At 70.4% G+C, this 230,686-nt stretch carries 206 protein-coding genes, 6 tRNA genes and 2 pseudogenes (2 of these 214 running past the window's edge); 143 read left to right on the forward strand and 71 right to left on the reverse strand.

Features of this window, described 5'->3' with window-relative positions; translation table 11 throughout:
- Positions 1 to 182: the 5' portion of a hypothetical protein gene (locus tag OG520_RS27100; protein ID WP_406014942.1), read on the reverse strand. It extends 826 nt beyond the left edge of the window; 182 of the gene's 1,008 nt are visible here — the first part of the coding sequence; its start codon is at positions 180 to 182; its stop codon lies off the left edge, out of view.
- A 140-nt stretch (positions 183 to 322) separates the two neighbouring features.
- Here OG520_RS27100 and OG520_RS27105 point away from each other — a divergent pair, with 140 nt between their 5' ends.
- From OG520_RS27105 to OG520_RS27200, 20 genes are all read left to right on the forward strand, one after another.
- Positions 323 to 2,971, forward strand: a complete 2,649-nt coding sequence (locus OG520_RS27105; RefSeq protein WP_406014943.1) for a valine--tRNA ligase — start codon at positions 323 to 325, stop codon at positions 2,969 to 2,971.
- A gap of 252 nt (positions 2,972 to 3,223) precedes the next feature.
- Positions 3,224 to 3,748: an AAA family ATPase gene (locus tag OG520_RS27110; RefSeq protein ID WP_406014944.1), complete on the forward strand. Its 525-nt coding sequence runs from the start codon at positions 3,224 to 3,226 to the stop codon at positions 3,746 to 3,748.
- A gap of 723 nt (positions 3,749 to 4,471) precedes the next feature.
- Positions 4,472 to 5,995: a bifunctional folylpolyglutamate synthase/dihydrofolate synthase gene (locus tag OG520_RS27115; protein WP_406014945.1), complete on the forward strand. Its 1,524-nt coding sequence runs from the start codon at positions 4,472 to 4,474 to the stop codon at positions 5,993 to 5,995.
- 3 nt (positions 5,996 to 5,998) lie between these two features.
- Positions 5,999 to 6,346, forward strand: coding sequence for a DUF4233 domain-containing protein (locus tag OG520_RS27120; protein ID WP_266419278.1), 348 nt, complete (start codon positions 5,999 to 6,001; stop codon positions 6,344 to 6,346).
- Between the two features lie 96 nt (positions 6,347 to 6,442).
- The gene (ndk, locus tag OG520_RS27125; protein WP_266419280.1) at positions 6,443 to 6,856 is read left to right on the forward strand and encodes a nucleoside-diphosphate kinase; all 414 of its coding nucleotides are present in this window, start codon (positions 6,443 to 6,445) and stop codon (positions 6,854 to 6,856) included.
- Between the two features lie 288 nt (positions 6,857 to 7,144).
- On the forward strand, positions 7,145 to 8,164 hold the full coding sequence (locus OG520_RS27130; protein WP_277326176.1) for a rod shape-determining protein: 1,020 nt from the start codon (positions 7,145 to 7,147) through the stop codon (positions 8,162 to 8,164).
- Between the two features lie 99 nt (positions 8,165 to 8,263).
- Entirely contained in the window at positions 8,264 to 9,310 is a 1,047-nt protein-coding gene (mreC, locus tag OG520_RS27135) for a rod shape-determining protein MreC (protein WP_399326661.1), read from the forward strand.
- 11 nt (positions 9,311 to 9,321) lie between these two features.
- Entirely contained in the window at positions 9,322 to 9,984 is a 663-nt protein-coding gene (gene mreD / locus OG520_RS27140; protein ID WP_406014946.1) for a rod shape-determining protein MreD, read from the forward strand.
- Positions 9,985 to 10,045: 61 nt separating this feature from the next.
- Complete coding sequence (gene mrdA, locus OG520_RS27145) at positions 10,046 to 12,211, forward strand: penicillin-binding protein 2 (RefSeq protein WP_399326658.1); 2,166 nt, start codon at positions 10,046 to 10,048, stop codon at positions 12,209 to 12,211.
- A complete protein-coding gene (gene rodA, locus OG520_RS27150; protein ID WP_399326657.1) occupies positions 12,211 to 13,401 on the forward strand; it encodes a rod shape-determining protein RodA in 1,191 nt (396 codons plus the stop codon). Before mrdA ends, rodA begins: the two co-directional genes overlap by 1 nt.
- A 51-nt stretch (positions 13,402 to 13,452) precedes the next feature.
- Positions 13,453 to 14,973: a CHAD domain-containing protein gene (locus tag OG520_RS27155; RefSeq protein ID WP_406014947.1), complete on the forward strand. Its 1,521-nt coding sequence runs from the start codon at positions 13,453 to 13,455 to the stop codon at positions 14,971 to 14,973.
- A 50-nt stretch (positions 14,974 to 15,023) separates the two neighbouring features.
- Positions 15,024 to 16,949 (forward strand): TIGR03960 family B12-binding radical SAM protein, encoded by a 1,926-nt coding sequence (locus tag OG520_RS27160; protein WP_406014948.1) that lies wholly within the window; start codon positions 15,024 to 15,026, stop codon positions 16,947 to 16,949.
- A gap of 461 nt (positions 16,950 to 17,410) precedes the next feature.
- Positions 17,411 to 17,935, forward strand: coding sequence for a DUF6879 family protein (locus OG520_RS27165; protein ID WP_406014949.1), 525 nt, complete (start codon positions 17,411 to 17,413; stop codon positions 17,933 to 17,935).
- A gap of 18 nt (positions 17,936 to 17,953) precedes the next feature.
- Entirely contained in the window at positions 17,954 to 18,802 is an 849-nt protein-coding gene (locus OG520_RS27170; RefSeq protein WP_406014950.1) for a helix-turn-helix domain-containing protein, read from the forward strand.
- A gap of 88 nt (positions 18,803 to 18,890) precedes the next feature.
- Complete coding sequence (locus tag OG520_RS27175; protein WP_406014951.1) at positions 18,891 to 19,094, forward strand: hypothetical protein; 204 nt, start codon at positions 18,891 to 18,893, stop codon at positions 19,092 to 19,094.
- A 301-nt stretch (positions 19,095 to 19,395) separates the two neighbouring features.
- Positions 19,396 to 20,373, forward strand: coding sequence for a transposase family protein (locus tag OG520_RS27180; RefSeq protein ID WP_399338503.1), 978 nt, complete (start codon positions 19,396 to 19,398; stop codon positions 20,371 to 20,373).
- 247 nt (positions 20,374 to 20,620) lie between these two features.
- On the forward strand, positions 20,621 to 20,758 hold the full coding sequence (locus OG520_RS27185) for a hypothetical protein (RefSeq protein ID WP_406014952.1): 138 nt from the start codon (positions 20,621 to 20,623) through the stop codon (positions 20,756 to 20,758).
- 14 nt (positions 20,759 to 20,772) lie between these two features.
- Entirely contained in the window at positions 20,773 to 21,960 is a 1,188-nt protein-coding gene (locus OG520_RS27190; RefSeq protein WP_406014953.1) for a JmjC domain-containing protein, read from the forward strand.
- Between the two features lie 38 nt (positions 21,961 to 21,998).
- Positions 21,999 to 22,862: an aldo/keto reductase gene (locus tag OG520_RS27195; RefSeq protein WP_406016575.1), complete on the forward strand. Its 864-nt coding sequence runs from the start codon at positions 21,999 to 22,001 to the stop codon at positions 22,860 to 22,862.
- A 4-nt stretch (positions 22,863 to 22,866) separates the two neighbouring features.
- Positions 22,867 to 23,697, forward strand: a complete 831-nt coding sequence (locus OG520_RS27200) for a hypothetical protein (protein WP_406014954.1) — start codon at positions 22,867 to 22,869, stop codon at positions 23,695 to 23,697.
- Positions 23,698 to 23,779: 82 nt separating this feature from the next.
- On the opposite strand, the gene OG520_RS27205 is transcribed toward OG520_RS27200, so the two are convergent.
- From OG520_RS27205 to OG520_RS27215, 3 genes are all read right to left on the reverse strand, one after another.
- Positions 23,780 to 24,616, reverse strand: coding sequence for a recombinase family protein (locus OG520_RS27205; RefSeq protein ID WP_406014955.1), 837 nt, complete (start codon positions 24,614 to 24,616; stop codon positions 23,780 to 23,782).
- A gap of 943 nt (positions 24,617 to 25,559) precedes the next feature.
- On the reverse strand, positions 25,560 to 25,847 hold the full coding sequence (locus tag OG520_RS27210; protein WP_406014956.1) for a hypothetical protein: 288 nt from the start codon (positions 25,845 to 25,847) through the stop codon (positions 25,560 to 25,562).
- Positions 25,848 to 26,271: 424 nt separating this feature from the next.
- On the reverse strand, positions 26,272 to 27,846 hold the full coding sequence (locus tag OG520_RS27215; RefSeq protein WP_406016576.1) for a recombinase family protein: 1,575 nt from the start codon (positions 27,844 to 27,846) through the stop codon (positions 26,272 to 26,274).
- Between the two features lie 202 nt (positions 27,847 to 28,048).
- Here OG520_RS27215 and OG520_RS27220 point away from each other — a divergent pair, with 202 nt between their 5' ends.
- The 13 genes from OG520_RS27220 to OG520_RS27280 all read left to right on the forward strand — a co-directional run bounded on the left by OG520_RS27220 (position 28,049) and on the right by OG520_RS27280 (position 46,358).
- Complete coding sequence (locus tag OG520_RS27220) at positions 28,049 to 29,239, forward strand: hypothetical protein (protein ID WP_406014957.1); 1,191 nt, start codon at positions 28,049 to 28,051, stop codon at positions 29,237 to 29,239.
- A 122-nt stretch (positions 29,240 to 29,361) separates the two neighbouring features.
- Positions 29,362 to 30,144 (forward strand): TIGR03936 family radical SAM-associated protein, encoded by a 783-nt coding sequence (locus OG520_RS27225; RefSeq protein WP_399326650.1) that lies wholly within the window; start codon positions 29,362 to 29,364, stop codon positions 30,142 to 30,144.
- Positions 30,145 to 30,375: 231 nt separating this feature from the next.
- Complete coding sequence (locus tag OG520_RS27230) at positions 30,376 to 34,407, forward strand: ribonuclease E/G (protein WP_406014958.1); 4,032 nt, start codon at positions 30,376 to 30,378, stop codon at positions 34,405 to 34,407.
- A gap of 398 nt (positions 34,408 to 34,805) precedes the next feature.
- Positions 34,806 to 35,126 carry a 50S ribosomal protein L21 gene (gene rplU / locus OG520_RS27235; RefSeq protein WP_030921216.1) on the forward strand — a complete coding sequence of 107 codons (321 nt, stop codon included), beginning with the start codon at positions 34,806 to 34,808 and terminating at the stop codon, positions 35,124 to 35,126.
- Positions 35,127 to 35,140: 14 nt separating this feature from the next.
- Positions 35,141 to 35,398, forward strand: a complete 258-nt coding sequence (gene rpmA, locus OG520_RS27240; RefSeq protein ID WP_018103204.1) for a 50S ribosomal protein L27 — start codon at positions 35,141 to 35,143, stop codon at positions 35,396 to 35,398.
- A 178-nt stretch (positions 35,399 to 35,576) separates the two neighbouring features.
- Positions 35,577 to 37,013: a GTPase ObgE gene (obgE, locus tag OG520_RS27245; protein ID WP_266419301.1), complete on the forward strand. Its 1,437-nt coding sequence runs from the start codon at positions 35,577 to 35,579 to the stop codon at positions 37,011 to 37,013.
- Positions 37,014 to 37,289: 276 nt separating this feature from the next.
- Positions 37,290 to 38,789: an SDR family NAD(P)-dependent oxidoreductase gene (locus tag OG520_RS27250; RefSeq protein WP_399326644.1), complete on the forward strand. Its 1,500-nt coding sequence runs from the start codon at positions 37,290 to 37,292 to the stop codon at positions 38,787 to 38,789.
- A 132-nt stretch (positions 38,790 to 38,921) separates the two neighbouring features.
- A complete protein-coding gene (locus OG520_RS27255) occupies positions 38,922 to 40,967 on the forward strand; it encodes a hypothetical protein (protein WP_406014959.1) in 2,046 nt (681 codons plus the stop codon).
- Between the two features lie 141 nt (positions 40,968 to 41,108).
- On the forward strand, positions 41,109 to 42,335 hold the full coding sequence (locus OG520_RS27260; protein WP_406014960.1) for a glycosyltransferase family 2 protein: 1,227 nt from the start codon (positions 41,109 to 41,111) through the stop codon (positions 42,333 to 42,335).
- Between the two features lie 137 nt (positions 42,336 to 42,472).
- Positions 42,473 to 43,543 (forward strand): glucose-1-phosphate thymidylyltransferase, encoded by a 1,071-nt coding sequence (locus tag OG520_RS27265; RefSeq protein WP_072483610.1) that lies wholly within the window; start codon positions 42,473 to 42,475, stop codon positions 43,541 to 43,543.
- Positions 43,540 to 44,526 (forward strand): dTDP-glucose 4,6-dehydratase, encoded by a 987-nt coding sequence (rfbB, locus tag OG520_RS27270; RefSeq protein WP_406014961.1) that lies wholly within the window; start codon positions 43,540 to 43,542, stop codon positions 44,524 to 44,526. Before OG520_RS27265 ends, rfbB begins: the two co-directional genes overlap by 4 nt.
- On the forward strand, positions 44,523 to 45,407 hold the full coding sequence (gene rfbD / locus OG520_RS27275; protein WP_399326639.1) for a dTDP-4-dehydrorhamnose reductase: 885 nt from the start codon (positions 44,523 to 44,525) through the stop codon (positions 45,405 to 45,407). The genes rfbB and rfbD overlap by 4 nt, the downstream gene beginning before the upstream one ends.
- A gap of 156 nt (positions 45,408 to 45,563) precedes the next feature.
- Positions 45,564 to 46,358 (forward strand): class I SAM-dependent methyltransferase, encoded by a 795-nt coding sequence (locus OG520_RS27280; RefSeq protein ID WP_406014962.1) that lies wholly within the window; start codon positions 45,564 to 45,566, stop codon positions 46,356 to 46,358.
- Between the two features lie 67 nt (positions 46,359 to 46,425).
- On the opposite strand, the gene rfbC is transcribed toward OG520_RS27280, so the two are convergent.
- Positions 46,426 to 47,025 carry a dTDP-4-dehydrorhamnose 3,5-epimerase gene (rfbC, locus tag OG520_RS27285; RefSeq protein ID WP_385324528.1) on the reverse strand — a complete coding sequence of 200 codons (600 nt, stop codon included), beginning with the start codon at positions 47,023 to 47,025 and terminating at the stop codon, positions 46,426 to 46,428.
- Positions 47,026 to 47,112: 87 nt separating this feature from the next.
- On the reverse strand, positions 47,113 to 49,152 hold the full coding sequence (locus OG520_RS27290) for a glycosyltransferase family 2 protein (protein WP_406014963.1): 2,040 nt from the start codon (positions 49,150 to 49,152) through the stop codon (positions 47,113 to 47,115).
- A gap of 442 nt (positions 49,153 to 49,594) precedes the next feature.
- Here OG520_RS27290 and proB point away from each other — a divergent pair, with 442 nt between their 5' ends.
- From proB to OG520_RS27315, 5 genes are all read left to right on the forward strand, one after another.
- A complete protein-coding gene (gene proB / locus OG520_RS27295; protein ID WP_406016577.1) occupies positions 49,595 to 50,680 on the forward strand; it encodes a glutamate 5-kinase in 1,086 nt (361 codons plus the stop codon).
- Between the two features lie 143 nt (positions 50,681 to 50,823).
- Complete coding sequence (locus OG520_RS27300) at positions 50,824 to 51,324, forward strand: hypothetical protein (RefSeq protein WP_399326633.1); 501 nt, start codon at positions 50,824 to 50,826, stop codon at positions 51,322 to 51,324.
- 146 nt (positions 51,325 to 51,470) lie between these two features.
- On the forward strand, positions 51,471 to 52,754 hold the full coding sequence (locus tag OG520_RS27305) for a glutamate-5-semialdehyde dehydrogenase (RefSeq protein WP_406014964.1): 1,284 nt from the start codon (positions 51,471 to 51,473) through the stop codon (positions 52,752 to 52,754).
- A 73-nt stretch (positions 52,755 to 52,827) separates the two neighbouring features.
- On the forward strand, positions 52,828 to 53,415 hold the full coding sequence (locus OG520_RS27310) for a hypothetical protein (protein WP_406014965.1): 588 nt from the start codon (positions 52,828 to 52,830) through the stop codon (positions 53,413 to 53,415).
- A gap of 382 nt (positions 53,416 to 53,797) precedes the next feature.
- Positions 53,798 to 54,940, forward strand: coding sequence for a hypothetical protein (locus OG520_RS27315; protein WP_406014966.1), 1,143 nt, complete (start codon positions 53,798 to 53,800; stop codon positions 54,938 to 54,940).
- Here the strand turns inward: OG520_RS27315 and OG520_RS27320 are convergent.
- A complete protein-coding gene (locus tag OG520_RS27320; RefSeq protein WP_266419337.1) occupies positions 54,852 to 55,997 on the reverse strand; it encodes a M48 family metallopeptidase in 1,146 nt (381 codons plus the stop codon). The genes OG520_RS27315 and OG520_RS27320 overlap by 89 nt on opposite strands.
- A 111-nt stretch (positions 55,998 to 56,108) precedes the next feature.
- On the opposite strand from OG520_RS27320, the gene OG520_RS27325 reads away from it, so the two are divergent.
- The 7 genes from OG520_RS27325 to OG520_RS27355 all read left to right on the forward strand — a co-directional run bounded on the left by OG520_RS27325 (position 56,109) and on the right by OG520_RS27355 (position 60,361).
- Positions 56,109 to 56,261 (forward strand): hypothetical protein, encoded by a 153-nt coding sequence (locus OG520_RS27325; RefSeq protein WP_177328010.1) that lies wholly within the window; start codon positions 56,109 to 56,111, stop codon positions 56,259 to 56,261.
- Positions 56,262 to 56,345: 84 nt separating this feature from the next.
- Positions 56,346 to 56,510, forward strand: a complete 165-nt coding sequence (locus tag OG520_RS27330) for a hypothetical protein (protein ID WP_177328009.1) — start codon at positions 56,346 to 56,348, stop codon at positions 56,508 to 56,510.
- A 38-nt stretch (positions 56,511 to 56,548) separates the two neighbouring features.
- Positions 56,549 to 57,166, forward strand: coding sequence for a nicotinate-nucleotide adenylyltransferase (gene nadD / locus OG520_RS27335; RefSeq protein ID WP_124717753.1), 618 nt, complete (start codon positions 56,549 to 56,551; stop codon positions 57,164 to 57,166).
- Positions 57,167 to 57,185: 19 nt separating this feature from the next.
- On the forward strand, positions 57,186 to 58,976 hold the full coding sequence (locus OG520_RS27340; RefSeq protein ID WP_406014967.1) for an LCP family protein: 1,791 nt from the start codon (positions 57,186 to 57,188) through the stop codon (positions 58,974 to 58,976).
- Between the two features lie 114 nt (positions 58,977 to 59,090).
- Positions 59,091 to 59,522, forward strand: coding sequence for a ribosome silencing factor (rsfS, locus tag OG520_RS27345; RefSeq protein WP_093542624.1), 432 nt, complete (start codon positions 59,091 to 59,093; stop codon positions 59,520 to 59,522).
- Positions 59,519 to 60,172 carry a histidine phosphatase family protein gene (locus OG520_RS27350; protein WP_399326842.1) on the forward strand — a complete coding sequence of 218 codons (654 nt, stop codon included), beginning with the start codon at positions 59,519 to 59,521 and terminating at the stop codon, positions 60,170 to 60,172. Before rsfS ends, OG520_RS27350 begins: the two co-directional genes overlap by 4 nt.
- 116 nt (positions 60,173 to 60,288) lie before the next feature.
- Positions 60,289 to 60,361 (forward strand) — tRNA-Ala (locus tag OG520_RS27355).
- A 42-nt stretch (positions 60,362 to 60,403) separates the two neighbouring features.
- On the opposite strand, the gene OG520_RS27360 is transcribed toward OG520_RS27355, so the two are convergent.
- A complete protein-coding gene (locus OG520_RS27360) occupies positions 60,404 to 61,279 on the reverse strand; it encodes a helix-turn-helix transcriptional regulator (protein ID WP_406014968.1) in 876 nt (291 codons plus the stop codon).
- A gap of 102 nt (positions 61,280 to 61,381) precedes the next feature.
- Here OG520_RS27360 and OG520_RS27365 point away from each other — a divergent pair, with 102 nt between their 5' ends.
- The 9 genes from OG520_RS27365 (at position 61,382) to OG520_RS27405 (ending at position 73,787) form a co-directional block, all read left to right on the forward strand.
- On the forward strand, positions 61,382 to 62,833 hold the full coding sequence (locus tag OG520_RS27365; RefSeq protein WP_399326617.1) for an MFS transporter: 1,452 nt from the start codon (positions 61,382 to 61,384) through the stop codon (positions 62,831 to 62,833).
- A gap of 292 nt (positions 62,834 to 63,125) precedes the next feature.
- Positions 63,126 to 63,359: a hypothetical protein gene (locus OG520_RS27370; RefSeq protein ID WP_093897076.1), complete on the forward strand. Its 234-nt coding sequence runs from the start codon at positions 63,126 to 63,128 to the stop codon at positions 63,357 to 63,359.
- 141 nt (positions 63,360 to 63,500) lie between these two features.
- A tRNA-Ala gene (locus OG520_RS27375) sits at positions 63,501 to 63,573 on the forward strand.
- 381 nt (positions 63,574 to 63,954) lie between these two features.
- The gene (leuS, locus tag OG520_RS27380; RefSeq protein ID WP_406014969.1) at positions 63,955 to 66,828 is read left to right on the forward strand and encodes a leucine--tRNA ligase; all 2,874 of its coding nucleotides are present in this window, start codon (positions 63,955 to 63,957) and stop codon (positions 66,826 to 66,828) included.
- Between the two features lie 162 nt (positions 66,829 to 66,990).
- On the forward strand, positions 66,991 to 67,710 hold the full coding sequence (locus OG520_RS27385) for a hypothetical protein (protein WP_406014970.1): 720 nt from the start codon (positions 66,991 to 66,993) through the stop codon (positions 67,708 to 67,710).
- A 108-nt stretch (positions 67,711 to 67,818) separates the two neighbouring features.
- On the forward strand, positions 67,819 to 68,664 hold the full coding sequence (locus OG520_RS27390; protein WP_406014971.1) for a DegV family protein: 846 nt from the start codon (positions 67,819 to 67,821) through the stop codon (positions 68,662 to 68,664).
- A 140-nt stretch (positions 68,665 to 68,804) separates the two neighbouring features.
- Positions 68,805 to 69,992, forward strand: a complete 1,188-nt coding sequence (locus OG520_RS27395) for a helix-hairpin-helix domain-containing protein (protein WP_406014972.1) — start codon at positions 68,805 to 68,807, stop codon at positions 69,990 to 69,992.
- Entirely contained in the window at positions 69,989 to 72,607 is a 2,619-nt protein-coding gene (locus OG520_RS27400; RefSeq protein ID WP_406014973.1) for a ComEC/Rec2 family competence protein, read from the forward strand. The genes OG520_RS27395 and OG520_RS27400 overlap by 4 nt, the downstream gene beginning before the upstream one ends.
- Positions 72,608 to 72,902: 295 nt before the next feature.
- Positions 72,903 to 73,787: a YceI family protein gene (locus OG520_RS27405; protein WP_385324569.1), complete on the forward strand. Its 885-nt coding sequence runs from the start codon at positions 72,903 to 72,905 to the stop codon at positions 73,785 to 73,787.
- A gap of 171 nt (positions 73,788 to 73,958) precedes the next feature.
- Here OG520_RS27405 and OG520_RS27410 read toward each other — a convergent pair whose 3' ends face one another.
- The gene (locus tag OG520_RS27410) at positions 73,959 to 74,204 is read right to left on the reverse strand and encodes a hypothetical protein (protein WP_385324572.1); all 246 of its coding nucleotides are present in this window, start codon (positions 74,202 to 74,204) and stop codon (positions 73,959 to 73,961) included.
- 144 nt (positions 74,205 to 74,348) lie between these two features.
- Between OG520_RS27410 and holA the strand changes: the two genes are divergently transcribed.
- Positions 74,349 to 75,335 (forward strand): DNA polymerase III subunit delta, encoded by a 987-nt coding sequence (gene holA / locus OG520_RS27415; RefSeq protein WP_266419375.1) that lies wholly within the window; start codon positions 74,349 to 74,351, stop codon positions 75,333 to 75,335.
- A gap of 337 nt (positions 75,336 to 75,672) precedes the next feature.
- On the opposite strand, the gene rpsT is transcribed toward holA, so the two are convergent.
- Positions 75,673 to 75,939 (reverse strand): 30S ribosomal protein S20, encoded by a 267-nt coding sequence (gene rpsT / locus OG520_RS27420; protein ID WP_124717766.1) that lies wholly within the window; start codon positions 75,937 to 75,939, stop codon positions 75,673 to 75,675.
- Positions 75,940 to 76,154: 215 nt separating this feature from the next.
- Between rpsT and lepA the strand changes: the two genes are divergently transcribed.
- The 4 genes from lepA (at position 76,155) to hemW (ending at position 83,731) form a co-directional block, all read left to right on the forward strand.
- Positions 76,155 to 78,029 carry a translation elongation factor 4 gene (gene lepA, locus OG520_RS27425; RefSeq protein ID WP_399326603.1) on the forward strand — a complete coding sequence of 625 codons (1,875 nt, stop codon included), beginning with the start codon at positions 76,155 to 76,157 and terminating at the stop codon, positions 78,027 to 78,029.
- 360 nt (positions 78,030 to 78,389) lie between these two features.
- Complete coding sequence (locus OG520_RS27430; RefSeq protein ID WP_399326601.1) at positions 78,390 to 80,279, forward strand: AMP-dependent synthetase/ligase; 1,890 nt, start codon at positions 78,390 to 78,392, stop codon at positions 80,277 to 80,279.
- 210 nt (positions 80,280 to 80,489) lie between these two features.
- Positions 80,490 to 82,415 carry a SpoIIE family protein phosphatase gene (locus OG520_RS27435; protein WP_406016578.1) on the forward strand — a complete coding sequence of 642 codons (1,926 nt, stop codon included), beginning with the start codon at positions 80,490 to 80,492 and terminating at the stop codon, positions 82,413 to 82,415.
- A gap of 74 nt (positions 82,416 to 82,489) precedes the next feature.
- On the forward strand, positions 82,490 to 83,731 hold the full coding sequence (gene hemW, locus OG520_RS27440; RefSeq protein WP_399326599.1) for a radical SAM family heme chaperone HemW: 1,242 nt from the start codon (positions 82,490 to 82,492) through the stop codon (positions 83,729 to 83,731).
- Between the two features lie 37 nt (positions 83,732 to 83,768).
- Here hemW and OG520_RS27445 read toward each other — a convergent pair whose 3' ends face one another.
- Positions 83,769 to 84,590, reverse strand: a complete 822-nt coding sequence (locus OG520_RS27445) for a DUF3097 domain-containing protein (RefSeq protein WP_399326597.1) — start codon at positions 84,588 to 84,590, stop codon at positions 83,769 to 83,771.
- An 87-nt stretch (positions 84,591 to 84,677) separates the two neighbouring features.
- Positions 84,678 to 85,400 (reverse strand): MBL fold metallo-hydrolase, encoded by a 723-nt coding sequence (locus OG520_RS27450; RefSeq protein WP_406014974.1) that lies wholly within the window; start codon positions 85,398 to 85,400, stop codon positions 84,678 to 84,680.
- Positions 85,401 to 85,598: 198 nt separating this feature from the next.
- Here OG520_RS27450 and hrcA point away from each other — a divergent pair, with 198 nt between their 5' ends.
- The 9 genes from hrcA to OG520_RS27495 all read left to right on the forward strand — a co-directional run bounded on the left by hrcA (position 85,599) and on the right by OG520_RS27495 (position 96,211).
- Positions 85,599 to 86,615: a heat-inducible transcriptional repressor HrcA gene (gene hrcA / locus OG520_RS27455; RefSeq protein ID WP_266419393.1), complete on the forward strand. Its 1,017-nt coding sequence runs from the start codon at positions 85,599 to 85,601 to the stop codon at positions 86,613 to 86,615.
- Complete coding sequence (gene dnaJ, locus OG520_RS27460; protein ID WP_266419396.1) at positions 86,616 to 87,752, forward strand: molecular chaperone DnaJ; 1,137 nt, start codon at positions 86,616 to 86,618, stop codon at positions 87,750 to 87,752.
- Between the two features lie 124 nt (positions 87,753 to 87,876).
- Positions 87,877 to 88,953 carry a nitronate monooxygenase gene (locus OG520_RS27465; protein ID WP_266419398.1) on the forward strand — a complete coding sequence of 359 codons (1,077 nt, stop codon included), beginning with the start codon at positions 87,877 to 87,879 and terminating at the stop codon, positions 88,951 to 88,953.
- Positions 88,950 to 89,696, forward strand: coding sequence for a 16S rRNA (uracil(1498)-N(3))-methyltransferase (locus OG520_RS27470; protein ID WP_399326591.1), 747 nt, complete (start codon positions 88,950 to 88,952; stop codon positions 89,694 to 89,696). Before OG520_RS27465 ends, OG520_RS27470 begins: the two co-directional genes overlap by 4 nt.
- A 164-nt stretch (positions 89,697 to 89,860) precedes the next feature.
- On the forward strand, positions 89,861 to 90,343 hold the full coding sequence (locus OG520_RS27475) for a hypothetical protein (protein ID WP_406014975.1): 483 nt from the start codon (positions 89,861 to 89,863) through the stop codon (positions 90,341 to 90,343).
- An 80-nt stretch (positions 90,344 to 90,423) separates the two neighbouring features.
- Positions 90,424 to 93,660 (forward strand): S41 family peptidase, encoded by a 3,237-nt coding sequence (locus OG520_RS27480; RefSeq protein WP_406014976.1) that lies wholly within the window; start codon positions 90,424 to 90,426, stop codon positions 93,658 to 93,660.
- Positions 93,661 to 93,883: 223 nt separating this feature from the next.
- Positions 93,884 to 94,243, forward strand: a complete 360-nt coding sequence (locus OG520_RS27485) for a histidine triad nucleotide-binding protein (RefSeq protein ID WP_266419408.1) — start codon at positions 93,884 to 93,886, stop codon at positions 94,241 to 94,243.
- Between the two features lie 18 nt (positions 94,244 to 94,261).
- The gene (locus tag OG520_RS27490; RefSeq protein WP_406014977.1) at positions 94,262 to 95,170 is read left to right on the forward strand and encodes a ribonuclease Z; all 909 of its coding nucleotides are present in this window, start codon (positions 94,262 to 94,264) and stop codon (positions 95,168 to 95,170) included.
- A 48-nt stretch (positions 95,171 to 95,218) separates the two neighbouring features.
- Positions 95,219 to 96,211 carry an adenosine deaminase gene (locus OG520_RS27495; protein WP_399326585.1) on the forward strand — a complete coding sequence of 331 codons (993 nt, stop codon included), beginning with the start codon at positions 95,219 to 95,221 and terminating at the stop codon, positions 96,209 to 96,211.
- On the opposite strand, the gene OG520_RS27500 is transcribed toward OG520_RS27495, so the two are convergent.
- On the reverse strand, positions 96,175 to 97,530 hold the full coding sequence (locus OG520_RS27500; RefSeq protein WP_406014978.1) for an MFS transporter: 1,356 nt from the start codon (positions 97,528 to 97,530) through the stop codon (positions 96,175 to 96,177). The genes OG520_RS27495 and OG520_RS27500 overlap by 37 nt on opposite strands.
- A 338-nt stretch (positions 97,531 to 97,868) precedes the next feature.
- On the opposite strand from OG520_RS27500, the gene OG520_RS27505 reads away from it, so the two are divergent.
- From OG520_RS27505 to era, 9 genes are all read left to right on the forward strand, one after another.
- A complete protein-coding gene (locus tag OG520_RS27505; RefSeq protein ID WP_399326581.1) occupies positions 97,869 to 98,993 on the forward strand; it encodes a carbohydrate kinase family protein in 1,125 nt (374 codons plus the stop codon).
- 142 nt (positions 98,994 to 99,135) lie between these two features.
- The gene (locus tag OG520_RS27510; protein ID WP_266419419.1) at positions 99,136 to 100,167 is read left to right on the forward strand and encodes a PhoH family protein; all 1,032 of its coding nucleotides are present in this window, start codon (positions 99,136 to 99,138) and stop codon (positions 100,165 to 100,167) included.
- 9 nt (positions 100,168 to 100,176) lie between these two features.
- Entirely contained in the window at positions 100,177 to 100,674 is a 498-nt protein-coding gene (gene ybeY, locus OG520_RS27515) for an rRNA maturation RNase YbeY (RefSeq protein WP_072483570.1), read from the forward strand.
- Positions 100,671 to 101,963, forward strand: coding sequence for a hemolysin family protein (locus OG520_RS27520; RefSeq protein WP_406014979.1), 1,293 nt, complete (start codon positions 100,671 to 100,673; stop codon positions 101,961 to 101,963). The genes ybeY and OG520_RS27520 overlap by 4 nt, the downstream gene beginning before the upstream one ends.
- The gene (locus OG520_RS27525; protein ID WP_385324620.1) at positions 101,960 to 102,313 is read left to right on the forward strand and encodes an MmcQ/YjbR family DNA-binding protein; all 354 of its coding nucleotides are present in this window, start codon (positions 101,960 to 101,962) and stop codon (positions 102,311 to 102,313) included. Before OG520_RS27520 ends, OG520_RS27525 begins: the two co-directional genes overlap by 4 nt.
- A gap of 41 nt (positions 102,314 to 102,354) precedes the next feature.
- On the forward strand, positions 102,355 to 102,708 hold the full coding sequence (locus OG520_RS27530) for a cytidine deaminase (RefSeq protein WP_072483567.1): 354 nt from the start codon (positions 102,355 to 102,357) through the stop codon (positions 102,706 to 102,708).
- A gap of 241 nt (positions 102,709 to 102,949) precedes the next feature.
- Positions 102,950 to 104,305 carry a beta-xylosidase gene (locus tag OG520_RS27535; protein ID WP_406014980.1) on the forward strand — a complete coding sequence of 452 codons (1,356 nt, stop codon included), beginning with the start codon at positions 102,950 to 102,952 and terminating at the stop codon, positions 104,303 to 104,305.
- An 83-nt stretch (positions 104,306 to 104,388) separates the two neighbouring features.
- The gene (locus OG520_RS27540) at positions 104,389 to 105,333 is read left to right on the forward strand and encodes a WxL protein peptidoglycan domain-containing protein (RefSeq protein ID WP_406016579.1); all 945 of its coding nucleotides are present in this window, start codon (positions 104,389 to 104,391) and stop codon (positions 105,331 to 105,333) included.
- A gap of 62 nt (positions 105,334 to 105,395) precedes the next feature.
- Positions 105,396 to 106,370, forward strand: a complete 975-nt coding sequence (gene era / locus OG520_RS27545) for a GTPase Era (RefSeq protein ID WP_266419433.1) — start codon at positions 105,396 to 105,398, stop codon at positions 106,368 to 106,370.
- 77 nt (positions 106,371 to 106,447) lie between these two features.
- On the opposite strand, the gene OG520_RS27550 is transcribed toward era, so the two are convergent.
- On the reverse strand, positions 106,448 to 106,714 hold the full coding sequence (locus OG520_RS27550; protein WP_266419435.1) for a protealysin inhibitor emfourin: 267 nt from the start codon (positions 106,712 to 106,714) through the stop codon (positions 106,448 to 106,450).
- A 31-nt stretch (positions 106,715 to 106,745) separates the two neighbouring features.
- Positions 106,746 to 107,822, reverse strand: a complete 1,077-nt coding sequence (locus OG520_RS27555) for a M4 family metallopeptidase (protein ID WP_399326571.1) — start codon at positions 107,820 to 107,822, stop codon at positions 106,746 to 106,748.
- Positions 107,823 to 108,116: 294 nt separating this feature from the next.
- Here OG520_RS27555 and leuA point away from each other — a divergent pair, with 294 nt between their 5' ends.
- From leuA to OG520_RS27575, 4 genes are all read left to right on the forward strand, one after another.
- On the forward strand, positions 108,117 to 109,904 hold the full coding sequence (gene leuA, locus OG520_RS27560) for a 2-isopropylmalate synthase (protein WP_266419441.1): 1,788 nt from the start codon (positions 108,117 to 108,119) through the stop codon (positions 109,902 to 109,904).
- Between the two features lie 240 nt (positions 109,905 to 110,144).
- Complete coding sequence (locus tag OG520_RS27565; protein ID WP_389972078.1) at positions 110,145 to 110,822, forward strand: TerB family tellurite resistance protein; 678 nt, start codon at positions 110,145 to 110,147, stop codon at positions 110,820 to 110,822.
- A 44-nt stretch (positions 110,823 to 110,866) separates the two neighbouring features.
- On the forward strand, positions 110,867 to 111,613 hold the full coding sequence (recO, locus tag OG520_RS27570; RefSeq protein ID WP_406014981.1) for a DNA repair protein RecO: 747 nt from the start codon (positions 110,867 to 110,869) through the stop codon (positions 111,611 to 111,613).
- A 35-nt stretch (positions 111,614 to 111,648) separates the two neighbouring features.
- On the forward strand, positions 111,649 to 112,470 hold the full coding sequence (locus OG520_RS27575; RefSeq protein WP_385324636.1) for an isoprenyl transferase: 822 nt from the start codon (positions 111,649 to 111,651) through the stop codon (positions 112,468 to 112,470).
- A 33-nt stretch (positions 112,471 to 112,503) separates the two neighbouring features.
- On the opposite strand, the gene OG520_RS27580 is transcribed toward OG520_RS27575, so the two are convergent.
- The 4 genes from OG520_RS27580 to OG520_RS27595 all read right to left on the reverse strand — a co-directional run bounded on the left by OG520_RS27580 (position 112,504) and on the right by OG520_RS27595 (position 115,674).
- A complete protein-coding gene (locus tag OG520_RS27580) occupies positions 112,504 to 112,938 on the reverse strand; it encodes a Fur family transcriptional regulator (RefSeq protein WP_399326567.1) in 435 nt (144 codons plus the stop codon).
- Positions 112,939 to 113,003: 65 nt separating this feature from the next.
- The gene (locus OG520_RS27585; protein ID WP_399326565.1) at positions 113,004 to 113,897 is read right to left on the reverse strand and encodes a metal ABC transporter permease; all 894 of its coding nucleotides are present in this window, start codon (positions 113,895 to 113,897) and stop codon (positions 113,004 to 113,006) included.
- Between the two features lie 2 nt (positions 113,898 to 113,899).
- Positions 113,900 to 114,682, reverse strand: coding sequence for a metal ABC transporter ATP-binding protein (locus OG520_RS27590; RefSeq protein ID WP_406014982.1), 783 nt, complete (start codon positions 114,680 to 114,682; stop codon positions 113,900 to 113,902).
- 38 nt (positions 114,683 to 114,720) lie between these two features.
- Entirely contained in the window at positions 114,721 to 115,674 is a 954-nt protein-coding gene (locus OG520_RS27595; RefSeq protein WP_406014983.1) for a metal ABC transporter substrate-binding protein, read from the reverse strand.
- Between the two features lie 209 nt (positions 115,675 to 115,883).
- Here OG520_RS27595 and OG520_RS27600 point away from each other — a divergent pair, with 209 nt between their 5' ends.
- From OG520_RS27600 to OG520_RS27610, 3 genes are all read left to right on the forward strand, one after another.
- On the forward strand, positions 115,884 to 117,266 hold the full coding sequence (locus tag OG520_RS27600; RefSeq protein ID WP_399326559.1) for a glycine--tRNA ligase: 1,383 nt from the start codon (positions 115,884 to 115,886) through the stop codon (positions 117,264 to 117,266).
- A gap of 91 nt (positions 117,267 to 117,357) precedes the next feature.
- Positions 117,358 to 117,561, forward strand: coding sequence for a hypothetical protein (locus tag OG520_RS27605; RefSeq protein WP_399326557.1), 204 nt, complete (start codon positions 117,358 to 117,360; stop codon positions 117,559 to 117,561).
- A gap of 196 nt (positions 117,562 to 117,757) precedes the next feature.
- A complete protein-coding gene (locus OG520_RS27610; protein ID WP_399326555.1) occupies positions 117,758 to 117,997 on the forward strand; it encodes a DUF6243 family protein in 240 nt (79 codons plus the stop codon).
- Positions 117,998 to 118,085: 88 nt separating this feature from the next.
- Here OG520_RS27610 and OG520_RS27615 read toward each other — a convergent pair whose 3' ends face one another.
- Positions 118,086 to 119,555, reverse strand: a complete 1,470-nt coding sequence (locus OG520_RS27615; RefSeq protein WP_406014984.1) for an MFS transporter — start codon at positions 119,553 to 119,555, stop codon at positions 118,086 to 118,088.
- Between the two features lie 101 nt (positions 119,556 to 119,656).
- Between OG520_RS27615 and OG520_RS27620 the strand changes: the two genes are divergently transcribed.
- Positions 119,657 to 120,574, forward strand: a complete 918-nt coding sequence (locus OG520_RS27620; protein WP_399326551.1) for a helix-turn-helix domain-containing protein — start codon at positions 119,657 to 119,659, stop codon at positions 120,572 to 120,574.
- Here the strand turns inward: OG520_RS27620 and OG520_RS27625 are convergent.
- On the reverse strand, positions 120,547 to 122,031 hold the full coding sequence (locus tag OG520_RS27625) for an MFS transporter (RefSeq protein WP_406014985.1): 1,485 nt from the start codon (positions 122,029 to 122,031) through the stop codon (positions 120,547 to 120,549). The two genes, OG520_RS27620 and OG520_RS27625, sit on opposite strands and share 28 nt — an antisense overlap.
- 70 nt (positions 122,032 to 122,101) lie before the next feature.
- Here OG520_RS27625 and dusB point away from each other — a divergent pair, with 70 nt between their 5' ends.
- The 4 genes from dusB to OG520_RS27645 all read left to right on the forward strand — a co-directional run bounded on the left by dusB (position 122,102) and on the right by OG520_RS27645 (position 128,728).
- Positions 122,102 to 123,250 (forward strand): tRNA dihydrouridine synthase DusB, encoded by a 1,149-nt coding sequence (dusB, locus tag OG520_RS27630; protein WP_266419473.1) that lies wholly within the window; start codon positions 122,102 to 122,104, stop codon positions 123,248 to 123,250.
- Between the two features lie 661 nt (positions 123,251 to 123,911).
- Positions 123,912 to 126,659: a pyruvate, phosphate dikinase gene (ppdK, locus tag OG520_RS27635; protein ID WP_406014986.1), complete on the forward strand. Its 2,748-nt coding sequence runs from the start codon at positions 123,912 to 123,914 to the stop codon at positions 126,657 to 126,659.
- A 509-nt stretch (positions 126,660 to 127,168) separates the two neighbouring features.
- On the forward strand, positions 127,169 to 128,143 hold the full coding sequence (locus tag OG520_RS27640) for a transcriptional regulator (RefSeq protein WP_399326544.1): 975 nt from the start codon (positions 127,169 to 127,171) through the stop codon (positions 128,141 to 128,143).
- 180 nt (positions 128,144 to 128,323) lie between these two features.
- Positions 128,324 to 128,728, forward strand: coding sequence for a VOC family protein (locus OG520_RS27645; protein WP_399326542.1), 405 nt, complete (start codon positions 128,324 to 128,326; stop codon positions 128,726 to 128,728).
- Positions 128,729 to 128,907: 179 nt separating this feature from the next.
- Here OG520_RS27645 and OG520_RS27650 read toward each other — a convergent pair whose 3' ends face one another.
- Entirely contained in the window at positions 128,908 to 129,837 is a 930-nt protein-coding gene (locus tag OG520_RS27650) for an oxidoreductase (protein WP_406014987.1), read from the reverse strand.
- An 85-nt stretch (positions 129,838 to 129,922) separates the two neighbouring features.
- Between OG520_RS27650 and OG520_RS27655 the strand changes: the two genes are divergently transcribed.
- Positions 129,923 to 130,711: a sulfite exporter TauE/SafE family protein gene (locus tag OG520_RS27655; RefSeq protein WP_399326538.1), complete on the forward strand. Its 789-nt coding sequence runs from the start codon at positions 129,923 to 129,925 to the stop codon at positions 130,709 to 130,711.
- Positions 130,712 to 130,735: 24 nt separating this feature from the next.
- Here OG520_RS27655 and OG520_RS27660 read toward each other — a convergent pair whose 3' ends face one another.
- The gene (locus OG520_RS27660) at positions 130,736 to 131,359 is read right to left on the reverse strand and encodes a class F sortase (protein WP_399326536.1); all 624 of its coding nucleotides are present in this window, start codon (positions 131,357 to 131,359) and stop codon (positions 130,736 to 130,738) included.
- A 99-nt stretch (positions 131,360 to 131,458) separates the two neighbouring features.
- Complete coding sequence (locus tag OG520_RS27665) at positions 131,459 to 132,178, reverse strand: hypothetical protein (protein ID WP_406014988.1); 720 nt, start codon at positions 132,176 to 132,178, stop codon at positions 131,459 to 131,461.
- Between the two features lie 599 nt (positions 132,179 to 132,777).
- Here OG520_RS27665 and OG520_RS27670 point away from each other — a divergent pair.
- From OG520_RS27670 to OG520_RS27685, 4 genes are all read left to right on the forward strand, one after another.
- Positions 132,778 to 133,761 (forward strand): ABC transporter permease, encoded by a 984-nt coding sequence (locus tag OG520_RS27670; protein WP_406014989.1) that lies wholly within the window; start codon positions 132,778 to 132,780, stop codon positions 133,759 to 133,761.
- Position 133,762: 1 nt separating this feature from the next.
- Complete coding sequence (locus tag OG520_RS27675; RefSeq protein WP_406014990.1) at positions 133,763 to 134,719, forward strand: ABC transporter permease; 957 nt, start codon at positions 133,763 to 133,765, stop codon at positions 134,717 to 134,719.
- A complete protein-coding gene (locus tag OG520_RS27680; protein WP_399326530.1) occupies positions 134,716 to 136,797 on the forward strand; it encodes a dipeptide ABC transporter ATP-binding protein in 2,082 nt (693 codons plus the stop codon). Before OG520_RS27675 ends, OG520_RS27680 begins: the two co-directional genes overlap by 4 nt.
- 92 nt (positions 136,798 to 136,889) lie before the next feature.
- On the forward strand, positions 136,890 to 138,572 hold the full coding sequence (locus OG520_RS27685; protein WP_406014991.1) for an ABC transporter family substrate-binding protein: 1,683 nt from the start codon (positions 136,890 to 136,892) through the stop codon (positions 138,570 to 138,572).
- Between the two features lie 60 nt (positions 138,573 to 138,632).
- On the opposite strand, the gene OG520_RS27690 is transcribed toward OG520_RS27685, so the two are convergent.
- Positions 138,633 to 139,433, reverse strand: a complete 801-nt coding sequence (locus OG520_RS27690; RefSeq protein ID WP_406014992.1) for an aminotransferase class IV family protein — start codon at positions 139,431 to 139,433, stop codon at positions 138,633 to 138,635.
- An 87-nt stretch (positions 139,434 to 139,520) separates the two neighbouring features.
- Here OG520_RS27690 and OG520_RS27695 point away from each other — a divergent pair, with 87 nt between their 5' ends.
- Together OG520_RS27695 and cutA are read left to right on the forward strand one after the other, a co-directional pair.
- Positions 139,521 to 140,132 carry an NADPH-dependent FMN reductase gene (locus tag OG520_RS27695; RefSeq protein ID WP_399326524.1) on the forward strand — a complete coding sequence of 204 codons (612 nt, stop codon included), beginning with the start codon at positions 139,521 to 139,523 and terminating at the stop codon, positions 140,130 to 140,132.
- Between the two features lie 83 nt (positions 140,133 to 140,215).
- Positions 140,216 to 140,554, forward strand: a complete 339-nt coding sequence (gene cutA, locus OG520_RS27700) for a divalent-cation tolerance protein CutA (protein WP_266419510.1) — start codon at positions 140,216 to 140,218, stop codon at positions 140,552 to 140,554.
- A 19-nt stretch (positions 140,555 to 140,573) separates the two neighbouring features.
- Here cutA and OG520_RS27705 read toward each other — a convergent pair whose 3' ends face one another.
- Complete coding sequence (locus OG520_RS27705) at positions 140,574 to 141,284, reverse strand: vancomycin high temperature exclusion protein (RefSeq protein ID WP_399326522.1); 711 nt, start codon at positions 141,282 to 141,284, stop codon at positions 140,574 to 140,576.
- A gap of 214 nt (positions 141,285 to 141,498) precedes the next feature.
- On the opposite strand from OG520_RS27705, the gene OG520_RS27710 reads away from it, so the two are divergent.
- The 6 genes and pseudogenes from OG520_RS27710 to OG520_RS27735 all read left to right on the forward strand — a co-directional run bounded on the left by OG520_RS27710 (position 141,499) and on the right by OG520_RS27735 (position 148,245).
- Positions 141,499 to 141,711 carry a hypothetical protein gene (locus tag OG520_RS27710; protein WP_406014993.1) on the forward strand — a complete coding sequence of 71 codons (213 nt, stop codon included), beginning with the start codon at positions 141,499 to 141,501 and terminating at the stop codon, positions 141,709 to 141,711.
- 78 nt (positions 141,712 to 141,789) lie between these two features.
- Positions 141,790 to 141,933, forward strand: a pseudogene (locus OG520_RS27715) (sirohydrochlorin chelatase); the annotation flags it as partial.
- Positions 141,934 to 142,026: 93 nt separating this feature from the next.
- Positions 142,027 to 143,337, forward strand: coding sequence for a deoxyguanosinetriphosphate triphosphohydrolase (locus tag OG520_RS27720; RefSeq protein WP_406016580.1), 1,311 nt, complete (start codon positions 142,027 to 142,029; stop codon positions 143,335 to 143,337).
- A gap of 248 nt (positions 143,338 to 143,585) precedes the next feature.
- Positions 143,586 to 144,845: an NAD(P)/FAD-dependent oxidoreductase gene (locus OG520_RS27725; protein WP_406014994.1), complete on the forward strand. Its 1,260-nt coding sequence runs from the start codon at positions 143,586 to 143,588 to the stop codon at positions 144,843 to 144,845.
- Positions 144,846 to 144,983: 138 nt separating this feature from the next.
- Entirely contained in the window at positions 144,984 to 146,891 is a 1,908-nt protein-coding gene (gene dnaG, locus OG520_RS27730; RefSeq protein WP_406014995.1) for a DNA primase, read from the forward strand.
- A 175-nt stretch (positions 146,892 to 147,066) separates the two neighbouring features.
- Positions 147,067 to 148,245 carry an RNA polymerase sigma factor gene (locus tag OG520_RS27735; RefSeq protein ID WP_399326833.1) on the forward strand — a complete coding sequence of 393 codons (1,179 nt, stop codon included), beginning with the start codon at positions 147,067 to 147,069 and terminating at the stop codon, positions 148,243 to 148,245.
- 63 nt (positions 148,246 to 148,308) lie between these two features.
- On the opposite strand, the gene OG520_RS27740 is transcribed toward OG520_RS27735, so the two are convergent.
- From OG520_RS27740 to OG520_RS27755, 4 genes are all read right to left on the reverse strand, one after another.
- Positions 148,309 to 150,240: an ABC transporter ATP-binding protein gene (locus tag OG520_RS27740; protein WP_266419527.1), complete on the reverse strand. Its 1,932-nt coding sequence runs from the start codon at positions 150,238 to 150,240 to the stop codon at positions 148,309 to 148,311.
- Complete coding sequence (locus tag OG520_RS27745) at positions 150,240 to 151,973, reverse strand: ABC transporter ATP-binding protein (protein WP_399326510.1); 1,734 nt, start codon at positions 151,971 to 151,973, stop codon at positions 150,240 to 150,242. Before OG520_RS27745 ends, OG520_RS27740 begins: the two co-directional genes overlap by 1 nt.
- 169 nt (positions 151,974 to 152,142) lie before the next feature.
- The gene (locus OG520_RS27750) at positions 152,143 to 153,588 is read right to left on the reverse strand and encodes an FGGY family carbohydrate kinase (protein WP_406014996.1); all 1,446 of its coding nucleotides are present in this window, start codon (positions 153,586 to 153,588) and stop codon (positions 152,143 to 152,145) included.
- 148 nt (positions 153,589 to 153,736) lie between these two features.
- Positions 153,737 to 154,036 (reverse strand): YtxH domain-containing protein, encoded by a 300-nt coding sequence (locus OG520_RS27755; protein WP_406014997.1) that lies wholly within the window; start codon positions 154,034 to 154,036, stop codon positions 153,737 to 153,739.
- 194 nt (positions 154,037 to 154,230) lie between these two features.
- Here OG520_RS27755 and OG520_RS27760 point away from each other — a divergent pair.
- From OG520_RS27760 to OG520_RS27785, 6 genes are all read left to right on the forward strand, one after another.
- A tRNA-Asn gene (locus tag OG520_RS27760) sits at positions 154,231 to 154,303 on the forward strand.
- A gap of 5 nt (positions 154,304 to 154,308) precedes the next feature.
- Positions 154,309 to 154,381, forward strand: a tRNA-Asn gene (locus OG520_RS27765).
- Positions 154,382 to 154,614: 233 nt separating this feature from the next.
- Positions 154,615 to 154,688 (forward strand) — tRNA-Ile (locus OG520_RS27770).
- A gap of 455 nt (positions 154,689 to 155,143) precedes the next feature.
- A complete protein-coding gene (locus tag OG520_RS27775) occupies positions 155,144 to 155,344 on the forward strand; it encodes a hypothetical protein (RefSeq protein WP_406014998.1) in 201 nt (66 codons plus the stop codon).
- A 128-nt stretch (positions 155,345 to 155,472) separates the two neighbouring features.
- A complete protein-coding gene (locus OG520_RS27780) occupies positions 155,473 to 157,356 on the forward strand; it encodes an ABC transporter ATP-binding protein (protein ID WP_406014999.1) in 1,884 nt (627 codons plus the stop codon).
- 57 nt (positions 157,357 to 157,413) lie between these two features.
- Positions 157,414 to 158,679, forward strand: coding sequence for an MFS transporter (locus OG520_RS27785; RefSeq protein ID WP_406015000.1), 1,266 nt, complete (start codon positions 157,414 to 157,416; stop codon positions 158,677 to 158,679).
- A gap of 16 nt (positions 158,680 to 158,695) precedes the next feature.
- Here OG520_RS27785 and OG520_RS27790 read toward each other — a convergent pair whose 3' ends face one another.
- The 3 genes and pseudogenes from OG520_RS27790 to OG520_RS27800 form a co-directional block, all read right to left on the reverse strand.
- A complete protein-coding gene (locus OG520_RS27790; RefSeq protein ID WP_406015001.1) occupies positions 158,696 to 160,078 on the reverse strand; it encodes a carboxyl transferase domain-containing protein in 1,383 nt (460 codons plus the stop codon).
- Positions 160,071 to 161,462: an acyl-CoA synthetase gene (locus OG520_RS27795; protein ID WP_406016581.1), complete on the reverse strand. Its 1,392-nt coding sequence runs from the start codon at positions 161,460 to 161,462 to the stop codon at positions 160,071 to 160,073. Before OG520_RS27795 ends, OG520_RS27790 begins: the two co-directional genes overlap by 8 nt.
- 105 nt (positions 161,463 to 161,567) lie before the next feature.
- A pseudogene (locus tag OG520_RS27800) lies at positions 161,568 to 162,777 on the reverse strand (nitrate/nitrite transporter).
- Positions 162,778 to 162,924: 147 nt separating this feature from the next.
- On the opposite strand from OG520_RS27800, the gene OG520_RS27805 reads away from it, so the two are divergent.
- Positions 162,925 to 163,356, forward strand: a complete 432-nt coding sequence (locus OG520_RS27805; RefSeq protein WP_389971145.1) for an Lrp/AsnC family transcriptional regulator — start codon at positions 162,925 to 162,927, stop codon at positions 163,354 to 163,356.
- Here OG520_RS27805 and OG520_RS27810 read toward each other — a convergent pair.
- From OG520_RS27810 to OG520_RS27825, 4 genes are all read right to left on the reverse strand, one after another.
- A complete protein-coding gene (locus OG520_RS27810) occupies positions 163,334 to 164,854 on the reverse strand; it encodes a GAF domain-containing protein (RefSeq protein WP_406016582.1) in 1,521 nt (506 codons plus the stop codon). The two genes, OG520_RS27805 and OG520_RS27810, sit on opposite strands and share 23 nt — an antisense overlap.
- 110 nt (positions 164,855 to 164,964) lie before the next feature.
- Positions 164,965 to 166,002: a rod shape-determining protein gene (locus OG520_RS27815; RefSeq protein ID WP_406015002.1), complete on the reverse strand. Its 1,038-nt coding sequence runs from the start codon at positions 166,000 to 166,002 to the stop codon at positions 164,965 to 164,967.
- 148 nt (positions 166,003 to 166,150) lie between these two features.
- Entirely contained in the window at positions 166,151 to 166,717 is a 567-nt protein-coding gene (locus OG520_RS27820; protein WP_385334540.1) for a hypothetical protein, read from the reverse strand.
- Between the two features lie 33 nt (positions 166,718 to 166,750).
- A complete protein-coding gene (locus OG520_RS27825) occupies positions 166,751 to 167,194 on the reverse strand; it encodes a MarR family winged helix-turn-helix transcriptional regulator (protein ID WP_399326470.1) in 444 nt (147 codons plus the stop codon).
- A gap of 151 nt (positions 167,195 to 167,345) precedes the next feature.
- On the opposite strand from OG520_RS27825, the gene OG520_RS27830 reads away from it, so the two are divergent.
- The 3 genes from OG520_RS27830 (at position 167,346) to OG520_RS27840 (ending at position 169,780) form a co-directional block, all read left to right on the forward strand.
- Positions 167,346 to 168,365 (forward strand): NADP-dependent oxidoreductase, encoded by a 1,020-nt coding sequence (locus OG520_RS27830; protein WP_399326468.1) that lies wholly within the window; start codon positions 167,346 to 167,348, stop codon positions 168,363 to 168,365.
- Positions 168,366 to 168,454: 89 nt separating this feature from the next.
- Complete coding sequence (locus OG520_RS27835) at positions 168,455 to 168,883, forward strand: organic hydroperoxide resistance protein (RefSeq protein WP_266419559.1); 429 nt, start codon at positions 168,455 to 168,457, stop codon at positions 168,881 to 168,883.
- A gap of 114 nt (positions 168,884 to 168,997) precedes the next feature.
- Positions 168,998 to 169,780 carry an EI24 domain-containing protein gene (locus OG520_RS27840; protein WP_406015003.1) on the forward strand — a complete coding sequence of 261 codons (783 nt, stop codon included), beginning with the start codon at positions 168,998 to 169,000 and terminating at the stop codon, positions 169,778 to 169,780.
- Between the two features lie 45 nt (positions 169,781 to 169,825).
- Here OG520_RS27840 and OG520_RS27845 read toward each other — a convergent pair whose 3' ends face one another.
- Together OG520_RS27845 and OG520_RS27850 are read right to left on the reverse strand one after the other, a co-directional pair.
- A complete protein-coding gene (locus OG520_RS27845) occupies positions 169,826 to 171,781 on the reverse strand; it encodes a flavin monoamine oxidase family protein (RefSeq protein ID WP_406015004.1) in 1,956 nt (651 codons plus the stop codon).
- Between the two features lie 119 nt (positions 171,782 to 171,900).
- The gene (locus OG520_RS27850; RefSeq protein WP_406015005.1) at positions 171,901 to 172,497 is read right to left on the reverse strand and encodes a TetR/AcrR family transcriptional regulator; all 597 of its coding nucleotides are present in this window, start codon (positions 172,495 to 172,497) and stop codon (positions 171,901 to 171,903) included.
- A gap of 152 nt (positions 172,498 to 172,649) precedes the next feature.
- On the opposite strand from OG520_RS27850, the gene OG520_RS27855 reads away from it, so the two are divergent.
- Positions 172,650 to 175,121: a glycoside hydrolase family 3 protein gene (locus tag OG520_RS27855; protein WP_406015006.1), complete on the forward strand. Its 2,472-nt coding sequence runs from the start codon at positions 172,650 to 172,652 to the stop codon at positions 175,119 to 175,121.
- Positions 175,122 to 175,169: 48 nt separating this feature from the next.
- On the opposite strand, the gene OG520_RS27860 is transcribed toward OG520_RS27855, so the two are convergent.
- Both OG520_RS27860 and OG520_RS27865 read right to left on the reverse strand, forming a co-directional pair.
- On the reverse strand, positions 175,170 to 176,168 hold the full coding sequence (locus OG520_RS27860; RefSeq protein ID WP_406015007.1) for an aldose epimerase family protein: 999 nt from the start codon (positions 176,166 to 176,168) through the stop codon (positions 175,170 to 175,172).
- Positions 176,169 to 176,179: 11 nt separating this feature from the next.
- Positions 176,180 to 177,088: an SGNH/GDSL hydrolase family protein gene (locus OG520_RS27865; RefSeq protein ID WP_406015008.1), complete on the reverse strand. Its 909-nt coding sequence runs from the start codon at positions 177,086 to 177,088 to the stop codon at positions 176,180 to 176,182.
- A gap of 351 nt (positions 177,089 to 177,439) precedes the next feature.
- Here OG520_RS27865 and OG520_RS27870 point away from each other — a divergent pair, with 351 nt between their 5' ends.
- Positions 177,440 to 177,934: a DUF3145 domain-containing protein gene (locus OG520_RS27870; RefSeq protein ID WP_356477923.1), complete on the forward strand. Its 495-nt coding sequence runs from the start codon at positions 177,440 to 177,442 to the stop codon at positions 177,932 to 177,934.
- 177 nt (positions 177,935 to 178,111) lie between these two features.
- Here OG520_RS27870 and fabF read toward each other — a convergent pair whose 3' ends face one another.
- From fabF to OG520_RS27895, 5 genes are all read right to left on the reverse strand, one after another.
- A complete protein-coding gene (gene fabF / locus OG520_RS27875) occupies positions 178,112 to 179,374 on the reverse strand; it encodes a beta-ketoacyl-ACP synthase II (protein WP_399326454.1) in 1,263 nt (420 codons plus the stop codon).
- 77 nt (positions 179,375 to 179,451) lie between these two features.
- The gene (locus OG520_RS27880; RefSeq protein ID WP_014045780.1) at positions 179,452 to 179,700 is read right to left on the reverse strand and encodes an acyl carrier protein; all 249 of its coding nucleotides are present in this window, start codon (positions 179,698 to 179,700) and stop codon (positions 179,452 to 179,454) included.
- 64 nt (positions 179,701 to 179,764) lie between these two features.
- On the reverse strand, positions 179,765 to 180,766 hold the full coding sequence (locus OG520_RS27885; protein ID WP_399326451.1) for a ketoacyl-ACP synthase III: 1,002 nt from the start codon (positions 180,764 to 180,766) through the stop codon (positions 179,765 to 179,767).
- Between the two features lie 13 nt (positions 180,767 to 180,779).
- Complete coding sequence (locus tag OG520_RS27890; protein ID WP_266425871.1) at positions 180,780 to 181,694, reverse strand: ACP S-malonyltransferase; 915 nt, start codon at positions 181,692 to 181,694, stop codon at positions 180,780 to 180,782.
- Between the two features lie 89 nt (positions 181,695 to 181,783).
- Complete coding sequence (locus tag OG520_RS27895; RefSeq protein ID WP_266419586.1) at positions 181,784 to 182,983, reverse strand: CdaR family transcriptional regulator; 1,200 nt, start codon at positions 182,981 to 182,983, stop codon at positions 181,784 to 181,786.
- A gap of 116 nt (positions 182,984 to 183,099) precedes the next feature.
- On the opposite strand from OG520_RS27895, the gene OG520_RS27900 reads away from it, so the two are divergent.
- Entirely contained in the window at positions 183,100 to 183,756 is a 657-nt protein-coding gene (locus tag OG520_RS27900; protein WP_406015009.1) for a pirin family protein, read from the forward strand.
- Positions 183,757 to 183,808: 52 nt separating this feature from the next.
- Here OG520_RS27900 and OG520_RS27905 read toward each other — a convergent pair whose 3' ends face one another.
- A complete protein-coding gene (locus OG520_RS27905) occupies positions 183,809 to 184,399 on the reverse strand; it encodes a GNAT family N-acetyltransferase (protein WP_406015010.1) in 591 nt (196 codons plus the stop codon).
- A 189-nt stretch (positions 184,400 to 184,588) separates the two neighbouring features.
- Between OG520_RS27905 and OG520_RS27910 the strand changes: the two genes are divergently transcribed.
- On the forward strand, positions 184,589 to 185,854 hold the full coding sequence (locus OG520_RS27910; protein ID WP_406015011.1) for a DUF4157 domain-containing protein: 1,266 nt from the start codon (positions 184,589 to 184,591) through the stop codon (positions 185,852 to 185,854).
- Positions 185,855 to 185,922: 68 nt separating this feature from the next.
- On the opposite strand, the gene OG520_RS27915 is transcribed toward OG520_RS27910, so the two are convergent.
- The gene (locus tag OG520_RS27915; RefSeq protein WP_406015012.1) at positions 185,923 to 186,189 is read right to left on the reverse strand and encodes a DUF397 domain-containing protein; all 267 of its coding nucleotides are present in this window, start codon (positions 186,187 to 186,189) and stop codon (positions 185,923 to 185,925) included.
- Positions 186,149 to 186,997, reverse strand: coding sequence for a helix-turn-helix transcriptional regulator (locus OG520_RS27920; protein WP_406015013.1), 849 nt, complete (start codon positions 186,995 to 186,997; stop codon positions 186,149 to 186,151). The genes OG520_RS27915 and OG520_RS27920 overlap by 41 nt, the downstream gene beginning before the upstream one ends.
- Before the next feature lie 85 nt (positions 186,998 to 187,082).
- Here OG520_RS27920 and OG520_RS27925 point away from each other — a divergent pair, with 85 nt between their 5' ends.
- Complete coding sequence (locus OG520_RS27925; RefSeq protein ID WP_406015014.1) at positions 187,083 to 187,517, forward strand: ATP-binding protein; 435 nt, start codon at positions 187,083 to 187,085, stop codon at positions 187,515 to 187,517.
- Between the two features lie 6 nt (positions 187,518 to 187,523).
- On the opposite strand, the gene OG520_RS27930 is transcribed toward OG520_RS27925, so the two are convergent.
- A complete protein-coding gene (locus OG520_RS27930; RefSeq protein ID WP_406015015.1) occupies positions 187,524 to 188,345 on the reverse strand; it encodes a serine hydrolase domain-containing protein in 822 nt (273 codons plus the stop codon).
- A 70-nt stretch (positions 188,346 to 188,415) separates the two neighbouring features.
- Here OG520_RS27930 and OG520_RS27935 point away from each other — a divergent pair, with 70 nt between their 5' ends.
- Positions 188,416 to 188,877 carry a MerR family transcriptional regulator gene (locus OG520_RS27935; RefSeq protein ID WP_406015016.1) on the forward strand — a complete coding sequence of 154 codons (462 nt, stop codon included), beginning with the start codon at positions 188,416 to 188,418 and terminating at the stop codon, positions 188,875 to 188,877.
- Positions 188,877 to 189,893, forward strand: coding sequence for an aldo/keto reductase (locus tag OG520_RS27940; protein ID WP_406015017.1), 1,017 nt, complete (start codon positions 188,877 to 188,879; stop codon positions 189,891 to 189,893). The genes OG520_RS27935 and OG520_RS27940 overlap by 1 nt, the downstream gene beginning before the upstream one ends.
- A 39-nt stretch (positions 189,894 to 189,932) precedes the next feature.
- Here OG520_RS27940 and OG520_RS27945 read toward each other — a convergent pair whose 3' ends face one another.
- Positions 189,933 to 190,979 carry an alpha/beta hydrolase gene (locus tag OG520_RS27945; protein WP_406015018.1) on the reverse strand — a complete coding sequence of 349 codons (1,047 nt, stop codon included), beginning with the start codon at positions 190,977 to 190,979 and terminating at the stop codon, positions 189,933 to 189,935.
- Between the two features lie 267 nt (positions 190,980 to 191,246).
- On the opposite strand from OG520_RS27945, the gene OG520_RS27950 reads away from it, so the two are divergent.
- Positions 191,247 to 191,570: a hypothetical protein gene (locus OG520_RS27950; RefSeq protein ID WP_266419618.1), complete on the forward strand. Its 324-nt coding sequence runs from the start codon at positions 191,247 to 191,249 to the stop codon at positions 191,568 to 191,570.
- Positions 191,571 to 191,622: 52 nt separating this feature from the next.
- On the opposite strand, the gene OG520_RS27955 is transcribed toward OG520_RS27950, so the two are convergent.
- From OG520_RS27955 to OG520_RS27975, 5 genes are all read right to left on the reverse strand, one after another.
- The gene (locus OG520_RS27955) at positions 191,623 to 192,306 is read right to left on the reverse strand and encodes a response regulator transcription factor (RefSeq protein ID WP_266419621.1); all 684 of its coding nucleotides are present in this window, start codon (positions 192,304 to 192,306) and stop codon (positions 191,623 to 191,625) included.
- Positions 192,303 to 193,643: a sensor histidine kinase gene (locus tag OG520_RS27960; protein WP_406015019.1), complete on the reverse strand. Its 1,341-nt coding sequence runs from the start codon at positions 193,641 to 193,643 to the stop codon at positions 192,303 to 192,305. Before OG520_RS27960 ends, OG520_RS27955 begins: the two co-directional genes overlap by 4 nt.
- A 118-nt stretch (positions 193,644 to 193,761) precedes the next feature.
- Positions 193,762 to 194,730, reverse strand: coding sequence for a DUF4429 domain-containing protein (locus OG520_RS27965; RefSeq protein WP_406015020.1), 969 nt, complete (start codon positions 194,728 to 194,730; stop codon positions 193,762 to 193,764).
- A gap of 85 nt (positions 194,731 to 194,815) precedes the next feature.
- Complete coding sequence (locus OG520_RS27970; protein WP_406015021.1) at positions 194,816 to 196,027, reverse strand: alpha/beta hydrolase; 1,212 nt, start codon at positions 196,025 to 196,027, stop codon at positions 194,816 to 194,818.
- A gap of 284 nt (positions 196,028 to 196,311) precedes the next feature.
- Complete coding sequence (locus OG520_RS27975; RefSeq protein ID WP_406015022.1) at positions 196,312 to 196,977, reverse strand: TetR family transcriptional regulator; 666 nt, start codon at positions 196,975 to 196,977, stop codon at positions 196,312 to 196,314.
- 117 nt (positions 196,978 to 197,094) lie between these two features.
- Between OG520_RS27975 and OG520_RS27980 the strand changes: the two genes are divergently transcribed.
- Positions 197,095 to 198,705 carry an MFS transporter gene (locus OG520_RS27980; RefSeq protein WP_406015023.1) on the forward strand — a complete coding sequence of 537 codons (1,611 nt, stop codon included), beginning with the start codon at positions 197,095 to 197,097 and terminating at the stop codon, positions 198,703 to 198,705.
- Positions 198,706 to 198,894: 189 nt separating this feature from the next.
- On the forward strand, positions 198,895 to 199,275 hold the full coding sequence (locus OG520_RS27985; protein ID WP_399326421.1) for a peptidase inhibitor family I36 protein: 381 nt from the start codon (positions 198,895 to 198,897) through the stop codon (positions 199,273 to 199,275).
- Between the two features lie 84 nt (positions 199,276 to 199,359).
- On the opposite strand, the gene aceE is transcribed toward OG520_RS27985, so the two are convergent.
- Complete coding sequence (gene aceE / locus OG520_RS27990) at positions 199,360 to 202,101, reverse strand: pyruvate dehydrogenase (acetyl-transferring), homodimeric type (protein ID WP_399326419.1); 2,742 nt, start codon at positions 202,099 to 202,101, stop codon at positions 199,360 to 199,362.
- Between the two features lie 471 nt (positions 202,102 to 202,572).
- Between aceE and OG520_RS27995 the strand changes: the two genes are divergently transcribed.
- From OG520_RS27995 to OG520_RS28020, 6 genes are all read left to right on the forward strand, one after another.
- Positions 202,573 to 203,010: a DUF3052 domain-containing protein gene (locus tag OG520_RS27995; RefSeq protein ID WP_114244351.1), complete on the forward strand. Its 438-nt coding sequence runs from the start codon at positions 202,573 to 202,575 to the stop codon at positions 203,008 to 203,010.
- A gap of 257 nt (positions 203,011 to 203,267) precedes the next feature.
- Positions 203,268 to 203,726, forward strand: a complete 459-nt coding sequence (locus OG520_RS28000; protein ID WP_406015024.1) for a peroxiredoxin — start codon at positions 203,268 to 203,270, stop codon at positions 203,724 to 203,726.
- A 146-nt stretch (positions 203,727 to 203,872) separates the two neighbouring features.
- The gene (locus OG520_RS28005; RefSeq protein ID WP_037696943.1) at positions 203,873 to 204,448 is read left to right on the forward strand and encodes a TerD family protein; all 576 of its coding nucleotides are present in this window, start codon (positions 203,873 to 203,875) and stop codon (positions 204,446 to 204,448) included.
- 190 nt (positions 204,449 to 204,638) lie between these two features.
- Complete coding sequence (locus tag OG520_RS28010) at positions 204,639 to 205,214, forward strand: TerD family protein (protein WP_093542977.1); 576 nt, start codon at positions 204,639 to 204,641, stop codon at positions 205,212 to 205,214.
- A gap of 70 nt (positions 205,215 to 205,284) precedes the next feature.
- On the forward strand, positions 205,285 to 206,427 hold the full coding sequence (locus OG520_RS28015; RefSeq protein WP_406015025.1) for a DUF475 domain-containing protein: 1,143 nt from the start codon (positions 205,285 to 205,287) through the stop codon (positions 206,425 to 206,427).
- Positions 206,428 to 206,598: 171 nt separating this feature from the next.
- Positions 206,599 to 207,333 (forward strand): Tellurium resistance, encoded by a 735-nt coding sequence (locus OG520_RS28020; RefSeq protein WP_266419652.1) that lies wholly within the window; start codon positions 206,599 to 206,601, stop codon positions 207,331 to 207,333.
- Positions 207,334 to 207,425: 92 nt separating this feature from the next.
- Here the strand turns inward: OG520_RS28020 and OG520_RS28025 are convergent, their stop codons facing one another.
- Positions 207,426 to 208,295, reverse strand: a complete 870-nt coding sequence (locus OG520_RS28025; RefSeq protein ID WP_406015026.1) for a TerD family protein — start codon at positions 208,293 to 208,295, stop codon at positions 207,426 to 207,428.
- Positions 208,296 to 208,515: 220 nt separating this feature from the next.
- Here OG520_RS28025 and OG520_RS28030 point away from each other — a divergent pair, with 220 nt between their 5' ends.
- The 4 genes from OG520_RS28030 (at position 208,516) to OG520_RS28045 (ending at position 213,947) form a co-directional block, all read left to right on the forward strand.
- Entirely contained in the window at positions 208,516 to 209,679 is a 1,164-nt protein-coding gene (locus tag OG520_RS28030) for an HpcH/HpaI aldolase/citrate lyase family protein (RefSeq protein WP_406015027.1), read from the forward strand.
- A gap of 98 nt (positions 209,680 to 209,777) precedes the next feature.
- Positions 209,778 to 212,339, forward strand: a complete 2,562-nt coding sequence (locus tag OG520_RS28035) for a phosphoribosyltransferase (RefSeq protein WP_406015028.1) — start codon at positions 209,778 to 209,780, stop codon at positions 212,337 to 212,339.
- 86 nt (positions 212,340 to 212,425) lie between these two features.
- Positions 212,426 to 213,241, forward strand: coding sequence for an HAD family hydrolase (locus OG520_RS28040; protein WP_406016583.1), 816 nt, complete (start codon positions 212,426 to 212,428; stop codon positions 213,239 to 213,241).
- 46 nt (positions 213,242 to 213,287) lie between these two features.
- The gene (locus tag OG520_RS28045; protein WP_406015029.1) at positions 213,288 to 213,947 is read left to right on the forward strand and encodes an O-methyltransferase; all 660 of its coding nucleotides are present in this window, start codon (positions 213,288 to 213,290) and stop codon (positions 213,945 to 213,947) included.
- 41 nt (positions 213,948 to 213,988) lie between these two features.
- On the opposite strand, the gene OG520_RS28050 is transcribed toward OG520_RS28045, so the two are convergent.
- Together OG520_RS28050 and OG520_RS28055 are read right to left on the reverse strand one after the other, a co-directional pair.
- Positions 213,989 to 214,216 carry a zinc ribbon domain-containing protein gene (locus tag OG520_RS28050; protein WP_399326405.1) on the reverse strand — a complete coding sequence of 76 codons (228 nt, stop codon included), beginning with the start codon at positions 214,214 to 214,216 and terminating at the stop codon, positions 213,989 to 213,991.
- A 125-nt stretch (positions 214,217 to 214,341) separates the two neighbouring features.
- On the reverse strand, positions 214,342 to 214,932 hold the full coding sequence (locus tag OG520_RS28055; protein ID WP_406015030.1) for a DUF4383 domain-containing protein: 591 nt from the start codon (positions 214,930 to 214,932) through the stop codon (positions 214,342 to 214,344).
- Here OG520_RS28055 and OG520_RS28060 point away from each other — a divergent pair.
- Entirely contained in the window at positions 214,925 to 215,077 is a 153-nt protein-coding gene (locus OG520_RS28060) for a hypothetical protein (protein WP_406015031.1), read from the forward strand. The two genes, OG520_RS28055 and OG520_RS28060, sit on opposite strands and share 8 nt — an antisense overlap.
- Before the next feature lie 43 nt (positions 215,078 to 215,120).
- Here OG520_RS28060 and OG520_RS28065 read toward each other — a convergent pair whose 3' ends face one another.
- Positions 215,121 to 216,488 (reverse strand): hypothetical protein, encoded by a 1,368-nt coding sequence (locus tag OG520_RS28065; protein WP_385334464.1) that lies wholly within the window; start codon positions 216,486 to 216,488, stop codon positions 215,121 to 215,123.
- A 71-nt stretch (positions 216,489 to 216,559) separates the two neighbouring features.
- Positions 216,560 to 217,276 carry a DUF4097 family beta strand repeat-containing protein gene (locus tag OG520_RS28070; protein WP_399326825.1) on the reverse strand — a complete coding sequence of 239 codons (717 nt, stop codon included), beginning with the start codon at positions 217,274 to 217,276 and terminating at the stop codon, positions 216,560 to 216,562.
- Between the two features lie 300 nt (positions 217,277 to 217,576).
- On the opposite strand from OG520_RS28070, the gene OG520_RS28075 reads away from it, so the two are divergent.
- Positions 217,577 to 217,651 (forward strand) — tRNA-Val (locus OG520_RS28075).
- A gap of 151 nt (positions 217,652 to 217,802) precedes the next feature.
- Here OG520_RS28075 and OG520_RS28080 read toward each other — a convergent pair.
- Positions 217,803 to 218,099 (reverse strand): GYD domain-containing protein, encoded by a 297-nt coding sequence (locus tag OG520_RS28080; RefSeq protein WP_406015032.1) that lies wholly within the window; start codon positions 218,097 to 218,099, stop codon positions 217,803 to 217,805.
- Positions 218,100 to 218,611: 512 nt separating this feature from the next.
- Here OG520_RS28080 and OG520_RS28085 point away from each other — a divergent pair.
- Positions 218,612 to 219,067 (forward strand): hypothetical protein, encoded by a 456-nt coding sequence (locus OG520_RS28085; protein WP_406016584.1) that lies wholly within the window; start codon positions 218,612 to 218,614, stop codon positions 219,065 to 219,067.
- Here the strand turns inward: OG520_RS28085 and OG520_RS28090 are convergent.
- The gene (locus tag OG520_RS28090) at positions 219,062 to 219,937 is read right to left on the reverse strand and encodes an IS5 family transposase (RefSeq protein ID WP_406015033.1); all 876 of its coding nucleotides are present in this window, start codon (positions 219,935 to 219,937) and stop codon (positions 219,062 to 219,064) included. The genes OG520_RS28085 and OG520_RS28090 overlap by 6 nt on opposite strands.
- Positions 219,938 to 220,537: 600 nt before the next feature.
- Here OG520_RS28090 and OG520_RS28095 point away from each other — a divergent pair.
- Together OG520_RS28095 and OG520_RS28100 are read left to right on the forward strand one after the other, a co-directional pair.
- Positions 220,538 to 220,867: a transposase gene (locus OG520_RS28095; RefSeq protein WP_406015034.1), complete on the forward strand. Its 330-nt coding sequence runs from the start codon at positions 220,538 to 220,540 to the stop codon at positions 220,865 to 220,867.
- Complete coding sequence (locus OG520_RS28100) at positions 220,864 to 221,775, forward strand: IS3 family transposase (RefSeq protein ID WP_406015035.1); 912 nt, start codon at positions 220,864 to 220,866, stop codon at positions 221,773 to 221,775. Before OG520_RS28095 ends, OG520_RS28100 begins: the two co-directional genes overlap by 4 nt.
- Before the next feature lie 134 nt (positions 221,776 to 221,909).
- On the opposite strand, the gene OG520_RS28105 is transcribed toward OG520_RS28100, so the two are convergent.
- Positions 221,910 to 222,488, reverse strand: a complete 579-nt coding sequence (locus OG520_RS28105; protein ID WP_399326397.1) for a fasciclin domain-containing protein — start codon at positions 222,486 to 222,488, stop codon at positions 221,910 to 221,912.
- Between the two features lie 463 nt (positions 222,489 to 222,951).
- Here OG520_RS28105 and OG520_RS28110 point away from each other — a divergent pair, with 463 nt between their 5' ends.
- The gene (locus OG520_RS28110; protein ID WP_406015036.1) at positions 222,952 to 223,500 is read left to right on the forward strand and encodes a DUF1062 domain-containing protein; all 549 of its coding nucleotides are present in this window, start codon (positions 222,952 to 222,954) and stop codon (positions 223,498 to 223,500) included.
- A gap of 197 nt (positions 223,501 to 223,697) precedes the next feature.
- Positions 223,698 to 223,982, forward strand: coding sequence for a hypothetical protein (locus OG520_RS28115; RefSeq protein WP_406015037.1), 285 nt, complete (start codon positions 223,698 to 223,700; stop codon positions 223,980 to 223,982).
- Between the two features lie 90 nt (positions 223,983 to 224,072).
- Here OG520_RS28115 and OG520_RS28120 read toward each other — a convergent pair whose 3' ends face one another.
- Genes OG520_RS28120 through OG520_RS28130 form a run of 3 tightly spaced genes read right to left on the reverse strand, consistent with a single transcriptional unit; the run spans position 224,073 to position 224,772 of the window.
- On the reverse strand, positions 224,073 to 224,147 hold the full coding sequence (locus OG520_RS28120; RefSeq protein ID WP_015034725.1) for a 50S ribosomal protein bL37: 75 nt from the start codon (positions 224,145 to 224,147) through the stop codon (positions 224,073 to 224,075).
- A 41-nt stretch (positions 224,148 to 224,188) separates the two neighbouring features.
- Positions 224,189 to 224,527 (reverse strand): hypothetical protein, encoded by a 339-nt coding sequence (locus OG520_RS28125; protein WP_406015038.1) that lies wholly within the window; start codon positions 224,525 to 224,527, stop codon positions 224,189 to 224,191.
- The gene (locus tag OG520_RS28130; protein WP_406015039.1) at positions 224,512 to 224,772 is read right to left on the reverse strand and encodes a hypothetical protein; all 261 of its coding nucleotides are present in this window, start codon (positions 224,770 to 224,772) and stop codon (positions 224,512 to 224,514) included. The genes OG520_RS28125 and OG520_RS28130 overlap by 16 nt, the downstream gene beginning before the upstream one ends.
- Positions 224,773 to 225,075: 303 nt before the next feature.
- On the opposite strand from OG520_RS28130, the gene OG520_RS28135 reads away from it, so the two are divergent.
- The 4 genes from OG520_RS28135 (at position 225,076) to OG520_RS28150 (ending at position 227,803) form a co-directional block, all read left to right on the forward strand.
- Entirely contained in the window at positions 225,076 to 225,537 is a 462-nt protein-coding gene (locus OG520_RS28135) for a hypothetical protein (protein WP_406015040.1), read from the forward strand.
- Positions 225,538 to 225,678: 141 nt separating this feature from the next.
- Positions 225,679 to 226,113 (forward strand): hypothetical protein, encoded by a 435-nt coding sequence (locus tag OG520_RS28140; RefSeq protein ID WP_399326385.1) that lies wholly within the window; start codon positions 225,679 to 225,681, stop codon positions 226,111 to 226,113.
- 32 nt (positions 226,114 to 226,145) lie between these two features.
- Positions 226,146 to 227,504 carry a DUF1254 domain-containing protein gene (locus tag OG520_RS28145; protein ID WP_406015041.1) on the forward strand — a complete coding sequence of 453 codons (1,359 nt, stop codon included), beginning with the start codon at positions 226,146 to 226,148 and terminating at the stop codon, positions 227,502 to 227,504.
- 74 nt (positions 227,505 to 227,578) lie between these two features.
- Positions 227,579 to 227,803 (forward strand): DUF2277 domain-containing protein, encoded by a 225-nt coding sequence (locus OG520_RS28150; protein WP_399326381.1) that lies wholly within the window; start codon positions 227,579 to 227,581, stop codon positions 227,801 to 227,803.
- Here OG520_RS28150 and OG520_RS28155 read toward each other — a convergent pair.
- The 3 genes from OG520_RS28155 to OG520_RS28165 all read right to left on the reverse strand — a co-directional run.
- Positions 227,790 to 228,461: a DedA family protein gene (locus tag OG520_RS28155; RefSeq protein WP_406015042.1), complete on the reverse strand. Its 672-nt coding sequence runs from the start codon at positions 228,459 to 228,461 to the stop codon at positions 227,790 to 227,792. The two genes, OG520_RS28150 and OG520_RS28155, sit on opposite strands and share 14 nt — an antisense overlap.
- Before the next feature lie 270 nt (positions 228,462 to 228,731).
- Positions 228,732 to 229,187 (reverse strand): DoxX family protein, encoded by a 456-nt coding sequence (locus OG520_RS28160; RefSeq protein ID WP_266419695.1) that lies wholly within the window; start codon positions 229,185 to 229,187, stop codon positions 228,732 to 228,734.
- A gap of 1,073 nt (positions 229,188 to 230,260) precedes the next feature.
- Positions 230,261 to 230,686, reverse strand: partial view of an HNH endonuclease family protein gene (locus OG520_RS28165; protein WP_399326376.1) — the 3' portion only. 219 nt of this gene lie beyond the right edge of the window; only the last 426 of its 645 coding nucleotides appear in the window; its start codon lies off the right edge, out of view — the gene reads right to left on this strand; it ends in the stop codon at positions 230,261 to 230,263.

Below are 230,686 nucleotides of genomic sequence, written 5' to 3' on the forward strand. Positions count from 1 at the left end.
ACACCCTGGGGAGCCTGCTGGGGGTAGCCGTAACCGGGCTGGCCCTGCGGGGGCTGCTGGCCGTACGGACCCGGCTGCTGTCCGTACGGGCCGGGCTGACCCTGCGGCGGCTGGCCGCCGTACGGACCCGGCTGGCCCTGGGGCGGCTGGCCGCCGTACGGGCCCGGCTGGTTGTAGCTCATTTGCGGTGTCCCCTGTTCGTCATGCTTATGCGTTCCGAACATCCTGGCGGAAGGGTCGCCCGTATGGAGCACCGGGCGTCACTCCGTTACTCAACAAACCGGTTTCAACGCATGACTGTGACAGCCCTAAACTGTCCCCCGTGACCGAGAAGACTCAGCAGACGCCAGCCAGCAACCCCGAACTGCCGACCCAGTACGCACCGGCCGAGGTAGAGGGGAAGCTGTATGAGCGCTGGGTAGAGCGGGGTTACTTCGAAGCCGACGAGCACAGCGAGAAGCCGCCGTACTCCATCGTCATCCCGCCGCCGAACGTCACGGGCAGCCTGCACCTCGGGCATGCCTTCGAGCACACGCTGATCGACGCCCTGGTCCGCCGCAAGCGCATGCAGGGCTTCGAGGCGCTCTACCAGCCCGGCATGGACCACGCCGGCATCGCCACCCAGAACGTCGTCGAGCGCGAGCTCGGCAAGGAGGGCAAGTCCCGCCACGACCTGGGCCGCGAGGCCTTCGTCGAGCGTGTCTGGAAGTGGAAGAACGAGTCCGGCGGCCAGATCTCCGGTCAGATGCGCCGGCTCGGCGAGGGCGTCGCCTGGTCCCGTGAGCGCTTCACCATGGACGAGGGCCTGTCCACCGCCGTCCAGACCGTCTTCAAGAAGATGTACGACGACGGGCTGATCTACCGCGCCGAGCGCATCATCAACTGGTGCCCGCGCTGTCTGACCGCGATCTCGGACATCGAGGTCGAGTACCAGGACGACGACGGCGAGCTCGTCTCCATGACGTACGGGGAGGGCGACGACACCATCGTCGTCGCCACGACCCGCGCCGAGACGATGCTCGGTGACACCGCGGTCGCCGTCCACCCCGACGACGAGCGCTACAAGCACCTGATCGGCAGGCAGATCAAGCTGCCGCTGACCGACCGCACGATCCCCGTCGTCGCCGACCACCACGTCGACCCGGAGTTCGGCACCGGCGCCGTGAAGGTCACGCCCGCCCACGACCCGAACGACTTCGAGATCGGCAAGCGCCACGACCTGCCGTTCCTCACGGTCATGGACGAGCGCGCGGTCATCACCGTCCCCGGCCCGTTCGAGGGACTCGACCGCCTGGAGGCCCGGTCCGCCATCGTCGGCGCGCTGCGCGCCGAGGGCCGGATCGTCGCCGAGAAGCGTCCGTACCTCCACTCCGTCGGCCACTGCTCGCGCTGCAAGACCACCATCGAGCCGCGCCTGTCCCTCCAGTGGTGGGTCAAGGTCGCCCCGCTCGCCAAGGCGGCCGGTGACGCCGTCCGCGACGGCAGCGTCAAGATCCACCCGCAGGAGATGGAGAAGCGGTACTTCGACTGGGTCGACAACCTCCACGACTGGACGATCTCGCGCCAGCTCTGGTGGGGCCACCGCATCCCCGTCTGGTACGGCCCGAACGGCGAGGTCGCCTGCGTCGGACCGGACGACGAGGTCCCCACGGGCGAGGGCTGGACGCAGGACAGCGATGTCCTGGACACCTGGTTCTCCTCCGGTCTGTGGCCGTTCTCCACGCTCGGCTGGCCGGAGCGGACCGACAGCCTCGCGAAGTTCTATCCGAACTCCGTCCTGGTCACCGGCTACGACATCCTCTTCTTCTGGGTCGCCCGGATGATGATGTTCGGCCTGTACGTCAACGACGGCGTCCCGCCCTTCAGGACCATCGTCCTGCACGGCATGGTCCGCGACGAGTTCGGCAAGAAGATGTCGAAGTCGTTCGGCAATGTCGTCAACCCGCTGGACTGGATGGACAAGTACGGGTCCGACGCGCTGCGCTTCACCTTGGCGCGCGGTGCCAACCCGGGCACCGATGTCCCGATCGGCGAGGAGTGGGTCCAGGGTTCCGCCAAGTTCGCCAACAAGATCTGGAACGCCACCCGCTTCGCCCTGATGAACGGCGCCACGATCGAGGGCGAACTGCCGTCCGCCGACGAGATGTCGGTGACCGACCGCTGGATCCTGTCCCGCCTCAACAAGACCGTCGCCGAAGTCGACGCGTACTACGACGACTTCCAGTTCTCCAAGCTCAGCGAGGCGCTCCGGCACTTCGCCTGGGACGAGGTCTTCGACTGGTACGTCGAGCTGTCCAAGACCACGTTCTTCGCGGGCGGCCGACCGGCCGAGGTCTCGGGCCGGGTCCTCGGCGAGGTCCTCGACGTGATGCTGCGACTGCTGCACCCGGTCGTCCCGTTCGTCACGGAGACGCTCTGGACGGCCCTCACCGGCCGGGAGTCCGTCGTCATCGCCGACTGGCCGAAGGCTGCGTCCGTTCCTGGGGCTGACGCCCCGGGCGGATTCCGCGACGACGCGGCCGAGCAGGAGATCGAGCTCGTCCAGCAGGTCGTCACCGAGGTCCGCCGGTTCCGCTCCGACCAGGGCCTGCAGCCCGGCCAGAAGGTTCCCGCCGAGCTCACCCTGACCGGCACGCCGCTCGCCCCGCACGAGGCGGCCATCCGCCAGCTGCTGCGGCTCCAGCCCGCCGAGGAGGGCTTCCACGCCACCGCGTCGCTGCCCGTCGCGGGCGCCACGGTCGCCCTCGACCTCTCCGGCACCATCGACGTCGAGGCCGAGCGCAAGCGCCTGACGAAGGACCTGGGCGCCGCCGAGAAGGAGAAGGCCCAGGCGGTCGGCAAGCTCTCCAACGAGGCGTTCCTCGGCAAGGCCCCGGACAACGTGGTCGACAAGATCCGCGGCCGGCTCGCCAAGGCCGAGGCCGACATCGAGCGGATCTCCGGTCAGCTGGCGAACCTGCCGAAGAGCTGATGACCTGAGCACGGAGCCCCCGTTCCCCTGACCGACCAGGGGGACGGGGGCTTCGCCCTTTTCCGCGTACGGTTCAGGACTCCAGCGCCACCGGGCCCGCGGTCACCGGCTCCGCGTTGCGCCGCGTCTTCGCCCAGCCGTTGCGGCCGCGCAGCATGCGCACGAAGGCCCGCGCCGAGACGACGAACAGGTGGTCCGGGCTCGGCAGAGAAAGCAGTTGTTCCCTTCCCGATTTCCCTGAACGATCTGGGTGTGACGACGTTGTTCCTGACAGTCGGCCTGCCAGGGGCCGGGAAGACCACAAGAGCTCGGCAGCTGGCCACGGAGCACAGCGCGCTGCGGCTGACCCCGGATGAATGGATGATTCCACTGTTCGGAGAGCCGGAGGCGGACGGGAAGCGCGATGTGCTGGAAGGACGGCTGCTCTGGCTTGCGCTGGAGGCCCTGAAGCTGGGATCCGACGTGGTCCTGGATTTCGGATGCTGGTCTCGTGACGAGAGGTCCGCGATCCGCTGGTTGGCGGAGTTGGTGGGCGCGTCCTGCCGCCTTGTGTACATGCCAGTTGACCACGAAACCCAACGTGCTCGGATCGCTCGTCGCCAGTCGGCCACCCCGGATCAGACCTTTCCGATGAGCGAGGCGGACCTCCTGCACTGGAGGACGCTGTTCGAGGAGCCCGACGCCGCGGAACTCGACAGGCATGAGGTTGGCGGACCGCCTCACGGGTGGTCGGATTGGCTGGAGTGGGCCGCCGATCGGTGGCCGTCGCTCGTGTGACTGTCCAGCCCATCGATGCGCCGGCGTCTGGCCACGTACTGGTGAAGAGACGTCGTTCCGACCGTGCGCTATTCGGTCGCCCGGAGGGCCGCGAGGTAGTCGGCCCATCTGCACGGCGCGCGAGGTGCCGCCGATGCTGCTGAGCACCTCGGGACGGGGCAGCCCCAGTTCCTGGAGGAACCGGCCCGACATGGCGTCGTCCCAGTGCTGGCCGGTGTGGATCAGCCGGGTGGCGTCGCCGAGCCGGTGGATGACGGGCGCCAGCTTCACCAGTTCGGGACGGGTGCCCAGAATCACGGCGACGGAGCGGGCAGGCAGTGCGCTGTACATGGAGTTCTGTTTTCCTTCTCGCCGTTCCCGGCCTCGGGGGAGCCCCGGACTGGGCGACGGCGGTGGCAGCACCGGTGTGTGCGGGTTGCAGCCGGGTTGCGGCGCGACGGGGAGCGCCGGTGGGGACCTGTGTCCGGGACCTTGTGCCCCGAAGGACGCCGGGCGGTGGGCCGGTGCGGACGACCAGCGTCTCGTACCGCGGGTCGGCGGGCAGCCGGGCGAACGCCGGGTGCTGGCCGTCGGGTGCGGCGACCAGGATCAGAGGACGGGGGCGCACACTTCCCACCATGCGCCCGCTCGGCACGACATGCCGACAGGGGTCCCGGCGCGGGTGATCCGTGTCCGCCGCCGGGTGCCGCGCGCGATGTCCGTGCCCATCCGTAGACTGGCCCCGTGAGTGAGCCCCGCCCTTCCGACCGGCACGACAACTCCGATTCCGACGACACCTTCGCGGAGATCGTCGACGAAGAGACCCAGCGCGACCCCGACCTGGCGGTGATCGAGGCCGGGAGCCGCACGCTGCGCACCCGCTCCGGACCGCCGCAGGGCGACGAGGTCCCGGCCCGCCCCGCCGACCCCGAGGTGGACAAGGCGCTGCGCGCCGTGGAGCAGGAGCTCGCCGGACGCTGGGGCGAGACCAAGCTGGAGCCTTCCGTCGCGCGCATCGCCGCGCTGATGGACGTGCTCGGCGAGCCGCAGCGCGCGTACCCCTCGATCCACATCACCGGGACCAACGGCAAGACGAGCACGGCCCGCATGATCGAGGCGCTGCTCGGCGCCTTCGATCTGCGTACCGGCCGCTACACCTCGCCGCACGTCCAGTCGATCACCGAGCGGATCAGCCTGGACGGCTCCCCGATCGCCCCCGAGCGGTTCATCGAGGCGTACCAGGACATCAAGCCATACGTGGAGATGGTCGACGCCCAGCAGCCGTACCGGCTCTCCTTCTTCGAGGTGCTGACGGGCATGGCCTACGCGGCCTTCGCCGACGCGCCGGTCGACGTCGCGGTCGTCGAGGTCGGCATGGGCGGCAGCTGGGACGCGACGAACGTCATCGACGGCTCGGTCGCCGTCGTCACCCCCATCTCGCTGGACCACACCGACCGGCTCGGCAACACACCCGCCGAGATCGCCGGCGAGAAGGCCGGGATCATCAAGCAGGGCGCCACGGTCATCCTGGCCCAGCAGCCGGTGGACGCCGCGCAGGTCATGCTGAAGAAGGCCGTCGAGGTCGACGCCACGGTCGCCCGCGAGGGCATGGAGTTCGGCGTCGTCTCGCGCGAGATCGCCGTCGGCGGCCAGCTGCTGACGCTGCGCGGCCTCGGTGGCGAGTATGAGGAGATCTTCCTCCCGCTGTACGGCGCCCACCAGGCGCACAACGCCGCGGTGGCGCTCTCCGCGGTGGAGGCGTTCTTCGGGATCGGCGCCGAGCAGCCCGGCTCGCTCGACGTCGACACGGTCCGCCGGGCCTTCGCCTCGGTGATCTCCCCGGGCCGCCTCGAAGTGGTCCGCAGCAGCCCCACCGTCGTCCTGGACGCGGCACACAACCCGGCGGGAGCCCGCGCCACCGCCGACGGGCTCTCCGAGGCCTTCGGCTTCTCCCGGCTGATCGGTGTCGTCGGCACCAGCGGAGACAAGGACGTCAAGGGACTCCTCGACGCCTTCGAGCCGATCCTCGCCGAGGTCGTCATCACGCAGAACTCCAGCGGCCGCGCGATGGACGTCGACGAGCTGGCCGCCATCGCGGTCGAGGTCTTCGGCGAGGACCGCGTCCAGGTGGAGCCGCGCCTGGACGACGCCCTGGAGGCGGCGATCACCCTCGCCGAGGAGGAGGACGAGTACGCGGGCGCCGGTGTCCTGGTGACCGGTTCCGTGATCACGGTCGGCGAGGCCCGGCTGCTTCTGGGAAGGGGCTGACCCATGCGTACGCTCTGTGCATCCACGCTGATCGGCGAGTTCTTCGTGATCGGCTTCGCCGGACTCGTCGCGATGAAGTCCGACGACCTGACCGGTGCCACGGTCTGGACGGTCTGCGGCATCGGCATGCTGCTCTCCGTGCTGCTCTGCGGGATGATCACCCGCCCCGGCGGGATACAGCTCGGCTGGGCGCTGCAGATCGCCCTGGTGCTGAGCGGTTTCGTCGTCCCGATGATGTTCATCCTCGGCGTGGTCTTCGCCGGCCTGTGGTGGGCCTCGGTGCACTACGGCCGCAAGATCGACGAGGCGAAGGCCCGCTGGGCGGCGGCCGAGGCCCCGGCCGGTGGCTGACCCGGTACCCGGTGGCCAAACCCGGCCGCCGGCCCGGCTCCGTACCCCTGTAGCCTCGGTTCACCGCACCCGCATGCCTGCAAGGAGCCGCACACCATGACCCAGCGCACCCTCGTTCTCCTCAAGCCCGACGCTGTCCGGCGCGGACTGGTCGGCGAGATCGTCGGGCGGATCGAGCGCAAGGCCGGCTGGCGGATCACCGCACTGGAGCTGCGCACCCTCGACCGCGCCACGCTGGAGCAGCACTACGCCGAGCACGTCGGCCGCCCGTTCTACGAGCCGCTCGTCGAGTTCATGCAGTCCGGTCCGATCGTGGCGCTGGTCGCCGAGGGCGAGCGGGTCATCGAGGGCATCCGTACGCTGGCCGGACCCACCGACCCGATCGCCGCCGCGCCCGGTTCCATCCGCGGCGACTTCGGCACCATCACCCGGGAGAACCTCATCCACGCCTCGGACTCCGAGGAGTCCGCGGAGCGGGAACTGAAGCTCTTCTTCCCCGGACTCGCCTGATCGCCGATCAGCCGAACAGCGCTCAGACCTGGGGCGACCGAATTAATTCGGTCGCCCTTCGGTATAGGGTCCGGGATCGCGGGAACGCATCCCTCCGACGTAACGTCACCATGAGTGGAACGGCCACCCGTTCCGCCCACAATGGCGAAGGACCCTCGCGCGGTGTCCGCCATTACGGCACTACGATGGAATCTTCCACGCCCGCCGCGCTCACCTCGCCGACCAGAACAAGCCACATCGCTTTCTTGGAAGGCCCGACGCATCCTCATGGGGAACAAGGGGAACTCAATGTCGTTCATCGGCCGTGACATGGCTATCGACCTCGGGACTGCCAACACGCTGGTGTACGTCAGGGGGCGCGGCATCGTTCTGAACGAGCCGTCCGTCGTGGCCATCAACACCAACACCGGCGGCATCCTGGCGGTCGGCTCCGAGGCCAAGAAGATGATCGGGCGTACACCGGGCAACATCGTTGCCGTACGGCCCCTGAAGGACGGCGTGATCGCCGACTTCGAGATCACCGAGCGGATGCTCCGCTACTTCATCCTGAAGATCCACAAGCGCCGCTACCTGGCCCGCCCGCGGGTCGTCGTCTGCGTGCCCTCCGGCATCACCGGGGTCGAGCGACGCGCCGTCATCGAGGCGTCGACGCAGGCCGGCGCGCGCCAGGTGCACATCATCGAGGAGCCCATGGCGGCGGCCATCGGCTCCGGGCTGCCGGTCCACGAGGCCACCGGCAACATGGTCGTCGACATCGGTGGCGGCACCACCGAGGTCGCGGTCATCTCGCTCGGCGGAATCGTCACTGCCCAGTCGATCCGGACCGCCGGCGACGAACTGGACAACGCGATCATCCAGCACATCAAGAAGGAGTACTCGCTCCTCCTCGGCGAGCGCACCGCCGAACAGATCAAGATCACGATCGGTTCGGCGTACGACATGGACAAGGACGAGCACACCGAGATCCGCGGCCGCGACCTGGTCTCCGGACTGCCCAAGACCGTGGTCGTCTCGGCCGCCGAGGTCCGCAAGGCCATCGAGGAACCGGTCAACGCGATCGTCGACGCCGTGAAGACCACGCTCGACAAGTGCCCGCCGGAGCTCTCCGGCGACGTCATGGACCGAGGCATCGTCCTCACCGGCGGCGGCGCGCTGCTGCGCGGACTCGACGAGCGGCTGCGCCGCGAGACCGGCATGCCGATCCACATCGCGGAGGACCCGCTGGACTCGGTGGCCCTCGGATCCGGCAAGTGCGTCGAGGAGTTCGAGGCGCTCCAGCAGGTACTGGACGCCCAGCCGCGCAGGTGAACAACCCATCGGTCTGCTGTACGGACGCTGCCGCTCCGTACGGCCGATCGTTGATATACAGGCACGAACATTCCGACGAGGAAGGCACGGCCGCCGCACGTGAGGGACACACGAGAGAGCCGGCTGCTCCTGGTGCTGCTGATCGCCATCGCGTTCGCATTGATCACGGTGGACATCCGCGGTGGTGAGGAGTCGCCGGTGGACGGCGCCCGGCGGGCCGCCGCAGCGGCCTTCGGGCCGGTGGAGAACGGCGTCGCGGCAGCCGTCGACCCGGTGGGCAACGCCATAGGGGCGGTTCGCGACTCCGGGACACGGCACAACCGGATCGCCGAGCTGGAACAGCAGAACGCCGCGCTCAAGACGAAGCTCGGCAGCGACGACCGCAACCGCAACAGGGTCCGTGAGCTCGACCGGATGCTGAAGAAGTCGGCCGCCGGACAGTACGGCATCAAGGGTGCCGAGGTCATCGCCATAGGAGCGGCCCAGGGCTTCTCCTGGACGGTCACCATCGACGCGGGCTCCAACGACGGAATCAAGCGCGACATGACCGTCATCAACGGCGACGGCCTGGTCGGCCGCGTCACCACCGTCGGCCCGGACGCCTCCACGGTGCTCCTCGCCAACGACCCCGACTTCACCGTCGGCACCCGGATGGAGAAGACCGACGAGCTCGGCTTCGCCACCGGCCAGGGCTCCCGGCCGCTGTCCGTCCAGTTCCTCAACGGCAAGGCCAAGGTGAAGAAGGGCGACCGGCTCGTCACCTTCGGCTCCAGCAAGGACAAGCCCTTCGTGCCCGGCGTCCCGGTCGGCGAGGTCGTCCGGGTCGACCCGTCCGGCGGCGGTCTGACCCGTACGGTCTACGTCCGCCCGTACGTCGGCTTCACCAAGCTCGACATCGTCGGCGTCGTGGTCCAGGCCCCGCGCGAGGACCCCCGTGACATGGTCCTGCCGAAGCAGCCGGCCAAGCCCGCCAAGCCGAAGCCCACGCCCACCGTCACCGTCACGATCTCGCCCAACGGCGACATCGTCGACACCGAAGGAAACGTCGTCGGGAACATCCACGAGAGCCCGGACCCCAGCAACAGCCCGGACGGCACCGCGAACGCCACACCGGACGCCGGCACCGCGGTCAACGAGCAGAGGTAGAGCTGATTCCCATGCGTTTGAACCGGATTCTGCTCTCCGTCGTCCTGGTCGTCGTCGCCCTCGTCGTCCAGGTCTCCGTGCTCGCCCGCCTCCAGCTCCCCGGCGCGGTGCCCGACCTGCTGCTCCTGGTCGTCCTCGGCCTCGCCTTCGTGTACGGGCATGTCAGCGGCGCCCTCATCGGTTTCGGCGCGGGACTCCTCGCCGACCTGGCACCGCCCGCCGACCACGCCGCCGGACGCTACGCGCTGGTCCTCTGTGTCATCGGCTACCTCGCGGGGCTGGTGAAGCCCGAGAGCGGGCAGCTGAAGTCGGCGATGGTCCCGATGCTCGGGGTCGTCGCCGCGGCGATCGGCTCGACCCTGCTGTACGCGCTGGTCGGCGCGCTCGTCGGGGACACGGCGGCCCGTCACGTCGGCCTCGGCAGCCTGCTGTTCACCGCGGCCGTCTACGACCTGCTCCTCGCGCCCTTCGTCGTACCGCTGATCATGGCCGTCGCCAGACGCACGGTGAACGATCCGCTCGCCGACACCTCCGGCGGCGGGGACGTGGCCGCGGGCTGGCTCGCCTCCGGCACCGGACTGCGGATCGGCGGCCAGCGCGGCGGACTGCGCGTCAAGGCCGCCCGCAACCGCGCGGCCCGCGCCGGACGCATCAAGGGGGTCAAGCGACTGTGAGGCCGCACCGCAGCCAGACCACCTCGCGTACCTCCGGCCCGACCACCACCGGGGGCGCCCCGTGACCAACATCCCCGAGACCGGCCGGACCCCACGGGTCCAGATCCGTCTCATCGTCATCCAGGTCCTCGTCTTCTCCCTGCTGCTCACCCTCGGCGGGCGCCTCTGGTACCTCCAGATCCGCAACGGCCAGGAGTACAGCGACGAGGCGAAGAACAACCACGTCCAGCAGGTCGTCCAGCCCGCCGTCCGCGGCTCCATCCTCGACGCGCGCGGCGTGGCCCTCGCCGACAACGAGACCCGGCTGGTCGTCTCCGCCAGCCGCACCGAGCTGATGAAGATGAAGGACGACGGCAAGAGCGTCCTGACCCGGCTCGCCGGCGTCCTCGGCATGAAGCCCAAGGAGGTCCTCGACAAGGTCCGGCTCTGCGACTCCAAGACGCCGCAGCCCTGCTGGAACGGCTCGCCGTACCAGCCGATCCCGGTCACCGACGAGGCCACCACCCAGCAGGCCCTCACGATCCGTGAACGCGCCGAGGACTTCCCCGGCATCACCGCCGAGCCCACCGCCGTACGCCGGTACGGGGCGCCCGGCAAGGCCAACACCGCGCAGGTCCTCGGCTACCTCTCGCCGGTCACCGACGAGGAGATCACCAAGGCCCAGGACACCGACTCGCCGTACCTCCGCTCCGACCAGGTCGGCCGCTCCGGCCTGGAGCGCACCTACGACAAGGAGCTGCGCGGCAAGGCCGGCGTCACCCGCTACGAGGTCGACAACCTCGGCCGGGTCATCGGCCAGGCGAAGAACGACAAGGCGGAGCCCGGCTCCAGCGTGGTCACCTCCATCGACGCCCGGGTCCAGGCCGTCGCCGAGTACGAGCTCAACGAGGCCATGAAGACGGCCCGTCAGTCGTTCGACAAGAACACCGGGGAGAACTACAAGGCCGACTCCGGCGCCGTCGTCGTCATGGAGGCCAAGACCGGCCGCGTCGTCTCGATGGCCTCCCTGCCGAACTACGACCCCAACTCCTGGGTCGGCGGCATCTCCGGCAAGGACTACGCCAAGCTCACCGGAAAGAATTCCAACTTCCCGCTGCTGAACCGGGCCATCCAGGGCCAGGCCGCCCCCGGCTCGATCTTCAAGGTCATCTCCTCGACCGCCGCGGTCAACGCCGGCTACCCCTTCAACGGCAACTACCCCTGCCCCAGCTCGTACAACGTCGGCGGGCAGACCTTCAAGAACTTCGAGTCCCAGGGCTACGGCTCCATCACCATCGGCCGGGCCCTCGAAGTCTCCTGCGACACCGTGTACTACGGCATCGCGCACAAGGAGTGGCTGAAGGACGGCGGGATGAAGCCCAAGAAGAACGCCAAGGACTGGTTCTACAGGACCGCCCACCAGTTCGGCCTCGGCAAGGAGACCGGCATCGACCTCCCCAACGAGGTCAGCGGCCGCGTCCCCGACCGCAAGTGGAAGCAGGACTTCTACAAGGCGAACAAGGACGCCTGGTGCAAGCAGGGCAAGAAGAACGGCTCGTACGTCGAGAAGATCGCGTACGAGAACTGCCTCGAAGGCGACAAGATGCGCGCCGGTGACTCCGTCAACTACTCGATCGGCCAGGGCGACACGCTCGTCACGCCGATACAGATGGCCACCATCTACGCAGCCATCTCCAACGGCGGCACGCTCTACGACCCCACCGTCGGCAAGGCGATCGTCAGCGGCGACGGCAAGACCGTCGAGGAGATCAAGCCCAAGTCGCACGGCAAGCTGCCCTTCACGCGCAAGACCCGCAACGAGATCGACAGCGCCCTCGCGGGAGTCGCGACCCGTGGTTCGGCCGCCTGGCGATTCGGCGGCTGGCCGCAGGACAAGATCCCGATGCACGCCAAGACGGGTACGGCCGAGGTCTACGGCAAGCAGACGACCTCCTGGTTCGCCACGTACACCAAGGACTACTCGATCGTCATGACGATCTCCCAGGGCGGTACGGGCTCCGGTGCGTCCGGGCCCGCCGTGCGCAACATCTACGACGCCCTCTACGGTCTCGACGACTCCGGCAAGCAGGACCTGAAGAAGGCGCTGCTGCCCACCCCGCAGAAGTCCCTGCCGAAGATCCAGCAGGACGGCTCGATCGACGCCCCGCAGATCAAGCCCTACGACCCGGACTCGCAGAAGACCCCGGAGGAACAGACCCTCGCCGCGACGCTGGGGAGGCGCGACTGATGGCCGGCTTCTCCGTCCAGCGGTACGCCCCGGAGCGCTCCGCCTGGGGCAAACTCACCGCCCGCGACTCCCTCGTACGCAAACTCGACTGGCCGCTGCTCGGGTCCGCGCTCGCGCTCTCCTTCATCGGCTCGCTGCTGGTCTACTCGGCGACCCGGGGACGTGACTCGCTCACCCATGGCGACCCGTACTACTTCCTCTTCCGGCACGCCCTCAACACCGGCATCGGCCTCGCCCTGATGGTCGGCACGATCTGGCTCGGCCACCGCACCCTGCGCGGCGCCGTCCCGATCCTCTACGGCCTCTCGGTGCTCCTGGTGATGGCGGTGCTCACCCCGCTCGGCGCCACCGTCAACGGCGCCCACGCCTGGATCATCATCGGCGGCGGCTTCTCGCTCCAGCCGTCCGAGTTCACCAAGATCACCATCATCCTGATCATGGCGATGCTGCTGGCCGAGCGCGTCGACGCGGGCGACCAGCTCCATCCCGACCACCGGACCGTCGCCAAGGCCCTCGGTCTGGCGGCCGTCCCGATGGCCGTCGTCATGGGAATGCCGGACCTCGGCTCCGTGATGGTCATGGTCGTCATCGTGCTCGGCGTGCTCCTCGCCTCCGGCGCGTCGAACCGCTGGATCGCCGGTCTGCTCGGCGCGGGCGTGGCCGGCGCCATCGCGATCTGGCAGCTCGGCCTGCTCGACGAGTACCAGATCGCCCGCTTCGCCGCCTTCGCCAACCCCGCGCTCGACCCGGCGGGCGTCGGCTACAACACCAACCAGGCCCGCATCGCGATCGGCTCCGGCGGCCTCTCCGGGACGGGCCTCTTCCACGGCACCCAGACCACCGGCCAGTTCGTCCCCGAGCAGCAGACCGACTTCGTCTTCACCGTCGCGGGCGAGGAGCTCGGCTTCCTCGGCGCCGGGCTGATCCTCGTCCTGCTCGGCGTCGTCCTGTGGCGCGCCTGCCGGATCGCCCGCGAGACGACCGAGCTGTACGGCACGATCGTCGCCGCCGGAATCATCGCCTGGTTCGCCTTCCAGGCCTTCGAGAACATCGGGATGACGCTCGGCATCATGCCGGTCGCCGGGCTCCCGCTGCCGTTCGTGTCGTACGGAGGGTCCTCGATGTTCGCCGTCTGGGTGGCCGTCGGCCTGCTCCAGTCGATCAGGCTGCAGCGGCCGATAAGCGCCTGAGCCGGTGCGGGAGCACTGCCCATTCGCGTACAACACGTCTAGATTCGGTTCATGGCGGACTCGAAGCGTGAGATCGAGCGGAAGTACGAAGCCACCGCGGAAACCCGGCTCCCGGACCTGAGCCGGGTGGCCGGGGTCTCGGCCGTCGCCCACCGGGGCGTCAGCGAACTGGACGCCGTCTACTACGACACCGAGGACCTCCGGCTCGCGGCGGACTCCCTCACCCTGCGCCGCCGCACCGGCGGCGGCGACGCCGGCTGGCACCTCAAGTTCCCGGTCGCCTCCGGCATCCGGGACGAGCTGCGGGAACCGCTCTCCGACACCCTGCCGCGCTCCTTCGCGGGGCTGCTGCGCTCCCGGGTCCGCGAGCGCGCACTCGTTCCCGTCGTCCGGCTGGTCTCCGCCCGCGACGTCCACCACCTCCTCGACTCCGACGGCGCCCTGCTCGCCGAGGTCAGCGTCGACCGGGTGCGGGCCGAGCGGCTGACGGGCGGCGACGGCACGGCCGCCTGGACCGAGATCGAGGCCGAACTCGCCGACGACGGCGACCCCGCCTTCCTCGACGCCGTGGAGCGCCGGCTGCGCAAGGCCGGGATCCGCCCGTCCGCGTCCCCGTCCAAGCTGGCCAGGGCGCTCGCCGAGACCGCGCCGAAGCGGAAGAAGGATCCCGACGGCAGGGCCCGGCGGCCCACCGCGGGCGACCACGTCCTCGCGTACATCCGTCACCAGAGCGAGGCGATCACCGCCCTCGACCCCGCCGTACGCCGCGACCTCCCCGACTCCGTGCACCAGATGCGGGTCGCCACCCGCAGGCTGCGCAGCGCACTGCGGACGTACCGGAAGATCCTCGACCGCGGCGTCACCGACCCGGTCGGCGACGAGCTGAAGTGGCTGGCCGCCGAGCTGGGTATCGACCGCGACCAGGAGGTGCTCGACGCCCGGCTGCGCGCCCGCCTCGACGGCCTGCCCCGCACCCTGGTCCTCGGTCCGGTCCGCGGGCGGCTCCGGATCTGGTCGGTGGCCCGGCGGAACGGCTCCCGCCGCCGCACCGTCGCCGTGCTCGACGGGAAGCGGTACCTGGCACTCCTGGAGAGCCTCGACACCCTGCTCGCCGCCCCGCCCCTGCTGCCCGCCGCGTCCCGTGCGCCGGGGCGGGCGCTGCCCCGCGCCGTGCTGAAGGAGTACGGGCGCCTCGCGGCCCGCGTCGGCCATGCCCTGGAGCTCCCGCCCGGCCACGACCGGGACCTGGCCATGCACGAGGCCCGCAAGGCCGCCAAACGCGCCCGGTACGCGGCGGAGGCGGCCCGCCCCGCGCTCGGCAGGCCCGCCAAGCGCTTCGCCAAACGGATGAAGGCCGTACAGAGCCTCCTCGGCGACCACCAGGACAGCGTGGTGGCCCGCGAGGCCCTGCGCACCCTGGCCGTCCAGGCACACGCGGCGGGGGAGTCGGCCTTCACCTGGGGACTGCTCCACGGACGGGAGGAGGCGACGGCCGCGGCCCGGGAGCGGGAGCTTCCGGCCGTGTGGGAGCGGGCGTCGCGGGCGGAGCTGCGGGCGGCGCTGGAAGGCTGAGCATCGGGTTAGGCTTGATGGTCACCCTTGCCGACTCTCGAAAGTTCGCGATGTCTGTCGATTCGGTCTTCCCACAGCTCGAAGCTCTGCTCCCGCATGTGCAGAAGCCCATCCAGTACGTCGGCGGTGAACTGAACTCCACCGTCAAACCGTGGGACGAATGCGACGTCCGCTGGGCACTGATGTACCCGGACGCGTACGAGGTCGGGCTCCCCAACCAGGGCGTCATGATCCTCTACGAGGTACTCAACGAGCGCCAGGGCGTCCTCGCCGAGCGCACCTACAGCGTGTGGCCGGACCTCGAGGAGCTGATGCGCGAGCACAAGGTCCCGCAGTTCACCGTGGACAGCCACCGCCCGGTCAAGGCGTTCGACGTCTTCGGGCTGAGCTTCTCCACCGAGCTCGGCTACACCAACATGCTCACCGCCCTGGATCTCGCGGGCATTCCGCTGGAGGCCCGGGACCGCACCGTCGACGACCCGATCGTGCTGGCCGGCGGCCACGCCGCGTTCAACCCCGAGCCGATCGCCGAGTTCATCGACTGCGCGGTCATCGGCGACGGCGAGCAGGCCGTCCTGGAGATCACCGAGATCGTCCGCGCCTGGAAGGCCGAGGGCCGCCCCGGTGGCCGCGAGGAGGTGCTTTTCCGCCTCGCCAGGACCGGCAACGTCTACGTCCCGGGCTTCTACGACGTCGAGTACCTCCCGGACGGGCGCATCGGCCGCGTCGTGCCCAACAAGTCGGGCGTGCCGTGGCGGGTGTCCAAGCACACCGTGATGGACCTCGACGAGTGGCCGTACCCGAAGCAGCCCCTCGTGCCGCTCGCCGAGACCGTCCACGAGCGGATGTCCGTCGAGATCTTCCGCGGCTGCACCCGCGGCTGCCGTTTCTGCCAGGCCGGCATGATCACGCGCCCCGTGCGGGAGCGAAGCATCACCGGCATCGGCGAGATGGTCGAGAAGGGCCTCAAGGCGACCGGCTTCGAGGAGGTCGGCCTGCTCTCGCTCTCCTCCGCGGACCACACCGAGATCGGTGAGATCGCCAAGGGCCTCGCCGACCGGTACACCGAGGACAAGATCGGCCTCTCGCTGCCGTCCACCCGCGTCGACGCGTTCAACGTGGACCTGGCCAACGAGCTGACCCGCAACGGTCGCCGCTCGGGTCTCACCTTCGCCCCCGAGGGCGGCTCCGAGCGCATGCGCAAGGTCATCAACAAGATGGTCTCGGAAGAGGACCTCATCCGTACCGTCGCCACCGCGTACGGCAACGGCTGGCGCCAGGTGAAGCTGTACTTCATGTGCGGCCTGCCCACCGAGACCGACGAGGACGTCCTCCAGATCGGCGACATGGCGGTCAACGTGATCGCCAAGGGCCGCGAGGTCTCCGGGCAGAACGACATCCGCTGCACCGTCTCCATCGGCGGCTTCGTGCCCAAGCCGCACACCCCGTTCCAGTGGGCCCCGCAGCTGAGCGCCGAGGAGACCGACGCCCGGCTGACCAAGCTCCGCGACAAGATCCGCGGCGACAAGAAGTACGGCCGCTCCATCGGCTTCCGCTACCACGACGGCAAGCCCGGCATCGTCGAGGGCCTGCTCTCGCGCGGCGACCGGCGCGTCGGCTCCGTCATCCGCGCGGTCTACGAGTCCGGCGGCCGCTTCGACGGCTGGCGCGAGCACTTCAGCTACGACCGCTGGATGACCGCCGCCGAGAAGACGCTGCCCGAGTACGGCGTGGACGTCGACTGGTACACGACCCGCGAGCGGACCTACGAGGAGGTCCTGCCCTGGGACCACCTGGACTCCGGCCTCGACAAGGACTGGCTCTGGGAGGACTGGCAGGACTCGCTCGATGAGACCGAGGTCGAGGACTGCCGCTGGACCCCGTGCTTCGACTGCGGCGTCTGCCCTCAGTTCGACACATGGCCACAAGTAGGACCGACGGGCAAGAAGCTGCTCCCGCTTGAGGTCAAGAAGTAGCTGTGACCAGCAGCGATGCCGTCCAGAGGATGGCTGAGACGCTTGCCGGAGTGACCGAGCGCGGCGAGATCCTTCGAGGACTTGGAGCGAAGGGGCGTGAGCAGGCTTCTCGTCCTGCGCGGCGTACGCCGCTCCCCGCCCCTCGGCAAGGCGACGGGCGCATCGTCTCGGCCGTGGAGTGGGTGCACAGTCCGGCAGGGTGAGGGTCGTGCAACCAGGCGCAACGCGCTCGACAGGGAGGGACCTCATGGCCTTACGGTTCGTTGGTAAAGATCCTGAGTCCGGAGATCACGGATCACCTGCTGTGTGGGTGGACCAGGAGTCGAAGGATCTTGTGATCCAGGGGTGGACAGCAGACGAGCAGACCACGGGTGAAAGCTCGCAGGATGTTCTGATCCCTGGGCATGAGTCGGTGATCAGGGTTCCGAAGCGGATGGTCCCGCTTCTCAGGGAGGCGCTTCGTGTCGCAGAGTCTGACTGACTTCTCTGACCTCATCAGGTCAGTGCGGGAGTCAGCCGTGCATCTTGAGATGCGCGACGGGTACGGCGTGGACAACGAGATCGAAGGCTTCTCCGCATGGAAGCAGGGGCACCGGCTGAACCCGGATGGCCGAGCTTCATGGTGGCGTCCCTGGCTTGACCTCGTGCAAGAGGTGACGGCAAAGGGAGTGCTGATCCGACGGGCCCGCATCGTGTCCGAGCCGGTCAGCGACTACATCGCCTTCGAGCACTCAGGCACCTTCACGAACGTGGCGGCCGGCGAGCAGATTCGTTGGCTGCCCCGTCGCAGTGCCTCGGACCTTGCCTTGCCGGGCAACGACTTCTGGCTGTTCGACGGCAAGCTGGTCCAGTTCAACATCTTCGACGGGATCGGCCGGTGGGTTCACACCGACCAGACGGAAGATCCTGATGTAGCCAAGCTGTGCGCGTCGGCGTTCGAAGCGGTGTGGGAGCGAGCCATCCCGCACGAGAAGTACGCCGTCTGAATCCTGACCGGTCAGCTCATGCCCTCGTCCCCGCTCTCCAGCGCGCAAGCCGCGCGCAACGCTGTTGCCACCCGCCTGCAAGGGTTGATGAAAGACGCGGGGCTGTCAGGGCATGAGTTGGCCGTTCGGTGCGGCTGGCACCGGGCGAAGTCCTCCCGCATCGCACGGGGCATCACGCCGCCCTCGGACGCGGACATCCGCGCATGGTGCTCCGCGTGTGGAGCAGACGACCAAGCGGCCGACATAGTCGCCGCGTCGCGGAACGCCGAGTCCATGTACGCGGAGTGGAAGCAGATCCACAAGGACGGTATGCGGCGGGTTCATGAGCAGACTGTCCCGCTCTACCAGCGGACCCGCTCCTTTCGCGTGTACGCGTCGAACGTGATGCCGGGCATGCTCCAGACCGCCGGTTACGCGACAGGGCTTCTCAGGGCTATCACGTCCTTTCAGGGAACACCGGACGACGTAGCCGATGCGGTGGCTGCCAGGCTCGATCGGTCGCGGGTGATCCGTGAGGGTGAGCATCGGTTCGCCCTTCTCCTCGAAGAGACGGTTCTCCACTACCGGGTCTGCGATGACGCAGCCATGCGGGAACAGCTTGAGCATCTGCTCACTGTGATGCGACGGCCGAACGTGGCGCTCGGCATCATCCCGAAGCAGGCACGCCGCACGGTGTGGCCGCTCGAAGCGTTCTATGCCTTCGACGATCGGCAAGTGGCGGTCGAGACGCTGACGGCCGAGATCAACCTGACCACCCCTGGGGAGATCCGTACGTACCTGCGGGCCTTCGCTGAGCTGTCGCAGGTGGCTGTGCGCGGTGAGTCGGCGCGGGGTCTCATCACTGATGCGCTCTCCGCGCTCGGGTAATCCTGTGCAACGCCGTGCAACAACGTGGAGTCTTGCGCCCCTCGGTCTCTAGCGTCGTCCGTACACCGAGCTACGCGGAGGCGGCGACATGGCAACGGCGAACGAGACGGCCCCGGTCAGGGACGTGGTGGAGTACGTGACGTATGCCCCCTCGGGGCACAAGTGCTCCGCGTGCATGCGCCCTGTGAAGCCGATGGAGGCTGTCCGCCGGACCGTTGTCGACCGGTCGTCCGGGCCGCCCCTCACCACGTATCGCCACGCCAACGACTGCCCCAAGTCCGTGGCTGCCTGATGGAGATGCAGACGTGGAGGGACTCGCGGGCCACAGCAGCTGAGGCAGCCGAGTCCATACGTGCGGCTCTCACCGCTCTGGGAGTTCCCGAAAGCGCGTGGAGCAGCGTGCGGCCCGTGGTCACCCATAGCGGGGGCGCGTACGTCCACCTCGGCATGATCCGCGCTGACGCGGTCGAGCGGATCGCGGAGGCGCTACGCGTGCCGACAGGGCAGTGATGCCGGGCTTACGGCCTGGGGATGAATAGCCCCGGTGTTGGTGGGGCCGTGACGTGAGAAGGGCCGCACGGGTTGGGTGAGTTGTGACGCTTACCTGGGCCCGTGCGGCCTGCTCCCATCCTGCCCTGTCCGGGGTCTCTCGCGCACATCTCGGCGAGTTGCTCGAAGAGTTGTCGCCGCGTTGGTGGGCCCGGCGTGAGTCGGCGCTCGACCGGCAGCGGGGCTACAAACGGCGCCGGGCGGAGGGGGCCGGGCGCAAGCCGAAGCTGGAGTTCGTCGACCGGCTGCTGGTCACCCTCGTCCACCTGCGGCTCGGCCTGCCTCACGCCGCTCTGGCCGAGCTGTACCGGGTGGACCGCTCCACGGTCTCCGCCGCGATCCGCCAGGTCAGGCCCCTGCTCGCTGCCCGCGGCTTCGCCGTGCCCGACCGCCCCGGCGTCAGGCTGCGGACCTTGGAAGATGCGTTCGCCTACGCCGATTTCGAAGGCGTGGACCTGCGGATCGACGGCACCGAGGTGCAGGTCCGACGCCCACGCGCCGGACGGCCGGGGCGCAAGGCCTTCGTGTCCGGCAAGAAGAAGCAGAACACGATCAAGACCACCACCTTCAGCGACCAGCAGGGCCGCACGCTGTTCTCCGGTGTCGTCCGCCCGGGCCGGATGCACGACCAGACCGCCCTGCGCACCGAGGGCATCGCGGACCAGCTCCGCCGGCACCCGGGGGTGAAGGCCGAGGTCGACTCGGGATACCAGGGCCTGGCCAAGGAGTTCCCCAGCCAGGTCAGCGCCCCTCCGAAGAAGCCGGCCGAGGACGCCTGCGACGGGGACAAGCGGGCCTGGCGCGAGATGCGCCGCCGCCAGTCCTCGGCGCGGATCTGCGTGGAGCACACCAACGCCGAGTACAAGCAGTGGCGCCCCCTCCAGCGGTACACCGGCCGACGCGAGACCTACGCCGAGACCCACCTCGCGATCGCCTCGCTGGTCTCCGACCGCTCCGCACGACGCCCGACCCGCCGCCGGACGAACACCGAACTCGTCCTCGCCCGCAACACCGTCTGCTGATCACCCACCAGCCGAACCACCAGGCCAACACGCCCCGACCCCAATTTCACCCAAGGTCGTTAGCGAGATGGACGCTGCGCCGCGTCGGCCGGTACGCGGGTCCGCTCTACCTGGCCATGGTTCTCGGTGGCTCCGCCCTGGTTGTGGCCGGAGTCCTCGCCACGCGGTAGCTGCCGTGGAGGCTGCTGCCTTCCCAGACTCCCCGCCGGATTCCCGGCGGGTGTTCCCGAGTAGAGAGGTAAGTCCGATGGTGGAAGAGAACACCGGATCGGTGGCCCCCGAGAGGGGTGGCCTGCTCGTCGCGAAGCGCAAGATCGTGGCCGCGCGGACGCGGACCGAGCAGGAGTCCGACAACACCAGTGGCCGTTCCGACGGCAACGACTAGCGGGGTAGCCCACGATGCTCGATGAAGTCTCGTGGGCGGGGCGTCTGGGTGGGGACACGTTCCTCACCCGGACGTACCACCGCTCCTACGCGCACATCCTTAGCACCGCCGGTACGGCGGACCTGTTCTCCTGGGACGACCTGAATCGGATCATCGCCACACAACGACTGGAGCCGCCCCGGCTGCGCCTGTCCCTCGACGGCGAGATGGTCCCCCTTCACCGTTACGCGATCCCGACCACGAACCGCCGCGCGGTCTCCTGGTCCCGCATCCAGCCGGCGGAGTTCCACGCCCAGCTCAGGGACGGGGCGTCGCTGGTTCTGGACTCGGTAGAGAAGATTCATCCGGCGGTGGGTGCGGCTGCCGAGGGTCTCGAAAGGTTCCTCGGCACGTCCGTACAGGCCAACGCGTACGCGTCCTGGACCGACCGGGAGGGCTTCGGCCTGCACTGGGACGATCACGACGTGGTGGTGGTGCAGGTTCACGGCTCGAAGCGGTGGCGCTTGTACGGGTCCACCCGAGAGGCTCCGACCTTCCGGGACGTGGAGTCTCCCGAGACACCCGAGGGTGACCCGGTAGCCGACATCGTTCTGTCTCCGGGGGATGTGCTCTACCTGCCGCGCGGCTGGTGGCACGCGGTCACCGCAGACCAAGGGACGGAGTCGTTACACCTGACCTTCGGCATGGTTCCGCACACCGGTGCGGACCTCATGATCTGGGTCGTCGATCAGCTCCGGTCGTCCCTCGCACTGCGCAAGGACGTCCCGCGGTTTTTGCCCCTGGCGGAACAGTCGGACTTCATCGCGGCCTTGCGCGGTGAGGTGCTCAACATGATGGCGGACCCTCGGTTGGTGGAGCGGTGGGCGGAGTCCAGCGACACGACAGACCTGGGTCACGCGATCCCTTCCCTGCCCTACGTGGAAGGGCTGCCCGCACAGCGGGGGATCACGGTCAAGGTGACCACCGCCCGGGGCCGCCTGACGGCGAACGGCGTACATGGCACGGTCACGCTCTCGGCGGCCGGTACCGCCTGGGACTTTGCCGAGTCGGCCGAACCTGCCCTGAGCGCGCTGCTGACGGGTGCGCCCGTCACGCTCGGGGACATGGCCGACTGTGCGGGGCTGGAGGTCAAGGACGTGGCCGAGCTTGTCTCGGCCCTCATAGAGGGGCACGTCGTCGCGGTCGTGGGGACAGCGCTGTGACGGCCGTGCTGTCCCTGGGGACGTACCGCGTGCGTGCCGTGGGCCAGGCGGCACGCACCGCCCTGGCTGCGGGTAGCCCATGGGTGGACACGGCACCCAACTACGCCCACGGCTACGCACACGAGGCGCTGCGCTCGGTACTGCGGACGTACCCGACCGTGCGGGTAGCCACGAAGACGGGGTTCTTCACGGACAAGCAAGGCCACGTCGCTCAGGCTGAGAAGTGCCTCAGCCGGGAAGAGGCGTCCAGCGGGCACAGCCTTGCTCCGCCCTTCGTTCGATGGCAGACGGAGCGTTCGTTGGCGGTGCTCGGCCGCGCGGACATCGTGTTCGTGCACAACCCTGAGCACCACGGGCACGGCCTCGACCGTGCCGCTCTTCACGGGCGGGTCCGGGAAGCGTTCGCCGTGCTGGAGGAGTACGCTCAGGCTGGCCGGATCGGCGGCTACGGGGTAGCTACGTGGTCGGGTCTGACCTCCGAAGCGTTCGCGGTTTCCGAGTTGCTCGGCCTGGCCCGAGAGGCAGCGGGCTCGGTAGAGCACCACCTCACGGGCTTGCAGATGCCGGTCAGCCTGATCATGGACGACCTGATCAGACAGGCGCTCAACGGGGTTGGACCGCTGATGGACGCGAAAGACGCGGGGCTCATCACGTTCGGGTCTGCTCCCTTGCACGGCGGCGAACTGCTCAGTGCCATGACACCGGAACTGGTGGACTTCATCCGCCCCGGCCTGTCGCCCGCAGCCGCTGCCGTGCTGGCTGCCGGATCGTGCCCCGGCCTCGATGTGGTCCTGACTTCCGCGAGCACCCGCGAGCACTGGGACGATGCGGCGAAAGCTCTGGCTGCCCCTCTGACGGCCGGAGAACTCAGGAAGGTGACCGATGAACTCTCCTCCGAGTGAGGACGTGCAGACCCTGATGGAAGCCGCCCACGACCGGGCGGCGAAGGCTCTGGCCCTCACGTGCACGGGGCCGCTGGCATGGGGATTCCAGGGTGTCACCCTCGGCCGGAGGGCAGGAGACCGGTGGCTACGGGTGAGCCGCACTGCCGAGCGGAACGCGGGCAGGAAACGGGGAGAGGGCATCGTCGGCGCGTCTCTGCTGGTGCCTGACGCTGTGCCGCGTCCACGCTTGTACGTGGTGCACGACTGGACTGACGGCGAGTGGGCGTTCGAGGCGGAAGCCTTCGACTACGTGACCCAACCCGTCGTATCCCCGGACCGGGCAGACCTAGACCATGACCCCGGCTTGCCTGACGCGTGGTGGGACGACCTGTGCCAGGCACTCGGCCTGCTGAGCGAAGCGGACGGAGTGCGGGTCACCGTTCGGGACGAGTGGATGGAACGCGCCTTCCCTCAGTTCCTCGGCATCCCTGCCCCGGGCAAGGTGGAGCGGGTGGCCGGTCATGGTGATCTACACTGGGGCAACCTCACGACCATGCCTCTGAACCTGCTGGACTGGGAACGGTGGGGGCTGGTGCCCCTCGGCTTCGACGCGGGTCTACTCCACGCGAACAGCCTGCTGGTGCCCGGCGTCGCGCACCGCATCCGGCAGGAGTTCGCTTCGATTCTGGACAGTCCAGCCGGCCGAATCGGAGAACTCGCAGCCGTGGCCGAGATGTTGCAAGCCGTCGCCCGTGGCTGGTACCCGGAGCTTGCTCCCTGCCTACGCGCCCACGCGGAGATCCTTACGGGCGTTCGCCCGCCGGTACCGGCTCACTCTGAGGTCACTGTCTGACGGCCTGCTGCGCCCCACGGAAGCCGGAGAGGAAGCCTGTGCCCCCGTGCGAACGCCGACAAGCACGGGGCACAGGCGCCTCTCAGGCGCTGTCGCCTATGTGCCGGTACAACGTAGCCCGGGAGATTCCCAGTCCCTTAGCGATGGCTGTGACGCTCTCTCCCTTGGCCAGCCGGGCACGGGCTACGGCTAGCTTGTCGTCGTCCACCACGGTCGGGCGTCCTCCGTGGTTGCCCTTGCGGGCCGCAGCGTCCAAGCCTTCCAACGTCTTCTCCCGGATGCCTTCCCTCTCGACCTCTGCACTGACGGCGAGGACGGCGAACACGATGGCACCCGCGCCGTTCGGGTCGTACACACCCTGGAGGGGACCGGAGAGGAGTTCCAGTTGGATGCCGTCCGCCTGAAGGGTGGACGACAGGGACATCAGCTCTGCCGTGCTGCGGGCGAGACGCTTCATCTCGACCACGGTCAGGATGACCGGCTGGTTCGGTGCTGCCTGCTTGAACTCCCGTGCCAGCGTGAGCGCGTTCTCAAGCTCCGGCCGCTCCTTCACACGGGTACTGATCTTCTCCGAGAACACACGGGTGCACTGCGCCCCGGCAAGAGCGTCCAACTGTGACTGGAGTTCCTGCCCCACGGTCGAGCAACGGGCGTAGCCAAGCCGGATCGCTGCGCCCGCTATGGCGTCGGGTGGCTGTGCCACGGGTGCACCTGCCGTCCAGGGCTTACCCGGGTTGCGGTCGGCCGGAGTCTTCACGGTCAGTTCGGCTTTGAGCGCGGGCACCAGGGCGAAGCGGCCCGTGTGGTAGTTCGCTGCGACCTTGCCCGCTCCGGTACGGCAGGGGCTTCCTGCGGGTGCCTGGCACTTCGGGCACTCGTGGCGCTCGACCTGTTCGGCCGGGGTGATCGTCTTCGTCATGACTGGACCGGCTCATAAACGTGTCTCGAAAGCCAGTCGTGAGACGCATCTTTTGAGACGGGTTGTGAGACGGTGAGACGGGAGCGAAACGGGCACTGCCCGGGGACTGGCCGACTGTCTCACTAACGATGGTTTATGAGACGGCCCGTCTTTGGCCCTGGTGGGCGCTGTCGCGCCCTTGGCCAGCCTGCCTGTGCTGGCCAGCGTGAGCCGCTGTGCGCCTGCCTCCCGGCCTGCTGGCCAGCGCTCGACCGCAGGGCAGGCGGGCAGTCGCCCTGTCGGGCGCTCTGGTCATCGCACAGTCGTACGTCTGTCGACGGCGGGCGGAGGCGGAGGGTAAGGCAGGCAGCGGCGAAGGGGTGGGGGTATGACCCCCGAAGGGGGCAAGCTCGCATCGCCGAGTCTTAGCAGCTCAGATCCTGCCACGGTTTCAGGGTCTTTCAGGGCTGCGCTTGGGTCCCGCCGGCTGCGGGATAGTGCCAGCTCACAGGCTTGTGCCTGCCGTCTGGGCGACGGCGGAAGAGTGCAAGGAATAGGGGCTGCCTGGCCTTGCCCCGGCGGCTGCGACAGGTGGCCGCGTAGCGGCCAAAGGAGTAGGCCGCTACTGCTTGCGGGCAAGCTCTCTGGGGGCGCGGCAGCGCCCCACTGGGCTTGCTTCCCGGGCTTCCTCCTTCGGCCCTTACGGGCCGCTCTGTCGTAGTGGCTGGACTGTGGCGGCGTAGCCGCCGCCTGCCGCTTATCCCTTCGCCGTTGCCCTGCCTTGTGGGCGCTGCCGCGCCCTGCTTCCGTTCGCCGTAGAGCCAAGGGGCTACGCCCTGTCGGCCCCGGAGGGGGCCGCACTGCACTGGAGCCAAATAGATAAGAGAGGACGTGAACGTTCGTGCAGGTCAGGTGCTGTATGAGCACACGCCAGACGTGCTCTGACTACACGCGTGGTGTGCGGTCACCTGTCCTGGTGGACGCGGCAGGGTACCGGCGCACCCTTGGCCTTCTGGAACAGGTGAGCCGGGAGCACCAGGCAGGCCGCGCCGGAACGGGGCGAGATGAGGTGGAGATCTTTGGCGCGCACTACCGCGTTGCGGGTGCTCTGGTCGGACAGTCGCTTGCCGTCCTGGCCGAGTAGCGCGGCCAGTCGGCCAGGTTCGAACGCGGCGTGTCCGTGGCGGTCGGCCCATCCGATAGCGGCGAAGTGGACGCGGTAGGCGAGCGGGTGCCCATGGTTCTGCGCCATGCGCCGGTACTCGTGCTGAGAGACTCCGCCCCACGGGCGGTCATGACCGAAGCTGATAGTCACTGGTCGCGGCCCCCGTCGTTGGGGCCGCAGGTGTGGGCGTGTCCATCGATGAGGGGCGACGCGCACGCTTCGCAGGTCCAGACGATTTCGCTCGTGATGTTCAAGGGTTCGCGACTCCTGTCGGTGGAGCGCAGCACGTAGCCACGGCTCGGCGGTTGGAAGTCGCGCAGTTCCGTCCTGCGCTTCGGGAGTCCCTCGACGTCCCTGCGAGCCCCTCGGGATCGCGGCCTCTCGCGGAGTGGCCAGCTCTACCACCGCTGAACGGTGGGAGCTACGGTCCCCGCTCCGTCAAAGAGCGGGGAGGTATTCCTACGTGGCGGGTCGCTCGGCTGTCAAGCCGAGCCCCTCCCTGTCCTTGCTGTCAGAGCTCCGCTGCAAAGTCGTCGCTCTTGATGACGAGCCGTTCGCGTACGTCACGGGGAATCTTGAGACGCAGATGCACGGAGGGTGCACGCACGCCCTTGACCTTGGTGCGCGTCACCTCGCATGTAATGCCGACGCGGCGGAGGTCCTCGGCCATGACCTCCATGCCTCCGGACTCCCATGCTTCACGGAACGTCTTGCCGTTGTGGATCAGGGTCCATCTGTCCTGCGTGGTCTCGGGATCGATCGCGCTCAGTTCCTCCGAGAGCTTGTCGAAAGTCTTCTCTGCCTGCTCCTGAGTGAACCGCGTCTTCGTGTAGCGGCCTCCCGGCTCAAGTCCCTTCATGTAGTAGGCGATGGCCTCTTCGAGCCGCTTCACTTCGGCGCGAGCCTCAGCGCCCTGGGCGTACTCGCGTACTTGCACGGGGAAGTCGCCAAGCACCCGCAGTACGTCGCCCACCAGCACGTCGTACACACCCTGTGGGTCCGGTGCGCCGAGCCCCCCGCTCTTGCACTTCTGGCACCGGAGGTAGCGGTACTGGCCGAACTTGTTCGACGTGACGTGCACCGTCATGTTGGACGTGCAGTCGGCGCAGACCAGGACACCGAGGAACTGCGTCGCGCCGTGCGTCTGACGCTGGGGCTGGTTCTTGCCGCGCCGGTCGATGGCTTCTTGGAGTTCGTTGTATTCGTCCTCGGTGAAGATCGGTTCGGCCACCCTGATCGGCTTGCCATCGTGTCCGAGGATCAGCTTGGAGCGGCGCACACCCTTGTTCTTGTTCTCCTCCACCCGGTATCCCATGAGCGCCGGGTTACGAAGACGCCGGAGGAGAGTCGACGTGGTGAGTCCTCTGGACATGAGCCCGGAGCGGATGAGGCACAGAGCCATGCGCCGGGCAGACACGCCCCGAAGTGCCATGCGGCGAGCCCAGTGCAGCGCCTTGTGTGCGTCCGGCTCGACGGCCAGGGACGGCCTTCCGTTCGCCTTGGTCGTGACGTAGCCGTACGCAGGCTTGCCGACGAACCATGCATCCTGAGTCCGGGTGTAGTCCCACAGCGACGCGACGCGGGTCGATGTGTTCGCTGCCTCGATCTCGGCGATACCCCCGATGAGCGTGACCATCATCCGACCGACAGTGGATTCAAGGTCGATCGAGTCGTTCTTCGATGCCAGGTTCTTTCCGTACCGCTGGCACCACTCGATCATGGTGGAGAGATCCGACATGCGACGGATGAATCTGTCGAGCTTCCAGAAGAGCAGAGCATCGAACTCGGGAGATCGGTTGTTCAGCCACTCGCCGAGTTCCTTACGCTTCCACGGTGGAACCTTCGTTGCCGAGACGTTGAGGTCAGAGGCGACGCCGACGACTCGATACCCCTTGTCCCTGGCCAGTAGGCGAAGGTCGAGTTCCTGCCGCACCGGCGAGGTGGTGTCCTCCGTAAGTACTGACAGGCGGATGGAGAGCAGAGCGCGCGGGGCGTCCGCAGGAAGCAGAGCCTCCGCCTTCTTCAGCTCCTTGAGCAGAGCCAGGTCCGCAGCGGTCCACTCGGCTTCGATGTCGTACGTATTCATGGCTCGGAGAGTAGCGATGGATTTAGCCGTGTGTCCATCTACCCGCAGATGGACACCAGCATCCAGATCGGCACCACCGGCAAGAAGTTGCTGCCGCTGTCGGTCGTCAAGTAGCCGCCCGCGACCGTCCCGCCAGGTGACGGCCAGGTGACGAAGGCCCGGTGCGGGAAACCCCGGACCGGGTCCTCGCGTCCTGTACGGCATGGACTACGGCAAGCACCAGGCCCCCGCGCGGTACGAAGCCGGCGAGGGCTGTCTGACCACGTTGATCCGGATCCCGGTACGGATCGTGGTGCTGGTCGTCGTGCTGCCCGTACGGATGGTCTGGGACGCCCTGGTGGTGACGGGTCGCGCCGTCGACCGGACGCTGCTGCGCCCGCTGGGCCGGGCCCTGTCCTGGCTGTTCGCGACGCTGGTGGTGATCCCCGCCGGTTGGTTGTACGAGTCGGTGCTCACTCCGCTCGGGCACGGGCTGCGGTGGCTGGCCGCGGCGGTGTTCGTGTGGCCGTGGGTCGCGCTCTGGCGGTATGTGCTGGTGCCGGGGGTGCGGTACGGGCTGGTGGTGCCGGTGGTGTGGCTGTACGAGTCGGTGCTCACTCCGCTCGGGCACGGACTGCGGTGGGTGTACCGGGCGTTGCTCGCACCTGCCGGGCGCGGGGTCCGTACGGCCGTCGGCTGGGTTCTCACCGCTCTGCTCGTCCGGCCGGTGACCGGCCTGTGGCGGTACGTCCTGGTGCCCCTCGCGCTCGCTGCCGTCTGGCTGGCCGAGCACCTGGTCGTACGGCCGCTGGGCTGGGTGTACCGGGAAGCGCTCACCCCGCTCGGCCATGGCATCACCTGGCTGCTCGACCTGCTGGCGCGCGGGATCGCGGCCGTCGCGACCGGTCTGTGGACGGCGGCGGGGTGGCTGGTCACGACCCTGCTGGTCGCACCGCTCCGCTGGCTGTACCGGCAGGTCCTGGCCCCGGTCGGCCGGGAGGTCGCCGCCGCCTTCGGCGTCGCCTGGCGCGTCGCGGGGTACATCTCGCGGGCCGTCGGCCGGGCCGTCGCCTGGCTGGCATGGCATCTGGTCGGGGCGCCGGTGACCTGGGTCTACCGCACGGTCTGCACACCGGTGGGGCATTTCGTGCGCGACCAGGTCTGGGCCCCGGCCAGGCGCGCCGCCGCCGAGGGCGGTCGCGCGGCCCGGTCGGCGCTGCGCTCGGCGCGCGAGACCGTGCGCCAGGCACGCCGCGACGCATGGCGGGCCCTGGTCGGCGGGCCGCGGGTGCCCGAGCCCAGGGAACTGAAGGGGCCCCTTGCGCGTACTCTGGGTAGTACAACGACTGTGCCCAGCGTGGCGCCCGAACCAGAGATCTCCTCGCTCGGAGAGAAGAACGCCGAGCGGGGGTGAGCCGGACCGGACACCCCGGGCCACCCGCATTTCGAGGGCGGTGCGCCACCGCGTCCGCCCCGCACCGAGGAGAAGAACCACTGGGCAAGCGACAGCCCGAAGGCCCGCCGCCCGCACCGGCAGTGCAGCGCATCCGACTGCGCTACACCAAGCGCGGCCGCCTCCGGTTCACCAGTCACCGTGACTTCCAGCGCGCCTTCGAGCGGGCACTGCGCCGCTCCGAGGTGCCCATGGCGTACTCGGCCGGCTTCACCCCGCACCCGAAGGTGTCGTACGCCAACGCCGCCCCGACCGGCACGGGCAGCGAGGCCGAATTCCTGGAGATCGCCCTCACCGAGGCCCGCGATCCGGCCGTCCTGCGGGATCTGCTCAACGACTCGCTCCCGGACGGCCTCGACATCACCGATGCCGTGGAGGCCCGTACCTCGGGTCTCGCCGACCGGCTGACCGCCTCCGTCTGGGAGCTGCGCCTCGACGGTGTCGCCGTGGCGGACGCGGCCGAGGCCGTGGCCGCCTTCAACAAGGCGGAGACCGTCGAGGTCCAGCGCCGCGCGAAGAACGGCATGCGCACCTTCGACGCCCGCGCCGCCGTGGTCGACCTGCAGGCCCTTGATCCACAGGCTGATAGGCCCGAGGACAGGCCCTGTGCGATACTGCGGCTGGTTGTTCGGCACGTGACACCTGCCGTGCGACCTGACGACGTCCTGTCCGGTCTCCGCGTTGTGGCCGACCTGGCGCCGCCGGTCCCCGCAGCGGTGACCAGGCTGGCGCAGGGGCTCTTCGACGAGGAGTCCGGCACGGTGACCGACCCGCTCGCGCCCGACCGCGAGGCAGCCCCGGCCGCTCCACCCACGGCCACCGGGACCGCCGTCGCGACGGCGCCGGAAGGTGCAGGTTCCGCGTAAGGCGGTCGTTGCAGCGCAGCCTTGGACTCGGGAGCCATCCGGTTCGGGCCGCGCGATGACCCATAAGACTTTCGCCAGGCCGTACGCACCTCGCGTACGGAACCGGCGAGCCAGACATTGAGCTCCCGTGCGGCGCCCGCGCCCCGGACGGCGGAGCCGCGTACATCACGCGGACCGTGCCGGACCGGAACCAGGCGCGGCGCCCGGGAGCCTGACGGGAGAACCGCCCGCATGCCCCAGTCCAACGAACCCGGCACGACCGGGAACGCCGAAGAGAACAACGCACCCGGCGACAAGCTGCCGCCGCGCCGCAGGCGCCGCGCCGCGTCCCGCCCGGCCGGTCCGCCGGTCGCGGAGGCGCAGGGCGCAGCCGCAGAACCTGCCGCGCCGGCCATACCGGCCGTTGACGCCGCAGTGTCCGACAGCAACGCCGACGCCGCGTCGGCAGAGGCCGCGCCGCCCGCCCGTACGCGTCGTCGTGCGGTCCGCAAGGCGACCGCTCCGACGGGTGCGCCGCAGGCCGCCGAGGTGATCGAGGCCGCTGAGCCTGTCGTGGAGGCCGAGCCCGTGGCCGAGGTCCCGGCGGAGGCGGCGCCCGCGCGTCCGCGTCGTCGTGCGGTCCGCAAGGCGACGGCCCCGGCGGGTGCGCCGCAGGCCGCCGAGGTGACCGAGGCCGCTGAGCCTGTCGTGGAGGCCGAGCCCGTGGCCGAGGTCCCGGCGGAGGCGGCGCCCGCGCGTCCGCGTCGTCGTGCGGTCCGCAAGGCGACCGCTCCGGCGGGTGCGCCGAAGGCCGCCGAAGCCGTGGAGATCGTCGAGGAGGCACCGGCCGTGGCCGTGGCCGAGCCCGAGCCGGCCGCCGAGGCCGCCGAGCCCGAGCCCGCCGCGCCCCGTGGTCGCACCCGGCGCCGGGCATCTGCCCCGGCCGGTGCGCCGCAGGCCGCCGAAGCGCCTGCCGCGACCGCCGAAACCGTCGTGGCCGCGGAGGAGGAGGTCACCGAGCCCGCCGAGGCCGTCGAGGCCCCGCGCGGCCGTCGTCGTGCGGTCCGCAAGGCGACCGCTGCCGCCGGTGCGCCGAAGGCCGCCGAAGGCACCGAGGACACCGGCGAGAGCCGGCCCGAGGCCGCTGCCGAGGAGCCCGCCGCCGAGCCCGCCGAGGTCGAGGACGCCGCACCGCGCGGCCGTCAGCGCCGCCGGGCCACGGCCGCCGCAGGCCGGCCGGAGTTCACCGGCAAGGCCGAGGAGCCCGTACGCAAGAGCCGCCGCGCCGAGCGTCCCGCTGTGGCCGTGTTCCAGGCGCCGGTCTTCGCCGAGCCGATGTTCCAGACCCCGGAGACCGCGGCCGCGGCTGCTGCGGCGTCGCGTTACGACGAGGTCGAGGCCGAGGTCGAGGCCGAGGAAGAGGCGGCCGAGACGGTCGAGGAGCCGACGGCCGTCGTCGAGGCCCCGGCCGCCGAAGCCGTGCCGCAGGGCGGTTCGCGCCGCCGTCGCCGCCGTCGCGGTGAGGCCGCCGAGCCCGAGCAGGCCGCCGCCCCCGCCGCTCCCGCGGTGGAGGAGCAGGCCGAGGAGGAGTACGAGCCGGAGCACGAGGGCGACGCCGAGCACGAGGGCGACGAGACGGACGAGTACGGGGACCGGCCCTCGCGCCGTCGCCGTCGCGGAGGCCGTCGCCGCCGTCGTGGCGAGGCCAACGAGGGTGACGAGGCCGCGGAGCAGCACGGCGACGAGGCCGCCGCCGACCACACCGAGGACGAGCAGGAGCGCGCTCCGGAGTCCGAGGAGGAGGACGAGGAGCACGAGGCGTCCGCCTCCGGATCGAGCAGCAGCCGTCGTCGGCGCCGCCGTCGTCGTCGCAGCGGGGACGTCTCCGCCGACGCCGACAACGGCACGGACGACCCGGAGCGTACGGTCGTCAAGGTCCGCGAGCCCCGCCGGAAGGAAGCCGAGCGCGAGCCCGGCACCGGCTTCGACGAGGTCCAGTCCATCAAGGGCTCGACCCGTATGGAGGCCAAGAAGCAGCGCCGCCGCGAGGGCCGTGAGCAGGGTCGCCGTCGCGTCCCGATCATCACCGAGGCCGAGTTCCTGGCCCGCCGCGAGGCCGTGGAGCGGGTCATGGTCGTCCGCCAGAACGGCGAGCGCACCCAGATCGGCGTTCTCGAGGACAACGTGCTCGTCGAGCACTACGTCAACAAGGAGCAGGCCACCAGCTACGTCGGCAACGTCTACCTGGGCAAGGTGCAGAACGTACTGCCGTCCATGGAGGCCGCCTTCGTCGACATCGGCAAGGGCCGCAACGCCGTGCTCTACGCCGGTGAGGTGAACTTCGAGGCGCTCGGCATGGCCCACGGGCCGCGCCGGATCGAGACCGCGCTCAAGTCCGGCCAGTCCGTCCTCGTCCAGGTGACCAAGGACCCGATCGGCCACAAGGGCGCCCGCCTGACCAGCCAGGTCTCGCTGCCCGGCCGCTACCTGGTCTACGTGCCCGAGGGCTCGATGACCGGCATCAGCCGCAAGCTGCCCGACACCGAGCGGGCCCGGCTGAAGACCATCCTCAAGAAGATCGTCCCCGAGGACGCGGGCGTCATCGTCCGTACCGCCGCGGAGGGCGCGAGCGAGGACGAGCTGCGCCGCGACGTCGAGCGGCTGCAGCAGCAGTGGGAGGACATCCAGAAGAAGTCGAAGAGCACCGGCAGCTCCAACGCGCCGACCCTGCTCTACGGCGAGCCGGACATGACCGTCCGGGTCGTCCGCGACATCTTCAACGAGGACTTCTCCAAGGTCATCGTCAGCGGCGACGACGCGTGGGAGACCATCCACGGCTACGTCTCGCAGGTGGCGCCCGATCTGACGGACCGCCTGTCGCGGTGGACCTCCGAGGTCGACATCTTCGCGACGTACCGGATCGACGAGCAGCTGATGAAGGCGCTGGACCGGAAGGTCTATCTGCCGAGCGGCGGCTCGCTGGTGATCGACAAGACCGAGGCGATGGTCGTCGTCGACGTCAACACCGGCAAGTTCACCGGTCAGGGCGGCAACCTCGAGGAGACCGTCACCAAGAACAACCTGGAGGCGGCCGAGGAGATCGTGCGCCAGCTGCGGCTGCGCGACCTCGGTGGCATCGTCGTCGTCGACTTCATCGACATGGTGCTGGAGTCCAACCGGGACCTGGTGCTGCGGCGCCTGCTGGAGTGCCTGGGACGCGACCGTACGAAGCACCAGGTCGCCGAGGTCACGTCGCTGGGCCTGGTCCAGATGACCCGCAAGCGGGTGGGCCAGGGTCTGCTGGAGTCCTTCTCCGAGACGTGTGTCCACTGCAACGGGCGCGGCGTGATCGTGCACATGGAGCAGCCGACCTCGGTCGGTGGCGGCGGCAAGCGTTCCAAGAAGCGCGGCCGGGGCGGCGCGGACCACGAGCACGTGGCCGAGACCGAGGCCGTGGCAGAGGTCGAGACCGAGGCCGAGGTGGCTGCCGAGGTGGCCGCCCCCGTGGCGCTGCCCGAGCCGGAGTTCGTCCCGGACGAGGAGCTGTACAGCAGCCCGGCCGAGGCCGAGGCGGCCGCCACGCGCGGTCGCGGCCGACGCCGCGCGACCCGTAAGGCGACGGCCCCGGCCGGCGCCCCGAAGGCCGCTGCCGCTGCCGCCCCGGCAGTCGAGCCGGAGCCGGTCGTGGTCGCGGAGCCCGAGCCGGTCGTGGAGCCGGAGCCGGCCGCCGAGGCACCGGCCCCGGTGATCGAGGAGGCCCCCGCGGCCGAGGCGCCCCAGGGCCGTACGCGCCGTCGGGCGACCCGGAAGGCGACCGCCCCGGCGGGCTCGCCGGCCCCGGCCGAGCAGGTCGCCCCGGTGCAGGCCGCCGAGCCGGCCGAGCAGCCGGAGCCCGTCGCCGAGGCCGTGCAGCCCGAGGCCGCACCCGAGGAGCCGGCCGCCGAGGCCGCCCCGCCGCGTGCGCGCCGCCGGGTGACCCGCAAGGTCACCGCCCCCGCGGGCTCGCCCGCCGGTGCGGACGGTGCGGAGGTCGTCGTGGTGACCGGCTCGGCCGAGCCGAAGCCCGACGCCGAGGCGGCCGAGTCCGCCGAGGCGGAGGCCCCGGTCAAGAAGGCGGCCCGCAAGACCGCCAAGAAGGCCACCGCGAAGAAGGCGGCCACCAAGAAGACGGCTGCCAAGAAGACCGCCGCGAAGAAGACGACGGCCAAGAAGGCGGCGACGAAGAAGACGGTCGCCGCAAAGCAGTCATCGAAGCCCGCCGTCTCGGCCGACACCGAGGCGTAGACGACAGGGCGGCCCCCTGCGGTCACGGAGTCCTCCTCCGCGGCCGTACGGCGCAGCACGAAGGCCGGTGGGCCACACTCCGACAGGGGTGTGGCCCACCGGCCGTTCCGGCCCGCCGCGGACCCGTCGGCCACGTCGGCAGGAATGAACGCAGGAATGAACGCAGGAATGAACGCAGGAATGAACGGGGGAGCGACGGGGAAGGACACAGGGCCCGGTTTGACCCTCCGGACGGCGGCCCGTAATCTTGCCCTTCGGCGTGTTTCCATGCGCCTGTCCCTGAGCAACCCCCTCCCTTCACAGGTGAGAGGCCGCTCGCCCATTCGGATCACGTCGGGCCCCGGCCCGTGTGAGCGGCTGGCATCAGGGGCTTCGTTCCGAGCGAGAGAGAGATCCGCGTGTACGCCATCGTGCGCAGCGGTGGCCGCCAGCACAAGGTTGCTGTCGGTGACATCGTTGAGGTTGACAAGATTTCCACTGCCCAGGTTGGCGACACGGTCGAGCTCTCGACCCTGCTCGTGGTCGACGGCGACGCCGTGACCAGCGACCCGTGGGTGCTGGCCGGGATCAAGGTCCAGGCCGAGGTCGTGGACCACCACAAGGGCGCGAAGATCGACATCCTTCGCTACAAGAACAAGACCGGCTACCGCCGTCGCCAGGGTCACCGTCAGCAGTACACGGCGATCAAGGTCACCGGTATCCCCGCGGCTGCGAAGTAAGGGACTGAGGAGACATGGCACACAAGAAGGGCGCATCGTCCACCCGGAACGGGCGCGATTCCAATGCTCAGCGGCTCGGCGTGAAGCGCTTCGGCGGTCAGGCCGTCAACGCCGGTGAGATTCTGGTCCGCCAGCGCGGCACGCACTTCCACCCGGGCACGGGCGTCGGCCGTGGCGGCGACGACACGCTGTTCGCACTCGCCGCCGGTGCGGTCGAGTTCGGCACGCACCGTGGCCGCAAGGTCGTGAACATCGTTCCGATCGCCGGCTGATTTTCGGCGCTCGTCGAGCGGTTTCTGCGGAGGCGGACCTCACTTCCCGTACGGGAAGAGGGTCCGCCTTTCGCGTGTTTCTCCCATGAGAGACGGCTGTCTCCCAGCGGTACGGCACGAGCCGGAGGGACAGCGCGAGTGAGATATTTCTGCATGTATGTAACTGGAGGTTTCAACCATGACCACCTTCGTGGACCGCGTCGAGCTGCATGTCGCCGCGGGTAACGGGGGCCACGGCTGTGCCTCCGTACACCGTGAGAAGTTCAAGCCGCTCGGCGGTCCGGACGGCGGCAACGGCGGCCGCGGCGGCGATGTGACCCTGGTCGTCGACCAGGCGATCACCACGCTCCTCGACTACCACCACCACCCCCACCGCAAGGCCACCAACGGCCAGCCCGGCGCGGGCGACAACCGTTCCGGCAAGGACGGCCAGGACCTGGTCCTGCCGGTGCCCGACGGCACGGTCGTGCTCGACGGGAACGGCAATGTGCTCGCCGACCTGATCGGCCAGGGCACCACGTTCGTCGCCGGACAGGGCGGCCGGGGCGGCCTCGGCAACGCCGCGCTGGCCTCCGCCCGGCGCAAGGCCCCCGGCTTCGCGCTGCTCGGCGAGCCCGGCGAGGCCCGGGACATCGTCCTGGAGCTCAAGACCGTCGCCGATGTCGCGCTGGTCGGCTACCCGAGCGCCGGCAAGTCCTCGCTGATCTCCGTTCTGTCGGCGGCCAAGCCGAAGATCGCCGATTACCCGTTCACGACCCTCGTCCCGAACCTCGGCGTGGTCACCGCGGGCAGCACCGTCTACACCGTCGCCGACGTCCCCGGTCTGATCCCGGGCGCCAGCCAGGGCCGCGGCCTCGGCCTGGAGTTCCTGCGGCACGTGGAGCGCTGCTCGGTACTGGTGCACGTGCTGGACACCGCGACGCTGGAATCCGACCGCGACCCGGTCTCCGACCTCGACATGATCGAGGAGGAGCTGAAGCAGTACGGGGGCCTGGAGGACCGGCCCCGCATCGTCGTCCTCAACAAGGTCGACATCCCGGACGGCCAGGACCTCGCCGACATGATCCGCCCGGACCTGGAGGAGCGCGGCTACCGCGTCTTCGAGGTGTCCGCCGTCGCCCATACCGGTCTGAAGGAGCTCTCCTTCGCGCTCGCGGGCATCATCGCCGAGGCCCGTGCGGCCAAGCCGGTGGAGGTGGCGACCAGGATCGTCATCCGCCCGAAGGCCGTCGACGACGCGGGCTTCACCGTCACGCTGGAGGAGGACGGCATCTACCGGGTGCGCGGCGAGAAGCCGGAGCGCTGGGTCCGGCAGACCGACTTCAACAACGACGAGGCCGTCGGCTACCTGGCCGACCGGCTCAACCGTCTCGGTGTCGAGGACGCACTGGTGAAGGCCGGCGCCCGTGCGGGCGACGGCGTCGCCATCGGCGCCGAGGACAACGCGGTCGTCTTCGACTGGGAGCCGACCCTGGCGGCGGGCGCGGAGATGCTCGGCCGTCGTGGCGAGGACCACCGGCTCGAAGCACCGCGTCCGGCGGCGCAGCGCCGCCGCGACCGCGAGTCGGAACGCGACGAGGCGCAGCGCGAGTTCGACGATTTCAACCCGTTCTAGACGGGCAACGGCCGCCGGAGGAGCCTCTTCCGGCGGCCGTGCACGCTCTCCGCGTCATTCGTCCGGGGGAACCGAACCCGCTCAAGGGTGATTCATGCCGCTCACCCGTGTGGCGTCGGTCACCTGGCAGGGAAGCGGCAATTCCGGTATTCGCCCTGATCGCAAGGCAACAAAAGGTTTCGATACGGCATGCGGTGGCCGACGTCCACCTTGCGAGACGGTAACGGAGAGTGCAACCATCGCTGTATCTCCCAGCCCTCGCAAGGTAGGTCGTCTGTGTCTGCTCAGCACATAGCCAAAGCCCGAACCACAGCAGTCGTGCTCGCCGGCGGTACCGGCCAGCGCGTGGGTCTGTCCATTCCCAAGCAGCTGCTGAAGATCGCAGGCAAGGCTGTCATCGAGCACACGCTGTCGATCTTCCAGCAGGCCGACTCCATCGACGACGTCATCGTGCTGATGGCTCCGGGCTACGTGCCCGACGTGGAGAAGATCGTCGCCAAGGCCGGGCTCACCAAGGTCACCAAGGTGATCGAGGGCGGCTCCACGCGCAACGAGACCACCGAGCGCGCCATCGCGGCGCTCGGCGAGGGCCTGGCCGAGGGCGAGGACCGCAACGTCCTCTTCCACGACGCCGTGCGCCCGCTGCTCTCGCAGCGCGTCATCAAGGACTGCGTCGACGCGCTGGGCCGCTACCAGGCGGTCGACGTCGCCATCCCGTCCGCGGACACGATCATCGTGACCCGCACCCACGGCGGCGACGGCGAGTTCATCACCGATGTGCCCGACCGCTCCCGGCTGCGCCGCGGTCAGACGCCGCAGGCCTTCAAGCTCTCCACGATCCGCCGGGCGTACGAGGTCGCCGCGGGCGACCCGAACTTCCAGGCGACCGACGACTGCTCGGTCGTGCTGAAGTACCTCCCCGACGTACCGATCTACGTCGTGGCGGGCGACGAGTACAACATGAAGGTCACCCAGCCGGTCGACGTCTTCATCGCGGACAAGCTCTTCCAGCTGGCCTCCACGGCCGTCCCGCAGCCGACCGACGACGCCGCCTACCGCGAACTGCTCACCGGCAAGACCCTCGTCGTCTTCGGCGGCTCGTACGGCATCGGCGCGGACATCGCGACGCTCGCCGAGTCCTACGGCGCCACCGTCTACGCCCTGGGCCGCTCCACCACCGGTACGCACGTGGAGAACCCGGAGCACATCGACGAGGCGCTCACCAAGGCGTACGCCGACACCGGCCGCGTCGACTACGTGATCAACACCGCGGGAGTGCTCCGCATCGGCAAGCTGGCCGAGACGGACAGCGCGACCATCCAGGAAGCGCTCAACGTCAACTACCTGGCACCCGTGCAGATCGCCCGCGCCTCGTACAAGTACCTCGCCGAGACCAAGGGCCAGCTGCTGCTCTACACCTCCAGCAGCTACACCCGGGGCCGCGCGGAGTACAGCCTCTACTCGTCGACCAAGGCCGCCATGGTGAACCTCACCCAGGCGCTCTCGGACGAGTGGGCGGCCGACGGCGTGCGGGTGAACTGCGTGAACCCCGAGCGCACCGCCACCCCGATGCGCACCAAGGCGTTCGGCGACGAGCCCGCGGGCACGCTGCTCTCCTCCGAGGCGGTCGCCAGGACCTCGCTCGACGTCCTGCTCTCCGAGATGACCGGCCATGTCATCGACGTACGCCAGCAGGACCCGACGCGTGGCGCCTCCGAGGCGTCCGGCTTCGAGCAGGCGCTTGCCGCTGTCCTGGACCGACAGGCCGATGTGTAATACTGCTTGACAATCGACTATTCGGACCCCTGCAGTCGCCATGTGCGAACTGCAGGGGTCCGAATTCGTGAAGCTCTGTCTTCACATTCCCCTCGTAAGGTAAAAAGTCGGCACCCTCGGGAGCGGTACTTCGTGATTTCGAAAGCCATGCGCTTGGCTCGGGTGGGCAGCGGTTCGGAGCTGGCCGCCGCGCTCCTGGTGGCTCTGGGGTTCCCGTGCATAATGCTCGCGGCAATAATCCCCAATCTCTGGTTCTTCGCCGCGGCCACCGCGGTCACCTATCTCGCGGACCGGTATCTGCACCACTGCGGCAGCTATCTGATCAACCGGCTCGCCGCCGTCCGGGCGGGGCTTTCGATCCGCTTCCTGGTCCGGCAACTGCTGCTCATCCTGCTGCTGTCCCGCATGGGATACGGCGAGGAGACGCTCTTCTACGTCACGGTCGCCTGTCTGCTGGCGTTCTACGGACTCCAGGCGCCGCAGAGCGCGATGGTCACCCTGATCCGGCTGCGCCGCAAGCTTCCGGTGGTCACCCGCAACATCGACCTGGCGGCGGTGCGGATCGCCGATGCCCCGCCGCAGCGCCTGATGAGCCGGCCCGCGGAGAAGATGCTGCACCTGGACGTCTTCGCGATGGTGGGCGTGCTGGTCGCGATCGAGACCGGCAAGGAGGCCATCGCGTACGCCGGCCTCGGCCTGACGCTCGTGCTCGCGGTCTGCTACCTGACGGCGCTGCTGCCGTACGTCCGGCCGAGCCGGCTCGTGCCGCCGGAGACCAAGGTCCTCAACGCGGTGGGCGACTGGCTCGCCGAGTACCGGCCGACCGTGATGCTGTACTTCTCCGGCTCCAAGGACTCCGCCTACCAGGCCAACATGTGGCTGGAGACGATGGCCCAGCTCGGCGGGCGGCCGATGATCCTGCTGCGTGAGCGCAACATCGTGCCGCAGCTTGCCACGACCTCGGTGCCGGTGCTCTGCGTGCCCGGCGGCGTGCACCTGATGAACCTGGACCTCTCGTCGGTACGGGTCGCGCTCTACGCGGCCAACGTCGGCAAGAACATCCACCTGCTCCGGGTGCCGACGATGAAGCATGTCTTCATCGGCCACGGCGACAGCGACAAGATCGCCAGCGTCAACCCGTACAGCAAGGTCTACGACGAGGTGTGGACCGCGGGCCGGGCCGGCCGCGACCGTTACGCGCTGGCCGACGTCGGCGTGCGCGACGAGGACATCGTGGAGGTGGGCCGCCCGCAGCTGGCCGCCATCCAGTCGTGGTCCGGCACGGGGAAGAACCCGATCCCGACCGTGCTGTACGCCCCCACCTGGGAGGGCTGGGACGACAACCCGGGCAACACCTCCCTGCTGCTGGCCGGCGAGAACATCGTCAGGCGGCTGCTGAAGGCCGAGCAGCCGGTCCGGCTGCTGTACAAGCCGCACCCCTTCACCGGCACCCGCAGCGCCAAGGCCAAGGCGGTGCACCTGCGCATCACCGCGATGATCGAGCAGGCCGCCGCCGAGCGCGCCACCGACCCCCGCTGGGCGGAGCAGTCGGCCGCGCTGCAGGGCGAGCAGGCCGAGGCGCGGGCCGAGCTGGCCCGTATCGAGGCACGGCTGGCCGAGCTGGCCGGTGGCGGGCGCACCGCGCGGGACGAGGCGGAACTGTCCCGGGACTCGCTGGCCGATCCGGCGCGCGAGGCCGAGACGGCGAAGCTCAAGGACGAGTGGAACGCGGCGTCCTGGCGTGCGCAGGGCTGGTGGGAGCACCGGGTCATCACCGGCGCCCAGATGCGGCTGTACGACTGCTTCAACGAGTCGGACGCCATGGTCTCGGACATCTCCAGCGTGGTGTCCGACTTCATCGCGAGCGGCAAGCCGTACGCGGTCACGGACTCGGCCGAACTGGGCGAGGACGAGTTCCGCCGGCAGAACACCGCGGTGCGCGCCGCGGTGATCCTGTCCAACTCGGCGGCCGAGCTGGACGCCCTGCTCGCCGCGGTGACGAATCCGGCCGCGGACACCCTGGCGGATGCCAGGAGCGAGCTCAAGCAGTACCTCCTCGGCCCGGACGAGCCCACCTCGATCGTGCAGTTCGACACGGCCGTGACGGAACTCGCGGCCAAGTCCGACGCGCGGAACGCCGGAGTGGCGACGAGCCTGGGCGAGCCCGTGGGCGGCTGAAAGTCGACCATCGGCATTACCTGATCGGGAAGGCCCGGCATACCCCTCCAAAGGGTTGTGCCGGGCCTTTGTGATGAGTGTCACCATTCGGTCGTGTGGCGTCAGACAACCAACGGACCGGGCCGACTGTCTTCTGTTTGTGTGAACGAGACGCAAATTCCTGACGTGACTGTGGTTGTCGGTGCATATGAGGCGATGCCCTATCTCATACGCTGTCTCGAATCGGTGGAGGCGCAGACCATCGGTGCAGATCGGATCGAAATCGTCGCAGTCGACGACGGTTCCACCGACGGCACCGGTGAGTATCTGGAGGAATTCGCTGCGAGGTCGAAGGTTCCGACCAGAGTGGTCAGGCAGAAGAACTCCGGCGGTCCCAGCGGTCCGCGTAATGTGGGCATCGGTCTGGCCCGCGGCCGCTATGTGTTCTTCCTGGACGCGGACGACTACTTCGGCGACGAGGCCCTGGAGCGGATGGTGGCCATGGCCGACCGGGCGGGCACCGATGTGGTGCTCGGCAAGGTGGTCGGCGTGAACAGAGGGGCGCCGCAGTCGATGTGGCGGGCCACCAAGGAACGCGTCGACGTCTACAACTCCAAGGTCATTTACACCCTGAGCGCACAGAAGCTCTTCCGGCGTGAACTCCTGGAGCGTCTCTCCCTGAGGTTCGACGAGAATCTCAGAACCGGTGAGGACGCCCTCTTCACGATGGAGGCATATCTGCGCGGTGCCGGGGTCTCGGTGATCTCCAATTACGTCTGCTATTACCTGGTGGGGCGTGACGACGGGAAGCACGTCACGAAGAGCGGCACCTATGAATGGCGCTTCGACTCGATGCGAGCCATGATGGCGCTCATTCACCGGATCGAGCCCGCGGGTCCGAAACGGGATTTCCTGATGGTCCGGCCCTTCACGGTCGGGATGCTCCAGCAGTTCGGTCCCGTCGTGCTGAAGGATTCCGAGGAAGTCCGGCGGCGCAAGATGGAACTCGCGGCTCCGCTGACGGAAACGTACTGGCACGACGGCGTGGCCCGGCTGATCAAGGTGCCGGAGCGGCTGCGTCTCGCCTGTGTGGCAGGGGGCAGAATGGATCTGCTCATCGAGGTGGTGCGGTACATCCGGGCGAAGACGGTCCCGGACGTGGTCCGCTCGCGCAACGGTGACACGCTCTACCTCGCGTACCCGCACTTCCGCGACAGGTCGGCCGGTCTGGCCGAATCCAACTACGAGGTCACCGTTCCGGACTGGCACGACGGCAAGCGCATCGAACAGCCGAAGGCCGCCGCCCGCCGGGCCTCGCTGTCCAGGCGGGTGGCCCGCAGGATGCGCCGCGACTTGAGGCGATGGAAGGAGCGGCTGAGCGTGGCATGACGGCCGCTCGACCGTCGGACGGCCGCCGAGTGCGCCCGCACGACGGATTCACCGAAGATCACGAAGAGAAGCTCAGTAAAATCGTTCGGACGTCGCGCCCGCGACAGGACCGACAGCTCACCATGGGGACTGGTCACGTGAAGGCTCTCGTACTATCCGGAGGGGCCGGCACCCGCCTGCGTCCCATCACACACACCTCGGCCAAGCAACTGGTGCCGGTGGCGAACAAGCCCGTGCTGTTCTACGGGCTGGAAGCCATCGCGGAAGCGGGCATCACCGAGGTCGGCATCATCGTGGGCGACACCGCGCCCGAGATCCGCGAGGCGGTCGGCGACGGTTCCGCGCTCGGCATCGAGGTCACGTACATCCCGCAGGACGAGCCGCTCGGCCTCGCCCACGCGGTGCTGATCGCGCGCGACTTCCTGGGGGACGACGACTTCGTCATGTACCTCGGGGACAACTTCATCGTCGGTGGGATCACCGGTCTGGTGGAGGAGTTCCGCGCGGACAAGCCCGACGCGCAGATCCTGCTGACGCAGGTGCCCAACCCGACCTCCTTCGGTGTCGCGGAGCTCGACGCCGACGGCCGGGTGGCGGCGCTGGAGGAGAAGCCGAAGGAGCCCAAGAGCGATCTGGCGCTCGTCGGCGTCTACCTCTTCACCCCCGCCATCCACGAGGCCGTCCGCTCGATCGAGCCGTCCTGGCGCGGCGAGCTGGAGATCACGCACGCCATCCAGTGGCTGATCGACCAGAAGCGCGACGTGCGCTCCACCACGATCCACGGTTACTGGAAGGACACCGGCAACGTCACCGACATGCTGGAGGTCAACCGGACCGTCCTGGAGGCCGTCGAGCCGTTCCACGAGGACGCCGAGGTCGACGAGGACAGCGAGATCATCGGCCGGGTGCGGATCGAGGCGGGTGCCAAGGTCAGCGGCAGCCGCATCGTCGGGCCTGTGATCATCGGTGCCCGTTCGGTGATCAGCGGCGCGTACGTGGGCCCGTTCACCTCGGTCTCGGAGGACGTCCGCATCGAGGACAGCGAGATCGAGTACTCCATCGTTCTGCGGGGCGCCTCCATCGCCGGTGTCCGCCGCGTCGAGGCGTCGCTCATCGGCCGTGACGTCGAAGTGACCCCCGCGCCCCGATCCCCGTCCGCCCACCGACTCGTACTCGGCGACCACAGCAAGGTGCAGATCTCTTCATGACCACCAACATCCTGGTGACCGGCGGTGCCGGCTTCATCGGCTCGCACTACGTCCGTACGGTGCTCGGCCCCGAGGGCCCCGGCGACATCGCCGTCACCGTGCTCGACAAGCTCACCTACGCGGGCAACCCGGCCAACCTCGACGAGGTGCGCCACCACCCCGGTTTCCGGTTCGTGCAGGGTGACATCTGCGATCCGGAGCTGGTCGCCAAGCTGATGGCCGAGCATGACCAGGTGGTGCACTTCGCCGCCGAGTCCCACGTGGACCGTTCCATCGACGGCGGCGCCGAGTTCGTCCGGACCAACGTCGTGGGCACCCACACCCTGATCCACGCCGCGCACCTGGCGGGCATCAAGACTTTCGTGCACATCTCCACCGACGAGGTCTACGGCTCGATCGACGAGGGCTCCTGGCCCGAGACCGACCCGCTCGCGCCCAACTCGCCGTACTCCGCGGCCAAGGCGTCCAGCGACCTGATCGCGCTCTCGTACCACCGCACCCACGGCCTCGACGTGCGGGTGACCCGCTGCTCCAACAACTACGGGCACCACCACTTCCCCGAGAAGGTCATCCCGCTCTTCGTCACCAACCTGCTGGACGGCAAGACGGTCCCGCTCTACGGCGACGGGGCCAACGTCCGCGACTGGCTGCACATCGACGACCACGTCCAGGGCATCGAGCTGGTCCGCACCAAGGGCCGGGCCGGCGAGGTCTACAACATCGGCGGCGGCACCGAGCTCTCCAACAAGGAGCTCACCGGCCTGCTGCTGGACGCCTGCGGCGCCGACTGGGACACCAGCGTCACGTACGTCGAGGACCGCAAGGGCCACGACCGCCGCTACTCGGTCGACTGCACCAAGATCCGCGAGGAGCTCGGCTACGAGGCCCGCAAGGACTTCCGCACCGGCCTCGCCGAGACCGTGCAGTGGTACCGCGACAATCGCGCCTGGTGGGAGCCGCTGAAGGACCGGGCCGCGCTGTGAGCGCCGTCTGGCTGGTCACCGGAGCCGCCGGGATGCTGGGCCAGGACGTCCTGGCCCGGCTCGCCGGTGAGGACGTCACCGCGGTTGCCGCGGACCGGGCGGCCGTGGACATCGCCGACCCCGCGTCGGTGCGGGCGGCCTTCGAGAGGCACCGCCCCGCCGTGGTGGTGAACTGCGCCGCCTGGACCGCGGTCGACGACGCCGAGTCCCAGGAGGACGCCGCGCTGCGGGTCAACGGCACGGGCCCCGCGGTCCTCGCCGAGGCCTGCCGCGAACACGGTGCCGTGCTCCTCCAGGTCTCCACCGACTACGTCTTCGCCGGTGACGGTGAGAAGCCGTACGCCGAGGACGACCCGACCGGACCGCGCAGCGCCTACGGCCGCACCAAGCTGGCCGGCGAGCAGGCCGTGCTGAGCACTCTGCCGGAGACCGGTTACGTGGTCCGCACCGCCTGGCTGTACGGCGCGGGCGGCGGCAACTTCGTCCGTACGATGATCAGGCTGGAGGGCGTCAAGGACACCCTCGACGTGGTGGACGACCAGCGCGGTCAGCCCACCTGGACCGTCGATCTGGCCGACCGGCTGGTCCGGCTCGGGCAGGCCGCCCTCGCGGGCACCGCGCCGGCCGGCGTCTACCACGGCACCAGCGGCGGCGAGACGACCTGGTTCGGCTTCACCCGGGAGATCTTCCGGCTCCTCGGCACCGACCCGGAGCGTGTCCGTCCCACGACCAGCGAGGCCTTCGTACGGCCGGCTCCCCGGCCCGCGTTCAGCGTGCTGGGCCACGACCGCTGGGCCGCGGCCGGGATCGAACCGGTCCGGGACTGGCGGGCGGCGTTGGAGGAATCATTTCCGGCGCTTCTAGCAGCAGAGCGGCCATGATCATCAATTGATCGTACAGACGGTCAAATCTCGTCGAATTTCAAAGATGTTGACGACGAAGGTTTACATAGGGGAGAACGCTTACATCACAGTGCGGTCATGAGGTAACTTCGCCGGGAACCAGACCAGTTGGTTTCCTGCGAAGGGCTGCTCCACGTGAACCGCCACGACTTCCTGCGTCATCTGCACCGCGTCTACCGTCCCCGGAACTATCTGGAGATCGGGGTCAACGACGGCAGAAGCCTGGCCCTCTCACGGGTCCCTTCCGTCGCCGTCGACCCCGCCTTCCGGGTCGTGACGGACATCAGCTGTGACGTCCATCTGGTCAAGGCGACGAGCGACGACTTCTTCGCCCGCAAGGACCCTCTGCTGCACCTGCGCAACGGCCGCAACCCGTTCCGCGCCCTCGCCCGCCGCGATCCGCTCAACGTTCTCGGCGGCGACCCGAAGCTGGAGCTCGCCTTCATCGACGGCATGCACCTCTTCGAGTACGCCCTGCGCGACTTCATGAACGTGGAGAAGCACGCCCGCTGGTCGAGCGTGATCGTGCTGGACGACATGCTGCCGCGCGACGTCGACGAGGCGGCCCGCGACCGGCACACCAAGTACTGGACCGGTGATGTGTACAAGGTGGTGCAGGTGCTGCGCCGCTACCGCCCCGACCTGGTGGTCGTCGAGGTGGACACGGAACCGACCGGCGTGGTCGCCGTGTTCGGCGCCAACCCGGAGAGCGACGTCCTGAAGAACGCGTACGACAAGATCATCGAGGAGTTCGTCGTACCCGATCCGCAGGACGTGCCCCAGGAGGTACTGGTCCGCAAGAACGCCGTCCGGCCCGAGACGCTGCTCCGCGCCGACTTCTGGTCGGCCCTGGCCCGCGCCCGCAACCTGCGCCGCCCGCGCTCCGCGTTCGCGCCGCTGCGCTCGCGCATCGAGGCAGTGACGGGCTGACCCCACCCGGACGACGCGAAGCCCCCGTGATCCGTACGGACCACGGGGGCTTCGGCGTACCGGTGGCTCAGCCGCGGGCGCGCAGCTGCGCGTAGTACTCCTGGCACGCCTCGTACGTGGGCAGCAGGCCCTGCTCCTCGGCCTCGGCCAGCGAAGGCGCCGCGGCGTCCTTGTCGGACAGCAGCGGGGTGATCCCCTGCGGCCACTCGATGCCCAGCTCGGGGTCGAGCGGGTTGATGCCGTGCTCGCGGCCGGGCGCGTAGCCCTCGGAGCACAGATAGGCGACCGAGGCGTCGTCCGTCAGCGCCATGAAGGCGTGGCCGAGGCCCTCGGCGAGGTAGACGGAGTGGTGGTCGACGTCGTCGAGCCGGACGGCTTCCCACTGCTTGTACGTGGGGGAGCCGACCCGGATGTCCACGATGACGTCGAGCACCGCGCCGCGCACGCACTTGACGTACTTCGCCTGGCTCGGCGGCACGTCGGCGAAGTGCACGCCGCGCAGCGTTCCCCGGCTGGAAATGGAGAAGTTGGCCTGCGCCAGCCGCAGCGTGTGCCCGACGGCCTCGCTGAGCTCCGACGCCTTGAACCACTCGTGGAAGCTGCCGCGGCTGTCCGGGAAGACCTTGGGCTCATGCACCCAGGCCCCTGCGATGGAGAGCTGCCGCATGCGATCACGTCCTTGTTCTGTTGCTCGTGGCCGATGCACTCGGCCGGTGTGTGCTGGTGGGAAGCGTACGGAGGTACGGGGCGCGGGTCAGCCGGTGAACCGGGCGGCGAGCCGACGCGCCCGCTTGCGGCTCTTGGCGGGGAGCCTGCGCACGATGGGGCCGCCGACGGTGCGCAGTGCGCGGCGGAGCTTCGCCTTCCTGCGCCTGCCGACGATCCCCCGCATGATCTCGGCGTCGATCGCGGGCAGGCCCTGGGGGACGGTGATCCGGCCGCCCTTGCCGACAGTGACGTCGCAGAGGTGGAACGGGGGGTTCTTGTCGCCGTCCAGCCGGACCGCGAGCTTCCAGGTGCCGGGTGCGACGCCCGGCGCGCGGTCGGGCACGGTGAGGTGGGCCCGGCCGTCGGTGGGGCGCAGGGTGGTGCGGAGCTGGTGGGACGGCCCGTCCGAGCCGTCCGCCGGGCTCAGGACCAGCGTGGTCGCGGAGGGCACGGTGGCGGACGTGGTGAACAGATCGAGCCGCAGTTCGGTACGCCCGCCGGGGGAGCGCCGGACCGGACGCCCTTCGAGGTATTCGGCCAGCCGCTTGGCGCGGCGGGCCACATCGAGGGTGATGTTGCCGTGCGGGTCGGTGAAGTACGGGATGACGGCACGGGCCGGCGAACCCAGCGAGGCGGGCAGGCAGGCGGCGTCCACCTCCGGGGCGCGGTCGGCGCCGAGCCGGGCCTTGCGGACCAGACCGAGACCGCGCAGCGGCACCCAGACGTCCCAGAAGCCGCGCGACACCCGGCCGCGGCCCTTGACCGCCTCCGAGCCGATCTGGCCGGTGCCGTGCAGGACGACCTCGCAGACGTCGTCGCCGAGCTCCTCGATCCGGGCGGTGAAGCTCGCGGGGCAGGACCACTCCACGGCGGTCTCGCGGTTGCGCAGCGACAGCTCGGCGGAGAATCCGGACATGTCGTCGGTGACGTCCAGGAGCTCGCCGTCCGGCAGCAGACCCTCGGTGAGGTCGGGGTGAAGGAAGTAGCGCCCGTCGCGGCGCAGCAGCGTCAGCGGGGTCTGGTCCTCGCCGTGGACGAGGCGGCCGCTGATGGTGAGGTCGATCCTGCCGTCCGGCCGCCAGTCGAACTTCTCCAGACGGGCTGCCGCCTTGACCGACGCGGCGAAGCGGGAGATCCGGACGAGGCCCTGGCGGTCGTCGTTGCGCAGCAGCGTGGAGCGCAGCCGGAGCACCGGGCCGAGTCCGTCGTGCACCCCGTCGTCCATGAAGTCCGTGGCCAGGCCCTGGACGGCGTCGCACATCTCGTCCAGGTACGCGGGGTCGTACTTGAGGACGGCGGGCTCGCTGAGCCGGCCGAGCATCTCGACGCGGTAGAAGCGGCGCAGCAGCATGTCCCGGAACTCGCCGGGCTCGGTGTTGTCCACGACGACGTCGAGGACCTCACGGAGGTTGCCGTAGTAGCCGGACGGGACGATCTTCGCCGATCCGGCGTTCTGGCCGTCGTCCCGCCGCGAGTAGTAGTAGCAGGTGTAGTTGCCGAGGATCGAGACGACCTTGGCGGGGAAGTACGCCTGCATCATGTAGAGCTGGTCCTCGAGCCGGCGCTTGCCCTCGGGGTAGGCGATGCCGTTCTCGCGGAGGAACTCCGTACGGAACATCTTGTGCGGCGTGAGGCTGTCGTACAGGGGCGCGTCCTGCAGGGTGCACTTCTCGCGGTTCTTCTTGAACACACCGTGCGGGACGCCGCGGAAGTTGCTCGCCACCTTGCCGATGACGATGTCCGAACCGTTGCGGTGGCCCATGGCGTACAGCCGCTGCAGGGCGCCGGAGGCGAGGTAGTCGTCCTGGTCGACGAACTGGACGTACTCGCCCTTCGCCTCGTCCACACCGATGTTGCGGGGCTTCCCGGGCCAGCCGGAATTCGGGATGGTGATGACACGGAAATGCGGGTGTTCCCCGGCCAGCTTCTCGAGCCGCTCACGAGTGTCGTCCGTCGAGCCATCGTTGACGAAGAGAACTTCGAATTCCCCTGCGGGGAGGGTCTGCCGCAGCAGCGAGTCGATGCAGGGGTCGATGTACTTGCCCGGGTTGTATACAGGAATGACGACACTTACTTTGACTGGCATTGCTGCTGTCCCATGTCTGCTAGAAGTCCCTCTGGCCGGCGGCGGATGCGGGGCCTGCGGTGCTGAAAATGGGCATAGGAAGCCACCCGCCGTGCACCCTATCGGCTGTTAGATGATCGGGATGCCCCGATGGTTGCCTGCTCCGGCGCAGCGTGATTCTGCCGACAGTGCGCCGATTCTGCCCTAGGAGCCGATAGCCATTCGGTATGCGCGTGCGGTCGCGCGGACGAAAAACCCGGCGCGGTGGAGACGCGGAGCAGCACTGTTCCGGGGTGCCACGGCCCGCCGGCCGTGATCACGGGTGCGGCGGACGTGGTCCAGAGGGCGGAACGCACAGGCGCCGTTTTCGCCGCTCGCGTAGATTGCGGGGGCTGGCGAGGCCGAATCATTGGGGATGGAAGTGTCAAGGGCAAGGCAGGGCGTCACAGAGGCCCGCAGGATCGTGGTCAAGGTCGGTTCCTCATCCCTCACCACCGCGGCGGGTGGCCTCGACGCGGACCGTGTCGACGCGCTCGTCGACGTACTGGCCAAGGTGAGAAGCGGCGGGGAGCGCGAGATCGTGCTCGTCTCCAGCGGCGCCATCGCGGCCGGGCTCGCCCCGCTCGGACTGCTGCGTCGGCCCAAGGACCTGGCCAGACAGCAGGCCGCCGCCAGTGTCGGCCAGGGACTGCTCGTCGCCCGCTACACCGCCTCCTTCGCACGGTACGGCGTACGCGTCGGCCAGGTGCTGCTCACCAGCAACGACACCAGCCGCCGCGCCCACTACCGCAACGCCTACCGCACCCTCGACCAGCTCCTGGACATGGGCGCGCTCCCGGTCGTCAACGAGAACGACACCGTCGCCACCGACGAGATCCGGTTCGGCGACAACGACCGGCTCGCCGCCCTCGTCGCCCATCTCGTCCGCGCGGACCTGCTGGTCCTCCTCTCGGACGTGGACGGCCTCTACGACGGCGACCCCAGCACCCCGGGCACCTCGCGGATCGCCGAAGTGGCCGGCCCCGAGGATCTCGCGGGCGTCACCATCGGCAGCGCCGGGAAGGCGGGCATCGGCACCGGCGGCATGGTCACCAAGGTCGAGGCCGCCCGGATCGCCACGGCCGCCGGGGTCCCCGTCGTCCTCACCTCGGCGAGCCGGGCCGCCGACGCCCTGGCCGGACGCGACACCGGCACGTACTTCCACCGCACCGGACGCCGCTCGGCGGACCGGCTGCTCTGGCTCGCGCACGCCTCCACCCCGCAGGGTTCACTGACCCTCGACGACGGGGCCGTGCAGGCGGTCGTCGAACGCCACAGCTCGCTGCTGCCCGCCGGAATCGCCTCGGTCGAGGGCGAGTTCACCGCCGGTGATCCGGTGGAGCTGCGCGACCTCGAAGGCCGGCCCGTGGCCCGCGGACTCGTCAACTTCGACGCCAAGGAGATCCCGCAGCTGCTCGGCCGCTCCACCCGCGACCTGGCGCGGGAGCTCGGTCCGGCCTACGAGCGCGAGGTCGTACACAGGGACGATCTGGTCGTACTGCGCACCTGACAAACCCCTGAAACGGCTGAAAGTCCAGTCTTGGGGCAGAGACCTTCACGAAAACCGCCCCATCCCCGGCCGCGGACTGGTCAACTTTGTAGCGGGGAAACAGCGGGGTACAGCACTGCAATCGCATTCACAGGAGGCCGCCGGTGAGACGAGCGCGCCCGGGGGCGCCGCCCCGAGGAACGGGTGGCCGAGCCCTGACCAGCGTCGGAGCAGGTTCCGGCTTCGACAGGAGCCGGACCACGGAGCGAGGGGACGACCGGACCACCCGGCCCGAGCAGACGGTGGTGAAGGAGGAACGCACCCCGTCGAAGCTGTGGCACATCACGCTCAGCGTCTCGGGAGCCGCCACTCCGCTGAGTGAGATCAGACGCGGACTCGAACAGCTCGCACACGACCATCCCTTCCTGCTGACCAGCAGGTACGCCAACGACCACGCGGAGATCCGATACTGGGAAGAGGCCCGCGACCTGCACGACGCGGCGGCCGTCGCGCTGCGGCTATGGGGCGAACACCGCTCCACGGCCAGGCTTCCGCCCTGGGAGATCGTCGGCCTGGAGGTCATCGACCGCGAGACGTACCACCAGCGCATCGCCGAGGGGTACGGGCCGCCCCCGGCCGCTCCGGTCGGAGTGCACCCGTACTGACGGGACACCCGCTGCCGGGGCGGCCGTCCCGCACCACGGCTGTCCCGCAGCACGGCTGTCCCGCAGTACGGCTGTCCCGCAGTACGGCCGTCTCGCATCACGGGATAAGTGACGGATGCCCGCAGTGTGCGCACTACCCTGCGGGCATGACCACGCTCTCGCCGTACGACAACATGTCCCCGGTCGCCCAGGCGGCCTACCGGGCACGCTCCGCCGCCGCCGACATCGCGCCGCTGCCGCGCGCGGCGAAGGACGACGCGCTGCTGGCGATCGCGGACGCGCTGGAGGTGCGGACGGCCGAGATCGTCACGGCCAACGCCGAGGACGTCGCCCGCGCCCGCGAGGCCGGGACCAGCGAGTCGATCATCGACCGGCTCACCCTCACCCCGGAACGGATCCGCGCCATCGCCGCCGATGTGCGGGACGTGGCGGCGCTGCCCGACCCGGTCGGCGAGGTCGTCCGCGGCTCGACCCTGCCCAACGGCATCGACCTGCGACAGGTCCGGGTGCCGCTCGGCGTGGTCGGGATCATCTACGAGGCCCGGCCCAATGTGACGGTCGACGCCGCGGTCCTCTGCCTGAAGTCGGGCAACGCCGTCCTGCTGCGCGGCTCGTCCTCGGCGTACTCCTCCAACGTCGCACTCGTACGGGTGCTGCGCGACGCGGTCGGCGGCTCCGGGCTCCCGGCCGACGCGGTGCAGCTGGTCCCGGGCGAGAACCGTGACTCGGTACGCGAACTGATGCGGGCCCGCGGCCTCGTCGACGTCCTCATCCCGCGCGGCGGCGCCTCGCTGATCCGTACCGTGGTCGAGGAATCCACCGTGCCGGTCATCGAGACCGGCACCGGCAACTGCCATGTGTACGTGGACGCGCAGACCGACCTCGACATGGCCGTGGACATCCTGATCAACTCCAAGGCGCAGCGCCCGAGCGTCTGCAACGCCGCCGAGACGCTCCTGGTCCACAAGGACGTCGCCGCGCAGTTCCTGCCGCGCGCCCTGGACGCACTGGCCGACGCGGGCGTGACCGTGCACGGTGACGAGCGGGTGCTCGAATACGCCGAGGGCTCCAAGGCCACCGTGGTGGAGGCGACGCCGGAGGACTGGGAGACCGAGTACCTCTCCTACGACATCGCCGCGGCCGTCGTGGAGTCGCTGGACGCGGCCGTCGCGCACATCCGCCTCTGGTCCTCCGGCCACACCGAGGCGATCGTGACCACCTCCCAGGCCGCGGCCCGCCGCTTCACCCAACTGGTGGACTCCACGACGGTGGCCGTGAACGCCTCCACCCGCTTCACCGACGGCGGTCAGTTCGGATTCGGCGCCGAGATCGGTATCTCCACGCAGAAGCTGCACGCCAGGGGCCCGATGGGCCTGCCGGAGCTCACCTCGACGAAGTACATCGTCACGGGCGACGGCCACGTGCGGTGACCTTCCGGGTTCGGTGAATGTTTGCGGGCTCCCTGCCCTGCCCAGAACGACCCGGCGGGGCTAGTCTGGAGCCGTGCCGGACGACGTGGGGGGCAGGCCGTTCCCGGACGGCTGGGAGCCCGACGACGACCGCGGGGGCGCGGACGAGGACTTCGCCTCCGTGGTGTTCGACGAGGACTTCGTACGGGCCGCCGAGATCCATGAGCCGACCGCCGTCGAACGGCTGCTGGCAGCCGCCCAGGCGCGTGCCGAGGCCGAGGCCTCCCGGGCGCTGGCGGGCGGCGGCCCCATGGACGAGGACCTCTACGACGAGGGGTACGGCCCCGGCGCGTACGGCCGCCAGAGCGCCTACGGCGATCCGATGGACCCCGATGACGACGTGTACGGCACCGGCCCCTACGGGCGCCACGGCGGCGCTCTGCGGCCCTACCGGGGTGCGGCGCGCTGGCACCGGCCGGTGGCCTGGCTGCTCGCCGTGCTGATGGGCATCGGCATGGTCGCGCTGGCCTTCAGTGCCGTCTACCGCAACTCGTCCGGCAGCCGCCAGGACCCCGCCCCGCCGCCCGCCACGACCGGCGTGGACAGCGCCCCCGGCCCCGCTCCATCGGCCTCCACGGGCTATCTGCGCCCCACGGTGTCCGCGTTCCCCCGTACGGGCTGAGGCGCGCGCCGGCAGCGGGCCGGGCTCTCGTGCGTCGGCGCATGCCCACGCGTACCCGGTGTGCCGGTGTATCCGCGAATACCCTTGTATGCCCCACTCTCTTCGCATTTCATGCACGCCCTGAAGGCGCGCCCACGGGCTCTGGCGGGACTCCCGGCCGGTTCTCCCGCGGTTCTCTCGCGGCTGGGCGTTTACCCCGGTCGTAATCGACCTACCCTGAAGGTGTGACCCCTCTCTTCGAGGGGGCTTCTCACTCGTCCGTACATGCGCAGTCGTGCGACGTCATACGAACTCATGACGGGCAGGCCCTGTCCGAAGCCGATCGGCCGAAGCAGAGCGAAGCGTTTCGGCCCCGGTCGGTGACGTGGAGTCGGGAGAAGTCATGGCAGGCCGCGGAGAACCACCAGAAGGTCCGCCCGAGAGTCCGGCGGGCGGCGGTGAGGACGAGTACCGGTCACTCGTCTTCGACGAGTCGTTCGTGCGCGCTGCCCGGCTGCAGGAATTCTCCGCCCAGGAGCGCATGGAGGACCACGCCCCTGCCGTACGCAGCCTGCCGGCCCGGCGCCTGCGCACCGGATCCAGAGCCGCCATCGCCCTGGTCCTGCTGATCGCCCTGGCCTTCGGAATGGCCGTGTACATGGGCCTTCGCCACCCCTACGAGGCGCCCGCCGGCAGACGGGCCGAGCCGCTGAGGTCGACCGTCGTACCCCTGGCGCCGCAGGGCGCCGTACCGGGCGGAACCGCCGCCGCCCTCCTCGCGAAGAGCCCCGCCGCACACTTCGGAACAGGTGCCGCAGGCATCAATCTGCCGGCGGTCAGGCGGACGGACAACTTCTCGGAGAGCCAGGTGGAGACCGCCCTGACCACGGTCAAGGACTATCTGGTGGCCTCCTCGCTCGACCCCGACGTTCTCACCGGCGCCGCGGTGCGCCCGGTGGAAATGCTGCTCGGTCCGGATCAGACGGCCCAGTTCGAGCGCAGCATGAACCGGCCGCAGGACGACGGGCAGCATGCCGCGACCGGGTGGCTGGTTCGGTTCGACCCGGCGAAGGTGGCACTGGCCGGTCCGGACATCCGGGTCCGCGGCACCCTGAGCTACACCGAGGAGGGGTCCGACACGCTGGAGGTGGTGTCGGACCACACCTTCACCTACACGCTCCGCCCGGCCGTCGCGGGACCCCAACAGGCGGGTGGCGCCTCGCTCTTCACCGTACGGCGCGAGCTGCACTTCCGCTTCGACCGGGAGGACCTGCGGCTGCACCGGGCGGAGCTGCGCACCAGCTACGTCCAGGCCGGACCGGAGGCGTGCCCGGCGGACACCACCGGTGCGCTGCGACCGCTGCTCGCCGGACAGCACGCCGCCTCCCGCGGCCCCGCGGGCACCGACCCGTACGCCACGGGCCGGCCCACCGCGGCGCTCTGCGGAACCCTGGCGGTCAGCTCCCCGCAGGCCCCGACCCGGTCCCCGGTCCATCAGGGTTCCCCGGCTCCTCCGGCCTCGCAGAGTCCGCGGAGCCGTCCGTAGCGCCGCCCTTGCCGGCCGAGCCCCCGCCCTGGCCGGTGAACTTGTCGCGGAGCTTGCCGCCCAGGTCCCCGGCGCCCCCCGCTATGTCGCCGACCAGCTTCATCAGGGGATCCTTGCTGGAGCGCACCGTGTCCGCGTAGTGGGCCGCGGACTCCCGGAAGGAGTCGGTCACCGAGGTGTCCTTGTCCTCGTCGCGCCGCGGGTAGTGGCCGTCCATGATCCGCTGGTAGTCGCGGGTCTCGGACCACTTCTTCAGCTCGGCCGCGCGCACCGTGGTGAACGGGTGCGAGCGCGGCAGCAGGTTGAGGATCTTGAGCACCGAGTCGCGCAGATCGCCGCCCTTCTCGTACTCGTCGGCCTGGGCGAGGAAGGCGTCCACGTTCATCTCGTGCAGATGATTGCCGCCCGCGATCTTCATCAGACCGCGCATCGACGCCTGCAGATCCTGGCCGACGAGCAGCCCGGCACGGTCGGCCGACAGCTCGGACTTGCGGAACCATTCGCGCAACGCCGTCACGATCGCCATGATCGCGACATTGCCGAGCGGTATCCAGGCGACCTTCAGCGCGATACTGGTGAGGAACAGAAGGATCGTGCGGTACACCGCGTGGCCGGAGAGCGCGTGTCCCACCTCGTGGCCGATGACGGCCCGCATCTCCTCCTCGTCGAGCAGCTCCACCAGCCCCGTCGTCACCACGATGATCGGCTCGTCGAGGCCGATGCACATGGCGTTGGGCTGCGGGTCCTGGTTGACATACATCGGAGGGACCTTCTCCAGGTCCAGGATGTAACAGGCGTCCCGAAGCATGTCGTTGAGGTGGGCGAACTGCGCGTCGCTCACCCGGACGGAGTCGGAGAGGAAGAGCAGTCGGAGACTGCGCTCGGGCAGCAGGCCGCTCAGTGTCTTGAACACGGTGTCGAAACCGCTCAGCTTGCGCAGGGCCACCAGGGCCGAGCGGTCCGCCGGGTGTTCGTAGGCCCGGGACGAGATCCCTGCGAATCGCCTGCGCTGCCTGCTCGGCACGTTCTCGTGGCTCTCGTGGCTGCGTTCGGTCATGAATGGGCCCCCTGTTCGTACGAGATGTCGCTCGCCCCCCTGACAAATCCCAGCGTAGGTGCTGGGGCTACGGTGTGCGGGGGGCTGTGGATAACTGAGGAGACGCCCGACATGCCGCATACCGTTGCTCTGCTCGCCGCCGCGTCCGGGGAGCAGGGGCCCGGCAACACGCTTCGCATCGTGCTGCTCGCCTCGCTCGTCGGAGCCGTACTGCTCGGCTGGTTCCTGCTCCGCGGATACCGCAACGACGACAACAACGACTGAGTCGGCGTGAGCGTGCCCGGGGCTCCCGCATACGATGTGCGCGACGTCTTCCTTCCGACTCCCGATCGATAGGTCCTGCCGAAGATGAGCCTCACGAGCACCGCGCACCAGCTGGTCACTCTCGCCTCCGAGGGCGGCGAGCACGGTGGCAACCACGAAAGCCTCAGCCCGTATCTCACCGGGGGCGGTGCGTTCGTCGCGCTGCTGCTCCTGCTCTGGATCACCACTCGCTTCAACCGCGACCGCTGAGGCGAAGGCGTACAGCTGTGCCAGTAGGCTCTGCACGCATGGGAGAGCAGGAAGTGCCTACCGGCCGCGGAAAGCGCCGACTCGGCGTGATGGGCGGGACGTTTGACCCGATTCATCATGGACACCTGGTGGCGGCCAGCGAAGTGGCCGCCCAGTTCCACCTCGACGAGGTGATCTTCGTTCCGACCGGGCAGCCGTGGCAGAAGAGCCACAAGCACGTCTCCCCGGCCGAGGACCGATATCTGATGACGGTCATCGCGACGGCGTCCAACCCCCAGTTCTCGGTCAGCCGGAGCGACATCGACCGCAGCGGACCCACGTACACCATCGATACTCTGCGGGACCTGCGCGCGATCCACGGCGACGCGGACCTCTTCTTCATCACCGGTGCCGACGCGCTCTCCCAGATCCTCACCTGGCGGGACGCCGACGAACTGTTCTCGCTCTCCCACTTCATCGGTGTGACGCGGCCGGGGCATGTGCTCACGGACGCCGGGCTGCCGGAGGGCGGGGTCTCCCTCGTGGAGGTTCCCGCGCTCGCGATCTCGTCCACGGACTGCCGTGAGAGGGTCGCGCAGGGGGATCCGGTCTGGTACCTGGTGCCGGACGGTGTGGTCCGCTACATCGACAAGCGCCAGCTGTACCGCGGCGAATGAGCGACGCAGAGGGGCACCGGTGAACGACCGACAGAATCCGTACGACCCGTACTACCAGCAGCCGCAGATCATCGGCTACGACGAGTACGGGCAGCCGGTGTACCAGCAGCCGCAGCACGTCCAGCCGCAGGCGTACGACCCGTATGCGCCCCAGCAGCCGCAGCAGACCCAGCAGCCTCATCAGCCTCATCAGCAGCCGCAACAGGCGGACCAGGGGTACGGCTACGACCCGTACGCCCAGTCCCAGCCCCAGCAGCCGCAGCACGTCCAGCCGCAGGCGTACGACCCGTATGCGCCCCAGCAGCCGCAGCAGACCCAACAGCAGGCATACGGCGGCTACGAGGGCTATGGCTACGACACCGGCCGGCAGCCCGCCGCGGTCGACACCACCCAGCAGTGGAACATCCCGCAGCAGGCGGCCGTGCAGCCGTCCCCGCCCTCACCCGCACCCGCACCGGCCTCGCCGGAACCCGTGCCCGTACCCGAGCCCGCGCCCGGGTCCGGCGCCGACGCGGAGCCGGACGCGGCCGTCCCCGGGCAGCGCCGCGCCGACCGCGACTACCGCACCGAGCAGTTCTCCTTCATCGAGGAGCCCGACGAGGACTCCGAAGACGTCATCGACTGGCTGAAGTTCACCGAGAGCCGCAGTGAGCGGCGCGAGGAGGCACGGCGTCGCGGCCGCCACCGCATGGTCGCGCTCATAGTCGTGGTGGCCCTGGTCGTGGTCGGCGGTGTCGGCTACCTCTGGTCCGCCGGAAAGATTCCGGGCCTGTCCGGCTCGGACAAGGACAACACGGCGACGACGGGCCCGCAGCAGCGGGACGTCATCGTGGTCCATCTGCACAACACGAAGAAGGGCGGCACCTCCACGGCGCTGCTCGTCGACAATGTGACGACCAAACAGGGCACCACGGTCCTGCTTCCCAACTCGCTCGCGGTCGCCGACGACGACGGCGCCACGACCACCCTCGGCAAGTCCGTCGAGGACGACGGCGCCACCGGCACCCGCGACTCCATCGGCACGCTGCTCGGCACCGATATCAGCGGCACGTGGCGGCTCGACACCCCGTACCTGGAGACCCTCGTCGATCTGGTCGGCAACATCGAGGTCGACACCGACACCGAGGTGCCCGATACGAAGAAGGGCGCCTCCCCCCTGGTGAAGAAGGGCGAGGCGCAGACCCTGAGCGGCCGGATGGCCGTCGCGTACGCCACCTACCGGGGGCCGGGCGAGGCCGAGACGAAGCAGCTCATGCGGTTCGGGGAGGTCATGCGGGGCGTGTTGCGGAAGATCTCGGACGACCCGAAGGCCGCCACGGTCACCGTGCAGACGCTGGCACAGATCCTCGACCCGTCGCTTCCCGAGAAGGACCTGGGCGCCTCCCTGGCGAAGCTCGCCCAGCACGCCAAGGTCGGCGACTACAAGACGGCGCTGCTGCCGGTGCAGGCCGACGGATCACTCACCGACGCGGCCACCGAGAGCGTCGTCAAGGACATCCTGGGCGGCACGGTCAAGGCTCCGGACGCGGACGCGGCGGTGCGGGTCGGCGTCAAGAACGCCACCGGGAACAAGGACAGCACGGAGTCCGTTCGGATCAAGCTGGTCAACGGCGGCTACACCTTCGTCGGCGGTGGAACGGCCGAAACCGTGGCACTGTCCGAGGTCGTCTACAAGACCGCGGCGGACAAGGAGAAGGCGACGCAGGTAGCCAAGACCCTGGGCCTGCCGGCGGACGCGGTGAAACAGGGCAAGCCCGCCGCGAACGCCGATGTGTCCGTCCTGCTCGGCCAGAACTACAAGATCAAATGAACCGCGTCCGGCCGCCCGGATGATGTCGATTCGATCTTCGAACATTCGCTGCGTGGGCTGTCGGCGGTCCGTGAGACCCTAGAGGTCTATCTGACCGCCGACGAAAGCCTGCATGTGACCGCCACGGACCGCTCCATCGAGCTCATCAACGCCGCCGCCCAGGCGGCCGCCGACCGGCTCGCGCACGACATCATCGCGTACGACGTCAGCGACGTGCTGTCGATCACGGACGCCTTCCTCCTGGCCTCGGCCCCCAACGACCGCCAGGTCAAGTCGATCGTCGACGAGATCGAGGAGCGGCTCCAGAAGGAGCTCGGCGCCAAGCCGGTACGCCGCGAGGGCGACCGCGACGCGCGCTGGATCCTCCTCGACTACGTCGACATCGTCATCCACGTCCAGCACAGCGAGGAGCGTGTCTTCTACGCGCTGGAGCGCCTCTGGAAGGACTGCCCCGAGATCCCGCTTCCCGAGGACGCCGTCAAGACTCGCGGAAAGGCCGAGGAGCACGCCCGGCTCACCGGCAGCACGGAAGGTGAGCAGAGCTGAACGGCAGCGGAAGCGGCAGGGGCCGCAGGATCGTTCTCTGGCGCCACGGCCAGACGGCATGGAATCTGGAGCGCAGGTTCCAGGGCTCCACGGACATCGCGCTCACCGAGGCCGGAGTCGGACAGGCCCAGCGGGCCGCCCGGCTGCTGGCCTCGCTGAAGCCGGACACGATCGTCGCCTCCGATCTGCAGCGGGCGGCGGCCACCGCCGCCGAGCTCGCCGCGATCACCGGCCTCGAAGTCGCGCACGACGCGGGACTGCGCGAGACCTACGCGGGCGCCTGGCAAGGCCTCACCCATGAGGAGATCATCGGGCAGTACGGCGAGCAGTACGCCGCGTGGAAGCGTGGCGAGGCCGTGCGCCGCGGTGGCGGTGAGCTGGAGACCGAGGTCGCCGACCGCGCAGCCCCGGTCGTGCTCGGACACGCCGACAAGCTGCCCGAGAACGGCACGCTCGTCGTGGTCAGCCACGGCGGCACCATCCGCACCACCATCGGCCGGCTGCTGGGCCTGGAGGCGCACCACTGGGAAGGCCTCGGAGGGCTCTCCAACTGCTGCTGGTCGGTGCTGGGAGAGGGCGCGCGAGGCTGGCGCCTGCTGGAGCACAACGCCGGCACGCTGCCCGAGCCGGTGCTCGGCGACGACACCTAGGGCCTGTCCGGCGGATCAGGGTCGGACCTCTCGGCCGGATTTCACTTTCTGGCAGGTCACAGGCTAAAGTTCTTCTTGTTCGCAGCGCGGAAACGCAGAGAAACACAGTGAACAGCGGGGCTATAGCTCAGTTGGTAGAGCGCCTGCATGGCATGCAGGAGGTCAGGAGTTCAATTCTCCTTAGCTCCACAATCAAGATCCCGTCCCCGGCAGGGGGCGGGATCTTTGCGTTCACCCCTCCCGGCGCCGCCGCAACGCGGCCACCCGCTCCTTGCTCTCCTCGTCGGCCGGGGTGTACGCCACGATCCGGCACTCCGGCAGCCCATTGACGGACAGCGACACCGAGGTCATCCGTATCTCCCCGGTCGACGCCCAGTGCCGGAAGGTCTTCACCCGCGGTCCGGGCAGGGCGACGTTCCCACTGCGCCACAGCTCGGCGAAGTACGGGCTGGCGGCCGAGAGCTGTTCGACGAACGACTCCCAGGCGGGCTCGCCCGTATGGCGCCCGTACGCGCCCCGCAGCGTGGCCACCATGATCGGCAGCTCCTGCGCCCGGTGGACGACGGGACAGGACTCCTCGGACATCGTGAACAGCGTCCACAGCACGTTGCGTATCCCCGTTCCCATGATTTCGGGGACGGCGAACAGGTCGCGATAGGCGGGGTTGGTGGCCAGGACGTCGTATCTCGTGTTGTAGACCACGGCGGGGTGCGGATCGAGCGCGTCGATGATGCCCTGGATCTCCGGCCCCACCTCGACGACATCGTCCTGCCTGCCGGGTGCGCAGGCCACCTCCGCCAGGTGGTAGAGGTGTTCGCGCTCCGACGCGTCCAGCCGGAGCGTGCGTGCCACGGCGTCCAGCACTTGCGGTGACGCGTTGATCGGACGGCCCTGTTCCAGCCAGGTGTACCAGGTGACACCGACGCCGGAGAGCTGCGCGACCTCCTCGCGGCGCAGGCCCGGGGTGCGGCGGCGCAGTCCGGGTGCCATGCCCACATCGGCGGGGGTCACCCGCGCCCGGCGATTGCGCAGAAAGGCCGCGAGCTCCGGACGCCGCCGGTGCCGGCCCGCCCGATGCGCCGACTGATGTGTCGTCACCGTAGTCACATCCTCATGATCGGTGCCCCGCAGGGGAGTTGCCAGGTGCTGTCGGTACCAGCATCAGTGGGCTCTCGTTACCCGTATGCGGCCGGGGCCAGGCTCGATGTCATGACGACGGCCTCCGAGGCAACTCCACGTTCCGCAACCAGTAAAGACCCCACCACTGACAACCGCTCCGGGAGAGTGCTCGCCCTGGTCCTCGCGGCTCAGTTCATGGCACTGCTCGACATCTTCATCGTCAATGTCGCCGCCCCGACGATCCAGAGCGAACTCGGCGCTTCCGGCGCCGGGTTGCAGCTCATCGTGGCCGGCTACACCATCACGTACGCCGTGCTGCTCATCACCGGTGCCAGGCTCGGTGACCTGTTCGGGCACGGCCGGGCCCATCTGGCCGGGCTCGGGGTCTTCACCGCGGCCTCGCTGGCCTGCGGACTCGCGGCGGGATCCGGGCAGTTGATCGCCTTCCGGCTGGTGCAGGGCGGAGCCGCGGCGGTGATGATTCCGCAGGTGCTCAGCCTCATCCAGCGCCACTTCACCGGTGAGGCACGGATGCGGGCGCTCGGTGCCTACAGCGCGGTGCTCGCCACCGGGGCGGTTGCCGGGCAGGTGGTCGGTGGAGTGCTGGTCAGCGCCGATCTGTTCGGCGCCGGCTGGCGGCCGGTCTTCCTGGTGAACGTGCCGATCGGGCTCGTTCTGCTGGTGCTCGGCATCCGTGTGCTGCCGCGCGAACCGCGCACCGCACCCGGCAGGGTCCAGGCGCGGGCCCGCGGGCTCGATCTGCCGGGGCTGGTGCTGCTCGCCGCCGCCGTCACGCTGCTCACCGTCCCCCTGGTGCTCGGGCAGGAACTGGGCTGGCCGGTCTGGTCCCGGGTCTGCCTGGCGGCCTCCGCGGGGTTCGTCGCCGGTTTCGTCGGATACGAGTCACGGCTGGCCGCGCGCGGTGGTGCGCCCCTGATCGCACCCAGGGTGCTGCGCGTTCCCGGCATCGCCCGAGCGGCGCTGCGCATTCTCCTGGTGATGGCGATCAACGCGGGCTTCCTTTTCGCGATGACGCTGCACGTCCAGGGAGGGTTGGGCTACTCGCCGCTGCGTGCGGGGCTGATGTTCGCACCGACTGCGCTGGTATTCGGCGCGACCGGGCTGACCTGGAGACGGTGGCCCGCGGGGCTCCAAAGGGCCCTGGTGCCGGGCGGGTTCGTGCTCGTGGCCGTCGCCTCCGTGGCGGTCGGGCTGCTGATGCGTGGCGGCGGTGACGGTGGGCCCGCACTGTATGCGGCCTTTGCGGTGATGGGCGTCGGTCTGGCGCTGGGCTTCAGTCCCACCCTCACGAGGGCGCTGGCGGACGTACGTCCTGACGACGCGGCCGACGCGAGCGGCGTATTGGTGACGGTCACCCAACTCGGTCAGCTGACCGGGGTCGCCGCGTTCGGCACGCTCTATCTCAACCGCCTTGATACGCAAGGGGCGCAGGGGTCGGGGCATGCGTTGTGGATATGCGCCCTCGGGCTCTCCGTGGCCGCGACCGCAGGCGCGGCGGCGGGTCTCGTACGGCGTCGGTGAGCGGCCGGAACTCCGGCGGGCTGCCCCCCTTGCGGGGTCATGGCAGAATCGGAGCGCCGGAGGGGGCGACGGACCGAACGGGAGGGAGCGCGCGATGCCTGCGAGCCGCCACGAGGTCCCGGACCTGCTCCTTGTTCGTGAGTTCCCCGTTCCAGGATTTCCCGCAACCGCCGGAAGCCGCGCCCGCGCAGGCCACCGTGCCTCCGGTCCGTCCGATGGCGCCCGGATGCCCGGCGGGAGCGGTGGAGCTCTCCGTGTGTGCACCGCCCGCGGCCAAAGCCGGAGCTGACCCATGGGTGCACACAGGCGGAAATGCGACTGGTGCGGCAGCGGTACGCCCATCGTCAGGGACATGGATCCGATCAATCCGGAGTACCAGTACTGGTGCGAGGAGTGCGCGCGGGCGCTGGTCATAAAGGGCGACCCGATCGAGACCTATCGGGAGCTGGAGGGGGAGCCGATCTACGGTCGGCTGCTGGAGGAGCACTGCACGCTCAAGCGCTTCTACTCCTTCGCCACGGCCTGACCTCTTCAGCACCTCCGCCGATTGCGAACCAGATGCGGCAAAATCGGTCAAATCGGCGTGGGTGGGAATCGATTTGGTGGACCGGCGGGGTCACCGGTAATGTTCTCGATGTCGCCAGGGGAACCGGGCGGTACGCAGCACGGGGCTATAGCTCAGTTGGTAGAGCGCCTGCATGGCATGCAGGAGGTCAGGAGTTCAATTCTCCTTAGCTCCACAGTGAAGAACGAGAAGCGGGTCACTCATACAGGGTGACCCGCTTCTCGTATGTGACGCGTATGCCGGTGCCTCCCGTTGCCCTGCGCCCCCGCCGCTCGACCTGCCGGAAAGCCGGGAGTTCCGCCGTACGGTCGCTCCCGTCCCCCTGCCCATGGTTCGGTCGCGCCCGGCCCGATTCCGGGCCCGTGCGGTACCCTGACGCCATGCGTGCCGTACGCCTTCTGCTTAGCGAGCCGCGCTGATCAGTCCCGACCGGTGAGAATGCCTGGTCGGAATCAGCGCGGCGTCCCCTCCTGTGCGAGGGGATTTTTCGTTTCCGTAGACGCGTGTCCGTAGACATGGGCGCCGGCAGATGACGATCGATGGAGCTTTGAGGATCATGAGCGAGACGAATTCCGCAGCCGAGACGGCTGCGCCGCACCGCTACACGGCGGCGATGGCCGCCGACATCGAGGCACGCTGGCAGGACTTCTGGGACGCCGAGGGCACGTACGAGGCGCCGAATCCGACCGGTGACCTGGCGGGCGATCCGGAGCTGGCCGCCAGGCCGAAGAAGTTCATCATGGACATGTTCCCGTACCCCTCGGGCGCGGGCCTGCACGTCGGTCACCCGCTGGGCTACATCGCCACCGATGTCTTCGCCCGCCACCAGCGGATGACCGGGCACAACGTGCTGCACACCCTGGGCTTCGACGCCTTCGGCCTGCCCGCCGAGCAGTACGCGGTGCAGACCGGCACGCACCCGCGGGTCTCCACCGAGGCCAACATCGAGAACATGACCGCTCAGCTGCGCCGACTGGGCCTGGGCCACGACAAGCGCCGCTCGTTCGCCACGATCGAGTCGGAGTACTACAAGTGGACCCAGTGGATCTTCCTGCAGATCTTCAACTCCTGGTACGACACCGAGGCCGACCGGGCCCGCCCGATCACCGAGCTGGTCGCGCAGTTCGAGAGCGGTGCACGCCCCACCCCGGACGGCCGTGACTGGAGCGCGCTGAGCGCCGCCGAGCGCGCGGACATCCTGGGCGAGTACCGCCTGGCGTACGCCTCCGACGCGCCCGTCAACTGGTCGCCCGGCCTGGGCACCGTGCTGGCCAATGAAGAGGTGACGGCCGACGGCCGCTCCGAGCGCGGCAACTTCCCCGTCTTCAAGGCCAAGCTGCGCCAGTGGAACATGCGCATCACCGCCTACGCCGACCGGCTGCTGAACGACCTGGACGGGCTGGACTGGCCCGAGGCCATCAAGCTGCAGCAGCGCAACTGGATCGGGCGCTCCGAAGGCGCCCGCGTCGACTTCCCGGTCGACGGCGCCGGCAGCATCACCGTCTTCACCACCCGCCAGGACACCCTGTTCGGCGCCACCTACATGGTGCTGGCGCCCGAGCACGAGCTGGTCGAGCGGATCATTCCGGCCGCCTGGCCCGAGGGCACCCATGCGGTGTGGACCGGCGGACACGCGACCCCGGCCGAGGCCGTCACCGCCTACCGCAAGCTGGCCGCAGCCAAGTCCGACGTGGAGCGGCAGGCCGAGGCCAAGGACAAGACCGGCGTCTTCACCGGTGCGTACGCGACCAACCCGGTCAGCGGCGAGAAGGTTCCCGTCTTCATCGCCGACTACGTCCTGATGGGTTACGGCACCGGCGCGATCATGGCCGTACCGGCGCACGATGCGCGCGACTTCGCCTTCGCGCGCGCCTTCGAGCTGCCGATGCGCTGTGTCGTCGAGCCGTCGGACGACCGCGGCACGGACCCCTCGACGTGGGACGACGCCTTCGGCTCGTACGAAGCGAAGCTGGTCAACTCCGCCAATGACGAGATCTCGCTGGACGGCCTGGGCGTCGTCGACGCCAAGGCGAGGATCACCGAGTGGCTGACGGCGCACGGCGTCGGTGCGGGCACCGTCAACTTCCGGCTGCGTGACTGGCTGTTCAGCCGCCAGCGCTACTGGGGCGAGCCCTTCCCGATCGTCTACGACGAGGACGGCATCGCCCACCCGCTGCCCGAGTCGATGCTGCCCCTGGAGCTGCCGGAGGTCGACGACTACTCGCCGCGCACCTTCGACCCCGACGACGCCGACACCCAGCCCGAGACCCCGCTGTCCCGGAACGCCGACTGGGTCAACGTCACCCTGGACCTGGGCGACGGCAACGGTCCGAAGAAGTACCGCCGCGAGACCAACACCATGCCCAACTGGGCCGGCTCCTGCTGGTACGAGCTGCGCTATCTGGACCCGAACAACGACCAGAAGCTGGTCGACCCGGCGATCGAGCAGTACTGGATGGGCCCGCGCGAGGGACAGCCCACCGGCGGTGTCGACCTGTACGTCGGCGGTGCCGAGCACGCCGTGCTGCACCTGCTGTACGCCCGCTTCTGGTCCAAGGTGCTGCACGACCTGGGGCACATCTCGTCCGCGGAGCCGTTCCACAAGCTGTACAACCAGGGCATGATCCAGGCATTCGTCTACCGGGACAGCCGCGGCATCGCGGTCCCGGCGGCCGAGGTCGAGGAGCGCGACGGAAAGTTCTACCACCAGGGCGAGAAGGTCAGCCGCGTCCTGGGCAAGATGGGCAAGTCCCTGAAGAACGCCGTCACGCCGGACGAGATCTGCGCCGAGTACGGGGCGGACACGCTGCGCCTGTACGAGATGGCGATGGGCCCGCTGGACGTGTCGCGGCCGTGGGACACGCGCGCTGTCGTCGGCCAGTACCGGCTGCTGCAGCGGCTGTGGCGCAATGTCGTCGACGAGGAGACCGGCGAGGTCACCGTCGTCGACACGGAGCCGGGCGAGGACACGCTGCGTGCGCTGCACAAGGCGATCGACGGAGTCGGCCAGGACATGGCCGGGATGCGCTTCAACACGGCGATCGCCAAGGTCACCGAGCTGAACAACCACCTGACCAAGTCGGGCGGCCCGCTGTCCCGGTCCGTCGCCGAGTCGCTGGTGCTGCTGGTGGCGCCGCTGGCACCGCACATCGCCGAGGAGCTGTGGCGCAGGCTGGGCCACACCGAGTCGGTCGTGCACCAGGACTTCCCGGTCGCCGATCCGGCGTACGTCGTGGACGAGACCGTGACCTGCGTCGTGCAGGTCAAGGGCAAGGTCAAGGCGCGCCTGGAGATCTCCCCGTCGATCACGGACGAGGAGCTGGAGGCGCTGGCCCTGGCCGACCCGGCCGTGGTGGCGGCGCTGGACGGTGCGGGCATCCGCAAGGTCATCGTGCGGGCGCCGAAGCTGGTCAATATCGTCCCGGCGTGACGGCGCGCCGCCCTGGGTGAGGCGCCGACCGCGCCCGCGCGGCGGTGTGGGGGCATTCCCCTACGGGCAGGTTGGGGGTTCCGAAGGAACCCTCGGCCTGCCCTTTCCGTTTACGGTGGAGGGGCCGGCACCGGCAGCCGAAACGACATCCGAGGGGCGCTCATGGAAGCCGTGATCCTGATTCTGGGGTTGCTCTTTTTCGCGTTCGTGGCCCTGGGCGTGTACGCGGGCGTCAAAGCCATCGGCGCGGCGAAGCGCGGTGTGGATCGTACGATCACCCAGGCGCGCCGCACCGTCGAGGAAACCGCGCTGCGCGCGAAGAGCTACGGCCAGGCGGGTGTGGGCGGAGAACTGGCGCAGTTGCGGCTGGCACTGCGCACATCCATGCGGGCCACCCAGGAGGCGTTGCGGGCGGGAGCCGCCGAGGACGCCTCGCTCTCGGAGTCGCTGGGCCTCTTCCAGCGGCTGAGTGTGCACGGGCGGGAGCTGGACGAAGAGCTGAAGAAGCTGGAGCGCGAACCCGACCGGGCGACCGTCGCCTCGCTGCTGCCGAGCCTGAAGCAGCGTACGGAGCGGATCACGCACTCCGCGGATTCGCTGCGGTGGGCCGCCCGTGACAGGGCGCGGCAGTTCATCGACGACGATCTGGACGCGCTGAACGCGCAGATCGACGTGGAGGCGGGGGCGCTTCGGCACTGGACGGTGGAGACGGACGAGCCGGTCCGGGGACAGAGCCGGCCGCAGGCCGATGCGAGTGAGCAGGGGCAGGGGCAGGGGAACGGGCCGGCCGACGGCGTGGCCCAGGCGATCACGGCCCCGGACCCGCGACTGCAGACCGGATACCCGTGGCAGAAGGCGGCCCGGCCCGAAACGACGAACTGAGACGTCCGACGACCGCCGGTGACCGGACGCGGTCCGAAGACATCGGAAGAGGTCATTCGGTCGGGGTCGGACTGCCGAGACACGGACTCGCCAGGTAACCTCCCGCTCATGTCCCGCCATGTCGCGATCGTCACCGATTCCACGGCCTACCTGCCGCCCGAGACGATGGAGCGGCACGGCATCACCGCGGTGCCGCTGACCGTCGTCCTCGGTGATCAGGCTCTGGAGGACGGCACCGAGATCTCGGCCCGGTCCCTTGCGGTGGCGCTCCAGAAGCGTCGTCCCGTGACCACGTCCCGGCCGAGTCCGGAGGTGTTCGCCGCCGCGTACCGTGCGGCGGCCGAGGCCGGTGCCACCGGCGTCGTCTCGCTGCACCTCTCGGCCGAGATCTCGGGTACGTACGACGCCGCTCTGCTCGCGGCGAAGGACGCGCCGGTTCCGGTTCGGGTGGTGGATACCGGGATGGTTGCCATGGCCCTCGGATTCTGCGCCCTGGCGGCGGCGGAGACGGCAGAGGCGGGCGGAAGCCTGGACGAGGCGGTCGCCGCCGCGGAGAAGCGGGCCGCGGGCACCTCTGCGTACTTCTACGTCGACACGCTGGACTATCTGCGCCGCGGAGGTCGCATCGGTGCCGGGCAGGCGCTGCTGGGATCGGCACTCGCCGTGAAGCCGCTGCTCCAGCTCGAAGGCGGCCGTATCGAACTGCTGGAGAAGGTACGGACGGCCTCGAAGGCGATCGCGCGCCTGGAGGAGATCGTCGCGGAACGGGCGGGCAGCGGATGCGTGGACATCGCCGTTCACCACCTGGCGGCGCCCGAGCGGGCCGAGCGGCTTGCCGAGCGGCTGCGTGAACGGGTGCCGGGTCTGGTCGATCTGCATGTGAGCGAGGTGGGCGCGGTGATCGGCGCGCACACCGGGCCCGGTCTGCTCGGCGCAGTGGTCTCGCCGCGCTGATCTCGGCCGGTCGGCCTGCTTGCCTCCTGCCGTTTGTGCGTCACTCCTCGGGGTGGCCGAGTTATCCACAACTGGTTGGTTGTCCACCGGAATTGGGTCTGTTCAGCGGATTCGGGCAGATGTGCCTACCGTCGTGAGGCATGGCTCCCCGATCACATCGTGCAACCAGCGGAAGCGGCAGTGGCCCCGGCCGTGCCCCGGCCTCGGACGGCCGTGTTCGTAGCGGCCCCGGCAATGGACCAGACGTCGGCGTCGGACCGGGCTTGGGGCCGGGCCTCGGGCCCGGTCGGCGACGGTCGTCGCGCGGGCGTGCGAACGCCTTGGCCACGGCTTCGCGCCGTCGGGCGGACGCCCTCATGACAGGTGCGGCAGGTGCGGCAGGTGCGTACGGCGGACGGGTCGCGCGGCCCGTGCTGGGGCTCGCCCCGGCTCAGGCTCCGGCTTCGGGCCCGGCTTCGGGCCCGGCTTCGGCCGCGACTCCGGTCCCGAGCCCCGGGCCGGCTGCGGCCGCTACCGCAACTGCCGTTCCCGCTTCTGCGCGGGCCTCGGCCACGGTTCCGGTTCCGGTTCCGGTTTCCGGTGGTGCGTCAGAGCGGCGATGGGAGCGGCTGGTTCTCGCGTTGCGGGAGCGGATTCCGGTGTGGCTGCAGCTCAGATGCGGGCTGGAGCCAAAGAACCTTGCCGCGTTGGCGGTTGTCCTGGTCGCGGCCGGAGTCTTTGCCGCGGTGCACTTCTGGTCCGCGCGCCCTCACTCCGTGCGCGCGCCCGATCCGGTCAACGAAGCCGCGAACGCCCCGACATCGCCCTTGACACCGCCCCCGGCGTCGGACGAAGCCGAAGTGCCGGAGCCGTCAGCGGGATCACCGCCCATGACAGGGCCGGGCGGACACATCGTCGTCGACGTGAGCGGAAAGGTGCGAAGGCCTGGTGTCCTTCAACTGCCGTCCGGAGCAAGGGTCGCCGATGCGTTACGTGCGGCGGGCGGAGTCCGGGCCGGAGCGGACCTCACCGGGCTCAACCGGGCGCGGGTGCTCATGGACGGGGAGCAGATCGTGGTGGGCGTCCCATCCGGCCCCTCAGCCGTCGGCGGGGCGGGAGGAGCGGCGGCGGTGGGCGGCGGCGGGAGCTCTTCGGCCGGCCCGGTGAGCCTCAACACCGCGACCGTCGAGCAGCTGGACACGCTGCCCGGGGTCGGCCCGGTTCTCGCCCAGCACATCGTCGACTACCGCGCACAGCACGGCGGCTTCCGGTCCGTCGATGAACTGCGTGAGGTCAACGGAATCGGTGACCGACGGTTTGCCGACCTCCAACCGCTGGTGGGGCCATGAGCCACCTGGACGTCCATGCGGCGTCGGGCCGTCGGCTCGGCGCCTCCGAGCCACGGCAGGAGGGCCCGGTCGATCTTCGCCTGGTCCCGCCGGCCATGGCGGCCTGGGCCGGAGCGGCGCTGGCGCTGAGCGCGCCGGGGCGGTGGACCACCACGAGCGTGGTGCTCTGCGTGGGGGCGGCCATGGTGCTCCTGGCCATGTCGGGAGCCTCGGCAACCCATGCGCTGCGCAGGGGATCCGCCGGCACCACGTCACACAGGCCGTCCGCCGGCACCGGGGGAGTGGCGGCGGAGGGAGAGGATGAGGGGGAGAGTGGAGCTGCGGTACGTGGTCGGCGGCGGCCGCGGGCCACGGCGACCGCCACCGCTGCGGCGTTGCTCTGCGCGGCGGCCGGGGCCGCATCGGCCGGGTTGCACAGCGCGGACGTACGGCAGGGGCCGGTCCACCTGCTGGCCCAGCGGTTCGCGAGGGTCGAGGCGGAGGTGACGGTGACGTCCGACGCCCGGCGGACCCTGCCCCGGGTGCGCGGCGACCACAGCACGCCCGCGTCCCTCCTCGTGGACGCCGAGATCACCTGGCTGACCGGCCCCGACGGCGCGGTCACCAGGTTGAGTACGCCAGTTCTGCTGATCGTCTCGCCCGGCGGATCGATGGGGCAGTGGCAGCAGTTGCTGCCCTCCACGCACCTGCGTGTCGGTGGCCGATTGGCGCCACCACTGCACGACGGGGAGCGCAATGCCGCCGTACTGCGACCCGAGGGCAAGGGCCCGCCTCACATCCTCGGGCCTCCTTCCTTCCTCCAGCGCACGGCAGGCGCGCTGCGAGGCGGTCTGCGACAGGCGACCGAGCGGCTCGAACCCGATGCGCGGGCTCTTCTGCCGGGCCTGGTGGTCGGCGACACCTCACGGATCACTCCCGAACTGCACGAGGCGTTCAAGGCCGCCGATCTCACCCATCTGATGGCGGTCTCCGGTGCCAACCTGGCGATCCTGCTCGTCCTCCTCATCGGACCGCCGGGCACGGCGCTTCGCGCCGAACGCCGTGGTCTGGCGCCCCGGTTGGGGATCCCGCTGAGACTCACGGCGCTGCTCGGCGGCGGGCTCACACTGGCCTTCGTCATCGTCTGCCGACCCGAGCCGAGCGTTCTGCGGGCAGCGGCCTGCGGGCTGATCACCCTGCTCGCCATCGGCACGGGGCGGCGCAGATCGCTGATTCCCGCGCTGGCAGCCGCCGTTCTGCTGCTGGTGCTCCACGACCCGTGGATGGCGCGCAGTTACGGCTTCGTCCTCTCCGTGCTGGCCACCGGCGCTCTGCTGACCATCGCGCCGAAATGGAGCGACGCGTTGCAACGGCGCAGAGTTCCGCCCCGGCTCGCCGAGGCGCTGGCCGCGGCGGCCGCTGCGCAAGCGGTGTGCGCGCCGGTCGTCGTGCTGCTCGCCTCCCGGGTCAGTCTGGTGGCGATCCCGTGCAATCTGCTGGCCGAGTTCGCGGTGGCACCGGCCACGATCCTCGGGTTCGCCGCGCTCGCCCTGGCACCGGCCGCCATGCCGGTGGCGGAGCTGCTCGCCCGGATCGCGGGGTGGCCGGCCGGCTGGATCGCCACGGTGGCCCACACCGGGGCTGCCCTGCCGGGAGCGGAGATCGACTGGCCCGACGGTGGGAAGGGGGCGGTGCTGCTCACCGCGCTGACCGCTCTGGTGGTGCTCTTCGCCCGTCGAATCGTGCGCCATCCCTGGGTCTGTTCGGCCGCCGCGCTGCTGTTGATCCTGGCGGTGTTGCGCCCGGTGCCGCTCACCCGCGTGCTGACCGGATGGCCGCCGCCGGACTGGGCGTTCGCGATGTGCGACGTGGGGCAGGGGGACTCCCTGGTGCTGGCCGCGGGGGACGGCGCGGGGGTGGTCGTCGACGCCGGACCCGATCCTTCCCTCGTCGACCGGTGCCTTCACGACCTCGGCATCACGGAGGTGCCGTTCCTGGTGCTCACACACTTCCACGCCGACCACGTGCGGGGCCTGCCCGGTGTGCTGCGGGGCAGGGCGGTGGGCGCGATCGAGACGACGAGCCTGGACGAACCCCCGGACCAGGTCGCGTTCGTACGGAGGGCGGCGGCCGGGTCGCACGTGCCCCTGGTTCGGGCCGCCCCCGGGGAACGCCGCCGGATCGGGGCGCTCGACTGGCGGGTTCTCTGGCCGGCGAACGCCACGGGGCCCGGTGGAATATCGGCGGACCGGGGCGCCGGGCCCGTACCGCTGGAGCCGAACGATGCCAGCGTCACCCTGTACGTCCGGGCCGGCGGGTTGACCCTGTTGCTCCTGGGAGACCTCGAACCACCGGCACAGCAGGGGCTGTTGCGCAGGTATCCCGCGCTGCCGCGGGTGGATGTGCTCAAGGTCGCCCATCACGGCTCGGCCTATCAGGACCCGGCTCTGCTGCGCAGTGCGCACCCGCGGTTCGCCCTGGTGAGCGTGGGCAAGGACAACCCGTACGGTCACCCGGCCGCCCGGACCGTCGACGCGCTCAGAACGAGCGGCGCCGTGGTGCTGCGTACGGACACCGACGGCGCGATCGCCGTGACGGGTGCCGGGCCTGGGCTGCGAGCGGTGGGCCGGTCATGACCGCGCCCTCCGAGAACCGCGGCGCGTACGGAAACGGAACAAGGGGGTGGGTACGGAGCAAGACGGCGGGTACGGAGCAAGGTGGTGTGCGCGGAATGAAGGGCTTCGGGTCTGGCCGGCGGAGTGATCAATTCGGACCTTCGGTAACACCTCCACCCAAGCCCCTGCGAGCTGCTCTGTTTGCCTCGAACGCCACAATGGTGATCGAATGCATGCTCGTCGGTGGGCCGCTGCTCCGACAGAGACGTCCAGCCGCCGGGCCCCAAGGTGAATCGTCCCGGGGGGAAGGTGGAAGATGTTCGGTCGTTGGCTGAATAGCAGGCGAGCGGCGGGGGCCGCGCAGGGCAACGCCCTTGCCGGACTCGAGGTGCCGCGCACCGCCGGACTGCTCAGTTGCCGCGTGCTCGACCCCGTCAATGAGGTCGTTCCGCTGGCCGAGTTCGCGGTCACGGACGGCGCGGGCCGTAAGGTCTTCGGCGGTGAGACGGACCCGTTCGGCAATGTGCTGGCCACCGTCCCGGCCGGTGAGTACCGGTTGGCCGTCACTGCCGAGGGCTTCACCCCGTTCCATGGCTCGGCCACGGTGGTCGAGGGCGGTCACGCGAGTCTCGGCGATGTGACCCTTCAACTGTCCGCGCCTCCGCAGCTGCCCGCTCCGGGCGAGTGGGAGGTCGAGCCGACGCACTCGCAGATCGGCTTCACGGCCCGGCACATCGGCCTCGCGCGCATTCACGGCCGGTTCAACACCTTCGCGGGTGCGGTGCGGATCGCCGACCGCATGGAGGACTCGGCCATGCACGTGATCATCGACGCCGCGTCGATCGACACGAACGTCCAGATGCGGGACGACCACCTGCGCTCCAGCGACTTCCTCGATGTCGGGCGCTACCCGACGATGGAGTTCTACAGCGACCGCTTCGTCCACCGGGGCGGCACCCGCTGGGGCGTGACCGGTGCGCTCACGCTGCACGGCGTCAGCCGCACGGTCACGCTGGACACCCAGTACCTCGGCCTGGGCAACGGCCTGGAGGGCGAGACCCGCGCCGCCTGCCGGGCCACCACGGAACTGCACCGTGAGGACTTCACCCTGACCTGGCAGACCATGCTGGCCCGTGGCATCGCGGCCGTCGGCTCCAGCATCTCCATCGACATGGACATCCAGATCGTCCCCAAGAGCTGAGCCCGCCTCCGGACACCGAGGGACATCAGGAGCCGGGCGACCCCGTGCCCGCCGCCGATCCGCCGGACAGGCTCTGACCCGCCGGACAGTGACAGGCTCTGACCCGCCGGGCAACTCTGCCCTGCCGGGCAACTCTGACCCGCTGGACGGCTCCGATCCGCAGGACAGGTTCTAAGGCGCTTCGAGCCAGCCCTCGTACTCCGCGGCGAAGGCGTCGAGTGCCGAGGCGTCCAGTCGTGCCGACGGGTCCTCCACGACCACCAGCCACTGGGCGTCCTCGGCGTCGTCCTCGCCGGCCAGTGCGTCGCGTACGAGCTGGGGCTCCTCGGCGACCCCGAACCGGTCGGTCAGCTCTCCGGCCACCTCCTCCGCGGCATCGCGGTCGGGCAGCACCAGCACATGTCTCACATCGCTCACCGGCCCATTCTCCCGTACGGCGCGGACCGCCCCGCCGGCGACGGGAGCCGGACCGCCCGGCGAGCGAGGGAGTCCGGCGAGTGCGGCGAGTGCGGGAGTCCGCGGAGTCCGGGCTGTCAGTGGTGCGTGGGATGCTGGAGGGCGATGGCCACCAGAAGGAATTCCACCGACGATCCGCTCGCACCCCTCACGCTCGCCGTGGGTCAGGAGGATTTGCTCCTCGACCGCGCCGTGCAGCAGGTGGTGGCGGCGGCCCGTGCCTCCGACCCCGACACGGATGTCCGCGACCTCACCTCCGACCAGCTCCAGCCCGGCACCCTCGCCGAGCTGACGAGCCCTTCGCTCTTCGCCGAGCGCAAGGTGGTGATCGTGCGCAACGCGCAGGACCTCTCCGCCGACACGGTGAAGGACGTCAAGGCGTATCTCGGCGATCCGGTCGAGGAGATCACCCTCGTGCTGCTGCACGCGGGCGGCGCCAAGGGCAAGGGCCTGCTGGACGCGGCGCGCAAGGCAGGGGCGCGGGAGGTCGCGTGCCCGAAGACGACCAAGCCGGCCGAGCGGCTGTCATTCGTACGGTCGGAGTTCCGGGCGCTGGGGCGTTCGGCCACGCCCGAGGCGTGCCAGGCGCTGGTCGATTCCATCGGCAGCGATCTGCGGGAGCTGGCGAGCGCGGCCTCGCAGCTCGTCGCGGATGTCGAAGGCACCATCGACGAGGCGGTCGTCGCCCGTTACTACACGGGCCGTGCCGAGGCGTCGAGCTTCACGGTCGCCGACCGCGCGGTGGAGGGGCGGGCGGCGGAGGCGCTGGAGGCGCTGCGCTGGTCGCTGTCGACCGGAGTGGCGCCGGTGCTGATCACGAGTGCGCTGGCGCAGGGCGTACGGGCGATCGGCAAGCTGTCCTCGGCCCGCGGGGGGCGGCCCGCCGACCTCGCCCGTGAGCTGGGCATGCCGCCGTGGAAGATCGACCGGGTGCGGCAGCAGATGCGTGGCTGGACGCCCGACGGGGTGGCCCTGGCCCTGCGGGCGGTCGCGGACGCGGATGCGGGCGTCAAGGGCGGTGGCGACGACCCGGAGTACGCCTTGGAGAAGGCCGTGGTCGCGGTGGCGCGGGCGGCGCGGTCGGGCCGGTAGCCCCGGGGCGGGGCCGTCCGTCCGGCAGGTGCACGTGCACTTACGCCGAAAGGCCGAAGGCCCTGGTAGGAGTACGTGCCCCGGGCGCTCCGGCGCGTGCGCGTATGCCGAAAGGCCGAAGCCCCTGGCAGGAGTACGTGTCCGAAGGCTCCGGCAGGTGCGCGTACGCCGAAGGCCCCGGTCCTCGCTCTGGGGAGAGCGGAGGCCGGGGCCTTCGGTTCAAGCTTGGTGCGCCGCACCCGCGTGGCGAACGCAGGTTCGGTGTGCGGCGCGGGGTGCCGGTCAGGAGCGGGAGAGAGGGCCCGCTGGGTCCGTCCCGGCGATCACATCAGAATGCTCAGCCCTGGAGGGAGGCAACCTTGGAGGCCAGCGCCGACTTCTTGTTGGCGGCGGCGTTCTTGTGGATGACACCCTTCGAGACGGCCTTGTCGAGCGCGCGGGAGGCGTCGCGAGCGGCCGTGGTGGCCTTCTCGACGTCACCGGCGGCGGCAGCCTCACGGGCCTTGCGGATAGCGGTCTTGAGCGAGGACTTGACGGCCTTGTTGCGCAGGCGCGCCTTCTCGTTCGTCTTGTTCCGCTTGATCTGGGACTTGATGTTCGCCACGAAAGAGCCTTTTCAGGTTCGTTGGATCTTCGATGTGCGCCCCACGGCCTGAGAGAGTCGCGAGGCACAGCTGTCAACGGTACCAGCCCCACTCCGACCGGCCCAAACCGGTCTCCGCCCCGCAACCATGGGACGATGGAGGCTACGTATCGATCCGACCGAACCGACATCGACCCGAGACACGGCGTTCGGCGTCTCAAGAATCAGGACCCTGCGTGCCCGCGACTCCTACCAACGTGCCCGAGCCGAGCCGTACCGACCCGGCGCTGATCCGCAACTTCTGCATCATCGCGCACATCGACCACGGCAAGTCGACCCTTGCCGACCGGATGCTCCAGCTGACCGGCGTGGTCGACCAGCGGCAGATGCGCGCTCAGTACCTCGACCGTATGGACATCGAGCGCGAGCGCGGCATCACCATCAAGTCCCAGGCCGTGCGTCTGCCCTGGGCGCCCACCACGGGCGAGGGCCAGGGTCGCACCCATGTCCTCAACATGATCGACACCCCGGGCCACGTGGACTTCACCTACGAGGTCTCCCGCTCGCTCGCAGCCTGCGAGGGCACGGTCCTGCTGGTCGACGCCGCGCAGGGCATCGAGGCCCAGACGCTCGCCAACCTCTACCTGGCGATGGAGAACGACCTCACCATCGTCCCGGTGCTCAACAAGATCGACCTGCCGGCCGCGCAGCCCGAGAAGTTCTCCGAGGAGCTGGCCAACCTCATCGGCTGCCAGCCGGAGGACGTGCTCAAGGTCTCCGCGAAGACCGGCGTCGGCGTGGACGCGCTGCTCGACCGGGTGGTCAGGGACGTCCCGGCCCCGGTCGGCCGGGCGGACGCCCCGGCCCGCGCGATGATCTTCGACTCGGTCTACGACTCGTACCGCGGCGTCGTCACGTACGTCCGTGTCGTCGACGGCCAGCTCAACAAGCGCGAGCGCATCAGGATGATGTCCACCGGCGCCACCCACGAGCTGCTGGAGATCGGGGTCTCCTCCCCGGAGATGACCCCGGCCGACGGCCTCGGCGTGGGTGAGGTCGGCTACATCATCACCGGTGTGAAGGACGTCCGGCAGTCCAAGGTCGGTGACACCATCACCTCCCTGAACAAGGGCGCGACCGAGGCGCTGGGCGGCTACAAGGACCCCAAGCCGATGGTGTTCTCGGGGCTGTACCCGCTGGACGGATCGGACTACCCGGACCTGCGCGAGGCGCTGGACAAGCTCCAGCTCAACGACGCCGCCCTGGTGTACGAGCCGGAGACCTCCGCGGCGCTCGGCTTCGGTTTCCGTGTCGGCTTCCTCGGACTGCTCCACCTCGACGTGATCCGGGAGCGGCTGGAGCGCGAGTTCGGCCTCGAACTCATCGCCACCGCCCCCAACGTGGTCTACCGCGTCGAGATGGAGGACGGCACCGAGCACACCGTCACCAACCCGAGCGAGTTCCCCGAGGGCAAGATCGACAAGGTGCACGAGCCCGTCGTGCGCGCCACGGTCCTGGCCCCCAGCGAGTTCATCGGCGCGATCATGGAGCTCTGCCAGAACCGGCGCGGCACCCTGCTCGGCATGGACTACCTCTCCGAGGACCGGGTCGAGATCCGCTACACCCTGCCGCTCGCCGAGATCGTCTTCGACTTCTTCGACCAGCTGAAGTCCAAGACGCGGGGTTACGCCTCGCTCGACTACGAGCCCACCGGCGAGCAGTCCGCCCACCTCGTCAAGGTCGACATCCTGCTGCACGGCGACAAGGTCGACGCGTTCTCCGCGGTCACGCACAAGGACAAGGCGTACGCGTACGGTGTCCGGCTCGTCGCCAAGCTGCGCGAGCTGATCCCGCGGCAGAACTTCGAGGTGCCGATCCAGGCCGCCATCGGCTCCCGGGTCATCGCCCGCGAGACCGTCCGCGCCATCCGCAAGGACGTCCTCGCCAAGTGCTACGGCGGTGACATCTCCCGTAAGCGGAAGCTGCTGGAGAAGCAGAAGGAGGGCAAGAAGCGGATGAAGATGGTCGGCAACGTGGAGGTGCCGCAGGAGGCCTTCATCGCCGTGCTGTCCACGGACGAGTCGGGCGGCGAAAGCAAGGGCAAGAAGTAGCCCGCCCCGGCCGGAGCCGTGACCCGAGGTCCGGCTCCGTCCGCCCCTGCCCCGTGGTAGCCCGAACGGGCCCCTGTGTCGCAGCACCCCGCGACACAGGGGCCCGTTTGTTATGAAGCGGCGGCCCGTTGCCTCTTACGCGGTGGACGCGGGCGCTCTACCCTGATCACGGCTTCGTAGTTACTCGCCAGTTAAACAAGCCTCGCGCGGAACAAGCCCCGCAGAACGCGGAACAAGCCCCGCAGAACAGCGGAACAGGCGCCGCAGAACAAGCGCCGCAGGATCAAGCACGCAGACACCCGTAGGAACAAGCAGCAATCAGCAGCCGGTCGTGAAGCACCCGCAGGCCCGGAGGACGTCGTGAGCGACACACTGACCTTGATCGAGAACCGACCGCCCTCCGTGGCGAACCTCTTCATCGACCGCGTGGCGGCCACCCCGGACGGGGAGGCCTACCGCTACCCCGTCCCCTCGGCCACCGGTGCGGGACCCGATGAGTGGAAGTCGCTGAGCTGGGCGCAGGCCGCCGAGCGGGTCTACGCCGTCGCGGCAGGGCTCATCGGTCTGGGCGTGCGGCCGGAGGAACGGATCGCGCTCGCCGCCGGTACGCGAGTGGAATGGATCCTCGTCGACCTCGGTGTGATGTGCGCGGGCGCCGCCACGACCACGATCTACCCGTCGACCAACGCGGAGGAGTCGGCGTTCATCCTCTCCGACTCCGGGAGCCGGGTGCTGATCGCCGAGAACGCCGCCCAGCTGGCCAAGGCCCGCGAGCGCCGCGCCGAGCTGCCGGACCTCGCCCATGTCGTGGTCATCGACCCCGAGGACGCCGGACCCGCCGAGGGCGACCCGGAGGGCTGGGTGCTTACCCTCGCCGATCTGGAGGCCCGCGGCACCGCGTACCTGGCGGAGCACCCCGAGGCGATCAAGGAGCGGGTCGCCGCCATCACGGCCGACCAGCTGGCCACCCTCATCTACACCTCGGGCACCACCGGCCGCCCCAAGGGCGTGCGCCTGCCGCACGACAACTGGTCGTACATGGCCAAGGCCACCGTGGCGACCGGCCTCATCACCAAGGACGACGTCCAGTACCTCTGGCTGCCGCTCGCGCACGTCTTCGGCAAGGTCCTCACCTCCGGCCAGATCGAGGTCGGCCACGTCACCGCCGTCGACGGCCGGGTCGACAAGATCATCGAGAATCTGCCGGTGGTCCAGCCGACGTACATGGCCGCCGTGCCCCGTATCTTCGAGAAGGTCTACAACGGCGTCGCCGCCAAGGCGCGGGCCGGCGGCGGGGCCAAGTACAAGATCTTCCAGTGGGCGGCCGGGGTCGCCCGCGAGTACGCGACGGTCTCGCAGGACAACTTCCGGCACACCGGCACGGCCTCCGTCCCGTTCGCGCTCGGCGCCAAGCACAAGGTCGCCGACACCCTCGTCTTCGCCAAGATCCGCGAGGCCTTCGGCGGCCGGCTGCGCGCCTGCGTCTCCGGCTCGGCCGCGCTCGCCCCCGACATCGGCCTCTTCTTCGCGGGCGCCGGCATCCACATCCTGGAGGGCTACGGCCTCACCGAGACCAGCGCCGCCTCCTTCGTCAACCCGGGCGAGGCCTACCGCACCGGCACCGTCGGCAAGCCGCTTCCCGGCACCGAGGTACGGATCGCGGACGACGGCGAGATCCTGCTGCGCGGCCCCGGTCTGATGGAGGGTTACCACGGGCAGCCGGAGAAGACCGCCGAGGTGCTGGAGTCGGACGGCTGGTTCCACACCGGCGACATCGGCGAGCTCTCCGTGGACGGCTATCTCCGGATCACCGACCGCAAGAAGGACCTGATCAAGACGTCCGGCGGCAAGTACATCGCCCCGGCGGAGGTCGAGGGACAGTTCAAGGCGGTCTGCCCGTTCGTCTCCAACATCCTGGTGCACGGCGCGGACCGCAACTTCTGCACCGCCCTGATCGCCCTCGACGAGCCGACCATCCTCGGTTGGGCCGCCGAGAACGGCCTGGGCGGGAAGCCGTACGCCGAGGTGGTGGCCTCCCCGCAGGCCGTCGCGCTCATCGAGGGCTATGTGAAGCGGCTCAACGAGGGGCTGCAGCGCTGGCAGACCATCAAGAAGTTCCGCCTGCTGCCCCGCGACCTCGACATCGAGCACGGCGAGCTGACGCCCAGTCTGAAGCTGAAGCGGCCGGTCGTCGAGCGCGAGTACAAGGGCCTCATCGACGACATGTACGCGGGGACCCGCGAGGCCTGAGCCAGGTCCGCGCGGACCGGCCGCCCGGTGCGGCTGCTTCTGTTCCTCCCCGCTCATTTTCTCCGCTCACTTCGGCAACTCGCTGCTTATGGGCATGGTCCATCTGTCACTCTGTCGGTGTCGTCAGCGTCGCCCAACGAGAACAGACAGACAGCAACGAGAACAGACAGAGCGAGAACAGGCAGGAGCTGCACCGTGGGGCCCATTCCCTTGCAGCGGGACATCGTTCAGCGTCCCGGTATTCCCGCAGGCCGTGCGGACGCGCGGCCTGCCGCCCATACGTCCCTGCCCGGGAACCTCCTCGCACCCTCCGCCGCCCGCCGGTTCGTCCGGGCCGCGCTCGGCGAGTGGACCGGGCTCGGGCTGCCGGCGGCCGTGGGCTTCAGCGAGCGCGTGGCCGAGGACGCGGAGGTGGTCGTCAGCGAACTGGTCACCAACGCGGTCGTGCACGCCGGGACCAGCGTGGAAGTGCTCGCCCGGCTGGAGGAGGCCACCGAGGACGAGGTCGCGGCCCTGGTGCTGGAGGTCTCGGACCACCATCCGGCCCGCGCCGTGCGCAGCGACCGCCCGGAGACCGGAAGCGCTGCCGAAGCGGCGGAGGGCGTCGGCCTCATCGGCCCCGACGAGCCCGCCGAGTACGGTCGCGGGCTCCAGCTCGTCGGCACCCTCTCCGAGCGCTGGGGCATCACCTATCGCACCGGCCTCAAGACCGTCTGGGCCCGGCTTCCCGTGGACGACTGGAACCCGTTCCCGGAACCGGCGGCCGAGCCCGAATTCCAGCAGGGGCTGCGCGCCGCCGAGCTGCTCGCCCCCACCGCCCGGCGCGCGCTGCGCGACGACGCGGACTGGGCCGGCCGCGGCGCGCTCTCGTTCCTCGCCGAGGCATCCGACCTGCTCGCCGGCCAGCTCGACGAGGACATCGTCGCGGCGCTCTCCGGGCAGTTACTGGTGCCCAGACTCGCCGACTGGTGCGCGATCTGGCTGGAGCCCGAGAACGGCGGCCCCTCGGCCGTCCCCCGGCTCGCCAGCGTCTGGCACCGGGACGAGGCCGAGACCGGGCAGCTGCGCACCGTGCTGGAGCAGGCCCCGATCCGGCTCCCCGAGCGGGTCGGCACCGGGCCCGTCTCCATGCCGTGGCCCGGCGGCGAGGAGGAGGGCGCGGAGGCCGAGGAGCGCGCCGCGTCCGCCCTCGCCTACCGGATCACCTCGGGCGGCCGGACACTCGGCGCCGTACTGCTCGGCCGGGAGGGTCTCGCCCGTGTCCCCGACGAAGTGACCGCGCTCATCGAGGACTTCGTGCGCCGGGTCGGCCTCGCCGTCGGCGCGGCCCGCGCCTACACCCGGCAGGCCACCATCAGCCGCATCCTGCAGCGCGCGCTGCTGCCCGGAAAGGTCGCCGACATACCCGGGGTCTCCAGCTCGCTGGTGTACGAACCCAGCGACGACGGAGTCGTCGGCGGCGACTTCTACGACATCTTCCCGTGTCCCGGCGACCGCTGGTGCTTCGTGCTCGGCGATGTGCAGGGCAGCGGCCCCGAGGCCGCCGTCGTCACCGGCCTCGCCCGGCCCTGGCTGCGGCTGCTGGCCCGGGAGGGCTTCGGTGTCGGCGAGGTCCTGGACCGGCTCAACCGGCTGCTCCTCGACGACGCCATGGAGGCCGCCGAGGCGGCCGCGCTCATGGTGGCCGCCGCCGGCGGCCAGCAGACGGCGGACACCGGACAGTCCCGCTTCCTGTCCCTGCTGTACGGAGAGCTCGTACCGCTGCCCGGCGGCGGTGTGCGCTGCACCCTGGCCAGCGCCGGCCACCCGCTGCCGCTGCTGCTGCGGCCCGACGGCGAGGTGCGCCCGGCCGCCGAGCCGCAGATTCTGCTCGGGATCTTCGACGACGTCGCGTACGAGAGCGAGAGCTTCGAGCTGGCGCCCGGCGACAGCCTGCTGTGCGTCACGGACGGAGTGACGGAGCGGCGCTGCGGGCCGCTGATGTTCGACGACGGGGACGGACTGGCCCAGGCGCTGGCCGCCTGCACCGGGCTGTCGGCGGACGGGATCGCGGACCGGATCAAGCGGGCGGTGCACGAATTCGCCGAGCGTCCGCCCGACGACGATCTGGCGCTGCTGGTGCTCCAGGCCGGGTGAGGACCCGCGTCCGGGGGCGGGCGCGGCCTCAGTGATCACGGCCGTGGCCGAGGGTTCCCCGGCGGCGAGCGACAATGGGCGGTATGCCTTCCGTACTGCCCGATGGTGAACCCGTACCCGACGACGGGGCGCTGCCCCGCCATGCCCTGGAAGGCGCCGCCGGCCGGCCGCTCGGCTTCTACCTGCACGTGCCGTACTGCGCGACCCGCTGCGGCTACTGCGACTTCAACACCTACACCGCGACCGAGCTGCGCGGCTCCGGCGGCGCGCTGGCCTCCCGGGACAACTACGCCGAGCATCTGATCGGCGAGGTCCGCCAGGCCCGCAAGGTCCTCGGCGACGATCCGCGTCCGGTCCGCACCGTCTTCGTCGGCGGCGGTACGCCGACGCTGCTGGCCGCCGCGGACCTGGTCCGGATGCTGGGGGCGATCCGTGAGGAGTTCGGGCTCGCGGACGACGCAGAGATCACCACCGAGGCCAACCCGGAGTCCGTCGGTCCGGCGTATCTCGCCGAACTGCGGGAGGGCGGCTTCAACCGGATCTCGTTCGGGATGCAGAGCGCCCGGCAGCACGTGCTGAAGATCCTGGACCGTACGCATACGCCGGGCCGGCCCGAGGCATGTGTCGCCGAGGCCCGCGAGGCGGGCTTCGAGCATGTCAACCTCGACCTGATCTACGGCACGCCGGGGGAGTCCGACGACGACTGGCGGGCCTCGCTGGACGCGGCGATCGGCGCCGGGCCGGACCATGTGTCGGCGTACGCGCTGATCGTCGAGGAGGGCACCCAGCTGGCCCGGCGGATCCGGCGCGGCGAGATCCCGATGACCGACGACGACGCGCACGCGGACCGGTATCTGATCGCGGACGAGGCGATGGCCGCGGCGGGCTTCTCCTGGTACGAGGTGTCGAACTGGTCCCGTACGCCCGAGGGCCGGTGCCTGCACAACGAGCTGTACTGGCGCGGGGCCGACTGGTGGGGCGCCGGGCCCGGGGCGCACAGCCATGTCGGCGGGGTGCGCTGGTGGAACGTGAAGCACCCGGGCGCGTACGCCCAGGCGCTGGCCGAGGGGCGGTCGCCGGGGGCCGGACGCGAGATCCTCTCCGAGGAGGACCGGCGGGTCGAGCGGATCCTGCTGGAGCTCCGGCTCGCGGACGGCTGTCCCCTCGGCATCCTGGCCCCGGCCGGCCTGGCCGCCTCCCGCCGCGCCCTGGCGGACGGCCTCCTGGAGCCCGGCCCGTACGAGCGGGGACGGGCGGTGCTGACGTTGCGGGGGCGGTTGCTGGCGGACGCGGTGGTGCGGGACCTGGTGGACTGAGGGCCGGGGCCGCGGGGCGGGGGCGTGGACCGGCGGGCTACTCTGCCGGCGCCGTCACGAAGTCGATCAGGTGCTCCACCGAACCCAGCAGGGCCGGCTCCAGGTCCCGGTACGAGTGGACCGTGGCCAGGATCCGCTGCCAGGCCGCGCCGGTGTTCTCCGGCCAGCCGAGCGCGCGGCACACGCCCGTCTTCCAGTCCTGGCCGCGCGGGACCACCGGCCAGGCCGTGATGCCCGCGGAGGACGGCTTCACCGCCTCCCACACGTCGATGTAGGGGTGGCCGACCACCAGCACGTTCGCGTCCGAGACCTGAGCGGCGATCCGGGACTCCTTGGAGCCGGGCACCAGGTGGTCGACCAGGACGCCCAGCCTGGCGTCCGGGCCGGGGGAGAACTCGCGCACGAGGGCGGGGAGGTCGTCGATGCCCTCCAGGTATTCGACGACCACGCCCTCGATCCGCAGGTCGTCGCCCCAGACCCGCTCGACCAGCTCCGCGTCGTGCCGGCCCTCCACATAGATCCGTCCCGCCCGCGCGACCCGGGCGCGCGCCCCGGGGACCGCGACCGAACCCGAGGCCGTACGGGCGGGGCGCACCGGAGCGGCGGCCGAGGGGCGTACGAGGGTGACCACCCGGCCCTCCAGCAGGAAGCCCCGCGGCTCCATCGGGAACACCCGGTGCTTGCCGAATCGGTCCTCCAGGGTCACTGTCGGACCCTGGGCCGTCTTCTCGCAGCGGATCACCGCACCGCAGAATCCGGTGGAGACCTCCTCCACGACCAGATCGGGTTCGGCGGGGACCTCGGGAACGGGGGCGGACCTCTTCCACGGCGGGGTCAGGTCCGGCTGGTAGCTGCGCATCGGACGACGATAGGACGACCAGGGCCTGTCCGGCGGATCAGGGTCGGACGCGCCCCCGGCCATGATCCGCCGGGCAGGCCCTGAGGGTCACGACACGCCGAAGCGTACGGCCAGTTGTTCGCCCTGTTCCCGTACGAACGCCGCGTCCACCACCGCCCCGTGCCCCGGAACGTACACCGCGTCCTCGCCGCCCAGCGCCAGCAGCCGGTCCAGCGAGGCCGGCCAGCGGGACGGGAACGCGTCCCGGCCCGCCTGCGGCTCGCCGGACTCCTCGACCAGGTCGCCGCAGAGCACGATCGCGGGGGAGCCGGGGACGACCGCCACGAGGTCGTGGCCACTGTGTGCGGGGCCCACGTCGGCCAGCAGCACCTCGCGCCCGCCGCCCAGATCGAGCGTCCACTCGCCGCGCACCTGGTGCCGCGGCACCACCAGCGCGTCGACGGCCTCCGCCGCGTCGTGCTCGCCGACTCCGTGACGCACCGCCGAGCTGCGCAGGTCGTCCGCCCCCCGCTCCAGCAGCTCCGCCATGCCGACCGCCCCGTACACCTCGGCGCCGGGGAACGCGGCGGTGCCCAGGACGTGGTCGAAATGGGGATGGCTGAGTGCGATATGCGTCACCCTCCGGCCGAGCAGAGCCTGGGCCTGGGACCGCACCTCGGCACCCTCACGGAGCGTCGATCCGGTGTCGTAGAGGAGCACTCCGTCCGTTCCGGCCACCAGTGCGACGGTCGCGTCCCACCCGGGAAGGCGCCGCCGGCCCACTCCGTGACCGAGTCGCTCCCATCCGAACTCTTCCCAAGAGGCATCCATACCGGGACGCTATCGGCAAACGACCTGCACGGTCTCGCGGTAGCGTGGCCGGTCGCCCTTGCTAGCCCCCCACTCGGCCGCCGTACACTGGCCGGGGGATTGCTGGCACTCGCGTTGACCGAGTGCCAAGCGGATTCCTGGGCACAGGAACAGGAACGACCCGAGAACCACGAGGAAACACAGCTGGAGGTGTGCGCGATGCTCAGCGAACGCAGACTCGAAGTGCTTCGCGCCATCGTCCAGGACTATGTCGGCACGGAGGAGCCCGTCGGCTCCAAGGCGCTCACCGAGCGGCACAAGCTGGGGGTCTCCCCGGCGACCGTCCGCAACGACATGGCGGTGCTGGAGGACGAGGGCTTCATCGCCCAGCCCCACACCAGTGCCGGACGCATCCCGACGGACAAGGGCTACCGGCTCTTCGTCGACAGGCTCGCGGGGGTCAAGCCCCTCTCGTCGCCGGAGCGCCGTGCCATTCACAATTTCCTCGACGGCGCGGTCGACCTCGACGACGTCGTGGGCCGCACCGTACGGCTGCTCGCGCAGCTGACCCGGCAGGTCGCCATCGTGCAGTACCCCTCGCTGACCCGGTCGACGGTGCGGCATGTGGAGCTGCTGTCACTGGCAGCCGCCCGGCTGATGCTCGTGCTGATCACGGACACCGGCCGGGTCGAACAGCGCATGATCGACTGCCCCGCCCCGTTCGGCGAGACCTCTCTCGCCGATCTGCGGGCCCGGCTCAACAGCCGGGTCGTCGGACGCCGTTTCGCGGACGTCCCGCAGCTGGTGCAGGATCTGCCGGAATCCTTCGAGAGCGAGGACCGGGGAACCGTGTCCACCGTGCTCTCCACCCTGCTCGAAACCCTCGTCGAGGAGACGGAGGAGCGGCTGATGATCGGCGGCACCTCCAACCTCACCCGCTTCGGGCACGACTTCCCTGTGATGATCCGGCCGGTGCTGGAAGCACTGGAGGAGCAGGTCGTGCTGCTGAAGCTGCTCGGCGAGGCCAAGGACTCGGGCATGACCGTACGTATCGGGCACGAGAACGCCCACGAGGGGCTCAACTCCACGTCCGTCGTCGCGGTCGGCTACGGTTCGGGCGACGAGGCAGTCGCCAAACTCGGCGTGGTCGGACCGACCCGCATGGACTACCCCGGAACGATGGGAGCGGTACGCGCAGTGGCACGTTACGTCGGACAGATCCTGGCGGAGTCGTAAGTGGCCACGGACTACTACGCCGTACTCGGCGTACGCCGCGACGCATCCCAGGACGAGATCAAGAAGGCATTCCGTCGGCTCGCCCGCGAGCTGCACCCGGATGTCAACCCCGATCCGAAGACCCAGGAGCGGTTCAAGGAGATCAACGCCGCCTACGAGGTGCTGTCGGACCCGCAGAAGAAGCAGGTCTACGACCTCGGCGGCGACCCGCTGTCCGCCTCCGGCGGCGCCGGCGCGGGCGGATTCGGACAGGGAGGCTTCGGCAACTTCTCCGACATCATGGACGCGTTCTTCGGTACGTCGTCGCAGCGCGGACCCCGTTCGCGCACCCGGCGCGGCCAGGACGCGATGATCCGGCTGGAGATCGATCTCGCCGAGGCCGCGTTCGGCACCACCAAGGACATCCAGGTCGACACGGCCGTCGTCTGTACGACCTGCAGTGGCGAGGGTGCCGCACCCGGCACCTCCGCCCAGACCTGTGACATGTGCCGCGGCCGCGGCGAGGTCTCCCAGGTCACCCGGTCCTTCCTCGGCCAGGTCATGACCTCGCGGCCCTGCCCGCAGTGCCAGGGCTTCGGCACGGTCGTGCCGACCCCGTGCCCGGAGTGCGCCGGCGACGGCCGCATCCGGTCGCGCCGCACGCTCACCGTGAAGATCCCCGCCGGTGTCGACAACGGCACCCGCATCCAGCTCGCGGGCGAGGGCGAGGTCGGCCCCGGCGGCGGCCCGGCCGGCGACCTGTACGTGGAGATCCACGAGCTCTCGCACGCGGTGTTCCAGCGCCGCGGCGACGATCTGCACTGCACGGTCACCATCCCCATGACGGCGGGCGCGCTCGGCACCAAGGTGCCGCTGGAGACGCTCGACGGCCTGGAGGAGGTCGACATCCGGCCGGGCACCCAGTCCGGCCAGTCGGTCCCGCTGCACGGACGCGGCATCACGCACCTGCGGGGCGGCGGGCGCGGCGATCTGATCGTGCACGTCGAGGTGATGACCCCGACGAAGCTGGACCCGGAGCAGGAGCGACTGCTGCGGGACCTGGCGAAGCTGCGTGGCGAGGAGCGGCCCACCGGCCAGTTCCAGCCCGGCCAGCAGGGGCTGTTCTCCCGGCTGAAGGACGCCTTCAACGGCCGCTGACCGACCCGGCACACCGTTCCCGGACGCCGGACGGGCCCGCTCGACGGGTCCGTCCGGCGTTTGAGTACAAAGCGGACCCCGTCCCGCGCACGCCGGGCCGCGCGGGACGTGACACGATGCGGTCATGTCATCCGCGTTGACCGATCTCTGCCGGTATCCGATCGTGCAGGCCCCGATGGCGGGGGGCACGTCCTCCCCGCAGCTCGTCGCGGCCGTCTCCGAGGCGGGCGGGCTCGGTTTTCTCGCCGCCGGGTACAAGACGGCGGACGGCATGTACAACGAGATCAAACAGCTGCGAGGGCTGACCGGTCAGCCCTTCGGCGTCAATCTCTTCATGCCGCAGCCCGCGCTCGCCGACCCGAGCGCCGTCGAGGTGTACCGGCATCAGCTCGCGGGCGAGGCCGCCTGGTACGAGACCCCGCTCGGCGACCCGGACTCCAGCGGCGGCGACGACAACTACGACGCCAAACTGGCCATCCTCCTGGAGGACCCGGTCCCGGCCGTCTCGTTCACCTTCGGCTGCCCGACCCGCGACACCCTCGACGCGTTCGCCGGCGTCGGCACGTACACCGTCGTGACGGTCACCACGCCCGAGGAGGCCCAGGCCGCCCAGTGGGCGGGCGCCGACGCGGTCTGCGTCCAGGGCATCGAGGCTGGCGGCCACCAGTCCACCCACCGCGACGACCCGCAGGCCGACGGCGCCGGGATCGGGCTGCTCTCGCTGGTGTCCCAGGTCCGCGAGACCGTCCAGATACCGATCGTCGCCACGGGCGGGCTGATGCGCGGGTCCCAGATCGCCGCGGTGCTCGCCGCGGGCGCGGAGGCGGCGCAGCTCGGTACGGCGTTCCTGGTCTGCCCCGAGTCCGGGGCGAGTCCGCTGCACAAGCAGGCGCTGACCAACCCGCTGTTCGTACGGACCGCCCTGACCCGGGCGTTCTCCGGCCGCCCGGCGCGCGGTCTGGTCAACCGTTTCATGCGCGAGCACGGCCCGTACGCCCCCGCGGCCTACCCGCAGGTCCACTATCTGACCGCCGGACTGCGCAAGGCGGCGGCGAAGGCCGGGGACGCGCAGGGCATGGCCCTGTGGGCGGGGCAGGGACACCGGATGGCACGCGAGCTGCCCGCGGGCCGGCTGGTCCGGCTGCTCGCCGAAGAACTGGACGCCGCACGGACGGCAGTGAGCACAGGGAGTACGCAGTGACCGCACCGGTCTTCGTCGTCGAACAGGTCCCCGGCGGGCCCGAGTTCGTCCTGGAGGGGCCCGAGGGCCGGCACGCCGTGTCGGTGAAGCGGCTGCGTGCCGGTGAGGACGTCGTGCTCACCGACGGGCGCGGCCACTGGACGGAAGGCATCGTCCTGGCCGCCGAGGGCAAGGACCGGCTCGTCGTCACCGATCTGACCGGGATCCGGGAGGAGCCCCGGCCCGCTCCCCGCATCACCGTCGTCCAGGCCCTGCCCAAGGGCGACCGCGGCGAGGTCGCCGTGGAGACGATGACGGAGACCGGTGTCGACGCGGTCGTGCCCTGGCAGGCAGCGCGCTGCATCACGCAGTGGAAGGGCGACCGCGGCCTCAAATCCCTGGCGAAGTGGCGCAACACCGCCCGGGAGGCGGGCAAGCAGTCCCGTCGGGTGCGCTTCCCCGATGTGGCCGACGTGATGACGACCAAGCAGGTCGCCGCGCTCGTCGCCACGGCGGACTTCGTCGCCGTCCTGCACGAGGACCGGGGACACAACAGCGAGCCGCTGGCCACCGTCCGGCTCCCCGCCCAGGGCGAGATCGTGCTGGTCGTCGGCCCCGAGGGCGGTGTGTCGCCGGACGAGCTGGCGGTCTTCGCCGCGGCGGGCGCCCGGACCTGCCGGCTCGGGGCGAGCGTCCTGCGCACCTCGACGGCGGGCACGGCGGCGACGGCACTGCTGCTGGGGCGCACCGGCCGCTGGTCGTGAGCCCGGCCCGCAACTGCCGGTCGGCCGGAGCCCCTTCGCGCGCCCCGGCGGCGCCCCCCAGTACGACCGCACGCCGTCTACCGTCCGGTGGGTAACGGTGGGAAGCTGCCCGTATGGGGACATCAAGGGCATGGGGTCAGGGAAGAGGACGGCGCTTTCTGGCCGTGTCCGCACTCGTGGTCGCGGCGGTCGCGGGTGCCGTCGCCTGTGAGCCCGCGGGCGGACTGAATTCCGCGTCCATCGCCGTGACCACCGACCGGGTCGGCACCGGCGCACTGGAGCGCAACGGGGTCGACGTGCAATGGCTGAACTGCACCGCCGGAGTCGACGGGGACCGGACCGTGGGCGCGTCGCCCGCCGTGTCCGCGCGCCGGATCGCGGACGTCGACTGCACCGGCAAGTCCGCGAAGGGCGAGGCCATCACCCTCACCGGCAAGGTCACCCAGGAGCTCGGCGGGCGGTGCGTACGGGGGGACCTGGCCGCGAAGACGGGCGGGAAGGCCGTCTTCCGGGCGGATGTGCTCGGCAACTGCGACGCCGCCCCCTCGGCCGCCGTGTGGAATCCACCGCCGCCGGCCGGCGGCGCCGGCGTCCGGCCGACGGTCACCGTCACGGTGACGGTGACCGAAACGCCCATGGGCAAGTGAGCCGGTCCGGCGCGCGGCGGCCCGTCGGACTCCGGCCAACCCGGTTACGCACAGCATGGTCGCGGCCTAGGGTGATCGATGTGACGCAGCCTGCCTACCTCCGATACCCCCATGTCCAGGGCGATTCGATCGCCTTCACCGCCGAGGACGATGTCTGGCTGGCGCCGCTGGACGGCGGCCGAGCCTGGCGCGTCAGTGCCGACAACCGGCCTGTCACCCATCCACGGATATCGCCCGACGGAACCCGGGTCGCCTGGACGTCCACCCGGGACGGGGCACCCGAGGTACACATCGCGCCTGCCGACGGCGGCCCCTCCCAGCGGCTCACCTACTGGGGCGACGCGCGGACCGCCGTCCACGGCTGGACGCCCGGGGGCGAGGTGCTGGCCATCAGCGCCCAGGGGCAGGCGTCGCTCCGGCGCACCTGGGCCAGGGCCGTCCCGGTCGACGGCGGACCCGCACGGACCCTGCCGTACGGGCCGGTCGGTTCCGTCGCGTACGGGCCCGGCGGCCGGGTCCTGCTGCTCGCGGTCACCATGGGACGCGAGGCCGCCCGCTGGAAGCGCTACCGGGGCGGCACCGCAGGCAAGTTGTGGATCGAGCAGGAGTCCCCGGCGGACGGCCCGGCGGAGTTCGTACGGCTCCACGCGGAGCTCGACGGGAACATCGAGTGCCCGATGTGGGTGGGGGAACGCGTCGCCTTCCTCTCCGACCACGAAGGCGTCGGCGCGGTCTACTCCTCGCTCCCCGACGGCTCCGACCTGCGCCGCCACACCGGCATCGAGGGCTTCTACGCCCGCCACGCGACCACCGACGGCAGCCGCGTCGCCTACGCGTCGGCCGGTGAACTCTGGCTGCTGGACGACCTCGGAGGCGACGGACCCCGCCGCCTCGACATCCGGCTCGGCGGTCAGCGCACCGACCTCCAGCCGCACTCCGTGCACGCCGGCAGCCACCTCGACTGCGCGTCCCCGGACCGCACGGGCCGCGGCAGCGCCGTCGGGACGCGCGGCGCCGTCCACTGGGTCACCCACCGCGAGGGCCCGGCCCGCGCGCTCGCCGTCGAACCGGGCGTACGGGCCAGACTGCCCCGCACCTTCCAGGCCGACGGCGACCAGCACGTCGTCTGGGTCACCGACGCCGAGGGCGACGACGCCCTGGAGTGCGCACCCGCCACCGGCACCGCCCCCGGCGCCGTACCGCGCCGCCTCGCCGCGGGCCGGATCGGCAGGGTCCTCGACCTCGCCCCGGCCCCCGACGGCAGCCGGTTCGCCGTCGCCGCGCACGACGGGCGGGTCCTGATCGTCGAGCGGGAGAGCGGCGAGGTCCACGAGGTGGACCGCAGCGAGCACGGCGACGCCTCCGGCCTCGTCTTCTCGCCCGACTCCTCCTGGCTCGCCTGGTCCCACCCCGGGCCCGAGCCGCTCAGCCAGCTCAAGCTCGCGCACCTCGCCGATCTGTCGGTCGCCGAGGCCACCCCGCTGCGCTTCCGGGACTTCGCCCCCGCGTTCACCGGCGACGGCAAGCACCTCGCGTTCCTCTCCGAGCGGTCCTTCGACCCGGTCTACGACGCCCATGTCTTCGACCTGGCGTTCATCGGCACCTGCCGCCCGCATCTGCTGACGCTCGCCGCCGCCACGCCCTCCCCGTTCGGGCCGCAGCGCCACGGCCGCCCGACCGAGAAGGAGAAGAGCGGCGGCGAGGGCGACCAGGACAACCCGACCGCGCTGCCCGTCACCCGGATCGACCTCGAAGGGCTCGCCGACCGGATCCTGCCGCTGCCCGTCGAGGCCGCCAGCTACTCCACGCTGCGCGCCGCGAAGGACGGGCTGCTGTGGCTGAGCCACCCGGTGGCCGGGGTGCTCGGTACGAGCGGCGCCACGCCCGACTCCGGGCGGCCCGAGACCGTCCTGGAGCGGTACGACCTGGAGAAGCTGCACTGCGAGGAACTCGCCTCGGACGTCAGGGGCTTCGCGGTCAGCGGGGACGGCAAGCGGGTCGTCCTGCACACCCGGGGCAAGCTGCGCGTCGTACCGTCCGACAGCCGGGCCCCGGCCGACGACGACCACGACGGCGACAGCGTCACCGTCGACCTCTCCCGGATCCGGCGGACCCTCGAACCGGCCGCCGAATGGCGCCAGATGTACGACGAGGCCGGGCGCATCATGCGGGACAACTTCTGGCGCTCCGACATGGGCGGCCTCGACTGGGACGGGGTCCTGGACCGCTACCGCCCGGTGCTGGACCGGGTCGCCACCCACGACGACCTGATGGACCTGCTGTGGGAGGTGCAGGGGGAGCTCGGCACCTCGCACGCCTATGTGAACCCGCCCGGCGGATGGCAGGACGACTCGGCCCGGCAGGGACTGCTCGGTGCGGACATCTCCCGTACGGACGAGGGCAGTTGGCGCATCGACCGGATCCTGCCGTCCGAGACCTCCGACCCGGAGGCCCGCTCGCCGCTCGCCGCGCCCGGGGTGGCGGTACGCGCCGGGGACGCGATCCTCGCCGTCGACGGCAGCCCGGTCGACCCGGTGACCGGGCCCGGACCGCTGCTCACCGGCTCGGCGGGCAAACCGGTCGAGCTGACCATCTCACCGGTGGACGGCGGCGACCCCCGCCATGTCGTCGTCGTACCGGTCGCCGACGAGGAGGCGCTGCGCTACCACGCGTGGGTCGCCGACCGGCGGGCCCATGTGCACGAGCAGTCCGGCGGACGCCTCGGCTACCTCCACGTCCCCGACATGGTCGGCTCGGGCTGGGCGCAGCTCCACCGCGATCTGCGGATCGAAGTGGCCCGCGAGGGGCTGGTCGTGGACGTCCGGGAGAACCGCGGCGGCCACACCTCGCAGCTGATCGTGGAAAAGCTCGCCCGCCGCGTCGTCGGCTGGGACATGCCGCGCGGCATGCAGCCGTTCAGCTACCCGCAGGACGCGCCGCGCGGCCCCGTGGTCGCCGTGGCCAACGAGTTCTCCGGCTCGGACGGCGACGTCGTGAACGCCGCGATCAAGGCGCTGCGCATCGGGCCGGTCGTCGGTACCCGTACCTGGGGCGGCGTGGTCGGCATCGACAGCAAGTACCGGCTGGTGGACGGGACGTCGGTCACCCAGCCCAAGTACGCGTTCTGGTTCGAGGGTTACGGCTGGGGCGTGGAGAACCACGGGGTCGATCCCGATGTCGAGGTCGTGATGACGCCGCAGGACCATGTGGCGGGGCGGGATCCGCAGCTGGACGAGGCGATCCGGATCGCGCTGGCGTCGTTGGCGCAGACGCCGGCCATGCGGGCGCCGGAGTTGCCGGAGCTGCCGGGGGCGTAGGAGGAGGAGTGGGGCGGGGTGCGGGTCGGGGTGCGGTGCGCCTGCGGCGGGCTCGTTTTCCTGCCCGCCCCTTCCTGTAACCGGGGGCTCCGCCCCCGGACCCCCGCTCCTCAATCGCCGGAGGGGCTGAATGGTGCTCCGGGCAGGGGACAACACCCGCCGCAGGCGGCCCGATAGCATGCCGTACAGCGATCACCGTCACCACCTACCGAGGAGTCGCCCCATGGCAGGAGAACCGCAGCCCGACTGCCTGTTCTGCAAGATCGTCTCGGGCGAGATCCCGGCAACCATCGTCCGCGAGAGCGAAACCACCGTCGCCTTCCGGGACATCAACCCGCAGGCCCCCACCCACGTACTCGTCATCCCGCGCGTCCACCACCCGGACGCCGCCGCGCTCGCCGCCGCCGAGCCGACGATCGCCGCCGACATACTGCGTGAGGCCGGGCAGGTCGCCGCCGACGAGAAGATCGTGGACAGCGGCTACCGGGTCGTCTTCAACACCGGCTCCGGCGCCGGCCAGACCGTCTTCCACGCACACGCCCACGTCCTGGGCGGCCGCGGACTGCAGTGGCCCCCCGGCTAGAACGGTCGATCGCACACCGTGTCCGTACGCGAACTCGTGGTCCTCGGCACCGCCAGCCAGGTCCCGACCAGGCACCGCAACCACAACGGCTATCTGCTGCGCTGGGACGGCGAGGGCATCCTCTTCGACCCCGGTGAGGGCACCCAGCGCCAGATGCTGCGGGCCGGCGTCGCCGCGCACGACATCGACCGGATCTGTGTCACGCACTTCCACGGCGACCACTCGCTGGGCCTGGCCGGGGTGATCCAGCGGATCAACCTCGACCAGGTCCCGCACCCGGTCACCGCGCACTACCCGGCGAGCGGGCAGCACTTCTTCGAGCGGCTGCGGTACGCCACCGCCTACCGCGAGTCCGTCGAACTGACCGAGGCCCCGGTCGCCGCCGACGGGGTACTCGCCACCACCGACGCGTACACGCTCAGCACCCACCGCCTCTCGCACCCCGTCGAGTCGTACGGTTACCGGCTCGTCGAACCCGACGGGCGCCGGATGCTGCCCGCGAAGCTCGCCGAGCACGGCATCAAGGGGCCGGACGTCGGCCGGATCCAGCGCGAGGGCGCCCTCGGCGGCGTCACGCTCGACGACGTCTCCGAGCGCAGGCGCGGCCAGCGGTTCGCGTTCATCATGGACACGAGGCTCTGCGACGGCGTGCACGTGCTCGCCGAGGGCTGCGATCTGCTGGTCATCGAGTCGACCTTCCTCGACGAGGACGAACGGCTCGCCACCGACCACGGCCATCTGACCGCCGGACAGGCGGCCCGGGTGGCCCGGGACGCGGGCGTACGGCACCTGGTGCTGACGCACTTCTCGCAGCGGTACGACGACCCGGCCGCCTTCGAGACCCAGGCCCGCGCAGCGGGGTTCGAGGGCGAACTGACCATCGCCCAGGACCTCGGCCGGGTCCCCGTGCCCACCCGGCACCTCTGAACACACCGGCACCACATCAGCACCACCGTCTGTGAGCGTGAAAAACCCGTGCACCTCCCCAAGGCCGAACTCCACCTCCACATCGAAGGCACCCTCGAACCCGAGCTGGCCTTCGCGCTCGCCGAGCGCAACGGCGTGCGGCTGCCGTACGCGGACACCGAGGAGCTCCGCACCGCCTACCTCTTCGACGACCTGCAGAGCTTCCTGGACCTGTACTACGCGCTGATGGCGGTGCTGCGGACCGAGGAGGACTTCGAGGAGCTCGCCGACGCGTATCTGGCCCGCGCCGCCGCGCAGGGCGTCCGGCACGCGGAGATCTTCTTCGACCCGCAGGCGCACACCGCCCGGGGCGTCCCGATCGGCACCGTCGTCGAGGGGCTCGGCCGGGCGCTGGACCGCAGCGAGGAGAAGCACGGCATCTCCACCCAGCTGATCATGTGCTTCCTGCGTGACCAGTCGGCCAAGTCGGCGCTGGAGACCCTGGAGGCGGCGAAGCCGTATCTGCACCGGATCAGCGCGGTCGGCCTCGACTCGGCGGAGGTCGGCCACCCGCCCGTCAAGTTCCGTGAGGTGTACGAGGCGGCCGGGGCGCTCGGGCTGCGCAAGGTCGCCCACGCCGGCGAGGAGGGCCCGCCCGAGTACATCCGGGAGGCCCTGGACGTCCTCGGGGTCGAGCGCATCGACCACGGGCTGCGCTGCATGGAGGACCCGGACCTGGTGCAGCGGCTGGTCGCGGACCGGGTGCCGCTCACCCTCTGCCCGCTGTCCAACGTACGGCTGCGCGCCATCGACACCCTGGAGGAGCACCCGCTGCGGGCCATGATGGCCGCCGGGCTGCTCTGCACGGTGAACTCCGACGACCCCGCCTACTTCGGCGGGTACGTCGGGGACACCTTCCAGGCCGTCCGCGAGGCGCTCGGCCTGGACCACGAGCAGCTGCGCACGCTGGCCCGCAACTCCTTCGAGGCGGCCTTCCTCGACCACGACGAGGAGCGCAGGGCGCGTTATCTGTCCGAGGTCGAGGCGTACGAGTTCGACTGACCGGCCCCGCCCGCCGGGCCGGCCGTCCGGAACGCGTTCCGGACCGGGCGCCTGCGGCGCACCGGCAGGCTGATCTCCGTGACGGCCTGCTCGGGCGCGCCCAGCCTGGGCACGGCGCCGGGCACCGCTCCGGTGGTGACGGCGAGCAGCGCGGCCGGGGCGCCACCCCTGCGGCGCACCGATCCCGGCACCAGCGGGCGGCCACCGGTGTGCAGGGCGACGGCCGTGACCGGGGCCGCGACCAGGAGCGTGACGGCGCCCAGGATCAGGCCCATGACCGGGTAGCCGGCCTGTTCGGACAGCACGCTGCCGAGGACCGGACCGCAGGCCACCCCGACGGACGACGCGGAGCCCGCGAGGACCGCCCAGCGGCCGCGTACGTCCAGGGAGGCGGCCAGGCCGATCAGATACGACAGGACCACCGGGTAGACGGTGTTCCACAGGATCTCGCCGGTCGCGAATCGACCGAGGCTCCCCGCCGACGAGCTGAGCACGATGCTGGCCGCGATGACCACGGTGCCCAGACCGATCGGCACCGCCCGGCCGAGCCTCGCGCCCAGCATCCCGGCGCCCATCACCCCGAGCAGACCAGCGCCGAGCGCGGCGGCGAACACCGCTCCGATGGTGACCTCGGAGAGTCCGACCTGGACCACCCCGATCCGGCTGCTGACGCCCCACAGCGCGTTCTGCGCCATGGACCAGACGAGCATGCCGCCCGCGAGCACCAGACCGGAACGGCGGTGCGGCAGCCGGCCGGCGACCTGGGTGGTGGGGCCGGTGGGCGTGACGCCGCCGAGCCGTGCGGTGGCGGGCCAGACGAGCAGGGCGACCAGGGCGATCGAGGCGAACGGCAGCCGGTGGCCGCCGCCGAGGTGCGGGATCGTCAGATAGAGGGCGCCCGCCGTGGCGGAGACGCTGAGCAGCCCGAGCGACGAGGTCCGGTGCGGATCGCGCTGGGCGGCGATGCCCGAGGCGGCCACCGCGGTCGCCGTACCGGAGCCGAAGCCGCCGATCACCACCCCCATGACCACCAGCGGCACCGACCCGGCCAGGGCGGCGCAGCCGTACCCCGCCATGGCCAGTACCAGGCCGATCCGGGCCGGCCGCCGCGGCCCGTAGGTCTCGACCCGGCCCGCCAGCGTGAACCCGGCGGTCGCCGAACTCAGCAGGAGGGCACTGCCGACCAGGCCGGCCTGCGCCGTACTGAGGCCGAGATAGACGGAGAGCCGCCCGACGATGGTGGGGAGCAGATAGGCGGCGAGGTAGCCGGCGGTGAACACGGCGACCAGGGGCCACGCGGCGCGAGGGCGCGAGGACATGGGCGTTCCTGAAGACATGCTGGAGACGGCAGAGAAGGCAGGGGAGGGCAATGCGGGAAATACGGGGAAGTCGGGCCACTCGTCGGCAACCGTCGCCGAAGGGGCTCGCGGGCCAATTTGTATCAACCGCGGCCAGTCGCCCGAAAGGCACCCTACTGTGATCTGGGTCACATATGCGTTTGTGATCCGGGAGCGGGGGTAGTAGCGCATGTTTGCGCAGGTCGGTGTCGCTGCGCGGGACGCCGGAACGAGCCCGCCGGGACCGGCGGCGCGCGCACTCCGGTTACGGCGGTGAATCGGGCACACTGGCCAGATCTGCCACGACCGGGGAGTGCAAGGTGAGCACGGACATTCCAGGCATCGACCCTCTGGACGGGCTGCGCGCCCCGCAGGACCCGGACTGCGACGTCTTCCTCACCGGCACCGTCTTCCTCGACATCATCTTCACCGGCCTGGACAGCGCCCCGGTGCGCGGCACCGAGTCCTGGGCGCGCGGCATGGGCTCCAGCCCCGGCGGCGTCGCCAACATGGCGACCGCCCTGGCGAGGCTGGGGCTGCACACCTCGCTGGCCGCGGCGTTCGGCGACGACCACTACGGGGAGTACTGCTGGGACGCCCTGGAGCAGGGCGAGGGCATCGACCTGTCCATGTCGCACACCGTCCCCGGCTGGCACTCGCCGGTGACCGTGTCGATGGCGTACGAGGGCGAGCGGACGATGGTCTCGCACGGCCACGAGGCCCCCGGCCCCGAGGGCACCCACGGCACCGCCGTCCCGACCGGGGAACCGCCGTTCCCGCGCTGCCCGCCCCGCGCCCGCGCCGCCGTCGCCTCGCTCGCCCCCGGCCGCACCGAACCGTGGGTCGCCACCGCGGCCCGGAACGGCGCCCGGATCTTCGCCGATGTCGGCTGGGACGAGACCGGCCGCTGGGACCTGGACGCCCTCGCCGACCTGGAGCACTGCCAGGCCTTCCTCCCCAACGCCGAGGAGGCCATGCGCTACACCCGCACCGACTGCCCGCGCGCCGCCGCCCACGCCCTGGCCGAACGCGTGCCGCTCGCCGTGGTCACCCTGGGCGCGGAGGGCGCGTACGCGGTGGACTCGGCGACCGGGGCGAGCGCCGAGGTGCCCGCGATCGAGGTCGAGGCGCTCGACCCCACCGGCGCGGGCGACGTCTTCGTCGCCGGTTTCGTCACCGGCACCCTGGCGGACTGGCCGCTGGCCGACCGGCTGGCCTTCGCCGGACTGACCGCGGCGCTCTCGGTCCAGGAGTTCGGCGGATCGCTGTCGGCGCCGGGCTGGGCGGAGATCGCCGCCTGGTGGCAGCAGGTCCGCACCTTCGCCGACCAGGACCCGGCCGCGCTCCAGCGGTACGCCTTCCTGGAGGAGCTGCTGCCCGCCACCGCCCGGCCCTGGCCGCTGCGCCGGGCGGTCCCGACGATCGGCTTCCGGCACCCCGCCTGACGGCCGCGCACACCTGTTCGTGAGCGTGTGCGAAAAAGCCCTCGGTGTTGTCGGTGCGGAGTCGTAGGCTTGGTAATCCGAGAGGTTGTCGATCGGCGAGGACCTTGCAACGGGAGGTATGTGCAGGCCACAGAGCCGGCCCATGACTCAGACACCCACAGCCCAGACCCCTGCGCCGAGGCAGGCGCGAGCCCACTTCACCGTCCCTGCCAGCCACCCGATGGTGACGGTTCTGGGATCGGGCGACGCCCTGCTGCGCGTGATCGAGACGGCCTTCCCGGCGGCCGACATCCACGTCCGGGGAAACGAGATCAGCGCCGCCGGAGACGCGACGGAAGTCGCCCTGATCCAGCGCCTGTTCGACGAGATGATGCTGGTGCTCCGCACCGGTCAGCCGATGACGGAGGACGCAGTGGAACGCTCGATCGCCATGCTCAGGGCGACGGAGAGCGGCGAGGGGGACGGCGAGGAGACACCGGCCGAGGTGCTCACCCAGAACATCCTCTCCAGCCGCGGTCGCACGATCCGCCCCAAGACGCTCAACCAGAAGCGGTACGTCGACGCGATCGACAAGCACACGATCGTCTTCGGCATCGGCCCCGCCGGTACCGGCAAGACCTATCTCGCCATGGCGAAGGCGGTCCAGGCCCTGCAGTCCAAGCAGGTCAACCGGATCATCCTGACCCGGCCCGCGGTCGAGGCGGGCGAGCGGCTCGGCTTCCTGCCCGGCACGCTCTACGAGAAGATCGACCCGTATCTGCGCCCGCTCTACGACGCCCTGCACGACATGCTCGACCCCGACTCGATCCCGCGGCTGATGGCGGCGGGGACTATCGAGGTGGCACCGCTGGCCTACATGCGTGGCCGTACCCTCAATGACGCGTTCATCATTCTCGACGAGGCACAGAACACCAGTGCCGAGCAGATGAAGATGTTCCTGACCCGGCTCGGCTTCGACTCGAAGATCGTCATCACCGGCGACGTCACCCAGGTCGACCTGCCGAACGGCACCAAGAGCGGTCTGCGCCAGGTCCAGGACATCCTGGACGGCGTCGAGGACGTCCACTTCTCCCGGCTCACCTCCCAGGATGTCGTCCGGCACAAGCTCGTCGGCCGTATCGTCGACGCGTACGAGAAGTACGACAGCCGAGACAGCCACAACGGGAAGCAGTAGCAGCGCACCATGTCGATCGACGTCAACAACGAGTCCGGAACCGAGGTCGACGAGCAGGCGATCCTCGACATCGCCCGCTACGCGCTCGCGCGGATGCGGATCCACCCGCTCTCCGAACTCTCGGTGATCGTGGTGGACACCGACGCCATGGAACAGCTCCACATCCAGTGGATGGACCTCCCGGGCCCGACCGATGTCATGTCCTTCCCGATGGACGAGCTGCGTCCGCCGGCCAAGGACGACGAGGAGCCCCCGCAGGGGCTCCTCGGTGACATCGTGCTCTGCCCGGAGGTCGCCAAGAAGCAGGGCGAGGACGCGGAGACCCGGCACTCCATGGACGAGGAGCTCCAGCTCCTCACGGTCCACGGAGTGCTGCACCTCCTCGGGTACGACCACGAGGAGCCGGACGAGAAGGCCGAGATGTTCGGTCTCCAGGCCGCGATCGTCGACGGCTGGCGCGCCGAGCACGGCCTGACCGGCCCGTCGCCCGCGCCCACCGTGTCGTGAGCGTTCCTCTCGTCCTGGGTGCCGTTCTGCTGGTCGTCGTCGGCTGGCTGGCGGCCTGCGCGGAGGCGGGCATCGCCCGGGTCTCCAGCTTCCGGGCCGCCGAGGCGGTCCGCTCCGGGCGGCGCGGCAGCCGGAAGCTGGAACAGGTCGCGGCGGATCCGACCCGCTATCTCAACGTCGCCCTGCTGGTGCGGGTCGCCTGCGAGATGGCGGCCGGCGTGCTCGTCACGTATGCCTGTCTGAAGGAGTTCCCCCGGACCTGGGAGGCGCTGGCCGTCGCCATGGGCGTGATGGTCCTCGTCTCCTACGTCGCCATCGGCGTGTCGCCGCGCACCATCGGCCGCCAGCACCCGCTGAACACGGCCACCGCCGCGGCGTACGTCCTGCTGCCGCTGGCCAGGGTCATGGGCCCGATCCCGCAGCTGCTGATCCTCATCGGCAACGCGCTGACCCCGGGCAAGGGGTTCCGCAAGGGACCGTTCGCCAGTGAGGCCGAACTGCGCGCGATGGTCGACCTCGCCGAGGCGGAGTCGCTGATCGAGGACGAGGAGCGCCGCATGGTGCACTCCGTCTTCGAGCTCGGCGACACGCTCGTGCGCGAGGTCATGGTGCCGCGGACGGACCTGGTCTGCATCGAGCGCTACAAGACGATCCGGCAGGCGCTGACCCTGGCCCTGCGCTCCGGTTTCTCGCGGATCCCGGTCACCGGGGAGAACGAGGACGACATCGTCGGCGTCGTGTATCTCAAGGACCTGGTCCGCAAGACCCACATCAACCGCGAGTCGGAGGCCGATCTGGTCTCCACCGCGATGCGGCCGGCGGCCTTCGTGCCCGACACCAAGAACGCCGGTGACCTGCTGCGCGAGATGCAGCAGGAGCGCAGCCACGTCGCCGTCGTGATCGACGAGTACGGCGGCACGGCGGGCATCGTCACCATCGAGGACATCCTTGAGGAGATCGTCGGCGAGATCACCGACGAGTACGACCGCGAGCTCCCGCCCGTCCAGGAGCTGGGGAACGACTGCTTCCGGGTGACCGCGCGCCTCGACATCGGCGACCTCGGGGAGCTGTTCGGCCTCGACGAGTACGACGACGAGGACGTGGAGACCGTCGGCGGACTGCTGGCCAAGGCGCTGGGGCGGGTCCCGATCGCCGGGGCGTCGGCCGTCGTCGACCTGCCGGACGGCCGTCGGCTGCGGCTGACCGCGGAATCCCCGGCGGGCCGCCGCAACAAGATCGTCACGGTGCTGGTGGAGCCCGTGGCTTCCCGGGGGGAGGACGAGGGATGACTCCGCAGCAGCTGAGGGCGTTCTGCCTGGAGTTCAACGCGAGTGCCGAGGAGTTTCCGTTCGGCCCCGGGACCTCCGTCTTCAAGGTGCTCGGCAAGATGTTCGCGCTCAGCACGCTGGATGCCCGGCCGCTGACGGTGAACCTGAAGTGCGATCCGGACGAGGCGGTGCGGCTGCGGGAGAAGTACGACGCGGTGGTGCCGGGCTGGCACATGAACAAACGGCACTGGAACACGGTGACGGTGTCCGGGGTGCCGGACCGGGTGTTCCGCGAACTGGTCGAGGACTCCTACGACCTGGTGGTGGCGGGGCTGCCGAAGGCGGACCGGCTGCGGCTCGACCGGCCGTAGGCGGTGCGCGGACCGGCGCGCCCGGTTCGTATGCTCGGCACATGACTGAGAGCACCGACCTCGGCGCCGAGGACCGCAAGATCGTCACGCTGGCGCGCAGCGCCCGCGCCCGCAACGGTGTGCCGGAGGGCGCGGCCGTACGGGACGAGACCGGACGTACGTATGTCGCCGGCACCGTACGGCTGGAGTCGCTGAAGCTCAGCGCGCTGCAGACCGCCGTGGCGATGGCCGTGGCCAGCGGGGCCACCTCCCTGGAGGCGGCCGCGGTCGTCTCCGAGGCCGAGACCCCGTCGGACGAGGACCGTGCCGCGGTACGGGACCTGGGCGGCCCGGACACCCCCGTCCTGCTCGCCGGTCCCGACGGCACCCTGCGGGTCAGCGTGACGGCGGGCTGACGCGGACCAAATCCGCACACCGTGTACGAACGCCCCGCAGCCGACCGGCGCGGGGCGTTCGCACACCATGTGCGGGAATCGCGGATCTTGACAGCATCTGATGGGTCATCAGCCAAAGCGTTTCGCTCCCATTGACTTCTTCGGGGCCGGGGCCGTCAATGGGCCCCCGCCGGCGCGGAAGAGCCGCTGCGCCGCATCCGCAGGAGGGGGCTCCATGCGTCCGACCGTCCGAAGAATCAGCATGCGAAGATCCGGTGCCCGAAGACGGCCGGGGCACGGCCGCCGCTGGGCCGCCGCGCTGGGTGTCGGCGCGCTCGTCGTGGCCGGGGGAGGGGGGCTCGCGGGCCCCGCGCAGGCCATGGCCACCGCCTCGGTGCCGGTGGACTTCCCCACCCACTGCATCCCGCCCGCCATCGCGGGCATCCCGCCGATCGACGGGACGACGAAGGCCGAGATCACCGTCGACAACGCCGCCCCGGAGGTGGGCGACACGGTCACGGTCACCTACACCGTCGTCGAAGCCGCCGCGAGCAACCCGGTCGATCTGGCGCTGCCCGCCGACATCATGACGCCGACCGGCAAGGTCACCGTCGGCGGTGCGCAGAGCGCGAGCGTCACCGTCGCGGGCCCGAAGAAGAACGACCCGGTACCCGGCAAGGGCGCCTTCCCGTCGTTCTCGATGACCGGCACCTTCACGGTCACCGCGCCCGGACAGATCACGCTCTCGCCCGGCGACTACAACATCCACACCAGCTACATCATGGAGCTGGACACCCCCTGCACGGTGACGGACCCGCCCGCACCCGTCTCCGAGACGATCATCGCGACGGACGGCGGCGGCCAGGTCAACGAGCGCGCCATCCAGCTCGGTGCCGCGTCCGGCAAGGCGGGCGACACGGTCACCGTCACCGGGTCGAAGTTCACCCCGGGCGCGGACATCACCCTCGCCGGCCGGGCCGGTGACGCACCGACCGCCGACACGGCCACCGCCAAGGCGGACGGCTCCGGCGGCTTCAGCGGCCGGCTCACCGTCGACGACCCGGCGACCACCGGCATCGTCGCCTACGAGGGCGCCGGCTGGGACCAGGCCAAGGGCGCGGGCCCGCAGGCCTACACCGTCACCGGTGGCGGCGGGGAGACCCCGGACGGCAGCCAGAAGCTCAACGCCTCCGTCAAGGCGGGCACGCTCTCCATGGTCCAGGCCGGGGACACCGTCGAGATGTCGGCGGTCGACTTCGGCCGCGGCGGCGCCTCCCGGGGCTCCCTGCAGACGGTGACGGTCGAGGACTTCCGCGGCGGCCCCGCGGGCTGGTCCCTGACCGGAAAGGTCACCGACTTCAAGGGCCCCGGCGGCGCGACGATCGGCGCGTCCGCACTCGGCTGGACGCCGGTCTGCGCGACGAAGGCCGGCAGCCCGAGCACCTGCGCGGCGGGTTCCGGGGGACCGGTCGGCAGCGCGGGCGCCACGCTGGCGTCCACGCCGAACGGGACCGCCACCGGCGGCGAGTTCACCGTCGACGCCCGGCTCGCGCTGAACGTACCGGCGTACACCGCCCCCGGCGCGTACTCCGGCGTGCTCACGCTCACCCTCACGTGACCGAGCACTCCCGACCGAACGGCGGACCGGGCGCGCACCCGCCCGGACCGCCCGTACCGACCACCATCCGGGGGTACCGCACCGTGCGCAAGATCTACCTGCTTCTCCTGACCGGCGCCCTCCTGCTGATCGGCGCGCCCGCCGCCCACGCCGCGGACAACGGCAGCTGGTCGGTCTACCCGGCCACCGAACGGGCCGGTCAGCGCCCGTACTTCTACCTCTCGGCCGACCCCGGCGCCACGCTCCACGACAAGGTCACCGTCACCAACAGGACGGACCGGCCGCAGACCTTCCGGCTGTACGCGGCCGACGCGTACAACACCGCCCGCGACGGCGGGTTCGCCGTCCGGGCCCGCGACGAGCGACAGCGCTCGGTCGGCGCCTGGGCGAGGACCGGCAGCGACCGGGTCACCGTGGCGCCGCACGGCTCGGTCACCGTCCCGGTCACCATCACCGTCCCCGAGAACGCCGAACCGGGCGACCACCCCGGCGCCCTCGTCGCACTCGACGAGCGCGTGGACCCCGCCGACGCCGGTGCCGTCGCCGTGGGCATCCGGAAGGCGGTCGGCGCCCGGATCTATCTGCGGGTGAACGGACCGACCGTGCCCGCGCTCTCCGTGGACGACATCCGGGTCGAGCACACCCAGCCGCTGGTCCCGGGCACCGGGAGGAGCCGGGCCGTCATCTCGTACACGCTCCACAACCGCGGCAATGTCACCCTCAGCCCCAAGGTCGCCCTCAAGGCCGAGGGGCTCTTCGGCCGCACCCTGCTCGCCCGCGACCTGAAGCGGATCCCCGCCGAGCTGCTGCCCCGCCAGGAGGTCCGGCTGACCGAGCAGTGGGCCGGCGCGCCCCAGCTGGAATGGGGCGAGATCCGGCTGACCGCGAGCGCCCGCGAGACCCGCGAGTCCGCCGCGGTCTCGTACTTCGCCCTGCCCTGGCTGATGGCCGGGATCCTGCTGGTGATCGTCGGCGGGGGTACGGGGATGTGGATACGGGCCCGTCGGCGCCGTGCCCGCACCGCCTGAGACGACATCCGACAGGACCCGCCGCGGCCCTTGGTGCGGCGAGGCCGCCGGGATCGGGGACAATGGGCGCCATGAGCGTTCGACCTGACACAGAAGCCGCTGCGCAGCAGGCCGCCGGCAAAGCCCCCCACCGGGCCGGTTTCGCCTGCTTCGTGGGCCGCCCCAACGCGGGCAAGTCCACCCTCACGAACGCTCTGGTCGGCCAGAAGGTGGCGATCACCTCCAACCGGCCGCAGACCACGCGGCACACCGTGCGCGGCATCGTGCACCGCGACGACGCGCAGCTGATCCTGGTCGACACTCCCGGGCTCCACAAGCCGCGCACACTGCTGGGCGAGCGGCTCAACGACGTCGTACGGACCACCTGGGCCGAGGTCGACGTCATCGGCTTCTGCCTGCCCGCCGACCAGAAGCTCGGCCCCGGCGACAAGTACATCGTCAAGGAACTCGCGGGCATCAAGAAGACCCCGAAGATCGCCATCATCACCAAGACCGACCTGGTCGACTCCAAGCAGCTCGCCGAACAGCTGATCGCCGTTTCCCGCCTCGGCGAGGAGCTCGGCTTCGAGTGGGCGGAGATCATCCCGGTCTCCGCGGTCAAGGACACCCAGGTCGGTCTGCTGGGTGACCTGATCGCCCCGCTGCTCCCGGAGAGCCCGCCGCTCTACCCGGAGGGCGACCTCACCGACGAGCCCGAGATGGTCATGGTCGCGGAGCTGATCCGCGAGGCCGCGCTCGAAGGCGTACGGGACGAGCTGCCGCACTCCATCGCGGTCGTCGTCGAGGAGATGCTGCCGCGCGAGGGCCGCCCGGCGGACAAGCCGTTGCTCGACATCCACGCCAATGTCTACATCGAGCGCCCCAGCCAGAAGGGCATCATCATCGGCCCGAAGGGCAAGCGGCTGAAGGATGTCGGCACGAAGTCGCGCAAGCACATCGAGGCACTGCTCGGCACACCGGTCTTCCTGGACCTCCATGTGAAGGTCGCGAAGGACTGGCAGCGCGATCCCAAGCAGCTGCGCAAGCTCGGCTTCTGAGCCGTGCCGCGGGGACCCGGGCCGCAAGGACCCGGGCCACAGGGGAGCCGGTGACCCGGGTCACCGGGAGACCGGCCTCACGCGCCCTCCTTCAGGACGCGTGAGACCAGTGCCCGCTGGGCGTCGGTCAGCCTCGGGTCCGCGCAGTGGACCGTCCGGCCGCCGACCGTGATCCGGTACCGGAAGCCGTCCGGCACACCCCTGGGAGGCGTGTCGTGGCCAGCGGCCAGCGCCGATTCGGCCAGTGCCTCCCATTCCGGGGCGTCGTCCCGCCCGGCGGTGTCGACCTCGCATTGGCGTGCGATGCCGGCGAAGCCGCCGGTCCTGCTGACCTGAATCCGCATGCGATGTCCTCCAACGCCGGACGCCCGTGCCCTACGCGGTCGGCACGCCCACTTCCGACCACGCCTTCAGGACGGCCTCGGCCTCGTCGCCCTCGCCGAAGCGGCTGCGGGCCGCGGCGACCGTCAACCGGGCGAAGGACGCGAAGTCCGCGTCCACGGCCAGTTGACCACCTGTGAGCACATCGAACCAGAGCTGCCCGGCACGTTCCCACGCGTTGCCGCCGAGCGCCGTCGCCAGCAGATAGAACGCGCGGTTCGGGATGCCGGAGTTGAGGTGCACCCCGCCGTTGTCCTCGCTGGTGTGGACGTAGTCCTCCATCGACGCGGGCTGCGGGTCCTTGCCCAGCACGTCGTCGTCGTACGCCGTTCCCGGCGCCTTCATCGAGCGCAGCGCGACGCCCTGGACGCGGGGGGCCAGCAGTCCGGCGCCGATCAGCCAGTCGGCCTGGTCGGCGGTCTGGCCCAGCGTGTACTGCTTGACCAGGGAGCCGAAGACGTCGGACACGGATTCGTTGAGCGCGCCGGACTGGCCGTAGTAGCTCAGATTGGCGGTGTACTGGGTCAGGCCGTGTGTCAGCTCATGGCCGATCACGTCGATGGCGACGGTGAAGTCCAGGAAGATTTCGCCGTCCCCGTCGCCGAAGACCATCTGCTCGCCGTCGAAGAAGGCGTTGTTGTACTTCTCGTCGTAGTGCACGGAACCGATCAGCGGCAGTCCGTTGCCGTCGATCGAACGGCGGCCGTACGCCTTGAGCAGCAGTTCGAAGGTGGCGCCGAGCCCCGCGTACGCGCGGTTGACGCTCGCGTCCTTCGTCGGCTCCTGGCCCTCGGCGCGAACCTTGGCGCCGGGCAGCTGGGTGCGGTGGCGGCAGTCGTAGAGCGTCCGGTCGGGCTTGTCGGAGGCCTCCCCGTCGGTCGCGGGGGCGACGGGCACGGTGACGACCGTGGCCATCTGGCGGCGGGTGCGGCGGGCCGCGTCGCTCTCCAGGGTGCGACGGGAGGGCCCGGCGAGATCGGGGTTGTCGGACTGAGACAGCTTGTCGAGGACATGAGGCGGCACGATCGTGCAGAAGACGGGGTGGAACCCGTGCGGTGACTGAGGCTGCATACCGCCGACTGTGGCACCAGGTAATTGCGATGTCACTGGTTGCGATCAGGATTGACGCAATGGAGTGATCGGTCACTGTTGGGCGTTTCCTGCGCCCGGTCCCGCATACTGATACGGGACGGACGCATCAGGCGCCTCTCGGTTAGTCTCGTCGCATCATGCGTTTCGGGCTGCTTCTTCTTAGCTGCCGCGGCGAGGGCCTGTAGTCGTAGGCCGACCCCCTCCCCGCGGAGTCTGGTGTTGCAGCGACACAGTCGGCCGTCCCACTGGTTGGACCCCGAGGAGTCGTACGCCATGACCGACGCAAATCCCGCTCAGACCCCTGCTGAAACCGCTGTCGGCCGTCCTACGCCGATCACCAACGCGACTCAGCTGCAGAAGCCGTCCGGGATGCCGATCCACAAGTACGGCACCTACGAGGCCGTCGACATCCCCGACCGCACCTGGCCGGACAAGCGGATCACCGTCGCGCCCCGCTGGCTCTCCACCGACCTGCGCGACGGCAACCAGGCGCTGATCGACCCGATGTCGCCGGCCCGCAAGCGCGAGATGTTCGACCTGCTCGTACGCATGGGCTACAAGGAGATCGAGGTCGGCTTCCCGTCCTCCGGCGAGACCGACTTCGCGTTCGTCCGCTCCATCATCGAAGAGGGCGCGATCCCCGAGGACGTGACGATCTCCGTCCTGACGCAGGCCCGCGAGGACCTGATCGAGCGGACCGTCGAGTCCGTCGTCGGCGCCCGCCGGGCCACCGTGCACCTGTACAACGCGACGGCGCCCACCTTCCGCCGGGTCGTCTTCCGCGGCTCCAAGGACGACATCAAGCAGATCGCCGTGGACGGCACGCGGCTGGTCATGGAGTACGCGGAGAAGCTGCTGGGCCCGGAGACGACCTTCGGCTACCAGTACAGCCCCGAGATCTTCACCGACACCGAGCTGGACTTCGCCCTGGAGGTCTGCGAGGCGGTCTGCGACGTCTGGCAGCCGGAGGAGGGCCGCGAGATCATCCTCAACCTGCCCGCCACCGTGGAGCGTTCGACGCCGTCCACGCACGCGGACCGGTTCGAGTGGATGTCGCGCAATCTGTCGCGCCGCGAGTTCGTCTGCCTGTCGGTCCACCCGCACAACGACCGCGGCACCGCCGTCGCCGCCGCCGAGCTGGCCGTCATGGCCGGTGCGGACCGGATCGAGGGCTGCCTGTTCGGCCAGGGCGAGCGCACCGGCAACGTCGACCTGGTCACCCTGGGCATGAACCTGTTCTCGCAGGGTGTCGACCCGCAGATCGACTTCTCGCAGATCGACGAGATCCGCCGCACCAGCGAGTACTGCAACCAGATGGAGGTCCACCCGCGCCACCCCTACGCGGGCGACCTGGTCTACACCGCCTTCTCCGGCTCCCACCAGGACGCCATCAAGAAGGGCTTCGACGCCATGGAGGCCGACGCGGCCGCCCAGGGCAAGACGGTCGACGATCTCGAGTGGGCGGTGCCGTACCTGCCGATCGACCCGAAGGACGTCGGCCGCAGCTACGAGGCCGTCATCCGGGTCAACTCGCAGTCCGGCAAGGGCGGAATCGCCTACGTCCTGAAGAACGACCACAAGCTGGACCTGCCGCGCCGGATGCAGATCGAATTCTCCCGGATCATTCAGGCCAAGACGGATGCCGAGGGCGGCGAGGTCACGCCGACGCAGATCTGGTCCACGTTCCGCGACGAGTACCTGCCCAACCCGGAGAACGCCTGGGGCCGCGTACAGCTGCGCACCGGCCAGACCACGACCGGCTCCGACGGCCAGGACACGATCACCGTCGAGGCGACCGTGGACGGCGCGGACACCGTACTGACCGGTACCGGCAACGGGCCGATCTCCGCGTTCTTCGAGGCGCTGCAGGCCATCGGCATCGACGCCCGGCTGCTGGACTACACCGAGCACACCATGAGCGAGGGCGCCAGCTCCCAGGCCGCCTCGTACATCGAGTGCGCGATCGACGGAAAGGTCCTGTGGGGCATCGGCATCGACGCCAACACCACGCGGGCCTCGCTGAAGGCGGTCGTCTCCGCGGTCAACCGCGCCACCCGCTGATCCGGCGCCCGCGAGGGCACCGGGCCGCACGGCCGAGGACCCCGTCCACCCGCATCCGGGGGGCGGGGTTCGGCCATCTCCGGGCGGTTGTGACGGGCGAGGTACTGACGCCGCATCGCGACTGTGGTTAACATCACGTCCACACGGCAATGTTGCCGGAGGGGGCACCTCCCGTGCCCTTGGGGCCACGGGGGAGTTACGGAGGTGTGCGACGTGCGGTCAGCCCTGGGACAACGCGCCATGAAGCTGCGTATCTGCGGCATCCGCACCGTCTGGGACCCCGTCGGCGACGGGGAGTTCTTCTGCCCCGGCTGCGGCGGCGACCGCAACTACCGCCGTCTCACCGGCCGTCGGCGGTTCGTGGTGCTCGGCGTGCCCATGCTGGCGCGCGGCACCGCCGGCCCCGTCGTCGAATGCGCCGCCTGCCGGGAGCACTTCGGCACCGATGCGCTCGACCACCCCACCACCACCCGGCTCTCCGCCATGCTCCGGGACGCCGTCCACACCGTCACGCTCGGCGTCCTCGCGGCCGGCGGCACCACCTCCCGCACGGTGCTGGAGGCCGCGGCCGCCACCGTGCGCGGTGCCGGATTCGACGACTGCACCGAGGAACAGCTCTGCACGGTCGTCGAGGTCCTCGCCGCCGACACCGGCCACGGCTCCGCCTTCGACCCCGCGGCCGAGGCCTGCGGAGCGGCCCTCTCCATCGAACTGCACGAGGCGCTGGAACCCCTGGCCCCGCATCTGGCCCCCGCCGGACGCGAATCGATCCTGCTCCAGGGCGCCAGGATCGCGCTCGCCGACGGCCCGTACGGACAGGCGGAGCGCGAGGTGCTGACCACCGTCGGCGGCGCGCTGCAGCTCTGCGCCCAGGACACGGCCCGACTGCTCGCCGAGGCCGCGCGCACCCCCTCCTGACGGCCCCGGCCCCGCCGGCCCTTCCCGTACCGGACAATGGTCGTATGAGCTTGTTCCGGGACGACGGCGTGGTGCTGCGCACGCAGAAGCTGGGCGAGGCCGACCGGATCATCACGATCCTGACCCGCGGCCACGGCCGGGTACGCGCCGTCGCGCGCGGGGTGCGGCGCACGAAGTCCAAGTTCGGGGCGCGGCTGGAACCCTTCTCCCACGTCGACGTGCAGTTCTTCGCCCGCGGCGGTGAACTGATCGGCCGCGGACTGCCGCTCTGCACCCAGAGCGAGACGATCGCCCCGTACGGCGGCGGCATCGTCACCGACTACGCCCGCTACACCGCGGGCACCGCGATGCTGGAGACCGCCGAGCGGTTCACCGACCACGAGGGCGAGCCCGCGGTCCAGCAGTACCTGCTGCTCGTCGGCGGGCTGCGCACCCTCGCCCGCGGCGAGCACGAGCCGCATCTCATCCTCGACGCGTTCCTGCTGCGCTCGCTGGCCGTCAACGGCTACGCACCCAGCTTCGAGGACTGCGCCAGGTGCGGAATGCCCGGACCGAACCGGTTCTTCTCCGTCGCGGCGGGCGGTGTCATATGCGGCGACTGCCGGGTGCCCGGCAGCGTCGTACCCTCGGCTGAGGCCGTCACCCTGCTGAGCGCACTGCTCAGCGGTGACTGGGAGACGGCGGACGCGTGCGAGGCGCGTCATGTCAGGGAGGGGAGCGGACTGGTGTCCGCCTATCTGCACTGGCACCTGGAGCGCGGGCTGCGCTCACTGCGGTACGTAGAGAAGTGACACAGGCGGATCAGGCACAGGGAGCGAGACAGTTCATGGCAGTACGCGGGATGCTCGGCAGCCGTAATCGGCGCGACTACAAGACCCCGGAGCCGCACCCCTCCGGTGCCACGCCCCCGAAGATCCCCGGCGAGCTGGTGCCCAAGCACGTGGCCGTCGTGATGGACGGGAACGGCCGCTGGGCCAAGGAACGCGGCCTGCCGCGCACCGAGGGCCACAAGGTCGGCGAGGGCGTCGTCATGGACGTGCTCAAGGGCTGCATCGAGATGGGCGTCAAGAACCTCTCGCTGTACGCGTTCTCCACCGAGAACTGGAAGCGGTCCCCGGAGGAAGTGAAGTTCCTGATGAACTTCAACCGCGACGTCATCCGCCGCCGCCGCGACGAGATGGACGAGCTGGGCATCCGCATCCGCTGGGTGGGCCGCATGCCCAAGCTGTGGAAGTCCGTGGTCCAGGAGCTCCAGGTCGCCCAGGAGCAGACCAAGGACAACGACAGGATGACGCTGTACTTCTGCGTCAACTACGGCGGCCGGGCCGAGATCGCCGACGCCGCGCAGCGCATCGCGCAGGACGTCGCGGCCGGGAAGCTGGACCCGTCCAAGGTCAACGAGAAGACCTTCGCGAAGTACATCTACTACCCGGACATGCCGGATGTCGACCTCTTCGTCCGCCCCAGCGGGGAGCAGCGCACGTCCAACTATCTGATCTGGCAGAGCGCCTACGCCGAGATGGTCTTCCAGGACGTGCTCTGGCCGGACTTCGACCGCCGCGACCTGTGGCGGGCCTGCCTGGAGTTCGCCCAGCGGGACCGGCGCTTCGGCGGCGCGGTGGAGGCGGCGCAGGAGCCGACGGGCTGAGCGAGGGGGTCCGGGGGCAGCGCCCCCGGACCGTCACTTCTTCGCGCCCGCGCACTCCGCGCAGGTACCGAAGATCTCCACCGTATGGGCCACGTTCACATACCCGTGCTGAGCGGCGATGGTCTCCGCCCACTGCTCCACCGCGGGGCCCTCGACCTCCACGGCCTTGCCGCACATCCGGCACACCAGATGGTGGTGGTGGTCCCCGGTCGAGCAGCGCCGGTACACGGACTCGCCCTCCGTGGTGCGCAGCACGTCGACCTCGCCGGCGTCGGCGAGGGACTGGAGGGTGCGGTAGACGGTGGTCAGCCCGACCGAGTCACCGCGGTGCTTGAGCACGTCGTGCAGCTCCTGGGCGCTGCGGAACTCGTCCACCTCGTCGAGCGCCGCCGCCACCGCCGCCCGCTGCCGGGTCGACCGGCCGCGTACCGGGGCCGCGTTCGTTCCACTGATCGGCGCCGTCGCCACAGCAGCCTCCTCGTGTCGCCCGTACCTGTGTCGGGCCATTGTGCCAGCCCGCCCGGCCGTCGCGGTCAAACCCGGAGCGCGTCCGGGGCCGGACGGGAGGCCGGTACCTCCAGGGTGCACTCCTCGGACGCCGCTTCGCTCCGGCGTGCGCGGTTTCTGGCCAGCGGGGTCGCCAGCAGCGTCAGGGCGATGAAGACCGCGATGGCCAGCAGCACGATCGTCGCGCCGGGCGGGACGTCCTGGTAGTACGAGGTCACGGTGCCGGCCAGGGTCACCGCCGTGCCGATGACGACCGACAGCACGAACGTGACCTTGAAGGACCTGGAGATCTGCTGCGCGGCCGCGACCGGCACCACCATCAGCGCGCTGACCAGCAGCAGCCCGACGACCCGCATCGCGACGGTGACGGTCACCGCCGCCGTCACGGCGACCAGCAGATTCAGCGCGCGCACCGGCAGCCCGGTGACCCGGGCGAACTCCTCGTCCTGGCTGACCGCGAACAGCTGGCGGCGCAGCCCCAGCGTCACCAGCAGCACGAAGGCGGCCAGCACGCAGATCGAGGTGATGTCCTCGGAGGAGACCGTGGACAGGGAGCCGAAGAGGTACGAGGTGAGGTTGGCGTTGGAGCCGGTGTCGGAGAGGTTGATCAGCAGCACACCGCCCGCCATGCCGCCGTAGAACAGCATGGCCAGCGCGATGTCGCCGCGGGTGCGCCCGTACCAGCGGATCAGCTCCATCACGACGGCGCCGGCGACGGCGACCGCCGTGGCCATCCAGACCGGGCTGGTGGAGAGCAGGAAGCCGAGGCCGACCCCGGTCATCGCGATGTGGCCGATGCCGTCGCCCATCAGGGCCTGGCGGCGCTGGACGAGGTAGATGCCGACGGCGGGGGCGATGACGCCGACGAGCACGGCGGCGAGCAGGGCCCGCTGCATGAAGGGCGGATTGAGGAATTCCATGATCAGCTCAGCAGTCCCGTCCGGACGGGCTCGGAGGCCGCGTGGGGGTGTACGTGGTCGTGTCCGGGCAGGGCGTGCTGGCCCAGCGCCTTCGGGGGCGGCCCGTCGTGCATCACACAGCCGTCGCGCAGCACGATCGCGCGGTCGATCAGCGGCTCCAGCGGGCCGAGCTCATGCAGCACGAGCAGCACCGTGGTGCCGGCCGCGACCTGCTCGCGCAGGGTCGCGGCCAGGATCTCCTGGCTGGCCAGGTCGACGCCGGCCATCGGCTCGTCCATGATCAGCAGCTCGGGTTCGGCGGCCAGCGCGCGGGCGATCAGCACCCGCTGGTGCTGTCCGCCGGAGAGCGCGTCCACCGAGTCCTTGGCCCGGTCGGCGAGGCCGACGAGCTCGATGGCCCGGTCGACGGCGACCCGGTCGGCCCTGCGGAGCAGGCCCAGCCTGGTGCGGGAGAGCCGTCCGGAGGTGACGACCTCGCGGATCGTGGCGGGGACGCCGCCGGCCGCCGTGGTGCGCTGGGGTACGTAACCGATGCGTGCCCAGTCGCGGAAGCGGCGCAGCGGGGTGCCGAACAGCTCGACGGAGCCGCCGGTGAGCGGGACCTGGCCGATGACGGAGCGTACGGCGGTCGACTTGCCGGAGCCGTTGGCGCCGAGCAGGGCGGCGACCTCGCCGCGGTGGACGGTCAGGTCGATGCCGCGCAGCACGGGACGCGTGCCGAGCGTGGCGGTGGCGCCCCGCAGGGCTATCACGGGGTCGGTCGTGGTGCTCCCGGTCTCGGGCATGAGTGCCTCCGATGCTGCTGTGGCGGGTGTTACGGGGGTCACTTCGCGCCGAGCGCCTTCTGCAGGGCGGCGAGGTTGGACTGCATGACCTCGATGTAGTCGGCGCCCTTGGACTTGCCCGTGATTCCTTCGAGCGGGTCCAGGACGTCGGTCTTCAGGCCGGTGTCCTTGGCGAGGGTGCTCGCGGTTTTGTCGCTGGCGAGCGTCTCGAAGAATACGGTGGTGACCTTGTTCTTCTCCGCGACGGTGTGGATCTCGCTGATCCGGGCGGGGCTGGGCTCGGCCTCGGGGTCGACGCCGGCGATGCCCTCCTGGGTGAGGCCGTAGCGCTCGGCGAGGTACCCGAAGGCGGAGTGGGTGGTGATGAACGTCTTGGTGGCGGTGTTCTTCAGCCCGTTCGCGTACGCCGTGTTCAGGCCGTCGAGCTTGGTGACCAGCGCGTCCGTGTTCTTCCGGTAGTCCGCGGCGTGGTCGGGGTCGGTCTTCTCCAGGGACGCGCCCACGCCCTTGGCGACCTCGGCGTACTTCACCGGGTCCAGCCAGATGTGGGGGTCGGCCCCGGCCTCGTCGCCGTGGTGCTCGTGGCCGTGCTCGTCGCCGCCGGTCTCGGTGCCGTGGTCCTCCAGCGTGGTGAGCTTCGAGGCGTCGACGACGTGCTTCGCGCCGGACTGGTCGATGGCGTCGTCCACGGCGGGCTGGATGCCCTTGAGGTACAGGATGAAGTCGGCGTCGGTGAGCCCGCCGATCTGCCGCGGGCTGAGCTCCAGGTCGTGCGGCTCCAGGCCCGGCCTGGTCAGCGTGGTGACGGAGACGTGCTTCCCGCCTATCTGCTCGGCCAGGAACTGCATCGGATAGAACGAGGCCACCACGTCCAGCTTGTCGCCGTTCTTGCGGTCCGCGGCGTCGGAGGAGGAGCAGGCGGTGAGGGCGGTGAGGCCGAGGACGACTGCTCCGGCGACGGCGGCGGTGGGTATGAGGCGGCTTACGTTCATGACAGTCATTTTCAACAAAACTGGAAACGATTGTCAACAAGGCTGATGAGATGACTTCGGGACCGACGACGCCGATACCGATTTGATCCAAGGGGCGTGCCCGCCGGTAATCTGAAGCATTCGTCCGCCCGTCTCCCGATCACCATCCCCCCCACTGAGGCGCTTCGCGCCAACCCTGTCCAAATTTCGTCGTAAATGAAGAGAGCACCGTGGCCGCCGACAAGATCGACTCCATCGTCAGCCTGAGCAAGCGCCGTGGCTTCGTCTACCCGTGCAGTGAGATCTACGGAGGCCAGAAGGCCGCCTGGGACTACGGGCCGCTGGGCGTCGAGATGAAGGAGAACCTCAAGCGCCAGTGGTGGCGCTACATGGTCACCTCGCGCGAGGACGTGGTCGGACTCGACTCGTCGGTCATCCTGGCCCCCGAGGTGTGGGTCGCCTCCGGTCACGTCGCCACGTTCAGCGACCCGCTGACCGAGTGCACCTCCTGTCACAAGCGCTTCCGCGCCGACCACCTGGAAGAGGCGTACGAGGAGAAGCACGGCAAGCCGCCCGTGAACGGCCTCGCCGACCTCAACTGCCCCAACTGCGGCAACAAGGGCACCTTCACCGAGCCCAAGCAGTTCTCGGGTCTGCTCTCCACCCACCTCGGCCCGACCCAGGACTCCGGCTCGGTCGCCTACCTGCGCCCCGAGACCGCCCAGGGCATCTTCACCAACTTCGGCCAGGTGCAGCAGACCTCGCGCAAGAAGCCGCCGTTCGGCATCGCCCAGATGGGCAAGTCCTTCCGGAACGAGATCACCCCGGGCAACTTCATCTTCCGGACCCGCGAGTTCGAGCAGATGGAGATGGAGTTCTTCGTCAAGCCGGGCGAGGACGAGGAGTGGCAGCAGTACTGGATGGACCAGCGCTGGAACTGGTACACGGGCCTCGGCATGCGCGAGGAGAACATGCGCTGGTACGAGCACCCGGCGGAGAAGCTCTCGCACTACTCCAAGCGCACCGCCGACATCGAGTACCGCTTCCGCTTCGGCGGCAGCGAGTGGGGTGAGCTGGAGGGCGTCGCCAACCGCACGGACTACGACCTCAAGGCGCACTCCAAGGCCTCGGGCACGGACCTGTCCTTCTTCGACCAGGAGGCCGGCGAGCGCTGGACCCCGTACGTCATCGAGCCGGCGGCCGGTGTCGGCCGGGCGATGCTGGCCTTCCTCCTCGACGCCTACATCGAGGACGAGGCGCCCAACGCCAAGGGCGTCATGGAGAAGCGCACCGTGATGCGTCTCGACCCGCGCCTCGCGCCGGTCAAGGTCGCCGTCCTGCCGCTGTCCCGCAACCCGCAGCTGTCGCCGAAGGCCAAGGGCCTCGCCACCGACCTGCGGAAGAACTGGAACATCGAGTTCGACGACGCGGGCGCCATCGGCCGCCGCTACCGCCGTCAGGACGAGATCGGTACGCCGTTCTGCGTCACCGTCGACTTCGACACCCTCGACGACAACGCGGTGACCGTGCGCGAGCGCGACACCATGAAGCAGGAGCGCGTCTCCCTGGACCAGATCCAGGCCTACCTCGGCGCCCGCCTGCTCGGCTGCTGATCCACCGAGTCCGCTGGACGAAGCCCCCGGTTCCCCGTACGGAACCGGGGGCTTCGTTGCACACTGGGCACCCCCCACCCAGGAGGCCCCGATGCCGTCCATGACCACCAGCAAGGTCAGGAGATGGGACCAGCACGGCCGTGAACACATCGTCCACGTACGGAAGTCGGGGGTGCGGCGGCAGCTGAGCTGCGACACCTGCGGCTGGAGCGAACGGGTGCAGTTCCTGCCCTGGCTCAAGGCCGGGGAACATCTCGCCGATGCCCACCGGGCGACGGTGGACCCGGCGTCCTGAGGCCCCGGCGCGGGGCACGGCACGCGACCGGCCGAAAAGCTGGTGCGGGGGCCCGCCGGGCCGGGGTACGGTTCCGGCATGTCTTCGTTCTTCCAGATCTACGAGTGAGAGCGCGGCGGGCCCGACCACCCGCCGCCCACCGGACCGATTCCAGGTCGCTTCAGACCTCACTTCGCACTACGAACCGGAGAACGCCGTGGCCAAGAGCCGTAACAACCTGCTCGGTGTGGGCGGACAGCGCAAGAAGCTGTCCCGCGCCGAGCAGCAGGGCGCCGGCCCTGCGCGCGACGCCGACCGCAAGGCGGCGGCCGACCAGAAGCAGGAGCTGCTGCGCAAGATGCGTGAGCGCGCGCTGTCGGGTACCGCCTCGGAGTCCTCGTCGGACGACGCCGCGCAGCCGGACGCGACTGAGCAGGACGCCCCGGCGCAGAGCTGACGTCCCCTCACCACCCGTACGACCGTGGGCCCGGATCACCTCGTGATCCGGGCCCACGCCCTTGTCCGCGCCCCGTCGCCGCCCGCGCTCACGCCACCCTGCGCGGCAGCCGCAGACTGAGCAGCGTCGTCAGCACCACCGCGGCCAGCTGCACCAGCAGCGTCACGACCAGCGCGTCCCGCATGCCCGTGCCCGGGACCAGGGAGAGGAACAGCGTGCCGAGCGTGGCCACCCCGAGGGCCAGCGCGGCCTGCTGGGTCGTCGTCATCACCCCGCCGCCCACACCGGCCCGCGCGGCCGGTACGTCGGACAGCACGATGCGGAACAGGACGGGGAGCTGGAGCCCCTGCCCGAACCCCGCGATCGCCACCCCCGGCATCAGGCCCAGCAGCCCGAGACCGGACCACTCGCGCCACACGGTGAGCGCGAGCACCAGCACACCCAGCGCCTGGATCAGCCCGCCGGCCGTCACGACCCGGCTGCCGTACCGCAGGATCAGCCGCGGACCGGCCAGTGACGCCGCGAAGAACGCCACCGCCATCGGCGCCATCGACAGGCCCGCCGCCGCCGGGCCCAGCTCCAGGCCCTGCTGCAGGGCCACCGCGATGACGAACATGAAGCCGCCGAAGCCGATCGAGAACGGCACCACCAGCGTGAGCCCGCGGCGCAGCGACTCCAGCCGCAGCAGGCTCGGCGGCACCAGCGGGGTCCGCCCGCTCCGGTCGGCCCGCCGCTCGACCCGGTAGAAGGCGTACGCGGCGAACGGGAACAGGGCCAGCGAGACCCAGGTCCACACCGGCCAGCCCGCCGCGCGCCCCTCCGTCAGCGGGGCGAGCAGCGTCACCAGCGACGCGGTCAGCAGCAGCGTGCCCGGTACGTCGATCGGCGCGGGCTGCTCCGAACGGGTCTCCGGCACGGCGCGGGCGGCCAGCACCAGCCCCACCGCCGCCACCGGGACGTTCACCAGGAACACCGAACGCCAGCCCGCGCTCTCGCCGAACACCGACGACAGCGGCGCGGCGGCGACGAGGACCCCGCCGAGGATCTGGCCCGCGACCATGGAGAGCCCGGCCGTCGCCCCGTACAGGCCCATCGCGCGGGCCCGCCGGTGTCCCGAGGTGGCCGCCTGGATGGTGGCGAGCACCTGCGGCAGCATCAGCGCCGCCGCGGCGCCCTGCGCCACCCGCGCTCCCACGAGCGTCCAGGCGTCCGGGGCGAGCCCGCAGGCGAGCGAGGTGATTCCGAAGGCGGCGATGCCCAGCAGGAAGAGCCGGCGCCGCCCGGCCATGTCGCCGAGCCGGCCGCCGAGGACGAGCAGTACGGCGTAGGCGAGGCCGTAGCCCGCGACGACCAGTTCGAGCAGCGCGGGGCCCGCGTCCAGGTCGTGGTCAATCGTCGGCAGGGCGACATTCACGATGAAGAAGTCGATGAGCGGCAGTGCCGCACCGAGCAGCACGGTGAACAGTCCGAGCGTGCCGAGCACCGGAGCGGGGTGGTCGTGCCGCACCACGGGTTCGGTGGTGGCGGTTGCTTCCGTCCGTACAGTTGATTCACTCACGCCACCGAGAATCGCGGCCGTCCCAGCCTGGTACCAGTGTGTCTTTATCCTGGTACAAGCAGCACCTGGCAGAGCGCCGGGCGGTTCGGCAGGCTGGAGGCATGACGACGATGGCGAGCGATCTGCCCGATGTGCGCGTGGTGCCGGGCATCCCGCCGGCCCCGGGGCGGGAGGAGCTCTCCGAGCCCGACGTCCGGCGGCACGAACTCGCGGACTTCCTGCGCAGCCGCCGCGAGCGGATCACCCCCGAGCAGGTCGGTCTGGTCCGGGGCCGCCGCAGGCGCACCCCGGGCCTGCGCCGCGAGGAGGTTGCCCAGCTCTCCGCCGTCGGCGTCACCTGGTACACCTGGCTGGAACAGGCCCGCGACATCCAGGTCTCGCCCCAGGTGCTCGACGCGCTGGCCCGCGCCCTGCTGCTCGACCGCAGCGAACGCGGCCATCTCTTCTCGCTCGCCGGTGCCGTCGACCCGTCCCCGGGCGCGGACTGCCCGAGCGTGACGCTCGGACTGCGCGAGATGCTGCGGCAGCTGGACCCGATCCCGGCCTGCATCCAGAACAGCCGGTACGACATCCTCGCGTACAACCGGACGTACGGCAGGCTGCTCTGCGACCTGGACGCGGTCGCCCCCGAGGACCGCAACTGCATGATCCTCGCCTACACCAACGCGGAGTGGCGCTCCGCCCTCGTCGACCTCCCCGAGGTGAACCGGGTGATGGCCGCCAAGTTCCGCAGGGCGATGGCCGAGCATCTGGCCGAGCCCGCCTGGAAGGCACTCCTCGGAAGGCTGGAGGAGACCTCCGCGGAGTTCCGGGAGATCTGGGCACGGCACGAGGTGGTGGGCGCGGGCGGCCGGACCAAGATCTTCCGCAACGCCCATGTCGGACTGCTCCGCCTCGAACACACCGACCTGTGGCTCGGCCCGTCGAGCGGTCCGCGCATGGTGACGTACGCCCCCGCCGACGAGGAGACCAGAGAGCGCCTCCGGCGTCTTCAGGCCCTGGAGCTCGCCGAGGCCTGATCCCCGGCCGGTGCGCCCGTCGGCTTCTCCAGCCGCTGCGCGGTCCGGCGCGCGGTCTCCCGCGCCCAGCGCCCGCTCGTCAGCGCCCCCACCAGCAGCACGCACAGCCCGCATCCGCCGAGGATCCACCAGGCGGGCTTGCTCGCGTCCACGAAGGCCACCGCGTACCCGGCGCCGCGCGGCGACCCGGTCCCGGCCACGCCCGCCGCCAGTACCGCACCGATCACGGCGACCCCGAGCGTCCCGCCGATCTGCCGGCTGGTCGAGGCCACCGCGGCCGCCACCCCGGCCTGCGAGCGCGGCATCCCGGAGACGGCCGTGTTGGTGATCGGCGCGTTCACCATGCCGAAGCCGAGGCCGAACAGCACATAGCCGGTGAACAGCAGGAAGTTGTCCGTCTCCGCGTCGAACACGGCGAACAGCAGCCCGCACGCCGTCATGGCCACGCCCGCCACGAGCAGCGACAGCCGTGGCCCCCGGCTGCCGACGAGCCGCCCGGACAGCGGTGCGCAGACAAAGGTCAGGGCGGCCATCGGCAGCATGTACAGACCGGCGTGCAGCGCGCTCAGCCCGCGCACGTTCTGCAGATACAGGGTGTTGAGGAAGAGGAACCCGCTCAGCGCGGCGAAGGCGCAGACCGCGATGACGGTGGCGCCGCTGAACGGGGCGCTGTGGAAGAAGCGCAGATCGATGAGGGGCTCGGCACGCCGGGGCTCGTACCGCAGCAGCCCGACGAGGGAGCACACGGCGAGCGCGGTGAACACCAGGATCCGCGGCGAGGTCCAGCCCGCCGAGGGCGCCTCGATGATCGCGTACGTCAGCGAACCGAGCAGCCCGATCACCAGCAGCTGCCCCACCGGGTCGGGGCGGCGCGGCTTCGGGGCGCGGGACTCGGGGACGTACCGCCAGGTGAGCAGGAGCGCGGCGATGCCGACCGGCAGATTGATCCAGAAGATCGACCGCCAGCCGACCGAGTCCACCAGCAGACCGCCGATCACCGGGCCCGCCGCCATGGAGATGCCGACGACACCGCCCCACACCCCGATGGCACGGGCCCGCTCGCGCGGGTCGGTGAAGGTGTTGGTGATGATCGACATCGCGACGGGGTTGAGCATCGAACCACCCACCGCCTGCACCATCCGGAACGCCACCAGCAACTCCAGGTTCGGCGCCACGGAGCAGAGCAGCGAACCGAGGGTGAAGAGGACGAGCCCGATCTTGAACACCTTCCGGCGCCCGATCCGGTCGGCGGTGGAGCCCGCGAGCATCAGCAGCGAGGCCAGGACGAGGGTGTAGGCGTCGATCGTCCACTGCATGCCGGCGACGGTGGCGTGCAGTTCCTTCTGTATGGACGGCAGGGCGACGTTGAGCACGGTGTTGTCGAGACTGACGATCAGCAGACTCATGCAGCAGATCGCCAGCACCAACTGCCGTCGGCGGTGACTGAGCTCGGGCATACATGGATAGTACGGTTAACTAACGAACTCCGCTGCCGGAGAGCCGGGCTCCGTACGCGACAATGGAGCAATGACCACGCTCGCCCCCTCGCTCCCGCTGCTCCGGATCGGCCCGCACACGGTGCAGCCGCCGGTGGTGCTCGCCCCCATGGCCGGCATCACCAACGCCCCGTTCCGCACCCTGTGCCGGGAGTTCTCCGGCGGCAAGGGACTGTTCGTCAGCGAGATGATCACCACCCGGGCGCTGGTCGAGCGCAACGAGAAGACCATGCAGCTGATCCACTTCGACGCGAGCGAGACCCCGCGCTCGATCCAGCTGTACGGAGTGGACCCGGTCACCGTCGGCAAGGCCGTCCGCATGATCGTCGACGAGGACCTCGCCGACCACATCGACCTGAACTTCGGCTGCCCGGTCCCCAAGGTGACCCGCAAGGGCGGCGGCTCGGCGCTCCCCTACAAGCGGCCGCTGCTGCGCGCGATCCTCAACCAGGCGGTCTCCAACGCGGGTGATCTGCCGGTCACGATCAAGATGCGCAAGGGCATCGACGACGACCACATGACCTACCTGGACGCGGGCCGGATCGCGGTCGAGGAGGGAGTCACGGCCGTCGCCCTGCACGGCAGGACGGCCGCCCAGCACTACGGCGGCACCGCCGACTGGGACGCCATCGCCCGGCTCAAGGAGCACGTCCCGGAGATTCCCGTGCTCGGCAACGGCGACATCTGGTGCGCGGACGACGCCCGCCGGATGATGCGCGAGACCGGCTGCGACGGCGTGGTCGTGGGCCGCGGCTGCCTGGGCCGCCCCTGGCTCTTCGGCGATCTGGTGAGCGCGTTCGAGGGCACGGAGACGCGGCAGGCGCCGGAGCTCCGGAAGGTCGCCGAAGTGATGCTGCGGCACGCGACCCTGCTGGGGGAGTGGATCGGCGACGAGACGCGCGGCGTGATCGACTTCCGCAAGCATGTCGCCTGGTACCTCAAGGGCTTCTCGGTCGGTTCGGAGATGCGCAAGAAGCTCGCGATCACCTCGTCGCTGGCGGAGCTGGGCGGGCAGTTGCAGGAGCTGGACCTGGACCAGCCGTGGCCGGACGGCGCGGACGGGCCGCGCGGGCGCACTTCGGGCAACAACCGCGTCGTGCTGCCGGACGGCTGGCTGAAGGACCCGTACGACTGCGCGGGCGTGAGCCCGGACGCGGAGCTGGACACCTCGGGCGGCTGAGCGCCGGTCCGCCGGGGGCGGCACCGGGCCTTTCCCCGGCCTCCGGCCCAGCCCCGACCCCGGCCCTTCCAGGCTCTCCCCGGCCCTTCCAGGCACGCGGCGCCACAGGCACCGCGTGCCTCTTCTTTTGCCTCGCTCATCTGAGCGTCATATTCGGCCGGATTCGGCGGTAGTCCGGCCGGTGGGCGACTCGAACGGGCCGACAACATGCGTCGCACGGTGATTCCGTTCACACTCGGGCCACTTCGGTGATCGCCGCGTGACGGGCAGTTGCCGATCGGGCGTCCGGATGGTGACATCTGAGCGCCGACCGTAGAGTGATTCTCGCCACCCTGAGAGTCGGCATGCTCAGATGAGCGCAATTTCGAGGGCTTGACTTCTCAAATGATGGCACTCCGTGCCAGGGGCCTCCACTTTGATCGATCGACGCTTCCACTGCACTGCGTGATCGAACTGGCGGAAGTCCCTAGCCCTGAGTGATGATTCGTTCAAGAAGTGAAGACATGGCTCCGATCGGGCGGCAGGTCACGTCACTTTCGATCTGCTGGCGGACGGGTGGTTGAGGCCTCATGACGCGCAAGTGGACGTACCCAGACACCTTCGATCTGGGTATGTTCCTCGCCGTCAGGGCAGCCACCGCGTCCTCGAGGAGTCGAGACCCGTGTCGGAAAACAAAGATCCCCACGTAACCACCCCGGAATCCCGGGAGCCCCAGGGCGAGAAGTTCGTTTATGACTTCACCGAGGGCAACAAGGATCTGAAGGACCTCCTCGGCGGCAAGGGTGCGAACCTCGCCGAGATGACCAACCTCGGGCTCCCCGTCCCTCCGGGATTCACCATCACCACCGAGGCGTGCAAGGTCTACCTCGAAAGCGGCGAAGAGCCGGCCGCGCTGCGTGCCGAGGTCAGCGCGCACCTCGACGCGCTCGAAGCGCGGATGGGCAAGAGGCTCGGCCAGGCCGACGATCCGCTGCTGGTCTCGGTCCGCTCCGGTGCGAAGTTCTCGATGCCCGGCATGATGGACACGGTCCTCAACATCGGCCTCTCCGACGAGTCCGTGGTCGGTCTCACCGCCCAGGCCGGCGACGAGCGGTTCGCGTGGGACTCCTACCGCCGTCTCATCCAGATGTTCGGCAAGACCGTCCTCGGTGTCGACGGCGACCTCTTCGAGGAGGCGCTGGAGGCGGCGAAGGAGGCCAAGGGTGTCACCGTCGACGTCGACCTCGACGCGGCCGACCTGAAGAAGCTGGTCGAGCAGTTCAAGAAGATCGTCGCGCGGGACGCCGGACGCGACTTCCCGCAGGACCCGCGCGAGCAGATGGACCTGGCCATAAAGGCCGTCTTCGACTCGTGGAACACCGACCGGGCCAAGCTCTACCGCCGCCAGGAGCGCATCCCGGGCGACCTCGGCACGGCCGTCAACGTCTGCTCGATGGTCTTCGGCAACCTCGGGCCCGACTCCGGTACGGGTGTCGCCTTCACCCGCGACCCGGCCAGCGGTCACCAGGGCGTGTACGGCGACTACCTGCAGAACGCGCAGGGCGAGGACGTCGTCGCCGGTATCCGCAACACCGTGCCGCTCGCCGAGCTGGAGTCGATCGACAAGAAGTCGTACGACCAGCTGATGCAGATCATGGAAACCCTCGAAACGCACTACAAGGACCTGTGCGACATCGAGTTCACCATCGAGCGCGGCCAGCTGTGGATGCTCCAGACCCGGGTCGGCAAGCGCACCGCCGGTGCCGCCTTCCGGATCGCGACCCAGCTCGTCGACCAGGGCCTGATCGACGAGGCCGAGGCGCTCCAGCGGGTCAACGGAGCGCAGCTCGCGCAGCTGATGTTCCCGCGCTTCGACGACGAAGCGAATACCGAGCTGCTCGGCCGGGGCATCGCCGCGTCCCCGGGCGCCGCGGTCGGCAAGGCCGTCTTCGACTCGTACACCGCGATCAAGTGGTCCCGGTCCGGCGAGAAGGTCATCCTGATCCGCCGCGAGACCAACCCCGACGACCTCGACGGCATGATCGCGGCCGAGGGCATCCTGACCTCGCGCGGCGGCAAGACCTCGCACGCCGCCGTCGTCGCCCGCGGCATGGGCAAGACCTGTGTCTGCGGCGCCGAGGACCTGGAGGTCGACACCAAGCGCCGCCGGATGACGGTGGGCGGCCGGGTGATCGAGGAGGGCGACGTCGTCTCCATCGACGGCTCCACCGGCAAGGTGTACCTCGGCGAGGTCCCCGTCGTACCGTCCCCGGTCGTCGAGTACTTCGAGGGCCGGATGCACGCCGGCGCCGACGACGCCGACGAGCTGGTCGCCGCCGTGCACCGGATCATGGCGTACGCGGACCGGGTGCGCCGGCTGCGGGTGCGGGCCAACGCCGACAACGCCGAGGACGCGCTGCGGGCCCGCCGCTTCGGTGCCCAGGGCATCGGTCTGTGCCGCACCGAGCACATGTTCCTCGGCGAGCGCCGCGAGATGGTCGAGAAGCTGATCCTCGCGGACACCGACGCCGAGCGCGAGACCGCGCTGGAGGAGCTGCTTCCGCTCCAGAAGGCCGACTTCATCGAGCTGTTCGAGGCGATGGACGGACTGCCCGTCACCGTACGGCTGCTCGACCCGCCGCTGCACGAGTTCCTGCCGGACATCACCGAGCTCTCGGTGCGGGTCGCGCTCGCCGAGTCCCGCAAGGACGCCAACGAGAACGACCTGCGTCTGCTCCAGGCCGTGCACAAGCTGCACGAGCAGAACCCGATGCTCGGTCTGCGCGGGGTCCGTCTCGGGCTCGTCATCCCCGGCCTGTTCGCCATGCAGGTACGGGCCATCGCCGAGGCCGCGGCCGAGCGCAAGAACGCCAAGGGCGACCCGCGCGCCGAGATCATGATTCCGCTCGTCGGCACGGTCCAGGAGCTGGAGATCGTCCGCGAGGAGGCCGACCAGGTCATCGCCGAGGTCGAGGCCGCCACCGGTACCCGGCTGAAGCTCACCATCGGCACGATGATCGAGCTGCCGCGCGCCGCGCTGACCGCGGGCCAGATCGCCGAGGCCGCGCAGTTCTTCTCCTTCGGTACGAACGATCTGACCCAGACGGTGTGGGGCTTCTCCCGTGACGACGTGGAGGCCTCGTTCTTCACCGCGTACCTGGAGAAGGGCATCTTCGGGGTGTCGCCGTTCGAGACGATCGACAAGGACGGCGTCGGCTCGCTGGTCCGCAGCGCCGTCGCGGCCGGCCGGGCCACCCGCCCGGACCTGAAGCTCGGCATCTGCGGCGAGCACGGCGGAGACCCGGAGTCGGTGCACTTCTTCCACGAGGTGGGTCTGGACTACGTGTCCTGCTCCCCGTTCCGCATCCCCGTCGCCCGTCTCGAAGCGGGCCGGGCGGCGGCGGGTTCGGCCGGCAGCGACAGCCGCTGACCCGGCGCCGGACCATCTGACCCTCCGCCCCGGAGCCGCCGCCGGCGCATCACGACCCTCAATGGCTCGGCGGCAACTCCGGAACACCCGGAGACGGCGGCACCCTGTGCGGGGGTGCCGCCGTCTCGTTTTGTTCTGGGGAAAATCGTTGTTCGACGTTGTTCCTTTTCTTCACCCATGAGACAGAGTTCGTTCAATAAGCAAAGAATTAGGCAGGGAACGGACCGGGATGCGGTCCATGGATCCCCATCCATGGACCGCACCCGGGTTACCCCCGTCGGGTACGGTGCCGCACCGGCGCCCACCGCCGCCGGGTGAGCGAAACCCCCCACGGCCTTCACTCGCCCTTCCGGTGGTGCCGGATTCGTGCCCGACGCCGTACAGCTTTTCGGGTGATGGCGGGTCGGTGCGAGGCGTTTCACCTCTGGCCGAAACCCCGTGGTGACGTGCTGTTACGGATCACCTACCCTGGGGTGGGGGTAGTTGCAGGTGCAACAGGTGGGGGACCGGTGCTGCGTATCCATATGTCCGGAGCGGACCTTTCCAGAGTGCGGATGGCCACCCGGCCGGACGCGCTGTGGGAAACCACTCTGAGTTTCCATCGGCTGAGGGACCGGCGCGGTTCCGCGGTGTTCGGGAAATGGCGTACGGAAACCCGGCGTCGGTTGAATGGTGAAGTACGCCTGCTGTCCGCGGTGATACCGCCGCGCGGCTATTTCCCGGATTTTCTGACGCCTTCTCAGGAAAGCGGCGAACCGTACGGCATCGACGCGGGAATGGCGGCATTACGCGGCACCCCGCCCGGCCGGGTCCTCGCCGAACTCGCCCTGCTCGGCGCCGAACGCCGCGACGCGGTCCGCTCCCCGGACAACCGCGCCGAACCGCTCGGCCGGCTCGTCGACGTCCTGCGCAGCTACCACCGCGCCGCCATCGAGCCGTACTGGCCGCACATCCGGGCCAGCGTCGAGGCCGACCGCGCCGTACGCGGCCGCGCCCTCCTGGACGGCGGCGCGCACGAACTGCTCGCCTCGCTCCCGCCGATGATCCGCTGGCGGCCCCCCGTGCTGGAGGCGGACTACCCCGTCGACCGCGAGGTCCGTCTGGACGGACGGGGGCTGCTGCTCCAGCCGTCCTTCTTCTGCCGCGTCACCCCGGTCGTCTACCGCGACCCGCGACTCCCGCCGGTCCTCGTCTACCCGGTCACCCACTCCCGCGCCCCGGTCTTCGCCGAACCGGGCCCCTGGCTTGGCCGGCTCCTCGGCAACACCCGCTCGACGGTCCTGAGCGCCATAGGGAACGGCTGCACGACCAGCGAGCTCGCCCTCCGGGCCGGAGTGTCCCTCGCCTCGGCGAGCCAGCACGCCTGTGTGCTGCGCGAGGCGGGCCTGATCCACACCCTGCGGCACGGCGGCTCGGTCCTGCACACGCTGACGCCCCTGGGCGGATCGCTGCTCCGGGGCGGCGCACCGCTCGCCATGTCCTGAGGCGGGAGACACCCGGCGGCAGGCGGGGCGTCGGCGCGGCAGGCGGGCGGGGCTCTCCGGCGCGGCATGCGGGCGGGGCTCCGGGGCGGCAGAATTTTCTTCGCGGGCAGCGATGAGTTCCGGGAAGCCCCGCCGTCTACCAGTCGTACACGTTCGAACAACAGAGAGAGCGAAGCGGCCATGCCTCAGATGATCTTCGTCAACCTGCCGGTCAAGGACCTCGAAGCGGCCAAGGCCTTCTTCGGCAAGCTGGGTTTCTCGTGCAACCCGCAGTTCACCGACGAGAACGCCGCGTGTCTCGTCATCAGCGACACCATCTTCGCGATGCTCCTCACCGAGCCGCGCTTCAAGGAGTTCACCAAGAAGGAGATCGCCGACTCCTCGAAGTCCACCGAGGTCATCCTCGCCCTGAGCGCCGAGAGCAGGGAGAAGGTGGACGAGCTGGTCGACACCGCCCTCGCCTCCGGCGGATCCCCCGCCAACGAGACGATGGACTACGGCCACATGTACGGCCGTTCCTTCCAGGACCCGAACAACCACATCTGGGAGGTCGTGTGGATGGACCCGGCCGCCGTCCAGAGCTAGGGCGTGTTTTAGAAGTAGCGTCGTCCGCCCGGAGGGCGGGTCTCGCGGGGTCTGGCGCGTGCGATCGCAAGGCGCCGGGGTGCCCTCGTAGCGGAGCTACTAGGGCATTTCGGCAACGCGGCGAGCGTGCGTGTCAGACCCCGCGAGACAGACGGGACTTCTCAAACACGGCCTAGGACTCAGGGGGCGAGGTCCGGATACGTCACCCCCGTGAGCTGCTCGGACGCCACCCAGAGCCGCTCGCTCGTCACGTCGTCGCGCGTCCAGCCCGCCCGCCAGGAGGGGGCGGGCGCGCCGCGCCAGCCCAGCAGTGCCGGCCCGGTGAAGGAGTCGGGGCGCACGCCGGGCGCGGTGGCCGCGTACAGCGTGGGCAGCGCACCGGCCGAAGCGGGCTGGGCGATGATCCGGTTGCCGAGCTCGAAGACCCGCTCCACCGTCCTGCGGTTCTCCATCCGGGCGGCGGCGGACTGCAGATTGGTGGCCGCGTATCCCGGGTGCGCGGCGGCGGCCACCAGCCGGGAGCCGGCCTTCGTGAGCCGTCGCGCCAGCTCGTGGACGAAGAGCAGATTGGCGGTCTTCGAGCGGCCGTAGGCGATCCAGCGGCGGTAGTTCCGCTCGCCGTTGAGATCTCCCATGTCGATGTCGGACAGCGCGTGCATCCCGCTGGAGACGGTCACCACGCGGGCGCCGGGGGTGTCCAGGAGCCTGGGGAGCAGCAGCCCGGTCAGGGCGAAGTGCCCGAGGTGATTGATGCCGAACTGCCTCTCGAAGCCGTCGGCCGTCGTCCCGTACGGGAGGGCCATCACGCCCGCGTTGTTGATCAGCAGATCGAGCCGGTCGGGTACGTGCGTCGCGGCGAACGCGCGCACCGAGCCCAGATCGGCCAGATCGAGCGGTACGAACGCCACGTCCGCGCCGGTCACGGCCTTCCGGATGCGGGACTCGGCCTCCCTGCCGCGCGTCTCGTCACGGCAGGCGAGCAGGACCCGCGCCCCGCGCCGGGCCAGCTCCCGGGCGGTGTTGAGGCCGATGCCGCTGTTGGCTCCGGTGACCACGGCCGTACGGCCGCTCTGGTCCGGGATGTCGTTCGCGTTCCAGCCGTGGCTCATGGGCCCAGCGTACGGCCGCCCGGGAAGCTCAGGTTTGGCTCAATCGGATGGACGGGGCACGGATCGCGTCCTTAAGGTCGCGATCATGCCCGACATAACCTTTACCGCCCTGGTCGTCCTCTGCCTCGCCGCAGCCGCCGCAGGCTGGATCGACGCGGTGGTCGGGGGCGGCGGACTGCTTCTGCTGCCCGCGCTGCTCCTGGGGCTGCCGCACGTCCCGGCCGCTCAGGTACTGGGCACCAACAAGGCGGTCGCGATCGTCGGTACGTCGGGCGCCGCCGTGACGTACGTGCGCAAGGCTCCGGTGAAGGTCGGGACCGCGCTGCGGATCGGGCTCGCGGCGCTGGCCGGATCGATGGCGGGCGCGTTCTTCGCCGCCGGGATCAGCAGCGAGGTGCTCCGGCCGGTGATCATGGTGGTGCTGCTGGCCGTCGCGGCGTTCGTGATGCTGCGGCCCTCGTTCGGCCGGGACACGGACGACGGTGCGCGGCAGCGGGTCACCCGGGCCCGTACCGTCACCGCGATCGTGCTGGTCGGCGGCGGCATCGGCTTCTACGACGGGCTGTTCGGCCCCGGCACGGGGACGTTCCTGGTGCTGGCGCTGACCGCGGTGCTCCACCTCGACCTGGTGACGGCGTCCGCCACCGCCAAGATCGTCAACGTCTGCACCAACGGCGGCGCGCTGGCGATGTTCGCCTACCAGGGCAGTGTGCTGTGGCAACTGGCCGCGCTGATGGCGGTGTTCAACCTGGCGGGCGGGCTCCTCGGGGCGCGGATGGCGCTCAGGAAGGGCAGCGATTTCGTCCGTGGCGTGCTGCTGGTCGTGGTGTTCTCGCTGGTCGCGAAGCTGGCCTTCGACCAGTGGACGGCCTGAGCGGCGGATGCCCGGTGGCCGGGTTCACCGGACGGAGGTCAGGTGCGCGTACGCCACCACATTGCCCTCGTATCCCGTCTCCTTCGAGAAGCCGCCGCCGCAGGTGATCAGCCGAAGCGAGGCGAAGGACGAGGCGCCGTACACCCGTTTGTCGGGGAAGTCGTCGTTCTTGTAGACCTCGATCGCGTCGAGGGAGAAGACGGCGGTGCGGCCGTCCTGGCGGACCACCTCGACCGTGCTGCCCTTCTGCAGGGCGCCCAGGTCGTAGAAGACCGACCGCCCCTGCGCGTTGTCCACATGACCGGCGACGAACGCGCTGCCCCTGGAGCCCGGGGGAGTGCCGTCCCGGTACCAGCCGACGATGTTGCGGTTCCCGGCCGGCGGCACATCGAGACTGCCGTCGGACCCGAGCCCGAGACGCATCATCGGTGCGTCCACCCGGATGCTCGGGATGCGGATGCGTACGGGGGCCGAGGGCTTCAGCGGTTCGGCGACCGGGGATCCCGGCTGCGGCTCCGGGCCGCCGGCGAAGGCCTGGGCGGCGGTCGGCCGGGGCGGGACCAGCTGGGTGTCGGCACCGTTCCGGATCAGCCAGACACCCGCCAGCGCTGCGATGACCAGCGGCCAGCCCTTGGCCTTCTGGGACACGGTCGTCCTCCCGGTGACGGAATGGGAACGGTCCCGTCCCGGTGGCGCGCGGCCACCGGGACGGAGACCAGGCGGTACGGAGACGTGAATCCGTCTCCGTCAGCCGGCTCCCTGCGTGCCGCTCGCCCGGCGACGCAGGAGCCAGGCTCCGCCGACGGCGGCCGCGGCGAGAACGCCGGCGCCCGCCGCGATCTGGGTGGTGTCGGGCCGGACGCTGCCGCCGACTCCGGTTTTGACGTGCCCGCTGGGGGCGTCACCGGGGCTGTGCCCGGAGGACGACGAGTCGTCGCGCCCCGACGAGGAGCTGTCGCGCCCGGAGGAAGACGAGTCCTCGCGCTTGCCCGAACCCTCCTCCTCGGACGGGCCCTGGCTCTCACGCCCGCCCGAGCTGTCGTGCCCGGACGAGGACGAGTTGTCCTGTCCTGACGACGAGTTGTCGCGCTCCGACGACGAGCTCTCGCCCCGGTCCGTGTCCTCGTCGCCGGACGGGTTTTCGCGCCCGCTCGGTTTGTCGACTCCGCCCCCGGAGTCGAGCAGCGAGGGCAGGTTGAGGCCGGAGAGGTTGTCGAGGCTGAACGGGTTGTCCGTGCCGGACCCGGTGCCGGACCCGGTGCCGGACCCCGTGCCGTCGCCCGAGCCTTCCTCGCCGTCGGCCCGTGTCCCGAGGCCGCCGGTGGTCCGGGACGCGGTCTCGGCCGCACTGCTCCGCAGTGCGCCGGCATCACCTGCGTACGCGGGCGGCCCGGCGGTGAGGAAGCCGAGCGTGGCTATGGTGACCGCGGATGCGGCGGTTCCGGTCACTAGGCGGACAGGACGCATGGGGGGTTCCTCCGGCGATGGCGCGAGTAGGTGTGTCCTGACCCCGAGCTAACGGGCGGTCCGCCGCTCATGCCTGCTGACACCGAGTCAGCTTTCACTCGAACGGACCGGCGCGCCCTCCTTGCCAAGGTGTATTCGCGCAGGTCGCAGCGGTGATCGAAGTGGCCGGGGTGGGTGCCGTGCCGCCCGGTGCCGATCGGGTGATGCCGCCCCGGAAGAAAGTGGCGTACGTCACATGCATGACCTTGCGGGTCCCGGGCACACGTCTCACACCCCCCACGGGACGGTGCACGAGGCCGCCCCCGGCCGCCGCCCTCGCCGGGTCCATCCCCCCTGGACCCGGTGAGGGCGGATTCGTGCCGGAGGGGTCGTGCCGCACGCGCACGGTCGCGACTTCCGGTCGATTGCTGCGGCAACATTTCGGCCATGTGGCGAGAACGGTCAAACTCTGGTGCCGGTCCACGGACGCGGACTAGGTTGACGCTCGCACATTCGTGCTCGTGTTCCGCACTCAGAAAGCCCTCGCCGCAGATGCATACGCCTCCTATGCCCCGCACCCCTGAGGTGCATCTCCCACGTGCGGGGAGGAGGTACCGGACATGGTGCGCTATGTGATCCGCAAGGCGACCGGCTGGCTCCTGATGATCGTGGTCGCGACCAACGCCACGTACTTCCTGGCCAGTTGGTTCCTGGACCCCCGGTCGAACTTCAAGGAGCTCCGTCCGGTCCGCACCGAGGCCCAGATAGACCGGGCCCTCGCGCCGTACAACCTGAACCCGCAGGAGCCGCTGGTGCACCGGTGGTGGGACTGGTTCACCTCGGTGGTGTTCCACTTCGACTGGGGCAAGTCCCCCACCGGCGTCTCCGTCAACGGAGAGATCGGCTACCGGGCGCTCATCAGCGGGGAGTTGGTCATCATCGCGACCATCCTGTCCGTGGTCATCGGCGTCACGCTGGCCGTGTACACCGCGTCGCGGCAGTACGGCTGGGCCGACCGGATCTCGCAGGCCGTGTCCATCGCGGTGTTCAACGTCCCGACGTCCGTCGCCGCGCTCGCCGTGGTCTTCGTCGCCATCTGGCTGAACCAGCACGCCGGGCTGCACTTCCTCTACGTGGCCGGGGAGAACTCACCCAACGTCGAGGGGCTGCTCCCGACGATCGGCGATCGCCTGCTGCATCTGATCCTGCCGACCCTGAGCCTGACGCTGATGGGCTACGTCGGCTATCACCTGACGCAACGTTCGCTGCTGCTGGACACGATCAACGCGGACTTCGTACGCACCGCCCAGGCCACCGGGCTCACCCGGTCCAAGGCGATCCGCAGGCACGCCCTGCGCGCCGCGCTCATTCCGACGGCGACATCCGTGGCGTTCAGCATCCCGGCCATGTTCACCGGCGCCGTCATCACCGAAACGATCTTCGGCTGGAACGGCATGGGCCGTTACTTCATCCAGACCATCGGCAAGAACGACGTGCACGGCACGGTCGCGACAGCAGCCTTCGCCGCTGCCCTGACCGCGATCGGCGCGATCCTCGCGGATGTCGCCACCGTCTTCCTCGACCCCCGAGTGAGGGTGAACTGACGTGGCCACAGACGTGACAACCGGCGCCTCGTCCGGCGCGGCGGAGGACCCGGCGACGCAGCCGGCTTCCCCCGCGGGGAAGAAGGACACCTCCCACCTCGGCCTCGGCCGGCTCTACCTGCGTCGCTTCCTGCGCAACCGCCTCGCCGTCGTCGGTGTGGTGATCTTCGTGCTGCTGGTGCTGTTCAGCGTGTTCGGCGGCCTGTTCACTTCGTACGCGTACTCCGACGCCGACTTCGCCGCACTCACCCAGCCGCCGAGCGGAACCCACTGGTTCGGCACCAACCAGGGCGGGAACGACATCTACGCCTCCGCGGTGCACGGGCTCCGGCGTTCCCTGGCGATCGCCGTGAGCGTCTCCGTCCTGACCATCGTCGTCGCCGCGGTCATCGGCTCCAGCGCCGCGTACTTCGGCGGCCGGGTGGAGAAGGCGACACTCGCCGTCATCCACTTCCTGCTGGTCGTCCCCTCGTTCCTCATCCTTGCCCTGGTCTCCCACCGCCTCGCCGGCGACTGGCGGGTCCTCATCGTCGTGCTCACGGTGTTCGGCTGGATGTCCACCGCGCGGGTCATCTGGTCCGTCTCGACGTCACTGCGGGAACGGGACTACGTGACGGCGGCCGAGTTCATGGGCATCAGCGCACCGCGCATCATCCTGCGCCACATCATCCCCAACCTCGGCTCGCTGCTGATCGTCAATCTGACGCTCGGCGTCGTCGCGACCGTACTCAGCGAGACCGCCCTGTCCTTCCTCGGATTCGGCGTCCAGACCCCGGACGTCTCCCTCGGCACGATGCTCGCGGACGGTGCGAGCACCATCACGAGCGCCCCATGGCTCTTCGCCTTCCCCGCGGGCCTGGTCGTCCTGCTCACCGTGTCGATGACCTTCGTCGGCGACGGGCTGCGCGACGCCCTCGACCCCACGTCCGTGACCGGTGCGGCAGGAGGCCGACGATGACTCTCACGACCCTGGCCGCATCCCCGGCACCCACCGACGCCACCCCCGTGCTCTCGGTGCGGGACCTGCGGATCACCTTCCCCTCCGAGGCCGGCCCCGTCGAGGCGGTGCGCGGCGTCGGCTTCGACCTCCTGCCGGGCCGGACGCTCGGCATCGTCGGCGAGTCCGGCTCGGGCAAGTCGGCCACCGCGATGGCCGTGATGGGCCTGCTGCCGCCCTCCGCCGAAATGCGCGGCCAGGTGCTGCTCGACGGACGTGATCTGATCGGCCTCGGCGACAAGGAGCTCTCCGCGATACGGGGCAACTCCATCGGCATGGTCTTCCAGGACCCGCTGTCCGCGCTCACCCCGATCTTCTCCGTGGGCAGGCTGCTCTCCGACGCCCTGCGCGTCCACCAGGACCTGACGAAGCGGGCGGCCTGGGAGCAGGCCGTCGAACTGCTCGATCTCGTCGGCATCCCCGATCCGCGGGGCCGGGCCAAGTCGTTCCCGCACGAGTTCTCCGGCGGAATGCGCCAGCGCGTCGTCATCGCGATGGCGATTGCCAACAAGCCCTCCGTGCTCGTCGCGGACGAGCCCACCACCGCCCTCGACGTCACCGTGCAGGCCCAGATCCTGGACGTCCTGCGGCTGGCGCAGAAGGAGACCGGAGCCGGGCTCGTCCTCATCACGCACGACCTCGGGGTCGTGGCCGGTCACGCCGACGACATCGCCGTGATGTACGCGGGCCGGTTCGTGGAGCGCGCGGAAGTCGACGAACTGTTCCGCCGGCCGACGATGCCGTACACCGCGAGGCTGCTCGCCGCCGTGCCCACCGTGGACAGCGGGGTCCACCGGCCGCTGGTCCCGATCGGCGGGGAGCCGCCCGCCCTCGTGGACCTCCCGGGCGGCTGCCCCTTCGCGAGCCGCTGCGCCGTCGCCCAGGACGCGTGCCGGGCCGACGAGCCCGAGCTGCGCGAGATCACCGGGCACGGGCACGTCGCCTGCCTGCGCGCGGACGAGATCGCCGACGGAACCCTGGACCCCGCCGGAGACGTGGGGCCGGGCGACCTGCCGAGCGGGTCCGGGCACGCGGAGACCGGCGAGGTGGTGCTCCGGGTCGAGGACCTCGTCAAGACCTTCCCCGTCACCAAGGGCGCCCTCCTCAAGCGCCGGGTCGGCACGCTGCACGCCGTCAACCGGGTGAGCTTCGAGCTGCGCGCCGGGGAGACCCTGGGGCTGGTGGGCGAATCGGGCAGCGGCAAGACCACGACGCTGCTGGAGGTCCTCCGGCTGAAGCAGCCCGAGGGCGGGCGGATCGAGGTCGCCGGAACGGATATCGGCACCGTCGAATCCGCCGCCCGGGTACGGGAGCTGCGGCAGGACGTACAGATCGTCATGCAGGATCCGCTGGGGGCCCTGAACCCGCGGCTGCCCGTCTTCCAGTTGCTCGCCGAACCCCTCCAGGCCATCGGGCGGGACCGCGAGTCGATCCGCTCCCGTGTCCACGAACTCCTGGCGCTGGTCGGCCTGGACGCCTCGGTCAGCGGCCGTTTCCCGGCCGCGCTCTCCGGCGGCCAGCGCCAGCGGGTCGGCATCGCCAGGGCCCTGGCGACCGAGCCGAGACTGCTCGCCCTCGACGAGCCGCTCTCGGCCCTGGACGTGTCGGTGCAGGCCGGGGTGATCAACCTGCTGGCCCGGCTCAAGCGCGAACTCGGGCTCGCCTACCTGGTGGTCGCCCACGACCTGGCCGTGGTCCGGTACATCTCCGACCGCATCGCGGTGATGTATCTCGGGCACATCGTCGAGACCGGGGACACGGAGACGATCTTCTCCGATCCCAAGCACCCCTACACCCGGGCGCTGTTGTCGGCGATCCCGGTGCCCGACCCGCAGCGGGAACGCGCCCGCGAACGTGTCGTGCTCCAGGGCGAGCAGCCGAGCGCCACCCGGCCGCCCGCGGGCTGCGTCTTCGTCGACCGCTGCCCCCTGTACCGCCTCGCCGACGAGGACGTGCGCCGGCGCTGTCGCACGGAGCGTCCCGAGCCGGCGGCGGTGGCCGGACGCCCCGGCCACCAGTACGCCTGTCACGCCGTCTGAGCCCGCTCACGGCACTCCGGGGCCACCGCGCCGCCCCGCCCGCAAACACAGCTCGTCCCTACGTTCACCGAACCAGAAGGAGCCCTTCCGCCATGCGCGCAAGACTGGCCCTGCCCATCGCCCTCGTCGCCGCCGTCTCGGTCGCAGCCACCGCGTGCGACGCCTCCTCCGGGAAGGACGGGTCCGACGCGGCGGGCAAGGACACCCCCAAGGCCGCATCGGCCGCGGCCGACTACAACCCGGTGCCGTACGACCGGATCAAGGACGGCGGCACCTACACCACCGCCGGGACCTTCGACGAGCAGGGCAACCCGTTCAACGTCAACGCCACCCTGACCGCGTCCCGGGTCTGGGGCTGGTACAACGCCGACGCGATCACGTACTCGCCCACCGGCGAGGTGCAGTACAACCCGGACTACTACAGCGACGTGAAGGTCTCCGTCGAGGGCGGCAAGCAGAAGGTCACACTGACGATCAACGAGAAGGCCACCTTCAACGACGGCACACCGATCGACTGGACCGCGATCGAGGCCACCTGGAAGACCAACAACGGTTCGAACAAGGCCTACGACGCCTCCTCCACCGACGGCTACGACCAGATCTCCTCGGTCCACAAGGGCGAGAACGCCAAGCAGGCCGTCATCGAGTTCAAGGGCGTCAACGCCTCCTGGACGACCCTGTTCACCACCTTCCTGCACCCCAAGGCGGCCACCGTCGCCAACTTCAACAAGGCGTACGTCAAGAAGGCCCACCCGGAGTGGGGCGCGGGCCCGTACACCGTCGGCAAGTGGGACACCCACTCGGGCGGCATCACCTTCGTCCGCAACCCGAAGTGGTGGGGCAAGAAGGGCAAGCTCGACAAGCGCGTCTACGTCAACCTGGAGTCGACGGCCGCGGTCAACGCCTTCAAGAACGGCCAGCTCGACTACACCTCGGCCATCGACGCGGAGAGCCTCAAGCAGGTCAAGGGGCTCAAGGGGACGGAGATCCGCAGCGGCGGCAGCCCCTTCGAGTACTCGCTCTACTTCAACACGAAGTCGGCCAACCTCTCGGACACGGCCGTCCGCAAGGCCATCCAGGAGAGCATCGACCGCTCCCAGATCGCGAAGATCCAGTTCCAGGGGCTCGACTACAAGGAGCCGCTGCCCGGTTCGGCGGTGCTGTACAGCTTCCAGAAGGGCTACCAGGACAATGTCTCCGCCGTCCTGAAGTACGCACCGGACGAGGCGAAGAAGACGCTCGACGCGGAGGGCTGGAAGCCCGGCAGCGACGGCATCCGCGTCAAGGACGGCAAGAAGCTGGAGGTCGGCTACACGATCCTCGGCGACGAGCCGCTGGACAAGGCCGTCGCCGGTGCCTTCACCGCGATGCTGAAGCCGGTCGGCGTCCAGCTCGTCGTCAAGAAGGCCGACGAGGCGGACTTCTCGAAGATCCTCAGCGACCGCAGGTTCGACCTCTTCCTGTCCGGGAACCGCTCCATGGACCCGTTCGGTGCCCGCTACCTGTGCGACTTCTACTGCTCGGACCGTGACTCCAACATCACCGGCTCCGGTACGCCGGCCCTGAACAAGGAGATCCGCGCCACCGCCGACATAGCGGACCTCGACGAGCAGGTCGCGGCGGTCAACAAGGTCGAGCGGAAGGCGCTCCAGCAGTACGCCTTCCTGCCGCTGTTCAGCGGACCCTCGACGTACAGCGTGAAGAAGGGCCTCGCCAACGTCGGCGCCACCATCTTCTACAGCCCGCTCCCGGAGACGGTCGGCTGGGAGAAGTAGTCCACTCACACCCGGGTCCCGCCCCGGTGCGGCCGCGCGGCCGCACCGGGGCGGGGCGCGTCAGATCGTGTCCCACCGCGCACCGTCGTACGCCTGCCCGATCCGCTTCATCAGCTCCTCGTCCACCGCGAATTCCGTGTCGTCGATCCGCCCGACCGGCGCGATGCCCTGCGAGTTGGTGAGGAACGCCGACCGGAACGCGCCCAGCCCGTCCAGGGTCACCGGACGCCGTACGGACGCCAGCCCCGCGGCGGGCAGTTCCCGCTCCAGCAGCGCCATGGTGATGCCGAGCAGACAGGGGGCGTCCGGCCAGACGACCGAAGTGCCGTCCCAGAAGCCGATGTTGGTGATCGCGCCCTCCGTCACCGCCCCGTCCGGCAGGGTCAGCAGGGCCTCGTCGAACCCGGCGCGGGCGGCCAGCTGCGCGTAGTACGTCTGGCCGAACTCGCCGGGCCGCTTGATGTGCGGCGCGGTGCGGGCGTACGGGACGGACATCAGGCCGTGCGGTGCGGCGGACTTCCGCGCCGGCCCCCGCACCGTGACCATGACGGTCGTCTCCGCGTCGCCCGGAGGCAGATAGCCGTGGACCCGGACCGAGGCGTCCCGCACCCCGGCACTCTCCAGCGCGTGCCGGATCAGTTCGCGGACCCGTGCCCCGGCCAGGCCGCGCTCGAACAGCTCCTGGTTGGCGGCGTCCAGTCGGGCCAGATGCAGGGCCAGGCCGCGCACCTTTCCGTCCCTGACCTGCATGGCCGTGAAATGGCCGTAGCCGAGGAAGGCCGGAATCCGCAGGTCCGCCTCGGTGGCCGGATGTCCGTCGAACTCGGCGTACGGGGAGGGCGAGGGCGGGGGAGTCGTCATGCCGTCCACCGTATGCCGCGACGCCCGGCGGCGGGGCCCGGCGAAAGGACTTGACCTCAACCATGGTTGACATAGGAGCCTCTTCGCATGGACCTCACCACAGCACCCACGACCCCTTCCACCGCCCCCCTGAAGGTCGCGGTCGTCCTCGCCAGCAATCGCGAGGGACGGTTCGCCCCCGTCGTCTCCGACTGGTTCCTCTCCCACACCGACCCCCACCCCGACATCGAGACCGATCTGATCGACGTCGCGGAACTCGACCTCCCGGTCGCCCTCTCCTACCGGCCCGACGCCGACGCGCAGGCCCGACTCGCCGCCGTATCACCCCGGTTGGCGGCGGCCGACGCCTTCGTCGTCGTCACCCCCGAGTACAACCACTCGTACCCGGCTCCGTTGAAGAACCTCATCGACTGGCACCGCGCCGAATGGCAGGCCAAGCCCGTCGCCTTCGTCTCGTACGGCGGGGTGTCCGGCGGGCTGCGCGCCGTCGAGCACCTGCGGCAGGTCTTCGCGGAGCTGCACACCGTCGGCATCCGCGAGACCGTGTCCTTCCACGACGCGGGCACCCTCTTCGACGACGAGGGCAGGCACCGGGACCCGGCGGGCTGCGACGCGGCGGCCAAGGTGCTGCTCGACCAGCTGGTCTGGTGGGGGCACGCCCTGCGCGACGCCAAGGCCGTCCGGCCGTACGGCGTCTGACCCGGGAACGCTGCGCCGCGCCGCGTCGTCCCCGACAATCGAGGGGTACGGAACACACGCGACCGACCCCGCAGGAGCCGAAGGTGACGACGCCGGCATGGCTGACCGTACTGACCACGACGGACAGCGAGGAGAAGGCCCACTCCCTGGCGCAGGGCGCGGTGGAGGCGCGGCTCGCCGCCTGCGTACAGATCTCCGCGCCCGTCACCTCGGTCTACCACTGGCGGAACGCCATCGAGACCACCGAGGAGTGGCAGCTGCTGTTCAAGACGACGGCCGAGCGGTACGACGAACTGGAGGCCCACCTCCAGGAGGCGCACGACTACGAGACCCCGGAGATCATCGCGATCCCGGTGCTCCGGGGCAGCGCCGGCTACCTCGCCTGGGTCTCGGCCGAGACCGCTCCGGTCACCTCCCTGTAGCCCCGGGCCCGTCCCGGGGCTACTCCCCGTGCGCCGCCAGCGCCTCCCCGATCCCCGGCTCCCGCGGCCCCAGGAAGTACGGGTCGGGCTTGAACACGGCGTCCAGCGCCGCCTTCCCCGCCGCGAACACCTCCCGCGTCCCGCCGTAGTACCAGGTCGCGTCGTGCACGGCGTCCACGCCCACCCCGTACGCGTCGATCCCCGCGGACCGGCACAGCGCGATTGCCCGGCGGATGTGGAACCCCTGGCTCACCAGCACCGCGCGGTCGACCCCGAAGATCTTCTTGGCCCGCACGCACGAGTCCCAGGTGTCGAACCCGGCGAAGTCGCTCACGATCCGCTTGTCCGGCACCCCGTGCTCCCTGAGATAGGTGCGCATGGCATCCGGCTCGTCGTACTCCTCGCGGCTGTTGTCACCGGTCACGAGCACGACCTTCACCTTCCCGTCCCGGTACAGCTCTGCGGCGGCCTTCAGCCGGTTGGCGAGATACGGCGACGGTCTGCCCTGCCAGAGCCCCGCCCCGAACACCATGGCCACCTGCTGCGCGGGCGCGTCCGCGGTCGTCCTGACCCGGGCGTCGGCGACGGAGTACATCCAGGTCGCGGGCGCCAGCGCGAGCACACACGCGGCCATCACCCCCTGCACGGCCCGCCGCTGCCCACGCCGGGTCCGCGGCCACCGCGGCCGCAACCGCCCGAGCAGCTGTCGTCCCGGCCGCTTCACCCGCATGGGAGCCCCCTTTTCTCCGTGCCGTGCTCCGTCGTCCCACATGATCGGACGATTCACGGGCCGAAAGGGTTCTCGAACGGGCAGGATGAATGCCATGAACCGAACCGGGGCCGAGGACGACTGGGTGACGATCGCCGCGTACGAGAACCTGAAGGGTGCCCTGCACCCGGCTGCCGCCGCCCGCGCCTGACTACGGGACCGGGGCATCGACTGGATGCCGATACCCGCCGGTGAACTGCGCTGCGACCTGGCCTGCGCCCCGGGCCCGGACGGCCACTGGCGCGGCTGGATCACCGTCCGCGCCCGCGCCTCGGCGCTGCGCCACCTGGGCCTCCACCCCGACCAGCCCACCTCCCGCCCCACGGCACCCTCGCCCCCGGGGTGGTGGCACGCGGCGGCGGAGCGGGCGGCCCGGCGGCCCCGGTGAACCGGCGGCACGGAGGCTCCACGGCATCCGTCACCCGCCCGCAACGGCGCGGCAACCTCGGTCCCGCACCATCGGACCATGACGCAGCCGGCACCGGCACCAGCCCAGGAGTCCCTGCCCCTCGACAGCACGGCGCAACTGCTGACCCGCATCACCGCACAGCTCGGCACCCAGCTCGGACTCGTCGCGCTGGACGGGACCCGGAGGACCGCACCGACGCTCCCGGCGGGGGAGAACCTGATGAACGGACATCTCCCGGCCGCCCCCTGAGCCCTCTTGTCGGTCCGGCCGTTTACTGTCGGAACCATGGACGGCATGGACGGTACGCAGGGCACACAGGACCACGGCACGGCCCCCTACGGCGCGGCCGACGCCCAGCGCTGGGACACCGAGCCGGACAAACGGCCGGGCCGTACCGCGTTCCAGCGCGACCGCGCCCGGGTGCTGCACTCCGCCGCGCTGCGGCGGCTCGCCGGGAAGACCCAGGTCGTCACCCCGGGCACCCGCAGCCATGCCTGGGACGCCAGTCCGCGTACCCGGCTCACCCACTCCCTCGAATGCGCCCAGGTCGGCCGCGAGCTCGGGGCCGCGCTCGGCTGCGACCCCGACCTGGTCGAGACGGCCTGCCTCGCCCACGACCTGGGCCACCCGCCGTTCGGACACAACGGGGAGCAGGCGCTCAACGACTTCGCGTCGGACTGCGGGGGCTTCGAGGGCAACGCCCAGTCGCTGCGCCTGCTGACCAGACTCGAACCGAAGCGGTTCGTGCCCGACACCCGCACCGGCGAACTGGTCAGCGTCGGGCTCAACCTGACCCGTGCCGCCCTGGACGCCGCCACCAAGTACCCGTGGCCGCGCGGCGCGCACCCCACCGACCCCGGCTCGCCGAAGTTCGGGGTGTACGAGGACGACCTCCCGGTCTTCGAATGGGCCCGCGAGGGGGCGCCGAAGGACCGCAAGTGCTTCGAGGCCCAGGTCATGGACTGGTCCGACGACGTCGCCTACTCCGTGCACGACTTCGAGGACGGGCTGCACGCCGGGCACATCGACCCCGACTGCCTCTACGCCGAGCCGGAGCGGAACGAGATCTGGGCGGTCGCCATCGGCCGCTACGTCCCCGCGGACACCGGGCCCCAGGAGCTGGCCGACGCGCTGGACCGGCTCGTCGCCCAGGACTGGTGGCCGCACGGCTACGACGGATCCGCCGTCGCCCAGGCCCGGCTGAAGGACGCGACGAGCCAGCTCATCGGCCGGTTCTGCCTCGCCGCCGAGAGCAGCACCCGGCAGGCGTACGGGACGGGCCGCCTCGGCCGGTACGCCGCCGAGCTGGTCGTCCCCCGCGAGGCCCGCAACGAATGCGCCGTGCTCAAGGCGGTCGCCGACCGGTACGTCATGCAGCGCGCCGAACAGGAGGCGATCCGCGCCGACCAGCGGATCGTCCTCGCCGAGCTGGCCGCCGCGCTGACCGCACGCGCCCCGGAGGGGCTGGAGCCGCAGTTCCGGGCCCTGTTCGAAGCCGCCCGCGACGACAGGGCCCGCAAGCGGGTCCTGGTCGACCAGATCGCCGCACTGACCGACGCCTCGGCCCGCTCGCTGCACGCGGCGCTCACCGAACGCCGCCGATGACCGGCGCCCGCCCCGGGTCATGGCGATCCGTCCCGTTTCCGCCTTGTCTGCGAGCCGTACCCCGTCCCGCGGGCCGCACCGCGCAGACTGGCCCTGACCAACTAGGCCCTGTCCCTCCTGATCCGGCCTGATCCGAACGAGAGACCCCGGGTGTGACCTGATCGGTGTACACCCTCTTTCGCCATCACGCTGCGTGCGGGACGCTCGCAGTTGGCGGCGCCGCGCAGCAAGCACCGAGGAGGCATCAAGTGGTCGACGCACATCGGACGTTCGTCATCGTCGGAGGAGGACTGGCGGGAGCGAAGGCGGCCGAGACACTCCGGGAGGAGGGTTTCAGCGGCCGGGTGATCCTGCTCGGCGACGAACGGGACCATCCGTACGAACGGCCTCCGCTCTCCAAGGGCTATCTGTCCGGCAAGGAGGAGCGGGACAGTGTCTTCGTCCACGAGGCCGCCTGGTACGCGGGCGCCGACATCGAGCTGCACCTGGGACAGCCCGTCACCTCGCTCGACCGGGAGGCCCGCGCCGTACAGCTCGGCGACGGCACCGTCGTCCACTACGACAAGCTGCTGCTCGCCACCGGGGCCGAGCCCCGCCGCCTCCCCGTACCGGGCACGGACCTGGCCGGCGTCCACCATCTGCGCCGCCTCGCCCACGCCGACCGGCTGCGCAACGTACTGGCCGCACTCGGCCGCGACAACGGCCATCTGGTGATCGCCGGGGCCGGCTGGATCGGACTGGAGGTCGCGGCGGCGGCGCGCGGGTACGGCGCCGAGGTCACCGTGATGGAACCGGAACCGACCCCGCTGCACCAGGTCGTCGGCCCCGAACTCGGCCAGATCTTCACCGATCTGCACCGCGACCACGGGGTCCGCTTCCACTTCGGCGTCCGCCTCACCGAGATCATCGGCCAGGACGGCCTGGTGCTCGCCGTCCGCACCGACGACGGCGAGGAGCACCCCGCCCACGACGTGCTCGCCGCGATCGGCGCCGCGCCCCGCACCGCCCTCGCCGAGACCTCCGGACTCGCCATGGCCCCGCGCGCGGACGGCGGCGGCATCGCCGTCGACGCCTCCCTGCGCACCAGCGACCCGCACATCTTCGCGGCCGGTGACGTCGCCAACGTGGCCCACCCGCTGCTCGGCACCCGGCTGCGCGTGGAGCACTGGGCGAACGCGCTGAACAGCGGTCCGGCCGCGGCCCGCGCCATGCTCGGCCAGGAGGTCAGCTACGACCGGGTGCCGTACTTCTTCTCCGATCAGTACGACCTCGGCCTCGAATACTCGGGCTGGGCGCCGCCCGGCAGCTACGACCAGGTGGTCATCCGGGGCGACGCGGGGAAGCGGGAGTTCATCGCCTTCTGGCTGAAGGACCGCCGGGTGCTGGCCGGGATGAACGTCAACGTGTGGGACGTCACCGAGACCGTGCAGCAACTGGTCCGGTCCGGCCGGCAGATCGACCCGGACGCGCTGGCGGACCCGTCGGTCCCGCTGGAATCCCTGGCCTGAGTCCTGCCGGACGGGCCCGGCCGTTCCGCCCGGCGCCGCCGGACGGAACGACCCGGCCGGTCCGCGCGGCACCACCGGGTTCCACGGATCACATCGGCACGCGGCACGGCTGTCGTACCCCACCCGTAGACTTCACCCGTGGCAGGCAGGATCAATGACGACGACGTGAAGGCGGTACGGGACGCGGTCCCGATCGACGCCGTCGTTTCCGAGTATCTCCAGCTGCGCAACGCGGGCGGTGGCAACCTCAAGGGCCTCTGCCCGTTCCACGACGAGAAGTCCCCCTCCTTCCAGGTCAGCCCGAGCAAGGGTCTCTTCCACTGCTTCGGCTGCCAGGAGGGCGGCGACACGATCGCCTTCGTGCAGAAGATCGACCATCTGACGTTCGCGGAGGTCGTCGAGCGGCTCGCCGCCAAGGCGGGCATCACCCTGCGGTACGAGGAGGGCGGGTACAACCCCTCCCACCAGCGCGGCGAGCGCATCAGGCTGGTCGAGGCGCACAAGGTGGCCGCCCAGTTCTACGTCGAGCAGCTGGACGGCCCCGAGGCCGAGATCGGCCGGAAGTTCCTCGCCGAGCGCGGTTTCGACCAGGCGGCCGCCGCCCACTTCGGCGTGGGCTACAGCCCGGCCGGCTGGGACCACCTCACCCGCTATCTGCGCGGCAAGGGCTTCAGCGACAAGGAGCTGATCACCTCCGGCCTCTCCCAGGACGGCAGGCGCGGCCCCATCGACCGCTTCCGCGGCCGGCTGATGTGGCCGATCAGCGACACCTCCGGCGACGTCGTCGGCTTCGGCGCCCGCAAGCTGCGCGACGACGACAACGGCCCGAAGTACCTCAACACCCCCGAGACCGCGATCTACAAGAAGTCCCAGGTGCTGTACGGGATCGACCTGGCGAAGAAGGACATCGCGAAGGCCAGCCGGGCCGTGGTCGTCGAGGGCTACACCGACGTCATGGCCTGCCATCTCGCCGGGATCACCACCGCCATCGCCACCTGCGGCACGGCCTTCGGCGGCGACCACATCAAGATCCTCCGCCGGCTCCTGATGGACAACGGCAGCGCCCGGGTGATCTTCACCTTCGACGGTGACGCGGCCGGGCAGAAGGCCGCCCTGCGCGCCTTCGAGGACGACCAGAAGTTCGCCGCGGAGACGTACATCGCGATCGCCCCGGACAATATGGACCCCTGCGATCTGCGCCTGGTCAAGGGCGACGAGGCCGTCCGCGACCTGGTCGAACCCCGCACCCCGCTCTTCGAGTTCGCGCTCCGCCAGATCGTCGGCCGGTACGACCTGGAGACCCCGGCGGGCCGCGGCGCCGCGCTCGACGAGGCGGCCCCGGTCGTCGCCCGGATCAAGAACAGCTCCTCGCAGCACGAGGTCGCCGTCCAGCTGGCCGGCATGCTCGGCATCCTGGACACCCAGTTCGTCGTCAAGCGCGTCGGCCAGCTCGCCCGCTGGGCCCGCGAACGGGGCGACCAGCGGGGCCCCGCCCAGCCGCCCTCCCGCGCCGGCCACCAGCACCAGCAGGTCCAGGCGCCCGCCGCCCCCTCGGGCCCCGCGCTCAACCTCCGCAGCCCCGCCCACCGCACCGAGCGCGAGCTGCTGAAGCTCGCCCTGCAGAAGCCCGCCCTGGTCTCCCCGGCCTTCGACGCCTACGGGATGGACGAATTCACCGCCCCGCCGTACGCCGCCGTCCGGCAGTGCATCGCGGAGGCGGGCGGCGCGGAGCTGGGCGTCCCCGAGACCCGCGAATACCTGGTCCAGGTCCTGGACGCGGCCCCCAACGACACGGTGCGCAATCTGGTCACCGAGCTCGCCGTCGAGGTCTTCCACGGCAAGACCATCGACGAGACCTACGCGGGCATGCAGCTCGTCCAGGTCCGGCTGCGCGCCGTCGACCGCCGGATCGACGACGTCCAGGGCAGCCTCGCCCGCCTCGGCAGCAATGTCGCCCCGGACCATCTGGCGGCCGCGCAGAACGAGGTCTGGGTCCTCCAGCAGTACGCCCAGTCCCTGCGCAACAGCGGGGCCGACGCGCTCTGAGCGGGCGCCCGGCGGGGCAAGGGCCAGTCCGGCGGATCATGGCCGGGGTCGCGCCCGATCCGCCGGACAGGCCCCAGCGCCCCCGCGTAACCGACCGGTCACGGACCGGACTCAGAAAGTCGCCGCACGCCCCTCGTGGCGGCGATGTGTCTTCCCCCACACTGGGGGGCGGTGCCTGAGACATCGGAGCGCGGCCGGCCCACCGAACGGTGGTCCTCCATCCCCGCGGTCCGGCAGCGATCACCTGGAGGTCGCCCCCGTGCAGACCCGGACCCTGACCGAAACCGAGCATGTCTCGGCCATCCCCGCGCAGAACCGGGCCGTGCGCCATCCGGAGGCCGCGGTGGAGCCGCCGACACCGCCCGAGCCGCCCGAGGCACTCATGGAGGAGTCGCCCCGGGTGCCCGAGCCGCCCGAACCGCGGAGCCGTCCGGAGACCGCCGGCCCGTCCTCCGACCTCTTCCGCCAGTATCTGCGGGAGATCGGCCGGATTCCCCTGCTCAGCGCCGCCGACGAGGTGGAGCTCGCCCGCCGGGTCGAGGCCGGACTCTTCGCCGAGGAACGGCTGGCGGGCACCCCGGACCCGGACACCCGGCTGGCCGTCGACCTCGACCGGCTGGTCGTCATGGGGAGGATGGCCAAACGCCGCCTCATCGAGGCCAACCTCCGCCTCGTCGTCTCCGTCGCCAAACGTTATGTCGGCCGCGGGCTGACCATGCTCGATCTGGTCCAGGAGGGAAACCTCGGGCTGATCAGGGCCGTCGAGAAATTCGACTACGCCCGGGGCTACAAGTTCTCCACGTACGCGACCTGGTGGATCCGGCAGGCCATGTCCCGCGCCCTCGCCGACCAGGCGCGGACCATTCGGGTCCCGGTCCATGTCGTCGAACTGATCAACCGGGTCGTACGGGTCCAGCGCCGGATGCTCCAGGAACGCGGCTACGAGCCGACGGCGGAGGAGGTCGCCGACCAGCTCGACCTCACCCCGGAGCGGGTCGGCGAAGTCCTGCGGCTCGCCCAGGAACCGGTCTCGCTGCACGCCCCGGTCGGTGAGGAGGACGATGTCGCGCTCGGCGACCTGATCGAGGACGGCGACGCCGCGTCCCCGGTCGAGTCCGCCGCGTTCCTGCTGCTGCGCGAGCACCTGGAAGCGGTGCTCTCGACCCTGGGCGAGCGCGAGCGGAAGGTGGTCCAGCTGCGCTACGGGCTGGACGACGGACGGCCCCGCACCCTGGAGGAGATAGGAAGGATCTTCGGCGTGACGCGCGAACGCATCCGCCAGATCGAGTCCAAGACCCTCGGCAAACTCCGCGACCACGCCTTCGCCGACCAGCTCCGCGGCTACCTCGACTGACGGCACGAGGGCCCGCACCGCCGTCCGGCGGTGCGGGCCCTCGGGTCCGAACGGGCGGTGTTCCTAGTCGACTTCGGCGACCGCCTGCGCGAACTGCGCCGAATACAGCCGGGCGTAGGCACCCTCGGCGTCCAACAGCTCCTCGTGCGTGCCCTGTTCGACGATCGAGCCGTTCTCCATCACCAGGATGACGTCGGCGTCCCGGATGGTGGAGAGCCGGTGCGCGATCACAAAGCTGGTACGGCCATGGGCCAGGCGCGCCATCGCCTTCTGGATCAGGACCTCCGTACGGGTGTCGACGGAGCTCGTCGCCTCGTCGAGCACCAGGATCACCGGGTCGGACAGGAATGCCCGCGCGATGGTGATCAGCTGCTTCTCGCCCGCGCTGACGCCGGAGCCCTCGTCGTCGATCACCGTGTCGTAGCCGTCCGGCAGCGTACGGATGAACCGGTCGGCGTGGGCCGCCTTCGCCGCCTCCTCGATCTCCTCACGGGTGACCTCGCGCGACGCGCCGTACGCGATGTTGTCCGCGATCGAACCGCCGAACAGCCAGGTGTCCTGGAGGACCATGCCGATGCCCTGCCGCAGCTCGTCGCGCGACATCTTCGTCACGTCGACCCCGTCCAGCGTGATCCGGCCGCCCGTCACCTCGTAGAACCGCATCAGCAGATTGACGAGCGTGGTCTTGCCGGCCCCGGTCGGGCCGACGATCGCGACCGTGTGACCCGGCTCGACGCTCAGCGACAGATCCTCGATGAGCGGCTTCTCCGGGTCGTAACGGAACGACACCTTCTCCAGCGAGACGTTGCCCCGCAGCTCCTCGGGGCGCTCGCGCTCGCCGGGCGCGGGGTCGGCGCCCTGCTCCTCGGCGTCCAGCAGCTCGAAGATCCGCTCGGCCGAGGCGATGCCCGACTGCACCAGGTTCGCCATCGAGGCGACCTGGGTCAGCGGCATCGAGAACTGCCGCGAGTACTGGATGAACGCCTGCACGTCACCGATCGACAGCGACCCCGAAGCGACCCGCAGACCACCCACGACGGCGATCAGCACATAGTTCAGGTTGGAGACGAACATCATCAGCGGCTGCATGATCCCGCTGTTGAACTGCGCCTTGAAACCGGCCTCGTACAGCGCTTCGTTCTGCTCGGCGAAGTCCCTCGCGGACTCCTCCTGCCGGCCGAAGACCTTCACCAGGGTGTGCCCGGTGTACATCTCCTCGATGTGGGCGTTGAGCTTGCCCGTCACCTTCCACTGCTGCACGAACTGCGGCTGCGAGCGCTTGCCGACCTTCGTGGCCACGACCACCGAGAGCGGCACCGTCACCAGGGCGACCAGCGCCAGCAGCGGCGAGACCCAGAACATCATGACGAGCACGCCGACGATGGTGAGCAGGGAGTTGATGAGCTGGCCCATCGTCTGCTGCATCGTCTGCGAGATGTTGTCGATGTCGTTCGTCGCCCGGCTGAGCACCTCGCCGCGCTTGGCCCGGTCGAAGTACGACAGCGGCAGCCGCGACAGCTTCGTCTGGATGTCCTCGCGCAACTGGAAGATGATCCGGTTGATGATCCGGATCGACAGCCGGGTCGCCACCAGCATCAGCAGGCCGGCGCCGACATAGACCGCCAGCGCCACCAGCAGTACGTCGCCCACCGCACCGAAGTCGATGCCGTGACCGGGGACGAAGTCCACCCCGGAGAGCATGTCGGCCAGGCCGCTGCTGCTCTTGCGCAGGCCCTCGATGGCCTGGTCCTTGGTCGTCCCCTCGGGCATCTCCCGGCCGACGACCCCGGCGAAGATGAGGTCGGTCGCCCGGCCGAGGATCTTCGGCCCGACCACCGACAGGGCGACGCTCAGCACCGAGGCCGCCAGCATCACGTACAGCGGGGTCTTCTCCTTCGCGAAGCGCCTCAGCAGCCGCTTCGAGGACCCCTTGAAGTCCATGGACCGGTCGGTCGGCGCCCCGCCCGCCATCATGCGTCCGCCAGGCCCGGCCATTACGCGGCCTCCGCTTCCGTCAGCTGGGAGAGCACGATCTCCCGGTACGTTTCATTGCCGTCCATCAGCTCGTGATGGGTGCCGGAGCCGACGACCCGGCCCTCGTCCAGCACCAGGATCCGGTCCGCGTCGCGGATGGTGGACACCCGCTGCGCCACGATCACCACGGTCGCCTCGGACGTCTCGTGCGTGAGCGCCCCGCGCAGCGCGGCGTCGGTGGCGTAGTCGAGTGCGGAGAACGAGTCGTCGAAGAGATAGATCTCCGGGCGCTGCACCAGCGTCCTGGCGATGGCCAGACGCTGCCGCTGCCCGCCCGAGACATTGGTGCCGCCCTGCGCGATCGGCGCGTCCAGACCGTGCTCCAGCGCCGTGACGAACTCCTTGGCCTGCGCGACCTCCAGCGCGTGCCACAGCTCCTCGTCGGTCGCGTCCGGGTTTCCGTACCGCAGGTTCGTCGCGACCGTCCCGGAGAACAGATACGGCTTCTGCGGAACGAGACTCACGGTCTTCGCCAGCAGTGCCGGCTCCAGCGTCCGCACATCCGTACCGTCGACCAGCACCTGGCCGTCCGTCACATCGAACAGCCGCGGCACGAGCCCGAGCAGCGTCGACTTCCCGCTGCCCGTCGACCCGATGATCGCGGTGGTCTCGCCGGGGCGGGCCACCAGATCCACCGCCCGCAGCACCGGCTCCTCGGCGCCCGGGTAGCGGAAGTCCGCACCGCGCACCTCCAGATGACCGCGGGCGGCCAGCTCGCGGACCGGCTTGACCGGCGGGACCACGCTGGACTCGGTCTCCAGGACCTCCTGGATGCGCTCGGCACAGACCTCGGCGCGCGGCACCATCATGAACATGAAGGTGGCCATCATCACCGACATGACGATCTGCATCAGATAGGCGAGGAAGGCGGTCAGCGCGCCGATCTCCATGCCGCCGCTGTCGATGCGCTGGGCACCGAACCAGAGCACGGCGATCGACGAGACGTTCACGACCGTCATCACGGTGGGGAACATCAGCGCCATCAGCCGGCCCGTGGACAGCGCCACATCCGTCAGCTCGGTGTTGGAGCCGCGGAAGCGCTCCTCCTCGTAGCCGTCACGGACGAAGGCGCGGATGACCCGGTTGCCGGTGATCTGCTCGCGCAGCACCCGGTTCACCGTGTCGAGCCGCTCCTGCATCGTGCGGAACAGCGGACGCATCCGTTTCACGATGAGGCTCACCGCGATGCCGAGCACCGGCACCACCGCGAGCAGCACCGCCGACAGCGGGACGTCCTGGCCGAGCGCCATGATGATGCCGCCGACGCACATGATCGGGGCCGACACCATCAGGGTGAAGGTCATCAGCACCAGCATCTGGACCTGCTGGACGTCATTGGTCGTACGGGTGATCAGCGAGGGCGCCCCGAATCGTCCGACCTCACGGGCCGAGAACGACTGCACCCGGTCGAAGATCGACGCCCGGATGTCACGGCCGAGCGCGGACGCGGTACGGGCGCCGAAGTAGACGGCCCCCGTGTTGCAGACCACCTGGCCGATGCTGACGGCGATCATGATGCCGCCGAATTCGAGGATGTAGCCCGTGTCCCCCTTGACGACACCGTTGTCGATGATGTCGGCGTTCAGGGTGGGCAGGTAGAGGCTGGCGCAGGTCTGCAGCAGTTGGAGGAGGACCAGCAGCAGGATGGGTTTTCTGTACGGACCGAGATAGGCCCGCAGGAGTTTTATGAGCACGCGTGTCTCTCGGAGTCGGCAGAGGGCGGGAGTCGACCCATTTTCCGGCACCGGGGGCCGCGACTGCGAGTAATTTTACTCAAGACCAGGTCAAAAAACAGACCGAGTACACAAGTGGAGGGGTTCATCTCCACCGGTGTACCCGGTCATATCCGCACAGGTGGACTGCTCAGCCGGCGGAGTCGAACGCTCCGGGGTGGATCTGGTCCCGCGTCGCCACGTACTGCTGGCGTACCGCCTGCCCGACCGCCAGCTCGTCGCCCGGCTCCAGCACCTGCGCCGCGGCGCCCTGCCAGGCCGGGGGAGTGAGCGGATCGGCCGTCCCCTGCGAGACGCCCAGCGCCCAGGCCGCCTGCCGGGCCGCGCCCAGCGCCGCGTACTCGGCGGGCTGCGGCACGACCACCTGCGTACCGAACAGTGCCGGAGCGAGCCCCTGCACGGCGGGCAGCTCGGCCGCCGCCCCCAGCAGGAAGACCCGCCGCACCTCGACGCCCCGGCCGCGCAGCACGTCGAGCGCGTCGGCCAGCGAGCACAGCATCCCCTCGAACGCCGCCCGCGCCAGATGCTCCGGCTTCATCGACTCGCGCCGCAGCCCGCACAGCGTCCCCGCGGCATGCGGCAGCTGCGGCGTCCGCTCGCCCTCCAGGTACGGCAGGAGCACCAGCCCGGACGCGCCCGGCGTGGACTTCAGCGCCAGCGCGGAGAGCTCGTCGAGGCCCTCCATGCCGAGCATCTCGGCGGTCCCGCGCAGCGCCCGTACCGCGTTGGACGTGTGCACCACCGGCAGGTGCTTCCCGGTCGCGTCCGCGAACGAAGTGATCATCCCGGTCGGATCGGACAGCGCCTCGTCGTGCACCGCCATGACCGAGCCCGACGCGCCCAGCGACACCACCGCGTCGCCGACCCCGACCCCGAGCCCGAACGCCGCCGCCATCGTCTCGCCGGTCCCCGCGGAGATCAGCAGCCCCTCGGGCGTCGTCCCGGCCGCGTCGGCGGGACCGAGCACCTCGGGCAGCGCGGCCTGGTGCCCGAGCGCGAGCTCCACCAGATCGGGCCGGTAGGAGCCGGTGTCCGCCGACCAGTAGCCGGTGCCGGACGCGGCCCCCCGGTCGGTGGTCCGCCGGGCGGGACGCCCCAGCAACTGCCAGACCAGCCAGTCGTGCGGCTGGAGCACCGCGGCCACCCGCTGGGCCGCCTCCGGCTCGGTCCGCGCCAGCCAGCGCAGCTTCGACACCGGCTGCGCGGCCTGCGGCACCGCCCCGACCGCCTCGGCCCAGGGCTGCCGCCCGCCGAGTCCATCGATCAGATCGGCCGCGGCGACCTGCGCCCGCTTGTCGTTGCCGAGCAGCGCCGGGCGGACGAGATTGCCCTGGCGGTCCAGTGGCACCAGACCGTGCTGCTGGGCGGAGACGCCGATGGCCTGCACCCCTTCGAGCAGCCCGTCGGTGGCGGCCTCGCCGAGCGAGAGCAGCCACGCCTGCGGGTCGACCTCGGTGGCCTTCGCCTCGACGGGGTGTGCGGCGAACCCCCGGCGCAGCACGGCGCCCGTGTCCGTATCGCAGACGACGATGTGCGTGAAGGCGGAAGAACTGTCCAAGCCGGCGACTATCCCCATGCCCCAGATTCTGCCGCACCGCCGGAGCTTTTCCGTACCGGTGGTGCGGCAGCGGTGGGGACAGCCCTGAGAGCCTGTCGGGTGACCTCCGACCGGGCGGCCACGTGCCAGGGCGTGGCCGCCCGGTCGGAGGTCACCCGACAGGCTCTCAGGTATTGGTGGTGCCCCAGTCGTCCTCGCCGTTCCGGCCGCGGTTCCGCAGCGAGCGCATCCGGTCGGCCACCGAGGCGGGGACCTTGTCGCCGACCTTCTCGCTCACCGAGTGGTACGCCTTGCCGGCCAGATCGCGGCCGCTCTGCGCCGCGGACTCGGCGGTATTGCGCACGGCCGGATTCTGGGCGAACTGGCGTGCGGACTTCTTCAGCTGCTCGTAGCGCTCGCGCCCGGCCCGTGTCCCGATCACGTATCCGAGGGCCAGTCCGGCGATGAACGTGAGCCGGTACCGCATGGCTGCCACCCTTCCTTGCTCAGTGCGACGCTCAGTGCGACGTGTGCTGCCCGACCTACCCGCGGGCACCGGAGATCACCCCGGGGGATACCGATTGGCAAAGCACCCCCCTGCTTGCGCTAATGTATGTGTCGCAGCGAACGCGCGCCGCCCGGCAGCAGCCAGGTAGGTAGGGTTCGGTGCATACGCAGCAATCCCCTGTAGCTCAATTGGCAGAGCAGCCGGCTGTTAACCGGCAGGTTACTGGTTCGAGTCCAGTCGGGGGAGCGCGATCCCCTGTAGCTCAATTGGCAGAGCATTCGGCTGTTAACCGGAGGGTTACTGGTTCGAGTCCAGTCGGGGGAGCGGAACGGAAGAGGACCCCGAGGGGTCCTTTTTCGTATGTCCGCCGACGGTCGTCACCGTGGTGCGTGTGGGATGCGTGTGACTCTTTCGCGTGTACTTCGCTCCGTCCGGAACCGGACGGCCGACGGTGAGGTCTTCATGGTCATGCGAAGCCGACCATCCGGAGCGAGAGATCGTATGACCGGCTATGCTGCGGCAGACGGCGCGCACACTTGTACGCGCCACGCCGAAAAGGGGCGGTAGCTCAGCCGGTTAGAGCAGCGGACTCATAATCCGTCGGCCGTGGGTTCGAGTCCCACCCGCCCCACTGCCGATGTTCCGGCAGAAACGTTATGACCTGCGTATACGTAGGCGCGAGGGCCCTCACGGATTCCGTGGGGGCCCTCACCATAGCCCCGTAGCAAGATCAAGTGGCCGCGCCCCGGCCCGGCGGGTCGTGTCGGTGAGGTCCGGTCGGGGCCCGCCCGTCCCGCGTCGAAGCGTCAGTGCGTCGGTGCGTCAGTGTCCGTACGGGCGGCCTCGATTGTGTGCGGCCGGAGGACGGCCGTGACGTCGTCGCGAGGTGTGCGCCGCCGTCGGCCGCCCCGACGGATGTCCGGAGAGTCACTTATGACAACGCTCTGAAGGGCTACGGTATTTCGTCCCTTTTTATCCTTGATTTCGGCTTCTACGACTTGTTGGCCGCAGGGGTCGGACGTAGTGTCGAAAGTGCCGCAGCAAGAGCAAGGAGCGGCGCAGCGAACTCCTCCAGAGGAGGCGAAGATGAAGGTACGCAGCATCTTCGATTACAGGAGCCACGGCGGTGGCGGTGGCTACGGTGGCGGACGCGGCTTCGGACGCGGACGCGGTGGCTACGGACGCGGCTTCGGCTTCGGACGCGGACGCGGCGGTTACGGCCGCGGCGACGGCGGTGGCGGACGCGGCGGTTACGGCCGTGGCGGCGGCGGTGGGTGGGGCTACTGACCCCACACCCCCGACACCATCCCCGAAACGAGGCAGGCTCGCGCTGCGGCGCGGGTCGGTCTCGCGGTTTTGGGGTCCGCGCCTATGGAGATGGTCCATAGTCCGAGCACTTCTGTGACGTGACGCCCATGCGCCTCCGCAGCTCGTTCCGGCGCCCAGCGCCCCCCGAAGAGACTCCTCAGGACTCGGTGACGGATGTCCCGATCCGCACGGATCCCATCAGCATCGTCGTGGCGTTCCGGCGCTTCTGGCCACTGACCAAGGGTGACCGGCGCTGGCTCATCCTCATTCTCCTGTGCGCGGTCCTGGCCGCCATCGCCGAGACCATCACGGTCCTGCTCTTCGCCAGACTCACCGACACCGCTCTGCAGACCGGCTCCGTCAGCGCTTTCTGGAAGCCTGCCGGCCAGTGGCTCGCCGTGGCCGTCATCGGCGCAGTGCTGGGATATCTGGGCAACTCGCTCGCCGCCTGGGTCGCCGAACGCTTCGTGATGAGGCTGCGGGCACGGGTATTCGGACATCTTCAGATGCTTCCGCCGCACTTTTACCAGCGCAATCGCCGCGGTGACCTGGTGGAGCGGCTGACGGGTGACGTGGAAGCCATCGAAGCGCTCGTGGTCTCCGGCATCGTCGGGGCGGCATCGGCCCTGTTCGGCACGCTCTTCTATGCCGCTGCCGCTCTGTGGCTGCGCTGGGATCTGGCCCTTGCCACCTTTGTCATGGTGCCGCTCTTCTGGTTCACGACCACCCGTTTCGCCGGGCCCCTGCGCGCGGTGTCCCGGCGCGGTCGGGCGGCGGACGGTGCCATCACGGCCGTGGTCGAGGAGACGTTGGTCAACGTCGTCATGACCCAGGCGTACAACAGGCAGCACGATGAGGAGGAGCGGCTCCTCAGCAAGGCACGTATCCGGCTGAGGACAGCGGTGAAGGCCGTCCGCCTCACCGAGTTCTACGAGCAACTCGTCGAGGTCCTCGAAACGTTGTGCGTCCTGGCGATCATCGGTCTGGGGGCGTGGGAGATCTCCCGGCATCGGATGACGCTCGGACAGCTGCTGGCCTTCGCCGCCTTCATCGGCTACCTCTACCCGCCGATCCGTTCGCTGGGCCAGCTCGGCCTGACGGCCACCGCCGCGACCGCGGGCGCCGAACGACTGCTGGAGATCCTCGACGCCGAGCCGGCGGTCACCGACCCGGGCGATTCCGTGCCCGTGCCGCCGCGGAGCCGGGCGCTCGGCGAGGTGGAGGCGCGGCAGGTGTTCTTCCACTACCCCGGCAGCGACGAGATGGTGCTCCGGGACCTCTCGTTCTCCGCAAGTCCCGGGGAGCTGCTGGTCATCACCGGCCCCAGCGGTGCGGGCAAGTCGACCCTGGCGGCGCTGCTGCTGAGGTTCTACGACCCGGACGCCGGCAGCGTACGGCTGGACGGTGTGTCCGTGGACCGGCTGCCGCTGCCCTACCTCCGGCAGAACGTCACGCTGCTGCCGCAGGACACGCTGGTCCTGCACGACACCATCGAGAAGAACATCGGCTGCGGAAGTCTCGACGCGAGCCACGACGATGTGGTGCGGGCCGCGCGGGCGGCCGACGCCCACGAGTTCATCGAGGTCCTCCCGGAGGGATATGACACCGTCATATCCACCGGCACCTCCCGGCTCTCCGGCGGCCAGTTGCAGCGCATCGCCATCGCCCGCGCCATGCTGCGCGACGCGCCCGTTCTCCTCCTCGACGAGCCCACCACCGGACTGGACCGGCTGGCCGCGGAGCGCATCCTCGAACCCCTGCGGCGGCTGGCCCGGGGCCGCACCACCATCGTGATCACCCACGACCTGGCCCTGGCCGCGGACGCCGACCGCATCCTCGTCCTGGACGAGGGGCGGCTGGTGGAATCCGGCACGCACACCCAACTTCTCGACAGGAGCGGCCTGTACGCCACACTGTTCGAGCGCCGCACCCACCCGCACAACGGAACCGTGTACAAGCCTGCCAGGACGTCAGGAATCCACTGGAGATAGCCGGCCGCCGGCACCCGGCCACAACGGCCGGGCCCGACCCGGTCGTTACTATCCGGCGTGAGCGAAACGACCGAAGAACCCGCCGCCCGCCGTCGCATATTCGCCGACCTGACACCGCTGCGGAGCTCCCCCGACTACCGGCGGCTCTGGTTCGGGAACACGGTCTCCTGGATCGGGCAGGGGATGACCTCGCTCGCCGTGTCGCTCCAGGTCTACGACATCACCGGGTCCGCCTTCTCGGTCGGGCTCATCGGATTCTGCTCGTTCCTGCCGCTGGCCGTCTTCGGGCTGTACGGCGGGGCCGTCGCCGACACCATGGACCGCCGCAAGCTGGGCCTGGCCAGTTCCGCCGGGTCGTTCGTGCTCTCCGTCGCACTCGTCGCCATCACCGTCGCCGGGGTGGAGCAGGTGGGGCTGCTGTACGCGATCGTCGGCCTCCAGGCGGCCTGCTTCGCGGTGAACGCGCCCGCCCGCAGCTCGATGATCGCCCGGCTGCTGCCGCCCGAGCAGCTGCCCGCCGCCAACGCGCTCACCTCCATGACCGGCACCACCGGCACGCTGGTCGGGCCGATGCTCGGCGGGCTCGTCGTCGGCTGGTGGGGCTACCGGGCCGCGTACACCGTCGACGCCATCACCTTCACCGCCTCGCTCTACGCGATGTGGCGGCTGCCCGCCATGCTGCCGCAGCGCGAGGAGGGCGCGGGGGACAAGCGGGCGTCCGTCGCGGACGGGCTGCGCTTCCTGGGGGCCAGGCCCAACCTCCGGATGACCTTCTTCACCGATATGTGCGCCATGCTGCTGGCCCACCCCCGGGCGCTGTTCCCCGTCGTCGCCGTCCTCTGGTACGGCGGCGACGCGAAGACCACCGGACTGCTGGTCGCCGCCCCGGCGCTCGGCGCGCTGCTCGGCGGGGTGTTCTCCGGCTGGCTGGGGCGCATCCGGCGCCACGGCCTCGCCGTGCTGCTCGCTGTCGCCTGCTGGGGTACCGCCATCGCGGTCTTCGGCCTGACCCGGCAGCTCTGGCTCGGGCTGCTCTTCCTGGCGCTCGCCGGGTGCGCGGACACCACGTCGATGGTCTTCCGCAACACCATGCTCCAGGCGGCCGTGCCGGACGAGATGCGAGGGCGGCTCCAGGGCGTGTTCATCGTCGTCGTGGCGGGCGGGCCGAGGCTCGGCGACTTCCTGGCGGGATCGGTCGCCGACCTGACCTCGCCCGGCCTGGCGGTGACCGGGGGCGGGATCGCCTGTGTCGTCGCCGTCTCCCTGCTGGCGCTGCGGTGGCGCGGGTTCGCGCGGTACGACGCGCGGGACCCCCAGCCGTGACCGCCCCGCCCGCGCCTCACCCCCGCGGCACGTCCCCGGCTCCGTCCCGCGGCCCCACCACCGAGCGGGCGAAGCCCAGTTCCACCAGGTCCTGGGGGCGCAGCCGCAGCTGGTCGGCCGTGGCACGCACCTCGTCCGGGGCGCGCTTCAGGATCGCCGCCGCCGGCTCAGGGGCGATCACCGAGAAGTAGCTGTCCCGGGTGACATGGGTGTTCCCCGGTGCCGCGAGGGCCAGCGCGCCGCCCGAACCGCCCTCGCCCATCACCAGGGTGGTGACGGGGACCCGGGCCTCCGCCATCGCCGCGAAGGCGCCTGCGATGGCGGCGCCCGCGCCTGCCCGTTCCGCCTCCGCGTCGTTCGCCGCGCCCGGGGTGTCGATCAGCGTGAGCACGGGAACGCCGAGCCGGTCGGCCAGCCGGATCACCCGCGCCGCCGTGCGGTAACCGGCCGGGCGGGTCGCGGTGCCGCACTGGGCCACGTACGCGATGGACCGGCCGCCGCGCCGCCCGAAACCGCAGAGCAGCCCGGGGTCCGTACCCCCGCAGCGGTCGCCGCAGAGCGGGAGCCGCTGGTCGAAATAGGCGTCCAGATACGCCTCGGCGCGCGGCCGGGCGGGCGAGCGGGCCTGCCGGACCGCGTCCCAGCCGGTCACCGGAAGGCCGGTGGCGGACAGGGCGTCCGGCACCGGGGCGGGGAGCGCCGGGGAGCCCGGGGCCTGGAGCGCCCGCAGCCAGTGGGCCACCGTCTCCGGGAGCTCGTCCGGCGGGACGACCGCGTCGATCTGGCCCGCGGCCAGCTGGCCCTCGGCGGTGTACGCGTGGGGATCCGCGTCCGGGGGCCGTACCCGGGAACCGGCGAACCCGACCTGGGCGCCCGGCAGCGCCAGGATCACATCGGCACCCGCGCCCAGCGTGGCCCAGCCGCCCCCCGTCGTCGGGTCGCGCAGGACCGCGAGCTGCGCGGGGCCCGCCGCCCGCAGCCGCGCCGAGGCACGGGCCACCCGCTGGAGCTGGGTCAGGGCGGCCATGCCCTCCTGCATCCGGCTGCCGCCCGTCGCGATCAGCGAGACGAGCGGCAGCGCCCGGCTCCGGGCGGCCTCGTACGCGGCCTCCAGCCGGTCCCCGGTGCGCTGCCCCAGCGAACCGCCCAGGAACCCGAACTCGAACGAGACCAGCACGCAGGCCCGGCCGCCGACCGAGGCGAGGCCATGGACGACGGACTCCTCCTCGCCGGTACGGGCGGCGGCGCGGGCCCGGGAGTCCGCGTACCCGGCCCAGGCGAGGGGCCCGTCCCCGGCGCCGTCACGGCCGGGCGCGGTGGCGTCCCCGGGCTCCCCGAGCTCCTCGAAATCCGCGGTGAGGGCCGCGATGGCCGCTCTCGCCGTCAGCCGGTCAGGCATGGAGCGACCGCTTCATGATCTTGCCGGGGTCGTTGCGGGGCAGCGCGTCCAGGTAGCGGACCGTGCGCGGGCGCTTGTGCGGGGACAGCTGGGCGGCCACATGGTCCGCGAGCTCGTCCCCGGACGGCGGCGACGCCGGGTCGGCCGGCACCACCCAGGCGACGATCCGCTCGCCCAGATCCGGGTCCGGCTCACCGGTGACGGCGGCCTCGCGGACGCCGGGGTGGTCCAGGAGCGCGTTCTCGATCTCCCCGGCGCCGATCTTGTAGCCGCCGCTCTTGATCAGGTCGGTGGCCTTGCGCCCCACGATCCGTACGTAGCCGTCGGCGTCCCGGGTGGCCATGTCCCCGGTGCGGAACCAGCCGTCCTCGGTGAGTGCGGCGGCCGTGGCGTCGGGGCGGTTCAGATAGCCGGTGAAGAGGTTGGGGCCGCGCACCTGGATCTCGCCGATGGCATCGGGTCCGGTCGCGCCCTCGGCGAGGACGGTGCCGTCCTCCTCGACCAGGCGGAGCTCCACGCCGCGCAGGGGCGCGCCGACCGTTCCGGGGCGCGGTTCGCCGTCGGCCCGGACGCCCGTGTTCATCAGGGTCTCCGTCATGCCGTACCGCTCGATGACCCGGCGGCCGGTGGCCGTCGCGATCCGCTCGTGGTCGTGCACCGGCAGCGCGGCCGACCCGGACACCAGCAGCCGGGCTCCGGCCAGCGCCTTCGCCAGTTCGGCAGCCCCGGGGGCGGAGCCGTCGAGGGCCTCGGCCAGCCGGTGGTACATCGTCGGTACGCCGAAGAGCATGGTGCCGCCGGACGACAGTTCCCGGGCCACCCCGTCGGTGGAGAACCTGCCCAGGTGCCGCACCGATCCGCCCCGCCGCAGCGGCCCCAGCACGCCCAGGATCAAGCCGTGCACATGGAACAGCGGCAGGGCGTGGACGAGCACGTCGTCGTCGGTCCACTGCCAGGCGTCCTCCAGCGCGTCGAGCGAGGCCGCGATGGCCCGCCGGGGCAGGATCGCGCCCTTGGGCGGGCCCGTGGTGCCGGAGGTGTAGACGATCAGCGCGGGGGACTCGGGGGAGGGCTCGGGGAGCGCGGCGCCGGCGCCCTCCCCGGCCGTGTCGATGTCGATGCGGTCCAGCGCGTCCAGCACCGGCGGGAGCATGTCGCCCGCCCCGGCCAGCACCACGGTCGGTTCGCTGTCGGCCACGATGTGGGCGAGTTCGCGCGTCCCCGTCTTCGGGTTGAGCGGAACCGCCGGCACCCCGGCACGCAGCGCGGCCACGACGGCGACCACCGTCTCGGGGGTGGGGGTGGCCCAGACGGCGACCCGCCCGGCGCCGACGAGACGCGCGGCGAGCGCGCTGGAGGCGATGGCCAACCGGTCGTAGGTCATGGTGTGTTCGCCGAACCGGGTGGCTTCCCGGGTCGAACCGTCATCCGGCACAGAGAGAAGAGGAGTCACCCACCGCACCCTAAGGGCTGTCCCGAACGAGAGACCCTAGTCCCGCTTGAGTCCCCGCATGCGGCCGTACGCGTACACGCACCCCGCGAGCGCCAGGTCCGACAGCAGCATGAAGCCGATCGAGTACGAGCCCTTCGCGCTGTAGATCGCCCCCATCACCAGCGGCGGCACGAAGCCGCCCAGCCCGCCCATCGCGCCGACGATCCCGGTCACGCTGCCCACCTTCGCCTGCGGCGTCACCTGCGAGACGAGGGCGAAGACGCTGCCGCTCGCGGTGCCCAGGCCCGCCGCCATGCAGAGCAGCGCGATCGTGCCGCCCGGGGCCAGCGGCGGGTCGAAGGCCTGGACGATCGCCATCAGGGCGGCCAGGCCGAGCGCCGCCGCCGTGACCACGGCCGGGTGGACGCGGTCCGAGAGCCAGCCGCCGATCGGCCGGAAGACGACCGTGACCAGGGCGAATCCGGCGGCCTTCGTGCCGGCGTCGGTGGGCGACAGGTCGTACCAGGTCTTCAGATACGTGGGGAGATAGACGCCGAACGCGACGATTCCGCCGAAGCCGATCGCGTACAGCGCGGACAGCTCCCAGGTGACCCGCAGCCGTCCGGCGTCGGCCAGCCGGTGGGCAAGCGAGTCGGTCGGCACCGGGCGGCCCGGCCGGTCGGTGACCAGCACGGCGGCCAGCGCCGCGTACCCCACGAGCGCCGCCGCGACCACCAGGTACGGCAGGTTGTCGCCGTGCCCGGCGATGCGCGGGGTGAAGTACCCGGACAGGGCGACCCCGCCCATCCCCATGCCGAACACCCCGAGCGCCAGGCCCCGCTCGGCGGGCGGGAACCACGAGTTGAACCAGCGGGATACCGATCGCGAACGTGGTGCCGCCCAGGCCCAGCAGGAAGCCCACCGCGAGCATCGCGCCGTAGGAGTCCCTCGCCGGGATCAGCAGCAGCACGGGCACGATGGTGAGCGCCGAGACCAGCGGGAACATCAGCCGTGCGCCGTACTTGTCGGTGAGCGCGCCCGCCGGGATCCGGCCCAGCGAGCCGACCAGCACCGGCACCGCCACCAGCAGCGACTGCTCTAACGAGCTCAGCCCCAGCCGCTCCTTGTAGTCCCCGGACAGCGGCGCGATGAGATTCCAGGCCCAGAAGGTGAGCCCGAAACCGATCGTGGCCATCACGAGGTTGCGATAGGCGGCCGAGGACGGTCTGTCGACCGTGGTGGGGGACTGCTTGACAGCTGTATCCACCTCTTCAGTCAAGGGCGGGCGCAGGCCCTGGGCCTGCGCAAATGCGCCAAGCGGGTCACGCGCGTCCGGCGGCCGGGAGCGGGGGAGGGGTATCGCCGGGCGCGACTTGCCCAGTCACGAACCGGACAAAGCTGCGACAATCGCAGTATGGACCGTCTGGACAGAGAAATCCTCGGCGTTCTCCAGGAGGATGCCCGGATCTCGTACCGCGATCTGGGCGTACGGGTCGGGCTCAGCGCCAACGCGGCGGCCGACCGGGTACGCCGACTGCGCCGCGACGGCGTCATCCGCGGCTTCACCGTGATCATCGATCCGGCCGCCGACACCCGTACCGGCCTGGTCGTCTTCATCGATGTGACGCTGCGGATCGATACGACGAACGAGGTGTTCGAGCGGGCCGTGCTCGCCCTGCCCGGCATCACCGAAGTGGTCCATGTGACCGGCGGCCACGACTATCTCGTACGGGCCACCGTCGCCGACACCGCGGCCCTGGACGGCCTGCTGCGCAGGCTCAAACGGGAGGCGGGGGTCGCCCACTCCAGCACCCGGGTCGCGCTCAGAGCGGCGCCTGCCAGGTGACGGTCGACGGGCCCGAGCCGCCCTCCTCGCGCCCGTCGTCGGCGACCGTCAGCCGTACCGCGGCCCGCCCGTCCGGCAGCTCGGCCGTCGCGTCCACCTCCACCTCGATCGCCGACACCCCGGTCCGCCGGTGCGCGGACGCGAGGGCGCTCCGCAGCGCGGCGAGCAGCTGCCGGTCCACGGGATCCCGGACCAGTGCGTCGACCGCCCCGGTGAAGCGCACCGACGGCGGGAAGCCGAGTACGGCGGCGGCGCCCCCGGTCTCCCGCAGCACCTGGCCGCGGAAGGTGGCCGGGGCCTCGGCGGGCGGCTGCTGAAGGGCGAAGATCGCCGTCCGGACCTCCTGGATGGTGGAGTCCAGTTCGTCGACGGCCCTGCCCAGCAGCTCGTCCGTCTCCGGGGCAGCGGCCCGGCGGCGGGTCGACTCCAGCATCATCTCGGTCGCGAACAGCCGCTGGACCACGAGGTCGTGCAGATCGCGGGCGATCCGGTCCCGGTCCTCGTACACCGCGAGCTGTTCCCGGTCGTGCCGGGCGTCCGCCAGGACCAGCGCGAGCGCGGCCTGCGAGGCGAACTGCGTGGCCAGCAGCCGGTCCACGGCCGTGTACGGGCGGTCGCCGCGCCGCCGGGGCAGGGCGAGGGTGCCGATCAGCCGCCCGCCGCTCTGCAACGGCAGCATCATGCTGGGGCCGAACCGGGACCGCACATGCGTCGTCATCCGCGGGTCGGTCGCCGAGTCCTCGATGAACACCGGCTCTCCGCCCAGCAGTTGGACCAGCACCGCGGAGCCGGGCTCGATCGCCGTACCGACGATCCCGGCCGGGTCGTCGAGCGTGGACGCGGCGACGATCTCCATCCCGCCCGCCTCGTCCGGCTGGAGGACGACCCCGGCGCAGGCGTCGGCGAGCGCTCTGGCCCGTTCGGCGACGGTCATCAGCGCGTCGGCCGCGCTCCCGCCGGTCAGCAGCGCGGTGGTGACGGCGGCCGCCCCCTCGATCCAGCGCTCCCGCTGCCGGGCCGCCGCGTACAGCCGGGCGTTGGCGATGGCGATGCCGGCCTGCGCGGCCAGCGCCCTCAGCACCGCCGCGTCCGAATCGGTGAAGCCGCCGGTGTGCTTCCCGGCGAGGCAGAGGTTGCCGAAGACCTGGTCGGGGCCCTGGATCGGCGCCCCGATGAAGGGGCGCGTCGGCGGATGGCCGGGCGGTACTTTGCCGGCCCGGGGGGCGGCGGCCGGATCGTCGCGGTGCGACGGCTCCGGCCCGTCGGCGAGGACGCCGGGCATCCCCGGGTGCCCGTCCGGGAGCCGCCCGATCCGCTGCCGCTCGGTGTCGTCGAGCCCCGAGGTGTACAGCTCACCGATGGTGCCGTGCTCCGGGTCGAGCATGCCGAGCGCGCCGTACCGGGCCCCGGTCAGCGCCGTCGCGGTGTCCACGATCTGCTGGAGCATGGCCCGCAGTTCGAGATCGGAGCCGATGCCGAGCACCGCTTCCAGGAGCATCGACAGCGGGGGCTTCTCCGGGACGGGGGCCGCGGCGGCGGCCTTCTCGCCGGACGGCCCGGCGGCCGTGTCCGTCGTATCGTCGGTCATACACCGCACCCCCGGGGTGCTCAGCAGGCGAGCGGGTCGAGGACCATCGGCTCGATCTTTCCGTCCAGCATGGCACCGAGCCCCAGCACCGCGCTGACGTCCGGACGTTCCGCGATGTGCACCGACATGCCCGTCGCGTCCCGCAGCATCTGGTCGAGACCGGGCAGCAGCGCGCTCCCGCCGACCATCACGATTCCGCAGTCCACGAGGTCGGCCACCAGGTCGGGCGGGCAGTCGCGCAGGATCGCACCGAGCCCGTCCAGGACCGCGGTCAGGGGGGCGTGGATGGCCTGGCGCACGGCGGCGGTGTCGACCCGCGCCGAGCGGGCCAGACCGGTCGCCACGTCACGGCCGTGGATCTCGGTCGTGACGGGCCCCTGCGCGGTCAGACCGCTGCCGCTGAGCGCCAGTTGCAGCGGGCGCACGGACTGGCTCGGCAGCATCAGCGCATGGTGCTGACGCAGATACTGGATCACCGCGTGGTCGATGGCGTCGCCGCCGATCGGGATGCGTACGGCGCTCACGATCGAACCGAGCGAGAGCACCGCGATCTGGGTGGTCGCGGCCCCGCACACCATGATCATGGTGGCGGTCGGCTGCTCGACCGGCAGCCCGCAGCCGACGGCCGCCGCGATCAGGGTGTCGACCAGCTCGACCCGCCGGGCACCGATCCCGACCAGCGTCTCGACGGCGGCCCGCTGGGCGAGCGGATCGCTGTCGTGCGGGGTGCAGGCGGCGGCCCGCAGCCGGGGCTTGCGGCGCAGCTGGCGGCGGAGCTTCTCGCCGAGCAGATGGCGGAGCATGCGCTGGGCCATCTCGATGTCGATGACGGTTCCGCCGGAGACCGGGCGGGCCACCCGGATGTAGTCGGGGGTGCGGCCCGTCATCTGTTCGGCGAGCGCGCCGACGGCGATGAGCGACCCGGTACGCGTGTTCACCGCGGCGACGCTCGGCTCGTCGACGACGAGCCCGAGGCCCTTGACGTACACGCGGGTCCGGGCGGCCCCGAGGTCGACGGCGACATGGCAACGGCGCAACTGCTCAAGACTGACGGTCACGGCAGGTTCTCCCGGGTGCGCGGACGGTGGCACCGGCGGGCAGCCGGCTCTCTCGCATACTGCGCCGTTCGGAGTCGTGGCGCGCGCTGGGGTGAGCCGTAGGAGGTACGCGGCTGACGGGCCGACAGAAGAGGGCGGCGCGCGGGAATCAGCCCGGCAGCAGCCGCTGGAACAGGCCCCAGGTGAACTCGGCGACGTACGGCTCGCCCGTTCCCGGCGCGGTGATCGCGAGCGCCCAGCGGGTCGGCGCGCTGCCTTCCATCGGGCGGGCCGGCGGGAAGGCCCGCGCGACCTCGTCGACCGTGCCCGACCAGGGGCGCAGATCCTCGACCGCGCGCAGCTCGGGTACCGGCGCCCCCGGCGCCCGGACCAGCCACTCGTTCCACACCGCGCCGCCCGGCGCGACCATCACCTCGAACCGGAGATCCGGCCAGAGCGGCACCGGCCACCGCAGCGCGTCGCACTCCAGGTCGCCGATCGTGCGGCGTACGGACGACACGGGTTCGCCGAGCACCGAACGGTAGCGGCGCAGGGCGCCCCGTCCGCCGGGTGCCCGCACCATGGCCTGCCAGCGGCGGTTGGCCTCGCGCATCTCGGCGAGCGAGGCGCTCAGCTCGTGCCGGGCGTCCTCGACGAGACCGGGCTGGTGGTCGGCCATCCGGCGCAGCAGGACGAGCTGGAACTCACGGGGGCCGAAGGGCGCGGGCGCGGTCATGGGTCCAACGCTTCCACACCCCGGATCCAGGGCCTATCCGGCGGACGGGCCCGGCTCGCCCAGCATCCGGCGCAGCAGGTCCCGCAGCATCGTCCGGTCCCCCTCCGACAGCTCGGCCAGCGGCTCCCGCGCGAAGGTGAGCGAATCGCGCAGCTGCTGCGCCGTCCGGGTGCCCAGCTCCGTCGGTGCGGCCAGCTTCACCCGGCGGTCGGCCGGATCCGGCCTGCGCTCCACCAGGCCGCGCGTCTCCAGCCGGTCGACGATGCCGGTGACGTTCGACGGCTCGCACTTCAGCTTCTGGGCGATCTTGCGCATGGGCATCGGCTCCAGGGCGAGCAGCCCGAGCACCCTCGCCTGCGCGCCGGTGAGCGAGTGGGCTGCCGCCGCCTCGTCGTACTCCTCGTAGTAGCGCGCCACGACGGTACCGATGAGCTCGACGACTTCGAGGGCCAGAGGGTCTGTGCGGGTGGTGGCCATGACACTCAGGATAGCCGGTTGCTTGACAAGGTGAAATATTCAGGAGCATGGTTGTTTCACTGCATGAAGCATTCTGCTTCCCCGGTGCGGCCCCGACCGCCCCGGTCGGAGCTTCCCCCACCCCGTAGGACATCGAGGAGAACCCGAGCCCATGTCAGCAGCACTTCCCACGTCCGGCCGCGAATGGCACCTCGTCGCCCGCCCCCACGGCTGGCCGAAGGCCGAGGACTTCGCGCTGCGTGAGGCCCCGGTCACCGCTCCCCGCGAGGGCCGTGTCCTCGTCCGCAATCTGCACTTCTCGGTCGACCCGTACATGCGCGGCCGGATGAACGACGTGAAGTCGTACGCCCCGCCCTTCAGGCTCGACCACCCCATGGACGGCGGAGCGGTCGGCGAGGTCATCGCCTCGAACGCCGAGGGCATCGCGGTCGGCGACCACGTCCTGCACGGCCTCGGCTGGCGCGAGTACGCCGAGGTCCCGGCCGAGCACGCGGTGAAGGTCGACGCGTCGATCGCCCCGCTCTCCGCCTACCTCGGCGTGCTCGGCATGACCGGGCTCACCGCCTACGCGGGCCTCTTCGACGTCGCCTCCTTCAAGGAGGGCGACGCCGTCTTCGTCTCCGGCGCGGCCGGTGCGGTCGGCAGCCAGGTCGGCCAGATGGCGAGGATCAAGGGCGCCTCGCGGGTGATCGGCTCGGCCGGTTCCGACGAGAAGGTCAAGCTCCTCGTCGAGGAGTACGGCTTCGACGCGGCCTTCAACTACCACGACGGCCCGGTGGTGGAGCAGCTGCGCGCGGCGGCCCCCGACGGCATCGACGTCTACTTCGACAACGTCGGCGGCGAGCACCTCGAAGCGGCGATCTCCTCGCTCAATCTGCACGGCCGCGTCACCGTCTGCGGAATGATCGCCCAGTACAACGCCACCGAGCCGACCCCCGGCCCGCGCAACCTCGCCCTCGTCATCGGCAAGCGGCTGCGCATCCAGGGCATGCTCGTCGGCGATCACGCCGCGCTCCAGCCGCAGTTCGTCCAGGACGTCGCCGGCTGGCTGGCCTCGGGCGAGCTGAAGTACCGCGAGACCTTCGTCGAGGGCATCGAGAACGGCTTCGACGCCTTCCTCGGTCTGCTGCGCGGCGAGAACACCGGAAAGATGATCGTCTCCCTCGCCTGACAGCCGCCCCGGCGCACCCGTTAGGCTCATCCACAGGCCGTCGCGATCGTGGGCGCGAGTCGCGGCGCACAGCAGGAGGAATCCTCAGCATGACCATTCAGGACATAACCGTTGCCTACACCGCCGTCGCCACCGCCGAGAACGGCCGTGACGGCCGCGTCTCGTCCGACGACGGCAACCTCGACGTCATCGTCAACCCGCCGAAGGCCATGGGCGGAAGCGGCGCGGGCACCAACCCCGAGCAGCTCTTCGCGGCCGGCTACAGCGCCTGCTTCCAGGGCGCGCTGGGCGTGGTGGCCCGTCAGGAGAAGGCGGACATCTCCGGCTCCACGGTGACCGCCGAGGTCTCCATCGGCAAGACGGCCGAGGGCGGCTTCGGCCTGGAGGTGGCGATCAGCGCCACCATCCCGAACGTCGACACCGCCACCGCGCAGTCGCTCGTCGAGAAGGCCCACCAGGTGTGCCCGTACTCGAACGCCACGCGAGGCAACATCAAGGTCGAGCTGTCGGTCGCCTGACCACCCCGCTCGCAGCGGACCGGGGGCCGCATCCCGCGCAGGGATGCGGCCCCCGGGCGTGTCCGCGACAACGGCCCGTCCGGCGGCGCCCTTTCCCGCCAGTACGCTGACGCCATGCGTGATCTAGGGGCGGGCTTCGGCTACTTGATAAAGGGACAGCGCTGGGTCGGCCGGCACGGACGGTGGTTCGGGATAGGGCTGCTGCCCGGACTGATCACCCTCGTGCTGTACGTGGCGGCGCTCGTCGGTCTCGGCTACGGCGCCGACGACCTGGTGGACCGGGCGACCCCGTTCGCCGACGACTGGTCCTCGCCCTGGCTCGGTCTGCTCCGCACCACCCTGACCGTGCTGGTCTTCGGCCTCGGACTCTTCCTCGCCGTGATCACGTTCACCGCCGTGACGCTGCTGGTCGGCCAGCCCTTCTACGAGTCGCTCTCCGAGCAGGTCGACCGCACCGAGGGCGGCGAGGTCCCCGAGTCCGGGCTGCCGCTCTGGCAGGATCTGTGGATCTCCGCACGCGACAGCATCCGCATCCTGGCGCGGGTGGGGCTCTACACGGTGCTGCTCTTCGCCCTCGGATTCATCCCGGTGCTCGGTCAGACCGTCGTCCCCGTGCTCGGCTTCTGCGTCACCGGCTACTTCCTCGCCGAGGAGCTCACCGCCGTCGCGCTCCAGCGCCGCGGCATGGTCCTGAAGGACCGGCTCGCCCTGCTGCGCGGCCGGCGGCTGCTGACCCTCGGCTTCGGTGTGCCGCTGGGGCTCGCCTTCCTGGTCCCGTTCGTCGCCGTGTTCCTGATGCCGGGCGCCGTCGCCGGAGCCACCCTGCTGACGCGTGACCTGGTGGCGCCCGAGGACGAGGACCCGGCGCCCGCCCCGTACACCCTCGACAAGCACTGAGGAGACCGGCCGCCCATGAACTGAGCGACGCCCGCCGGACCCCGGTCAGCTGCTGTGCACCTCCAGCGCCGACCTGACCGCCGACTCCAGCGCCCCCTCGATCCAGGCCGGCTTGATCGAGGTGTGGTCGCCGGCGAAGTGCAGCGGTCCCTCGACCGAGCGCACATGGGCGAAGAGCTCGGTGTGCTGGCCCGGCAGCAGCACCGACGCCTCGCCGTACGCGTACGGGTCGCGCATCCACGACTGGGTGGCGCCGGCGCCCGTGTAGAAGACCTCGACGCGCTGCCCGTACACGTCCTGCACCCCGCCCAGGGCGTGCGGGTAGCGCTCGTCGTCCTCCAGCGAGTCCCACTTCAGCGCGTCGTCGGCCCAGCTGTACGAGGCGAGGACGACGCCGCCCGCGCTGCCCTCGATCGGGTGGGAGGGCTGGAACATGAAGCGGTTGGCGTTGTCGGTGACCGATCCGCCGCCGATGACATGCGCCGCCTCGGGCTGGTTGCGCGCGGTGGCCCGGTACGCCGCGTAGTGCACGCGCTGGTTGGGCGGGAGGTGGCCGGACGGTACGGAGGGGTGGGAGCCCAGCAGTGAACCGTCGGCCGGCGCCTTGCCCAGCCGGTAGGCGTCGTACAGACCGGGCTTGATCCGCTCCAGCTCGGTCTTCCAGTCCTTCTCCTCGAACTCCCACCAGCGGCGGCTGAATTCGAGCAGCACCTTGGTCGCCGCGTCGTAGTGGATCTCGGTGATCGCGCGCCGCTTGCCGTACGAGAGCGCGGGCGCGACGGGAATGTGGCGCAGCCCGGAGAACGGCACGGTGATGATCGCCCGGTCACCGCGGAAGGTCTGGCGCACCAGCGGCTTGCCGTCGCGGCCCTCGGAGATCGTCTCGACCTCGACGTGGTCGGTGCCGTAGCCGATCCTGGTGGCCCGGCGGTCCAGCCGCACCACGTCCTTGACCCGCTCGTACATCGCGTCGGCAAGCGTGCCCGTACCGCCCGGCAGCTCGAAGAACGCGGTGTCCGGGCTGATCAGGGAGGCCCCGATGAAGCTGTGCACAAAGGCGAGATGGAGCCGGGACGTGAGGTTCTCGACCGTGCCGATGAGGTCGATGGTGCGCTCGTCGAGCTTGGCCGCCTCGGTCAGGAAGCGGAACATCGACCAGTGCCCGTACCGCTGGATGACTCGCGCCCAGCCCTCGACGAGCTCCCGGCCCTCCTTGCCCTCGAACTCCTGCCGCACGGGCTTGAAGGCGTCCCGCACGATCGACGCGGCGGTCTTGTTCTCGAACTCGGCGGGGACCCCGAACGAGCGGTTGACCGCCTGGGGCTTCTGCGCGTAGTCGGCCTTGCGCATCCGGATGCCGTTGACATGGATCCAGGTGCGGTTGACGGGCCGGCCCTCGGCGTCGACGTCCACCAGGTAGAAGCGGCGGCGCTTCAGACCGAAGCTGTCCATGAGGCCGGTGACCAGCGGATGGCTGTCGGGGATGCGCATCGCGCCGGCCTCGGCGTTCTGCTTCGGGTCCGCGAACGGCGCCTTCGCCCTCTCGTGGCCGCCCTGGCGGAAGGTCTTGATCCGGCCGCCGACGCGGTTGCCGTTGGCCTCGATGACGGTGACGGTGTGCCCGGCGCTGCGGAGCAGATGGGCGGCGGTGAGTCCGGCCGGGCCGGCGCCGACGATCAGCACCTTCTTGGGGCTCTTGCGGCTGCGCGGCAGGCCCTTGGACAGCAGGACGTCGCGGTAGTGGGGGACCAGCGGCTGATCCTGTTCGTCGCGTACGAGGATGGCGCGGGCGACGTTCAGGCAGGTGTTCCAGTCCGATCCGGTGGCCGCTGGGGCTAACGCGGTGCCGGCTGCGGCGGGGGAGCCGGTGGCACCGGGCGCGGCGGCGCTCGCGGTGCCGGTCGCGGCGGAGACGGCCAGGGCGGCGGCACCGGCGGTGGCGCCCGTGATCAGGGTGCGGCGGGAGGGCAGGCCGGGGGTTCCGGCGGGCTCGGTAGTCATGCGGCAACCCTGGAGCGCCCGGAGGGCTGCCCTGCGCCCGGACGCGCGTAGACCGCCCCGAAATCACCCGCAGGTGGCGTTCATTGATCATTGTTCTACTTGCGTCGCCGCAGGCCATGTCATGATTGCGGGTTCTCCGCAGTCCCGGGTCCCGGCGGCTGCAACAGCGCCAGGAAATCCCCGAACGCCGCGGGCATGTCCACCGAATCCGGGTCCAGCAGCCACTGGTACTGGAGCCCGTCCAACACCGCCACGAGCAGCGGCGCCGCGCGCTCCGGAGTCAGCCCGCCCGGCAGTCGTTCGCCGTACTCCGCGCGCAGTATCGTCGCCATGCTCGACCGGACCTGGGTGTAGCGGCGCGTGAAGAACTCCCGCGCGGGATGTCCCTCCGTCACGCTCTCGCCGAGCAGGGCCGAGAACGTCTGGACGATGCCGGGCCGCATCGCGTTGTACTCCACGAGCGAGGCCAGCAGCTCGATCCGCCAGACGCCGTCGCTCCGGGTGGAGCCGCCGGTGTCCCACTGGTCGCGCTCCGCCAGCACGGCGACGAGCAGCGCCTCCTTGGTCGGGAAGTAGTGCAGGAGCCCCTGCTGGCTGAGGCCGACCCGCTCGGCGACCGCGCTCAGCGAGGCGCCGCGGTAGCCGCGCTCGGCGATCACTTCGAGCGTGGCCCGGACGATCTCCGCCCGCCGCTCCGTACTCCTGGCCCGCACCATCGCCCCGGCCCCTTTCGGCGCTCCATCGGTCCTGCACTGGGGACCGTACGCCATCCCCGAATATCACGGAGTGATAACGAAACCTACTGCTCTACCTGTGGTGGGGTCAATATGGAGGCATTCATTCCAGGTTCCGACGAGGAGGTACGGCCGTGGCAGGCGCGTCCACACCCACCAACCCCGATGCGGCCCGCGAGGCCGCGGTCGACGCGGCGCTCGCCGCACTCGGGCTCGACGACAAGGCGCGGCTGCTGGCCGGCCAGGACATGTGGTCGCTGCCCGCGCTCCCCGCCGTCGGGCTGCGCTCACTGGTGATGTCCGACGGGCCGATCGGGGTCCGGGGCGTCGCCTGGAGCGCCGACGACCCGTCCGTCGCCCTGCCCTCGCCCACCGCGCTGGCCGCGACCTGGGACCCGGCCCTGGCCCGCCGGGCCGGCCGGCTGCTGGCCCAGGAGGCCCACCGCAAGGGGGTGCACGTCCTCCTCGCCCCGACCGTGAACCTCCACCGGTCCCCGCTCGGCGGGCGCCACTTCGAGACGTACAGCGAGGACCCGTACCTCACCGGCGAGATCGGCACCGGCTATGTGCTCGGCGTCCAGGACGGCGGGGTCGGCACGACCGTCAAGCACTTCGTCGCCAACGACGCCGAGACCGACCGCTTCACCGTCGACAACATCGTCGCCCCGCGCACCCTGCGCGAGATCTACCTCGCCCCGTTCGAACGGATCGTCAAGAACGCCCACCCGTGGGGCATCATGGCCGCCTACAACCAGGTCAACGGCTCCACCATGACCGAGCACCGCTACCTGCAGAACGCGGTGCTGCGCGGCGAATGGGGCTTCGACGGCTACATCGTCTCCGACTGGCTGGCCGCCCGCTCCACCGTCGCCGCCGTCAACGGCGGACTCGACGTCGCGATGCCCGGCCCCAAGACCGTCTACGGCAAGGCGCTCGCCGACGCCGTGCGGGCCGGTGAGGTCGAGGAGTCCGTCGTCGACGGCGCCGTACGCAACGTGCTGCGGCTGGCCGCCCGCGTCGGCATCCTGGACGGCGCACCCCCCGTCGTCGATGAGGCGGGCCGCCCCGATGCCGTCGACGGCGACGCCCTGGCCCGCGAGATCGCCCGCCGCTCCTTCGTGCTCGTACGCAACGAACGCGCCGCCCTCCCCATCGACCCGGCGGCCGTCCGCAGGGTCGCGGTCAGCGGGGCGCTCGCCCGGGACGCCCGGGTCCTCGGCGGCGGCTCCGCCCAGGTCTTCCCGCACCACGTCGTCAGCCCGCTCGACGGACTCTTCGCCGCCCTCCCCGAGGGCGTCGTCGACTTCCGTGTCGGCGCCGACCCCAACACCGAACTCACCCCCGCCGAGAAGGGCTTCGAGCTCAGGGCCGTCTGCTACGACGAGGCCGGCACCGTCATCGGCTCCGCACCGCTGCGGGGCGGCACCCTCCAGTGGATCGGCGACGACTTCCCCGAGGGAGTCACCCGCGCGACGCTGCACAGCGTCGAGATCACCGGCACCTTCGTCCCGCGCGACAGCGGCGAGCACGTCTTCGGCACCCGCGGCACCGGGGCGCTCACCCTCACCGTCGCGGGCGAGACCCTGTACGACGGGATCCACCGCGTCACCGGCTCCGACGACCCCGGCGAGGCCTTCTTCGGCAACCCGCTGGAGCGCGGCCGGATCACGCTCACCGCGGGCGAACCCGTCCAGGTCTCGCTGCGGCAGGTCCCCGAGACCCTGGGCGACGACGCGCCGATCCCCGGCGTCTCGTTCGCCTTCTGCCACCTCGGCCCGCGCCGCGACCCGCAGGAGCTGATCGCCGAGGCCGTCGAGGCGGCCAGCGCCGCGGACACCGCGATCGTCGTCGTCGGCACCACCGAACGCGTCGAGTCCGAGGGCTTCGACCGCACCGACCTCAGGCTCCCCGGCCACCAGGACGACCTCGTCCGGGCCGTCGCCGCCGCCAACCCGGACACCGTCGTGATCGTCAACTCCGGCTCCCCGGTGGAGCTCCCGTGGCGCGACGAGGTCGCGGCCGTGCTGCTCGGCTGGTTCCCCGGCCAGGAGGCCGGCCACGCCCTCGCGGACGTCCTGCTCGGCGCGGGGGAACCGGGCGGGCGCCTCCCCACCACCTGGCCGGCCGCGCTCGCCGACGTCCCGGTCTCGAACACCGCCCCCACCGACGGCGAACTCCACTACGACGAGGGCGTCTTCGTCGGCTACCGGGCCTGGGAGAAGGCCGGCACCGCGCCCGCGTACCCCTTCGGCCACGGACTCGGCTACACCAGCTGGGAGTACGAGAGCCTGACGGCCGGCCCGGACTCCGCCACCGTCCGCGTCCGCAACACCGGCACCCGGCCGGGCGCCGAGACCGTCCAGATCTACCTCGCGCCCCGCGACGACACCGCCGAACGCCCGGTCCGCTGGCTGGCCGGTTTCGCCCGCGTCGAGGCGGCGCCCGGCGAGAGCGCCGAGACGGTGATCGCGCTGGAGCGGCGCGGGTACGAGATCTGGGACGAGGAGGCGTACGACTGGGTCCTGGTCCCCGGCACGTACGAGGTGCAGGCGGCCCGCTCGCTCGGTGACGTACGCCTGACGGCGACCGTGGACATCGAGCGGTAGCGGCCGGACGGCGGGGGGCGGGAGCGGTCCCGTCCCCCTGCCGTGCCGTCAGCGCACCGTGAATCCGTACACGGTCGTCGAGACGAACTCCTCGCCCGGCCGCAGCACCGTGCTCGGGAACGCCGGCCGGTTCGGGGAGTCGGGGAAGTGCTGGGTCTCCAGGGCGATCCCGGCGCACGGGCCGAACGGCCGCCCGTCGAAGTGGTCCGCCGTGTACAGCTGGAGCCCCGGCTCCGTCGTGGTCACGGTCAGCACGCGCCCCGAGGCCGCGTCGTACAGCTCGGCCGCCGGGCCCGATCCCGCCCCGTCCAGCACGAAGTTGTGGTCGTAGCCCGCGCCGACCGGCCCCGGCTCACGGAAGTCGAACCGGGTCCCGTCCACCGGCAGGAACTCGCCCGTGGGCAGCGACTCGGCGTCCGCCGGAGTGATCCGCCCGGCCGCGATCCGCAGCACCTGCCCGAGCGCGCTCCCGCTGTCGTCGCCCGCGAGGTTCCAGTACGTGTGATTCGTCAGGTTCAGCACCGTCGGCGCGTCGGTCGTCGCCCGGTACGCGATCCGCAGCGCCCCGCCCTCGTCCAGGGTGTAGGCCGCCGACACCGCGAGACGGCCCGGGAAGCCCTCCTCGCCGTCCTCGGAGACCAGCGAGAGCTCGACACCGTCCGCCACCTCCCGCGCCCGCCACACGCGCTTGTCGAAGCCCCGGGCCCCGCCGTGCACCTGGTTGCGCCCCTCGTTCCGCGTCAACCGGTGCGTATGCCCGTCCAGCTCGAACCGGGCACCGCCGATCCGGTTCGCGTACCGCCCGACCAGCGCGCCGAAGTACGGGCCGGAGAACGTCTCGTACCCGGCGAGGTCCGGCAGCCCGAGCGCGACACCCGCCCGCACCCCGTCCCGGTCCGGCACCTCGACCGACTGCACGATGCCGCCGTACGTCAGCACGCGCACGCGCGTACCGTTCCGTTCCAGCGTCCAGCGGCGCACGGGGGTGCCGTCCGCGAGGGTGCCGAAGTCTTCCGTGTGTATCGCCGTTCCCGAGCCAGTGACCATGATCACGGACCTTACGCCGGAGGCCGGGCGGCGGTGACATTGCGGTACGCGATCTCCGCCAGCCTCGCCTGCCCGTCGCGCCCCGGATGGAACCAGTCCCACTGGCTGAGCTGCCTGCCGGTGAACGGGTAGTCGAAGACCGCCCCGCCGTCGTAACGGCAGCGCAGGTCCTTCGCACAGACCTCCCGGAGCACCTCGTTGTACGCCACGACCCGGTCCTGCACCGATGCGCGCCGGGCCGCCGCCTGCGCCCCCATGTCGTCCGCGTCGCCCAGCATCGACCGACAGATCCCCAGCTTCCAGATCTGCTTGCCCAGCGCGTTGCCGCGCCCCGTCGACCAGAGCCGCTTGAGATCCGGCACGCTCGACACGTACACCTGCGCCTTGGGCGCCCCGGCCCGCAGCTGACGCATCGACGCCTCGAACGACGCGCGGAAATCAGCCACCGGCGTCATGTACCGCGCGGAGTCCCGGCAGGCGTCATTGGCGCCGATCATCACCGTCACCAGATCGGGTTTCTCTTTCGCGGCGAGCGCCATCTGCTCCGGCAGCTGCGCGACCCTGGCCCCCGTCTCGGCGTGGTTCCAGCTGTGCGAGGCGGCCACCGCCTCACCGAGCAGCCGCACGGCGAGGCTGCGCACCCCGCTGTCCGTGCCGGTCGCCCAGGACACCTCCGGGCAGTCCGCCAGCACCGAACAGGCGTCGAAACCGCGGGTGATGGAGTCGCCGACGGCGGCCACCGAACCCGGCTCGCGGTCCCAGACCGGGCCGGGCCGGGCGGACGGCTGGGCCGCCGCCCCCTTCGTCGTCCCCTCCTGGCCGGAGTCGCACCCGGTCAGAGCGGCCGTGCCGAGCAGTGAGACCGCCGCCAGGACAGCGGCCGCGGTACGCGAACGGTGGCGGGCGGAACGATCCTGCATCCCTTGGTCCCCTCGGTTATGCCCCCGGCAACCCCTGGTGGCACCGGTCGGAAGGCCCGGCCGCCCCGGCGGGTGAAAGCTGAGCGAATGATGGGCCCGGGACCGACCGTACGTCACACCTGGGACCCCGCCGCGCGGTAGCTTTTCCTCGTCGAACCAGCGGCGCTTTCCACCCGCCCGGCTCCACTCGGGTGGCTTTCGGGAAATCACATCACGTCACATACTTCCCCTTTTCAGGAGTTTCACCCCGATGCTGTTTACTGATGACAACCTCGGGATCCGGCCGAGAAGAGACGGTACGGGTGCGAGGCCGCTGGGGAAGGCGAACTTCGTCCCACACTGGAGGTCCCGGTGACGACACGTGGAGTTCTGTACGTTCACTCCGCACCGCGCGCGCTCTGCCCCCATGTCGAGTGGGCGGTGGGCGGTGTCCTCGGTGTGCGGGTCCAACTGGACTGGATCAGACAGCCTGCCGCGCCCGGCACCTGGCGGTCCGAGTTCTCCTGGCAGGCCCGCCCCGGCACGGCGTCCAAGCTGGCCTCCGCGCTGCGGGGCTGGGACCTGCTGCGCTTCGAGGTGACGGCGGAGCCGAGCCCCACGTCGGAGGGCGAGCGCTACAGCTCCACGCCCGGCCTCGGCATCTTCCACGCCGTCACCGGCATGCACGGCGACATCCTGGTGCCCGAGGACCGGCTGCGGGCGGCGCTGGCCCGCTCGGTGCGGGGCGAGACCGACCTGGAGGCCGAGATCGCCAAACTGCTCGGCAAGCCGTGGGACGACGAGCTGGAGTCCTTCCGCCACGCGGGCGAGGGCGCGCCGGTGCGGTGGCTGCACCAGGTGGTGTGACCTTCGCGAATCGGGGGCGCTGCCCCCGTATCCCCGCTCCTCAACCGCCGGAGGGGCTTGATTTTGCCGGGGCGGAGCCCCGGCTCGGGAAGCGGCGGAACGCCCCGTGTGACGGACGATGCCGCCTCCCCACGCAGGGGAAGGCGGCATCGTCGTACCGGAATCGCGGACCGCAGGTCAGACGCTACGGAACGCCAGCACCACGTTGTGCCCGCCGAATCCGAACGAGTTGTTGATCGCGGCGATGGAACCCTCCGGCAGCGGCCGGGGCGCATCGCGCACGATGTCCGCCTCCACGGCCTCGTCGAGGTGCTCCACGTTGATCGTCGGCGGAGCCATCCGGTGGTGCAGCGCCAGGACCGTCGCGACGGTCTCGATGCCGCCCGCGCCGCCCAGGAGATGACCGGTCATCGACTTCGTCGCGGAGATCGCGACATGGTCGAGGTCGTCGCCCAGGACCTTGCGCAGAGCCTTCAGCTCCGCGACGTCGCCCTGCGGCGTCGACGTGGCGTGCGCGTTGAGGTGCACGACCTCGGACGCCTTGAGGTCCGTCTGGTCCAGCAGGTTCTGCATCGCGGCGGCGATGCCGCGCCCGGTCGGCTCCGGCTGCGCGATGTGGTGGGCGTCCGCGGACAGGCCCTGGCCCAGCACCTCGCAGTAGATCTTGGCGCCACGCGAGGCGGCGTGCTCCGCGGACTCCAGGACGACGACCCCGGCGCCCTCGCCGAGGACGAAGCCGTCCCGGCGGGTGTCGTACGGACGGGAGGCCTTCTCGGGCTCCTCGTTGTTCTTGGACATCGCCATCATGTTGGCGAACGCGGCGATCGGCAGCGGGTGGATCGCCGCCTCGGTGCCACCGGCGAGGACCACATCGGCGCGGCCGGTGCGGATCATCTCGACGGCGTAGCCGATCGCCTCGGCGCCCGAGGCACAGGCGGAGACCGGGGTGTGGACACCGGCCTGGGCGTTGACCTCCAGGCCGACGTTGGCCGCCGGGCCGTTGGGCATGAGCATGGGCACGGTGTGCGGGGAGACGCGGCGTACGCCCTTCTCCTTGAGCACGTCGTACTGGTCGAGCAGGGTGATCACGCCACCGATACCGGAGGCGATGACCGAGCCCAGCCGCTCGGGCTGGATCTTCTCGTCCTCGCCGGCCTTGCCGGTGAAACCGGCGTCCGCCCAGGCCTCACGGGCCGCGATCAGCGCGAACTGCGCCGAGCGGTCCAGCTTGCGGGCGAGCGGGCGGGGCAGGACGTCGCCCGGGTCGACGGCCGCGAGGGCGGCGATCCGGACGGGCAGTTCGGCGAAACGTTCGCCCTCGAGAGGCTTGACGCCGGAACGACCGGCCATCAGACCTTCCCAGGTCGACGCCGTGTCGCCACCCAGCGGAGTGGTTGCGCCGATACCGGTGACGACCACGGTGCGATTGGTCGAGTTCACTGGAAAATCTTCTCCACGTGTAGAGGGTCGTGAATCAGCGGCGCCACCGCCGGGTGGCGACACAGGAGCAGGCCTGATCAGCCCTGGTGCTTGAGGATGTAGTCGGCAGCGTCGCCGACGGTCTTGAGGTTCTTGACGTCCTCGTCGGGGATCTTCACGTCGAAGCGCTCCTCGGCGGCGACGACGACCTCGACCATGGACAGCGAGTCGACGTCCAGGTCGTCGGTGAAGGACTTGTCCAGCTGGACGTCCTCGACCGGGATCCCGGCGATCTCGTTGACGATCTCGGCGAGACCGGTGACGATCTCTTCCTGAGTGGCGGCCATGTTGGCGCTCCTTCGGTGTTTATCTGCAGGGTTCGGACGTCCGGGCCTAAAAGGCCTGGTGTGCCTAGGGGAGGGTAACGACCGTCGCGGCGTAGACGAGACCCGCCCCGAAGCCGATGACGAGCGCGGTGTCGCCGCTCTTCGCCTGACCGGTCGCCAGAAGCCGCTCCATAGCGAGCGGAATCGAGGCGGCGGAGGTGTTGCCGGTGGTCTCCACGTCGCGCGCGACGATGACGTTCTCCGGCAGCTTCAGGGTCTTCACCATCGAGTCGATGATCCGCATGTTTGCCTGGTGCGGAATGAAGACGTCCAGGTCTTCCGGGGCGATCCCGGCCGCGTCCAGCGCCTGCTGGGCGACCTTCGCCATCTCGAAGACGGCCCAGCGGAACACCGCCTGGCCCTCCTGCGTGATGGCCGGGAACTTCTCCGGGCGCTCGGCGTGGAACTCGTCCCACGCCACGGTCTGCTTGATGGTGTCGGACTTGTCGCCCTCGGAGCCCCAGACGGTCGGGCCTATGGCCGGCACCTTGGAGGGACCGACGACGACCGCACCGGCGCCGTCGCCGAAGAGGAAGGCCGTCGCGCGGTCCTCCTTGTCGGTGAGGTCGCTGAGCCGCTCCACGCCGATGACGAGCACGTACTCCGCCGAACCCTCGACGACCATGCCCTTGGCGAGGGTCAGCCCGTAGCCGAAGCCCGCGCAGCCGGCCGAGATGTCGAAGGCGGCGGGCTTGCCCGCGCCGACCAGGTGGGCGATCTCGGTCGCGATGGCCGGGGTCTGCTTGAAGTGCGAGACGGTGGAGACGATCACGGCGCCGATCTGATCGGGCCTGATGCCGGAGTCCGCGATGGCCTTGCCGGACGCCTCGACGGACATCGCGGCCACGGTCTCCTCCTCGGAGGCCCAGTGGCGGGTGGCGATACCGGAGCGCGAACGGATCCACTCGTCGGACGAGTCGATCGTCTCGAGGATCACCTCGTTGGGCACGACACGGGTCGGGCGGTAGCCGCCGACACCCATGATCCGTGCGTACGGGGCGCCCTGGCTGGGCTTGATCTTCGACATTCTCTCGGGCTCCTTAGGCGCCTGCGTGCTCGGAAATGAGCGCGCGGGCCGCGTCGAGGTCGTCGGGGGTCTTGAGCGCGAGTGTCCGGACACCGGGCAGCGCGCGCTTGGCGAGACCCGTGAGGGTGCCGCCGGGGCAGGCCTCGATGAGAGCCGTGACGCCCAGCTCCTTGAAGGTCTCCATGCACAGGTCCCAGCGGACCGGGTTGGCCACCTGGCCGACCAGCCGGGAGATGACCTCGTCGCCGGTGGCGACGGCCTTCCCGTCGGCGTTCGAGACATATGTCACGGCCGGATCGGCGGGCGTCAGCTCCGCGGCGGCCTCGCGCAGCCGGTCGACGGCGGGGGCCATGTGGCTCGTGTGGAAGGCACCGGCGACCTTGAGGGGCACCACGCGGCGCACGCCCTCGGGCTTGTCCTCGACCAGCGCGGCGATCTGCGCGGCGGTGCCCGCGGCGACGATCTGGCCGGCCCCGTTGACGTTCGCCGGGGTCAGCCCGAGCTTCTCCAGGTGCGCGACCGACACGTCCGGGTCCCCGCCCAGCAGCGCCGCCATGCCGGTCTCGGTGACCGCCGCGGCCTCGGCCATGGCGAGCCCACGGGTCCGTACGAGACGCAGCGCGGCCTCGTCGCCGATGACTCCGGCGAGGGCTGCGGCAGTGATCTCGCCAACGCTGTGACCTGCGACGACGTTCGGCGACGCGTCGAGCGCGGCGGCGGACAGCAGACCTGCGGCCACCAGCAGCGGCTGCGCCACCGAGGTGTCACGGATCTCATCCGCGTCGGCCTTGGTGCCGTAGTGGGTGAGGTCGAGCCCGATGGCGTCGGACCAGGCCGCGATGCGGTCGGAGGCACCGGGAAGGTCGAGCCAGGGAGTCAGGAAGCCGGGCGTCTGAGCGCCTTGGCCGGGAGCGACGAGTACGAGCACACTCACACTCTCTCTTGTGAACGGTCCGGAACACCCGTGGGGACAGGGACGAAGAACCGTATGGGGAATTGTTGATGTCCGACAAAAGTCTAGGACTGAGGATCTCTCGCGGCCAAGCGCCCCAGGATCAGGGCGATCCGCAGCGTGAACGCCGAACGAACGTCGGACGGTGACCATCCGGTGACGTCTGTCACACGTCGGAGCCGGTAGCGCACGGTGTTCGGGTGGACGAAGAGCATCCTGGCCGCGCCTTCCAGGCTGCTCGCCTGCTCCAGATACACACTCAGCGTTTCCAGGAGCGCGGAGCCCGCTTCTTCCAGCGGTCTGTAGATCTCCTCCACCAATTGGTCCCGCGCGGCGGGGTCGCCCGCCATCGCGCGCTCCGGCAGCAGATCGTCGGCGAGCACCGGCCGCGGGGCGTCCTGCCAGGCACCGCACGCCTTGAGTCCGGCGGCGGCGGCCTGCGCGGACCGGGTGGCCGCCAGCAGGTCGGGCACCACGGGTCCGGCGACGACGGGTCCCGCCGCGTACGGGCCGATCAGCGCCTTCGCGACATGCAGCGGGTTGTCGCTGCCGCCCGCGATGACGACCAGGCGGTTGCCGAGCACTCCGGTCAGCACCTGGAGCTTCGCGTGCCGGGCGGCCCGCCTGATCGCCTCCACGGTCAGCTCGCTGTCGCCGTCCGGGGCGGTGCCGAGCACCACGCAGACGTGCTCGGGGGAGTTCCAGCCGAGCGCCGCGGCGCGTGACACGGCGCCCTCGTCGGCCTCGCCGGACAGCACCGCGTTCACCACGAGCGATTCCAGCCGGGCGTCCCAGGCGCCGCGCGCCTCGGCGGCCTGCGCGTACACCTGGGCGGTCGCGAACGCGATCTCCCGGGCGTAGACGAGCAGCGCCTCGCGCAGCACCGACTCGTCGCCGGGCGCGGCGACCTCCTCGATCGCGGCCTCCATGACCTCGATCGTCGTACGCACCATCTCGACGGTCTGCCGCAGGGTGATCGCCCGGGTCAGCTCGCGCGGAGCCGTGCCGAACACATCGGTGGAGATGGCCTGCGGGGTCTCCGGATGCCGGAACCACTCGGTGAACGCCGCGATACCGGCCTGGGCCACCAGGCCGATCCAGGACCGGTTCTCCGGTGGCATCGCCCGGTACCACGGCAGCGACTCGTCCATGCGGGCAATCGCGTTCGCGGCGAGCCGGCCGGAGGACTGTTCCAGGCGTTTCAGGGTCGCGGCATGCAGGTGGGCGGCGTTCGCATCGGGATGCTCAGGATCGGGTCGGGGCACGGAGACAAGATTGCCTTATCGGACCACGGACACGGAGGGCCGGGGCGACCGCGGGTCGTACCGGCGGGTAGCGGCGCACGGGTCGCGGGGGTGCCGCGCCCGGCTACCGTGGGCAGGTGATTTCCGTACACCGCGCCGAAGACCGTTTCCTGGGCGGGGACCAGGACGCCGGCATCCTGTCCCGGCACGCCTTCTCCTTCGGCAGCTTCTACGACCCGGACAATCTGCGCTTCGGCGCGATCCTGGCCTGCAACGCGGAGCGGCTGGCGCCCGGCGCGGGTTTCGACGAACACCCCCACAGCCATACGGAGATCGTCACCTGGGTCGTCGAGGGCGAGCTGACCCACCGCGACTCCACCGGTCACGCCACGGTCGTACGGCCCGGCGACCTCCAGCACCTCGGTGCCGCCTCCGGCGTGCGCCATGTCGAACGCAACGACGGCGACGACCCGCTGACGTTCATTCAGATGTGGCTGGCCCCGCTCGAACCGGGCGGCGAACCCTCGTACGCGATCGTCCCCGGCATCGCCGACTCCACCCCGTACGCCCTCCCGGCGGCCGGTGCGATGCTGCATGTGCGCAGGCTGGGTGCGGGGGAGCGCGCGGCGGTGCCGGACGCGGCGCGGGTGTACGTCCATGTGGTGGCCGGGTCGGTGCGGCTCGGCGACGAGGAGCTGGAGCCGGGCGACTCGGTGCGGATCACCGGCGAGGAAGGGCTGGAGCTGGTGGCGGCCGGAACGGCCGAGGTGCTGATCTGGGAACTGTCGGCCTGACCTGGGCCCTGTCGTCAAACTGCCGTCCGCCGCGCGGCGTCTGGCACGCACGCTACCGGCCGTCGTCCCGGCGCCACATCGACCACATCGGCGGCCCGGACCGGAACGTCATCTCCTCGTGCACGGTGAAGCCGTGCCGCTGGTAGAAGGTGAGATTACGGCGGTTGCTGGACTCCAGGAAGACCGGCCGCCCGTCCGCGTCCGCCCGCTCCAGCAGCCCGCCGAGCACCCGCGCCCCGCGCCCCGTGCCGCGCGCGTCGGCGCGGGTGCCGATGTACTCGACGTACCAGTGCTCGGGACCGGCCGGATGGCGGTGCTCCATGGTGAGCAACCGTCCGGCGGTACGCGGGAGTTGAGCCCGTCCCGCACGCAGGAGCGGGCCCGCGCTGCGCAGCAGGTACGTCACCGGCAGCTTCCACTTCCCGGGCTCCGCCCACACCGCCGCGACCGTGCGCTCCGGGTCGGTCCACACCCGGCCGGCCGGGATCTGCTGGGCCAGGTGTGCGGTGAACAGCAGCCGCAGCCGCCGGTCCCGGTCGCGCGGCATCAGCCACGTCCAGACGGGGTCCTCGGCATAGGCACTGGCGAGCACGGAGGCGAGCGCGGGGACGTCGGCGGCGGTAGCGCGGACTATGTCGGCCATGGCCGAGGAGGGTAGCGGGTTCCCGGGCTGCCGGACCCCGTTTCGCACAGGATGAGTCGAGCGGTCGCGTCGGCCATGGGGTCTGTCCGGCGAGCCGGCCGATTCTGCCCTCGTGTACCTGGCCCGCACCGCGTGTTCCACGTAGTCATGGAGGGGATGAACCCTGTGCACCCCTCCGGAAGGCTTCTGATGCGCGCACGCGACTCCGACCGCGCCCTCGGCGGCGGCACCCACGATTCCGCTCGCGCGCGTACGCCGGAGAGGAGCCCGGACGCGAGGGGGTTCCCCGCACACACGCCGCTCGCCCTGCAGGGCACCCTGGGGAATGCCACAGTCGTCCAGCTGCTCCGGCAGGCGGGCCACCCCTGGGCACAGCACGAAGAGCAGCAGCACGAGGAGCACCAGCACGACGTACAGCGCTCCGCCGTCCACGACGTCCTGCGCACCGGCGGCAAACCCATGGGCGCCGGGCTCCGGGAGGAGATGGAGGCCCGTCTCGGCGCCGACTTCTCCGACGTACGCATTCACGACAACGGCGCCGCCCGCGCCTCGGCCGCCGAGGTCGGTGCCCGTGCCTACACGTCCGGCCACCACGTCGTCGTCGGCCACGGTGGAGGCGACAAACACACCCTCGCCCACGAGCTGACCCACGTCATCCAGCAGCGGCAGGGCGCTGTCTCCGGCACCGACAACGGCGCGGGCCTGCGGATTTCCGACCCCTCGGACACCTACGAACGGGCTGCGGAGCAGAACGCCCGCCGGGTCATGTCAGGACCGGTGCGGAGCCAGGCCCCCAGCGACCGGGAGACCCCCGGACCAGGCGTGTCCCCGACCACGGAGACACCGGTCCAGCGTGCCGGCGACTGGAAAAACAACCCGACCAAGAACGCCCTGTCCGATGCGAAGAAGGCCAACCCGGGCAATGCGCTCGTGCACACCTTGCACCACATCGTGCCCAAGTCGCTGCTCGAAAAATTCGCCGGTCTCCTCACCACGACCCAGCTGACCGACGTCGTGACGGCTCTGGCGCCGGTAGCCCCGACGGCGTTCACGACGAACAACAACCAGCTCACCTCCGTCTCCAAGGCGTTGAAGAACGTTCCGGCCAACTTCGCCCTCGGCCCCGAACCAGCGGTCAGGAGCGACGACCCGGGCAGCAGCGGACCGGACCTCAACTTCACCGAGGACGGTGCCATCACGCCCCGCTCCGAACAGCTGGATCATGTCTACGACTTCATCGACACGAAGGTCAGCGCCGGGGTGGCTGTCACGCAGGTGGAGTTGCAGAACGAATTCATCGATCCGTTGCGGCAGGCCTGCGTCGAGCACAACGCCGTGGTCGCCCGTCTTGGCCTCACCAACGGTGTGGGTCTCGACCCGAACCGGACGGCCTGGTCGGGTGACGCGGCCACGCGGTCCCAGCGCCGGACCCACATGATCGAACCGCTCGTGTGACGAAGGGGCCGGGGACGACGGCCAGTCGTCCCCGACCCCCTGGGTCGTACGGATGTGTCGCGGCGGTGTCAGACGAGCCCGTCCACGAAGGACCGCCAGGCGGCGGCCCCGATCATCAGGACCGGCCCGTCGGGGCTCTTGCTGTCGCGGACGGGCACGGAGCAGGGGAGGCCGTCGACCACTTCGAGGCACTCGCCGCCGGTGCTTCCGCTGAAACTGGACTTGCGCCATGCGGCACCGCCGGTGACGGTGCACTCGACGCATTCGCCGCCAGTGTTTCCGCTGTAACTGGACTTACGCCACCGCGCGCTCTTCAGGTCGCGACCGGTCTTCATAACGTTCCTCCATCACGCGGGTGATCAGTGCCGCCGATGCCTCAACGGAGAGAGCAGCAGCCTGCAAGTGAGCGTAACGGCGCGCGGCTTCCCTGATGGTGTCGGGGTTGGCGGTCATGTGCCCGGAGATGAGGTCCTCCGTGTAGACGATGTCCGGATCGTTGTCGAAGCGCATGGCAGTGAACGAGCCTGCCAGGCTGGCGTGCTCGCCTGCGCTGAACGGCAGCACCTGAACACGCATCCAGCGGTGCTCCGTGAACTCCAACAAGCGGGCCAGTTGCCTCCGCATGGTCTCGCGGCCACCGATCGGCCGCTGGAGTGCCGCCTCGTCGAGAATTGCCCAGGCCAGCGGCGGCTGCTCCCGTTCCAGGATGCGCTGGCGCTCCACGCGAGCTGCCACTTGCGCTTCAAGGTCGTCGGGCATGCCAGTGGCCAGCACGGCCCGCGCGTACTCCTCCGTCTGCAACAGCCCGTAGACCAACTGCGCCTGGTACGTGGAGATGTACGTCGCGCGGGCCTCCATGTCCGCGTACGGCTGGAACCACGTCGGCAGCTGGCTGCGCAGGACCAGACCGACGAGGCGGGAGAACACGCCGTCCGTACCGAGTGCCGCGTCCACGCGCTCGGAGAAGTCGCGGGTGGGCACCTTCTTCGTGGTCTCGATCTGGCCGATGAGGGAACCGGTGCAGAAGATGATGTCGCCGAGCTGACCTTGTTTGAGGCCGTGGGCCTCTCTCTGGCGGCGCAACTCCCAGCCGTAGTAGTCCAGTGGGGAAGCGCTCGGGTCGAGCGTATGGATGTTGGCCACGGCGGGGCACCTCCGGCGTTCAACGCCTCGCGGCGTTCGTTTCCGTACGTAGCCGAGCGTAACCAAACCGCTGCACGCTGGTGACATGAATCACGTAACTGCTCCGCCACCGGACAGCGTGGAACCGACCTATCACGCCGACTTCGCGGTGGGTGAGCACTCCGCACGGCATCTGCGCCGCATCCTGCACCTCTACCTCACCGGCTGGGAACTCCTCGACCTGGCCGACGCGGCGGAGCTGGCGCTGACCGAGCTGATCGCGAACGTGGTGCGGCACGTGCCCGGCCGTCGCTGCCAGACGTTCATCTTCCTGCTCCCGGCCGGGGGCGTGCGCGTCGAGGTCGCGGACGACTGTCCGGACGTGCCGAGGAGGGTCGTGGGGGACGAACTCGACGAGGGCGGGCGGGGGTTGCTGCTGGTCGCCGCTCTCACCGACAGATGGGGTGTCGAGCCGCGCCGGGACGGGCGCGGCAAGACGGTGTGGTTCGAGTGCCTGGCCGCGAAGGCGGCCGACGGATGATCTCTCTCAGTGACCGGAGCGGAGCTCCGCGAGCACCGCGTCCGTGAACGGCGGCCACACTTCTGCTGCCCACGGGCCGAAGGCCCGGTCGGTCAGCGCGATGCACGCCGCGCCCGCGACCGGGTCGATCCACAGGAACGTGCCCGACTGCCCGAAGTGCCCGAAGGTCGCGGGCGACGAGGAACCGCCCGTCCAGTGCGGCGACTTGGAGTCACGGATCTCGAAGCCGAGCCCCCAGTCGTTGGGGTTCTGGTGACCGTAGCCCGGCAGTACGCCCTTCAGTCCCGGGTGTACGACGGTCTGCGCGGCCAGCACCGTGTGCGGGTCGAGCAGCTGGGGCACCTGCACCTCCGCCGCGAACCGTACGAGGTCGTCGACGGTCGAGACGCCGTCCTTGGCGGGCGAGCCGTCCACCGTGGTCGCCGTCATGCCCAGCGGTTCCAGCACCGCCTGGCGCACGTAGTCCGGGAACGGGATGTCGGTGGCCTTGGCGATGTGGTCGCCGAGCACCTCGAAGCCCGCGTTGGAGTAGAGCCGGCGGGTGCCGGGCGCGGCCGTCGTACGGTGCTCGTCGAAGGCGAGCCCGCTGGTGTGCGCGAGCAGGTGCCGGACGGTGGACCCTTCCGGACCTGCTGGTTCGTCCAGCTCGACCGCGCCCTCCTCGTACGCCACCAGCGCCGCGTAGGCCGCGATCGGCTTGGTGACGGAGGCGAGCGGGAAACGGTGCGCGGTCGGGCCGTGCGTACCGAGAACGGTGCCGTCCGCTCGTACGACGGCAGCCGCCGCGGTGGGGACGGGCCAGTTGTCGATCATTGCCAGGCTCTGCATGCGTACGAGCCTAAACCCGTCCCCGCTTGCGCTTGCTTCGAGTGCACTCCAAGGTTCTAGCGTGGAGGGCATGACGGTGATGGAGAGCACTTCGACGAAGGTGGACGTCTGCGCCGCGGCCCCGCAGGCGCATCCGCGTCCCGAGGGGCAGGACCGGTACACCATCAGTGAGGTCGTGGCCTTCACCGGGCTCACCGCGCACACCCTGCGCTGGTACGAGCGGATCGGGCTGATGCCGCACGTCGACCGGTCCCACACCGGCCAGCGCCGCTTCACCAACCGCGATCTGGACTGGCTGGCCTTCGTCGGCAAGCTGCGGCTGACCGGGATGCCGGTCGCCGATATGGTCCGGTACGCGGAGCTGCTGCGCGAGGGCGAGCACACCTTCGAGGAACGGCAGGAGCTGCTGGAGGCGACCCGCCGCGACGTGAGGACGCGGATCGCGGAGCTCCAGGACACCCTGGCCGTGCTCGACCACAAGATCGACTTCTATGCGAGCGCCCGACGGGCGCCGGAAAGGCCCAGTGCCTGATGTCTGACGACAAGATCACCACCGTGGAGCTCGGCAACGGCGGCCCGCAGGTCGGCGTGCAGGGACTCGGCTGCATGGGCATGAGCGAGTTCTACGGCGACACCGATGAGCCTTCCGCCCGCGAGACGCTGGAGACGGCGCTGGCGGCGGGCGTCACCCTCTTCGACACCGCGGATGTGTACGGCCTCGGCGCCAACGAGACCTTCCTCGCCCCGTTCGTCGGGGCGCACCGGGACGAGATCACGCTCGCCACGAAGTTCGCCATAGAGCGCAAGGAAGACGACGAGCACTACCGGGGAGTGCGCAACGACCCCGCGTACATCCGCAAGGCCGTCGAGGACAGCCTGCGGCGGCTGGGCACCGACGTCATCGACCTCTACTACATGCACCGCCGCAACCCCGACGTCCCGCTGACGGAGTCCGTCGGCGCGATGGCCGAGCTGGTCCAGCAGGGCAAGGTCAAGCAGCTCGGGCTGAGCGAGGTGACCGGCGCGGAGCTGCGCGAGGCGTACGCGGTGCACCCGATCGCGGCTCTCCAGTCGGAGTGGTCGCTCTTCAGCCGGGACATCGAGCGCAGCGCCGTACCGGCCGCCGTCGAGCTCGGGGTGACCGTCGTGCCGTATTCGCCGCTCGGCCGGGGCTTTTTGACCGGGGCGTTCACGGACGCGGCCAAGGAGCTGTCGGAGGGCGACTTCCGGAGGTACCAGCCCCGCTTCACCGGCGACAACGCGAAGAAGAACGCCGCCCTGCTGGAGCCGGTCCACAAGATCGCGGCGGCGCACGGGGTGTCGGCCGCGCAGGTGGCACTCGCCTGGGTGCAGCAGCGGGCCCAGGTGCACGGGCTGACCGTGGTGCCGATCCCGGGCACCCGCAAGAGCAGCCGGCTGCTGGAGAACGTGGCCGCCACCCGGCTCACGCTGACCGCGGAGGAGCTGGCACAGCTGGAGCCGATCGCGGGGCTGGTGGCCGGGGACCGGTACCCGGACATGAGCTCGACGTCCACGGCGCGCGAGTAACCGGCCGCCCGGGGCTCACCGAGCTTTCCGCCCCGGGGCTCACCGCGCTTTCCCCTCGGTGATCGCGGCGAAGGCGCGGAGCGAGTCCGTGCCGGGGGCGAAGTAGCCGGTGTGCCCGCGGGCGTCGTCGGCCGGGACGCGGCGTGCGCCGAACTCCGGGGCGGCCGGGTCGGGGCCGTGGCCCAGCCCCGCCACCTCGACGTTCGGCACGTTGCCGATCCAGTCCGTGGCGTCCTTCGCGGCCCAGACCCGGGCGCCGGTGCGCAGATCGCCGACGTCGTCCGCGCGCATCCCGGGCGAGCCGAGGACGACCAGATCCGTGGCGCGCAGCCGGGACGCGGCGAGCCCGCACGCGACGGAGCCGTAGCTGTGGCAGAACACGGTGGGCGCGGGCATGCCGTCGGCCGCGAGGCCGTCCGTGAACCGGGTCAGCCGGTCCGCCCCCGCCTCGGCGAGCGAGCCCGTCGCGGCATCGATGCCGAGGCCCACGGGGGTGGTGTACCCGGCCCAGGCGATGACGGCACTGCCGGGACCGGTGCGGGCGTACAGGGCCTTCGCCATGCCGGCCGGAGTGCCGTACACATCCTTCGTACGGTCGAAGGTTCCGGCGTCGATGTCCGAGCCCGGCACCACGACCGCGACATGACGCGCGGTGCGCAGGTCCCCGAAGACCTCGGCGACCTGACCGCGTCCACGCGGGTCGAACGCGAGGATCTGTCGCCCCCGGCCCTCTCCGAGGTGGGCGTACCGGGGATCGTGACCGGCCCGCAGGGAAAGGGCGTTGGCCCGGTAGCGCAACTCGACGGGGACGCCGTCCAGATTGCCGACGACGAGCGGATGGCGTACGACCAGGGCCTGTTGCTGCGCGGCGGTCAATCCCCGGAAGAACCGGGCCACTTCGGCCGGTGTGCTCCGCCCGGGATCGGGCAGCTCCCGCCCGAGTGCGTGGTCCGCGCGCCAGGACGCGGTGCCCGGGGGCGGCCCGGTGAGGGCCTGCTGGGCGTTCTCGGACGCCCAACCGGCCGTCCCCGTCACCACGGTGGTGGCCAGCGCGACGGCGACCAGGGTCCTTGCGTAACGGCGCATCCCGTCGTCCTCCCTCTCCGGCTGAGCCGGCTGAGCCGGAGAGCCCGGCTGTTCCGGCTCCCGCACGCCGTGCGGCGCGACGGAGAGGAAGGTAGGGAGAGGGCGGGCCCGGGGACGTCACACCAGGGGGCCAAGTGCCAGGTCATACCGGGGTAGGGAGTAGGGGCTCCGGGCAGACGGGTACCAGAGGATCCGATCGCCTGCCGGTTCGCCTCCCCCGGGGGCATCGGTCTACGATATGGCGATGCTTATGCGAGGGGTGCATCCATGATATTTGTTGCCGTTATTTCCGTTGTTCTCGTCGTGGGCAGCATTGCCTATATCGTTTATCTTTTTCACCGCAACCAGGAGATCAGGTCGAAGGGGCGGGATATTCGGGCCCTGGTGGAGGACGTCCGTTACATCAGTTCGAATGACGGCGGATCCGCCAACATAGCGTACCGGCTTTCCTGGCACGAGGACGGCGTGGTCAAGCAGGTGGAAGGCAGGGACACCATTTCCGCCTTCTACTCGTCGAAGGTACAGAAAGGCTGCGAGGTCGATATCAAGTACCTGGATGACGACCACATCATGTTTGTCTTCGATAAGTAGATGCTGTGGGGAACGGGTGCCGGGGGATGGAAGGCGGATAAAAGAAACGACATCACCCCTCGCCCGGCACCACCACCCCCGCCTCGTACGCGAAGATCACCGCCTGCGCCCGGTCCCGCAGGTCCAGCTTGGCCAGCACCCGGCCGATGTGCGTCTTCACCGTCTGCTCGGCCAGCACCAGCTTCCCCGCGATCTCCTGGTTGGACAGGCCCCGCGCGATCAGCTCCAGCACCTCCGTCTCGCGCGGAGTCAGCCCGTTCAGCCGCAGCGACTGGCCGCTCCGGGTGGCCCCGGTCGGGCCCTGCCGGGCGAAGTCCGCGATCAGGCGGCGCGTCACGGACGGCGCGAGCAGCGCCTCGCCCGCCGCGACCACCCGCACCGCCGAGATCAGGTCGGCCGGCGGCGCGTCCTTCAGCAGGAAGCCGGACGCCCCGGCGCGCAGCGCCTCGTACACGTAGTCGTCCACGTCGAACGTGGTGAGCATCAGGACCTTCGGCCGGTGCACCACCCCCACCGGCGGGTGCAGCAGCTCGCGGGCCGCCGCCAGGCCGTCCATCTCGGGCATCCGGACATCCATCAGGACCACGTCCGGGTGGACGCTCCGGCTGACGTCGATGCCCTGGCGCCCGTCCGGTGCCTCACCGACCACATCGATGTCGCTCTGCGCCGAGAGCAGCGCCGCGAACCCCGCCCGCACCATGGCCTGGTCGTCGACGATGATCACGCGGATGGTCAAGAGTCCTCCGAGGCCGTGGGCGTAACAGGGGTCAGGGGCAGTCGCGCGGCCACCCGGAAGCCGCCGTCGGGCAGCGGTCCGGTGTCCAGCGTGCCGCCCGTCAACCGTACGCGTTCGCGCATACCGACCAGGCCGTGCCCGGTCCCGGTCGTCTCCAGCGGCGAATCGGGCTGCTCCGCCCGGTCGTTGACCACCAGGACGGTCAGATGCGCGCCGTCGGACGTGATCGATATCCGGGTCCGCGCACCGGGCGCGTGCCGGATCACGTTCGCCAGTGCCTCCTGCACGATCCGGTACGCCGACAGGTCCACCGCCTGCGGTACGTCCGGCAATTGAGCGGAGAGCGACAGCTCGGCCGGCAGCCCCGCCCGCACTGTCGCCTCCACCAGCTGCTGCACCCGGTCGAGCCCCGGCTGCGGTGCCCGCTCGCCCTCCGTGCCGTCGCTGCGCAGCACCGCGAGCAGCCGCCGCATCTCCGTCAGCGACTCCCGCGCGCTCGCCGCGATCACCTCGAACTCCTCGCGCGCCTGCTCGGGCAGCCCGCTGATCCGGTAGGGCGCGGAGTCGGCCTGGACCGTGATCACGGACATGTGGTGCGCGACCACGTCGTGCAGCTCACGGGCGATCCTGGTGCGCTCCTCCAGCAGCGTGCGCTGCGCCCGCTCGGCCTCGCTGATGGTTTCCTGCTCGGCGAGCCGGCGCTGTGCGTCGCCCCGTTCCCGGATCACCGCACCGATCACTACGGGCACCGCACCGAACACCGGGAGCAGCCCCGCGATGCTGCGGTCAGTGGCGGTCAGGTGCAGGACCAGGCTCGCCGCGGCGGTCAGCGCCCAGACGGAGACCACGGTCCGCCGGGTCTCGCGCAGGGCCACCGCCAGCATCACGAAGAGGTAGCAGATCAGCGTGGGCGGGGGCCACGGCCAGATGCCCATCGGCCGGTCCGGGTACTGCAGCAGTACCAGCGCCCCCACGATGTCGGCGGGGAAGATGATCCACCACGCCTGCAACGGGCGGTGCGCCAGCATCAGCAGCGGCGCGGTCTGGGCGACGGTCAGCAGGCCCGCCAGTCCCTCGGCCATACCGTATTCGTTGGTCAGCACATTGAGCGTGACCGGAACGAAGATCGCCGCGAGGATGAGGACGACCACGTACGGCAGCAGCCTCCGCCACCGTTTGGACGCGTTCGCGAGCGGCGGGACCGGGGGATGGGACGGATGGGAGAGCCCGTGGACGATCTCGCGCAGATTGCGGCGGGCGGCGCTCACCAGGCCGTCGGCGGCGGGCTGCGGGCGCGGCGGCGCCCCGGGCGGGGTGCGGGGCGGGGATGTGGTCATGGCCGCATCAGCCTAGGGAGCGGACCGGCCCGGTGGCGTCATACCCGGGTTCCGGTTCGCCGCCGCCCCTCTCGTACGGGGGTACTACCGGCCGATCGGGCCGACAGGCCGCAAGGCCCTACAACTCGGCGAGCAGTTGGGCCTTCTTGGCGCTGAACTCGTCGTCCGTCACCAGACCGGCCTGGTGCAGCTCCCCGAGGTGCCGGATCCGCTCCGCGATGTCCGCGGGGTCGCGCCGTCCCGTGCCCGCCAGGACGGCCGCGGGCACGGCGGCAACGGAATGGTTCCTGCGCACCGATTCCAGCACGACCGCGGCGAACGGCAGCGACTCGTGCACGGGGCCGTAGCCGAGACCGAAGACCACCGCGGCCGGGTCCTGATCGGCGCGGGTGGGGCGGGGCGCCACCGGCTGCGGGCACTGCACCGCGCCCGGATCCGCGGCCATGCCCGCACCGCTGCTCCGGGTGGGGTCCGCGCCCGTGCCCGGTCCCGGGACCGCGTTCTCCAGGCCCCTGGGCACCAGCCGCAGATAGCCCTCGAACGCCTCCGGCGAGCGCCACTCGACACCGCTCAGCTCCGTCACCGGAAACGTCTGGTCGCCGGCCTTCCACTTCGCCGTGGAGGCGCCCGTCCAGAACCAGCGGAAGGAGACCCGGTGCCCGTCGAAGCCGGCCCGGCCGTCGTACGCCTTGAACTGCATCGGCGCCTCGGGCGCCGCGACCAGGAACCGTTCGGCGGGCTCCGCCGCGTCGGGGCCCAGCCGGGCACGCAGTTCGTCCGCGTAGTACTCGGCCAGCGTCTCGCGCTCGGCGGGGAGCACCAGCCGGTACGGATCGCAGCCGTCCTTCAGCTGCCCCGCCGCGGCCTCGACCAACGGGTCGGCGCCCCGTCTCGGCACGGCACGCAGGACCACCGTGCCCCGCTTGCCCGGGGTCAGCGTCACCGACGACAGCGCCGCGTGCGGGACGCGTCGTTCACGAAGGCTCTGGAAGAGCTTCGGTGTGCGGATTCCCCGTTCGAAGCGGATGAGCACGGAGTCGGTGTCGAACTCCCAGGTGGCATGAATTCCGGCCAGCACATCACCCATGTGCCTCATCGTATGCGGCACTTGCCTCGCACGTCCCCCCTCGGAGCAGGCTGTGGTCGATGGTCCGCCAGGGCCCCTGCGCCCGTCAGATGCCCTGGCTTCCGGTGATTCGTTCGCGGCAGCCGCTGTCGGAGACCGCGCAGCTCACCGATTCGTAGGCGCCCACGCCGATGGCGGCGAAGTTGCCGAGGCTTTTGGTACCCGGCTCGAAATAGCCGCTGTGCCCGACCGCGTCGCCCGCCGAGACGATGCGCGCGCCGAAGCCCGGGTCGACCGGGTCGGCCCCGTGGCCCAGGCCGCCGAGCTCCAGGTTCGGTACGTCCTGGATCCAGTCGTCGCGGTCCCGCATCGCCCACACCCTGGCTCCGGTGTGCAACTGCGCGGCGCTCTCCACCCGCATGCCGGGGCTGCCGGCCACCGCGATGTCGCCGACCCTGGAGGGCAGTTCATGTGCGGCGACCCCGCACAGCACCGAGCCGTAGCTGTGGCAGAACAGCGAGACCGGGGCGTCCCCGGGCAGCGCGCCCACCAGCGCGTTCAGCCGCACCGCCCCGCGCTCGGCGAGGTTGCCCAGGGCCGCGTCCATGCCGATACCGGCGGGCGTGGTGTAGTCGGCCCAGGCGATGACGGCGGTACGGGTGCCGGGGCGGGCGGCGCGCTCCGCCGCGTACAGCGACTTCGCCATGCCGACCGGGGCGGCGTTCACCTTGGGCGCGGGCCGCTCCAGCGTCAGCAGATTGGTGTCGACGCCGGGGACGATCACGGAGATCCGGTCGGCCCGGTCGAGACTGCCGAACACCTCCGCGGCGCGGCCCTTCCCGGACGGGTCGAAGGCGAGGAAGTGGCGACCGCGGTCGAGCATCGAGTCGAAGCGGTTCATCCGGCGGACCGCCTCGGCGCGGCCGTCGGGGGAGAGCCGCACATCGTGCATGCGCCGCCGCTCGACCTGCCGCGCCTGCACCACGGCCCGCCGATTGGCGCGGTAGCGCAGGGTGACCGGGGCGCCGTTCAAATTGCCCACGACCAAGGGGTACTTGTCGGCCAGTCCGGCGCGCTGCGCGGCCGTGAGCGCGGCGAAGAAACGGGCCAGCCGGTACGACGGCGCGTCGGCGTCCGGCAGCGCATGACCCGCCACCCGGCCCCGCGCCCAGGCGGCGAGTGCGACGGTGCGTGGCTCGTCGGAGTGTTGATGACGTACGGCGGTCCAGCCAGTGGTCGCCAGCATCACGAACACGACCGCGACGGCGAGCAGCGCGCGCCAAGCGGTGAGCGTGGGGGAGGAGTCGAAGGAAGTCACTCCGGCCCACATTAGGAGACGCGCGACGGCAGCCGTGAAGAGGGTGACGCACATCACTCGGCTGCGGGGAATTCGAGCGCGTGCTTTTCACGCTGTGTGGTTGTCACACGCACGCTCAGGCGCGCGGAACGCCTCCGGGACGTCACATGTGGCCACCGGGGCGCGGCTGTTGTGAAGTCGGTCACGCCGCGGCGGTGAGGCATGCGGCACATCGGACGGGGGCTGTCGTCACGATCGGACGGGTCTGTCGTCACACCGGGCCCGTCGTCACACCGGGCCCGTCGTCACGCCGAATCGGCGTCCGCCCGCCAGTTTCCGGCCAGCGCCGGTCCGAGCTGGTCCAGGTACGCCTCGGTCAGGGCGCGCAGCGAATCCACATCGGCGTCCCGGCCCCGCCCCCAGAGCTGACCGCTCACCCGCATCACTCCGCAGAACGCGGCCACGGCGACCCTCGGCCGCGGGTCCTCGTCCACGTCGAGCCCCTCGCGCGCGGCGATCAGCAGCGCGACCTGGTTCTCCAGGTCGCTGCACCGTCGCAGGTGGGCGGCGAGCAGCGAGGGCGTCGATTCGATCATCCGGTACGTACGCATGTGGAGTTCGACCGTGACGATCTCCTCGATCGCCTCGCCGATGCTGCTCCAGGCGCAGAGGGCCGCGCTGCGCATCGCCTCGAACGGGGCCTCCGCGGCGGGACGCCGGCGCAGCTCCGAGAGGAAGTGCGACTCGACCATCTCCTGGATGGCGAAGGCGGCCTCCTCCTTGGAAGCGAAGTAGCGGAAGAAGGTGCGCTGGGAGACCTCGACCGCGTCGACGATCTCGTCGACGGTGGTCTCGTCGTACCCCTGGGTGGTGAAAAGATCGAGGGCGGCGTGCAGCAGGGCGTCCCGGGTGCGTCGCTTCTTCCGTTCGCGCAGTCCGGTCGGATGCGCGGCCCGCTGCCCATCGGTCACTTAACCGGCCTTCTTTCTCCTGCTTTTTCCAGCTCAGCGTACCTGTGAGCTACGTGACAGTTACCGACTTGTGAAATGGTTTGTCAACTGTCAGAGACTGACATTAATCTCCCGAGTATGACTAGTCAGACCACCGTCGACAAGGCGTCGCGGGAGCCGCAGGAAACCGCCGCTCCCGCACCTGCCAAGGGGCTGCGCGGCCACCCCTGGCTGACGCTCTTCTCCGTGGCCATCGGCGTGATGATGGTCGCGCTCGACGGCACGATCGTCGCGATCGCCAACCCCGCCATCCAGCAGGACCTGCACGCCTCGCTCGCAGACGTCCAGTGGATCACCAACGGCTACATGCTCGCCCTGGCGGTCTCCCTGATCACCGCGGGCAAACTCGGTGACCGGTTCGGTCACCGCCAGACCTTCCTGATAGGCGTCGTGGGCTTCGCCGCGGCATCCGGGGCGATCGGCCTGTCCGACAGCGTCGCCCTGGTGATCGTGTTCCGGGTGCTCCAGGGCCTCTTCGGCGCCCTGCTGATGCCCGCCGCGCTCGGCCTGCTGCGCGCCACCTTCCCGGCCGAGAAGCTGAACATGGCGATCGGCATCTGGGGCATGGTGATCGGCGCCTCGACCGCGGGTGGCCCGATCCTCGGCGGCGTGCTCGTCGAGCACGTCAGCTGGCAGTCCGTCTTCTTCATCAATGTGCCGGTCGGTGTGATCGCGCTGGTGCTGGGCCTGGTGATCCTCAAGGACCACCGCGCCGAGAACGCGCCGCGCTCCTTCGACATCGGCGGCATCGTGCTGCTGTCGCAGGCGATGTTCTGCCTGATCTGGGCGCTCATCAAGGGATCCGAATGGGGCTGGGGCGACTACAAGACGCTCGGCTTCCTGGGCGCCGCCGTGGCGCTGTTCGTGGTCTTCGCCCTCTCCCAGAAGAACGTCCGGGAACCGCTGATCCCGCTCGCGATGTTCCGGTCCGTGCCGTTGTCCGCGGGCGCGGTCCTGATGGTGCTGATGGCCTTCGCGTTCATGGGCGGGCTGTTCTTCGTCACCTTCTACCTCCAGAACGTGCACGGTCTGAGCCCCGTCGACAGCGGTCTGCACCTGCTGCCGCTGACCGGCATGATGATCGTCGCCTCGCCGCTCGCCGGCGCCATGATCACCAAGTTCGGCCCGCGGGTTCCGCTGGTCGGCGGCATGGTGTGCACGGCGGTCGCCATGTTCGGCATGTCCCAGCTGGACATCGGCACCGGCACCCTGACCATGTCGATCTGGTTCGGTCTGCTCGGCCTCGGCCTCGCCCCGGTGATGGTCGGCGCCACCGAGGTCATCGTCGGCAACGCCCCCATGGAGCTCTCCGGCGTCGCGGGTGGTCTCCAGCAGGCCGCCATGCAGGTCGGCGGCAGCCTCGGTACGGCGGTGCTCGGCGCCGTCATGGCGTCCCAGGTCGACTCCAAGCTGGCCGACAACTGGAAGGCGGCGGAGCTCCCGCCGCTCAGCCCGCAGCAGCTGGACCAGGCGTCCTCGGCCGTCGAGGTCGGCATCCCGCCGGTCGACGGGAACGTTCCGCCGGAGATCGCGGGGAAGATCGCGGGCGTCGCCCATGACACCTTCGTGTCAGGGATGAACACGGCGTTCATGGTCGCCGGCATCGTCGCGGTGGTCGCCGCGCTGGTCGCCACGCTCACCAAGCGCGGTGCGAACGCCGAGGCGGGTGCGGGCGCCGGTCACATCTGACCGGTCGCCGCGACGGCGCCCCGGGCTCCGTGCCCGCGCGTCAACACAGTGCGTACAACAGCCCCGCCGGACCCTTCCGGCGGGGCTGTCGCCTATCAGGGTGGTGTGGCCCGCGGCCCCTTCCCCGGGCCTTGCTCCGCAGGTCAGGGTGCATGCAACTGATTCGCACCACCACGGGGGACGACTTCCATGCGTACAACGACCGTTCTTGCCACCACCCTGGCCGCCGCTTCCCTGGCCGCCACCGCGCTGATCCCGCAGACCGCGGCCCACTCCGCGGCCGTCGGGCTCGGGTCCTGTGCCGCCGGCCAGCTCTGCCTCTGGGACGCGCCGGACTTCACCGGCACCCGCCGGACCCATGAGCTGTCCACGACCGACATCGAGAGCTGTATCCCGCTGCCGAAGGGCAGCAAGGTCCAGGCGCTCGCCAATCGCACCGGCCGCCCCGTCACCACGTACCAGTCGGCGGAATGCGCCGAGACCGGTGAGTTCGAGACCTACCCGGGCGGCGGTACCTGGGTGCCCCGGTCCCCGTACCAGGTCAGGGCCTTCAAGATCTGGGAGAACTGACCGCAGGGCGGAGAACCGGCCGCTGACGCCGCAGGGCGGCGGGACCGCTCGGTCCCGCCGCCCTGCGTGCGTCGTCCGTAGCGCCTACGCGTCGCCGCCGGCCGCGCCCGGGGCGGCCGCCGTGACATCCAGCAGCTCGTACCGGTCGATGGCCTGCTTCAGCAGCGAACGGTCGACCCGATTCTCCTTCGCGAGCTCGGTGAGCACCGCGAGGACGATCGACTGCGCGTCGATGTGGAAGAACCGGCGGGCCGCGCCACGGGTGTCGGCGAAGCCGAAGCCGTCCGCACCCAGCGACTGGTACGCACCGGGAACCCAGCGCGCGATCTGGTCCGGCACCGAACGCATCCAGTCCGAGACCGCCACGAACGGACCCTCGGAGCCGGAGAGCTTCCGCGTCACGTACGGGACGCGCTGCTCCTCCTCCGGGTGCAGCAGGTTGTACCGCTCCACGTCCACGGCCTCGCGGCGCAGCTCGTTCCAGGAGGTCGCCGACCAGACGTCCGCCCGGACGTTCCACTCGTCGGCGAGGATCCGCTGCGCCTCGACCGCCCACGGGACCGCCACACCGGACGCCATGATCTGGGCCGGGATCTCGCCCCGCTCGGCGGCCTTGAAGCGGTAGACACCCTTGAGGATGCCCTCGACGTCCACGTTCTCGGGCTCGGCCGGGTGCTGGATCGGCTCGTTGTAGACCGTGAGGTAGTAGAAGACGTCCTCGTTCTCGTCGGGGGTCCCGCCGTACATCCGGCGCAGACCGTCCTTGACGATGTGCGCGATCTCGTAGCCGAACGCCGGGTCGTACGCGACACAGCCCGGGTTGGTCGAGGCGAGCAGCTGCGAGTGGCCGTCCGCGTGCTGGAGACCCTCACCGGTCAGCGTCGTACGGCCGGCGGTCGCGCCCAGCACGAAGCCGCGCGCGAGCTGGTCGGCCATCTGCCAGAACTGGTCACCGGTGCGCTGGAAACCGAACATCGAGTAGAAGACGTACACCGGGATCAGCGGCTCGCCGTGCGTGGCGTACGCCGAACCGGCGGCGATCAGGGACGCCGTGCAGCCGGCCTCCGAGATGCCGTCGTGCAGCATCTGACCGGTCGGCGACTCCTTGTACGCGAGCAGCAGATCGCGGTCCACCGCCTCGTACTGCTGGCCCAGCGGGTTGTAGATCTTCGCGCTCGGGAAGAAGGCGTCCATACCGAAGGTGCGGTACTCGTCGGGCGCGATCAGCACGAAACGCTTGCCGATCTCCTTGTCCCGCATGAGGTCCTTCAGAATGCGGACGAACGCCATGGTGGTGGCGATCGACTGCTGACCGGAACCCTTCTTCGCGGTCGCGTACGTCTTGTCCTCGGGGAGGACCAGCGGCTTCGCACGCACCACACGGGTCGGGACGTAACCGCCCAGGCCCTTGCGGCGGTCGTGCATGTACTGGATCTCCTCCGAGTCGCGGCCCGGGTGGTAGTAGGGCGGGTAGCCCTCGTCCAGCTGCTTGTCCGTGATCGGGATGTGCAGTCGGTCACGGAACCGCTTGAGGTCCTCGACCGTGAGCTTCTTCATCTGGTGGGTCGCGTTGCGGCCCTCGAAGTTCGGCCCCAGGGTCCAGCCCTTGACCGTCTGCGCCAGGATCACCGTCGGCTGGCCCTTGTGGGCCTTGGCCGCCGCGTAGGCCGCGTAGACCTTCTTGTGGTCGTGACCGCCGCGGCCCAGGTGCAGGATCTGGTCGTCGGTCATGTCCTTGACCATGTCGCGCAGCCGCGGGTCGTCCCCGAAGAAGTGGTCACGGATGTACGCGCCCGACTCGGTGGCGTACGTCTGGAACTGGCCGTCCGGCGTGGTGTTCAGCTTGTTGACCAGGATGCCCGTGCGGTCCTGCGCGAGCAGCGGGTCCCAGGAGCGGTCCCAGACCAGCTTGATGACGTTCCATCCGGCGCCGCGGAACTGCGACTCCAGCTCCTGGATGATCTTGCCGTTGCCGCGCACCGGGCCGTCGAGCCGCTGGAGGTTGCAGTTGACCACGAAGGTGAGGTTGTCCAGGCCCTCACGGGCGGCGATGGAGAGCTGGCCGAGCGACTCGGGCTCGTCCATCTCGCCGTCGCCCAGGTACGCCCAGACATGGGACTTGGAGGTGTCGGCGATGCCGCGCGCCTCCATGTAGCGGTTCATCCGGGCCTGGTAGATCGCGCCGAGCGGGCCGAGGCCCATCGAGACGGTCGGGAACTCCCAGAAGTCCGGCATCAGCCGCGGGTGCGGGTAGCTGGACAGGCCGTTGGGTGCCTTCGACTTCTCCTGGCGGAAGGCGTCGAGCTGCGCCTCGCTCAGCCGGTCGAGGAGGAACGCGCGGGCGTAGATACCGGGGGAGGCGTGCCCCTGGAAGAAGATCTGGTCGCCGCCCAGACCGTCGTCCTTGCCGCGGAAGAAGTGGTTGAAGCCCACGTCGTACAGCGAGGCCGAGGAGGCGAAGGTGGCGATGTGGCCGCCGACACCGATGCCCGGACGCTGGGCGCGCGACACCATCACGGCTGCGTTCCAGCGGGTCGCGTTGAGGACCTTGCGCTCGATCTCCTCGTCGCCGGGGAAGAACGGCTCGTCCTTCGTGGCGATCGTGTTCACGTAGTCCGTACTGCGCATCTCCGGCACGGCGACACGCTTCTCGCGCGCGCGCTCGATGAGCCGGAGCATCAGATAACGGGCCCGCTCACGACCTCGCTCGTCGACCGCGGCGTCGAGCGAGTCGAGCCATTCCTGGGTCTCTTCGGGATCGAAGTCCGGGACCTGGCTCGGCAGGCCGCCAATGATGATCGGGTTGCGATCGGATCCGGAAGCCACGCTGTTCCTTCGCTGTTCGGTGGTGCTCTACGGGGCCTGATCGAGGGAGAACATGCCCCCGGGATGTATGCAAGTACGCCATCACCATCGTGTACCGCGAGGGCGCAAACGTCATCTCTACCGAGGGGTAACCGCCGTGTTGTGAGACATCGCGTCCGGTGCGCGGGGATGGTCCGGGCCAAACCGCAACCATACGCCCAACCCGTCCAAGCGTTCCCAAAGGATGTTCGACTCCGAATGGCGGACCGAAACGGCATAAGCTGTGGAAGGACGTAAAGGGTGTGGACGGAAGCGCCGGGCCCCCGCAGGGGGCCTGCCGACAGTGCGGCGACGTGGCAGGGAACGTCACCGTTTAGGCGGTCTCGCACGCTGGGTACTTGCGCGATCCGCCGCTCCCGTGTGGACTACGGCCAACGCCCCGCGCACGCGCGTGGCTGAAGCATTTTCCGAAACATGATCAGGAGGCAACCCGTGAGCGCGACCGCGGACCACGCGGAGGAGCGGACCAACCCGGCAGCACGCCTGGGGTTCGAGCCCGGACAGGTGGTCCAGGAGATCGGCTACGACGACGACGTCGAGCAGGAGCTCCGTGAGGGCATTGAGGCCACTACCGGCCAGGATCTCGTCGATGAGGACTACGACGACGTCGCAGACGTCGTCCTGCTGTGGTTCCGCGACGAGGACGGCGACCTTACGGACGCGCTGGTGGATGCCATTGGTCTGATCGAGGACGGCGGCGCGGTCTGGCTGATGACGCCGAAGACCGGCCGTGATGGGTACGTCGAACCGAGCGACATCAACGAGGCCGCTCAGACGGCCGGTCTCTCCCAGACCAAGAGCATCAACGCGGGCAAGGACTGGACGGGCAGCCGTCTGGTCACGCCGAAGGCGGCCAAAGCCAAGCGCTGAACCACCCTCGGCACGCATTCGCCCTGAAGGCCCCCGACGGCACCGAGCCGCCGGGGGCCTTCGTACTGCCGTCGAGTGCCTGCTGCCGTCGAGGGCCTTCGCGCAGCCGCCGGGCGGCCGGGGAGCGCGGGGGAAGCACCGGGGAGCGCCGGGCTGCGCCCGTGCGGGCGCTGCGTGGCCCGCTGCGGGCTCTGCGTAGGGTGGGAGCCACCCGGACGGCCCAGCCCGGTGAACGTCGTAGCGAAGGGACGCTTTTCATGGCGATCGAGGTCGGTACCAAGGCCCCGGATTTCGAGCTGAAGGACAACCACGGCCGGACCGTGAAGCTCTCCGACTTCCGCGGCGAGAAGAACGTCGTGCTGCTGTTCTACCCGTTCGCCTTCACGGGCGTCTGCACGGGTGAGCTCTGCGCGCTCCGCGACGAGCTGCCGAAGTTCGAGAACGACGACACCCAGCTGCTCGCCGTCTCCAACGACTCCATCCACACCCTGCGCGTCTTCGCCGAGCAGGAGGGCCTGGAGTACCCGCTGGTCTCGGACTTCTGGCCGCACGGCGAGACCTCGCGGGCCTACGGCGTCTTCGACGAGGAGAAGGGCTGCGCGGTGCGCGGCACCTTCGTCATCGACAAGGAGGGCGTGGTGCGCTGGACCGTCGTCAACGGTCTGCCCGACGCACGCGACCTCAACGACTACATCAAGGCGCTCGGCGCGCTCTGAACCGGCACCGGCTGATCCGCCGGAGACCCGGCGAAAAGCCTGCTTCGCCGGGAACCGGTCACTAGGATCCAGTCGTTGATCGGATGCCAACGCAACGTGGAGGCGCCGGCGCCAGCCGGCCCCCAAGGAAACCAATGGGAGGACTCGTGGGAGTCAGCCTCAGCAAGGGCGGCAACGTCTCGCTGACCAAGGCCGCGCCCAACCTGACCGCGGTCGTCGTCGGTCTCGGCTGGGACGCTCGGACCACCACCGGTGGTGACTTCGACCTCGACGCCAGCGCCCTGCTGACGAATGCAGAGGGCAAGGTCGGCAGCGACGGAAACTTCGTCTTCTTCAACAACCTGAAGAGCCCCGACGGCTCCGTCGAGCACACCGGTGACAACCTCACCGGTGAGGGCGAGGGCGACGACGAGGTCATCAAGGTGAACCTGGCCGGCGTCCCGGCCGATGTCGACAAGATCGTCTTCCCGGTCTCGATCTACGAGGCCGAGACCCGGCAGCAGAGCTTCGGCCAGGTGCGCAACGCGTACATCCGCGTGGTCAACCAGGCCGACAACAGCGAGCTGGCCCGCTACGACCTGAGCGAGGACGCCTCGACGGAGACCGCCATGGTCTTCGGCGAGCTGTACCGCAACGGGGCGGAGTGGAAGTTCCGTGCCATCGGTCAGGGGTACGCCTCGGGTCTGCGCGGCATCGCGCAGGACTTCGGCGTCAACGTCTGAGGTCACCCGACAGGCTCTGAGAAGGCGCGACCGGGCCGGGCCGCTGAGGCGCGGCCCGGTTCACGCCACCACGCACCTCGTCCGGCGTCGCACCCTTGTGCGGCGCCGGACGCGCTCGACAGGCGGCCCGGGGGCTCCACGGCCCAACGGGCCCGGCAGACGGTTCATCGACTCGGGGAGGACACACACCATGGGCGTCACGCTCGCCAAGGGAGGCAATGTCTCCCTCTCCAAGGCCGCACCCAACCTCACCCAGGTGCTGGTCGGTCTCGGCTGGGACGCACGATCCACCACGGGCGCCGACTTCGACCTCGACGCCAGCGCGCTGCTGTGCCAGTCGGGCCGGGTGCTCGGCGACGAATGGTTCGTGTTCTACAACAACCTCACGAGCCCCGACGGCTCCGTGGAGCACACCGGCGACAACCTCACGGGCGAGGGCGAGGGCGACGACGAATCGGTCATCGTGAACCTCACCCAGGTGCCGGCGCACTGCGACAAGATCGTTTTTCCGGTCTCCATCCATGACGCCGACAACAGGGGTCAGACCTTCGGCCAGGTCAGCAATGCATTCATCCGCGTGGTCAACCAGGCGGACGGTCAGGAACTCGCGCGTTACGACCTCAGCGAGGACGCCTCGACGGAAACCGCAATGATCTTCGGCGAGCTCTATCGGTACAACGGCGAGTGGAAGTTCCGTGCAGTGGGACAGGGGTACGCGTCCGGCCTGCGCGGCATCGCTCTAGACTTCGGGGTCAACGTTTCGTAAAGCCGCGCACGGCGCGGGGGAGCCCCGTACACCTCGGGGGAGACCCGTTACATACACGATGGGGTAGCCAGTGCTTCTGAAAACCTTCGGCTGGTCGTTCGCGATTACCGCGCTCGGCCTGGTCGCAGCTGTGATCTACGGGGGGTGGGAAGCCTTCGGGGTCGTTGCGATTCTTTCCGTCCTGGAGATCTCGCTGTCCTTCGACAATGCGGTGGTCAACGCCGGAATCCTGAAGAAGATGAATGCCTTCTGGCAGAAGATCTTCCTCACGGTCGGCGTGCTCATCGCGGTCTTCGGTATGCGGCTGGTGTTCCCCGTCGTGATCGTGGCCATCACCGCCAAGCTGGGTCCGATCGAAGCGGTCGACCTTTCGTTCAACCAGCCCGACCGCTACCAGGAACTGGTCACGGACGCCCACCCGGCGATTGCCGCCTTCGGTGGCATGTTCCTGCTGATGATCTTCCTCGACTTCATTTTCGAGGACCGTGACATCCAGTGGCTGCGCTGGATCGAGCGTCCGCTCGCCAAGCTCGGCAAGGTCGACATGCTGTCGGTCTGCATCGCGCTGATCGTGCTGCTGATCTCGGCCATGACCTTCGCGACCAGCGCGCACCAGCACGGTGGCGGTCACGCGGACAAGGCGGAGACGGTCCTGCTCGCCGGTGTCGCCGGTCTGATCACGTACCTCATCGTCGGCGGCCTCTCCGGCTTCTTCGAGAACAAGCTGGAGGAGGAGGAAGAGCGCGAGCACGAGGTCGAGGAGGAGGCCAAGAAGAGCGGCAAGAAGGTCTCCGCGATCGTGCTCTCCGGCAAGGCCGCGTTCTTCATGTTCCTCTACCTGGAAGTGCTCGACGCGTCCTTCTCGTTCGACGGTGTCATCGGTGCCTTCGCCATCACCAACAACATCGTGCTGATGGCCCTCGGCCTCGGTATCGGCGCCATGTACGTCCGTTCGCTCACGGTCTACCTGGTCCGCCAGGGCACGCTCGACGACTACGTCTACCTGGAGCACGGCGCCCACTACGCCATCGGCGCGCTGGCCGTGATCCTGCTCGTCACCATCCAGTACCAGATCAACGAGCTCATCACCGGTCTCGTCGGCGTCGTGCTGATCGCCTGGTCCTTCTGGTCCTCGGTCCGGCGCAACAAGGCGCTGGAAGCCGAAGGCGGCGACGACGCCGGTTCCAGGGCGGAAGTCCCGTCCGGGGTGTGACCCGGTAGGGATTGAGGAACGCTCTACGCGGGGCGGTCCGTGAGGCAACGGTTCTCCGGAGACATCCGGACCCGGCCCCGCGGCCGCCCCGCAGCGATGTGGGCGTCCCCGGCGAGGCACGGGGCAGCCGCGGGGGCCGGGGCACTTTTTCTACACGTGTGGGGGTTGGGGATGGCGTTCTGGGACAACCTGTGGCCGCGGCGGGAGGCACAGTTCGAGTCGGGCAGCGCGGCGACGAGCTCCATCGTGCTCTCCAGGCGGCACGCCACGGTCTCGCTCACCAAACAGGGCGCGCTGACCGGCAATCTGCGGGTCAACCTCTCCTGGCAGATGCGTACGTCGGACATCATGGGCCGGTCGCGGCAGAGCGGCCGGCTGCTGCGGCCGATGAACCTCTTCAAGCCCGAGGTGGTCCAGGCCCACACCCAGGGCATGGTCAACGTCGACCTGGACCTGGGCTGCATGTACGAGTTGAAGGACGGCACCAAGGGAGTCGTCCAGCCGCTGGGCAACCTCATCGGCGACCTGAACGGGCCGCCGTACATCCGGCTCAGCGGGGACGACCGCTTCGGTGCGCCTTCGGGTGAGACCGTCTACGTCAATCTCGACCAGCGCGACCAGATCAAACGGCTGCTGTTCTTCGTCTACATCTACGACCAGACGCCGGCCTTCGACCGTACGCACGCCAAGGTGACGCTCTACCCGGGCAACGGTCCACGGATCGAGATCGAACTCGACGAGCATGCCCCGGAGGCCCGTTCCTGTGCCGTGTTCACGGTGGAGAACATCAAGGACGAGCTGATCGTGCGGCGCGAGGTGAAGTTCGTGTACGGATTCCAGTCGGAGCTGGACCGGCTGTACGGCTTCGGCATGCAGTGGGGGCGCGGCTACAAGTCCCGGACCTGAACGATGCCCGGGAACCGGGACCTGAACGACGCCCCGGAACCCGGCCTCACCGGGGCCCGGGGGTGCTTCGGAGCGTTTCCCGGCCCCGTCCCTCAGGACCGTACGAACTGCGGCCCCTGTGGCGGCAGCACGAAATTCGGGTCCGGGGCGGGTGCCGCGGCCGCGGCGGGCTGCGGGTATCCGTAGGCCGGCTGAGCGGCGGCGGGCTGTGGGTACCCGTACGCGGGCTGGGGAGCGTGCTGGGCCGCCGCGGGCTGCGGGTAGCCGTACGCGGGCTGCTGGTGCTGGACCGTGGCCTGCGCATCGGGCCCGGGTGCCGCGGCCGGCGGGAAGCCGGGCGCGGGCGGGAACCCGGGCGCCGTCACCGGCACGGGCGCGGGAGCCGCCGCGTGCGACGGGGCCGGCTCGGGTTCGGCCGCGGTCTCGTCGACCGAGATGCCGAAGGCGGTCGCCAGGCCGACCAGCCCGGTCGGATAGCCCTGCCCCACGGCTCGGAATTTCCAGCCATCGCCGCGCCGGTAGAGCTCGCCGCAGATGATCGCCGTCTCCTCGCCGGTCTCCGGCCGCACATCGAAGACCGCGAGCGGATCGCCGTCGGCCGACGCCGCGTCGTACAGCAGGATGCGCAGATCGTGCACCTGAGCGAATGCGGCTCCGTCGGAGGACGCGGCGACGACCACCTGCTCGACCGAGGCGTCCAGCCCGCCCAGATCGGCCTCGATGGTGTCCGTGAGGCCCTCGGGGACACTGCGCTTCGGCAGCCGTCGTACCAGGCCGGAGGGGTGGCGGGGCTGGTTGTAGAAGACGAAGTCCTCGTCCGAGCGCACGCGGCCACCGGCTCCGAGCAGCAGCGCCGAGGCGTCCACATCCGGAACTTCGGTGCCCGGGGTCCAGCGCAGCACGGCCCGTACGGCCATGGCGTCCAGAGGGACGTTCGAGCCTTTCACCATCGCGTGCGTCATGCCCGTCATCCTGCCTGCTGGCTGCCCACGCGGACAACGCGGGGGTCGTACCAGGTGTCCGTGCGGCATACCGGAAGCACACGGTCCGCGGCGCCCCCACCCGTCGGGAAATGGACGAGTTACCCGGAATTCATGCACGTGGGGAACTGTTGACACCCGTCCATACGTACTATTACCGGCCATGCGTTGTCCGGCCGGTCCGGCAGTTCGGGGGAGTTACATGCGTCATTTCGGGCATATCGCGCCCGCTGCGAGGGAGAGGCTGTTCTTCCAGGAGCCGTGCGAGTTCGGTCCGGGCTCGTCGGCCCGCGTGCTCGCGGCCGCCCTGGGGGCGACTCTGTACAGCCCTGCCACCCGGCCGAGACTTGCTGACGACGTCATCAAGCAGGCCGGACGCGGTGTCGTCTCGATGGTGCTGTGCCTGGAGGATTCGATCGACGACTCCGAGGTCGCCGACGCCGAGGAGAACCTGGTCAGGCAGTTCGCCGACCTCGACGCGCGTGGCGCCGAGGTGCCGCTGCTCTTCATCCGGGTCCGGGAGCCGGGTCAGATGGCCGGCCTGGTGCAGCGGCTCGGCTCTACCGCCCGAATGTTGTCTGGTTTTGTACTTCCGAAGTTCACCGAAGAGCGTGGCGTGCCCTTCATGGAAGCGCTCGCCAATGCCGAGAAGACGTGCGGCCGACGCCTGTTCGCGATGCCCGTTCTCGAATCGCCCGAGCTGCTGCACCTGGAGACTCGCGGGGAAACTCTCCAGGGAATAGCCCGCACCGTCGACAAGTACCGCGAGCGGGTGCTCGCGCTGCGGCTCGGCGTCACCGACTTCTGCTCGGCGTACGGACTGCGCAGGGCGCCCGACATGACGGCGTACGACGTGCAGATCGTCGGCGCCGTGATCGCCGACGTGGTCAATGTGCTGGGCCGCGCGGACGGCACCGGCTTCACGATCACCGGGCCGGTGTGGGAGTACTTCCGGCTCCAGGAGCGCATGTTCAAACCCCAGCTGCGCCGCAGCCCCTTCCTGGAGGGCCGGGCCGAGGAGCTGCGCACGGCGCTGATCGAGCACGATCTGGACGGCCTGCTGCGCGAGATCGAGCTCGACCGGGCCAACGGCCTGCTCGGCAAGACCTGCATCCACCCGTCGCATGTCGCGCCCGTGCACGCGCTGTCCGTGGTCAGCCACGAGGAGTTCAGCGACGCGGAGGACATCCTGCGGCCGGAGCGCGGCGGCGGTGGCGTCATGCGCTCCGCGTACACGAACAAGATGAATGAGGTGAAGCCGCACCGCGCCTGGGCCGAGCGGACCCTGCTGCGGGCCGAGGTCTTCGGCGTGGCCAGGCAGGACGTCGGCTTCGTGGAGCTGCTGGCCGCGGGCCTTGCCGAATGAGCGAGCACTCGGCAAGGGCGGAGAAGGCACGGCCGGAGAAGGCAAGAACAGAGAAGGCAAGAACAGAGAAGGCAAGAACAGAGAAAGAGACGGCGAACGTGGTGTGGTCGGGCAGCTGGGTGGCGGAGCGACTGGGCGTCGAGCTCGTCGGTGACGGGAAGCCCGACGGCGACAGCGAGCTGAGAGAGCTGCTGGGCCTCGCCCTGCGCCGCAACCCCAAGCGGGCCCACCTCCTCGTGTCGAACGTGCTCGGCAAGCACGTGCCGCAGAAGCCCTCCGTGGTGTACGGCGCCGGCTTCGAGCTCGGCCGTCGGGTGCGCGAACTCCTCGGTGACGCCGAGGCGCGCCGGGCCGTGGTGCTCGGCTACGCGGAGACGGCCACCGGCCTCGGCCACGCGGTCGCCGACGGGCTGGGCGTGGCGCCGTACCTCCACTCGACGCGCCGCCCCGTCGAGGGCGTGGCGCGGGCGGGCGGCTTCGAGGAGTCCCACTCGCACGCCACCTCGCACCTGCTGCTCCCGGAGGACCCGGATCTGCTGGCGGGCGAGTGCGTCCTGACGGGCGCGGAGGTGGACGCAGACACGAACGCAGATACAGACGCAGACGCAGACGCGGGCATGGGCACGGGCGCGGACACGGCGGGTGTGTACGCAGGCGCGCCGCTGGTCCTGGTGGACGACGAATTCTCCACGGGCAACACCGTGCTCAACACGATCCGCGCACTGCACGAGCGGTACCCGCGCAGCCGTTACGTCATCGTCGCCCTGGTGGACATGAGGTCGCCGGCCGACCGGGGAAGGCTGACCGAGTTCGCCGCGGAGATCGGTGCCCGCGTCGACCTGGTGGCGCGCAGCACGGGCACGGTCGCCCTCCCGGAGGGCGTCCTGGAGAAGGGCCAGGCACTGGTCGCCGCGCACGAAGGGGCCGGCCCCGCCGGTCCCCGAACGGCCGTCGAGCCGGGGCGCCGGCCCTGCACCCGGGTGGACCTCCAGTGGCCCGCCGGTGTGCCCGACGGCGGACGGCACGGCTTCACCCCCGCCCACCGGGCGACCCTGGAGCCCGCCCTCCCCGCCATGGCCGCCCGCATCGCCGAAGCGCTGGGCGACGCCCGCCGCGTACTGGTCCTCGGCTTCGAGGAGCTCATGTACGCCCCCCTGCGCCTGGGCACGGCCCTGGAGGACCACACCGACGCCGAGGTGCGCTACTCCACCACCACGCGTTCCCCCGTCCTCGCCGTGGACGACCCGGGCTACGCGATACGGACCCGGCTGGTCTTCCCGGCCCACGACAACCCTGCCGACGGGCCCGGCGACCGGTACGCGTACAACGTCGCGGGCGCCGGTTTCGACGCCGTGGTGCTCGCCGTCGACTCCGCCGCCGACACCCCCGAACTCCACGCCCCCGACGGCCTGTTGGCGCAGCTCGCCGCACACACCGACCACGTCCTGCTCGCGGTCGTCCCCTCGTACGTCCCGACGCGCCCCCGCACGGACACCCCTGAACGGCAGGAACCCCCCATGCTGCCCGAGCCCCTCCGCGGCCCCGCCTTCTCCTCCTACGCGCCGGACGAGGTCGGCTGGCTGCTCCAGGACCTCTCGGACACCGAGCTGGAGGCGCCCACCGAGGAGCGCGAGGAGGCGATACAGAGCGGTGGCGCGCACTACGCCGAGTCGCTGCCCGTCGAGTACCAGCCGTCCGCCCAGTACCAGGACCTGTTCAAGGCGGCGCTGGAGCTGTCGGCCGCCCGCGTCGCCCGCGCCGTGGGCACCGTCACCGAGACGGTCCTCGCCGAGCGCACCCCCCGCCCGGTCCTGGTCTCGCTCGCCAGGGCGGGCACGCCGGTCGGCGTACTCATGCGCCGCTGGGCCCTGCACCGGCACGGCATCGATCTGCCGCACTACGCCGTCTCCATCGTGCGGGGCCGCGGCATCGACGCCAACGCCCTGCGCTGGCTGGCCGCCCACCACGACCCGGCGGACGTCGTCTTCGTCGACGGCTGGACCGGCAAGGGCGCGATCACCCGTGAACTCTCCGCGGCGCTCGCCGAGTTCGAGGGCTTCGACCCCGAGATCGCGGTACTGGCCGACCCGGGCGGCTGCGTCCGCACCTACGGCACCCGCGAGGACTTCCTCATCCCGTCCGCCTGCCTCAACTCCACCGTTTCCGGGCTGATCTCGCGGACCGTCCTCCGCTCCGACCTGGTGGGCCCCGAGGACTTCCACGGCGCGAAGTTCTACCGGGAACTGGCGGACACCGATGTGTCCGGCCATTTCCTCGACACCGTCGCCGCCCACTTCGACGAGGTCGTCGACGCCGTGGACGCCGAGGTCAAGGAGCTGCTCGCGGCCGACCGCGCGCCCACCTGGGAGGGCTGGGCCGCCGTGGAGCGGATCAGCGAGGAGTACGGCATCCACGACGTCAACCTCGTCAAGCCGGGCGTCGGCGAGACGACCCGGGTACTGCTGCGCCGCGTCCCGTGGAAGATCCTCGCCAAGCGCGGCGCGGGCGCGGACCTCGAACACATCCGCCTGCTGGCCGAGCAGCGGGGCGTGCCGGTGGAGGAGGTCGACGGACTCCCGTACACCTGCGTCGGCCTGATCCACCCGAAGTACACCAGGGGCGCGACGGGCGCGGACGGCAAGGCGGTGGAGTCGAAGTGACCACCCCGACGGCCCCGGCCCCGGCCCCGGCCTCATCCGCTACCGCTACCGCTACCGCTACCGCGCCCGGTCCGGCCGCCGCCCCCGTGACGCTCGTCGCCAGCGACCTCGACCGCACCCTGATCTACTCCGCGGCGGCGCTCCAGCTCGCCATGCCGGACGCCGAAGCCCCCCGGCTGCTCTGCGTGGAGGTCTACGACCACAAGCCGCTCTCCTATCTCACGGAGACGGCCGCGGCGCTGCTCGACGAACTGGCCCGCACCACGGTCTTCGTCCCGACGACCACCCGCACCCGCGAGCAGTACGGGCGCATCCACCTGCCCGGCCCCGCACCGAGGTTCGCGATCTGCGCCAACGGCGGACACCTGCTCGTCGACGGAGAGTCCGATCCCGACTGGCAGCGGCAGGTGGCCCGCAGGCTCGCCGACGAATGCGCCTCCCTCGCCGAGGTCCGCGCCCATCTCCTGGCCGCGGCCGACCCCGCCTGGCTGCTCAAGGAACGGGCCGCCGAGGACCTCTTCGCCTATCTCGTCGTGGAGCGCCCGCTGCTGCCCGAGGACTGGGTCAAGGAACTGGGGGAGTGGGCGCGGACGCGTGGCTGGACGGTTTCCCTCCAGGGCCGCAAGATCTACGCCGTTCCGGGCCCGCTCACCAAGAGCGCCGCGATGAACGAGGTGGCCCGACGCACCGGCGCCACGCTCACCCTCGCCGCCGGCGACAGCCTCCTCGACGCCGATCTGCTCCTCGCCGCCGACCGCGCCTGGCGCCCGGCCCACGGCGAGCTGGGCGATACCGGCTGGCACGCCCCGCATGCCGAGGTGACGGCCGCGCACGGCGTGGCAGCGGGCGAGGAGATCCTTCGGCACGTCCTCCGGGCCGCGGGCGAGGCAAGATCGTCCTGACGCCGGGCACAGGCGCACCGGCCGAGCGACGCACAAGGAGCACAGGATGACCAAGGGCAACGAAACCAAGATCACGGACGAGCTGTACGCGTACGTGCTGGCCCACAATCCACCGCTCGACTCGGTGCAGCGCGAGCTCGTCGAGACCACGTACGCACGCCTGCCCGAGCACGCCGGCATGCAGTCGGCCGAGGAGCAGGGACCGCTGCTCGCCTTCCTCGTACGGCTGACCGGGGCCCGGCACATCGTGGAGGTCGGGACGTTCACCGGATTCTCCGCCCTGTCGATGGCGCAGGCACTGCCCGCCGACGGACGGTTGATCGCCTGCGACATCTCGGAGGAGTGGACCGCCTACGGCCGGGAGGCCTGGGCGAAGGCGGGCGTCGCGGACCGGATCGAGCTCCGTATCGCCCCCGCGCTCGACACACTGCGGGCGATGCCGGCCGAGCCGCACATCGATCTCGCCTACCTGGACGCCGACAAGGGCAACTACATCCCGTACTGGGAGGAACTGGTGCCCAGGATGCGGCAGGGCGGTCTTGTCGTCACGGACAACGTGCTCTTTCACGGCGGGGTGACCGACCCGCGGGCGACCGGCGGAGCGGCGGCGATCAAGGAGTTCAACGAGCATGTGGCCGCCGATCCGCGGATGGACAGCGTGCTGCTGACCGTGGCCGACGGCCTGACGCTCTCCCGCAAGCGATAGCGATGGCGGGAGCGGCCCCGGGCCGCCGAGTGCTCGCTCCCTCAGCCGCAGCAACCCCCACCGCAGCATCCGCCCCCGCCCCCGCCACCGGCCGACGGGGCGGCGGGCGCGGACTTGGCGGACGACCCGCCGACGGCCACGGTGGAGAGCAACTTCACGGTGTCGGCGTGCCCGGCGGGGCAGGAGGCCGGGTCGGAGGACTGAGCCATGGGGCGGCTGAGTTCGAAGGTGTCTCCGCAGGAGCGGCAGCGGAATTCGTAACGAGGCATGGCCCCAGGCTAACCGTCACCGCTCCGCCGGAGACAGACACCACGGGCGGCGGATGAGGGGCGGGTACGGACACGAGTACGGGTACGGGTACGGGTACGAGTACGGGTACGAGTACGGCGCCGGTTCAGGGACTACGCCGTACGCCCGGCATCGACGGCGTGGTCGCCTTCCGGTTCAGCCGCATTTCCCGCGCGGCTTCCTCGGGGTGGCGGGCCCGCCAGTACGGGTTGTCGTGCGGAAGGCCGCCGCTGACCCGTCCGTACATCCCGAAGACCATCAGCATCAGCCCCACCACAAAGCTGAACAGCACGTTCTGGATGCGGAAGGCGAGGAAGTTGTAGTCGGTCTCCAGCAGCGCGAGATTGAAGAAGCCGCTGAGGATGAAGGCGATGCCCAGAATCATGTTGAGCGTCGAGGCGAAGTTGCCGCCGATCACCATCCCGATGAACAGGAGCAGGCCGACGCAGATGGACAGGACGCTCAGGGCACCGTTGGTGTTGAGGCCCGCGACGGTGGCTCCGCCGGTGTTGAAGAAGCCGATCTTGTCGATCAGACCCAGGACACCGAAGGCGAGCAGCACCAGCCCCATCAGCCCCGCCCCGACCCGATAGACGCGGCTGAGCCGGTGATCGACCGGCAGATGCTGGTCGAGCCGGGTGGCCTTGCGGCGACGGGGCGACCGCCGTCCCGTGGCGTGCAGTGCGTGGGTGGCCATGTCGGTCGGCCTCCTTCGGGCGTACTACCAGGATCCGCCCAAGGTGTGGCTGCCGCACACCAGAGAACCCGAGACCCCGTACGCAGCCCGTGACCGCCCCGTACGTACGGATCCCGTGACCGCCCCGTACGTACGGAGCCAGTAACAGCCCAGTACATACGGAGCCCGTAGCCGAGGGCCCGTACAGCTCAGGCGCCGGCCCCGCGTTCCTCACGGATCTCGGAGACCACCCGCGCAGCCGTCCGCCGCACCGCTTCGGTCTCGGTCAGGAAATGCCAGTAGTCGGGGTGACGCCCGTCGAGCCCGGCGACGGCGCGATCCAGCCGGGCCACGGCATCGTCCAGCGGACGGGCGTGGCGCGGATCGGGCGTGCTGCGACCGGCCATGGCCAGGCGCTGCGCGTCCCGGACCGCGAACCGGGTCCGCTGGATCTCCTGCTGCGGGTCCTTGGCCACGTCGTCCAGCCGGTGCAGCCGGTCACCGGCCGCGGACACCGCCTCGTCCGTGGCGTTCAGCAAGGCGCGGACCGTGCTCAGCCGGGACGTCGCGTCGGCCCACCGCTGCTCGTCCCGCGCCTGGGCGGCTTCCTTCAGCTTCTCCTCGGCCTGCCGCACATTGACGGCCGCCTGCTCGGGCACCGGCTGGAGATCCTGCCAGCACGCCGCCGAGAAACGCCGCCGCAACTCGCTCAGCACCGGCTCCACCGAGCCCGCCCGGGTCGTCAACGCCTGGGCGCGCGTACGCAGCGACACCAGCCGGTGGTCGATCTCGGCGGCACGCTCGGGCAGCTGGGCCGCTTCGGACCGCACCGCCTCGGCGTCGCGCAGCACCCGATCGGCGCGCTGCAAGGTCTCCGGAACGCCGTGCCGCCCGGCGCCCTGGTTGAGCTTGGTCAGCTCGGGGGCGAGGGCCGCCAGCCGGGCGGCGAGATCATCCGCCCGCAGCCCGGACGCGCGCACCGCGTCGAGCGCGTTGCTCGCACCGAGCAGGGCCTGCCGGGCCCGCTCCACGGCGGGCGCGAGCCGGGCGAGCTGCGTCTCCGCGCTGCCCAGCAGTGGACCGAGCCCCTGCGCGAACCGGTCCAGCTCGGCCTTGACCCGTACCAGCTCGTCCTTGGCCGTGGTCAGCTCGGTCCGTGCGCGGGCGGCGACCGACGGTTCCAGATCGTCCCGGTCCAGGTCGTGCGCATCGACCGCGGTGATGTACGTATGACTGGCCTCGTCGATCCGCCGCCCCAGGGCGGCGAAGTCGTCCACGGCCTTGCGCGCGGCGGGCGAGCTGTCCACCGCGGTGATCGTCTCGATCGAGATGCGCAGATCGCGCTGGGCCGTGTCCAGCTCGTAGAAGGCCGACGCCGCGGCGTCCTTCGCGGCCTGCGCCTCGACGCGCTGACTCTCCCCGCGCCCGCCGAACCAGCGCCTCGTACCGCCACCGGCGAAGGCGGCCGGCAAGGCGGCGGCCAGCAGCGGCACCGGCAACAGCATCAGCACGAAGACGTCCCTGACGGCGGAACTCCCACCCGCTCTCGCTCGCGGCTGCGCGTGTGTCGCCGTCACATCCCTCTCCCGTGCCGTTTCGCCCTGCCCGGTACATTCTCCCACCAGGTAAGGACGAACACACGGGCCGGTTAGTTCACGCTTCGGACGGTGACTTCGCCGTTGTCGCTCCGGGCCTTCACCACATGGCTGCTGCCGTCGCTGCGCGGTGCGTCCACCGAGGTGCTCCCGTTGTGGGCGACGGCATCCACCGCATACCTCACGGAGCCGCCCGGCAGATCGATGGTGATCGCCCCGTTGTCGCTCACGGCGTCCACGAGATCCGGCACGGCCGCGAACCCCAGCCGGATGCTGCCGTTGTCGGACCGGGCCGACACGGACTTGGCCGAGACCCTCTCGGCGACGATGCCTCCGTTGTCGCTCTCCAGCTTGAGCGGCCCGGTGGAGTCCCGGACGGTCACCTTGCCGTTGTCGGCGTGGAGGGTGAGGGGAGTACGGAAGCCGGAAGCGACGACTGTCCCGTTGTCCCCCTTGACGACCACGGCCACCCCGCGCGGCACCTTCACCTGGTGCTCCGCGGCACAGTCGCTGATCAACGCCTCGCACTTCACGCGAAGCGTGAGCGTGTCGTCCTGCATCTCCCATTGCGGATCGGGCCCGTTCCCGAACGCCACCCACCCGTCGACCCGACGGGTCACCTCGACCTTCTGCACATCGGCCGGTACGAGCTCCAGCGACGACTGCCCGGAATCGATGGTCAGCGTCTTCCCGCCCAACGCGAACGACTTGTGCTCGGCGGGCGCGTCGCCCACGTCCGTACTGCCACAACCGGCAAGAGCAAGAACCATGAACACGGCGCCACCGGACGCGATGAGAGTGCGGGTGCGGGCGCGGACTGCCACGATGATCTTTCCCCCAGGTCGTACGGCGGATGCTGCCGATGCTGCGGACCTCACCGTACGTACGCGACCGCCCCCGACAGAATCCGGACGGCTACCGTATGCGGGGTGGGGATATCCCCCGTATGCCCCCGCCGCCACGCTCCGCCATCTCGTCGGCTGCCGTCCCGTTCGTTCGTCCCGCTCGCTGCCGCCGGGGATCGTTTGTGACCACGGGCCGTAGTCCATGTACGCTGTTGCCTCATCCACGGGTGCGTAGCTCAGGGGTAGAGCGCTGCTCTTACAAAGCAGATGTCGGCGGTTCGAAACCGTCCGCGCCCACCAGTGCAAAGGCCCCCAACCGATCATGGTTGGGGGCCTTTGACATCCACTTTTGACATCAACGGTTGCGGTCACCCACGGTCGGGACGCTACCGCTTCAGCATGCGGTCGCGGCTCACGGCCTCGCGTTGAGTGTCCTGGACGACGTGGGTCGTCAGCCAGCCGCCTTGGCGATGATGCGCTCCGTCTCCTCTGGGCCGAAGGCCCGCAGAGTCGTGGAACGGACGCTGCCCACCCCACCGAGCTGCAGGAGTGCTGCCGCGGCAGTTTCGTCGTCGGGCGCCTCGACGATGGCCACGAGGTCGTACGGACCGACGGTCCAGTAGATGCTCAGGAGCTTCGCCCCGAGCTTCTGTACCGCTGACCCGAAGGCCTCGGAGCGCTTTGCGGTGTCCTTGTAGTTTCGGATCCCTTGATCGGTCCAGCTCAGCAAGGTGACGTACGTCGGCATGTTCTTTTCACCTTCACGAGGAGACACATCGTGAGGCCAAGCCTGGACATCTGGGCTAGAACCTGCACGAGATACGCACCCGAACGAGCAATACGAGCGACCACAGGCATCGAGGCGCCGCGCAAGCGCGGCGCGCGCCGCAGCCCCCGGCTGGGGGCTGCCTCTGTCTTCGCCCGGCTGCCCCCGGCCGGGCGGCGGCGCACCGAGCGCGGACGCCAGCCGGGGGTGGGGAACCCCGCTGTGGCTGGGGCGGTCGGCTCCACGGCTCTAGGCCGTGTATCGAAAACGCTGTTCATGGTGCTTGCCGACGGTTGACGGGCCGTGCTGGAGGCGTGGGATGCAGGGGTGACGCCCCCCTGGAGCCACAGAGTTGAACACGTTCAACAGGTCTGGCAAGGTATCCCTCCACGGCCGCTCCTACTCGGTTGGCCGATACGAGCTGAGGGTGGGAGGTCCTGGTGGCGGGCGGAAGCAGGCTGCGTGCTTGGGGGACGACCCTCGGTGTCTTGATAGTGGTTCTGGCTGCTCTGACGGCGTGCGCCGGCCCCTACCAGTACTACGAGGGAACAGGGCTCCACGACGCCACGACGGCCGAAGTCGCCGGGGGCTGGAAGAACGTCGAGGGGACCCGCGTGGTACTTCGCAAAGATGGAACGGCCCTTCTTGAAAACCTTGACGGACAGGACTTCGACTTCGAGGACGGCTGGCGCCTCTCCGGTACGGGAACCTGGCAACTGACCGACGACGACGGCGGACAGGTCGTCCGACTCTCGCTGACGACCCGGACACGAGTCGAGAAGCGCTCTCCCGCACCGGTGGCTGGCCCCTCGGCTCCAGAGCCCCCGTCTACATACTCGTGGTTCTTCTACGTGGACCGCGATCAGCACGATGGGCTGGTGCTGTTCTTCATGTACGGCGATCCGGACATCGGGAACATGTACGTGATGACGCGCGAGACGGGGTCATAGCCATTCGTTGATCGCTGCGACCAGCACGGTCGCCTCGTAGCGGACGGCGAGCTTGTCGAACCGCGTGGCGACAGCACGGTGTCTCTTGAGCCGATTGATCCCACACTCGACCGCATGGCGCTGGCGGTAGTCGACCGGGTCGAAGTGCGGCGGCCGGCCACCGCGGGAGCCGAGCTTCTGGCGGTTGCGGGCCTGGTCAGCCTTGTCCGGGATGGTGCAGCGGATCCCGCGGCGGCGCAGGTAGGTGCGGTTTTTGCGGGAGGCGTACGCCTTGTCGGCCCGCACGCGGTCGGGGCGGACGCGTGGCCGGCCTGGCCCGATGCGGGGTACCCGGACCTTCTCCAGCACGGGCTCGAACTGCGGCGAGTCCCCGCGCTGCCCCGCCGTGATTACGATCGCCATGGGCTTCTGGCCCTGCTCGACCGCCAGGTGGAGCTTGGTCGTGAACCCGCCGCGCGACCGTCCCAGCCCGTGATCGACCGGCTCGGTGAACACACCACCAGGTGGTTCCTTCTGCAGGTCGCCCTGCCTTCGGGCGCCGGCCGCGTGCTGATGAGCGCGGCACACTGTGGAGTCGACGCTCAGGTCCCACGTGATCGCACCTTCCGCGTCGGCCAGGGACTGGAGACGGGTGAGGATCCGGTGCCAGGTGCCGTTGCGCTGCCACCGACGGAACAGGTCGTAGACCCGGTTCCACGGTCCGTACTCGACGGGGACGTCCCGCCACGGAACACCGGTCCGGACCCGGAACCGTATGCCGTCGATCAACCGCCGCCGGGGCCAGACCGGCGGCCGCCCTGCTTTCGACCCCTTCGGCAACAACGGTTCCAGCACCGCCCACTGCTCGTCCGTGAGATCTCCCCGCCCCATGAACCGTGATCATTCACAGCCCAAGATCCACTTTCGACACAGGGCCTAGCCACCTCCCCGGTTGGGGTCCTGCGTCGAGCGGGAAGCATGGCTGCCGTAGAGCACACGTGCCCACACTGTGGCCAAGGCGTAGGCCAGCTGATGGGCGTTAGGAATGAAGTTGTCTTGAGCTGCGCGAGCTGCCACAAGAATGACTGGTACCGCCGGTTCCCCTTCCCAGAGTCGGAAGCCGACCGAGTCCAGCGGGAGGCCCGGGGAGCTTGCCATGAAGAACTCGATACGATCCGTTTCGGCGCAAGGCTTGCTGTCCACTTTTGAACTTGCAGAAGCAGTAGGTCGTTTCGGCAACTCAATGGGTGTCCTTGACGGACTTGGTTGGATGCAAACAGAGAAGCCCCAGACTCGGTCTGGGGCTTCTCTGTCGTTGGATGTGCGTTACTTCCTAACTGAAGGCGGCCGCCGGTAGTCGAGGACCCTGGTCCCCTCCTTCAGAAGCGGCGAGATGCGGTATCGGCAGGCGGTGACCGCGGCTTGTTGCTACACGGAGCTGACCTTCCCCTCGTAGCGTGGAGTCCCTGATTGCAGGGGAGGTTGAGGGTCATGGTGTCCAAGAAACGGGCGTACGACGCCGAGTTCCGTGAGGGTGCTGTACGCATCGTGATCGAGACGGGGAAGCCGATCCCGCAGGTCGCCGACGAGCTCGGAGTCCACGCGGGCACGCTGCACAGCTGGGTCTCGCGCTGGCGCCGAAACGGGTCGGCCTCCTCCGATCGGCCCGCGCAGGAGGCCGCCGGCGGGCGGATGCGGGAGAGCGAGCGGGGCGAACTTGAGTGGCTGCGGCGGGAGATGAGCGAGAAGAACAAGCGGATACGCGAGCTGGAGATGGAGCGTGATGTCCTCAAGCGATGCATGGTCCTCTGGGTGAAGTGACCGAACAGGCACCGGCCGAGGTGGCCGCGTTCATCGGTAGCCAGGGGACCGAACACCACGTCCCGCACCGTCTGGCCTGCCGCGTGCTGGGGATCTCGGAGTCCTGGTTCTACAAGTGGCGCCGGCCGCCCGTCACCGCCCGCCATGTGCGGAAAGGGCAGCTGTCCGACGCGGTCCGGCGGATCTTCGACGGCTCGGGCGGTACCTACGGCTCCCCGAAGATCTGGATCACGCTGGTGCGGGAGGGCTGGCGCGTGTCGGTGAACACTGTCGCGAAGCTGATGGCCGAACTCGGCCTGGCCGGACGGACGCCCTGCAGGCGACGGGGCCTGACCCGGCCCGGCAAGCGGGCCGCTGCCCCGGACTTCGTGCGCCGGGACTTCACCGCCACCGCTCGTGACCAGGTGTGGGCGGGCGACATGACGGAGATCGTCACCGGGGAGGGCCAGCTGTATCTGGCCACGGTCATCGATCTGTTCTCCCGGCGGCTGCTGGGCTATGCGATGGGCGAGGGCCACGATGCCGAGCTCGTGGCCGCATCCCTCAACATGGCCGCCGCTACCCGCGGCGGCGACGTGAAGGGCGTGATCTTTCATAGCGACCGCGGCAGCGAGTACATCTCCCGGAGGTTCAAGCGCGCCTGCCGGCGCCTGGGCGTAACGCAGTCCATGGGCCGGGTCGGGTCGTGTTTCGACAACGCCGTCAGCGAGGCGTTCAACAGCGTGCTCAAGGTCGAGTACGTCCACCGGCACACCTTCAACAGCTGCACCGAGGCCCGGCTGAGGATCGCGACCTGGATCACCGGGTTCTACAACACGCATCGACTACACAGCGTGTGCGGATACCGCAGCCCGATCGACTACGAACAATGCCACCCGGCCGACTCCGCTCTGAAGCTGGCCGCATAGAAGATCTCCACGGTTCGAGGGGATTGACAGAGACCGAGCTCTGCTACCCGTGATGACGGTCCTGCCTCTCTGAAGCGCGGAGGCAGGACCGTACACCTACTACCGGCCGACCGAAGCCTGCCGGAGGACTACTCCTAGGACGGGGGCATGAGGACCGTGTCGACGAGATAGACCGTGGCGTTGGCCGTCTTGATGTCCCCACAGACGATCTTCGCGGTGTCGTTGACCTTGAACGACGTGCCCGACCCGGAGGTCTTGAGCATGGAGCCCTCCAGCGTCTTGAAGCTGCCGTTGGGAAGCTCGCTGGGGGTGATGGTCTTGTCCACGACGTGGTAGGTCAGGACCTTCTTCAGCTGCGCCCTGTCCTTGAGGAGGCCGGCAAGCTGCATCTTCGAAATCTTGTCGAAGGCCGCGTTCGTGGGGGCGAAGACCGTGATGGGCTTCGCGTCGTTGAGCTTGGTGGTGAGCCCGGCGTCCTTCAACGCGAGTACCAGCTTGGTGAGTTTCGGATTGTTGGCCGCCGCGGTGGCCACGCGTTCCTTGGACATGCCGGTCGCGCTGCCCTTGCCGCTGTTCGGCAACGAGGAGCATTCCGGGCCGAACGGGCTCGGTGTGTCCGCGAACGCTTGGGGAGCCAGAGCACCGAGCGAGAGCGGGAGGGCCACCACAGCGGTGAGTGCTGCGGCGCTCGTGCGGATGCGAAGTGAACTCATACCGATTCCTCTTCCCTCTAGGAGGAGGTCCGTGAGGTGTCGACGCCGACCCTCGTAGGACGAGGAGTGTGGCCGCTGCTGGCCGGGGTGTCGTTCGCACCGCTCCGGCATACCCAGTGGGCCATCGGAACAAGGTTAGGCATCGTCAGTGAGAACCGCACCCCGAAGACGATCGCCCGGTTGTGCCACGCGCCCACCACATGCGAAGCCGCCTGATTCACATCGGTCCGACTCCGGCTCCGCCCATGATCCGCCGGCCAGGGCCTGGCGGTGAGGCGTTCGAAAACCAGTGGAGCAGCGCCGCTGTGCGCCGCTACCGTGCTGCCGAGCCAAGTCGTCTAGTGGTCAAGGACGTTCCGTTGTACACCCTGTGAGACCTCCCGAGTGCTGATTCGTCGCGCGTCGCGCCTGTGCGCTGCGCTCCTTTCTGCTGCGGTCTTCTCACTGAAACCGGTGTACTTCTGTGCTCAATAACTGGGTGGTCGTGCCCACCTGCCTTCCGCTCGTGCTCCGCCGTTGCCATGTGTGCGCGTCCGAGCGCTTCAAGGCAAGCGGTAAATTTCGCGTCAACGCAAACCACAAGCTCATCGACGCCTGGCTCCTCGTGCTCTGTACCGCTTGCGGGGAAACTGCGAAGCTCACGGTCCTGGAGCGGATGAATGTGCGCTCCGTACGACCTGAGCTGCTGGACCGGCTGCATGACAACGACCTTGGCCTGACCGCCGAGCTGCTCCAGGATCCGGTCGTGCGGCGCCGCAATCGCATCGCCCTCGACTGGGACAACGCCTGGCGCCTCGACACCGGGGGATCGGATCACCTGGACCGCGAGGTGATCGACGTCTCGGTCCGCATTGCGGCGCGGATCCCTGTCCGGCCGGTGCGACTGATCGCTGATGGTTGCGGTCTTTCGCGGGCCGAGGTCGAGAGGCTGATCACGGAGGGGAAGCTCGTTTCGGCAGTCCGGCTGAGCGGCAAGCTCTCCGGCGGCTTCACCTTCATGCTCAAGCGCTGAGCCCTCCTCAGGGCCAGGGGCCTGTCCGGCAAGATCCGCCGGACAGGCCCCTGGTCCGTCATGGTTGACGCGGCCAGTGCGATCTCCACTGCGGTGGCGCCTGGTCGTTGTATGTCATCCAGAAGCGCAAGGAAGCCGAGCGCAAGGCGAAGGCGCCCGACGGTGCGAAGGTCCCCAGCAGCTGTCATCATCAGCGGATGACGGGCGAGCAGCTGCCGGCAGGGTGGACTCTGGAGGAGATCCGCAGCGTCTCCGGCGACCGGGAGGCGACAGTGCTCGACAGCGGTCGCCTTGTGAGGTGGCTGGGCTGGCCGGGGGAAGACGAACAGCTCTGCCCTGAAGTCGTCCTGGGATTCCATGGACTGTGTCTGGTGAAGCCTGTCGGCGACGACGACTGGTACATGGGGAGTCTGAACGACGACGGCAGCGTCGACTGCTGGAGTGCCTACGCCGATTTCCGCGAGGCGCTGCGCGGACTGTAGTTGTCGGGCGCAGCTGCCGGTGCCCCGGGAGGCACGTGCTCTTCCCGGGGCACTACGGAGCAGGGTTCCAGGGAACTCGGTGGGTTCCGTTCAGGCGTTGGGGCGCTTGCCGTGGTTGGCGTTCTTCTTCTTGCGGGCGCGGCGCTTGTTTCCTCGCTTGGCCATGACATGCCTCCCTCACCTGGGGTATTCGTGGCTCCGTCAGTTTAGGTTCGGCCGGCCTCGGGCGCATCAGCGGTGTTGTTCGAGGCCAGGGCCTCGATGAGCCAGGTGAAGGCCGGTCCCGGGTTGTCCGGGGGTGGCCAGGAGTTGATCACGGCGAGCAGCTGGAGGTAGCGCCGGCGGCGGGGGTCCTTCGCCGTTTCCAGAAGTGCCAGCAGGTGGTGGCCGGTGGTGTGGGCGTATTCGGCCGTGATCGCCTTGATGACCGGGGCGGGCTGGGGTGATGTCGGGGTGATGCCCGCTCGCAGGGCCGCGGTGACGTGGTCGCGGACCATCGCGGCGGGGGCGGGGCGGGTGAGGTCGGTTGTTACGTGGTCGGCCATGCGTCGTACGAGGGCGGCGAAGTCCGGTCCTGGGTCAGTTCGGCCAACTCGATCCAGGCTTCGACCTGTTCGGTGTCGGGGTTCTCGGGCAGCTCCGGGGTCATCGAGCGCCTGATTCCGGCGAACCCCGGCGCGGCGTCCGGGCCGCCGAACGCGGTGGCGAGGAAGCCGTCGATCAGGTCGCGGCGTTCGTGCTCGGAGAGCCTGGCCAGATCCCCGATCGGGAGGAGCGCGTCGCCGTTCATGTCCGCAACCATCGAGCATCCCCCTGCGGGAGAGTCAAGGCCGGGCCCGCCGTAACGTGTCTTGTTCACGTCAGCACCATCCCAGGGGGATACATGTCGTACGGCTATCCGCCGCCCCAGCCCGGTCAAGAGCCTCAGCCAGGTCAGCAGCCTCAGCAGCCCCAGCCCGGTCAGCAGCCTCAGCCGCCGTCCTCCTCGCCGTACGCGCACTGGCCGCAGCCCGGCCCCGGGGCGTACGGCTGTCCCCAGCCGCCGCGGAAGTCCCGTACCGGGCTGATCGTCACGCTGTCCGTGGTCGGCGGGGTGGCCCTCCTGCTGTCAATCCTGCTGGCGCTCGGGGTGCTGATCGCCGTGATGACCGGCGGCGGCCCGTTGTCGACGGCCAGGTCGAAGCCGTCGACGGTGGACGCCACGAAGAGCGAAGCGCCGGTGCCGGGTGATGCCTCCGATGCGCCCACGGAGCTGCCGGCCCTCGAAGGCACGGATGCCTCGGGCGATGTGCGGATCACCCGGTGCGAGGTGGACTCGTTGACCGAATGGCCCGACGCGGATGTGGAGATCGTGAACCGCTCCGACACCCAGGCGTCCTACATCGTGTCCGTGGAGTTCGTGGACGGGGAAGGCACGCGCCGGGCCTCGGGGCTGGCGACGGCCACCGACCTGGCCGCGGGGCAGAAGTCGGTGCAGAAGGCCCAGGGGCTGGGGAAGGTCCCGGGCAAGATGACGTGCAAGGTCTCGAAGGTGACGCGGCTTCCCTCCTCGTAGCGAAGGCCCTGGAGCGGCTCCTCGGCACCGCATGCCGCGGTCCGGGCCGTCACCCGTACGGGTGCGTCCGAGTGGTTGCGCGGGAAAGTGCCCGGCAGGGTCGGTTCTGTTCCGCAGTCCCGATCCGGCCAAGGAGTTTCGATGGCACACTCAGCGTCCACGTCCGGTCCGGCCGGTTCCGTCGGCCAGGGGGACATCAACCCCTGGGCGGCCAGCGGGATCATCTTTGCCGGTGTTCTGCTGCTCGTCGACGGTGTCCTCGGAGTGGTCAAGGGCATCTCCGGTATCGCCTCCGACGATGTGTACGCGCACGTCAGGAACTACACGTTCAAGTTCGATGTGACCTCATGGGGATGGATCCACCTCGTCCTCGGTATCGTCCTCGGCATCGTCGGCTGGAGCATCCTCAAGGGCGCGGCCTGGGCCCGTGCCACGGGTGTGGTGCTCGCCGCCATCAGCCTGATCATCAACTTCGTCTGGCTGCCGTACCAGCCGATCTGGGCGATCGTCTCCATCGCCATCGACGGGTTCGTGATCTGGGCCCTGTGCACGGAGAGCTCGAAGGCGGTCATCTGAGCGGGGGACGGCGTCAAGGGCCGGAGGCAGAGGTGGGACTTGCCGCGCTTGCCGCCGAGGCGTACGTCTACGGGTATCCGCTGGTCCGTGACCTGTCGGTGGTCGAGGGCTTCATGCACACGGGCTTCGGGCCGCTGCCGCCCGCACCCTTCAACCATTTCGCGCACGCGGGCCGATCGGCGCTGCCCGGCGCGCCCCTCGTGTCCGTCGACGACGACACCGTCCGCTCCCTCGCCCACCTCGATCTCTCCGGTGGGCCGGTGCTGCTCCATGTCCCCGGTGCGGATGGTGCGGACGGTGCGGGCGGTGCGTACTGCGTGTTGCAGTTCGTCGACGCCTGGACCAACAACTTCGCGTACGTCGGCCGCCGCGCGACCGGCACCCGGGCCGGGGAGTGGCTCGTCGTGCCACCCGGCTGGGCGGGCGATGTGCCCGACGGTGTGCTCGGGGTCATCGACGCGCCCACCTCCGTCGTCTCCGTCATCGGCCGCGATGCCTCCGGCGCCGCCGACGACTCCGAAGAGCCGGAGCGGGGCCGCGCGCTCCGGGCACAGCTGGGCGTCACGTACGTCGAACCGGGCACGCACCGTACGGGACTGCCCGCGCCCGATCCCGACGTACCGGAGCCGCTGCGGTTCTTCGAGCAGCTCAGGGTGTGGATGGCCGACTTCCCGCCGTCCGCGCCCGACCAGGCCTATCAGGACCGGTTCCAGCCGCTGGGGCTGCTGGAGGAAGGTCCCTCGCCGTACACCCGCGCCGATCCCGCCCTCGTACGCGCGCTGACCGAGGGCCTGGCACGGGGGAGAGCATGGGTGGAGGAGGCGGGCCGGGCCGCGGCGGGGCGCGGGGGATGGGCGATGGATCCGCATCTCTTCGACTACAACCTCGACCACTACGGCGTCGGAACCATCGACTCCCCGGAGTGGCGGATCGCCGACCGGGAGGCGTCCTACCGGACCAGGGCGATGGCGGCACGGTGCTCGCTGTGGGGCGTCCACGGCTACGAGGCGGTGTACGCCCACACCGTCCGCGACGCCAGGGGCGAGCGGCTGAACGGGGCCAACTCCTACGTCCTGCGCTTCGACGGACGCCCGCCGCCGGTCGAGGCGTCCTGGTCCCTGGCCGTGTACGACGCGACCGGTCAGCGCCTCGCCGAGACCCCGGGGACGCGACGGCGCCCGGTCGGTGACCGTACGCCTGGCCCGGTGCACGGGGAGGACGGTTCGCTGACGGTCCACCTCCGGCGGGAGCGGCCGGAGGACCCGGTCGCGGCGGCGAACTGGCTGCCCGTGCCCGACGGGGACTTCCGGCTGGTGCTCAGGCTCTGTGCGCCGGGGCCCGAGATCCTCGACGGGACGTACGAGATCCCCGCAGTCGAACGGATTCGGTGAAGGGGACGGCGGACGGGCCGGGGCGGAAGGGCCCGAGCCGGGCGACTGTCAGTGGTCCGGTTCACACTGGAGACATGTGCCGCAGCATCAAGACCCTTCGCCCGCCCGCCATCCCCGAAGAGGCCACCGAGGAGGAGATCCGGGCCGCCGCCCTGCAGTTCGTACGCAAGGTGTCCGGCTTCCGCGCTCCGGCCGCGCACAACCAGGAGGTGTTCGACCGGGCCGTCGAGGAGATCACCGAGGCGACGGTCAGACTGTTGCACGGGCTGGAGATCCGGGGTGCGGTCAGGACGCCGTAGGGGCCGTCGCGGTCGCCGACGCGGCGGCGGCCGCTTCCGCCGCCGGGCGGCGCATGAGATACGCGGCCAGGGCGCCCGCCATGAACAGGGCGAGGACCGAGACGGCCGTGCACACCCACGTCGCGCCGAGCCACTGGCCGCCGAAGTAGCCGAGGCCCACGCTGTAACCGGCCCATGCCACGCCCGCCAGGGCCGACCAGGGCAGGAATTCCTTGACCTCGCGATGCGCGGCGCCCGCGCCCAGGGAGACCACCGAGCGTCCGGCCGGGGCGAAGCGGGCGATGACGACGAGGATGCCGCCGCCCCGGGCGAGGGCCGCGCCGAGGCGTTCCTGTGCGGAGGTGAGGCGGCGGGAGCGGGCGATGGCCCGGTCCAGGCGTTCCCCGCCACGCCAGGCCAGCCGGTACGCGACGAGGTCGCCGAGCACCGAGGCGGTGGCCGCGCAGAGGATCAGGGCGAGGAGCGAGGGAACCTCGGCCACCTGCTCGGCGGCGCCCGCACCCGCGACGGTCGTCGAACCGGCGGCGGCAGCCGTGGCGGCGGTGATCACCAGCACACCGCTGGGCAGCAGGGGCAGAAAGACGTCCAGGAGCACCGAAAGCGCGACCACGACATAGATCCATGGGCTGCTGGTCAGCGCGCCCATACTCTCAAGCACCTACTACTCCCCGATTCGAAACAACGCCGCGACGTCGCAGGGGAGCGGCAGGAGCGGCAGGGTCAGCTGTACAGCGTACGCCTGGCGTTCATCCGGTGATCCACAAATACGAGCGATGTTGGGAACCTCACGTACATCCGGAAATGGGAAGCCTCGGTTCCGGGCGCATGCCCGGATGTACGTGAGGAACGACCCGCGCGGGCGCGGGAAACGGGCGGGGTAACGGACGCGGGAAACGGACGCGGGAAACGGCCTGCGCGGATGCGCGTATCAGACCGTGACGGGCGGTGCCTGCTCGGACTCGCGCTCCTTTTCGCGCTCCGTGCCGCCCCGGCTGAACAGCCGGTCCAGGGCCAGTGCGCCGGGGCCGGTGAAGACCAGCAGGAGGAACGCCCAGCAGAAGACGGCCGAGGGCTCACCGCCGTTCTGCAGCGGGAACAGCGCCTCGGGCTGGTGGACCTTGAAGTACGCGTACGCCATGGAGCCGGAGCAGATCAGAGCGGCGACACGGGTGCCGAGCCCGAGCATCACGAGGATGCCGCCGATGAACTGGATGACCGCCGCGTACCAGCCGGGCCAGGTGCCGGCGGGTATGGAGTCGCCGTTCATGGCGCCACCGAGGACGCCGAAGAGCGAGGCGGCGCCGTGGCAGGCGAAGAACAGGCCTATGACGATCCGGAAGAGGCCGAGTGCGTAGGGCTGAGCCTGGTTCAAGCGTGTCTGCATGAGGGGAGGGCTCCTTCGGTCTGGTGGGGACGTGAACCGATTGAGTGCCTCAGATTAGGGAAACCTCACCAATGCTTGCAAGTTCAACATTGTGTCGACTGGCTGAAAGTCGCCCTGTGGTTGTCGGTCAGGCTTCGGTTCGGAACGGCCTTCAACTGCGAACCTCCCTTCATCGCCTTGGCCTGAACCAATGGCAGCGCAGCTTTCCGGCCATGCGGGGGCAGGGGTGTGGACCGGTCACCGAACCACGGTCCGCAGGTTCTGTACCACTGGACCGGCGATGCGCCCGTCCGCCCGCGCCGCGCGAGCGGCCCGCCGATCCGTCGTCCCGCCCGGCTCCGGCCGAAGCGGAAGCCGGCCTTGGGCGGGCCGGGGATCGCGTGGTGCGCGGGCGGGCAGGTCAGCCGCGTGTTGCGGGCCTCGGGGGCGTCGCCCGGCGCCGAGGCGGACGGCAGGGGCTCCGCGTTGTGCGCGCGGCGCACAACGCCCGAGAGCGCACAAACCGTCGCCGGAGCGACCGGACCCCGGCCCGCCCGCCGGGATCGACTCCCTCGGCTCCCGGCGGGAACCGGGGAGGTCGTCCAATGTGCCAGGTCGCGGCGCCGGTGCGGCGTCTCGCCGACGGGCGCCAGGCGTCCGCCGGGCCTGCCGGGCCCGTCGCGGTGCAGCGCCGTGCTCCATTGCTCCGCACTGTGGACCAATGGCGGCCAGGAGTCGCGGCGGTGAGGTGTCGATCGGGAGGCGGTCGTACGAACCGGGGGTGGCGAGAGCCTCCTCGCGGCCCCGGCGGGCCTCCTCGGCGCCGGGCGCCGACCGCCGCTGCTCGTCGAGTGCGCGGGGCGCGCGGGTGTCGGCCACGAGCGGCCGTACTCGGCCGAAAACACGCCGATGGCTCCGGCGCGTGCGGGCGGGGTCCGCAGTCGGTTCGGCGACTGCCCCGGTGGCGGAATGCCCTCCTCGCGTCGTCCCGCGAAGTCGTCCCGCGAACACGGATACGGAACATGCGGCGATGCGAGGAGGGCGGGGCGGATCCGCTCAGGGGCCCTCGTCGGGGCCCGAGTCCGGTGCGGGGCTCAGCAGTTGTTCAGGATGGACTGCAGGGCGCTCTTCTCGGCCGGGTCGACCGTCAGGTCGTAGTAGTGCTTCACGTGCACCCAGGCACGGGCGTACGTGCACTTGTACTCGGTGCGCGAGGGCATCCACTTGGCCGGGTCCTTGTCGCCCTTGGCCTGGTTGACGTTGTCCGTGACCGCGATGAGCTGCGGGCGCGTCAGGTCGTTGGCGTACGCCTGCCGCTGGGCGGTCGTCCAGCTGCTGGCGCCCGACCGCCAGGCCTCGGCGAGCGGGACCATGTGGTCGATGTCCAGGTCGGACGCGGCGGTCCAGGTGGCGCCGTCGTACTCCGAGTACCAACTGCCGCTGACCGCGGCGCAGCTGGAGTCCTGCTGCACGTTCGTGCCGTCGCGCTCCAGCACGACCTCACGGGTGTTGCAGGAGCC

This window comes from Streptomyces sp. NBC_00984, assembly GCF_045162475.1.
Lineage (GTDB): Bacteria > Actinomycetota > Actinomycetes > Streptomycetales > Streptomycetaceae > Streptomyces.

What these genes read in the sequence shown, in the direction of transcription:
- OG520_RS27595 (WP_406014983.1), bottom strand. Translation starts at nt 115,674, where the DNA reads ATGAACGTAAGCCGCCTCATACCCACCGCCGCCGTCGCCGGAGCAGTC.
- OG520_RS27175 (WP_406014951.1), top strand. Translation starts at nt 18,891, where the DNA reads ATGGCAACGGCGAACGAGACGGCCCCGGTCAGGGACGTGGTGGAGTAC.
- OG520_RS27625 (WP_406014985.1), bottom strand. Translation starts at nt 122,031, where the DNA reads ATGCCCGAGCTCAGTCACCGCCGACGGCAGTTGGTGCTGGCGATCTGC.
- OG520_RS27965 (WP_406015020.1), bottom strand. Translation starts at nt 194,730, where the DNA reads ATGGGTGATGTGCTGGCCGGAATTCATGCCACCTGGGAGTTCGACACC.
- OG520_RS28125 (WP_406015038.1), bottom strand. Translation starts at nt 224,527, where the DNA reads ATGGCCGACCACGTAACAACCGACCTCACCCGCCCCGCCCCCGCCGCG.
- mreD (WP_406014946.1), top strand. Translation starts at nt 9,322, where the DNA reads ATGCGTTTGAACCGGATTCTGCTCTCCGTCGTCCTGGTCGTCGTCGCC.
- OG520_RS27450 (WP_406014974.1), bottom strand. Translation starts at nt 85,400, where the DNA reads ATGGATGCCTCTTGGGAAGAGTTCGGATGGGAGCGACTCGGTCACGGA.
- OG520_RS27655 (WP_399326538.1), top strand. Translation starts at nt 129,923, where the DNA reads ATGCCCGACATAACCTTTACCGCCCTGGTCGTCCTCTGCCTCGCCGCA.
- leuA (WP_266419441.1), top strand. Translation starts at nt 108,117, where the DNA reads ATGACCGACGCAAATCCCGCTCAGACCCCTGCTGAAACCGCTGTCGGC.
- OG520_RS27445 (WP_399326597.1), bottom strand. Translation starts at nt 84,590, where the DNA reads ATGCGCAGCTACCAGCCGGACCTGACCCCGCCGTGGAAGAGGTCCGCC.
- holA (WP_266419375.1), top strand. Translation starts at nt 74,349, where the DNA reads ATGGCCACCAGAAGGAATTCCACCGACGATCCGCTCGCACCCCTCACG.
- OG520_RS27905 (WP_406015010.1), bottom strand. Translation starts at nt 184,399, where the DNA reads ATGGCCGACATAGTCCGCGCTACCGCCGCCGACGTCCCCGCGCTCGCC.
- OG520_RS27315 (WP_406014966.1), top strand. Translation starts at nt 53,798, where the DNA reads ATGGCAGGCCGCGGAGAACCACCAGAAGGTCCGCCCGAGAGTCCGGCG.
- OG520_RS27585 (WP_399326565.1), bottom strand. Translation starts at nt 113,897, where the DNA reads ATGGAATTCCTCAATCCGCCCTTCATGCAGCGGGCCCTGCTCGCCGCC.
- OG520_RS27405 (WP_385324569.1), top strand. Translation starts at nt 72,903, where the DNA reads ATGTTCGGTCGTTGGCTGAATAGCAGGCGAGCGGCGGGGGCCGCGCAG.
- OG520_RS27690 (WP_406014992.1), bottom strand. Translation starts at nt 139,433, where the DNA reads ATGACGACTCCCCCGCCCTCGCCCTCCCCGTACGCCGAGTTCGACGGA.
- OG520_RS27880 (WP_014045780.1), bottom strand. Translation starts at nt 179,700, where the DNA reads ATGGCCGCCACTCAGGAAGAGATCGTCACCGGTCTCGCCGAGATCGTC.
- OG520_RS28140 (WP_399326385.1), top strand. Translation starts at nt 225,679, where the DNA reads ATGGCACACTCAGCGTCCACGTCCGGTCCGGCCGGTTCCGTCGGCCAG.
- OG520_RS27130 (WP_277326176.1), top strand. Translation starts at nt 7,145, where the DNA reads ATGTCGTTCATCGGCCGTGACATGGCTATCGACCTCGGGACTGCCAAC.
- OG520_RS27465 (WP_266419398.1), top strand. Translation starts at nt 87,877, where the DNA reads ATGTCATCCGCGTTGACCGATCTCTGCCGGTATCCGATCGTGCAGGCC.
- OG520_RS27650 (WP_406014987.1), bottom strand. Translation starts at nt 129,837, where the DNA reads ATGAGCCACGGCTGGAACGCGAACGACATCCCGGACCAGAGCGGCCGT.
- rodA (WP_399326657.1), top strand. Translation starts at nt 12,211, where the DNA reads ATGGCCGGCTTCTCCGTCCAGCGGTACGCCCCGGAGCGCTCCGCCTGG.
- OG520_RS27305 (WP_406014964.1), top strand. Translation starts at nt 51,471, where the DNA reads ATGACCACGCTCTCGCCGTACGACAACATGTCCCCGGTCGCCCAGGCG.
- OG520_RS27710 (WP_406014993.1), top strand. Translation starts at nt 141,499, where the DNA reads ATGCCGATACCCGCCGGTGAACTGCGCTGCGACCTGGCCTGCGCCCCG.
- OG520_RS28050 (WP_399326405.1), bottom strand. Translation starts at nt 214,216, where the DNA reads ATGCCTCGTTACGAATTCCGCTGCCGCTCCTGCGGAGACACCTTCGAA.
- OG520_RS27565 (WP_389972078.1), top strand. Translation starts at nt 110,145, where the DNA reads ATGAAGCTGCGTATCTGCGGCATCCGCACCGTCTGGGACCCCGTCGGC.
- OG520_RS27850 (WP_406015005.1), bottom strand. Translation starts at nt 172,497, where the DNA reads ATGGTGCGGGCCAGGAGTACGGAGCGGCGGGCGGAGATCGTCCGGGCC.
- OG520_RS27705 (WP_399326522.1), bottom strand. Translation starts at nt 141,284, where the DNA reads ATGCGGGTGAAGCGGCCGGGACGACAGCTGCTCGGGCGGTTGCGGCCG.
- OG520_RS27535 (WP_406014980.1), top strand. Translation starts at nt 102,950, where the DNA reads ATGCGAAGATCCGGTGCCCGAAGACGGCCGGGGCACGGCCGCCGCTGG.
- OG520_RS27320 (WP_266419337.1), bottom strand. Translation starts at nt 55,997, where the DNA reads ATGACCGAACGCAGCCACGAGAGCCACGAGAACGTGCCGAGCAGGCAG.
- OG520_RS27885 (WP_399326451.1), bottom strand. Translation starts at nt 180,766, where the DNA reads ATGTCGAAGATCAAGCCCAGCCAGGGCGCCCCGTACGCACGGATCATG.
- OG520_RS27555 (WP_399326571.1), bottom strand. Translation starts at nt 107,822, where the DNA reads ATGCAGCCTCAGTCACCGCACGGGTTCCACCCCGTCTTCTGCACGATC.
- OG520_RS28160 (WP_266419695.1), bottom strand. Translation starts at nt 229,187, where the DNA reads ATGCAGACACGCTTGAACCAGGCTCAGCCCTACGCACTCGGCCTCTTC.
- OG520_RS27390 (WP_406014971.1), top strand. Translation starts at nt 67,819, where the DNA reads ATGTCCCGCCATGTCGCGATCGTCACCGATTCCACGGCCTACCTGCCG.
- rfbC (WP_385324528.1), bottom strand. Translation starts at nt 47,025, where the DNA reads ATGCGGCAGCTCTCCATCGCAGGGGCCTGGGTGCATGAGCCCAAGGTC.
- OG520_RS27525 (WP_385324620.1), top strand. Translation starts at nt 101,960, where the DNA reads ATGACTCCGCAGCAGCTGAGGGCGTTCTGCCTGGAGTTCAACGCGAGT.
- OG520_RS28000 (WP_406015024.1), top strand. Translation starts at nt 203,268, where the DNA reads ATGGCGATCGAGGTCGGTACCAAGGCCCCGGATTTCGAGCTGAAGGAC.
- OG520_RS27840 (WP_406015003.1), top strand. Translation starts at nt 168,998, where the DNA reads ATGCGTGATCTAGGGGCGGGCTTCGGCTACTTGATAAAGGGACAGCGC.
- OG520_RS27230 (WP_406014958.1), top strand. Translation starts at nt 30,376, where the DNA reads ATGCCCCAGTCCAACGAACCCGGCACGACCGGGAACGCCGAAGAGAAC.
- OG520_RS27400 (WP_406014973.1), top strand. Translation starts at nt 69,989, where the DNA reads ATGAGCCACCTGGACGTCCATGCGGCGTCGGGCCGTCGGCTCGGCGCC.
- ndk (WP_266419280.1), top strand. Translation starts at nt 6,443, where the DNA reads ATGACCCAGCGCACCCTCGTTCTCCTCAAGCCCGACGCTGTCCGGCGC.
- OG520_RS27385 (WP_406014970.1), top strand. Translation starts at nt 66,991, where the DNA reads ATGGAAGCCGTGATCCTGATTCTGGGGTTGCTCTTTTTCGCGTTCGTG.
- OG520_RS27500 (WP_406014978.1), bottom strand. Translation starts at nt 97,530, where the DNA reads ATGTCCTCGCGCCCTCGCGCCGCGTGGCCCCTGGTCGCCGTGTTCACC.
- OG520_RS27670 (WP_406014989.1), top strand. Translation starts at nt 132,778, where the DNA reads ATGGTGCGCTATGTGATCCGCAAGGCGACCGGCTGGCTCCTGATGATC.
- OG520_RS27910 (WP_406015011.1), top strand. Translation starts at nt 184,589, where the DNA reads ATGCGCGCACGCGACTCCGACCGCGCCCTCGGCGGCGGCACCCACGAT.
- OG520_RS28055 (WP_406015030.1), bottom strand. Translation starts at nt 214,932, where the DNA reads ATGGCCACCCACGCACTGCACGCCACGGGACGGCGGTCGCCCCGTCGC.
- OG520_RS27940 (WP_406015017.1), top strand. Translation starts at nt 188,877, where the DNA reads ATGTCTGACGACAAGATCACCACCGTGGAGCTCGGCAACGGCGGCCCG.
- OG520_RS27830 (WP_399326468.1), top strand. Translation starts at nt 167,346, where the DNA reads ATGTCAGCAGCACTTCCCACGTCCGGCCGCGAATGGCACCTCGTCGCC.
- OG520_RS27485 (WP_266419408.1), top strand. Translation starts at nt 93,884, where the DNA reads ATGGCAGGAGAACCGCAGCCCGACTGCCTGTTCTGCAAGATCGTCTCG.
- OG520_RS27645 (WP_399326542.1), top strand. Translation starts at nt 128,324, where the DNA reads ATGCCTCAGATGATCTTCGTCAACCTGCCGGTCAAGGACCTCGAAGCG.
- OG520_RS27950 (WP_266419618.1), top strand. Translation starts at nt 191,247, where the DNA reads ATGATATTTGTTGCCGTTATTTCCGTTGTTCTCGTCGTGGGCAGCATT.
- rfbB (WP_406014961.1), top strand. Translation starts at nt 43,540, where the DNA reads ATGACCACCAACATCCTGGTGACCGGCGGTGCCGGCTTCATCGGCTCG.
- OG520_RS27590 (WP_406014982.1), bottom strand. Translation starts at nt 114,682, where the DNA reads ATGCCCGAGACCGGGAGCACCACGACCGACCCCGTGATAGCCCTGCGG.
- OG520_RS28025 (WP_406015026.1), bottom strand. Translation starts at nt 208,295, where the DNA reads ATGACGCACGCGATGGTGAAAGGCTCGAACGTCCCTCTGGACGCCATG.
- OG520_RS27210 (WP_406014956.1), bottom strand. Translation starts at nt 25,847, where the DNA reads ATGGCGCAGAACCATGGGCACCCGCTCGCCTACCGCGTCCACTTCGCC.
- OG520_RS28070 (WP_399326825.1), bottom strand. Translation starts at nt 217,276, where the DNA reads ATGGTTCTTGCTCTTGCCGGTTGTGGCAGTACGGACGTGGGCGACGCG.
- OG520_RS28115 (WP_406015037.1), top strand. Translation starts at nt 223,698, where the DNA reads ATGACGGGCGAGCAGCTGCCGGCAGGGTGGACTCTGGAGGAGATCCGC.
- OG520_RS27685 (WP_406014991.1), top strand. Translation starts at nt 136,890, where the DNA reads ATGCGCGCAAGACTGGCCCTGCCCATCGCCCTCGTCGCCGCCGTCTCG.
- OG520_RS27795 (WP_406016581.1), bottom strand. Translation starts at nt 161,462, where the DNA reads ATGACCTACGACCGGTTGGCCATCGCCTCCAGCGCGCTCGCCGCGCGT.
- OG520_RS27960 (WP_406015019.1), bottom strand. Translation starts at nt 193,643, where the DNA reads ATGACCACATCCCCGCCCCGCACCCCGCCCGGGGCGCCGCCGCGCCCG.
- OG520_RS27155 (WP_406014947.1), top strand. Translation starts at nt 13,453, where the DNA reads ATGGCGGACTCGAAGCGTGAGATCGAGCGGAAGTACGAAGCCACCGCG.
- OG520_RS27915 (WP_406015012.1), bottom strand. Translation starts at nt 186,189, where the DNA reads ATGAAGACCGGTCGCGACCTGAAGAGCGCGCGGTGGCGTAAGTCCAGT.
- dusB (WP_266419473.1), top strand. Translation starts at nt 122,102, where the DNA reads ATGACCACGCTCGCCCCCTCGCTCCCGCTGCTCCGGATCGGCCCGCAC.
- OG520_RS27510 (WP_266419419.1), top strand. Translation starts at nt 99,136, where the DNA reads ATGACTCAGACACCCACAGCCCAGACCCCTGCGCCGAGGCAGGCGCGA.
- era (WP_266419433.1), top strand. Translation starts at nt 105,396, where the DNA reads ATGGGCGCCATGAGCGTTCGACCTGACACAGAAGCCGCTGCGCAGCAG.
- OG520_RS27215 (WP_406016576.1), bottom strand. Translation starts at nt 27,846, where the DNA reads ATGAATACGTACGACATCGAAGCCGAGTGGACCGCTGCGGACCTGGCT.
- OG520_RS27695 (WP_399326524.1), top strand. Translation starts at nt 139,521, where the DNA reads ATGGACCTCACCACAGCACCCACGACCCCTTCCACCGCCCCCCTGAAG.
- OG520_RS27605 (WP_399326557.1), top strand. Translation starts at nt 117,358, where the DNA reads ATGCCGTCCATGACCACCAGCAAGGTCAGGAGATGGGACCAGCACGGC.
- hemW (WP_399326599.1), top strand. Translation starts at nt 82,490, where the DNA reads ATGGGCGGTATGCCTTCCGTACTGCCCGATGGTGAACCCGTACCCGAC.
- OG520_RS28130 (WP_406015039.1), bottom strand. Translation starts at nt 224,772, where the DNA reads ATGAACGGCGACGCGCTCCTCCCGATCGGGGATCTGGCCAGGCTCTCC.
- OG520_RS27185 (WP_406014952.1), top strand. Translation starts at nt 20,621, where the DNA reads ATGGTGGAAGAGAACACCGGATCGGTGGCCCCCGAGAGGGGTGGCCTG.
- hrcA (WP_266419393.1), top strand. Translation starts at nt 85,599, where the DNA reads ATGCTCAGCGAACGCAGACTCGAAGTGCTTCGCGCCATCGTCCAGGAC.
- OG520_RS27290 (WP_406014963.1), bottom strand. Translation starts at nt 49,152, where the DNA reads ATGCCAGTCAAAGTAAGTGTCGTCATTCCTGTATACAACCCGGGCAAG.
- OG520_RS27755 (WP_406014997.1), bottom strand. Translation starts at nt 154,036, where the DNA reads ATGCGGTACCGGCTCACGTTCATCGCCGGACTGGCCCTCGGATACGTG.
- OG520_RS27860 (WP_406015007.1), bottom strand. Translation starts at nt 176,168, where the DNA reads ATGGTCACTGGCTCGGGAACGGCGATACACACGGAAGACTTCGGCACC.
- ybeY (WP_072483570.1), top strand. Translation starts at nt 100,177, where the DNA reads ATGTCGATCGACGTCAACAACGAGTCCGGAACCGAGGTCGACGAGCAG.
- OG520_RS27365 (WP_399326617.1), top strand. Translation starts at nt 61,382, where the DNA reads ATGACGACGGCCTCCGAGGCAACTCCACGTTCCGCAACCAGTAAAGAC.
- OG520_RS28105 (WP_399326397.1), bottom strand. Translation starts at nt 222,488, where the DNA reads ATGAGTTCACTTCGCATCCGCACGAGCGCCGCAGCACTCACCGCTGTG.
- OG520_RS27395 (WP_406014972.1), top strand. Translation starts at nt 68,805, where the DNA reads ATGGCTCCCCGATCACATCGTGCAACCAGCGGAAGCGGCAGTGGCCCC.
- OG520_RS27980 (WP_406015023.1), top strand. Translation starts at nt 197,095, where the DNA reads ATGACTAGTCAGACCACCGTCGACAAGGCGTCGCGGGAGCCGCAGGAA.
- OG520_RS28150 (WP_399326381.1), top strand. Translation starts at nt 227,579, where the DNA reads ATGTGCCGCAGCATCAAGACCCTTCGCCCGCCCGCCATCCCCGAAGAG.
- OG520_RS27930 (WP_406015015.1), bottom strand. Translation starts at nt 188,345, where the DNA reads ATGCAGAGCCTGGCAATGATCGACAACTGGCCCGTCCCCACCGCGGCG.
- OG520_RS27740 (WP_266419527.1), bottom strand. Translation starts at nt 150,240, where the DNA reads ATGGCCGGGCCTGGCGGACGCATGATGGCGGGCGGGGCGCCGACCGAC.
- OG520_RS27680 (WP_399326530.1), top strand. Translation starts at nt 134,716, where the DNA reads ATGACTCTCACGACCCTGGCCGCATCCCCGGCACCCACCGACGCCACC.
- OG520_RS27120 (WP_266419278.1), top strand. Translation starts at nt 5,999, where the DNA reads ATGCGTACGCTCTGTGCATCCACGCTGATCGGCGAGTTCTTCGTGATC.
- OG520_RS27530 (WP_072483567.1), top strand. Translation starts at nt 102,355, where the DNA reads ATGACTGAGAGCACCGACCTCGGCGCCGAGGACCGCAAGATCGTCACG.
- OG520_RS27985 (WP_399326421.1), top strand. Translation starts at nt 198,895, where the DNA reads ATGCGTACAACGACCGTTCTTGCCACCACCCTGGCCGCCGCTTCCCTG.
- OG520_RS27835 (WP_266419559.1), top strand. Translation starts at nt 168,455, where the DNA reads ATGACCATTCAGGACATAACCGTTGCCTACACCGCCGTCGCCACCGCC.
- OG520_RS27865 (WP_406015008.1), bottom strand. Translation starts at nt 177,088, where the DNA reads ATGCAGGATCGTTCCGCCCGCCACCGTTCGCGTACCGCGGCCGCTGTC.
- rpmA (WP_018103204.1), top strand. Translation starts at nt 35,141, where the DNA reads ATGGCACACAAGAAGGGCGCATCGTCCACCCGGAACGGGCGCGATTCC.
- OG520_RS28010 (WP_093542977.1), top strand. Translation starts at nt 204,639, where the DNA reads ATGGGCGTCACGCTCGCCAAGGGAGGCAATGTCTCCCTCTCCAAGGCC.
- OG520_RS27160 (WP_406014948.1), top strand. Translation starts at nt 15,024, where the DNA reads ATGTCTGTCGATTCGGTCTTCCCACAGCTCGAAGCTCTGCTCCCGCAT.
- recO (WP_406014981.1), top strand. Translation starts at nt 110,867, where the DNA reads ATGAGCTTGTTCCGGGACGACGGCGTGGTGCTGCGCACGCAGAAGCTG.
- OG520_RS27575 (WP_385324636.1), top strand. Translation starts at nt 111,649, where the DNA reads ATGGCAGTACGCGGGATGCTCGGCAGCCGTAATCGGCGCGACTACAAG.
- OG520_RS27935 (WP_406015016.1), top strand. Translation starts at nt 188,416, where the DNA reads ATGACGGTGATGGAGAGCACTTCGACGAAGGTGGACGTCTGCGCCGCG.
- OG520_RS27805 (WP_389971145.1), top strand. Translation starts at nt 162,925, where the DNA reads ATGGACCGTCTGGACAGAGAAATCCTCGGCGTTCTCCAGGAGGATGCC.
- OG520_RS27220 (WP_406014957.1), top strand. Translation starts at nt 28,049, where the DNA reads ATGGACTACGGCAAGCACCAGGCCCCCGCGCGGTACGAAGCCGGCGAG.
- OG520_RS28090 (WP_406015033.1), bottom strand. Translation starts at nt 219,937, where the DNA reads ATGGGGCGGGGAGATCTCACGGACGAGCAGTGGGCGGTGCTGGAACCG.
- OG520_RS27750 (WP_406014996.1), bottom strand. Translation starts at nt 153,588, where the DNA reads ATGGGGATAGTCGCCGGCTTGGACAGTTCTTCCGCCTTCACGCACATC.
- OG520_RS27780 (WP_406014999.1), top strand. Translation starts at nt 155,473, where the DNA reads ATGCGCCTCCGCAGCTCGTTCCGGCGCCCAGCGCCCCCCGAAGAGACT.
- OG520_RS27810 (WP_406016582.1), bottom strand. Translation starts at nt 164,854, where the DNA reads ATGCTCCTGGAAGCGGTGCTCGGCATCGGCTCCGATCTCGAACTGCGG.
- OG520_RS28045 (WP_406015029.1), top strand. Translation starts at nt 213,288, where the DNA reads ATGACCAAGGGCAACGAAACCAAGATCACGGACGAGCTGTACGCGTAC.
- OG520_RS27550 (WP_266419435.1), bottom strand. Translation starts at nt 106,714, where the DNA reads ATGCGGATTCAGGTCAGCAGGACCGGCGGCTTCGCCGGCATCGCACGC.
- OG520_RS27845 (WP_406015004.1), bottom strand. Translation starts at nt 171,781, where the DNA reads ATGACTACCGAGCCCGCCGGAACCCCCGGCCTGCCCTCCCGCCGCACC.
- OG520_RS27170 (WP_406014950.1), top strand. Translation starts at nt 17,954, where the DNA reads ATGCCCTCGTCCCCGCTCTCCAGCGCGCAAGCCGCGCGCAACGCTGTT.
- OG520_RS28095 (WP_406015034.1), top strand. Translation starts at nt 220,538, where the DNA reads ATGGTGTCCAAGAAACGGGCGTACGACGCCGAGTTCCGTGAGGGTGCT.
- obgE (WP_266419301.1), top strand. Translation starts at nt 35,577, where the DNA reads ATGACCACCTTCGTGGACCGCGTCGAGCTGCATGTCGCCGCGGGTAAC.
- OG520_RS28080 (WP_406015032.1), bottom strand. Translation starts at nt 218,099, where the DNA reads ATGCCGACGTACGTCACCTTGCTGAGCTGGACCGATCAAGGGATCCGA.
- OG520_RS27620 (WP_399326551.1), top strand. Translation starts at nt 119,657, where the DNA reads ATGACGACGATGGCGAGCGATCTGCCCGATGTGCGCGTGGTGCCGGGC.
- OG520_RS27720 (WP_406016580.1), top strand. Translation starts at nt 142,027, where the DNA reads ATGGACGGTACGCAGGGCACACAGGACCACGGCACGGCCCCCTACGGC.
- OG520_RS27665 (WP_406014988.1), bottom strand. Translation starts at nt 132,178, where the DNA reads ATGCGTCCTGTCCGCCTAGTGACCGGAACCGCCGCATCCGCGGTCACC.
- nadD (WP_124717753.1), top strand. Translation starts at nt 56,549, where the DNA reads ATGGGAGAGCAGGAAGTGCCTACCGGCCGCGGAAAGCGCCGACTCGGC.
- OG520_RS28020 (WP_266419652.1), top strand. Translation starts at nt 206,599, where the DNA reads ATGGCGTTCTGGGACAACCTGTGGCCGCGGCGGGAGGCACAGTTCGAG.
- OG520_RS27775 (WP_406014998.1), top strand. Translation starts at nt 155,144, where the DNA reads ATGAAGGTACGCAGCATCTTCGATTACAGGAGCCACGGCGGTGGCGGT.
- OG520_RS27325 (WP_177328010.1), top strand. Translation starts at nt 56,109, where the DNA reads ATGCCGCATACCGTTGCTCTGCTCGCCGCCGCGTCCGGGGAGCAGGGG.
- OG520_RS27945 (WP_406015018.1), bottom strand. Translation starts at nt 190,979, where the DNA reads ATGCGCCGTTACGCAAGGACCCTGGTCGCCGTCGCGCTGGCCACCACC.
- OG520_RS28030 (WP_406015027.1), top strand. Translation starts at nt 208,516, where the DNA reads ATGCGTCATTTCGGGCATATCGCGCCCGCTGCGAGGGAGAGGCTGTTC.
- OG520_RS27370 (WP_093897076.1), top strand. Translation starts at nt 63,126, where the DNA reads ATGGGTGCACACAGGCGGAAATGCGACTGGTGCGGCAGCGGTACGCCC.
- OG520_RS27205 (WP_406014955.1), bottom strand. Translation starts at nt 24,616, where the DNA reads ATGACGAAGACGATCACCCCGGCCGAACAGGTCGAGCGCCACGAGTGC.
- OG520_RS27820 (WP_385334540.1), bottom strand. Translation starts at nt 166,717, where the DNA reads ATGACCGCGCCCGCGCCCTTCGGCCCCCGTGAGTTCCAGCTCGTCCTG.
- OG520_RS27330 (WP_177328009.1), top strand. Translation starts at nt 56,346, where the DNA reads ATGAGCCTCACGAGCACCGCGCACCAGCTGGTCACTCTCGCCTCCGAG.
- OG520_RS27790 (WP_406015001.1), bottom strand. Translation starts at nt 160,078, where the DNA reads ATGCCTGACCGGCTGACGGCGAGAGCGGCCATCGCGGCCCTCACCGCG.
- OG520_RS27190 (WP_406014953.1), top strand. Translation starts at nt 20,773, where the DNA reads ATGCTCGATGAAGTCTCGTGGGCGGGGCGTCTGGGTGGGGACACGTTC.
- OG520_RS27825 (WP_399326470.1), bottom strand. Translation starts at nt 167,194, where the DNA reads ATGGCCACCACCCGCACAGACCCTCTGGCCCTCGAAGTCGTCGAGCTC.
- leuS (WP_406014969.1), top strand. Translation starts at nt 63,955, where the DNA reads ATGAGCGAGACGAATTCCGCAGCCGAGACGGCTGCGCCGCACCGCTAC.
- OG520_RS27925 (WP_406015014.1), top strand. Translation starts at nt 187,083, where the DNA reads ATGAATCACGTAACTGCTCCGCCACCGGACAGCGTGGAACCGACCTAT.